The 230,686-nt window shown below is 42.8% G+C and carries 172 protein-coding genes, 6 tRNA genes, 1 pseudogene and 2 riboswitches (2 of these 181 only partly in view); of the genes and pseudogenes, 41 read left to right on the top strand and 138 right to left on the bottom strand.

The window, feature by feature from the left end; translation table 11 throughout:
• From HXT43_RS02285 to HXT43_RS02275, 3 genes are all read right to left on the bottom strand, one after another.
• On the bottom strand, positions 1–334 hold the 5' end (the start) of the coding sequence (locus tag HXT43_RS02285) for a metal ABC transporter permease (RefSeq protein WP_004574321.1). The gene continues 623 nt to the left of window position 1, outside the view; 334 of the gene's 957 nt are visible here — the first part of the coding sequence; the start codon lies at positions 332–334; its stop codon lies off the left edge, out of view.
• Between the two features lie 6 nt (positions 335–340).
• Positions 341–1,063, bottom strand: coding sequence for a metal ABC transporter ATP-binding protein (locus tag HXT43_RS02280; protein WP_004574322.1), 723 nt, complete (start codon positions 1,061–1,063; stop codon positions 341–343).
• A 144-nt stretch (positions 1,064–1,207) separates the two neighbouring features.
• Complete coding sequence (locus tag HXT43_RS02275; protein ID WP_004106533.1) at positions 1,208–2,389, bottom strand: metal ABC transporter substrate-binding protein; 1,182 nt, start codon at positions 2,387–2,389, stop codon at positions 1,208–1,210.
• 471 nt (positions 2,390–2,860) lie between these two features.
• Between HXT43_RS02275 and HXT43_RS02270 the strand changes: the two genes are divergently transcribed.
• From HXT43_RS02270 to HXT43_RS02255, 4 genes are all read left to right on the top strand, one after another.
• Positions 2,861–3,991: an ADP-dependent NAD(P)H-hydrate dehydratase gene (locus HXT43_RS02270; protein ID WP_004106531.1), complete on the top strand. Its 1,131-nt coding sequence runs from the start codon at positions 2,861–2,863 to the stop codon at positions 3,989–3,991.
• A 98-nt stretch (positions 3,992–4,089) separates the two neighbouring features.
• Positions 4,090–4,740: an HAD family hydrolase gene (locus HXT43_RS02265; RefSeq protein WP_004119121.1), complete on the top strand. Its 651-nt coding sequence runs from the start codon at positions 4,090–4,092 to the stop codon at positions 4,738–4,740.
• A 182-nt stretch (positions 4,741–4,922) separates the two neighbouring features.
• Positions 4,923–5,855, top strand: a complete 933-nt coding sequence (locus HXT43_RS02260) for a LysR family transcriptional regulator (protein WP_101886060.1) — start codon at positions 4,923–4,925, stop codon at positions 5,853–5,855.
• A gap of 118 nt (positions 5,856–5,973) precedes the next feature.
• Entirely contained in the window at positions 5,974–6,423 is a 450-nt protein-coding gene (locus tag HXT43_RS02255; RefSeq protein WP_117008753.1) for a Panacea domain-containing protein, read from the top strand.
• 384 nt (positions 6,424–6,807) lie between these two features.
• Here HXT43_RS02255 and HXT43_RS02250 read toward each other — a convergent pair whose 3' ends face one another.
• Genes HXT43_RS02250 through lepA form a run of 3 tightly spaced genes read right to left on the bottom strand, consistent with a single transcriptional unit; the run spans position 6,808 to position 10,520 of the window.
• Positions 6,808–7,263, bottom strand: a complete 456-nt coding sequence (locus HXT43_RS02250; protein WP_004106523.1) for a hypothetical protein — start codon at positions 7,261–7,263, stop codon at positions 6,808–6,810.
• A 57-nt stretch (positions 7,264–7,320) separates the two neighbouring features.
• The gene (hemW, locus tag HXT43_RS02245; RefSeq protein WP_117008752.1) at positions 7,321–8,643 is read right to left on the bottom strand and encodes a radical SAM family heme chaperone HemW; all 1,323 of its coding nucleotides are present in this window, start codon (positions 8,641–8,643) and stop codon (positions 7,321–7,323) included.
• Positions 8,640–10,520 (bottom strand): translation elongation factor 4, encoded by a 1,881-nt coding sequence (lepA, locus tag HXT43_RS02240; protein WP_032835221.1) that lies wholly within the window; start codon positions 10,518–10,520, stop codon positions 8,640–8,642. The genes hemW and lepA overlap by 4 nt, the downstream gene beginning before the upstream one ends.
• A 722-nt stretch (positions 10,521–11,242) precedes the next feature.
• Here lepA and rpsT point away from each other — a divergent pair.
• On the top strand, positions 11,243–11,503 hold the full coding sequence (rpsT, locus tag HXT43_RS02235) for a 30S ribosomal protein S20 (protein WP_004106518.1): 261 nt from the start codon (positions 11,243–11,245) through the stop codon (positions 11,501–11,503).
• Positions 11,504–11,594: 91 nt separating this feature from the next.
• Here rpsT and HXT43_RS02230 read toward each other — a convergent pair whose 3' ends face one another.
• From HXT43_RS02230 to HXT43_RS02220, 3 genes are all read right to left on the bottom strand, one after another.
• Positions 11,595–12,308, bottom strand: a complete 714-nt coding sequence (locus HXT43_RS02230; protein ID WP_032842495.1) for a trimeric intracellular cation channel family protein — start codon at positions 12,306–12,308, stop codon at positions 11,595–11,597.
• 142 nt (positions 12,309–12,450) lie between these two features.
• Complete coding sequence (locus tag HXT43_RS02225; protein ID WP_004106516.1) at positions 12,451–13,620, bottom strand: branched-chain amino acid aminotransferase; 1,170 nt, start codon at positions 13,618–13,620, stop codon at positions 12,451–12,453.
• Positions 13,621–13,899: 279 nt separating this feature from the next.
• Positions 13,900–14,523 (bottom strand): 50S ribosomal protein L25/general stress protein Ctc, encoded by a 624-nt coding sequence (locus HXT43_RS02220; RefSeq protein WP_117008750.1) that lies wholly within the window; start codon positions 14,521–14,523, stop codon positions 13,900–13,902.
• A 337-nt stretch (positions 14,524–14,860) separates the two neighbouring features.
• On the opposite strand from HXT43_RS02220, the gene HXT43_RS02215 reads away from it, so the two are divergent.
• Positions 14,861–16,909 carry an AMP-dependent synthetase/ligase gene (locus HXT43_RS02215; RefSeq protein ID WP_004106511.1) on the top strand — a complete coding sequence of 683 codons (2,049 nt, stop codon included), beginning with the start codon at positions 14,861–14,863 and terminating at the stop codon, positions 16,907–16,909.
• Between the two features lie 175 nt (positions 16,910–17,084).
• The gene (locus tag HXT43_RS02210) at positions 17,085–18,821 is read left to right on the top strand and encodes a CAP domain-containing protein (protein WP_421781061.1); all 1,737 of its coding nucleotides are present in this window, start codon (positions 17,085–17,087) and stop codon (positions 18,819–18,821) included.
• 190 nt (positions 18,822–19,011) lie between these two features.
• Here HXT43_RS02210 and era read toward each other — a convergent pair whose 3' ends face one another.
• The 6 genes from era to HXT43_RS02180 all read right to left on the bottom strand — a co-directional run bounded on the left by era (position 19,012) and on the right by HXT43_RS02180 (position 24,640).
• Positions 19,012–20,007, bottom strand: a complete 996-nt coding sequence (gene era / locus HXT43_RS02205; RefSeq protein WP_004119093.1) for a GTPase Era — start codon at positions 20,005–20,007, stop codon at positions 19,012–19,014.
• Positions 20,008–20,077: 70 nt separating this feature from the next.
• On the bottom strand, positions 20,078–21,586 hold the full coding sequence (locus HXT43_RS02200; RefSeq protein WP_421781059.1) for a hemolysin family protein: 1,509 nt from the start codon (positions 21,584–21,586) through the stop codon (positions 20,078–20,080).
• 20 nt (positions 21,587–21,606) lie between these two features.
• Positions 21,607–22,167: an rRNA maturation RNase YbeY gene (ybeY, locus tag HXT43_RS02195; RefSeq protein ID WP_064340645.1), complete on the bottom strand. Its 561-nt coding sequence runs from the start codon at positions 22,165–22,167 to the stop codon at positions 21,607–21,609.
• 3 nt (positions 22,168–22,170) lie between these two features.
• Positions 22,171–23,364, bottom strand: coding sequence for a PhoH family protein (locus HXT43_RS02190; protein WP_004119091.1), 1,194 nt, complete (start codon positions 23,362–23,364; stop codon positions 22,171–22,173).
• A 3-nt stretch (positions 23,365–23,367) separates the two neighbouring features.
• Complete coding sequence (locus HXT43_RS02185; RefSeq protein ID WP_004106318.1) at positions 23,368–23,730, bottom strand: histidine triad nucleotide-binding protein; 363 nt, start codon at positions 23,728–23,730, stop codon at positions 23,368–23,370.
• Positions 23,731–23,842: 112 nt separating this feature from the next.
• Positions 23,843–24,640, bottom strand: coding sequence for a 16S rRNA (uracil(1498)-N(3))-methyltransferase (locus HXT43_RS02180; RefSeq protein ID WP_004106319.1), 798 nt, complete (start codon positions 24,638–24,640; stop codon positions 23,843–23,845).
• A gap of 94 nt (positions 24,641–24,734) precedes the next feature.
• On the opposite strand from HXT43_RS02180, the gene HXT43_RS02175 reads away from it, so the two are divergent.
• Positions 24,735–25,820, top strand: coding sequence for a succinate dehydrogenase/fumarate reductase iron-sulfur subunit (locus HXT43_RS02175; protein WP_004106320.1), 1,086 nt, complete (start codon positions 24,735–24,737; stop codon positions 25,818–25,820).
• A gap of 1 nt (position 25,821) precedes the next feature.
• Here the strand turns inward: HXT43_RS02175 and HXT43_RS02170 are convergent, their stop codons facing one another.
• The 5 genes and pseudogenes from HXT43_RS02170 to HXT43_RS02150 form a co-directional block, all read right to left on the bottom strand.
• On the bottom strand, positions 25,822–26,628 hold the full coding sequence (locus HXT43_RS02170; protein ID WP_004119089.1) for a TIGR00730 family Rossman fold protein: 807 nt from the start codon (positions 26,626–26,628) through the stop codon (positions 25,822–25,824).
• A gap of 71 nt (positions 26,629–26,699) precedes the next feature.
• Positions 26,700–27,938, bottom strand: a pseudogene (locus HXT43_RS02165) (Na+/H+ antiporter NhaA); the annotation flags it as partial.
• Between the two features lie 161 nt (positions 27,939–28,099).
• A tRNA-Arg gene (locus tag HXT43_RS02160) sits at positions 28,100–28,173 on the bottom strand.
• A gap of 153 nt (positions 28,174–28,326) precedes the next feature.
• A complete protein-coding gene (locus HXT43_RS02155; protein ID WP_004106323.1) occupies positions 28,327–29,001 on the bottom strand; it encodes an ATP-dependent Clp protease proteolytic subunit in 675 nt (224 codons plus the stop codon).
• A 2-nt stretch (positions 29,002–29,003) separates the two neighbouring features.
• The gene (locus HXT43_RS02150) at positions 29,004–29,615 is read right to left on the bottom strand and encodes an ATP-dependent Clp protease proteolytic subunit (protein WP_004106325.1); all 612 of its coding nucleotides are present in this window, start codon (positions 29,613–29,615) and stop codon (positions 29,004–29,006) included.
• 214 nt (positions 29,616–29,829) lie between these two features.
• Between HXT43_RS02150 and HXT43_RS02145 the strand changes: the two genes are divergently transcribed.
• Entirely contained in the window at positions 29,830–30,600 is a 771-nt protein-coding gene (locus HXT43_RS02145; protein ID WP_004106326.1) for a hypothetical protein, read from the top strand.
• A gap of 134 nt (positions 30,601–30,734) precedes the next feature.
• Here HXT43_RS02145 and HXT43_RS02140 read toward each other — a convergent pair whose 3' ends face one another.
• The 7 genes from HXT43_RS02140 to HXT43_RS02110 all read right to left on the bottom strand — a co-directional run bounded on the left by HXT43_RS02140 (position 30,735) and on the right by HXT43_RS02110 (position 40,954).
• Entirely contained in the window at positions 30,735–32,024 is a 1,290-nt protein-coding gene (locus HXT43_RS02140) for a chloride channel protein (protein ID WP_223293626.1), read from the bottom strand.
• Positions 32,025–32,278: 254 nt separating this feature from the next.
• Complete coding sequence (gene tig / locus HXT43_RS02135; protein WP_004119087.1) at positions 32,279–33,628, bottom strand: trigger factor; 1,350 nt, start codon at positions 33,626–33,628, stop codon at positions 32,279–32,281.
• Positions 33,629–33,681: 53 nt separating this feature from the next.
• Entirely contained in the window at positions 33,682–35,112 is a 1,431-nt protein-coding gene (locus HXT43_RS02130; RefSeq protein ID WP_117008742.1) for an HRDC domain-containing protein, read from the bottom strand.
• 183 nt (positions 35,113–35,295) lie between these two features.
• On the bottom strand, positions 35,296–35,667 hold the full coding sequence (locus tag HXT43_RS02125) for a hypothetical protein (protein WP_004119085.1): 372 nt from the start codon (positions 35,665–35,667) through the stop codon (positions 35,296–35,298).
• Positions 35,668–35,771: 104 nt separating this feature from the next.
• On the bottom strand, positions 35,772–36,653 hold the full coding sequence (gene pflA / locus HXT43_RS02120; protein WP_004106335.1) for a pyruvate formate-lyase-activating protein: 882 nt from the start codon (positions 36,651–36,653) through the stop codon (positions 35,772–35,774).
• 110 nt (positions 36,654–36,763) lie between these two features.
• Positions 36,764–39,139 carry a formate C-acetyltransferase gene (gene pflB / locus HXT43_RS02115; RefSeq protein WP_004106337.1) on the bottom strand — a complete coding sequence of 792 codons (2,376 nt, stop codon included), beginning with the start codon at positions 39,137–39,139 and terminating at the stop codon, positions 36,764–36,766.
• Between the two features lie 117 nt (positions 39,140–39,256).
• On the bottom strand, positions 39,257–40,954 hold the full coding sequence (locus HXT43_RS02110; protein ID WP_410294736.1) for an NAD+ synthase: 1,698 nt from the start codon (positions 40,952–40,954) through the stop codon (positions 39,257–39,259).
• Positions 40,955–41,175: 221 nt separating this feature from the next.
• Here HXT43_RS02110 and HXT43_RS02105 point away from each other — a divergent pair, with 221 nt between their 5' ends.
• The 4 genes from HXT43_RS02105 (at position 41,176) to thiC (ending at position 46,547) form a co-directional block, all read left to right on the top strand.
• Positions 41,176–42,009 (top strand): MetQ/NlpA family ABC transporter substrate-binding protein, encoded by an 834-nt coding sequence (locus HXT43_RS02105; protein ID WP_004106340.1) that lies wholly within the window; start codon positions 41,176–41,178, stop codon positions 42,007–42,009.
• Positions 42,010–42,214: 205 nt separating this feature from the next.
• Positions 42,215–43,039 (top strand): methionine ABC transporter ATP-binding protein, encoded by an 825-nt coding sequence (locus HXT43_RS02100; protein ID WP_004106342.1) that lies wholly within the window; start codon positions 42,215–42,217, stop codon positions 43,037–43,039.
• 2 nt (positions 43,040–43,041) lie between these two features.
• Complete coding sequence (locus HXT43_RS02095) at positions 43,042–43,722, top strand: methionine ABC transporter permease (RefSeq protein WP_004106344.1); 681 nt, start codon at positions 43,042–43,044, stop codon at positions 43,720–43,722.
• Between the two features lie 64 nt (positions 43,723–43,786).
• Positions 43,787–43,892, top strand: a riboswitch (TPP riboswitch).
• Positions 43,890–46,547, top strand: coding sequence for a phosphomethylpyrimidine synthase ThiC (gene thiC, locus HXT43_RS02090; RefSeq protein WP_004119078.1), 2,658 nt, complete (start codon positions 43,890–43,892; stop codon positions 46,545–46,547). (Overlaps the previous riboswitch by 3 nt.)
• A 311-nt stretch (positions 46,548–46,858) precedes the next feature.
• Here thiC and HXT43_RS02085 read toward each other — a convergent pair whose 3' ends face one another.
• From HXT43_RS02085 to hrcA, 7 genes are all read right to left on the bottom strand, one after another.
• Positions 46,859–47,395 carry a peptidylprolyl isomerase gene (locus HXT43_RS02085; protein ID WP_116971074.1) on the bottom strand — a complete coding sequence of 179 codons (537 nt, stop codon included), beginning with the start codon at positions 47,393–47,395 and terminating at the stop codon, positions 46,859–46,861.
• Positions 47,396–47,631: 236 nt separating this feature from the next.
• Complete coding sequence (locus HXT43_RS02080; protein WP_421781054.1) at positions 47,632–53,589, bottom strand: hypothetical protein; 5,958 nt, start codon at positions 53,587–53,589, stop codon at positions 47,632–47,634.
• 474 nt (positions 53,590–54,063) lie between these two features.
• Positions 54,064–54,894, bottom strand: a complete 831-nt coding sequence (locus HXT43_RS02075) for an inositol monophosphatase family protein (RefSeq protein WP_004106351.1) — start codon at positions 54,892–54,894, stop codon at positions 54,064–54,066.
• Between the two features lie 242 nt (positions 54,895–55,136).
• Positions 55,137–55,790 (bottom strand): phosphoserine phosphatase SerB, encoded by a 654-nt coding sequence (serB, locus tag HXT43_RS02070; RefSeq protein ID WP_004106352.1) that lies wholly within the window; start codon positions 55,788–55,790, stop codon positions 55,137–55,139.
• 25 nt (positions 55,791–55,815) lie between these two features.
• Complete coding sequence (gene fmt / locus HXT43_RS02065; protein WP_004106353.1) at positions 55,816–56,799, bottom strand: methionyl-tRNA formyltransferase; 984 nt, start codon at positions 56,797–56,799, stop codon at positions 55,816–55,818.
• 69 nt (positions 56,800–56,868) lie between these two features.
• Positions 56,869–58,020: a molecular chaperone DnaJ gene (dnaJ, locus tag HXT43_RS02060; protein WP_004106355.1), complete on the bottom strand. Its 1,152-nt coding sequence runs from the start codon at positions 58,018–58,020 to the stop codon at positions 56,869–56,871.
• 91 nt (positions 58,021–58,111) lie between these two features.
• The gene (hrcA, locus tag HXT43_RS02055; protein ID WP_004106356.1) at positions 58,112–59,128 is read right to left on the bottom strand and encodes a heat-inducible transcriptional repressor HrcA; all 1,017 of its coding nucleotides are present in this window, start codon (positions 59,126–59,128) and stop codon (positions 58,112–58,114) included.
• Positions 59,129–59,348: 220 nt separating this feature from the next.
• On the opposite strand from hrcA, the gene tkt reads away from it, so the two are divergent.
• Both tkt and tal read left to right on the top strand, forming a co-directional pair.
• On the top strand, positions 59,349–61,448 hold the full coding sequence (gene tkt, locus HXT43_RS02050) for a transketolase (protein ID WP_004106357.1): 2,100 nt from the start codon (positions 59,349–59,351) through the stop codon (positions 61,446–61,448).
• A gap of 204 nt (positions 61,449–61,652) precedes the next feature.
• The gene (gene tal / locus HXT43_RS02045) at positions 61,653–62,756 is read left to right on the top strand and encodes a transaldolase (RefSeq protein ID WP_032842482.1); all 1,104 of its coding nucleotides are present in this window, start codon (positions 61,653–61,655) and stop codon (positions 62,754–62,756) included.
• A 261-nt stretch (positions 62,757–63,017) separates the two neighbouring features.
• Here the strand turns inward: tal and HXT43_RS02040 are convergent, their stop codons facing one another.
• The 18 genes from HXT43_RS02040 to HXT43_RS01955 form a co-directional block, all read right to left on the bottom strand.
• Positions 63,018–64,649, bottom strand: coding sequence for an RNA-binding domain-containing protein (locus HXT43_RS02040; RefSeq protein ID WP_174143330.1), 1,632 nt, complete (start codon positions 64,647–64,649; stop codon positions 63,018–63,020).
• Between the two features lie 273 nt (positions 64,650–64,922).
• Positions 64,923–65,750, bottom strand: coding sequence for an HAD family hydrolase (locus HXT43_RS02035; RefSeq protein WP_116971079.1), 828 nt, complete (start codon positions 65,748–65,750; stop codon positions 64,923–64,925).
• A gap of 139 nt (positions 65,751–65,889) precedes the next feature.
• Entirely contained in the window at positions 65,890–66,138 is a 249-nt protein-coding gene (secG, locus tag HXT43_RS02030; protein WP_004119067.1) for a preprotein translocase subunit SecG, read from the bottom strand.
• Positions 66,139–66,199: 61 nt separating this feature from the next.
• Entirely contained in the window at positions 66,200–67,006 is an 807-nt protein-coding gene (gene tpiA, locus HXT43_RS02025) for a triose-phosphate isomerase (protein ID WP_032842481.1), read from the bottom strand.
• Between the two features lie 164 nt (positions 67,007–67,170).
• A complete protein-coding gene (locus HXT43_RS02020) occupies positions 67,171–68,376 on the bottom strand; it encodes a phosphoglycerate kinase (protein WP_004119063.1) in 1,206 nt (401 codons plus the stop codon).
• 857 nt (positions 68,377–69,233) lie between these two features.
• The gene (gene whiA / locus HXT43_RS02015; protein ID WP_004119060.1) at positions 69,234–70,181 is read right to left on the bottom strand and encodes a DNA-binding protein WhiA; all 948 of its coding nucleotides are present in this window, start codon (positions 70,179–70,181) and stop codon (positions 69,234–69,236) included.
• 272 nt (positions 70,182–70,453) lie between these two features.
• Positions 70,454–71,302: an RNase adapter RapZ gene (rapZ, locus tag HXT43_RS02010; RefSeq protein WP_117009030.1), complete on the bottom strand. Its 849-nt coding sequence runs from the start codon at positions 71,300–71,302 to the stop codon at positions 70,454–70,456.
• 107 nt (positions 71,303–71,409) lie between these two features.
• Entirely contained in the window at positions 71,410–72,603 is a 1,194-nt protein-coding gene (locus tag HXT43_RS02005) for a shikimate dehydrogenase family protein (RefSeq protein ID WP_410299666.1), read from the bottom strand.
• Between the two features lie 22 nt (positions 72,604–72,625).
• Positions 72,626–75,082, bottom strand: coding sequence for a primosomal protein N' (locus HXT43_RS02000; protein WP_415707155.1), 2,457 nt, complete (start codon positions 75,080–75,082; stop codon positions 72,626–72,628).
• A gap of 72 nt (positions 75,083–75,154) precedes the next feature.
• Positions 75,155–76,372, bottom strand: a complete 1,218-nt coding sequence (gene metK / locus HXT43_RS01995; RefSeq protein WP_004106381.1) for a methionine adenosyltransferase — start codon at positions 76,370–76,372, stop codon at positions 75,155–75,157.
• 139 nt (positions 76,373–76,511) lie between these two features.
• Positions 76,512–76,796, bottom strand: a complete 285-nt coding sequence (rpoZ, locus tag HXT43_RS01990) for a DNA-directed RNA polymerase subunit omega (RefSeq protein ID WP_004106383.1) — start codon at positions 76,794–76,796, stop codon at positions 76,512–76,514.
• Positions 76,797–76,878: 82 nt separating this feature from the next.
• Positions 76,879–77,487, bottom strand: coding sequence for a guanylate kinase (gene gmk, locus HXT43_RS01985; protein ID WP_117009017.1), 609 nt, complete (start codon positions 77,485–77,487; stop codon positions 76,879–76,881).
• A gap of 15 nt (positions 77,488–77,502) precedes the next feature.
• Positions 77,503–78,414: an orotidine-5'-phosphate decarboxylase gene (gene pyrF, locus HXT43_RS01980; protein ID WP_004106386.1), complete on the bottom strand. Its 912-nt coding sequence runs from the start codon at positions 78,412–78,414 to the stop codon at positions 77,503–77,505.
• Between the two features lie 3 nt (positions 78,415–78,417).
• On the bottom strand, positions 78,418–81,813 hold the full coding sequence (gene carB / locus HXT43_RS01975) for a carbamoyl-phosphate synthase large subunit (protein WP_004119051.1): 3,396 nt from the start codon (positions 81,811–81,813) through the stop codon (positions 78,418–78,420).
• A 51-nt stretch (positions 81,814–81,864) separates the two neighbouring features.
• Positions 81,865–83,076 carry a glutamine-hydrolyzing carbamoyl-phosphate synthase small subunit gene (carA, locus tag HXT43_RS01970; protein ID WP_112928691.1) on the bottom strand — a complete coding sequence of 404 codons (1,212 nt, stop codon included), beginning with the start codon at positions 83,074–83,076 and terminating at the stop codon, positions 81,865–81,867.
• Between the two features lie 288 nt (positions 83,077–83,364).
• A complete protein-coding gene (gene nusB / locus HXT43_RS01965; protein ID WP_415707154.1) occupies positions 83,365–83,835 on the bottom strand; it encodes a transcription antitermination factor NusB in 471 nt (156 codons plus the stop codon).
• Between the two features lie 167 nt (positions 83,836–84,002).
• Positions 84,003–84,566, bottom strand: coding sequence for an elongation factor P (gene efp / locus HXT43_RS01960; RefSeq protein WP_004111770.1), 564 nt, complete (start codon positions 84,564–84,566; stop codon positions 84,003–84,005).
• Positions 84,567–84,658: 92 nt separating this feature from the next.
• Positions 84,659–85,855: a zinc-ribbon domain-containing protein gene (locus HXT43_RS01955; protein WP_004119041.1), complete on the bottom strand. Its 1,197-nt coding sequence runs from the start codon at positions 85,853–85,855 to the stop codon at positions 84,659–84,661.
• 117 nt (positions 85,856–85,972) lie between these two features.
• On the opposite strand from HXT43_RS01955, the gene HXT43_RS01950 reads away from it, so the two are divergent.
• Positions 85,973–86,362, top strand: a complete 390-nt coding sequence (locus HXT43_RS01950; RefSeq protein WP_004106402.1) for a YccF domain-containing protein — start codon at positions 85,973–85,975, stop codon at positions 86,360–86,362.
• Here the strand turns inward: HXT43_RS01950 and pyrE are convergent.
• From pyrE to leuS, 22 genes are all read right to left on the bottom strand, one after another.
• Positions 86,338–87,030, bottom strand: a complete 693-nt coding sequence (gene pyrE / locus HXT43_RS01945) for an orotate phosphoribosyltransferase (protein WP_004106403.1) — start codon at positions 87,028–87,030, stop codon at positions 86,338–86,340. The two genes, HXT43_RS01950 and pyrE, sit on opposite strands and share 25 nt — an antisense overlap.
• 62 nt (positions 87,031–87,092) lie before the next feature.
• The gene (locus HXT43_RS01940; RefSeq protein WP_116442756.1) at positions 87,093–88,118 is read right to left on the bottom strand and encodes a dihydroorotate dehydrogenase; all 1,026 of its coding nucleotides are present in this window, start codon (positions 88,116–88,118) and stop codon (positions 87,093–87,095) included.
• A 5-nt stretch (positions 88,119–88,123) separates the two neighbouring features.
• Positions 88,124–89,020: a dihydroorotate dehydrogenase electron transfer subunit gene (locus HXT43_RS01935; RefSeq protein ID WP_004106407.1), complete on the bottom strand. Its 897-nt coding sequence runs from the start codon at positions 89,018–89,020 to the stop codon at positions 88,124–88,126.
• A gap of 94 nt (positions 89,021–89,114) precedes the next feature.
• The gene (gene pyrF / locus HXT43_RS01930) at positions 89,115–90,158 is read right to left on the bottom strand and encodes an orotidine-5'-phosphate decarboxylase (RefSeq protein ID WP_410294626.1); all 1,044 of its coding nucleotides are present in this window, start codon (positions 90,156–90,158) and stop codon (positions 89,115–89,117) included.
• 34 nt (positions 90,159–90,192) lie between these two features.
• A complete protein-coding gene (locus tag HXT43_RS01925; RefSeq protein WP_410294625.1) occupies positions 90,193–91,605 on the bottom strand; it encodes a dihydroorotase in 1,413 nt (470 codons plus the stop codon).
• Between the two features lie 55 nt (positions 91,606–91,660).
• Positions 91,661–92,896 carry an aspartate carbamoyltransferase gene (pyrB, locus tag HXT43_RS01920; protein WP_004119034.1) on the bottom strand — a complete coding sequence of 412 codons (1,236 nt, stop codon included), beginning with the start codon at positions 92,894–92,896 and terminating at the stop codon, positions 91,661–91,663.
• Between the two features lie 141 nt (positions 92,897–93,037).
• Entirely contained in the window at positions 93,038–93,370 is a 333-nt protein-coding gene (locus HXT43_RS01915) for a type II toxin-antitoxin system RelE/ParE family toxin (RefSeq protein ID WP_004119033.1), read from the bottom strand.
• Entirely contained in the window at positions 93,370–93,603 is a 234-nt protein-coding gene (locus HXT43_RS01910) for a hypothetical protein (RefSeq protein WP_308583204.1), read from the bottom strand. Before HXT43_RS01910 ends, HXT43_RS01915 begins: the two co-directional genes overlap by 1 nt.
• A gap of 81 nt (positions 93,604–93,684) precedes the next feature.
• Entirely contained in the window at positions 93,685–96,873 is a 3,189-nt protein-coding gene (locus HXT43_RS01905) for a bifunctional [glutamine synthetase] adenylyltransferase/[glutamine synthetase]-adenylyl-L-tyrosine phosphorylase (RefSeq protein WP_174163819.1), read from the bottom strand.
• 92 nt (positions 96,874–96,965) lie between these two features.
• Positions 96,966–104,567: a peptidase gene (locus HXT43_RS01900; RefSeq protein WP_415707152.1), complete on the bottom strand. Its 7,602-nt coding sequence runs from the start codon at positions 104,565–104,567 to the stop codon at positions 96,966–96,968.
• Positions 104,568–105,326: 759 nt separating this feature from the next.
• On the bottom strand, positions 105,327–106,181 hold the full coding sequence (gene metF, locus HXT43_RS01895) for a methylenetetrahydrofolate reductase [NAD(P)H] (RefSeq protein WP_116442763.1): 855 nt from the start codon (positions 106,179–106,181) through the stop codon (positions 105,327–105,329).
• Positions 106,182–106,184: 3 nt separating this feature from the next.
• A complete protein-coding gene (gene metE / locus HXT43_RS01890) occupies positions 106,185–108,563 on the bottom strand; it encodes a 5-methyltetrahydropteroyltriglutamate--homocysteine S-methyltransferase (protein ID WP_112928697.1) in 2,379 nt (792 codons plus the stop codon).
• Positions 108,564–108,681: 118 nt separating this feature from the next.
• On the bottom strand, positions 108,682–109,239 hold the full coding sequence (locus HXT43_RS01885) for a SixA phosphatase family protein (protein WP_004119025.1): 558 nt from the start codon (positions 109,237–109,239) through the stop codon (positions 108,682–108,684).
• Positions 109,240–109,248: 9 nt separating this feature from the next.
• The gene (locus HXT43_RS01880; protein ID WP_101886072.1) at positions 109,249–110,400 is read right to left on the bottom strand and encodes a tRNA (adenine-N1)-methyltransferase; all 1,152 of its coding nucleotides are present in this window, start codon (positions 110,398–110,400) and stop codon (positions 109,249–109,251) included.
• 44 nt (positions 110,401–110,444) lie between these two features.
• Positions 110,445–111,488, bottom strand: a complete 1,044-nt coding sequence (gene tsaD, locus HXT43_RS01875) for a tRNA (adenosine(37)-N6)-threonylcarbamoyltransferase complex transferase subunit TsaD (protein WP_116442765.1) — start codon at positions 111,486–111,488, stop codon at positions 110,445–110,447.
• Positions 111,489–111,509: 21 nt separating this feature from the next.
• Positions 111,510–112,040: a ribosomal protein S18-alanine N-acetyltransferase gene (rimI, locus tag HXT43_RS01870; protein WP_174143321.1), complete on the bottom strand. Its 531-nt coding sequence runs from the start codon at positions 112,038–112,040 to the stop codon at positions 111,510–111,512.
• 25 nt (positions 112,041–112,065) lie between these two features.
• Positions 112,066–112,893: a tRNA (adenosine(37)-N6)-threonylcarbamoyltransferase complex dimerization subunit type 1 TsaB gene (gene tsaB, locus HXT43_RS01865; RefSeq protein ID WP_174143320.1), complete on the bottom strand. Its 828-nt coding sequence runs from the start codon at positions 112,891–112,893 to the stop codon at positions 112,066–112,068.
• A gap of 89 nt (positions 112,894–112,982) precedes the next feature.
• Positions 112,983–113,555 carry a tRNA (adenosine(37)-N6)-threonylcarbamoyltransferase complex ATPase subunit type 1 TsaE gene (tsaE, locus tag HXT43_RS01860; protein ID WP_004119012.1) on the bottom strand — a complete coding sequence of 191 codons (573 nt, stop codon included), beginning with the start codon at positions 113,553–113,555 and terminating at the stop codon, positions 112,983–112,985.
• 71 nt (positions 113,556–113,626) lie between these two features.
• Entirely contained in the window at positions 113,627–114,634 is a 1,008-nt protein-coding gene (holA, locus tag HXT43_RS01855) for a DNA polymerase III subunit delta (RefSeq protein WP_112928706.1), read from the bottom strand.
• Positions 114,635–114,700: 66 nt separating this feature from the next.
• A complete protein-coding gene (locus HXT43_RS01850; protein WP_174143319.1) occupies positions 114,701–116,392 on the bottom strand; it encodes a ComEC/Rec2 family competence protein in 1,692 nt (563 codons plus the stop codon).
• Between the two features lie 7 nt (positions 116,393–116,399).
• A complete protein-coding gene (locus HXT43_RS01845) occupies positions 116,400–117,185 on the bottom strand; it encodes a ComEA family DNA-binding protein (RefSeq protein ID WP_174143318.1) in 786 nt (261 codons plus the stop codon).
• Between the two features lie 153 nt (positions 117,186–117,338).
• The gene (gene leuS / locus HXT43_RS01840) at positions 117,339–120,323 is read right to left on the bottom strand and encodes a leucine--tRNA ligase (RefSeq protein WP_174143317.1); all 2,985 of its coding nucleotides are present in this window, start codon (positions 120,321–120,323) and stop codon (positions 117,339–117,341) included.
• A 240-nt stretch (positions 120,324–120,563) separates the two neighbouring features.
• On the opposite strand from leuS, the gene HXT43_RS01835 reads away from it, so the two are divergent.
• The 4 genes from HXT43_RS01835 to HXT43_RS01820 all read left to right on the top strand — a co-directional run bounded on the left by HXT43_RS01835 (position 120,564) and on the right by HXT43_RS01820 (position 124,261).
• A complete protein-coding gene (locus HXT43_RS01835) occupies positions 120,564–121,004 on the top strand; it encodes a hypothetical protein (protein ID WP_064340253.1) in 441 nt (146 codons plus the stop codon).
• 74 nt (positions 121,005–121,078) lie between these two features.
• Positions 121,079–121,522 (top strand): DUF2871 domain-containing protein, encoded by a 444-nt coding sequence (locus HXT43_RS01830; RefSeq protein ID WP_004106454.1) that lies wholly within the window; start codon positions 121,079–121,081, stop codon positions 121,520–121,522.
• Between the two features lie 90 nt (positions 121,523–121,612).
• Entirely contained in the window at positions 121,613–122,428 is an 816-nt protein-coding gene (locus HXT43_RS01825) for a fructosamine kinase family protein (protein ID WP_064340255.1), read from the top strand.
• 123 nt (positions 122,429–122,551) lie between these two features.
• A complete protein-coding gene (locus tag HXT43_RS01820) occupies positions 122,552–124,261 on the top strand; it encodes a hypothetical protein (protein ID WP_004106457.1) in 1,710 nt (569 codons plus the stop codon).
• Positions 124,262–124,358: 97 nt separating this feature from the next.
• Here HXT43_RS01820 and HXT43_RS01815 read toward each other — a convergent pair whose 3' ends face one another.
• Positions 124,359–126,170, bottom strand: a complete 1,812-nt coding sequence (locus tag HXT43_RS01815) for an AMP-dependent synthetase/ligase (protein WP_112928713.1) — start codon at positions 126,168–126,170, stop codon at positions 124,359–124,361.
• Positions 126,171–126,312: 142 nt separating this feature from the next.
• Complete coding sequence (locus HXT43_RS01810; RefSeq protein ID WP_234025927.1) at positions 126,313–126,930, bottom strand: M23 family metallopeptidase; 618 nt, start codon at positions 126,928–126,930, stop codon at positions 126,313–126,315.
• Positions 126,931–127,136: 206 nt separating this feature from the next.
• Here HXT43_RS01810 and HXT43_RS01805 point away from each other — a divergent pair.
• Together HXT43_RS01805 and HXT43_RS01800 are read left to right on the top strand one after the other, a co-directional pair.
• Positions 127,137–127,212 (top strand) — tRNA-Asn (locus tag HXT43_RS01805).
• Between the two features lie 181 nt (positions 127,213–127,393).
• Positions 127,394–128,305 (top strand): ATPase, encoded by a 912-nt coding sequence (locus HXT43_RS01800; RefSeq protein ID WP_415707151.1) that lies wholly within the window; start codon positions 127,394–127,396, stop codon positions 128,303–128,305.
• Between the two features lie 113 nt (positions 128,306–128,418).
• Here the strand turns inward: HXT43_RS01800 and HXT43_RS01795 are convergent, their stop codons facing one another.
• The 4 genes from HXT43_RS01795 to HXT43_RS01780 all read right to left on the bottom strand — a co-directional run bounded on the left by HXT43_RS01795 (position 128,419) and on the right by HXT43_RS01780 (position 132,785).
• Complete coding sequence (locus tag HXT43_RS01795) at positions 128,419–129,810, bottom strand: amino acid permease (protein WP_004106466.1); 1,392 nt, start codon at positions 129,808–129,810, stop codon at positions 128,419–128,421.
• Positions 129,811–129,959: 149 nt separating this feature from the next.
• Positions 129,960–130,146: riboswitch (Lysine riboswitch) on the bottom strand.
• A gap of 113 nt (positions 130,147–130,259) precedes the next feature.
• Positions 130,260–130,332: transfer RNA gene (locus tag HXT43_RS01790), tRNA-Ala, on the bottom strand.
• Positions 130,333–130,510: 178 nt separating this feature from the next.
• The gene (locus HXT43_RS01785) at positions 130,511–131,587 is read right to left on the bottom strand and encodes an ATPase (protein WP_117008709.1); all 1,077 of its coding nucleotides are present in this window, start codon (positions 131,585–131,587) and stop codon (positions 130,511–130,513) included.
• A 190-nt stretch (positions 131,588–131,777) separates the two neighbouring features.
• Positions 131,778–132,785: a DMT family transporter gene (locus HXT43_RS01780; RefSeq protein WP_004106469.1), complete on the bottom strand. Its 1,008-nt coding sequence runs from the start codon at positions 132,783–132,785 to the stop codon at positions 131,778–131,780.
• Between the two features lie 344 nt (positions 132,786–133,129).
• Between HXT43_RS01780 and HXT43_RS01775 the strand changes: the two genes are divergently transcribed.
• Positions 133,130–133,534, top strand: coding sequence for a pyridoxamine 5'-phosphate oxidase family protein (locus HXT43_RS01775; RefSeq protein WP_004106472.1), 405 nt, complete (start codon positions 133,130–133,132; stop codon positions 133,532–133,534).
• A 314-nt stretch (positions 133,535–133,848) separates the two neighbouring features.
• Here the strand turns inward: HXT43_RS01775 and HXT43_RS01770 are convergent, their stop codons facing one another.
• From HXT43_RS01770 to HXT43_RS01725, 10 genes are all read right to left on the bottom strand, one after another.
• Positions 133,849–134,298, bottom strand: coding sequence for a DUF3021 family protein (locus HXT43_RS01770; RefSeq protein WP_004106474.1), 450 nt, complete (start codon positions 134,296–134,298; stop codon positions 133,849–133,851).
• 108 nt (positions 134,299–134,406) lie between these two features.
• Positions 134,407–134,916, bottom strand: a complete 510-nt coding sequence (locus HXT43_RS01765) for a LytTR family DNA-binding domain-containing protein (RefSeq protein ID WP_004106477.1) — start codon at positions 134,914–134,916, stop codon at positions 134,407–134,409.
• 138 nt (positions 134,917–135,054) lie between these two features.
• On the bottom strand, positions 135,055–135,873 hold the full coding sequence (locus tag HXT43_RS01760) for a histidine phosphatase family protein (RefSeq protein ID WP_004118985.1): 819 nt from the start codon (positions 135,871–135,873) through the stop codon (positions 135,055–135,057).
• A 24-nt stretch (positions 135,874–135,897) separates the two neighbouring features.
• Positions 135,898–136,320, bottom strand: coding sequence for a ribosome silencing factor (rsfS, locus tag HXT43_RS01755; RefSeq protein WP_004118984.1), 423 nt, complete (start codon positions 136,318–136,320; stop codon positions 135,898–135,900).
• Positions 136,321–136,356: 36 nt separating this feature from the next.
• Complete coding sequence (gene glmU, locus HXT43_RS01750; protein WP_004118983.1) at positions 136,357–137,766, bottom strand: bifunctional UDP-N-acetylglucosamine diphosphorylase/glucosamine-1-phosphate N-acetyltransferase GlmU; 1,410 nt, start codon at positions 137,764–137,766, stop codon at positions 136,357–136,359.
• Between the two features lie 114 nt (positions 137,767–137,880).
• Positions 137,881–137,951 (bottom strand) — tRNA-Gln (locus tag HXT43_RS01745).
• A 91-nt stretch (positions 137,952–138,042) separates the two neighbouring features.
• Positions 138,043–139,065, bottom strand: a complete 1,023-nt coding sequence (locus tag HXT43_RS01740; protein ID WP_032835511.1) for a ribose-phosphate diphosphokinase — start codon at positions 139,063–139,065, stop codon at positions 138,043–138,045.
• A gap of 96 nt (positions 139,066–139,161) precedes the next feature.
• Positions 139,162–139,974: a nicotinate-nucleotide adenylyltransferase gene (gene nadD / locus HXT43_RS01735; RefSeq protein ID WP_004118981.1), complete on the bottom strand. Its 813-nt coding sequence runs from the start codon at positions 139,972–139,974 to the stop codon at positions 139,162–139,164.
• Positions 139,964–140,482, bottom strand: a complete 519-nt coding sequence (locus tag HXT43_RS01730; RefSeq protein WP_112928724.1) for a phosphoribosylglycinamide synthetase — start codon at positions 140,480–140,482, stop codon at positions 139,964–139,966. The genes nadD and HXT43_RS01730 overlap by 11 nt, the downstream gene beginning before the upstream one ends.
• Positions 140,483–140,875: 393 nt before the next feature.
• On the bottom strand, positions 140,876–142,153 hold the full coding sequence (locus tag HXT43_RS01725; RefSeq protein ID WP_421781042.1) for a glutamate-5-semialdehyde dehydrogenase: 1,278 nt from the start codon (positions 142,151–142,153) through the stop codon (positions 140,876–140,878).
• Between the two features lie 199 nt (positions 142,154–142,352).
• Here HXT43_RS01725 and thrC point away from each other — a divergent pair, with 199 nt between their 5' ends.
• Positions 142,353–143,879 carry a threonine synthase gene (gene thrC, locus HXT43_RS01720; protein ID WP_410294612.1) on the top strand — a complete coding sequence of 509 codons (1,527 nt, stop codon included), beginning with the start codon at positions 142,353–142,355 and terminating at the stop codon, positions 143,877–143,879.
• Positions 143,880–143,938: 59 nt separating this feature from the next.
• Here thrC and HXT43_RS01715 read toward each other — a convergent pair whose 3' ends face one another.
• The 8 genes from HXT43_RS01715 to HXT43_RS01680 all read right to left on the bottom strand — a co-directional run bounded on the left by HXT43_RS01715 (position 143,939) and on the right by HXT43_RS01680 (position 157,303).
• The gene (locus HXT43_RS01715) at positions 143,939–144,607 is read right to left on the bottom strand and encodes a regulatory protein RecX (RefSeq protein WP_415707149.1); all 669 of its coding nucleotides are present in this window, start codon (positions 144,605–144,607) and stop codon (positions 143,939–143,941) included.
• A 31-nt stretch (positions 144,608–144,638) separates the two neighbouring features.
• The gene (recA, locus tag HXT43_RS01710; protein ID WP_004118965.1) at positions 144,639–145,778 is read right to left on the bottom strand and encodes a recombinase RecA; all 1,140 of its coding nucleotides are present in this window, start codon (positions 145,776–145,778) and stop codon (positions 144,639–144,641) included.
• Positions 145,779–145,983: 205 nt separating this feature from the next.
• Entirely contained in the window at positions 145,984–146,673 is a 690-nt protein-coding gene (locus HXT43_RS01705) for a CinA family protein (RefSeq protein ID WP_032835514.1), read from the bottom strand.
• Positions 146,674–146,782: 109 nt separating this feature from the next.
• Positions 146,783–147,463 carry a CDP-diacylglycerol--glycerol-3-phosphate 3-phosphatidyltransferase gene (pgsA, locus tag HXT43_RS01700; RefSeq protein WP_032835516.1) on the bottom strand — a complete coding sequence of 227 codons (681 nt, stop codon included), beginning with the start codon at positions 147,461–147,463 and terminating at the stop codon, positions 146,783–146,785.
• A 78-nt stretch (positions 147,464–147,541) separates the two neighbouring features.
• Positions 147,542–150,241: a DNA translocase FtsK 4TM domain-containing protein gene (locus HXT43_RS01695; RefSeq protein ID WP_174143312.1), complete on the bottom strand. Its 2,700-nt coding sequence runs from the start codon at positions 150,239–150,241 to the stop codon at positions 147,542–147,544.
• A gap of 216 nt (positions 150,242–150,457) precedes the next feature.
• Positions 150,458–151,471, bottom strand: coding sequence for a class C sortase (locus HXT43_RS01690; RefSeq protein ID WP_117008703.1), 1,014 nt, complete (start codon positions 151,469–151,471; stop codon positions 150,458–150,460).
• A gap of 88 nt (positions 151,472–151,559) precedes the next feature.
• The gene (locus HXT43_RS01685) at positions 151,560–153,296 is read right to left on the bottom strand and encodes a SpaH/EbpB family LPXTG-anchored major pilin (protein ID WP_162720537.1); all 1,737 of its coding nucleotides are present in this window, start codon (positions 153,294–153,296) and stop codon (positions 151,560–151,562) included.
• A gap of 233 nt (positions 153,297–153,529) precedes the next feature.
• A complete protein-coding gene (locus tag HXT43_RS01680; RefSeq protein ID WP_080550928.1) occupies positions 153,530–157,303 on the bottom strand; it encodes a Rib/alpha-like domain-containing protein in 3,774 nt (1,257 codons plus the stop codon).
• 46 nt (positions 157,304–157,349) lie between these two features.
• Here HXT43_RS01680 and HXT43_RS01675 point away from each other — a divergent pair, with 46 nt between their 5' ends.
• Positions 157,350–157,535, top strand: a complete 186-nt coding sequence (locus tag HXT43_RS01675) for a hypothetical protein (RefSeq protein WP_004105964.1) — start codon at positions 157,350–157,352, stop codon at positions 157,533–157,535.
• A gap of 178 nt (positions 157,536–157,713) precedes the next feature.
• Here HXT43_RS01675 and HXT43_RS01670 read toward each other — a convergent pair.
• A tRNA-His gene (locus tag HXT43_RS01670) sits at positions 157,714–157,789 on the bottom strand.
• A gap of 139 nt (positions 157,790–157,928) precedes the next feature.
• Here HXT43_RS01670 and purT point away from each other — a divergent pair.
• The 6 genes from purT (at position 157,929) to purD (ending at position 168,095) form a co-directional block, all read left to right on the top strand.
• On the top strand, positions 157,929–159,212 hold the full coding sequence (gene purT / locus HXT43_RS01665; protein ID WP_117008702.1) for a formate-dependent phosphoribosylglycinamide formyltransferase: 1,284 nt from the start codon (positions 157,929–157,931) through the stop codon (positions 159,210–159,212).
• Positions 159,213–159,387: 175 nt separating this feature from the next.
• Positions 159,388–160,170, top strand: coding sequence for a phosphoribosylaminoimidazolesuccinocarboxamide synthase (gene purC / locus HXT43_RS01660; protein WP_004105967.1), 783 nt, complete (start codon positions 159,388–159,390; stop codon positions 160,168–160,170).
• A gap of 142 nt (positions 160,171–160,312) precedes the next feature.
• Positions 160,313–164,068 carry a phosphoribosylformylglycinamidine synthase gene (locus HXT43_RS01655; RefSeq protein WP_415707148.1) on the top strand — a complete coding sequence of 1,252 codons (3,756 nt, stop codon included), beginning with the start codon at positions 160,313–160,315 and terminating at the stop codon, positions 164,066–164,068.
• 81 nt (positions 164,069–164,149) lie between these two features.
• On the top strand, positions 164,150–165,637 hold the full coding sequence (gene purF / locus HXT43_RS01650) for an amidophosphoribosyltransferase (protein ID WP_004105975.1): 1,488 nt from the start codon (positions 164,150–164,152) through the stop codon (positions 165,635–165,637).
• 80 nt (positions 165,638–165,717) lie between these two features.
• Positions 165,718–166,752, top strand: coding sequence for a phosphoribosylformylglycinamidine cyclo-ligase (purM, locus tag HXT43_RS01645; RefSeq protein WP_415707147.1), 1,035 nt, complete (start codon positions 165,718–165,720; stop codon positions 166,750–166,752).
• 71 nt (positions 166,753–166,823) lie between these two features.
• Positions 166,824–168,095: a phosphoribosylamine--glycine ligase gene (gene purD / locus HXT43_RS01640; RefSeq protein ID WP_415707146.1), complete on the top strand. Its 1,272-nt coding sequence runs from the start codon at positions 166,824–166,826 to the stop codon at positions 168,093–168,095.
• Positions 168,096–168,204: 109 nt separating this feature from the next.
• Here the strand turns inward: purD and HXT43_RS01635 are convergent, their stop codons facing one another.
• Positions 168,205–170,286: an LTA synthase family protein gene (locus HXT43_RS01635; RefSeq protein WP_415707145.1), complete on the bottom strand. Its 2,082-nt coding sequence runs from the start codon at positions 170,284–170,286 to the stop codon at positions 168,205–168,207.
• A 308-nt stretch (positions 170,287–170,594) separates the two neighbouring features.
• Here HXT43_RS01635 and HXT43_RS01630 point away from each other — a divergent pair, with 308 nt between their 5' ends.
• From HXT43_RS01630 to HXT43_RS01610, 5 genes are all read left to right on the top strand, one after another.
• Positions 170,595–171,974 carry an alpha/beta hydrolase gene (locus HXT43_RS01630; RefSeq protein ID WP_064340224.1) on the top strand — a complete coding sequence of 460 codons (1,380 nt, stop codon included), beginning with the start codon at positions 170,595–170,597 and terminating at the stop codon, positions 171,972–171,974.
• A gap of 1 nt (position 171,975) precedes the next feature.
• Positions 171,976–174,639: a bifunctional lysylphosphatidylglycerol flippase/synthetase MprF gene (locus HXT43_RS01625; RefSeq protein ID WP_415707144.1), complete on the top strand. Its 2,664-nt coding sequence runs from the start codon at positions 171,976–171,978 to the stop codon at positions 174,637–174,639.
• Between the two features lie 113 nt (positions 174,640–174,752).
• Positions 174,753–175,217, top strand: coding sequence for a 5-(carboxyamino)imidazole ribonucleotide mutase (gene purE / locus HXT43_RS01620; protein ID WP_217430206.1), 465 nt, complete (start codon positions 174,753–174,755; stop codon positions 175,215–175,217).
• The gene (purK, locus tag HXT43_RS01615) at positions 175,201–176,373 is read left to right on the top strand and encodes a 5-(carboxyamino)imidazole ribonucleotide synthase (RefSeq protein WP_004106000.1); all 1,173 of its coding nucleotides are present in this window, start codon (positions 175,201–175,203) and stop codon (positions 176,371–176,373) included. Before purE ends, purK begins: the two co-directional genes overlap by 17 nt.
• Positions 176,374–176,393: 20 nt before the next feature.
• Positions 176,394–176,798 carry a Fur family transcriptional regulator gene (locus HXT43_RS01610; RefSeq protein WP_004106002.1) on the top strand — a complete coding sequence of 135 codons (405 nt, stop codon included), beginning with the start codon at positions 176,394–176,396 and terminating at the stop codon, positions 176,796–176,798.
• A gap of 127 nt (positions 176,799–176,925) precedes the next feature.
• On the opposite strand, the gene HXT43_RS01605 is transcribed toward HXT43_RS01610, so the two are convergent.
• A tRNA-Arg gene (locus HXT43_RS01605) sits at positions 176,926–176,998 on the bottom strand.
• Positions 176,999–177,077: 79 nt separating this feature from the next.
• Positions 177,078–178,271, bottom strand: coding sequence for an SLC13 family permease (locus HXT43_RS01600; protein ID WP_421781035.1), 1,194 nt, complete (start codon positions 178,269–178,271; stop codon positions 177,078–177,080).
• Positions 178,272–178,526: 255 nt separating this feature from the next.
• Here HXT43_RS01600 and HXT43_RS01595 point away from each other — a divergent pair, with 255 nt between their 5' ends.
• Positions 178,527–180,278, top strand: coding sequence for an acetolactate synthase large subunit (locus HXT43_RS01595; protein WP_082851858.1), 1,752 nt, complete (start codon positions 178,527–178,529; stop codon positions 180,276–180,278).
• 100 nt (positions 180,279–180,378) lie between these two features.
• On the opposite strand, the gene dnaG is transcribed toward HXT43_RS01595, so the two are convergent.
• The 11 genes from dnaG to HXT43_RS01540 form a co-directional block, all read right to left on the bottom strand.
• Positions 180,379–182,520, bottom strand: a complete 2,142-nt coding sequence (gene dnaG / locus HXT43_RS01590; protein ID WP_407645738.1) for a DNA primase — start codon at positions 182,518–182,520, stop codon at positions 180,379–180,381.
• Between the two features lie 181 nt (positions 182,521–182,701).
• Entirely contained in the window at positions 182,702–183,355 is a 654-nt protein-coding gene (locus tag HXT43_RS01585; RefSeq protein WP_032842434.1) for a hypothetical protein, read from the bottom strand.
• A 391-nt stretch (positions 183,356–183,746) separates the two neighbouring features.
• Positions 183,747–185,522 carry a zinc-ribbon domain-containing protein gene (locus tag HXT43_RS01580; protein ID WP_415707143.1) on the bottom strand — a complete coding sequence of 592 codons (1,776 nt, stop codon included), beginning with the start codon at positions 185,520–185,522 and terminating at the stop codon, positions 183,747–183,749.
• Positions 185,523–185,605: 83 nt separating this feature from the next.
• Positions 185,606–186,889, bottom strand: a complete 1,284-nt coding sequence (locus HXT43_RS01575) for a deoxyguanosinetriphosphate triphosphohydrolase (protein WP_415707141.1) — start codon at positions 186,887–186,889, stop codon at positions 185,606–185,608.
• A 67-nt stretch (positions 186,890–186,956) separates the two neighbouring features.
• Complete coding sequence (gene alr / locus HXT43_RS01570) at positions 186,957–188,336, bottom strand: alanine racemase (RefSeq protein WP_415707140.1); 1,380 nt, start codon at positions 188,334–188,336, stop codon at positions 186,957–186,959.
• Between the two features lie 86 nt (positions 188,337–188,422).
• The gene (locus HXT43_RS01565) at positions 188,423–188,962 is read right to left on the bottom strand and encodes an N-acetyltransferase (protein ID WP_415707138.1); all 540 of its coding nucleotides are present in this window, start codon (positions 188,960–188,962) and stop codon (positions 188,423–188,425) included.
• A gap of 53 nt (positions 188,963–189,015) precedes the next feature.
• Positions 189,016–189,510, bottom strand: a complete 495-nt coding sequence (locus tag HXT43_RS01560; protein ID WP_004118906.1) for an S-ribosylhomocysteine lyase — start codon at positions 189,508–189,510, stop codon at positions 189,016–189,018.
• 117 nt (positions 189,511–189,627) lie between these two features.
• A complete protein-coding gene (locus tag HXT43_RS01555) occupies positions 189,628–191,310 on the bottom strand; it encodes an ABC transporter ATP-binding protein (RefSeq protein WP_004106033.1) in 1,683 nt (560 codons plus the stop codon).
• Complete coding sequence (locus HXT43_RS01550) at positions 191,307–192,191, bottom strand: ABC transporter permease (protein WP_004118899.1); 885 nt, start codon at positions 192,189–192,191, stop codon at positions 191,307–191,309. Before HXT43_RS01550 ends, HXT43_RS01555 begins: the two co-directional genes overlap by 4 nt.
• A 42-nt stretch (positions 192,192–192,233) precedes the next feature.
• The gene (locus tag HXT43_RS01545; RefSeq protein ID WP_004106035.1) at positions 192,234–193,199 is read right to left on the bottom strand and encodes an ABC transporter permease; all 966 of its coding nucleotides are present in this window, start codon (positions 193,197–193,199) and stop codon (positions 192,234–192,236) included.
• A 365-nt stretch (positions 193,200–193,564) separates the two neighbouring features.
• Complete coding sequence (locus tag HXT43_RS01540) at positions 193,565–195,256, bottom strand: ABC transporter substrate-binding protein (RefSeq protein WP_410294602.1); 1,692 nt, start codon at positions 195,254–195,256, stop codon at positions 193,565–193,567.
• Between the two features lie 543 nt (positions 195,257–195,799).
• On the opposite strand from HXT43_RS01540, the gene pdxS reads away from it, so the two are divergent.
• Entirely contained in the window at positions 195,800–196,633 is an 834-nt protein-coding gene (pdxS, locus tag HXT43_RS01535) for a pyridoxal 5'-phosphate synthase lyase subunit PdxS (protein ID WP_050543384.1), read from the top strand.
• Complete coding sequence (gene pdxT / locus HXT43_RS01530) at positions 196,630–197,229, top strand: pyridoxal 5'-phosphate synthase glutaminase subunit PdxT (RefSeq protein WP_004118885.1); 600 nt, start codon at positions 196,630–196,632, stop codon at positions 197,227–197,229. The genes pdxS and pdxT overlap by 4 nt, the downstream gene beginning before the upstream one ends.
• A 266-nt stretch (positions 197,230–197,495) precedes the next feature.
• On the opposite strand, the gene HXT43_RS01525 is transcribed toward pdxT, so the two are convergent.
• The 12 genes from HXT43_RS01525 to map form a co-directional block, all read right to left on the bottom strand.
• The gene (locus HXT43_RS01525) at positions 197,496–198,263 is read right to left on the bottom strand and encodes a type III pantothenate kinase (RefSeq protein WP_004107486.1); all 768 of its coding nucleotides are present in this window, start codon (positions 198,261–198,263) and stop codon (positions 197,496–197,498) included.
• Between the two features lie 182 nt (positions 198,264–198,445).
• Positions 198,446–199,876, bottom strand: a complete 1,431-nt coding sequence (locus HXT43_RS01520) for an ABC transporter substrate-binding protein (RefSeq protein WP_064340159.1) — start codon at positions 199,874–199,876, stop codon at positions 198,446–198,448.
• 46 nt (positions 199,877–199,922) lie between these two features.
• The gene (glmS, locus tag HXT43_RS01515; RefSeq protein ID WP_004118863.1) at positions 199,923–201,830 is read right to left on the bottom strand and encodes a glutamine--fructose-6-phosphate transaminase (isomerizing); all 1,908 of its coding nucleotides are present in this window, start codon (positions 201,828–201,830) and stop codon (positions 199,923–199,925) included.
• A 95-nt stretch (positions 201,831–201,925) separates the two neighbouring features.
• Positions 201,926–202,714 carry an amino acid ABC transporter ATP-binding protein gene (locus tag HXT43_RS01510; RefSeq protein ID WP_004107481.1) on the bottom strand — a complete coding sequence of 263 codons (789 nt, stop codon included), beginning with the start codon at positions 202,712–202,714 and terminating at the stop codon, positions 201,926–201,928.
• 85 nt (positions 202,715–202,799) lie between these two features.
• Complete coding sequence (locus HXT43_RS01505; RefSeq protein ID WP_101886189.1) at positions 202,800–203,801, bottom strand: amino acid ABC transporter permease; 1,002 nt, start codon at positions 203,799–203,801, stop codon at positions 202,800–202,802.
• A 158-nt stretch (positions 203,802–203,959) separates the two neighbouring features.
• A complete protein-coding gene (locus tag HXT43_RS01500) occupies positions 203,960–204,868 on the bottom strand; it encodes an ABC transporter substrate-binding protein (RefSeq protein ID WP_410294600.1) in 909 nt (302 codons plus the stop codon).
• Positions 204,869–205,143: 275 nt separating this feature from the next.
• The gene (gene smpB, locus HXT43_RS01495; RefSeq protein WP_004107461.1) at positions 205,144–205,641 is read right to left on the bottom strand and encodes an SsrA-binding protein SmpB; all 498 of its coding nucleotides are present in this window, start codon (positions 205,639–205,641) and stop codon (positions 205,144–205,146) included.
• Between the two features lie 134 nt (positions 205,642–205,775).
• Positions 205,776–207,182 carry a CHAP domain-containing protein gene (locus HXT43_RS01490; protein ID WP_410294599.1) on the bottom strand — a complete coding sequence of 469 codons (1,407 nt, stop codon included), beginning with the start codon at positions 207,180–207,182 and terminating at the stop codon, positions 205,776–205,778.
• 146 nt (positions 207,183–207,328) lie between these two features.
• Positions 207,329–208,252 (bottom strand): permease-like cell division protein FtsX, encoded by a 924-nt coding sequence (ftsX, locus tag HXT43_RS01485; RefSeq protein ID WP_004107457.1) that lies wholly within the window; start codon positions 208,250–208,252, stop codon positions 207,329–207,331.
• A complete protein-coding gene (ftsE, locus tag HXT43_RS01480) occupies positions 208,252–209,634 on the bottom strand; it encodes a cell division ATP-binding protein FtsE (protein ID WP_415707137.1) in 1,383 nt (460 codons plus the stop codon). Before ftsE ends, ftsX begins: the two co-directional genes overlap by 1 nt.
• 63 nt (positions 209,635–209,697) lie before the next feature.
• Positions 209,698–210,834, bottom strand: coding sequence for a peptide chain release factor 2 (prfB, locus tag HXT43_RS01475; RefSeq protein WP_004107453.1), 1,137 nt, complete (start codon positions 210,832–210,834; stop codon positions 209,698–209,700).
• 80 nt (positions 210,835–210,914) lie between these two features.
• The gene (gene map / locus HXT43_RS01470; protein ID WP_004107450.1) at positions 210,915–211,688 is read right to left on the bottom strand and encodes a type I methionyl aminopeptidase; all 774 of its coding nucleotides are present in this window, start codon (positions 211,686–211,688) and stop codon (positions 210,915–210,917) included.
• Positions 211,689–211,779: 91 nt separating this feature from the next.
• Here map and HXT43_RS01465 point away from each other — a divergent pair, with 91 nt between their 5' ends.
• Complete coding sequence (locus tag HXT43_RS01465; protein WP_410294596.1) at positions 211,780–213,936, top strand: M13 family metallopeptidase; 2,157 nt, start codon at positions 211,780–211,782, stop codon at positions 213,934–213,936.
• A gap of 105 nt (positions 213,937–214,041) precedes the next feature.
• Here HXT43_RS01465 and HXT43_RS01460 read toward each other — a convergent pair whose 3' ends face one another.
• Positions 214,042–215,457 carry a CAP domain-containing protein gene (locus HXT43_RS01460; RefSeq protein WP_101886100.1) on the bottom strand — a complete coding sequence of 472 codons (1,416 nt, stop codon included), beginning with the start codon at positions 215,455–215,457 and terminating at the stop codon, positions 214,042–214,044.
• 312 nt (positions 215,458–215,769) lie between these two features.
• On the opposite strand from HXT43_RS01460, the gene HXT43_RS01455 reads away from it, so the two are divergent.
• The gene (locus HXT43_RS01455; protein ID WP_112928764.1) at positions 215,770–216,258 is read left to right on the top strand and encodes a single-stranded DNA-binding protein; all 489 of its coding nucleotides are present in this window, start codon (positions 215,770–215,772) and stop codon (positions 216,256–216,258) included.
• Between the two features lie 169 nt (positions 216,259–216,427).
• Here the strand turns inward: HXT43_RS01455 and HXT43_RS01450 are convergent, their stop codons facing one another.
• From HXT43_RS01450 to HXT43_RS01395, 12 genes are all read right to left on the bottom strand, one after another.
• The gene (locus HXT43_RS01450) at positions 216,428–217,732 is read right to left on the bottom strand and encodes a zinc ribbon domain-containing protein (protein ID WP_415707136.1); all 1,305 of its coding nucleotides are present in this window, start codon (positions 217,730–217,732) and stop codon (positions 216,428–216,430) included.
• Positions 217,733–217,836: 104 nt separating this feature from the next.
• Complete coding sequence (locus HXT43_RS01445) at positions 217,837–219,672, bottom strand: proline--tRNA ligase (protein WP_415707135.1); 1,836 nt, start codon at positions 219,670–219,672, stop codon at positions 217,837–217,839.
• 325 nt (positions 219,673–219,997) lie between these two features.
• A complete protein-coding gene (locus HXT43_RS01440; RefSeq protein ID WP_112928768.1) occupies positions 219,998–221,455 on the bottom strand; it encodes a PIF1 family DEAD/DEAH box helicase in 1,458 nt (485 codons plus the stop codon).
• 57 nt (positions 221,456–221,512) lie between these two features.
• Positions 221,513–222,220 carry an oligoribonuclease gene (gene orn, locus HXT43_RS01435; RefSeq protein ID WP_004107431.1) on the bottom strand — a complete coding sequence of 236 codons (708 nt, stop codon included), beginning with the start codon at positions 222,218–222,220 and terminating at the stop codon, positions 221,513–221,515.
• Between the two features lie 87 nt (positions 222,221–222,307).
• Entirely contained in the window at positions 222,308–222,625 is a 318-nt protein-coding gene (locus HXT43_RS01430) for a hypothetical protein (RefSeq protein WP_082851852.1), read from the bottom strand.
• Positions 222,626–222,801: 176 nt separating this feature from the next.
• A complete protein-coding gene (guaB, locus tag HXT43_RS01425; RefSeq protein WP_112928771.1) occupies positions 222,802–224,346 on the bottom strand; it encodes an IMP dehydrogenase in 1,545 nt (514 codons plus the stop codon).
• Positions 224,347–224,398: 52 nt separating this feature from the next.
• Positions 224,399–225,502 (bottom strand): MraY family glycosyltransferase, encoded by a 1,104-nt coding sequence (locus tag HXT43_RS01420; protein ID WP_112928773.1) that lies wholly within the window; start codon positions 225,500–225,502, stop codon positions 224,399–224,401.
• 128 nt (positions 225,503–225,630) lie between these two features.
• Positions 225,631–226,317 (bottom strand): Sua5/YciO/YrdC/YwlC family protein, encoded by a 687-nt coding sequence (locus HXT43_RS01415; RefSeq protein WP_174191595.1) that lies wholly within the window; start codon positions 226,315–226,317, stop codon positions 225,631–225,633.
• On the bottom strand, positions 226,314–227,312 hold the full coding sequence (gene prmC, locus HXT43_RS01410; RefSeq protein WP_004119662.1) for a peptide chain release factor N(5)-glutamine methyltransferase: 999 nt from the start codon (positions 227,310–227,312) through the stop codon (positions 226,314–226,316). Before prmC ends, HXT43_RS01415 begins: the two co-directional genes overlap by 4 nt.
• Positions 227,313–227,345: 33 nt before the next feature.
• Complete coding sequence (gene prfA, locus HXT43_RS01405; protein WP_004118799.1) at positions 227,346–228,443, bottom strand: peptide chain release factor 1; 1,098 nt, start codon at positions 228,441–228,443, stop codon at positions 227,346–227,348.
• Positions 228,444–228,589: 146 nt separating this feature from the next.
• On the bottom strand, positions 228,590–228,802 hold the full coding sequence (rpmE, locus tag HXT43_RS01400) for a 50S ribosomal protein L31 (RefSeq protein ID WP_004118797.1): 213 nt from the start codon (positions 228,800–228,802) through the stop codon (positions 228,590–228,592).
• A 157-nt stretch (positions 228,803–228,959) separates the two neighbouring features.
• Positions 228,960–230,686 carry the 3' end of an InlB B-repeat-containing protein gene (locus tag HXT43_RS01395; protein WP_421781026.1) on the bottom strand. Its footprint extends 7,726 nt past the window's final position, so only the last 1,727 of its 9,453 coding nucleotides appear in the window; the start codon falls outside the window, past its right edge; it ends in the stop codon at positions 228,960–228,962.

Genomic DNA, 230,686 nt, shown 5'->3' with positions numbered 1-230,686 from the left:
TTGCGATAATCGATTCATTTATGCGAGCTGAACGAGAAGCCCACACTAACGCAGCAACTAAAAATACTGAACAAATTGCAGCACCAGGAATAATTTGATCTATGCCACCGTACAAAGCGCCTACAACAATTCCAGGAAATATGCCATGCACAATAGCTTCCGCATTAAATTCAGCACATCTCAAGTTCACGAATACACCAACGATTCCGCTAGCTATAGACAGAACTATAAGTAAGCAGAACGGGCGAAAAATATAAGGAGCAGAAGCAATAAAATCAAAACCTGGAATTGGTTCCAGAGCTTCTCTTAATGACTCAACTAATTGGGCAAGCATTGAAAATCAGCCTTCCGCAATTTCCGAAAAAGTAAGACCTGCAGAAGCAGCAGGCATGCTTCCACCATATGCGCGAGTAATATTTTCTTTAGTCATTACTTCTTTAAGCGCACCAAAAGCAATCTGCTTGCCAGCTAAAAGTAGCGCTTTTTCACAAATAGCATCTGCAATAACTAAATCATGCGTAGACACAACAAAAGCAATACCTTCTTGCTTTGCTGATTTCATAATATTAAGAAGTTCTCGGCGATTCGGTTCATCAAGACCATTAAAAGGTTCGTCGAGCAAAATAAGCGTTGGCTTTGCAACAATAGCGCGCGCAAGAAGAATGCGTTGGCGCTGACCGCCAGAAAGGTCACCAAATCGCACATCTGCACGATTTAATAAACCAACATGATTAAGAGCATCCTCAACAGCTTTTTTCTGATCTTTTTTAAGCAATCCAAGAAAACCTGTCTGTCTACTTAAGCCCATTGCAACAACTTGCCGTGCAGTAATAGGGAATGTTAAATCCAAATCAACCTGCTGTGGCACATATCCAATAGACAAAGCCTTAGGCATTTTCAGTTCACCGCGACTTACGCGCACGATACCAATAATAGCCTGCAAAAACGTTGTTTTTCCAGAACCATTTGGACCTATTAAAGCCAAAGCTTCCCCGGCTTGCACACTGCCATTAATACCAGTCACTACAGTTTTATAACCGTATGCCAGGTCGCAATTTTTCATTGCAAGGACGCTCTTATTCACTATATTTCCAGTCTTTTCAGTTTATTAATAAGTATTCGTAACAGTAACTTCCTGCTTTCGCTATTAAACTTTCGCTATTAAAGTTACTGTTACGATACTATTATTTTTACTGTTATTTATATGTCACTTCTTCAATGCAGTCTTAACTGAATCTGGAAGTTCAGGAACATTACCATTCCAAGCTTTCACCAATGTTTCAACATTGTGAACAATGGAACCGATGTAAGTTTCTCCGGCAGATCCGACTGGTCCAAGCGAATCTCCATAAAGTGCGTCGTCGCCAATAACAGCCTTTACTCCTGCTGCTGCAGCAACAGCCTTGATAGACTTGGAATTGTTAGAATTCTCAGCAAAAATCGCAACAGCTCCGGACTTCTTGACATCTTCTGCAGCTTTCTGAATATGATCTGCAGTAGCATCCTGCTGGCTGTTGAAATCAGAAAGTGCTGCACCAATGAACTTCACATTGTAATCACGAGAGAAGTAACCGAATGCATCGTGAGAAGTGAAGAGAACACGATGCTTTTGTGGCACACTATTCAAAGCTTTAGTTGCCCAAGCATCCAAATCAGTCAAAGACTTAACGAACTTTTCAACATGCTCATCGAAAATAGACTTGCTCTTAGGAAGAGCTTTCCCGAGGAAATAACCGATATTCTTAACCTGAATCATCGTGTTCTTCGTGCTGGTCCAAATATGTGGATCGTACTGGAATTCAGGCTCCTTCTCGCCTTCTTCTGGAGGGAATGGCCACTTTTCAGCATGCACCTTAGCGATACCGCGATCAACCTTGTATGGAAGATCCTTTTCCTTAGCAGCCTCAGCCTTTGAATCCTTGATTTCATCAGCAGTGAGAATACCGGAAGTTACACCCATAGTGCCCTTAAAACCGGTAGCTTTCACAGCTTGATCCAAGAAGTGCTCGAGATCTACACCAGAAACGAGCATCAAATCAGCCTTAGAAAGAGCTTTAGATTGAGCTGGAGTCATTTCATGCTCATGAGCAGAAGCGTTTGGCGCAAGCAAGCAGGTCAAATTAATTGTTGACTTTGCTTTGTCTTGAGGAGCTCCGATTACAGACTTCTTGCCCTGAGAATCAGTCTTATTGAGGCTCAATCCAGATTTTGCGTCAGCAGTTGAAGCGATTTGAGTTACGTAATCGCAAATTTGAGTTGTAGTTGCCACTACATTTACTTGATTGCCCTTCGCCTTATTTTCGGCATTTTTTGCAGAGCCGCAAGCACCCATAGAAGTTGCTAATAATGCAACCGCAGCTGCAGTTGCGAAAATTCGTGAAGTTTTCACACTCGTTCCTTTCGGGAATCTTTAACTGTTATTGCATGGGTTGATTGTGAGAGGTACTCATGAAAGCTATTCATGAAAAAAATAATCATTCGCAATAACGCTTATAGCATAAGAAAAATATGCGTGACGGTCAATAAAAAATGTGAAAAAATATAATTATTTTTGCAAAAATGCGTTTCGCGACTTTTCCATCTGTTATAATGCAAAATTTCAAAAAAGACCGTGCTACTTTCTGCTTTATCTTGCATTAAAAAACGTTAATATACCAACGAAAAAATAAATGTGATTATAACATTTGAACAAATTTATTAATCAGGCATTTTTGTTTATTTTTTACGCAAAACTAGTAGCGACACGCCGTAACACTCACGACACGCAGAATAACAAAAAATTACAAATATTTTCAAAATGTTTACAAATTGTAACAATACATAAGTTTAGACAATAATACACATGTTTAGCCAACTCTGCATGTGCTTAACAGCAATTACACTTAATACTATGTTTGGCAATACAGATGGTATGAATTACATTGCAAAACCCGACAGTTCACGCACTGACGATAAAAACTCTGCAACTAATGAAATATCAGTAGATATTCATCTTGCTTCCACACCATTGCGCACACCTCACGCAAGCGATAATAAATATTCAAGAGGTGTTCTAGGCGTAATTACCGGTTCAAACGACTATCCCGGAGCAGCAGTGTTAAGTACAAGCGCTGCAATACATGCAAATATTGGAATGGTTCGTTATTCAGGTCCTCTTCGCGCACAAAACTTAGTATTGCAAGCATCGCCTGAGGTAGTAGCATCTGAACAATTAAACGGAAAAATAGACGCAATAACAGTTGGATGCGGCATACCAGACGAAAGCCATTGCAACGACGAAACTGCTTTATCTCAAAGAAAATACATTGCTAGCATACTTGCAAAATACTCCAACGAAAACGACAACAAAAACGAAAACGACAACGCTGAAACGCAATTAAATAACAATCTTCCGCCAATATGCGTAGATGCTGGAGCATTAGACTTACTACCAAAACAAGTTTGCGAAAAAGTAGTTCTCACACCTCATGCAGGAGAATTAAGCTCGCTTTTTACTAGATATGATTTAGAAGTAAGCGCACAACAAATATCTAGCAACCCAACACACTACGCTCAAAAAGCAGCAAATCTTACTGGAGCAACTGTGCTTCTTAAAGGCGCAACAACAGCAGTTGCTTCACCATCATCGCTGCACTCTCCTATTTATATTGCACAATACGCTCCATCTTGGCTAGCAACTGCAGGCTCAGGAGATGTGCTAGCAGGAATTCTAGGAGCATTGCTAGCACAGTACGAAAAAGATAACGAAAACGCCGACAAGAACGACAACGCAAATAACGAAAATTACGCACTTATTGCAGCGAGCGCAGCTGTGATTCATGGAATTTGCGCAGTATTTGCATCACGCAGTAGCGGAGGAAACAATTACACTCAACTAGTGCAAGACATAGTGAAATCAAAGCATGCTTTAACTTTGGAACATCCAATTGTGGCAAGCGACATTATAAATGCATTACCGCATGTTCTTGGGATTCTTATTAATATAAAGTAGCGCGCAGAATAATATCAATAGCGTGCAAAATTAACGCATGAAACAAAATACGCAAATGTAAAATAACGTATGAAACAAAATAGAAGGAGTAGAAACAAATGACTAACGCACAAAATATTGAAATCCATGACGTTATGTTTGACTATTGCAAAGTTCTACTCGAATGGAATTGCCGAAACTGTTTGCAAAAGCAATTCCCGAATTTAGTTGATACTATTTGCCCTAATGGAAGCTTTGGAAAGAACGATTTAGCCGGGTTCTATGAATTTGAGGACCGCATGGATGGCGGCGAGCTTTTGAAAGATCTTATGCCTGAATACGAACGTCGCTTTGGAAGCGAACTTGCTGAAGCTTTTCGTTGGTATTGTGCTCATTATGACCAAGTTTTGACGCGCATGATGCCTGGAATGGTTGATTTATTGCATGATCTGCGTAAAGCTGGATACGGCGTGTGGGGCTTAACGAATTGGTCTAAAGAAACTTTCCCACTTGCTTTACGTAAATTCCCAGAACTTTCTACTCTTTTACAAGGAACTATTATTTCCGGTGTTGAGCATTTGCATAAGCCAGAACCGGAAATTTTTGAACTTGCTATAAGTAGATTTGGATTGAATCCGCAAACAACTGTTTTCTTCGACGACAAACCAGCAAATATTGATGGAGCTCATAGAGTTGGCATGCATGGCTTTGTTTTTACAACCGCAGAGCAGGCGCGTAAGGATTTAGCTTCAGTGGGAGTAAATCTTTAATAATATTGCTTAAATATTTAGCTTATATTACTAAGATCATGTATGAGACTATGGTTATGTGAAACTATGGTTATGGCAACTAAAAATTAAGTTATGCCTATACCTTTTGCTAGATTCGTTAGCGGTTCATTTATGTGATTTTTGATGATTATCGTAACTTTTAGCTCACGAAAGAAGCTCGTATGACTTTGCTACAACTGAAATATATTGTAAAAATCGTTGACTGCGGTTCAATGAACGAAGCAGCACGAGCACTATATATTTCACAACCAGCATTGAGCTCTTCTGTAAAAGAGCTTGAAAGAGAACTTAACATTGAAATTTTCACTAGGTCCACTCAAGGAATTGCATTAACAGCTGATGGAGCGGAATTTTTGACGTACGCTCGACAAGTAATTGAGCAGGCAGATCTTCTTGAAGAACGATACAAAAGTACGAAGCCTCGCCCACAATTATGCAGCGTTGCAACACAACACTATATGTTTGCCGTTGAAGCATTCGTCGATATGATTCGCAGTATTCATTCTGATGAATACGAGTTTTCAATTCGCGAGACACGCACAAAAAATATTATTAAGCAAGTAAGCGATATGCGCGCAGACCTTGGAATTCTTTATCTTTCTGACTACAACAAGGATGTAATCGGCAAGCTGCTTCGTGAAAAACATTTGGAGTTCCACCCGCTTTTCCGTGCAAAATTGCATGTTTTTCTTTCTAGAAACAATCCGCTTGCAGTGCGAAAAAGCTTGAGCTTGGAAGATTTAAAACCGTACCCGTTTATTCAATACGAACAGGGAGAAGAAGGAAGTTTCTTCTTCGCAGAAGAGGCTGTTTGGCCTACTCGCCCACCGAAAAAAATCAACGTTTCTGACCGCGCTACCATTTTAAACTTTATTATTGGGTTGAATGGTTATACTGTTTGCACTGGAATAGATAACGGCGATTTAAACAATGAAAAAATCGTCACTATTCCGCTTGAATGTGATGACACTATGCTTGTTGGCTGGATTACCAACGAGCGCACGAAGCTTTCAAGAGCTTCACTCGCTTATCTTACGCAACTTAAATCTGTGCTTGTAAGACATGGCTACGCGCTTATAGATTCACAAAATTAACGCAAGCCAAAAACTACGCATAATAAAAGTTGTCCACATTTCTTTAATCGAATTGACGCTCACTTTTTCCATTCATAAAATCGCTATTAATTTGTTGCAGAGAAAAAGGAGGTGCGCGATGGGTATTATTAACGTAGCGGCAAAAATATTGGAAATTATGGGGCCAATGACAACTATGAAGCTGCAAAAGCTTGTGTATTATTCTCAAGCGCACAGCTTAGCTACAACTGGATTGTCGCTATTTCCGGAAGATTTTGAAGCTTGGACGAACGGTCCAGTTTCATTGGAATTATTTAACAGGCATCGAGGAAGATTCACAATTCGCAAAGAGGAACTACTGATTTCTCTTCCAGAAAGATGCGCAACTTTAGAATATGAGCAGGTGAAGATTATAGAGGAAGTGTGCGCAAAACTTGGAAATCTTACAGGAAATCAGCTCAGCGAAAGAACACATGAAGAAGATCCGTGGATTCGCGCGAGAATCGGCATATCTGCAAATCAAGGCAGCGAGGAAATAATTTCCAAGAAGTCAATGCGAGATTACTACATTAAGCATCCTATTGTGTAAATGCGCGAATGTCCGAAGAGCGCCAACTAGAGACCGTAACGCAGTATGCGCTCGCGCGCTTTGGCCGAGCTTGAAATCAACAGGATTTCAAGCTCTTTCAAAGCGTGATTTGGCTCAATTGTGAAGCACGGTGTGCTTCACATGCCAAATCAGCCGAACGGCTACCAATAGCCGTGAGGAATAAGCGCTCGCTTACGAAACTCGCTTAAGTTGGAAGTCCACTGGACTTCCAACTTAAGCGAGTTTCCGCTCCGAGTTGCTTTCGCGCGCTACGCTCTAAGCGCGAAAGCAGTTCGGAGCGCACACAAATAACTAAGGCGAGCACGTTGTTATTAGCAAGTGCCCGCCTTAATTATTAAAAACATTCTTATTTTATAAGTACATCTAAATCGCAGTGCCGTGCTCGTCAAGGCGCGGATTCTGCCTAGAATTACTAAAGCTAAAGAACAAGCCAAACACGCCTAATGCAAACAAAACAGAAACTACCACAACAAGCACAATAGGCTGATTAGGAAGCCACATAATCACCAAGAAAGCAAGCGCTGAAAGCAAAATCACAGCCCAGGAAAACACTCCAACAACTTTACGAACAACATTCCAAGTATCATCGCCAACCTGAGATCGCTTAACATTGCGAGCCAATCTCTCCTCCTCAGCTGTCACGTTAGACGTTGGCTTCCAAGGACCAGTTCCCCTCTCTTGAAGTCTTCTAGAGCGTTCTTGTAAATTGTATTCGTCAATCATGCCTCCGCGAGCGCGACCTTTTGTTTCATCATATTGAGAAGGAATCCCTTTGCGGCTCTGCCTTTCCTTCGCGCGACGCTCTTTGCGGTTTGCCATGATTGTTCCTTTCTACATTGAATTTTCTTATATCAAGCATTTATGACACAATACGCATTATTTTAGCACGGTCATACCTTCTTCACACGCGTCAACAATTCTTTCTATTAATAAATCGTTGAGCAGCCTACCTTTGCGTGTTGCGATAATGCGATTTTCGTGCAACACTGCCAAATCTTCCTTACACACTTCGCGTAACACTTTTTGCAAATGCGAATCATCGAACACCTTATTAGTTTCGCGCATTTTTTCGCACAATTGCGAAATATCAAGCCCTTCTTTAATGCGAAGCCCAAGCATTACCTCTTCAATAAGCGCGTCTTCAGCATTTATACACTCGTAGTTTTGCCACGGCACGTTTCCTGCGTTAATAGCATGAGCCCAATGTTTTGGGTGCAAAATATCCCATGAGCGAAGGTTATAAAACTCACTTGTATTAGCTAAAGAAGCACTATCATCCATGCTTTGTTTACTAATGTGATTTGCAGCATTGTAGTGCGAATGTGCTCCAGGACCAATTCCAGCCCAATCAATATTTCGCCAGTAGCCAAGATTATGACGAGACTCAAAACCAGGACGCGCCCAATTAGAAATCTCGTACCATTGTAATCCAGCAGAGTTAAAAAGTTCGTCTGCCAACTCGTATTTTGCGGCTTCATCATCATCATTTGGCGCTTGAATAGTGCCAGCAGCGATTTGACGGCCCATTTTTGTACGCGGCTCTACCGTTAGCGCGTATGCAGAAATATGGTTAACGCCTAGACTTAAAGCCATTTCTACCGACTTTCGCCAATCGTCTAAACTCTCCCCCGGAGCTCCATAAATCAAGTCAACGCTTGAACGCAAGCCACATGCGTTTGCTGCGTTTACACCGCGAGTTACATTTTCTGGAGTATGAGTACGGTCAAGAGTTTTAAGAACATGCGGAACAGCCGATTGCATTCCAAAAGATATTCGAGTAAATCCACCTTCTGCAAGCGTCTCAATATACTTTTCATCTGCAGTATCCGGATTTGCTTCAGTAGTTATTTCCGCTCCAGTTTTCAATCCCCACAAGTTACGTATTTCTTGCAAAATTCGCACTAAGTCGCGCGCTTTAAGAACTGTTGGAGTGCCACCGCCGAAGAAAACAGATTGCGCTTTAGGCTCGAAAATCCCGTGATATTCCTGCCATTTTTTTACGAGTTGCATTTCACGAATCGCAACATCCGCGTACCCTTCGCGACTTGCTCTCTCTCCTAAATCGCGAGCAGTATACGTATTAAAATCGCAATAACCGCAACGACGCAAACAAAACGGCACATGCACGTACACTTCAAAAGGCATACTTTTAGTTTGCATAGCTGATTTATTTAATTCAGCATCCAACTCTAAACTCATCCCTCGGACTTTTGTGCTGCACGAATCTTATCTTTAGTATCGCGATCGTTTGCGCTCTCGTCTGTAGCTAATGCAGCAACAAACGCTTCTTGAGGAACTTCAACATGGCCGAGCATCTTCATACGCTTCTTACCAGCCTTCTGCTTTTCGAGAAGCTTACGTTTACGCGTAATATCGCCGCCGTAGCATTTAGCGAGCACGTCTTTTCGAAGTGCGCTAATAGTTTCGCGAGCAATAATTCTAGAGCCGATTGCAGCTTGAATTGGGATCTCAAATTGCTGGCGAGGAATAAGTCCACGAAGCTTCTTAGTCATCATAACGCCGTAAGAATAAGCCTTATCGCGGTGCACAATTGCGCTAAAAGCGTCAACCTTATCTCCCTGAATAAGAATATCAACCTTCACAAGATCCGCAGACTGCTCGCCGTCTTCATGGTAGTCGAGAGAAGCGTAGCCTTTTGTGCGACTTTTAAGCTGATCGAAGAAGTCAAAAACGATTTCTGCAAGAGGAATCCTGTAATGCATCTCCACGCGGTCGGCACTAATATATTCCATTGTGCCCATTTCTCCGCGATGTTCCTGACACAAATCCATTACAGCACCAATAAATTCTTTCGGCGTAATAATATCGGCAGCAACCATTGGTTCAATAATGCGCTTAATCTTGCCTTCTGGAAACTCGCTAGGATTCGTTACATGATGCTCTTTACCATCTTCGCTAGTAACGTCATAAGTTACGTTAGGAGCAGTGGAAATAAGATCCAAGCCAAACTCTCGGCTTAAACGCTCGGAAACAATCTCCATATGAAGAAGACCCAAGAATCCGCAACGAAAACCAAAGCCCAACGCAACCGAGGTTTCTGGCTCGTAAATAAGAGCAGCGTCGTTAAGTTTTAGCTTGTCGAGAGCATCTCGAAGATCCGGGAATTGCGCGTTATCAATTGGGAAAAGACCTGCGTAAACCATAGGTTTAGGATCGCGATAACCATCCAAAGGCTCAGATGCAGAATTTATAGCGCTGGTAATGGTGTCGCCAACTTTAGATTGACTCACGTCTTTTGCACCTGTAATTACATAGCCTACTTCTCCGGCTCCAAGCGCCTTAGTTGGAGTCATATCTGGGCTAATAACGCCGATTTCAATAGGATCGTGCGTCATGCCGATTCCCATCATATGCAACTTTTCGCGCGACTTAAGTTCGCCATCAACCATACGAATATAGGTGACGATTCCGCGATACGAATCGTATACTGAATCAAAAATAAGAGCGCGAGCAGGAGCATCAGGATTTCCGCTTGGGGCTGGAACTTCCAGCACAATTTGATCAAGTAAGTCTTTAACACCTTCGCCGGTTTTACCAGAAACGCGCAACACGTCCTCCGGCTTGCAACCAATTAAACCAGCTATTTCTTCAGCATGCTTATCTGGTTCAGCGCTAGGCAAATCGATTTTGTTAAGAACAGGAATAATCGTTAAATTATGGTCGATTGCCATATAAAGATTAGAAAGCGTTTGCGCTTCAATGCCTTGGGTTGCATCTACCAACAGCACCGCACCTTCGCATGCTGCCAGCGCGCGCGAAACTTCATAAGTAAAATCGACGTGTCCAGGAGTATCAATCATTCCAAGCGAATACTCTTTGCCTTCAAAAGTCCAAGGAACGCGAACAGCCTGCGATTTAATAGTAATACCGCGCTCTTGCTCAATATCCATGCGATCCAAGAAACGGTCTCGCATTTCACGCTCTGGCACGATTCCTGAAAGTTGTAAAATGCGATCTGCTACAGTGGACTTGCCATGATCTATATGCGCAATAATGCAGAAATTGCGTATCAACGATTGATCCGTAAATCCTGGCTGGTTATGCGGTGTAATCAAAGCAAGCATCTCCTTATTAAATACGCGGATAGTATTAAATTGCGTAAGCTACGCAAGTAATTAATCTTACCAACTCTACTACCCTATTTTATAATATAAATCAATATTTTTAGCACTTATTGAGTTTTGACAATACAAAATAACGCTACGCAAAAAACTAATAGCTTATTTGACTTAATATTCGTCGTTATCAGTTAAGTAAGTATTCACGTGGTAGAGATTTGAGATTTTTCGCACTGAGCGCGGACGCTCGCGCGGGTAACGCGCTTGCTACGAAACTCGCGTTGGAAGTCCACTGGACTTCCAACCTGAGCGAGTTTCCGCTCCGAGTTGCCTTCGCGCGCTACGCTTTAAGCGCTCAGGCAGGTCGTCGCGCAGAACCGCAGGCTGCTGATTCGCCAAGCGAAGAAGAAAAATCGAAAAATCTCTGCGATTAACACGGTTATTAAAGATTAAACACGCAGAGTTTGGGGGATTTCTCTACGAGCACTAAAAGAGGACTGAGAAGCTACATTCTTTAAAGAAAGACGAACACACTAAGCTCTTTTAGCAGCCAGAGCGCACGAAGGACGGGACGTGCGAGGAGAGAAATCCCCCAAAACTCGCGCCACATTGAGGAGGAAATCCCAAAACGAACAATAGAAACGAATAACGTTATCTAATAAGCATGATACACTTACTATTTGTATGTCCTTATATAGCAAACGTCGTTTGGAGTAACAGTGGCAAACATTAAGTCGCAGAAAAAGCGTGTTCTCACTAACGAGAAAGCACATAAGCGTAACGTAGCAGTAAAGTCTGCTTTGAAGACCGCTATTCGTGCTACTCGTGAAGCCATCACCGCTGGTGATAAGGCTGCAGCGCAGGCCGCTTTCGCAGTAGCCGCTAAGAAGCTTGACAAGGCTGCAGGTCGTGGCGTGATTCATAAGAATCAGGCTGCAAACCGCAAGTCTGGTCTTGCTGTAGCGATTAACGCTCTGTGAAGTTTGTGCAGATAACTGCATAACACAGCATGTAAGGAAAATCCCCAGTACCAATCGGTGCTGGGGATTATTTTTATCATCGTATGCAATATTAGCGGTGACGACGATTATTAATACGACGAATACGAGGACGTCTAACCTTAATAGGTTCCGTGCGGTTCATTGCTCCAAATAAAGTTAAATCTAGTTTCACAGACAACAAGCGCATTGCAACAACAAGAACAACAATAAGAACATCAAGCAATATTTCAACAGTTAAACCAAAGTAACCTGCATGCTTTGCTTTTACAACAAAAACAGTTAATACACATCCAAGAGCAGCAGGTAAAGCATACCAATGCTTATCTCGCACAATAACAGGAACTTGGTTCAAAATCATGTCGCGAATCAAACCGCCACCCAAAGCAGTTGCCATTCCTAAAAATACTGAAGCCATACCAGACATGTGAAAATCCAAACCTTTTGCTGTGCCATTCACAGCAAACAGACCCAACGCCAAGGCATCAAGCGTAAGCATAAGCCAACGCCATTTATCAATCTCAGGGTGAGCAACAGCCACAATAACACCAGAAAGCAGACCTGTAATAACAAAACCACGATCAGCAATACCAACAGGCGGCAATGCTCCAAGCAACACATCACGAACAATACCGCCACCCAATGCAGTTATCCAAGACGTAGTAATAATCGCAAAAACATCATAATTCTTACGAATAGCCCACATGCCGCCAACCATGCCACAACATCCCATAGCAACATACTCAACTATAAGAAAAAAGACGTTATCCCCTAACGCACCTTCCAAAGCATTTCCCTTCAAATAAATTCGCCAAAACACTACGTGTATAACAAACAAACGCGTTGTACTCTATACGATATCTAAATATATAGAGTACAACGCGCCATAAGCAACATTAGATGAGATAATATTAACTAACTTATATAAATTAGTCGCAAACTTTCCACATCCAGTTATGCTTATCTTCGACATCACCGAGCTGAATGCCAAGTAACTCATCGCGCAAAGCCTGAGTTAACTCACCAACGCCACCATCGGCAACCTTAAGATCGAATTCATCGGACTTAAAACGACCAATTGGCGTAATGATTGCAGCAGTACCGCAAGCAAAGACTTCAGTAACCTCGCCAGAACGAATATCGTCAAGCAACCCTTGAAGAGGAATCATGGTTTCAACAACCTTATGTCCTGCTTCCTCAGCAAGCTGAATCAAAGAACGACGCGTAACGCCAGGAAGAATGCTGCCAGTAAGAGATGGAGTTTCCAAATGGCCATCCTTGTGGAGTGCGAACATATTCATGCCACCAAGCTCTTCCAAATATGTCTTAGTTGCAGCATCAACGAAGCACACTTGCTCACAACCATGCTCAATACCCTTGTATTCACCAAGTAAGGAAGCTGCATAATTTCCACCACACTTAGCAAAACCAGTACCACCAGGACCAGTGCGGAACCACTGATCTTCAACCCAAATGCTAACAGGCTTCAAACCACCCTTGAAGTATGGGCCGGATGGAGAAGCAATAACACAGTATTCAACTTCGTGAGCTTCGCGCACACCGAGGAACGGCTCGGAAGCAAACATGAATGGACGCATGTAAAGCGTATACTCTCGACGGCTCGGAACCCATTGCTTGTCTCGCTTTACCAAGGCTGCAACCGATCCAATAAAATCATCAATAGAGAGTTCCGGCAAATACAAACGCTTAGCAGAATTTTGGAAACGAGCAGCATTAATATCTGGGCGGAAAAGCCAAATAGAGCCGTCGGCGCGCTTATAAGCCTTCAAACCTTCAAAGCACTCCTGAGCATAGTGCAACACAGATGCACCTGGATCCATTTTCAATGGACCATAAGGCTCTACACGACGATCAGACCATCCTTCACCTTTAGTCCAAGACATATGAACCATATTGTCGGAGAAAATCTGACCGAAAGCAGGCTTATCAATAAGTTCGTTGCGTTTTGCATCCGAAACTGGATTATCATTCGGCAGAACTTCAAAGTTGCCAGCCAATTTGTTCAACAGAGCTGTATCGCTATGATCATAAGACTCATAAGCGTCAGAAAACTCTGGAGCTACTTCTAAATCAGCCATTATGTCTCTTTTCTATGTGGATTATTTCTACTTGCCTTTTACCGCAATTAACGTATAGATTAATACGATTCTTGTTTTTCGCAAAACTTACACGCCAAAATATCTTAAGAAATATTTTAAAAAATATGCTTTAAAATAAAAATTATTTAGCAAATTTGTTGATTTTATATGAAAAAAGCCGCATAAGAACTGACTTATGCGGCTTAAAATTTTAAACTATTTTATAAGTTATGAATTATAAGTTAATTAGTAATCAAATACATTAACTTATTTTATAACTTACTTTTCTTCTGCAGCTGGAGCGGCAGCAGGAGCAGCATCAGCAGCAGCAGCAGCTGGAGCAGCAGCTTCGGCTGTAGCAGCATCTTCAGGAACAGTGACGCTCACCACGGATTCTTCGCCATCCATATCGAGCTCAACACCCTGAGGAAGCTTGACATCCTTAGCAAACACCTTGGTACCGTCGGTCAAACCATCAACGTTAACAACCAAACGCTCTGGCAAGTTAGCAACGTCTGCGCGAACCTTGAGCTCCTGGACATCCACGAATGCAACTGCAGCACCCTTTGGAGTGCCTTCAACGAAGACTGGAACTTCAACGTCAATCTTTTCGCCAGCCTTAACTTCGTAGAAGTCAATGTGTTCTACAATGCGCTTAACAGGGTTACGCTGAACATCCTTAACAACTGCAATGCGAGATTCCTCGCCAAACTTAATAGTGAACAAAGCATTAGCGTGACGCAAAGCCAAAGTGGTCTCGCGCATTGGAAGAGTAACATGCACTGGTTCAGCACCGCCAGCATAAAGGCTTGCTGGAATCAGCTTAGCTACGCGCAAACGACGAGCAACACCCTTACCAAACTCAGTGCGCAATTCGCCTTCAAGAGTAATTTTTGTAGCCATATCGGTCTCCTTATGGTCTGGATAGTTTAGTTTGTTAATCCAGCTTCAGGCGCACCGACGCGCCGAAAACCATAAGAGGCTATCAGCCCAGTCGATAACGGAACTCTGCCAACAAACTAATCACAAGCTAGTGGCATATTCCCTCGCCAAAGCAACTTTGCTATTCTAACGACAGGCTACGACTTATAGCAAATACAAAATTATTACTAATCAAATCGAATATAACTGCTACTTGAGCATACAAACGATTATTATAGTTAATAGTATGTAAGTGCATAGCATGATACTATGATGTGCGCTTAATCCGCAAGCCGTTTGGCATAATGAAGGAGCAAATGTGTCCGTTTTTAATGCACTCCAACAGCAAGCGTTTAATCTTGCCCGTAAAGCATTGCGTATTGGCAGTAACTTCGCGCACCCAGTCAGCGATGACCGTGCAGGCGGACCAGACTACCTTAATACGGATCAAGAAAACACAAATACTTTACTTTCACAAAAACAACGCCTTCCACACGTAGAAGAGTGGGGTGCGCAAATGCCAACAACGACGTTTATCGATCCGGAAACAGGCTTGCTGACCACAAAAACCGAAAGCGCAGCACCTCTTGACGATGGCACAAGCATTTATGACTTATACGCAGATCGCGCAGCACGTATGGGCGACGATCCTCTTTACACTTATAAAGAAAACGATAAGTGGGTCACAAAAACAGCTAATCAGTTCCTTCAAGAAGTACGCGATGCCGCAAAAGGTTTGATGCACTACGGATTGCGCAAAGGCGACGCTGTTGCTTTTATGTGCAAAACATCATACGAGTGGGATGTAACAGACGCAGCAGTTATGGCTTGCGGCGGTGTTCTTGCAACTATTTATGACACGGATTCAGCTGAGCAAATTCGCAATATTGTGAATAATTCCGACTCGCGTTTCCTTATTGTTGAAACAACTGACATGCGAGATAAAGCTGATGGAGCTATTGAAGAATGCCCAAGTTTGGAACGCATTATTTGCATTGAAACAGGCGGTTTAGCAGAACTTCAAGCTTTCGGATACGCTGTTAGCGATGAGGAACTAGATGCTCGCATTGATTCTGTAAAGAAAACAGACTTGTGCTCTATTGTTTACACTTCTGGCTCCACAGCTGCACCTAAAGGTGTGGAAATGACTCACGAACACTATTGCACTACAGCGTTGAATTTGCCTGTTTACTTGCCGAATTTGCTTAGCGAAAAAGACGGCTCTGTGCTTCTGTTCCTTCCTCAAGCACACTCTTTTGCAAGAGCAATTAACTATATTGTTGTTGCAAGTACGTTGCGCATTTATATTGCTCAAGGTATTCCTACTTTGATTTCCGATTTGCAAGTTGCAAAACCTACGGTTATGATTGTTGTCCCTCGAGTTCTTGAGAAGGTTTATAACGCAGCTTCGCAGAAGGCTGGTCACGGTGCTAAAGGCTTGGCTTTCCAGGGTGCTGTTGTGACGGCTCAACAGTATATGAAGGAAGTTCAGGAATTTGGTGACGCTAAGGCTCTTACTAAAGCTCGCCGCACTGCTTACGATCCGCTTGTTTATCGTCCACTTCGCCAAGCTCTTGGCGGTCGCGCACGCTGGATTGTTGCAGGTGGAGCTCCTCTAGATCCTGAATTGCTTTCATTCTTCCGCGGAGCAGGAGTTCCTGTCTACGAAGGTTATGGTCTTACAGAAACTACTGCACCATGCGCGTTTACTCCTATTGGAGTTCCATTCCGAGAAGGTTCTGTTGGCATTGCATTCCCAGCTTTTACTTTGCGAATCGCATCCGACGGAGAAGTGCAAATTAAAGGCACTTGCGTATTCCATAAGTATCACAAAAACGATGAAGCAACAGAAACTTCATTTACTAAAGACGGATGGTATGCAACAGGCGATTTGGGACGAATTGACGACGATGGCATGCTTTATATTACCGGACGTAAGAAGGATTTGATTATTACTGCTGGCGGTAAGAATGTTGCTCCTGGACCTATTGAAGAGATGATTAAGAGATGCGAACTTGTGTCTCAGGCTCTCGTTCTTGGAGATAAGCGTCCGTTTATTTCTGCACTTGTTACTTTAGACGAAGAAACTTTACGAAATTGGCTTAAACTCAAGGGTCTTGACGCTACTATGAGCATGGAAGAGGCTGCTAATAATGCTGTCGTTCGTGCTGAAGTGCAAAAATTTATAGATCTTGCCAATGAAGGCGTGTCACGCGCAGAATCTGTGCGAAAGTTCATTATTTTGCCAGAAGAGTTTACGCAAGAAAACGGCTTAATGACTGCGTCTATGAAGATTATTCGTCCACGAGTTATTAAGCGCTACACTACTTTACTTAATACACAAATGTATACGACGCGCAAAAAGTAGTTTGTTTAAATTAACTCAGCTGAACGCACACAATTTACCCCGTATTTGGAAAGTTAATATATTTAACTCTACAAATGCGGGGTAAATTGCATAAAAAATACACATTTAAAATGTTTCACATACTTATTAAAATTATGCGTGCAAGGGAATTTTTCCTACAAGAAAGAGAACAATTATGAATAAAAACAAAACTATAAAATCTGAAAGAAAAGTTTATTCAAATACTTTTTCTAAGAAACTTACTGCCGCAAGCGTAGCGGTAATTTTAACTGGGGCTTCTATCTCAATGTTTGCAGTTACTGCCAATAGTGCATATGCAAACGAAACTGATTTAAAACAACCTACTGTTCTCATTCCTAACAATAAAGTCACTTACAATGTAGCATCAGCTCCACTAACAAAAGGCGCAACAACTTCACAAAGCAGTGTAGAAAAGACTGCCGCAGGTCTTTTTAGATTTGCAATGAACGATCCTTCTCTTACTGCGGCACAGCGCGAAGATGCTCGCAAAGCTTACGAAACTTTGACCGGACAATTAAATAAGCCAAGCTGGTACGACTCAAAGGTGACTTTAGGAAAAGGAGATATTTACCCAGATTCTCTTTCTCGCTTAAGCAAAGCAATATCTTATATGCAAGCAATTAATGCTTATCGCCAAAGCATAGGATTAAGTCCTATGGGCGTAAGCCTCCAATTAACCGCTGATGCAATTAACGATGCATTCTATTCTGCAAACTACATCGGTCATGCTCGTCACTATAATACTTATGAAAATTTGGCTTGGGCTGATTACGGCGATGGTTCATACACCGGTGGCACAACACCTGAAACAATGACTGGCGCAATGAAGCAGTGGATTACAGACGAAAAGAAAGTTTACGACGAATACAAGTCACGTGGACAAGAGGCTCCAGAAGGCGAAGTTGGTCACTATTTGAACTTCATTAACGGCTCACTTGGTTCAATGGGATTCACTACTGGAAACATTAGTAATGAGTACGGTAGCATTGCAGCATGGGATGCTTCAACAGAAAGCGCTCCTTTCACAATCGAACAATACAAACAACTTATTGACAGGTACATCAATGGTAATGGTGGATCTTCCAGCCAAACACCAACACCGTCAGTTCCTGACCACACGGTGCCGTCAGTTCCTGACCACACCGTGCCGTCAGATCCTGAAGTAGATCATACTGTTACACCAGATGTTATGCCAAATATCAATATTCCAGAAGAATATCCAAGCTTTAGCCATTCCGATTACAATATTGGTGTAGGAGATATCAATTCTTCTAACTTCGACTTAGGAGACTTCAACTTCGGCTTAGGCAACACCACCGACTTCAGCGGAACCAACATCGGAGACTTCAACTTCGGCTTAGGCAACACCACCGACTTCAGCGGAACCAACATCGGAGACTTCAACTTCGGCTTAGGCAACACCACCGACTTCAGCGGAACCAACATCGGAGACTTCAACTTCGGCTTAGGCAACACCACCGACTTCAGCGGAACCAACATCGGAGACTTCAACTTCGGCTTAGGCAACACCACCGACTTCAGCGGAACCAACATCGGAGACTTCAACTTCGGCTTAGGCAACACCACCGACTTCAGCGGAACCAACATCGGAGACTTCAACTTCGGCTTAGGCAACACCACCGACTTCAGCGGAACCAACATCGGAGACTTCAACTTCGGCTTAGGCAACACCACCGACTTCAGCGGAACCAACATCGGAGACTTCAACTTCGGCTTAGGCAACACCACCGACTTCAGCGGAACCAACATCGGAGACTCTAGCTTGGGAGACTTCAACTTCGGAGACTTAAACGGCTCCAACGCTTCAACTACTTTACCTGCATCTAGCACTACGGATACCCCTGTAGTTGATCCTGACACACTTCTGTAAGAAGCTGAAATCTAATTAACAAACAAAAATGAAGTGACGCAGCGGCATTCACCGTTGCGTCACTTTTTATTACAACTTATTTGCAAAGAATTGTGTTTTCAACTTGAGTAAGGTTACTCTCATAATCACTTCCACAGAAACCATTATTACTTATTAAGTAGATTGTCACAAAATAAGTAAATATGCTCTACTAGAACCCCAAACGCTCAAGCTTCTTAGGATCGCTCTGCCATCCTTTTGCAACCTTCACATGCAATTCAAGCACAGCTTTTGTGCCAGTAATACGATTTACAGCCGTGCGCAAACGCTTCTTTACGCGCACTAAATGCTCCGCACGATGGCCAATAATAATCGGCTTTTGAGAATCACGCTCAACATAAACAGATACAAGCACATGCGCTTTATTGTCGTCGTATTGAGTATCCTCTCCACCGCCCGGATACACAATATCGTCAACTACAACAGCTAAAGAATGAGGCAACTCGTCGTCCAACTCTTCCAAAAATGCGCCGCGAATAAGCTCCGAAATCATGCTTTCTGGGCTTTCCTCACTAAGCTGATCCGCCGGATACATTTGCGGACCTTCAGGCAAGTTTTGAATCAAAACATTCTTAACTTCGTCAACATTGTCGCGTTCCAACGCACTAACCGGCACGATATCCGTAAAATCAGCAAACTGTTGTATTTGAAGCAAATGCTCAACTAACTCGCTGCGGCTAAGCGTATCAATTTTCGTAACAATACCGATAAGCGGAACTTTCCAAGTCCAATTGCCCTTCTCATCTTTTTTAGCAAAATCAGAACGAAGTCGACTCAGAATTCGCCTATCCCCAGGACCAATCTCCTGGTCTGCTGGAAGCAAAAATGCAATCGCGTCAACATCTGAAAGTGACTCGTCAACAATATCGTTCAAACGCTGACCAAGAAGCGTACGAGGACGGTGAATACCTGGAGTATCAACCAACACCATTTGTGCATTATCGGTAGTAACAATCCCTCGAATAGCTTTACGCGTAGTTTCCGGACGAGACGACGCAATAGCAATTTGCGTACCAATAAGAGCATTCATAAGCGTAGACTTACCAACGTTTGGTCTACCAACTACAGCTACGAAACCGGAACGATAACCGTGAAAATCAGGAGTAGAAATCGTTGCACGAGTTGAAGCGTCTAGATTTGCAAACATCTCGTCGTCGAAGTCATCAGTGTCGTCGAAGTTGTTAATATTATTCACGTTATTCTTACCGTCCAGTTCTTTATTTCAGCATATTCGTTTGTTTCATAGTACTAGCTTGCTTCAAAGCATTGGTTTGTTTGCTTTCAGCAGATTTTTCGGAAGAGCTAATGTCATTTTGATTATCCTTAGAATCCTTAGACTCTTCCAAAACTTGTGCATCTCGTTCTATTAAAATAGTAGATACTTTCTTTCGCCTACCAGCTGAATCTACAGCAGTTAATTTTAGTCCTCTTGTAACAGCGCTGGAACCAACAATCGGCACATTACCAATCAACTTCGTAAGCAAACCAAACACAGTATCCACATCGTCTTCGTCAATATGAACTTCAAAAATATCTTCCAAATCTGCGATTGACGTTCGAGCAGGCATCTTCCACACGCCGTCACGTATTTCTTCTGGATCTGCATGCTGAGTGCGATCGTGCTCATCTTCCAACTCGCCAACAATTTGCTCAATAGCATCCTCAATAGTAACCAAGCCTGCAATACCGCCGTATTCGTCAACCACTACTGCCACATGCTGGCGAATTCGTTGCATTTCATGGAATAAATCGTCAACCGGCTTCGACTCAGGAACAAGCATAGGGTCTCGGCTAATTGTTTCAACTGCTCTAGAAGATGCTGCAGGATTAAACACAGTAGCGCGTACAGCATCCTTCAAATAAGCAACACCTACTAAATCATCTACAGAATCTCCAATAACGGGAACTCGAGAAAATCCTGAACGAGAGCATAATTTAAGGAAATTTTCCAGCGTTTCGTCACTTTTTACGCAAATCATATCGGTTCTAGGTACCATTATTTCGCGAGTCAAAGTATCTGAAAGCGTGAGCACATTGCGCATCATTTCCGACACTTCCGGATCGAAATCATTCGCTTCAACAAGTCGATCAATACTCGCCTTTGCTTGATCTAGCTGAATATCTTCCAAAGCTTCATCATCTGAAAGATCAACATGCTTTTTCCTAGAAGTGACGTCAACATCGCTAGCAATATGCACTAAAGGATTAATCGCAATAGCAATAGACACAATGCGAGAAAGTCGCATCAACTTTGCTACAGGTTGAGCCGCACCAACTGAACGTGGACGAACAAGAATAGAAATCACAGCTACAGCTACTGAAACAACAACACCAATAATAAGAGTTACCCATAAAGGCGAGCCGAAAAATGCAGCTAAAGAAGCAAACAAAACTCCATCTAAAACGTTACATAGCACACGCACAAAAGCGCATGCTCCAGAAGTTGTATAACGGTCAGCAATCAGTTTTTTTACACGATGGATTCTAGCAATTCGACGCATACGCACTATGGCACTAGTTTCATCATCATGCGTTTGCGCTTCAATCATAAGATTATTTAAGCTTGCACGAGTAACTCTAGGCACTGCACCTTCTGCAGCAGCCATAGCAAGCGAAAGCCATACAAGCAGCATTGCCAGCACAAGCAATGCAGCTAAGCCAATCCAGATATGCAACGGCAATTGCGGAACTGATATGCTAGAAAATATTTGCTTAATATATTCCATAATTATGCTCTTAATGCGCTTTAATGCTGTTTTTTATTTTTATTTTTGACGCTACTCGCTTCATGCTCAGCATCGTAACGCTCAAGCTCGTTTACTGCACCTTCTGGCAAAGTTGCATCATACAATTCTCCAGATCGAGCAGCGAAAAAAGTAAGCATTAGTTGACGTTGCAAACCAAACATTTGCTTTTCTTCTTCCGGAGTAGTGTGATCATAGCCAAGCAAATGCAAAATACCATGAATAGTTAGCAACAACATTTCTTCCATAGTACTATGCCCAGCCGCGAGCGCCTGCTGTTGAGCAACCCACGGGCAAATCACCAAGTCTCCAAGCATTCCTTCAGAAACTTTTTCATCGCTTCCAGGAGTAAGCTCGTCCATTGGGAAACTCATAACATCTGTTGGGCCTTCTAGGTTCATCCAACGTTCATGCAAACAGGCAATTGGCTCTGGATCAACAAAAGTAATCGATAAGTCCGAATGCGTACTTACTTTCATTTGTTGAAGAACCCACATTCCAAGATCTGAGAAGATTTTAGCGTCAATATTCCACACTGTTTCATTCATGACTTCAATGCTCATGATTTATCCGTTATTCCTCTCAGTAGATTCTTTAGTACGTTCACGTTTTTTACGTTCAAGCATTGCATCGTAATTTTCGTATGCTTCCACAATACGACCAACTAAAGCATGACGCACAACGTCTTCTGCTTGCAAATGCACAAAAGCAATATCTTTAACTTCGCCCAAAATCTTCTCAATAGAAACAAGACCAGAACGCACAACTGCTAAATCAACCTGTGTGCTATCTCCTGTAATCACCATGGTTGTATTAAAACCGAGTCGAGTTAGGAACATTTTTAATTGCTGAACAGTCGCATTTTGCGCTTCATCAAGAATAACAAAAGCATCGTTTAATGTGCGACCTCGCATATAAGCAAGAGGAGCAACTTCAACAACATTCTCGTCAAGATAGCGTTTTAGTTGTGCAGATCCAAGCATGTCAGAAAGTGCATCATAGAGTGGGCGCAAATATGGATCAACTTTATCGTTTAAAGTTCCAGGCAAGAATCCTAAGTTTTCGCCGGCTTCAACAGCAGGACGAGTAAGAACAATTCTGCGAACTCTTCCATCTTCCAATGCACGAACAGCTTTAGCAACTGCTAAATACGTTTTTCCGGTTCCTGCAGGACCAATTCCAAACGTTACAATATTGCAATCCATTGCTTGCACATATGCCGTTTGACCAGCAGTTTTTGCTCGAACAGGATTTCCTCCAGCAAACGTAATCACGCCTTTACTCATTCGAGCTCTTCTGCTCATAGCACGGCGATGCGCTTCTTCGCTAGAAGGCAACAGCTCACTTGAATCTCTTGAAAACTCATTTTCAGCGCGCGAAGCAGAATTATTAATTGCATAGGATGAAGAAATAATACTATTTCCAAGCACTCCACCATCATGACCGATACGGTTTATACGCACATTGTGTTCATCGTTATGCAAAATATCACGCTCAAGCATGCGTCTTACTTCGTACGCATCCATAGGTTGTTCGTAAGCTGCATCAATCATGCGCCTAAACGCATACTCAGCTTTAGCTGCATCTTCATCTGCTCTAGCTGAATGAGCAACAATTTGAACATCTTTGCCTCGCACAGTAATATCTGCTTCTGGAAAAGCATGTTCTACTTCACGCAAACCAGCATCTGCAGCACCTAAAACTGCAACCGAGCTTAATTCGCTAGGAATTTGCACAAAACGCGTAGTACTTTTCGTCACGATTTACAAGCTACCTTCTACAAGTTTTTCGCCAGTTAATACATGAGCATGAACATGAAACACTGTTTGACCAGCATCAATACCAGTATTAAATACGAGTCGATAATCACCGTTGAATTCATCATCAGCAATTTTTTGTGCGACACCAGCAATATGGGCCAAAGTTTCAGGAGCTTTACTAGCAAGCTCAGCAACATTCTTATAGTGATTGCGCGGCACAATCAGCACATGCACTTTTGCTTGAGGATTAATATCTTTAAAAGCAACTACCGAATCGTCTTCATAAACTCTGCTGCTCGGTATTTCTCCAGCAACAATTTTACAAAAAATGCAATCAGCATCAGTATTGTAAGTGATATCACTCATGGTTTCTCCCCTATTTGCTACTAAATGAAATCAATGCCTTAAGCCAAAAGCAATCGACACTCTTCTTATTATTTTACACAATTATGAGCACTTTTAGATACGATTTATGCGATTATTCGTAACGTCCTAAAACACGCGAAAGAAGAGAAAGAGCTACAGGTCCTGCAGTAGATGCACGAAGAATATTGCTACCTAAAACGCAGCTTTTAGCACCAGCATCAATAAACATTGACACTTCATCGTCACTAATACCACCTTCTGGCCCAACTAAAACGTAAATAGTGCGCTCTTTACCATCCTCCAAACAGCGCTCGCTAAGAGTATTTACTGCTTGTTCTATTTGATTCCAGCAATCAGTTGCGTCTTGATGCAATACGATTACGAGATTTCCGTAAACGCACGCACGCCTACATATTGCAACTATTTGCTTGCTCGAAACACATTCTTGAAGTTCAGGCATCCATGCACGACGAGATTGCTCTGTGGCAGACTGTAAAACTTGGCTCCAACGCTTATCTGTGCGACCAGGTTTCCACTTTGCAATTGAACGATCCGCGCACCAAGGGATTACTTCATCCACGCCAATTTGCGTAGCCATATCAATTGCTTGCTCATCGTGCCCTGTTTTTGCCAAAGCTTGAACAAGTGCAAGTCTAGTCATTCGCGGAGCTTCCCTAGTAAACGCTTCTACACGAACTAAGCCATTTTCAACATCCGTCACCTTTGCATGAATGCGCAAGCCTTTGCCGTCAGAAAGTTGCAAAGCATCGCCTTCTAATAGTCGCATGGCAGATATAGCGTGACGTTTTACTTGAGATGGAAGCGCAATCGTCCACCCTTCTTCGATTCCTTCTGCAAGCACAGGAGCATTATCGTGATCAGTATCAAGCAAAAATAAAGCGTCAGTCATAGTTCAAGCCTAACGTGAGGATGCGCCAAGTACTAAAAAATGTTTCTGTGCAAGTATTGTGGCAAACTAGAACAGTACGTATTGGAGGTTTGCAATGAGTAATGAGCTTGGTGATAACACTGCGCTTGTTACTTTGCGTATTTCACGCTTTACTCCATGTAATAAATCTGAAGATGATGCAAACAGTAAACAGACAGAGCGCAAGCGCAGAGAAAGTCCTTTTGCGCGCAGAAAGCGCAGTAATCCTTTCGCAAAACTAGATTCTTCAGAAAATAACATAAATAATTCTTCCGAATCTAGTGAATCCAGAATATCTAGTGAATCCGGTGAATCTTACGAATCTTCTCCAAAACGCATTCAAGGTAAGCATTGGGTTCAAGATTACAGTTTACGCGTTCATTCTACTGACACTATTCTTGACTGTTTACTGACTATTAAACGCACAATCGACCCAACTTTAGCTTTCCGCTACTCATGCGGTCACGGCGTTTGCGGTTCCGACGCTGCAAACGTAAATGGCATGCCAACCTTACTATGCAGTGCAACTATTGGTGCGAACGCACGTCCTGAAAGCACAAATAGCGTGCAATCTCGAGGCTTTAGAAAAACTGGCACTACTAGCAGCTCCTCACAGTCGACAAAATCGCCAACTTTACAGCAAAAATCTAAAGAGACTACCACTTTGCAAAATGGCACTTTTGGTATTATTGAGCTTGCTCCACTTTCAGGATTTGCAGTTCAACGAGATCTTATTTGCGATATTTCGCCTATGATTTCGCAAATAAAACGCTTAGAACCTTATTTGCAAGCATCTAACGTTTCTACGAGGAATACTGAAGGGAAACTCCAGCTTATTGAGTTTCTGCAACATCCTGAGGAACTTAAAAAATTTGAACTTTTGAGCAATTGCATTATGTGCGGTGCTTGCGAAGGAATTTGCCCAATTTACGCAGGCGGAGAAGCCTTTATTGGGCCTGCAGCATTAGTTAACGCGGCTCGTTTTATTTACGATTCCAGAGACAACGCAACAGAGCATCGCCTTGATCTAATAGACAGCAGTGACGGTATTAGCGCATGCCAGTCAGTTAGAGCATGTTCAAGACAGTGCCCTCGCGGAATTGATATTGGCGAAGAAATTTGGCAGCTTACAACGCTTGTAAACGAGCGCAAAAACTCTTAGATTATTCAATTCCAGATGCTATGCGCACTGCCTCTATTGGGTCGTCTGTAACAGCAAACAAGTGCGGATCGAGTGAAGAAATAAAACCTCGTTGAGTTACTGTAGACTTCAGCCAGTCAATCAAACCATTCCAATACGAAGTACCGAAAAGAACAACAGGCACGCGCGCAACTTTATGCGTTTGCACTAAAGTCAAAGCTTCAAACATTTCATCCATCGTGCCAAAACCGCCAGGGCACACAATAATTCCAGAAGAATACTTCATAAACATTGTTTTACGCACGAAAAAATACCGAAATTGCATGCCAAGATTAATCCACTTATTCAAACCCTGCTCATGAGGAAGCTCAATCCCCAATCCTACAGACGTACCACCAGCTTCTGCAGCTCCACGGTTTGCAGCTTCCATAATTCCAGGACCGCCACCTGTAATAACAGCAAAACCGCGTTTTACAAGCTCTGAACCCATAGTACGAGCTAAAGAATACTCAGGATCATCTTCTTTTATTCGAGCAGAACCAAAAATACTAACAGCTTTACCTAACGATGCGAGCGCGTCAAAACCATCAACAAACTCAGCTTGAATACGAAGCGCACGCCATGGATCCGCGCTACGCCAATCCCATCTCTTATCTACTTCTACACCAACTCCAGAAGCAAGCTGCTGATTGTTATCGTTACGAAGAAGCGTCTCTGTAGTGCTCTCCTTAGGAATCATAGAACCGCGCATCACAACAGAACCACGATGATACGTGTTATTCCAAGGTGGAACATCTACTGAAAAATCTTCTTTATTACTATTAAACATGATTTCTCCTAGAAATTTACTTTCAAATATATTGAAAATAATAATTAAAACTAGTCTTCAACTTCATCTAATTCTTCTTCCATATGCTTTGCTTGCATAGAAAGTAAGAAGCCAGAAACTCCTGCAGCAATAATAGAAGCAACAAGAACGCCAAAACGTGCTTCAGCAGACAAATCTGCGTCAGAATACGCAAGCGAGGCAATAAGAAGAGAAACAGTGAAACCAATTCCACACGCACATGCTGTAGGCATTAAGTCTACTACGCGAAGACCATCAGGAACTTTCAAACCTAGAACACGCTTTGATATCCAAGCAGTTGCCATAATTCCAACAGGTTTACCAACAACAAGAGCAATAGTGATGGCAATCAAAATTGGCGAGAAGAACAACTCCCAAGTCAATGTTTCAAAATGCACTCCTGTAGCGAAAAGAGCGAAAATTGGAAGAGCCAATAACGCAGAAACAGGCTGAATTTTTTCACGATAGCGTTCAGCCCGAAGCGTTTTTTCACCATGAACTAAATGCGCCGGAGTTAGCAAACCCACCATTACTCCAGCTAAAGTTGGATGCACGCCAGCTTCATACATCATAATCCAAGCCATAATTCCTACTATTGCAACCAACGGCCATGGAACACGCTTCAAACGCACTAAAGTAGTCCAAACCAAACCGCAAGCAATTACTCCAGCAAACCAATACCATGCGTTAAGAGACGAGAAGAAGACAGCAATAAGTGCTATTCCAAGCAAATCGTCTACTGTAGCAAGAGTCATAAGAAATGCGCGCAAAGCGTGTGGCAAAGTTTTTGCAAATAAAGCAAGAACAGCAAGAGAGAAAGCTATATCCGTTGCTGTAGGTATTGCCCACCCGTCACGAACCATATCAAGCGAAGGTAAAGCGCCAGAAGTAAGACGCATAATCTCCTGCCCAGCATGCAATTCAGAAAATACAGTTACTGTAGCAACAAACAGCAAAGGAGGCACAATCATTCCACCAACAGCACAAATCATTGGCATTGCAGCTGCGCGAGGGTCAGAAAGCGAACCAGCAATAAGCTCATGTTTTAAATCTAAACCAACCGAAAGGAAGAAAATAGTAAGCACGCCATCTTGTACCCAGTGACCAATCGACATGTGTATATTCGTCCACGGAATGCCTACATGAGTATGCGATACGGCTTCAAATATTGGTGCGGTTAAAGGAATATTTGCAAGCAATAAGCCGGTAAGAGCGAAACCAAGCATAATTAAGCCAGAAATTCGCTCATTATTTGCAATATTGCGTGCTACTCTCCAACTGCGTCGTATCATATTGTAAATATTTCCTCCACTAAATGCATTTATAACGTTTATAACGTTTTATAGTGCAAAATATGTGATTCGCACTTTTAAGTATAACTGAGAGGCATAAACCGAGCGAGTTGCATACGAATTAAAAAAAAACGCGGAGCAAAAGCTTCGCGTTTTGTTTGTGCGCCAGACAGGATTCGAACCTGCAACCTTCTGATCCGTAGTCAGATGCTCTAATCCGTTGGGCTACTGGCGCATGTTTCCAGCCTCAAGAACCATGTCCTTGTTTCCGGCAACTTGACTAATATACAACCATCCGCGCTAAAACACAAACCCCGGCGTGTCGACCGGGGTTTGTTGTTAAGAAATGCAAGAATTGATAAATACTCGCTAAGTTGTAAAGATTGAATTATGCTCTGCGCTCAAGCACTTCGTCAACCATTCCATAAGCTTTAGCTTCTGGAGCAGTCAAAATAGTATCCACTTCAATATCTTTACGGATGCGCTCAATATCTTGACCAGTATGCTTTGCAAGAGTTGATTCTAACCAAGAACGCAAACGCAACATTTCCTTAGCTTGAAGCTCAATTTCAGTAGCTTTACCAAAATCTTGACCCATTGCAGGCTGATGGATAAGCACACGAGCATTTGGCAAAATCATGCGCTTACCAGCAGCTCCAGCAGCAAGAATAATAGCAGCAGCAGAAGCAGCCTGACCTAAGCAAACAGTTTGAACATCTGGATTAATGTATTGCATTGTGTCATAAATCGCAGTCATAGCAGTCATCGAACCGCCAGGTGAATTAATGTACATCATCACATCGCGATCAGAATCCATGCTTTCTAAAACAAGCAACTGAGCCATAATGTCGTCAGCAGAAGTGTCATCTACTTGCACACCCATGAAAATAATGCGATCTTCAAACAGCTTAGTGTAAGGATCTTGCGTTTTCATGCCATATGGAGTTTGCTCGCCAAATTGAGGCAACACGTAACGATTAGTAATGCGCTGAGCAGAAGTAACGCCGCCAAAACCAGCTAAACGCTCAGCACGCGCAACAAACTTTGCTTCTTCACTTGCCATAATTACTCCTCACCGCGCATAGAAGCAGGAGTGGTCACAATTTTATCTACGAAACCATACTCCAAAGCTTGCTGAGCTGTAAACCAGTGATCGTATTCGTTATCTCGGTAAATTTCCTCTACCGTATGACCAGTCTGCTTTGCAGTCAATTCAGAAAGCGTTTTTTTCATATCCATAATAAGCTCTGCGTTAATTCGCACATCCGTAGCAGTGCCACCGACACCGCCAGAAGGTTGATGCATAAGCACACGAGCATGTGAGGTAATATAACGCTTACCAGGAGTGCCAGAACTAAGCAAGAACTGACCCATAGATGCAGCCATGCCAACAGCAATAGTTGCAACATCTGGCTCAATTAATTGCATAGTATCGTAAATTGCCATACCAGCAGTAATTGAACCTCCAGGCGAATTAATATACAACCAAATATCCTTCTTAGGATCTTCCGCAGCAAGCATTAACATTTGCGCGCAAATAACATTGGCATTCTCGTCTTTTACTTCAGATCCCAACCAAATAATGCGATCTTTTAGCAACCGATTAAAAATAGAATCAGTTGATGTAGGCGCTTCAGCCTGTTCCATCACAGGAGAAGCTGTAAAAAGCTCAGTCACTATATCTCCTTGTTACCACGTAATTATTTCTACACTACCTTGTGCGCATGACCGCATAGAAAATATTGCGAATATGATTTGAATTGAATGTTTTACGCCAAATTTCTAAAATTTTATTCATATCAACAGATGTAATTTTTACTTATTACCTCACGTTAGTATGCATTATTGAGTATATTTTTATTGGATTATCAATTCATTATAAGGAGTAATTATGGATCCTAACCAATTGCCAGACAACAACTACTCGCCTGCTCCGATGCCAAATAACGAGTATCCAAATAATGGTTACCAAAATAATACATACCCAAATAATGTAAATCCAAATAACGGATACCCAAACAATGGTTATGGAAACAATGGGTACCAGAACAACGGATACCCAAATAACGGATACCAGAACAACAATTACCCTAATAATGTAAATCCAAATAATGGTTACCAACCAAACTTATATCAGAATAATCAACAACCAGTCAACAACTATCCTGCAAACGCTTATCCAAATGCAACAAATACAAGTGCTCATAAGTCAAAATACATTTGGCTTATTGTTGTCATAGTAGTAGCAATAGTTGCAGTAGGTGGCTACGTAATTTCAACTAATCTTAAACCGCATTACAATTGCGCTGCACCAAAAAGCGCAAATATTGAAGAATACGTACATTGCCATCCAGAAGAAGCTAAAAAACTCACTAATGGATTTAATGATGCCACTAGCAGCTCACCATTCAACATAACGTTTGACACTAAAGGTGATCAGCTCAATATAAATGCAAAGTTCAAAAGGCACCTATCTGATTTAGAAATTACAGCGTTAAAGACTGGAATGCAAACATACGGCGATAGCCTCTCGAACTTGATGCCACAATCAGCATCGGATGATATGAAAGAAAAAATTATTGCACCAGTACGAGTGCATTTCATCTTCTCAAACGATGATGGAACTTTTATCGCAGATAAAGAATTCAGCTCTAATAATTAATTAAAAAAATAACTAAAGTAATCAACATAACTAAAAAATATTTACTTACAATAAATGCGCCTTTGCTAATACTGAACTAGCATAGGCGCATTTATTTTGCACATATTGTATTTTCCATACTAAAAATTCAAACATTATTTGCGCATAAAAATTTTTGGTATTATCGCTATGCTTCTAGATACAGCACAAGAAACAGCCATCGGAATAATCATAATCATAGGCGCATTCACTAATTGCGCTACCAAAAAAAGCGCAAACCACAATGACTTTCGGCTTGCAGTTAACAGACTTGCAGCGCCAAAAATAGCAGCTATTATCAATATTTTTGGCTGACTTGATAGCATGCCACCAACAACTGGAATGTTCATACTTATAAAACCTACGATCAGCCCTACGCAAGCCCCAGACGACATACTCGGCTGAAGCACACCACCACTTGCGCCAGCTCGAAGAGTGCAACTTGTTAAAATTATTTTTGCAACAAATAGTAGAAGCAAAGTTACCAAAGAGTTTTTGTCAATTGCAATACTTGTTTTTGCAATATTATATGCGTATTGTGCTAAAGCTCTGCCATTGCCCATAATTGCTGGATTCCACGATGCAACTAATCCCGTTACTAAGCCCATTAATGGCAAAAAATATAAAATTTGGTAATTGCGAGCACACTTAGAGCGAGCCCAACGAATCATCTTATGGAAAAGAGTGCCAACAATACCGCAAGCAATGCCAACTATAATTGCAAGTAGCAACACAGTAGTGTTGACAATATGGATGTCATTAAGACTTGGCAAACAATAGTAAGGTTCATCCCCAAGCACAAAAATAGTAGTCAATGATGCAATTTCACTTATACATAACGCAATAGCAAAAATACTAAATTTTTGTATAAGCCAATACCATTTCAAACGCTTTAAAGAAGATTTCGATTCGTGAGAAAAACGTGGAATTGCAACCAAACCTAGTGCCATAATCGCACCCGCTATTGGAGCGCGATAAACTCCAGCTAAACCAGCACCAGCAGCACTTGCAACCAAAACGCGAGCTTGAAATTCACTGACTCGAATAAAGCAGAGTAACTTCTGAGTGAGCATTGCAGCTAATTCTCGAGGCGCAACTTCTCTACCTAAACTTGCGCCAGAAGCAACTATAAAAATTTGTAAACATACATGGATAATCGTCGTATTAAATGGCATCGATTGGCCACTAACAGCATGAGCTATATCGACAATATGATTAGAAGATTTTGTCCATAACCACATCCAAATAATTGCAGCAACAGACATCACAATTAATACAACAGCAACGTAGTGCAATATTGGCAATCCAACTGGCGAAGGTTTAAGAGCGGATTCTGAAAATCCGAACATTACGTTTTGCACAGCATGTAGTAACAGAGTTAATAATATTGCACCAACCCCAGCCATAACTGCAACAAAAAAGGCAATAAGACTTAATCGTAAACATGTAAAAACGTAGCTCAAACACTTACAAAGTTTTTTACTGCCTACTATTTGCAAATTGCGTTTTTCCATTAGCAGCAGCCTTCCTTATGTTATTTGTTTTTAATTTTATTTGTTTTCATTTATTTAAAGTATAACAACAACACAAAAACCCAGAGCAAAAGCCCTGGGTTTTAGCAAATATGAGAAAGTATAAACTTTCTCTTGTTTGAAAAATACTACTTAGAAAGTTCGTCAGCAACTTCTGCAGCAGCAGAAGCAGCCTTCACGCTTTCGTCTTCGTCATCATCCTCAGACAAGAATGCACTCAAGTCAAGAGCTTCTCCGCCGGAAACGAACTTTACAGCACGCATACCAGCAAGCAAGCCCTTAGAACGAGCAACCTCCTGCACGGCAGAACCAAGCTGACCGTTGTTAACGATTGCGTTAATGAACTGGTTTGGATCCATGCCGTACTGCTGAGCAACAGAAACCAAGAAGTTGGTGACGTCAGCCTGGGAAACAGTCACATCCATCTGTTCAGCCAAAGCGTCAAGAACCATCTGGTCGCGAAGTTCCTTCTCAGCAGCCTGCTGAGCTTCGTCCTTCTGCTTCTTGGTAGCTTTTTCAGGATCAGGGGTCATGCCCTTCAAATGCTCTGAAACAGCCTTGTCCAAAACGCCCTTTGGCACAGGAATTTCAACTTCTTCCTGAAGCTTAACAAGGAATGCGTCACGGGCATTAGTTGCCTGACGACCTTCAGCAGCCTGCTCGCAAGCCTTGCGAATATCTGCCTTCAATTCCTTCAAAGTATCAAACTCGGAAGCTTCCTGAGCAAAATCATCATCAAGCTCTGGCAATTCCTGAGTCTTTACGGAATTAACCTTAACTTTAATCTGAGCCTTCTCGCCCTTGTGCTTGCCGGACTCGAGAGTACCTTCAAAGGTGGTTTCTTCACCGGCGGAAAGGCTATCCAAAGCCTCATCCAAACCGTCAAGCAACACACCGGAACCGATTTCGTAGCTTACGCCCTCTTGTGCATCAACTACTTCGTCATCGATACGAGCTTCCAAATCAATGTTAGTGTAATCACCCTTAGCTGCAGGACGATCAACACCAACCAAAGTAGCAAAACGCTGACGGAGGCTTTCTAAGCGCTCCTTGACATCCTTGTCGGAAACCTTTGGCTTCTCAACTTCAATCTCAACGCCCTTGAACTTGTTCAACTTGAAATCTGGACGACGCTCAACTGTTGCTACAAACTTAAGACTTGCATCTGCATCAGTCGACGTTGGAACTTCCTGAACGTCAAATTCTGGCTGATCCATTGGGCGGATCTTCTTTTCTTCCAAAGCCCTGGAATAAAGCTCTGGTACAGCGGAATTTACGGCTTCGCCAGCAACAGCTGCGAAACCGACGCGCTGATCTACAATCTTGCCTGGCACATGTCCCTTACGGAAACCTGGCACGTTAATTTGCTTAGCAATCTCCTTACGAGCTTCTTCCAAGAATGGTTTGAAGTCTTCGAGATCTGCGGTAATGGTGAGCTTAACTTTAGTTGGCTCAAGATTCCTGACGCTGATTTTCACGCTTGCGCTCCTGAAATTACGTTTTTTCTAGCTTCTGCCGTATGGCACAACCGTTACATGATAGCGCGAGTTACGGACTCAGCTACCAATCGGGTTTGCCATTCGCGAGCGCCATGCTCACTTAGGAATGTTTTAACATCAATATCTTGCGCATCATCATGCCAGCAAAGATTACGAATAATCTGCGGTTTGATAATAATTTCTGCAGGAGTATGAGTGTATTCAGAAATTTGATTTAACTCAGCTTTTACTCTTTGTAAACGCTCATAACGCTTAGGGTGATGTTCTCGCCAATATTTCATAGATCTAGGAGCGCTTTGGGAATCTTGCATATCCTGTAAATACTGCGAATCTGACGAATCATGGCAATCCTGACAATCGTTAGAACCTTGTGACTCGTCAGTATCTGTTGATTTAAGTACGCTCGTTTTACGAGATTCGCGCGAATTAAGTTGAATAGCTCCATTCGGTAATACTGGATGCACATCATCCATAGCTGTTTCACCAGATTTAGCGCGCAAAATAGCATTCTCTATAACGTTTTTCCAAATAGATGGTTTAATTTTGCGCTGAATTGGAGCGTAACGCTCGAACATTTTGTCTTGCTCACTGCCAGTGTGTACTCGCACTCGCTCATTCAAAGAACGAATAGCACGAAACGCGCGCGCATTACTAGGTTTACGCTTACCAGCTTCAATAATCGCAGCGTCAGAAAGTAGAAGAGTTGGCGCAATATCATATTCACGCGCTAAAGCATCTCGCCTTTGCCACAATGCTTTCGCAATAACTAAACCAACACGATCGTGCATAAGCACACTTATATGCGATATTTTAAGCCATGGACGCGGATGCGGAGCTTTCTTTTGTGCACCCTTACTAAGTAAGTGTTTAAATTCTTCTTCCGCCCAAGAAAGTTTACCTTGCTTTTTTAGCTCACCGCGCATTACTTCTTCTAGCTCAATAAGTAATTCAACGTCTAAAGCCGCGTAATTTCGCCAATCTCTAGGAAGTGGACGATAAGACCAGTCCGCTGCGGAATGTTCTTTTGCGAGGGTCAAACCCAAATAATATTCAGTTACAGAGCTTAAACCAAAGCGCTTTCTACCAAGTAATTTAGCCGCAATCTCGGTATCGAATAAAGCACGAGGACGCAAACCAATATCGAAAAATCCTGGCAAATCTTGCATCGAATCGTGGATAATCCAAGGCGCATCTCCTACTGCCTTGTTAAATTCGTTCCAATCGGCTCCAAGTTTTGTAAGTTCTATTGGATCCAGTAACCCGATTCCTGCACCTTTGCGTTTAAACTGAATCAGCCAATCTTCATGACCATATCTAAAACCGGAAGCTCGCTCAGCATCTGCAGCTAAAGAACCGGAACCTGATGCCAACAAGCTGCAATAATCTTTATATGCTTCAAGCGTATCAATGACTTCTGGAACTCCTTCTCTAGGCTCTTTTAAAAGCTTTGGTTCCTCGTTCAAGTACGCCTCCCGATTTGCATGCTTTAGCCAAATTCTTACGTTTTTTGCAACTTATTCTGTACTTTTTGCAAAATGTTGCGCAAGATATATTTAAGCCGTGTTATAGATTATGCATCTTTTAACACGGCTTCAACTTTCGCACACAACTACGACTATTCAAAAAATAAATAATCAATTAAATAATCAATCTGTTTTATTGTTTGCTATTTCGTCATTTATGCGTTTAACAAGCTTAGTTTTAAGGAATCTAGTAAGAGTAAATGCGACTGCCGAAACTAAAACCGTTGGGATAACGTAGACAGTATGTAAACCTAAATCTCTTATTGGGAAAGTGGCAAGTTCTGTAGCAATGGTTATAGCAATAGATATTATTGGCACTTCAATAAGAAGTTTCTTATCGAAAGCCGCAACGATATTTATCGGCAACAAAATTATCGGCAAAACAATTAAAATAATAAGCGCTGTGCCAAAGCCAAACTGATCGTTACACCGTGCAAAAATAGCTAACGCTAATGCAAAAGCTAATGCAATCCAACAACCTATTCTGCGCTTCATTGCGTATCCTTTCTCTAAAAAGGGTGTTTGTGTAATTATACAAAATCCTTTAAAAAAAAACAATACAATACGCAAAAATTGCCTAAAACGCATCGAGGTTCAGTCTAGTACACAACAAAACCGTGGTCTTTGAACTGGTTTACAACTCGCTCTTTAAGTGCTCTAGAAGGTCCTTTTTGATTCTCAAGAGGGTACGGAATTCGAAGCTCATGCCACTTTGGACGACCTAGTTGATGGAAGCCAAGCACGTCAATATGCTCAACAGCATCACCAAACGAATCGCAAATCTCAGCAACTTTTTCAACATTTTCTTCGCTGTCTGTCAAACCTGGAACGAGCACAAAACGCACCCAAATCTTCTTACCAGCCTTCGCCAATCGCTGACCAAAGTCAATAGTTGGCTGAAGTAAGCCGCCAGTTACTTTTTTATACGTTTCTTCAGTTCCGGATTTAACGTCAAGAAGGCAAAGATCAATGTCTTCAATCATTTCATCCGTATAATTGCGATTCAAAAATCCGGAAGTGTCCAAGCAAGTATGAACGCCCATCTCTTTTGCAGCACGAAAAACTCTAGATACAAAAGCCGGCTGCATCATGGATTCGCCGCCAGAAAAAGTGATCCCACCGCCTGTTGCTTTAAAAAGACTTTGATAACGGTCAACTTTTTTAATCATCGCATCTAAATAGACTGGCTTTCCGTCGCGCATTTTCCAAGTATCAGGATTCTGGCAATACTGGCAGCGCAGCGGGCAGCCACTCATAAACACTGTCATACGAGTACCAGGACCATCAACAGAAGTGTTAATATCCCACGAATGCACAAATCCAATATCGCCAGTTTTAAGAGCTACAAGGCGATCTTTTCTGTCTAATCCAATTGGAGATTCAAAGCCGGAAAGTCCACCCATTAAAGTTTGGCGAGCATACTCTTTTGACTCCTTCAACATATGCTGAGTTGTGGTACGAAACGCTGTGTTTTCAGCCATCTAACTGCCCTCCAAACTATTTATAAATAAATAATAAATAATATACGCAATTAACAAAAGCCGGGAGCGAAACTAGCCTCGCTCCCGGCGGTGTTTACTAATCAACCAAATCAGTCAGTAACTGAACCCTGGTGGAATGTACGAGAAATAACGTCGAGCTGCTGCTCCTTAGTGAGCTTCACGAAGTTCACTGCATAGCCGGAAACTCGAACCGTCAAATGCGGATACTTTTCTGGGTGCTCAACAGCATCTTCAAGCTGTTCCTTACGCAACACGTTGATGTTCGCGTGGTACAAACCGTGACCGTTGCCAGCATCCAAAATGCCAACCAAGTTGCTGATGCGCTCGTCTTCGTCACGACCTAAACCATCAGGAGTAATGGTGTTCGTAAGCGAAATGCCGTCAAGAGCATCGTCGTAATCAATCTTTCCAACGGAGAACATCGAAGGAAGCATGCCGTGCGAATCCATGCCGTTTTCTGGGTTTGCGCCTGGAGCGTACGGAGTACCCTTCTTGTGACCGGATGGGAAGGAACCAGTGTTCTTGCCATACTCAACGTTAGAAGTGATAGTCAAAATGGACTGAGTTGGTACAGCATTACGGTACACAGGCAAACGCTTTACCTGACCCATAACAGTGCTCACAACCCACTTAGCTAAGTCGTCTGCACGATCGTCGTCGTTACCGTAAATTGGGAACTCGCCAACAGTCTTGTAGCCAACGATTAAGTCGTCGTCGCCACCCTCAATGTACTCGTACTCGTGGCCTTCAGTTGTCTTAGCATCCTTGTTGTAGATTGGGTAAACCTTTGCATACTTCAAAGCAGCCAAGGAATCTGCAGCAATAGACAAACCGGACATGCCGCAACCAAGCGTACGATAAACTTCCTTATCATGCAAAGCCATTTCGATGGACTCGTAAGCGTACTTATCGTGCATGTAGTGGATGATATTCAAAGCCTCAATATAGGTTTCGGAAAGCCATTCCAAAGCCTTCTCGTAGTTAGCCTTAACTTTCTCGTAGTCGAGAGTACCGTCAGCTTCTGGCTTGATTGGGTCAATAACACCCTTATCAATAACCTGCATACCGGTCATTTCATCGCGACCGCCGTTGATTGCGTAAAGCAAAGCTTTTGCAGAGTTCACGCGAGCAGCGAAGAACTGCATTTGCTTACCGACGCGCATTGGAGAAACGCAGCAAGCAATAGCAGCGTCGTCACCCCAGTGCTCACGAATGTCTTTATCGGACTCGTACTGGATTGCAGAAGTGTCGATAGAAATTCGTGCGCAGAAACGCTTATAAGCTTCTGGAAGCTTTGGATCCCAGAAAATAGTGATATTTGGCTCAGGACCAGGTCCCAAATGCTCAAGAGTCAAAGTGTTGAGCAAACGGAACGAAGTCTTGGTTACGAAAGTGCGACCGTCCTCGCTGAAGCCTGCATCGGACCAAGTTGCCCAGTAAGGATCACCAGAGAAGATTGCGTCGTAATCCTTAGTACGCAAGAAGCGCACAATACGAAGCTTCATAACAAGAGCATCAATAATTTCCTGAGCGTCGGTTTCGTTAATTAAACCTGCCTTCAAATCGCGCTCAAAGTAGCAATCAAAGAATGCAGAAACGCGACCAAAGCTCATTGCAGCGCCATCCTGGCTCTTAACAGAAGCAAGATAGCCCATGTAAGTCCACTGAACAGCTTCCTTAGCGGTCTTAGCTGGACGAGTCAAATCCAAACCGTACTCGTTACCCAAGTTAATAAGCTGCTTCAAAGCCTTAATCTGCTCGTCATGCTCTTCGCGGAAGCGAATCCAATGCTCAATTTCAGTCTCGGTAAAATCATTACGGTATGGAATCGAATCCTTGTCGCGCTTCTTGAACTCAATAAGCATGTTCACGCCGTAAAGAGCCACACGACGGTAATCGCCAATAATACGACCGCGGCCGTAAGCATCTGGCAAACCGGTCAAAATCTTGTTGTGGCGAGCAATCTTAATATTCTTGGTGTAAACGCCAAATACACCATCGTTATGAGTCTTGCGGTAGACGGTGAAGATCTTCTTGATTTGAGGATCTACTTCCTTGCCAGCTTCTTTAATAGCCTGCTCAACCATGCGCCAACCGCCGTTTGGCATCATAGCGCGCTTGCAAGGCTCATCAGTTTGCAAACCGACGATTACGTTATCTACTTCTGGGCTTTCAATGTAGCCTGCTGGCATTGCGTCAATGCCTGCTGGGATATGAGTTTCAACATCATAAACACGACGTTCACGTTCAACAGCCAAGTAGTTGTCGTCGAGATACTTCCACATGTGCTTCGTTTTTTCAGTGGCATTTGCCAAGAAGCTTTCGTCACCTTCATATGGCGTATAGTTCTTTAATATAAAGTCGCGTACGTCAATGTCTTTTTTCCAATTTCCGTCAGTAAAACCATTCCACGCTTCGGTACGAAGATCCTCTTCACTGAGAACTGGTGCATCAACTGATGTCATGTTTAGACTCCTTTTGTACCCGCAACGCATCTTCACGCTGCCCTAATAACAATGTTAAAGCATATGTAAACGCATACACGAGTAGTTTTGCAAAAAATCTAGTGAAATATATCACATTTATTCACGAAAAGCTGTGGTAACAGGCATTCTGCGATCCCTGCCAAAAGCAATAGCGCTTACTTTTGGTCCAAGCGGATACTGCCTGCGCTTCCATTCTGCGCGATCAACTAAACGCATAACCGTGTCAACAGTATGCTCGTCAAAACCATCTGCAAGCAAATCTGCTCTACCATGAGCAAGCTCAATATGAGCCTCTAAAACGCGATCGAGCAAATCGTACTCAGGTAAAGAATCAGAATCCTTTTGCCCTGGACGCAACTCTGCACTCGGAGGCTTAATAATAGAATTAACAGGAATAAGCACGCCATCTTGCGGAGCTTTCGCTTTCTGAGAATCCTCATATCCAACAATTGGCAGCATACCAATACCTACTCCAGCATTCGCAGCGCGATTCCTCCAACGAGAAAGTGCCCAAACGCGCGTCTTAAGCAAATCCTTAATAGGAGCATACCCTCCTACCGCATCGCCATAGATAGTAGAATATCCGCAAGCAAGCTCCGATTTATTACCAGTTGCGAGCGCCAAAACACCGCGCGAATTTGAATATGCCATTACGATTACGCCACGAACGCGAGCTTGCAAGTTTTCTGCAGCAACTCCTTCTAAGGAAAGTTGTGATTGGAAAGCTTTAAAAAGCGGTTCAATTGGTTGCACATCGTAGTGAGCGCCAATTCGCTCTGCTAAATCGCGCGCATCGTCTTTAGAACCGTCCGAAGAGTACATGCTTGGCATAGAAATACCATATACATTTGCTCCACCGCAAGCATCGGCAGCCATAGTAGCTACTAAAGCAGAATCAATTCCTCCAGAAAGTCCTAAGCACACACCCTTAAAACCATTCTTACGCATGTAATCTCTAAGACCTACAACACACGCACAATACACTTCTTCGTCTGCGTCAAGTTTTGAAGCAATGCTTGAAACTTTCTGCTTTTTCAGCGAGTTATCAAAATCAACAAACGACAAATCTTCAGCGAACATTGCCGAGCGTTCAAGCAAAGTTCCGTCAGAATCAACAACAAAACTTCCACCGTCAAAAACCAAATCATCTTGACCACCGACCTGGTTCACATACACAACCGGCGCATTGACTTCAACAGCGCGCTTTTGAGCCAAACTCAAACGCACATGAGTTTTACCTTCCTCATATGGAGAACCGTTCATAGTTATTAGCGCATCGATACCAAGTTTTGCCAAACGCGCAACAGGACCGCCGTCTTGCCAAATATCTTCGCAAATAGCAAAACCTAGACGTATTCCATCTACTTCCAGCAGCTCACACTTATTGCCAGAAGAGAAAATACGAAACTCGTCAAAAACACCATAATTTGGCAAGAAATGCTTGTCGTATTGCAACACAGATTTGCCTTCATGCAATACGAGAAGCCTGTTTCGAGGCTTTCCAGCAGACTCGTCAAAGCCAACAGTTCCAACTACTACGTAAAGCTCCCCCAAGCCTTCTTCTGAAAGTTTTGATGCAAGCAAGTCTGCAGCTTTTTGTGCAGCTGTGCGGAACGTGGCACGCAAGGCGAGGTCTTCAATAGGATACCCAGTCAAAGTCATCTCAGGAAATACAACCATGCGAGCACCCGACTGCTTTGCGCGCGCAGCATACTTCAAAACTTTTTCAACGTTGCTATCAATATTCCCAACGCAGGTATCTATCTGCGCTAACGCCAATCGCAAAAAACTCATACATTACAGTCTAGTAGATAGCTTCATTGCAAGTAAGCGACGTGTTGAAAAACTTATTTTTTCTCTTTCCACACTGCAAGTATGCGAATTATTAACACGTCATAAATAATACTAATAAGCAAAGTATAGAATTATTGATTTTTCTCGCCTATATTGATAATTCGTTACTCGCGAAGGGGATTTAACTTTAAACGAATTTCACCGAACAAGGAGCAGGAAATATGCGAAAAATTAAAGTTATTGCATCAATTACAGCACTGGCAGCATTAGCGACTTTCACTTTAAGTGGCTGCGGTAGCTCAAAAGCAGGAGCGAAGGATGACAAAACTATTACTGTTGCTGCTTCACCTACTCCGCATTCTGAAATCTTAAATAAGGTTGTAAAGCCAATCTTGCAAAAAGAAGGCTACAAGCTAGTAGTAAAGGAATTTACTGACTACGTGCAGCCAAATACAGCTACTGAAGAAGGCGAAGTTGACGCAAACTACTATCAGCATTTGCCTTATCTTGACAACTTCAATAAGGAAAAGGGAACTCATCTTGTTTCAGTAGGTGGAATTCATTTTGAACCATTTGGATTGTATCCAGGAAAAACCAAGACGATTAAAGCATTAGCAAATGGCGCAACTGTTGCAGTTCCAAATGATCCTACTAATGAGGCTCGCGCATTGCTTCTTTTGCAAGATGCTGGATTGATTAAGTTGAAGAATCCAAAGGATATTAACGCTACTACAAAAGATATTACTGAGAATCCTAAGAATTTGAAGTTTAAAGAACTTGAAGCGGCAACAGTTCCTACTGCCATTAAGGATGTGGATCTTGCTGCCATGAATGGCAATTACGCTATTCAAGCTGGTTTTAACCCAACTAAAGACCCACTTACTTCAGAAAAAGTTGGTGGCATTGCGGCTAAAACTTATGAAAATATTATTGTAGTAAAGAAGGGCTCTGAAAAGTTTGCAAAAATCAAAGCCTTACTCAAAGCTTTGAAGACAAGCGAAGTGCGCGACTATATTACTAAAACTTACAAAGGCGCTGTGCTTCCTGTTTTCTAAATAATACTCACAATGTAGCCACCTAATGCCGCATGTGTATGCTTCGTGTATGCTTTGCGGCATTATTTTATAAGCGTGTAATATACGTAATGTGCGTGCTAGTCAATAATCTAGTTAATGACGCTAGTTAGTAACTCTAGTTAGTAACTCTAGTTAGTAACGAAGTATATTTCACACAGAAAGCAATAATCTGTTAAGGAAAAGCATGATTCAGATCGAACATCTTCACAAAAGCTACGGCAAAGGTAGCAAAGCGAATGAAGCATTACACGACATTAATCTGACTATTGAATCGGGAGAAGTATTCGGAATCCTTGGTTCTTCTGGTGCAGGAAAGTCTTCGCTAGTTCGTTGCATGAATCTGCTTGAGCGACCAACTTCTGGCAAAATTATTATTGACGGAAATGATATTAGCGAAGTAAAAGATAAAGAACTTGCAAAAGTACGCACTAATATTGGCATGATTTTCCAGAATTTTAGCCTTTTCCAGCAACGTACAGTATTGCGAAACGTCACTTTCCCATTAGAGTTAAATCACACTGCAAAAAAGGAACGAGAAGAACGCGCAAACTACTTGCTTGACTTAGTTGGTTTAAAAGATTTTGCAAACCGCTACCCTAGCCAACTTTCAGGCGGACAGCAGCAGCGCGTAGCAATTGCACGAGCATTGGCGAATAATCCGTCGATTATGCTTTGCGACGAAGCAACAAGCGCACTGGACTCCACAACTACTGCGCAAATCCTTGATTTATTGCGCCGAATTAACCGCGAACTCAACGTAACACTTGTTATTATTACACATTCGCTGGCTGTAGCACGAAATATTTGCGACCGAGTTGCAATGATTGATGGCGGACGCATTGTGGAATTAGGTGACACGGATACGCTTTTTGCAAATCCACAAAGCGATATTTTGCGAACTCTTATTGCAGATGAAAAACAAGAAAATCATCGTGCTAAAACTACAAACACGCTTGCAAACGAGGCAACAGACGCACAAACAAACGCGCTTACCAATGAGGTGAAATAACAATGTTAGAAGCTGCTACACAATTTTTTAACGACTACGGTGACTTACTTATTGAAGGCGTGCAAGACACACTCGTAATGACATCAGTTGCAACACTTTTTGCATACCTTATTGGACTTCCAGTTGGCGTACTTCTCATTACATCAAACAAAAAAGGTATTTGCCCTAACGCGCCAATTAACGCAGTTCTAGGCTGGATTGTTAACATCGTGCGTTCTGTGCCGTTTATTATTTTATTAGTTGCAATAATTCCTTTTACTCGTCTCATAGTTGGCACTTCTTTGGGAGTTCCTGGAGCTATTGTGCCACTGGTAATTACTGCTGCACCATTCGTTGCTAGAGTAGTTGAACAATCTTTAGCCGAAGTTGACGGAAGCTTAATTGAAGCAGCACAAAGCTTTGGAGCAAGCAAATTGCAAATTGTTTGCAAAGTGTTGCTGTGGGAAGCTTTACCTTCGCTAATTCGCGGAGCTGCGCTTACATTTATTACGCTTTTTGGATTCTCCGCAATGGCTGGAACAGTTGGCGCAGGCGGACTCGGAGATATTGCAATACGATACGGATACCAGCGCTATCAATACGATGTGATGACAGTGGCTGTTATTCTTTGCATTATCCTCGTGCAGATTGTGCAAAGCTTGGGAGATTTTATTTCACGCGCAATCAATCATCACGAACGCTAAAGAATTTCGCAACATACCCACCACCAATTAAATGCACATAATCGTGTAAACTTACTGGTAATTCGACATTTTGCAGGGGTGCTTTCGAAAGAAGGCTGAGATGGTATTAATTTGCCTAACCCTTCGAACCTGTTAGTTAATACAACGTAGGGAGCAACGATTTTAGTATGACATCGAATTATCCGTACGCATCAATGCGTAATCAATTTAATCTAAGTGCCTGCTTTATTGCAGACCCACAAGCTTGTAATAATCGTCCACTTACAGATATTGTCGATGATGCTTTGCGCGCTGGAGCGACTTTTATTCGTCTTCATTGCAACAATGAAAACGCTAAAGAAATCACTACTATTGCACGCGATATTGCACAAATCATCGAAGACAATAACAAATGCGATTCTGTGACTTTTGTTATCGATGAACGTGTTGATGTCGTTTGGCAAGCTCGCAATCAAAGCATCAAAGTTGACGGAGTGCATTTAGCACAAAGCGACATGGAGCCTAGAGAGGCTCGCGCACTTCTTGGCGAAGATGCTGTAATCGGCTTATCTGTTGAAACCGAAAGTTTAGTTAAAGTAATAAACGAACTGCCAGATGGATGCATTGATTACATTTGCGTAACAGCAATGCACAATCCTGAAGAAGGATGCGAAAGCACTACTGCCGCTTACGAATTGGAAGCAAACCACACAACGCTGGACGAAGCGAAAATCAATACGATTTGTTCCGCAAGTGATTTCCCAGTTCTAGTTGGCGGAAGAACTGCGCTCGACGATATCGATACAATCGCTCACACTAAGGCTGCAGGATGGTTCGTTTCTGAAGCACTGTATTCTTCAGAAACACCAGAATCAACTATGCGTGAGTTTGTTGAACATTGGAAAGCTGTGCGAGGCGAAGAAAAGCACGGCTACGCCAAGCGAGTAATAGTTGCAGAAAATTCTGAATCAAAATCTTCAGAAACTCAAGAAAAGAAACCAACTTTTATTAACGCTAAAGAAGCAAAGGATGCTGCGAAATTAGCTAAACAACAGCGAGTTGACATTGCAGCTCGTGGTTGCACTCAGCGCGATAAAGCTCATATTCGCAAAACAACTCCAGTTCATTTTGAGTATGAATATGGTTCTTACGATTTGGAAGTTCCTTATACGGAAATTAAGCTTTCGGATACTCCTGGCGTAGGTCCTAACCCGCCTTTTAAGGATTACAATACTGAAGGTCCAAAGTGCGATCCGAAGGAAGGCTTGGCTCCGCTTCGACTTGACTGGATTCGCGACCGCGGTGACGTTGTGGAATATGAGGGTCGCAGGCGCAATCTTCAAGACGACGGCAAGCGCGCAATTAAGCGAGGCAAAGCTTCTAAAGAATGGCGTGGTCGCACGCATAAGCCAATGAAGGGCGCAGATCATCCGATTACGCAAATGTGGTACGCTCGTCACGGAATTACTACTCCGGAAATGCAATACGTTGCAACGCGCGAAAATTGCGATGTAGAGCTAGTTCGAGAAGAAATTGCAGCAGGACGCGCTGTAATTCCTTGCAATATTAACCATCCTGAAGCTGAGCCTATGATTATTGGCTCACGCTTCTTAACTAAGCTCAACGCAAACATGGGTAATTCTGCTGTTACGTCGTCTATTGACGAAGAAGTAGAAAAGCTTACGTGGGCCACGAAGTGGGGTGCGGATACCGTTATGGATCTTTCCACCGGTAACGATATTCACACAACGCGCGAATGGATTTTGCGCAACTCCCCTGTGCCAATTGGAACAGTTCCAATGTATCAGGCTTTGGAAAAAGTTGAGGATGATGCTTCTAAGCTCAGCTGGGAGCTTTTCCGCGACACTGTTATTGAGCAGTGCGAGCAGGGCGTTGACTACATGACTATTCACGCTGGCGTGCTTCTTCGCTACGTGCCGCTTACTGCAAACCGCGTAACCGGTATTGTTTCTCGTGGTGGCTCAATTATGGCTGAATGGTGCTTGCAGCATCATCAAGAGAGCTTCTTGTATACGCACTTTGAAGAATTATGCGAGATTTTCGCAAAGTACGATGTTGCATTCTCTTTGGGCGATGGTTTGCGTCCAGGTAGCTTGGCTGATGCTAACGATGCGGCTCAGCTTTCCGAGCTTATGACACTTGGCGAGCTTACAAAGATCGCTTGGAAGCATGACGTGCAGGTGATGATTGAAGGTCCTGGTCACGTGCCATTCGACACTGTGCGTATGAACATTGAGATGGAGAAGGCGATTTGCCAGAATGCTCCATTCTATACGCTTGGTCCTTTGACTACGGATACCGCACCGGGCTATGACCACATTACTTCCGCAATTGGTGGCGTGGAGATTGCACGATACGGAACTGCAATGCTTTGCTATGTGACTCCTAAGGAACATTTGGGATTGCCTAATAAGGACGACGTGAAGCAAGGCGTGATTGCGTATAAGATTGCTTGCCACGCAGCTGATCTTGCTAAGCACCATCCACATGCTATGGATCGCGACAACGCAATCAGTAAGGCTCGCTTTGAGTTCCGCTGGTTGGATCAGTTCAACTTAAGCTACGATCCGGATACCGCAATCGCCTTCCACGACGAAACACTTCCTGCAGAGCCGGCAAAAATGGCGCACTTCTGCTCGATGTGCGGACCAAAGTTCTGCTCGATGGCTATTTCGCAAAATATTCGTAAGCGTTTTGGCGGAGCAGCTCAGCAGGAGCAGCTCGTTGAAGAAGCACGCAGTCAGGCAATTGCCGATGGTATGAAAGAGATGAGCAAAAAGTTCCAAGAATCCGGCTCATCGCTGTATCAAAGCGTGAAAGCATAAAATGCAGAAGTACGGAAGCAAAAACTGAATTGCAAGTGCTTCAATAACAATACTTACAACGGATAACAATAGAAGAAGGTTGATATAAACCAAAGCGAGTTTTATAGTGAGCTATTACGCTTGCTATAAGACTCGCTTTCTTTATATTCGCATTTAGATTCTATTAATCCGACCTTTTCGTTGCACGCTTGTAAAGTTTCTGCCGCCTTACAGCAAAAATCCGACCTTTTCTGTACACAAGCGTATAGAAAATGTCGGATTAGTAATTGAGAACTGTAGTATTAAAGAATATTAAATCACATAATGTTTAATCACAAAACTTCAATAGAAATAATACCTACAGGCTCAAGAGGAGCATCAGATCGATCAGTTGCGACAGCCTCGAGCTTATCGACAACCGCCTTCGATTCATCGTCAGCAACTTCGCCGAAAATTGTATGGTGACCATCAAGCCATGGAGTTGGCACAGTTGTAATGAAGAACTGCGAACCGTTAGTGCCATGCAAACGACCGTCACGACCGCGACGCTTTCCAGCATTTGCCATAGCGAGCAAATAAGGCTTATCAAACTTCAAAGATGCGTCAATTTCATCGTCAAACTCGTATCCAGGACCGCCAGTTCCGTTACCAAGTGGGCAGCCACCCTGAATCATGAAGTCCTTAATAATGCGGTGGAAAGTTAAACCATCGTAAAATGGCTCATGCGAAGGTTTTCCACTGAATGGGTCAAGCCACTCACGCTCGCCGGTAGCTAAGCCAACAAAATTTTTGACGGTTTCAGGCGCTTTACTGTCAAACAAATTGATTTTTATATCGCCTTCAGAAGTATGCATAATAACTGTAGTCATGTGGTAATTCTCCCATATTTTCAAGACTGTTTCAATTCGTGTTAGATAAAAATATTCGCATACAAAAATGCCTCACTTTGCGTAGTAAAGAAAGACGCAAAGCGAGGCACATTTTACATTAACTTCATTATGCTAATTAACCCAATACTCAGCAAACTTACTGAATACAATTAAGCAAGCATTAAGCAGCTCTAAAACTAGCTGATCTGCAATAACCAGACCAGCTAGCAAATATCCTACTTATTACTATGACGAGAAGTACCACGACGCTTAGCCGAGAAAAGCGCAGCACCAGCAGCACTAAGAGTTGCAGCAAACAAGCCAAACACAGACACGTCACTACCAGTCTTACTAAGCTGAGCAACACTACCACTCTTCAACACCTGAGCGCGCACAGAAGCACGAACATCAGCCGCATGAGCCTTAGCAGCAGCCAAAGCCTTACGAGCAGCAGAAAGATTCAGAACCGCAGCATCAACCTGAGCCTGAGTAGCGTTAGGATCAGCAGCAACCTTCTTAGCCTCAGCCAAAGCAGCATCCACAACAGCCTGAGCCTTAGCAACTTGAGCATCCGCCTGCTTCACAGCCGGATTATTCTCAACAGCTGCATTCATAGCAGCAGAATTTGCGCCATTAGCATTATTAGCGTTAGCGTTGGCAGCATTGGTGTTAGCAGCGTTACCTGCATTACCAGAGTTTACGCCAGCACCAGCTTTACCAGCTACGTTGGCAGCATTACCAGTATTAGCACCAGCACCAGCATTACCGTTACCAGCATTTCCAGGCTGCGAATCAGACTCAGCACCCTGAATCTGAATGTTCAGCTCGCCCTTATCCACAGTAGTAGGCGCATTATCATTCACACCATAACCAGCTTCAGAACCAGAACCAGTATCACCAGTTCCTGTATTGCCGGTTCCAGCATTACCAGTTCCAGCACCAGGCGTTGGCAGCGGGCTTGGGCTCGGCAGTGGAGTTGGGGTTGGAGTTGGGGTTGGGTTTGGGGTTGGGTTTGGGGTTGGGTTTGGGGTTGGCTTCTTACCGTCCAACGCAGTCTTAGCAGTAGTAATAGCCTGAACAGCGTTAGCAACCTCATCAGCCGTAGCATCAGTCTTAGCTAACACGCTTTGACCATCACTAATAGCCTTATCGTAAGCACCCTGCTTATCAGCATCAGCATACTTATATGCGTCAGAATCCTTCACCTGCCCAGCAGCATCAACAAGAGCCTTCAAATCACTCTTATCAACAGAAGGAGCCGGGGTTGGCTTTTGTTCCTTACCATCAAGATCCTTAGCAGCATTCTGCAATGCAGCCAATGCATCATTAACAGCTTTTTGCTTCTGTTCTTGAGTCTTTGGATCCTCGCCGGCAGCCAACTGTTTCCTGCCCTCAGCATCCGCAATTGCATCTTCAGCCGCCGTAAGCGCCTTATCGAAAGCCTTTTTCTTATCATCAGAAGCATTCTTATACTTCACATCATTCTTCAAAGGCTTATCTTTGTCGACTTCAGCTTGCAATGCAGTTGTATCAATGCCGTCAAGAGCCTTGCGAGCATTCACTAAGTTAGCAAGAGCAGCACCGATTGCATTCTGCTGAACTGCAGCATCAGCACCAAGCGCAGTTGGATTCTTTGTTGCATTTTCAAGAGCAGCTTTTGCAGCTTCAAGAGCTTTGTCGAATACTTCCTTCACATTCTTAGTTGCATTCTTGTATACAGGATTATCCTTCAAAGCAACATCAGCATCGTATTCTTTTTGCAAGTCGTCAGTGTACAAACCAACACCCTTAACAGTGCTATCAAGGCCTTGCATAGCTGTAAGCAAATCGTTGTACAAAGCGTTAGCACCGTCAGCGTTAATATTGTCGCTGTCTGCGCCATCAACCTTATCTAGTTGAGTGTTTGCAGCCTTCAAAGCAGCATCGAAAGCATCCTTCTTAGTTTGCTCAGCAGAAGAATACTTTTTATCTTTATCATCTTTCTTAAGCGCGTCTGCACTCGTAGCAAGATCAGCCAAACGCTTCATCACACCGTTCAAGTTCAACGCTTGCTCAAGAGCATCATCGATGTCATCCTTGCCGTCAGCATGATCAGAAGCATCAGTGCTATCAAGAAGATCCTCATAATACTGCTTTTGAGCCTTGTTCAAATACTTAAGATCAGCAATCTGCTTCTTAGCATCCTCAATCTTTTGATGCTTTTCAGCTCGGTTAGCAATACCAGTTGGGTCGCCAAGCTTTGTTGAAGCATCGATTGCATCATTGTACTGCTTCTTTTCCTCTGGAGAGAGATTAGTCTTATTGACACGATCATGAGCAGCTTTCTTCTCTTCGGCAAGTGCAGAATCTTGATCGTTGGTGATACTAGAAGTATCGCGCTTAGGCGTATTATTCTTGATATCTTCCTTAGCAGCATTAAGCGAAGTATCTACGCCATCAACAGCCTTCTTGATTTCAGAAGGCTTAGTTGCTTTGTTAACAGCAGATTCAGCATCATCAATAGCTTTAATAGCAGCATCATACTTATCTTTAGCTTTCGTCTGTTGATCAGCACTTAAAGCATTATATGCTGCAACAAGCTCTGCTTTCTTAGCTTCAAGCTTCGCAATACCAGCATTCTTGGCATTCTGCTCGTTACTTGTATTCTGTAGCTTTGCTTTTGCAAGAGCCTTGTTGATGCTTTCTGCAGTAGCATTATTGTCCTTTAGAGCATTTTCCAACTCGGTGAGCGTTTGATCCTTACTAGGAGTTCCGCCGAGCAATTCATTAAGAGCAGCATCCTCAGCGTGGTTTGGATCAGACGAATCATCTTTTCCACCCTTACCGTGATCGAGGAACACAAACGTTGCTTTTTGCGCTTCATCCTTAGCACCCTTAAGCTCGTCTGCTAGCTTTGCAGCATCAACAATCTTCTGGACGTCTGCAGGAGTCTTAACACCATCACCGTCAAGTTGATTCTCAAACTCCGTCTTTTGTTCCTTTGACAAATTCTTAAGAGCTTCGATTGCTTTCTTGGCAGCTTCTTTAGCGGCATCAAGTTTCTTCTGATTCTCAGCGTCAGTACCCTTCTGATTGCCGCTTATTTCGTTACTAACTGTTGGATCTGTAGATTTTGCGTTTTCAGCAGCTTTCTCTGCAGCTTCCTTCAAAATCTCTTGAATCTGCTCAGCAGTAGTTGCTGTAGCAATACGATTATCAAAACCTTCCTTATCCGTTTTAGTCAGATTTGGATTATGATCGATAGTCTCCTTAGCTTGCTTCTTCATCTCGTTAAGAGCATCGTCGCTAAGCTTTGGAGTTTCTTCCTTCTTCTTGTAGCTAATAGCAACAGTGAAAAGCTGAGTACCCTTGGCATCCTTAAATACCATTGACTTATAATCAGCGGCATCGCCAGTCTTACTGGAAGTAACTGACTTAATATTATCGTCAGCAATCTCCATATCAATAGTGCCAGACTTTGGAGTTAAATCAGTAGGCAAAGCTGTAGTAACAGTATTAGCATGGAAATTGTCGCTCTTATCGTAGTTAGCTTTTACGAACGCTTCCACAGCCTTCTTGAAATCATCTTCAGTAAGCTTGTTTGGATCATCAACTACAACGTCACCAGCAGAGTTGTACATACGATCAGCATGCTTTGCTTCACTCAGCTTCTTAATAAGATCACGAAGCTCTCCGGCATCATTCATTTTATCAATAGCATTATCAGTTATTTTATCTTTATCTAAACCAGCTCTTGTAAAGTCAGATTTAGTAAGATTTTTCTTCTCATCCAAAAGCTGCTTAGCAAGAGCCTTCAGCTGATCAATAGTGTTATCCGTAGGAGTCTGCTGAGTATTACCCTTTTTAACATACAAATCGCTGGGTTTGATGGTAAACAACGGCATTGTCTGAGCGGAATCCCAGTCACCATTATCATCGTTGTCAGCCCATGGGTGGCCAATCACCTGGATGCCAAAGTCATTGCCTACTATACTAAACGAACTCATTGGTCCATAATTACTACCTGAAGCTTCATACGCACCCATATTGTGAGTACCATTTTTTGGAGTCCAAGTCTTTTTAACAGTAATGCTATCACTAATAGAAGATAGATCAGCTTCAGATACATTATCGTAATTGTCTGTTACAAACTGCTTTAGTGCCTTAATGGCATCTTGAGCATTTGGCTTATCTCCATCAATCTCAATTTTTCTAACGTTATATGTAAACGTATTCTTTGGATTATCTGTGTCAGTATCGGTCTTGCTCGTAGGCGTCTGCTGCGTAGGATTCTGAGTACCAGTTCCAGTTGACTTCTTCTTATAGAAGATGCCGATTGGATACTTTCTATCTTCATATCCTTTAGCTTTAAAAGTTACCGTACCAGTTGCAATATCAATCTTTGCAGAAGTAAGAGTTACAGTCTTATTACTATCGCTTGCGTCCTTAGCTGTTAAAGCTTGCAATGAAGCTTCAAGGTTGTTAAGTTGATCCTGACCAACTGTTGCATTCTTATCAAATGGATCGAAATTAACTTCCGTAGGTGTTGCCGGCAAATCAACCGTAAACTCTTTGGTAGTTTGCTTTTGCTCAGGCTTTGTAGCTTGCGTCGGCTTCTTCTTCAAGAACATCCAAGCAGGAATGGTAGTTTGTGAACCATCTGCCCAGGTAATTACAGCATTGTTTTTGTTATCAAACGTTACAGGAGACGTATTCTTGTTATGCTTTTTAGCAGCTTGATAAACAGGGAAACTCTTATTTGCTTCATCAAATGCCGACGCAATAGTAGTCTTTTGATCTTGAGTTAATGACTTAGATGGGTCATCTACTTCCGTAGGAACTGGAACGCGATACGGTGCCCAATCGGCGATAGTTGCGCCTTGATACACCAAATCTGTAGAAGGAATAGTAAGCTCTGATCCATCAGCATAAGTAACTTTTGCACTGCCGTCTTCTTGAACGCGAATTTCATAATGGTTGTTAGTTTTCTTCACATTCTGCAAGAAGGCATTAGGCGTAGAACCACCATTAGCATTAATAATTGCCTGAGTTACCGCAGTCTTTTCATCAGACGTGAGCTTCGACAACTTCACTACAGGCGTACGAGCTGGAAGCGTTGGCTTATACTTGTCTTTATCTGTTTCGTTCTTTAATACCAATAAGCTAGCCGGCATAACACGCTTAGTGCCGTCTGTAAAAGTAATAGTCGCATTACCTTTAGCATCAACACTAATGCCGTTTTCTGCTACCAGTTGATCAAACAGATTTGGATGGTCTTTATCGTTACTCTTATTAGCATCATTAATAGCAGTTTTTACTGCTTTCTGTTCATTATCATCAAGCGAGTCAAGATTCTTTACAGGCGTCGGCTTAGGATATTTCAATTCCAAATGATCCGCAATCTTTGGTGCACGCATCGTGCTGCCTGCAACGTAACGCCAATTACCAACACCGCGGTAAATGCCTGCAACAAACAATAGCGGCTTCTGATCGCGCTGCTTCCAAGCATCATCTGTCATTTCTGCTACATACGACATTTCGTAGTAGCGTTGACCAGCAGACTCCCAGTCAGCAAAAATACCTTGAAGACCGTTAGCATTACCATCCTTGTAAATATTCCACTGATCTCTGGTATTACCAGAATTATCGTAATCTCCTGATTTACCACCAATACCGACCATACGCTGCCAACCCTTGCCATCGATGGTCTTGTCGCTACCAGAGTAATAATCGCGTGAAACACTGTGTTTCCACTGATCTATGCTGTTATACGTGTGGTCACTTGCTACAACATAGCCTTGCCTTGAAGCATTTTTCAACTTTTTAGCGCCAGGAGTAGATGGACTAGAAGCCTCTTGAGTTCCTCGCTCATTCCTTACCAAGCGGATTTGGGAAATCGTATCTGCTTTCAAACCATTTGGCACACCAAACCACCAAGTTGGTCTTAAAGCCCACTTATCTGGTTGTTTATTGGCATCCTCAGGATTATTAGAAGTATATTCAACGCGCACAAACTTACCAAGCGGATCAACACCATCGTTTCCACCTTTAAGCGCGTCAGCCTTAGTTTTATAATATGTTACTTTAATCAGCAAACGCTCTTTACTGTAATCAGCGTCAGCTTTGTAGCCGTAATAAACGCGAGCACCATCACCACTTACATAGCCGTCAGCATACGCAGGCAAAGGAGTAGAAACGAATACCCCCCCCCCCAATCACCATAGCACCTGCGAGCATAGCTGCGCACACGCTCTTAGAAAGTGGCGCGTAAATAACGCTGTTACTAGATTTTTTCATAGACTTTTGCAAATCAGCAAGATGCTTTGCACTCATGATCTTCTTCGTCATTATTCCTCACTTCAATAATGTGTCTTCTTTATGTTTCTGCTTATACATAATTTGTAATATGCAATCATGCGGCAGCCAATAAATTAGCATTCGCTTCTTTGTTTCATACCAATTTGCTATTTACACAACGCTTCATACTCTCTTAATACGTTTCAATATGCATAAAAATGTGCAAACTGACACTCATACAGGTTGTATGATACTCACATGTTCATACATTGCAAGTAGTTTTATGCTATAATTTCGTAATTTGTATTTCACTACCGCATGAATCCCACATGAATTGCATATTACGACGTCATAATATTTATTAAAAATTACGACACACACGAGATTATTAGTTACTTAAGATACGGCTTTAACTCTTTAATAAGCAAGCCATTAGAAGCAACCACATCATTTTCCTTGCGCCAATGAATAGGGCTTCCATCCCACTGGCACATCTGGCACTGCGCCTCTTCCACAACCACAGCACCAGCAGAAACAGCTGGAATATCCCAATAATGCAAGTGAGGCTCAAAATAAGCGTCATAAGTGCCATCTGCCACCTTGCACAAGTCGAGCGACGCAGGCCCAATACGCTTAATATCCGCAGGGCATCCTTCTTCAACAGAAGCAACTACGCCAAGTGCGCGCTTAGATTCACCAGGTATATAAGACATTCCGTAACAAACCACAGATCCTTGCAAAGTAGAAGTTGTGGAAGGCGTAATCTTCTCGCGCTTCTCTCCTTGCGGAGTCCTACGAATACGAATAGCACCCTGACCCTTTGCAGCCAAATAAGTCAATCCCAACGCAGGAGCGTGCACAACGCCAAGAACCGGACGAGCGGAGCCTTCATCGTTAAACTCAAAAAGCGAAACCGTAAGAGTCCACTCAGCCATATCGCGATTAAAATTAATAGCGCCGTCAACGTTTCCAACACACCAAAAACGGTCTCCCGGATTGCACTGCTCCGGCCTAGTTTGCCAAAAACCTTGGAAAGGATTCACATAAGTCAAACGATTTTGAATAAAACGCACGAGCTTATCACCAAAACCAGATTCAGATTTATTAGGATCACCCAACGCAATCGACGTCATATCTTGAGGGCTTAATTGATCCTGATACGCATGTTTACCAACATCTTCCAAAATACGCGCAACTTCAAGCGCAACTTCTCGTAAATTCAACTTACACTCCCTACCCTAAATGCATAAATTCCCGCATTTATGCACACTCTCTCTCCTATAAATTAACTTTATTTTACTCACTTAATAGAAAGATTCACCAACACATTTAAGCTCTGTGGTTAAAAGATACAGAACTTTCACAAAAAAATTTAATCATTAATCTTTAATCATTGCTTCATTATTTTACATTGCTTATGTACATTCATCAACTTTTCGTTCTATAAATGCAAGAAATCCTCTTATTAATTCGCATTCAAAAAACGCAAGACAACGCTTAAATCGCGAGTAAGAATGCGGTAAGAAGTGGCCGCTTGAACTGCTGGTTTTGCGCAAAAAGCTACGCCTAATCCAGCGAATTTAATCATTGAAATATCGTTCGCTCCATCCCCCACTGACACAGTTTGTTCGGGATCAATTCCAAGATTAGTTGCCCAAGTTCTAAGCGCTTCAACTTTTGCATTAGCATTAACAATATTTCCAAGTACGTTGCCAGTAAGCTTTCCATCAATAGACTCTAAATGGTGAGCCGCCCAAAAATCAATATTCAAACTCGGCAAAAATTCGTCCAAAATCTCGTGAAAACCGCCAGAAACTGCGCCAACTTTCCAACCATGTGTATGAAGCGTGTCAATTAAAACATTCGCGCCTTTAGTTACATGAATTTTAGAAATAATACGCTTTTTGCACTCGTCAAGATTCAAATCGCGAAGCATACACACGCGCGAACGCAAGGAAGTATCGAAAGTAATTTCGCCACGCATTGCTCGCGCTGTAATCTCAGAAAGCTCATCTCCGCATCCAGCTTCTGCACCGAGCAAATCGATAACTTCTTCTTCAATAAGCGTTGCATCAACATCCATAACCAAAAGCCCAGGTTTAGACAAAGTTGGCAACATCGAAGAAAAGTTCATACTCATAATTTTATGCGCAGTAAGCTGCTGCCGAAAGCCTGGCTCCGCGCGCCCAGTCTGCCGCTTTCATAGCTTTCTTACCTTGCGCTTTTACTTCCAAAAGCTCAAGTGCGCCGCTTAAAGTACCGACCCAAACTTGCTTCTTACCAGCAAGTAATTTTCCAGGATCAAGCTTCATCAATTCCTCACCATGTGGATTGTTAGCATCTGCAGGAACTGCGCGCAAAACATGCAAAGTAATCGGCTCTGCGTTATTCTCATCGTCCGCGTGAAGTTCGCACCACGCACCTGGATTCGGCGTACAAGCGCGAATTTGACGATCAACAGCAAAAGCTGGCGCATGAAAATCAATGTGAGCATCTTCAACAGTGATTTTTTGCGCAACTTCTTGAGGAGTTTGATCTTGATCAACCGGCACAATTTCACCAGTTTCCATGCCACGAAGAGATGCTGCAAGAAGCGGAGCGCCGTCGTTTGCAAGTCGCGCAAGAAGATCGCCAGAATTTTCGTGAGGCTCAATTTTTGTAGTAAACTGCGCCAAAATAGGCCCGCAATCCATGCCGCGCGTAATGCGAAAAACAGTAGCACCTGTAATGTCATCTCCAGCCCAAATGGCGCGCTGCACAGGAGCTGCACCTCGCCATTGCGGAAGAAGCGAAAAATGAAGATTATACCAACCGAGTGGCAACGCGTCTAAAACATTCTGGCGCAAAATCTTACCGTATGCTACAACTGCTGCAGCTTTTGCACCGGTTGCCGCAAGCTGTTCAAGAAACACATTTTCATCTTTAGGATCCGACTCAAGCACTGGCAAGCCGAGCTCAAGAGCAGCCTGTTTCACAGGGCTTGGCACAAGCTTTCTGCCACGACCAGTCGGAGCGTCCGGTCGCGTAAGAACAGCGCGAACATCAAAATGCTCACTATCTTTAGCTAACTCGCGAAGAGATGGAACCGCAACTTCCGGAGTTCCAGCAAACAATATTGGTAATGCCATATTTCCCCACTATTTTAAATTAAAGCAGTAAATTAAATCCGTTTAAAGCAGTAAATTAAATCCGTAAAATCAGCCGGCAAAAGCTTCCTTTAATTTACTAAAGAAACCTTTACGCTCACTCGACTGCTCACTTAACGAATGTTGCTGCACTTGTTTCACAGAACTATCATGCAACTTAGCAAATTTTTCAATCAAAGAACGCTCTTCATCATTCAACTTAGAAGGCGTTTGCACTAGCACATGAACCACGATATTTCCGCGATCTTTAGAACGAAGCTTCGTTACACCAAGATTTGGCAAAGTAATAGTGTCTTCGTTTTGGCAGCCTGCAGGAATAGTTATTTTTTGAGTACCATCAAAAGTGTCGATTTCAAGACTGCGACCAAGAACAGCCCAGCTCATAGGAACTGTAATCCAGCAATGCAAATCATCCTCGTTGCGAGTAAATTGCTTATCTGCACGAATATGAATATCAACGTACAAATCGCCAGCAGGACCGCCACACTCACCAACGCTTCCTTGAGAAGCTAAGCGCAAACGACTGCCATCACGAATTCCAGCCGGTACGTTCACGCCAACTTCACGAATTGAACGCACGCGACCATGACCGTGGCAGTTTTGGCAAAGATTCTTAATAATCGTGCCATGACCTTCGCAATGCTCACAAGGCATCGAAGACATCATTTGACCGAGCATAGTGCGCACAACTTTTTGACAGAAGCCGGAACCGTGACATGCTGAGCACTGTTCTGGAGCGGAATTGTCGGCAGAACCGGAACCAGAGCAATCCTTACAAACACCAAAAGTAGTTAACCGTACGCTAACGTTTCCGCCAAAAATAGCGGTTTTCAAATCAATACGAGCCTCAGCTAACGCATCGTCACCAGGCTGCACACGCGAAATTGGTCCTTGCGAATTGCCGAAAGAGCCACCAAAGAATTGGCTGAAAATGTCGCCCATTCCCATGTCTGCAAAACCAGCGCCTGAAGCTCCGGCACTTCCTGCAGAAGGATCGTTAGGATCAACACCCATGTCTACCATTCGACGCTTTTCAGGATTAGAAAGCACGTCATAGGCAGCATTTACTTCCTTAAACTTTTCTTCAAACTCAGCGCCTGCAATATCAGGATGATATTTGCGGCTCATCTTGCGGTAGGCTTTGCGAATTTCGTCGTCGCTAGCATTGTGATCAACGCCTAGAACTTTGTAGTAATCAGTCAATTAATTCCCCTTTTACCTTTTTCTAAAATCATTTTTGCATAAGGCACAGCCAGACATAAGCCGAATAACCAGCCATAAACCAGCCATGTTTTTATGAATTTTCGGATATAAACGAATTAAGGTAGCGCGCAACAGCCTTAACAGCAGTCATCGTTGCAGCATAATCCATATGCGTAGGACCAATTGATCCAATAAAAGCAGAGTCAGAATCAGCATTGTAGCCGTAAGCGCTTGTTACAACAGAAGCGTTAAGCAAACCAGGAGTATGCGTTTCCGAGCCGATTGCAACACTAACACCACTTGCACAATCGCTTGCTTCCTCACTTAAAGAAGTCATAAGTCGCATAATAACAGCCTGTTCTTCGAGTGCGTCAAAAAGTGAAGCAAAATCAACAATACTTTGTCTATGCGCAAGTTGAGAAGCTCCAGCCATGTATAAGTCGTGAGCATGCTCACCGTCATGCATATCTTCTAAAGCGTTAGCAAGTTGACTAATAATTTGCAAAGCTGATGCTAAATCTTTGTGATTTGCGAGCGCATAAACGCGTTGTGAAGCAGATGAAAGGGATAGCCCAATGCAGCACTCATTAACCATATTAGTTAGATGCAATAAGTCATCTGAATTTATATTAGTTGCTTGAATCATGTGCTGAGCTACGCCTCCAGCATCTGTAATCACAACAACCAAAAGCGTAGAAGACGATACTTGAACAATCTCAATTCTTTTTACTTTTGACTTAGACAATGCTGGAGATGCTACGAGAGCGACTTGACCCGTAATACTTGCAAGAAGACGTGCGGAACGTTGCAAAGTATCTTGTAAACTGACAGATCCGCTCAAAAAGTTACGTATAGCGCGACGCTGCGGTTCAGAAAGCGGAATAACAGAAGCCAAACCGTCAACAAAGTAGCGATAGCCTTTTTCAGTAGGAATACGACCTGCAGAAGTGTGCGGTTGAACAAGGTATCCCTCCTCTTCCAAAGCCGACATATCGTTACGAATAGTAGCTGAACTCACACCAAGCTGATGATGCTTTGCAAGAGCCGCAGAACCAACAGGCTCTTGAGAACGAATATAATCCTCAACAACTGCGCGCAAAATCATCATGCGTCGTGACTGCATTACCACTCCTTACAAACACGTCTAAATACTATATTCCTATAGTAGTCTATTTCTTAGCACGCAACAGAACATAAAAGCAAACTTTTGACACACTTTGTAACATATTCGTCGCGCGCGAAAGATAGGATTGAAGGGCAATGAGAGGGTAAAAAGCCAGCGTAAGCTGTGCTTAAAAACCCGGATTATTGGAAGGAAAGTAGATCACATGACCGATTTCAACTGGTCTGCATTAGACGAGCGCGCCGTAAAGATGGCGAAGGTTCTCTCGGCTGATGCTGTTGAGCGAGCAGGACACGGACATCCTGGCTCCCCTGTTTCATTAGCACCGATTGCGTACACATTGTACCAGCATTTCATTAAGCACGATCCAGCTGACCCAAAGTGGGCTGGCCGTGATCGTTTTATTCTTTCTGGCGGTCACGCTTCGCTTACGCAATACGTGCAGTTGTTCTTCTCTGGATACGGCTTGACTCTTGACGATCTCAAGTATTTCCGTGGCGGTGCAGACACGCGTACTCCAGGCCACCCAGAATACGGCTTGACTCCAGGCATCGAAATGACTACTGGCCCACTCGGTCAGGGTCTTGCCTCTGCTGTTGGTTTTGCCTATGGTCAGCGCTTTGAGCGCGGTCTTCTTGATCCAGAAGCTCCAGCCGGCACTTCCCCATTCGATCACAAGGTTTGGGTTATCTGCGGCGAAGGCGACGTTGAGGAAGGCGTTTCTTCTGAAGCTGCTTCCTTGGCTGGAAACCAGAAGCTTGGCAATTTGACTGTAATCTTCGATGCAAACCATATTCAGATTGAAGGCGACACTAAGCTCACCTTCTCTGAGGATATTCTTGCTCGTTACCGCGCCTACGGTTGGTACACCGATGAAGTTAGCTTCATCCAGCCAGACGGCTCCTACAAGGAAGACGTTCAGGCTTTGGCTGCAGCTATTGAAAAGGCTCAGGAAGTTACCGATAAGCCTCACTTCATTAAGGTTAATACTTTGATTGCTTGGCCAACCCCAGGCAAGACCAACAACGAAGCTTCCCACGGCTCTAAGCTTGGCGAAGAAGCTGTGAAGGGCTTGAAGGAACTTTGCGGTTTCGACCCAGAAGTTCAATTCCCAATCGACGAAGAAGCTTTGGCTCACGCTCGCAAGGTTGCAGAGCGCGGCTTGGCTGCTCACAAGGCTTGGGACGAAGCTCTTGCAAAGTGGGCTGCCGCCAACCCAGATAAGGCTGCTCTCTACGAGCGCATTAAGGCTGGCAAGCTTCCTGAAGGCTTCGACAAGGCTATTGACGACTTGGTTGCTGGCTTCGAAGTTGGTTCTAAGGTCGCTACCCGTAAGGCTTCCGGCGCAGTTCTTAACGCAATTGCTGCCGTTATGCCAGAACTTTGGGGTGGTTCCGCTGATTTGGGCGGCTCCAACAACACCAACATTAAGGGTGCTGACTCCTTCGGTCCATCCGAGGATGCAACTCGCACTTGGCCAAACGTTTCCGAGCATGGCCGTCAGCTTCACTTCGGTGTGCGTGAGTTCGCAATGGGTGCTATTACCAACGGTATTTTGCTTGGTTCTGACACTCGCCCATTCAATGGCACCTTCTTCCAGTTCTCTGACTACGAGCGCCCAGCAGTTCGCTTGGCTGCTTTGATGGAGATTCCAAACCTCTACGTTTGGACCCACGATTCCGTAGCTTTGGGCGAAGATGGTCCAACTCACCAGCCAATCGAACACTTGACTGCTTTCCGCGCTATTCCTCAGCTTGAGGTTGTACGCCCTGCAGATGAGTACGAAACTGCTGAAGCTTACCGTTACTTCTTCGAGAAGAAGAACAGCTACCCAACTGCCATGATTTTGACCCGCCAGGGCGTTCCAACCCTCGCTGAGACTGCTGAAAAGGCTCGCGAAGGCGTCAAGCACGGCGCTTACGTTTTGGTTGATTGCGAAGGCACTCCAGACGTAATCATCATGGCAACCGGTTCCGAAGTTCAGTGGGCTGTTGCTGGCGCCAAGACTTTGGCAGCTGAAGGCATTAAGGCTCGCGTTCTTTCCATGCCATCTCTCGAATGGTTCGAAGAGCAGGACGAAGAGTACAAGGAAGAAATCTTGCCAAAGTCCGTCAAGGCTCGCGTTTCTATCGAAGCTGGCTTGGCATTGCCTTGGTACAAGTATCTTGGCGATTGCGGCAAGGCTGTTTCTATCGAACAGTACGGCTTGCAGGGTGACGGCGGTCAGAACATGATCGACTTGGGCATTACTGCTGAGCACGTAGTAGAAGCTGCTAAGGCTTCTATCGAAGAAGCTCGCGCTTAAGTAAATAAGCGAAATAAAGCTTGATGTATCAAAATAAAATTGATATGTCACAAAACTAGAAGTGCTGACGAAACACTTCGCAAGAAACAGCGACGGCGTGTTGATGCCGAGCTACCGTTGGTTCGACATCAACCGCTGTTTCTTGTAAAAACGCCAAACTACCGACGTGCCCCAATTGGTGGAGCACAGTGTTAAGGAGATAACATGACTGAAGCAACGCAGCGCACCAGCGATTCCGGCGTTTCTATTTGGTTGGACGATTTGTCCCGTACCCGCATTGAGTCCGGCTCTTTGCAGGATTTGATTGCTAATAAGAATGTTGTTGGCGTTACTACCAACCCATCCATCTTCCAGAAGGCTTTGAGCCAGGTTGGCCCATACGATGCACAGCTTAAGGAACTCGGCAAGGTCGACGTTGAAACCGCTATCCGCGAGTTGACCACCACCGACGTTCGTAACGCAACCGATATCTTCCGCGAGATCGCTGAAAAGACCGACTTCGTTGACGGTCGCGTCTCCATCGAAGTTGATCCACGCTTGGCTCACGATACTGCTAACACTGAGAAGCAGGCTGAAGAGCTTTGGGCAAAGGTTGATCGTCCAAACGTTATGATCAAGATTCCAGCAACTTTGGAAGGTCTTCCAGCTATCACCGCTACCCTTGCTAAGGGTATTTCTGTGAATGTAACCTTGATCTTCTCCCTCGAGCGCTACGAGCAGGTTATCGATGCCTTCATCGAAGGTATCGCTCAGGCTGCCGCTAACGGCCACGACTTGAAGCACATTGGTTCCGTAGCTTCCTTCTTCGTCTCCCGCGTTGATACCGCTGTTGACAAGCTCCTCGAAGCTAACGGCTCTGCTGAAGCTAAGGCTCTTGAAGGCAAGGCTGCTGTTGCTAACGCTCGCTTGGCTTACGAACTCTTCGAGAAGAAGTTCGCAGCTGACCCACGTTGGGCTGAGCTTGAGGCCAAGGGTGCTAAGAAGCAGCGTCCACTTTGGGCTTCTACTGGCACAAAGAACGCAGCTTACTCCGATTGCAAGTATGTTGACGAGTTGGTTGCTGAGCATGTTGTTAACACCATGCCAGAAAAGACTTTGAACGCTCTTGCTGATCACGGCAACGGCGCTCCTTCCGTCAAGGGTACTTACGAAGAGAGCCACGCTGTTATGAACAAGCTTGCTGAGCTTGGCATCAACATCAAGGACGTTACCGACAAGCTTGAGGCCGACGGTGTTGCCGCCTTCATCAAGTCTTGGGATTCCGTGATTGCTGACGTGCAGTCCGGCATCGATCGTGTAAACGCCTGATTTGATTAATCAGTAATAAATAAACATAAACCGCACATGTTCGTGGATTAATTCACACATGTGCGGTTTTTTTGTTTGTGCAGCACTCCAAACACGAGGAAAACTCCCCACAATTGGAGCGCTCAAGCAGACTAACCAACTGAGAAAGTAACGGCGATTACTTGCCAGAAAGAGTTTGCCAGCGAGATTTGGTTAAAACGTTACGATGGCGCACGCGAGTTTCGTGCATAAGCGATTAATTCACACATGTGCGGTTTTTGTTTAACTGCGGTTAAAAACGTAGGTAGTAGCTCGACCTTTTCCACAAACTGAAATATCTCCTCTACTAACTAAATCAGATAACAATTGCTTAGCCTTGGTACTACCCACGTTAAGAATATTTTGCACTTGCTCACGCTTTATTGTTCCATGATTATGTACTGCTTCAATAATCTTTTTATAGCAATCGTCAACGCTCATACGTTTATGCGAGTTATTAGAATCTTGCGAAAGTGAATTTGTAGTAAGTTCTGAATTATAAGTACCGTTCACTAAATTCAATGAATTAGCATTAAGTTCAGTTTTGTTTTTTGAAGAACCAGATACAAAGTTATTCTTATCGCTTACAAAAAATTCAAGAGTAGTACGGTCTGGATTAAAGGACTCACTTAACATTGGATAGCGTATTCCAGCCCAATCACAACCAGCTCTCATAGCATCAAATCCGCTTCCAGCACGTTCAACAACAGAAATCAGCGCGAACATTTTAAGCAGTGCTGGATTCCGAGAATCAGAAAAACCTCCAGCTAAAGCCACTTCTACAGGCATACGTAAGCAACCCGGGTTTGCAAAAGAAAGCTTAAAACCATCATTTGCGCTATTTGTTTCTATAGAAGATTGTGAAGAACCATCAACATCAGTACTCACAGCATCATCATATGTAATAACAGTGTTACCTCGCATATAATAATCAGCATGAATCAACGTGTTTGCAAGGGCTTCTCTAACTGCCATATGCAACGGAGTATCATCAACTCGTAATGACTGCGAATTAAGCAAAAATGGTACATCAATTTTACGAGAAAGACGCTGCCATACAATACTCCAAAAATCATAAAGATTTCCACTCCACGAACCATCCGAGCTGACAATCCTATGACTCCACCTACTATCAGCATTGGTAATTTCTCTGTAGTCGAGAAAATAGTACGGAAATTCCGTAATAATGCACCACTCCTGACCAAACATTAAAAGACCCGATCGAGTAGGATGCAATTTATTCGACTCGTCTTTTGCTAACGCTCCGATTCTCATAAGAAATTCATCTGTATCAAGCGTAAGCCAAGGATGTTGAGGACGCACTGCACTTAGCATATTGCGGTAAGAGCGCACAGTCTCCATATCAAAATCGTCAACACTGTGTTGCAACAGTGGAGATTGATCCATAGAATTTACGCTCGAACCATTGTCTCTGACCATCGCTTGATACTCTTCTTGCGAACATTTGTAGTCGCCTTCAAAATTACGACGATACGTACCGCCTATAGGATTTCTATTAATATAAACCGGCTTATCAGAACGATTTGCTCTTGGAACAGTTATGCGGATAATAGATTTGTTATCATCCATCTGTTCAATAGAAATATTTTCTTCAATAAGAATATTCGAACTAATTTTATTCTTATTATTTAGCGTATCCCAAATATCTTTTACCATATGTTCAGGGTTATTTACGCCAACAAGCTGTAAATTATGCTGCGCATCTTCGCCTACACCCAGCAAGATAGTTCCACCATTCGTATTAGCAAAAGCACAATACGTTTCCCACATACTTCTCGGCGTACCGTTTGAAGCCGCTTTCGCTTCTAATTGATTACTCTCTCTTAGTGAAGATAGTGAATTTATATTGAACATTGCAGTCTCGCTTCGTAAGTTAGGTTTGTTGCAATATCGTTTTTTAGTTAAGTTTGTATTTATATTTGCATTTAAAATCGGACATTTTAAAGCTTAAAAATATTTTTGCGTCCGATTTTACATCCTTTTCGTCCGATTCTACTTGTTTTGCGTCCAAAAAACAAGAAAACGTCCGTAAATTTTGCAAACGCGTCCGTATTTTGTAGAACGCGTCCGATTTATCGCTATTTGCGTCCGATTACGCGTCCAATTATGATGATTGCAATAAACCCGCTAGAGCAATTCGTTTTGAAACCAGTTAGCAACGCCGTCGTCATTGTTGGAAGCGCAAATCTCATCCGCAATCGCAAGCAAACGCGGATTACTATTCGCCACCGCTACCCCATAACCACCGGCACGGAACATGTCGATGTCAATAACATCGTCGCCAAAAACAACTGTGCGGCTAGGCTTCACGCCCAAACGATTGCAAACAACGTTCAGCGCATGCCCCTTATTTGCAAGAGGATTCGTGAGCATCCACAAAACGTCTTCGCTAATATGCAGCGAAAAATCGTCCGGAAGAATGCGCTGAAGCTGCTCTTTCTCGCTATCTCGCGGAACAATAATTATTTTGTCTGCAGTTCCGCGCGGCACATTTGAAAAGTCGGTAATAACAAAATCCTGTTTGCTCCAAAGCATACGAACGTCAAAATTAGTGTAACGAACATCATTCATCACAACGCCAAGACGTAATGTAGGGATTTTATCAAGCAAACGCAAACACACATCGCAAGCATGCTTAGAATCAAAACCAAAACGTAATAACGTGCTTATTTCGCGCTGAGAAGTAAGCTCCGAAATCGTGCTATTAGCGCAATCAAAATCGATGAGCGCACCATTGAGATACGCACAAACTTGAGCATTTAAATCGTGAATAAAATCAAAAGCACTTCCGACAGGACGAGCCGTAATAATCGCAAGAGGAATTCCGTTTTCGCGCAAACACTTAGCTGCTTTCACAGTTTCGTTGCTTAAAAAGCGCCCTTCAAAAGTATCGGCATCGTGAAGCATGGTGCCATCAAGATCCGCAATTACTAAAGAAGGAGAAAAACGCATCATAGAAAACACTTATATAAACAAAATGGGCGAATACAACGGGCAAATAAACAGTGAAGCAAGCTTCAGGCAAAGCCTGCAAACAAAGCATATAAACAAAAAGCGCACAATCCGACGACCATGCGCTTTTCAAAAAGAATACTCAGATAAGCGAGAACTTAGTCATTAAGTTTAAAGCCACAATCACAGCAACCCAAATTAATGCAATAATAACCGTCCAACGATTTAAGTTCTTTTCTGCAACACCAGAGCTACCAGCGTTCTTCGTTAAACCGCCGCCGAACATGTCGGAAAGGCCGCCGCCCTTGCCCTTGTGCATCAAAATTAACAATGTGAGCAAAATGCTAGTGAGCACAAGCAACACCTGCAAAATAATCTTCACAGTGGACACAACCAACCTCCTGTTTTACAGTACCTGGTTAAGTCTAATAATAACCTTTGACCACTTAAGCTTATTTAGTTTCTAAACGTGTTTGTGCAGCCGTTAGTTGCACAATATTAGCAAGTTCTTGCGCATCAAGAGAAGCGCCACCAATTAAGAATCCATCGACATCTGGCTCCGCGATAAGACTTGAAGCATTAGAAGACGTTACAGATCCGCCGTAAAGAATACGGACAGTATCTGCAACATCGTCACCGAACGTAACACGCAAGTCTTCACGAATAGCCAATGCAGCTTCCTGAGCTGAATTAGCCGTGGCAACCATACCCGTACCAATTGCCCAAACTGGTTCGTACGCAATAATTAAACGCTTAGCTTGCTTCGCATCCAAATCGCGCGTTACATCATGCACTTGCCCTACAGCAAAATCGAGCGCAACACCCTGTTGACGTTCTTTAAGACTTTCACCAATGCAAAGAATTGGCTGCATTCCTGCGGCAAGCACAGCTCGAACTTGATCAACTATATTTGCATCATCTTCAGGATGATACTTGCGTCTTTCAGAATGACCAACAATAACCATTGAGCATCCAAGACTTGCAAGCATATCTGCAGAAACATCACCAGTAAAAGCTCCTTGAGCAGTAACAGAAACAGCTTGAGCTCCGTACAATATTGGCAAATGGTCAGACTCAACAAGAACTTGCACGCTTCTTATTGAAGTAAAAGAAGGCATAAGTGCAATTTCACAATCGTGATAGTCGTAATGCGCGTCACGCAGTAGCCACGCAAATTTTTGTATAAAATGCGTAGCTTCGCGGTGATTGAAATTCATTTTCCAATTACCAGCGACTAACGGCTTTCTTTTGGAAACCATAATCACCCTTAAAAAGTTTACGATTGAGATTAATAGTATTGCGCAAATTAGTGTTATGCCGACCTCGATTTACAAAGCGGATTCATAAAATCGAAAGTCGGCATAAGCGGAAATATTTAGTTTATACTTGCTCGCGTAAATATTACTTACTCAAGCAATATTACTTACTCAAGCACGCTCAAACCTGGAAGAGTCTTGCCTTCCAAGAACTCGAGAGAAGCGCCGCCGCCAGTAGAAATGTGCGAGAAGCCATCTTCAGGGAATCCAAGGTTGCGCACTGCAGAAGCAGAATCGCCACCACCGACGATGGTGAAAGTGCCGTTCTTAGTTGCATCGACCAAGCCCTGGGCTACAGCGCGAGTACCGGCTGCAAACTCTGGAACCTCGAACACACCCATAGGACCGTTCCAAACAACAGTCTTGGAGTCAACAATCTTGTCGTGGAAAAGCTTCTGAGAGTCAGGACCAATATCCAAGCCCATCTTGTCTGCAGGAATAGCGTCTGCTGGAACTACTTCTGGAGCAACTGGAGTATCCCCTGCTGGGAAGCCGGCATTCACAACAATATCGGTTGGAAGTACAAGCTCAACGCCGTTCTTCTTAGCGGTTTCAATGTAACCCTTAACCTTCTCGAGTTGATCCTCTTCAAGCAAAGAAGTACCAACTTCGTGGCCCAAAGCCTTGAGGAATGTGAACACCATACCGCCGCCAATAACAAGACGATCAGCCTTAGAAAGCAAGTTCTCAATAACGCCGAGCTTGTCGGAAACCTTGGAACCGCCGAGAACAACAGTCAAAGGACGCTCTGGGTTTTCAGTTGCGCGAGAAAGTGCCTTAACTTCCTTCTCAACAAGCAAGCCTGCAGCTGATGGAAGATCGGCAGCAACATCGTAATTTGAACCCTGAGCGCGGTGCACAACACCAAAGCCGTCGGAAACAAATACTTCGCCAAGAGAAGCAATCTTCTTAGCGTAGGCTGCGCGCTCGGAAGCATCCTTGCTGGTTTCTTCAGCGTTGAAACGCACGTTTTCGAGCAAAACAACGTCGCCATTATTCATGGCAGCTACCTTAGCTTGAGCATCTTCGCCGTAAGTGTCTGCAGCCAAAACAACATTTGTGCCGAGCAATTCACCTAAACGCTGCGCAACTGGAGCCAAGGAAAGCTCTGGAACAACCTGACCCTTTGGACGACCAAGGTGAGCCATCAAAATCACCTTAGCACCCTGCTCACGCAAAGCCTTAATGGTTGGTAAAGCAGCACGAATACGACCATCATCAGTAATCGTCGTACCCTTGAGAGGAACGTTAAAATCAGCGCGAACCAATACGCGCTTACCACTCAAATCTCCCAAATCTTTCAGTGTCTTCATTGGTATCCTTTCCAAACCATATTGGCTTACCATATTTGACTTACATACTGGCTTACCGTGCCGGCTTACTTCGTTCAACAAAACGCAAAATCAGCCTCAAACATCAACACATTGCCGGGTGCAATTATACCGCACATCTTCAACAATCCCTATGAACAACGCAGCTTTGCACCAGTACTCTGCTAACGTTGCGTCTGAAGCTTTGCAGTAATGCTTTGCAAACGTTGCTTATGAAGCTTTGCAGTAATGCTTTGCTAACAGCGATTATTTGTTGCTTAGTGAACTTTAACAGTATTGCTCTGCAGACGTTGAGTATTTATTGCTTAAAGAACACTAGCGCCATTGCTGCTGCACACACTACACCAGGCACTCCTACTACCACACCAAAAACAACGGTGGGTGAATTTACGAGTGGGAGATAGGAATTGCTTGTCGAGCAATATAAAAGCGGAACGATAGTAATAATCTTATTGACGAATACTATTTTTGCAGAAAAAGTAAGTAAAAAACTAAACTTAACTACACAACCGCTAAGTCCAAATAAGGTATAAGAGCGGAGCGCTGTCCTCATGGCTAATCGCCATTCGGCTGAGCTTGCACGGAAAGTCCACTGGACTTTCCGTCTGAACAAGCTCACGCTCCGAGTTGCTTTCGCGCGCTACGCTCTGAGCGCGAAAGCAGGTCGTCGCGCTAGTAATTCCTATCTCACACAACCACTCCAGAAACCCGCCAGCCAAACACCAGCCAAAAACAAAAAAACGGCAGAAACTTTACGCGCATGTAAAGAAAAAGTCGGTTGCACGCCAAAAAACGGCAGAAACTTTACAGTTACGCACACAAACCACGCAAAATCAGCATTAAAGCTGCTGCATACGCGACTTCTCAACCTTCGCCGAAAGCTGCAAAAGTCTACGAATTCGCCCTGCAATCGCATCCTTTGTAATAGGAGGATCAGCCAAGTGACCAAGCTCTTCCAAACTTGCGTCGCTATGCTCAAGACGAAGCTTTCCAGCCATTAACAAATTATCCGGAATATCGTCGCCCAAAATATCGAATGCGTGACGAACCTTTTCGCATGCCTCAGCAGCAGCCTTAGCGCTACGACGCATATTCGCATCGTCAAAATTAGCCAAACGGTTTGCTTTTCCGCGAGCTTCACCGTCCGAACGCTTACCGGTCCATTCGCGAGCAGAACGAGGAGCACCAATCAAAATCAACATTCGCTCAATTGCGTCAGAATCGCGCAACGTCACTCGCTCAGAGCTACGAACCTGACGAGCCTTGGCGCTAATGCCAAGTCGCGCTGCCATAGTTTGCAAAGCATTTGCAGCCTCATGAGTTGGGCAAACAACTTCCAAATAGCTAGCTTTGCCAGGATCCGAAATAGCACCGTGAGCCAAGAAAGCACCACGCCAAGCTGCTTTGATTTGGGCGATACTTCCACCAACAATCTCAGGTGCAAGACCTGCAACAATTCTCATACGTCGATCAAGAAGACCAGATTGCAAAGCCAATGCTGCAGCACCACGCTCAACTACCACGTCATAGCGAACTACAGTGCCCGTAGGAGTTTGACGAGAAACTTGAGCAATTGTTGCTTCCCTCTGGAAATGAGTTTTCAATACCTCAACAAGCCACTGAGCTGCACGCTGAGAATCTAACTGAGCGCGAATAACAGCCTGATTATTTACTGGCCTTAAGCCGCCAGCAAAGCGCATCATTGCTGCAGCTTGAGCCATAATGACAGTCGGGAGCTCATTGTTGTTTGAAACGAGTTCATTTTTGACGTCGTCAAGAAGAGCCAAGGGACAACCTCCTACTTTTGTTCTTCTTAAAATATGAGTGCTGTTGGGTACTTGCATGATGCTGTGGCACACGACATGCCCGGCTTTCTGTGATACAGAATACGTTGGACATTTTACCGATTTTTGCACATGCTTTACATGCTTTTAGTACAAGATTTTTATATTTTATATAATTTACGCAATTTTATTTAATTTTTTAATTAATTTTAATTGATTAGTTTCATAATCGCATTTCGCTACTTTACTTCTTCACTACTTTACTTCTTCACTTACTACGATCTTCTCTGCAGCTCTCTTGCAGATACTGTAACTTGCAAACCGTGCAATCTCAAACGTCTAGCAAGCTCAATACTTACGGCAACAGAACGATGCTGACCACCAGTACATCCTACAGCAATAGTCACGTAATGCTTGTCTTCTTTAGCGAATCCGTCGATAGCTGTAAGAAGCGCATTTTCATAAGAATCTAAAAATGCAATTGCCGCAGGATTCGATAAAACGTAATCTTGCACAGCTTGATCCTTACCTGTAAGCTCCCTTAATCCAGGAACCCAGAAAGGATTCGGCAAAAATCGCATATCGGCAACAAAATCAGCGTCCATTGGCATGCCGTATTTAAATCCAAAACTGAAAATATGCACAGAAACCGTAGAAGAGCCTTTTCCAAGCAATCCTTCGTAAAGCTTTGTAGAAAGTTGGTGAATACTAAGTGCAGAAGTATCGATAATAATATTTGCGCAATCTTTCAAATGACTGAGCAGCTCTCGCTCTTCTAGAATACCGTCAATAAGTCTGCCGCCGCACTGCAAAGGATGCGGTCTGCGCACAGACTCATAACGCTTAATAAGCACAGCATCTGAAGCATCTAGAAACAGAATTCGCGTTTTTACACCAAGGTCATCAATATGCGCAAGAACTGCAAACAGGTCGTCGAAATATCCTCTAGAACGCACGTCAATAACAGCAGCAAGCTTATGCACTTTAGAACCGGATGAAGTCATCATATCTACTAGCGGTATGAGCAGTTTTGGCGGAAGATTATCGATAACATACCATCCCATATCTTCCAACGCGTTAGCAGCGTGCGATCGCCCAGCTCCACTCATGCCGGTAATTAGCATAACTTCAAATCCGTCAGCTAGTTGCACGCTAGTCGACGCGGAACGTTGCGTAGTATGTTGCACATCACTTTGCGTATCACTTTGCGTAGTATGTTGCGTATTATCGCTCATAATGCCTCCTGTAAGGCTTTTCGCATGAGACTACTTAAGTCATCGTAATATCTAGCCTTGTCAGCACTAGGTTTATAACCAAGCTCAGAACCAGTCTCAGCACAATCCTCAGCGCCAGTCTCAGCACAATCCTCAAAATTTTCTTTAGATTGCCTGTAGTCAATCGTCATAAGACTTACTTGTGCTAAAGCTTGTTGCAAAAGCATTTCTTCTCCGCCAATAGCGCAACCATATTGTTGCCATACACTAAGTAACATGCTTGGGCGAGGATCGTAAACTACGTCAAGCAATGTTCCTAATTTCGTTTGATTATGCGCACTATCTTGACAGTATGCTTTCAACGCAAGCGCAATTGGATCTGCTACATGCGCTGGAACTGTGCTTACTACTATGTCTGCTTCTGCGATTGCACGAACAGCTTCTAGTGAATTTAAAGATTTCAAAATGAGAGATTTATCACATTCTGACAATTTTTCTGCGCTCAATTTTTCTGCGCTATAGTCTGCAAATTTTGAAAATACTTCTTCGCTTATTGTTGGGAACTCAATACCTTGCACAGGCTCATACATAGCGTCATTTTCTTCGCTTTTATTATTTTGACCTATGCTTATTTTATTTGGAAAATCAGCGCAATACTTTTGTATAAGATTATTAAAACGTTCAACGCCTTTTACACTACCGTCATCTTCAGTTCTAGCAACAACTTGCACTTGCTCAAGCTTTGCCACTTGCGCAATTTCAATTAAAGCTGCCAGTGCAGAGGATGCAGTGTTGCCGCTGCCAATAATAACAGCCTTTTTTACTTCGCATATGCGCTCATGTAATGCTTGCATAAATGTTATTAATATGCCACTTACGTCAGTGTTGTATAGCTTTATTTGCGATTGCGAAGCGGCTGCTGGGTTGCTAGTAAAAACTGCAGTATTTGCCACGTTAAGTGTGCGCGACCAGTAGTCGCAAGGTGTACCGAGTTTCATTACGGTTTTTTTAAGCGGCATAGTAAGGCTTAAGCCTTTCCAAGAATCATCAAGATGCGTAATAAAATCGTGAAGATCCGTTTCGCTTACTTTTTCCTTACTATATTGCCAATTCGTAAGCCCCAAAGCCTTATAAGCCGTGTTGTGAAGCACAGGCGACAGCGAATGCAAAATAGGATCTCCCAAAACTGCGCAATGATATATTTTTACCATTTTTCTCTCCCCTATTAGTAAGTTAGTACGCTAATAAATCTTTTGGATCAACACAAAAACGCAACTCTCCTGCAGCACGTGTTGCTACGTGACGAGCTACTTCCTTGTGCAATCGGTTCACTAATTCTTGTCTTAAATAAAGCGGAACTCTTACTACAGCTTTTACACGGTCGTAAATATCGTCAAAATGCTGGTATTTGTCTGTAACAGGCGGATGCATTGGAACAATTCCTAATAATGGAGAAATTGCTGAAAAATCAGCATCTTGACTACTTTCGCACCCAAGATTTTCTTGCATTGCACCAATATTTTCAATCGCACGCATAACCGCATCACGAGCACCCCATACGCATGCTGCAGTTACGCAAGGCGGCAATATTGCTTGAGCTCTTTCTGAAAGCTCATTGCAAGAAAGTTGAGTCGTATCCCACAATGTAAGCGCGCGCGCAAGAACAGGATACGTTTCACCAATAAGAAGTACACTTCCTCCACGCGCTCTAGGAGCACATAAAGCAGAAGCTTTCATCCACGAATTAAGCGTATCTATTCGCGCATCAAGCCCTGAAGCGTACAAACTTACCCACGTATCAAGTATTGCTACAACACCATATTCTCCATTACAATTTGCGTCTTGCGTTTGTATGCGAGGCTCACATCCAGGAGTTGCAACAACAATTACAGGTTTTTCATCAATACACTGGATAATTCCGTTCGGTTGGTGTTGTGACGAAATAATAATAGGCACGTTACGAAATAGTTTAGATAATTCTTCCGCAACGCCAGCAGCACCAACTCGTATAACTCGCATATTGCTACTGCCACAATTAGAACAAGACCAATTTATTGCACTAGCACCACACCATGAGCAACGTGCTGTTTGCTGACTATTTGCAACATCGAGAGGCCCGGTGCATCGTCTACAGCGCGCTTGACGTTTGCACGAAGAGCATATAGCCGATTGCGTCACACCATCTTGCGCAATAGAAAGCAGCACAGGCTTACCATCCGAAAGAGCATCGTTAATAGCTCTTACTGCGCTATGCGGTATGCGAGCGCCAATGCTTGGGTCAGCTAATTTTAGTAAAGCTTCACGATTAAGCCAACGAACCCAAGGAACTAACTTTTCGCGAGCAAGTTTACTCGCGCTTACAGGTATACTAGATCCGCTTATTGTTTTAGCAGCTTGAATAGCTTTAACAGTTTTAACAGTTTTAGCAGCCTCAGCAGTTTGAACAGCTTGCTCACCTTGCACACTTTGCGCAGATTGAGTAGTTTGCGCATCTTGCGCATTTGACATATAGCAGTCTACTTCACTTTGACTAAGCGCACTTCTGGAATACGACATTGACACAAATACGCCGCCATGCCTTTTCGCACGAAGCCGCATAACGCCACGCGCTTGAGCATACGGCATCATGCCATCAGCATATTGGTACGCGCAATCTTCAACAATCGCAAATAAAGCATCTCCCTCAACTGGAGCATACATTGCAGCTCTAGTACCAAGAACGCAAGGAACTATTCCGGACGCGATTGCGCGCCAAGCTCTATACCTATCAGCTGGAGGATCCGCAGCACAAAGTCGAGCGACATCGCCATCAAAACTTCCAGCAGAAAAACCACGATGATTCTCACTTACGCGCTTATATGGCTTTAAGCCATAAACCATTAGCGCGCGCATTACATCATTGACTTCTCTTAGCGTCGGCAAAACTACAACAGCCTGCTTACACGCGCTTAAAGCAGTGACAATCATCCACGCTAAATCTTGTGCAAGCCGGCAAGAACCTGGTAAAGCGTCTACAATAAAAGATTGAGAAGAATTATTTTCTGCTTGCTTGACTAATTGATTTTCTGCTTTATTTTCACTAAAACTTGCGTCAATAGATTTTTTGATTAATGCATTGTATAAAATATTTGCATTTTCGTAATCATAAATCATGCGAGAAGTTGTAGCGTAACCTGGGTTTGTATTGTTATCGTTTTGCAAACGCTTCTTAAGATTTTCACGCCACTGTTTTCTGCGTTGCAAGCGTATGTTGTCAAAAACTTCCTCATGCTCAACACGAGCTACGCGTTGAGGCACAGCAAGACGCAAAATATTTGAGCTAGTTCCACCATAAGCTTTAGCTATGGCGTCAATATCGTCTCGCAAAGATTTAGAAAGCAAAACATCTGAAGGAAACACTCGTTCTAAAAATCTTAAAGCAGCATGAGGGGTGTCAGTATGCGAAGAACGAGACCAAATAACTCCAGTGAGTTTTTGGGCTCCAAAACGAACGCGTACAAACGCCCCAGGCTGAGCAGATTCATCTTGATCTTGCGATATCAAGTAATCAAAAGTACGACCTAAATGTGAAGCTTGAACATCGAGCATCACATGCGCAATAGGGCATTCATTAGCAGGCACTAGAGAAACAGCATTGCGCTTACGTCTTGTTTTACGCGCTAAGCCGTCTAGCGAAGGTTGCTCTGCCATAAATAACCCTTAGTTTTACTTGAATTACATCACATAATTACTGTTATTTTACAGCAAAATTTATCAATAAAACTACTTTTTTAGCGCATCTTTCAATTGCTCAATACGATTCGTTTCTTCCCAAGGGAATTTGACATCCATACGACCAAAATGACCATAAGCTGCAGTTGGAGCATAAATTGGCTGAAGCAAGTTAAGCTCGTCAATAATCGCAGCCGGACGCAAATCAAATACTTCGCGCACAGCACGCGCAATATCTGCGCGCGTAATACCGTCAGCTTCAGTTCCGAAAGTTTCTACGTTTACGCTTACAGGATCAGCAATACCAATAGCATAAGCAACTTGAACTTCTGCCTTATGAGCTAAACCAGCTGCCACAATATTTTTTGCAACCCAGCGAGCTGCATAAGCTGCAGAACGGTCAACTTTACTAGGATCCTTACCGGAAAAAGCTCCACCACCATGATGAGCAGCACCACCATAAGTGTCAACAATAATTTTTCGACCAGTTAAGCCCGAATCAGCAGCAGGGCCTCCCAAAACAAAAGAACCAGTAGGGTTTACAAGCATACGGTACGAATCGTGCGCAACTTTTTGAGCAAGAACTTCGTCCAACACAGGCTTAACAACATGCTCAACAAGCTGATCTTGTAACCAGTCTCTAGAAACTTCTGGATCATGCTGAGTAGAAATAAGCACAGTATCCAAACGTTTAGGCGTGCCTTTGGAATCGTACTCAATCGTTACTTGAGTTTTCCCATCCGGACGCAAATGCGCAACAGTGCCATCTTTACGAACTTTAGCAAGCTTTTGAGCTAAACGATGAGCAAGATAAATCGGCAAAGGCATTAAAGTATCTGTTTCGTCGCTAGCGTAACCAAACATAACACCTTGATCGCCTGCACCTTGAGCAGCGTAGCGCTCCTCACGAGAAGATGCACTCTCACAAGAAGCATCCAACCTAGCAACACCTTGATTGATTTCCGCACTTTGCTCAGTTAAAGAAACCATAACACCACAAGAATCAGCATCAAGACCAATTGTGGAGCTCGTGTAGCCAACATTACGAACAACTTGACGTACAATTCCCGGAATATCGCTATAAACTTCACCACGCACTTCACCAAAAACCACGAACTGACCAACGGAAGCACAAACCTCTACAGCAACATGCGCATGAGAATCCTGACGAAGCATATCGTCCAATATAGCGTCAGCAATTTGATCGCATAACTTGTCAGGATGACCTTCAGTTACAGATTCTGCAGAAATTAATTTACGTTCTTCCACATTTCCCCCTTAAGTTCATAGTCGATAAAGGCTAAATATAGGCTAAATAAAGCGAAAAACGCAGCCGTGCATCCGCTTTATTGAGCACGGATGATACGCGACTGCGAATACCCATAAAGACGTTTATTAGCAAGGCTTATTAATTACCTTCGCTTAAGTCGTCCTCACCAAGAGTCTCTTCAAGCAATCCAGCATTAATTTCGCGGAAAGCAATAGCTAAAGGCTTTTCTTGATTTTGATACTCAACTAGTGGGCCAACATTTTGAAGCAAACCTTCATTAAGCTGAGTAAAATAAGCATTAATTTGACGTGCTCGTTTTGCAGCAAATAAGGCAAGCGCATACTGGGAATCCGCATGTTGCATTAAATCATCAATCGGTGGATTCGCAAGACCAGTAGGTGTTGGCTGAGTGCCTAATGCCATAATATTCTCCAAATTCTATGGTGCTACAATAGTTCCAAAAGGCTTATTATATGCTATCGATTGGATATTGCGTAAGTTTTAACTATAAGTCGTATTCGCTTGCAATAACATTCCACAGTTCATCTGCAGCACGCTCAGCATTATCATTCACAATAACAACATCGAACTCTTTAGCTGCAGCAATCTCAACTTTAGCAGTTTCCAAACGTTTTGCTTGCTGCTCAGAAGTTTCAGTACCACGACCAATAAGACGACGCTTAAGCTCTTCAAAGCTCGGAGGCGCAATGAACACGTACACAACTTCTAATCCAAGACGAGCAGCCTCTTGTTTTACGCGCCTAGCTCCTTGCAAATCTATTTCCAGCAAAGTAGGAATATCTTGCGTAAGATGATCCAAAACAGGCTGAAGAAGGGTACCATAATGAGCCATGCCATGAACTAGCGCGGTTTCCAAGAATTCGCCATTACGCTTACGACGCTCAAATTCTTCTTCATCCAAGAACCAATAGTGAATACCATTAAATTCACCAGGTCTAGGCGCACGAGTGGTAGCAGAAACAGATAGCCAAATATGAGGATGCTTCTCACGAAGTATGCCTTCTACTGTGCCTTTACCAGCCGCAGTAGGACCCGTTAATACGATTAATCGACGTCTAGACTGCGAAACTGCAGCCTCATCCGTGGCACCCATTTGCTTACCCCTCGTTTACACACATTCGCCTGAATCAACAAGAGCCTGACGAATATCCAATGCTATGCGTTCAGTTGCAGCCGAAAGTTCACCAATATTTGGACCATGCGACGCAATCGAACGCGAAACAGTTACCAATACATTACCATGTGTACCAGCAAAAACACGCTTTAAATCGTCAGCTTCTGCACCTTGCCACCCGTAACCAGGAGAAAGAATTGGACCAGTAAAACTGGTTACGTCAATTCCACCACCGTTCATCCAGTCGCCAATAGTAGCTCCAACAATTAAACCAACAGAACCCATTCCTTTAGTTTTATTGTTAAAACTTTGAGCTGTTTGAGCAATTCCGTGAGCTACAGTAGTTCCGCGGTAAGTTCCGCTCTGCCTAATAGCAGTTTGCAAACTTGCGCCTTCGCGATTAGAAGTTAGAGACGCAATAAAAACACCGCGACCGTTATTAAGAGCTTCGTTAATTAAGCCGCCCATAGAACGTGCGCCATAATAGGGAAGCAAAGTAATAGCATCAGCAAGAAGCGGAGCTCCAGGCTTAAAATATGCGTCTGCAAGCGCAGAAATAGTAGTAGACAATCCTCCATGACCGCAGTCAACGATAGTAATAATATCCATTTGACGAGCGGCATACAGCACACGCTCAAGTGCTGCGAAACCCTTAGAACCGTAGCGCTCAAACATGCTGGATTGGAATTTAACTGCCGCTGCCCTACCATTCATAGCTTGCAGCATTCGCATAGAAAAAAGTTCAGCTCCAAGAGCATCCATGTTGTATCCCCAATTAAGCAGCATTTTGCGATGAGGATCGATTCCAACACACAATGGTCCATATTTTGCCATAGCGTTCTTCAAACGCAAACCAAAATCGGATCGTTGCGCCTGCACTTCTTGATCACGAATGCTCTCGGTCATGTATTAAGCCCGACTTTCTTGACTTTCTGCCTGTTCAATTGCAAACAGCTGCTGAGCATGTTCTTGTATACTCATCACCTGATAATCGTTGTTCTTAACAGCTTCAATAGCCATTAATACTGGTGCAAATTCGGTAATAGTAGTGAATTGTGGAAGATCAGCTGCTACAGCTGCCGCACGAATGGCATAACCATCAGTGCGCGATCCCCTTGAATTCGGCGTATTTAATACCATGTCAATCTTACCATTTTCGATAAGCTCTACAACATTCTTACCGATTCTTTCGTTCGCTTTCTCACTATTTGGCATATCCTTCGCCGTGTCGCCCTGACTAGAAAGCTTATCGACAATAACAGAATCAATGCCATAACGACGAAGCACAGAAGCTGTACCTTCAGTAGCCCAAATCGTAAAACCAAGCTCCACTAATCGCACTGCAAGAAGTGGAAGTTGTCGCTTATCTGCATCACTTACGGACACAAACACATTGCCGCTGGTAGGCAAACCGCCCTTGTATGCTGCAAGCTGGCTCTTAGCAAAAGCGTGAGGGAAGTCGCGATCAAAACCCATAACTTCGCCAGTAGAGCGCATTTCTGGTCCAAGCAAAATATCAACCGTACGACCAACAGGAGTGCGGAAACGCTTGAACGGCAACACAGAAGCTTTAATAGCAACCTGCTGACCTGGGTGAATATCTCCGCCATCGCCTTGCGGGAGAAGAAGTCCACGCTTGCGCTGCTGTGCAATGGTTTCACCAGCCATAATTCGAGCAGCAGCTTTAGCAAGAGCAACGCCAGTAGCTTTAGAAGCAAACGGAACAGTACGAGACGCTCGAGGATTTGCTTCAATTACATACAAAGTGTTTGCCATAAAAGCGTACTGTACATTGATAAGACCGCGAACTGAGCAGCCGCGAGCAATCGAAAGCGTACCCTCGCGAAGGCGTCGAATTTGATCGTCCGAAAGCGTGCTTGGAGGAAGAGTACAAGCAGCGTCACCAGAGTGCACACCAGCTTCCTCAACATGCTCCATAATGCCGCCAATATAAAGCTCGTTACCGTCGTAAAGCGCGTCAACATCGATTTCAATAGCGTCCTGAAGGAACTTATCGATCAAAAGTGGCGAAGGCAATCTGCCAGAAACAACCGTGTCTGCTCGAGCCTCATCCAATGCGCGATCAACATACTTTGCAAGTTGAGCATCGTCATATACAATTTCCATGCCACGACCGCCGAGCACGTAGCTTGGGCGCACAAGAACTGGGTAGCCAATTGCGTGAGCTGCATCTTTTGCTTCCTCAAGACTTAACGCTGTGCCGTATCGAGGAGCGTTCATGCCTTCTTGACGAAGAACTTCGCCGAAAAGCTCACGGTTTTCAGCCAAATCAATAGCCTCAGGAGTCGTTCCCAAAATTGGAACTCCTGCAGCCTTAAGACGAGCGGCAAGCGAAAGTGGCGTTTGACCACCAAGCTGCACAATCACGCCCTTAACAGGTCCAAGCTTCTTTTCTGCTTCGTAAATTTCAAGCACATCTTCGAAAGTAAGAGGCTCAAAGTAAAGGCGATCAGACATGTCGTAATCTGTAGAAACTGTTTCAGGATTGCAATTGACCATAATGGTGTCGTAATCCTTGCCCAATTCCTGAACAGCGTGAACACATGTGTAATCAAACTCAATACCCTGACCGATTCTGTTTGGACCAGAACCAAGGATAATCACAGCTTCGCGATCACGCTTCTTCAACTCGCTTTCGTCAGCGTAGCAAGAATAGTAGTACGGAGTTGCTGCGTCGAACTCAGCTGCGCAAGTGTCAACAGTCTTGTAAACAGGGCGCAAACCGTAAGCCCAACGAAGCTCACGAACCATGTTTTCGCCTTCGTCGCCAAGATTACGCAAATGCGCAATTTGAACGTCCGAAAGACCAGCGAGCTTAGCGCGCTTCAAAACTTTAGGAGTTAAGGTTTCAGCTTCACGAACTGCGAGCGCAGTCTCGTTAATTTGAGCCAGCTGCTCTACAAACCAAGGGTCGATTTTTGTTGCTGCAAAAATCTGCTCCGGCGTTGCCCCACCCCAAAGCGCGCGCTGAATTTGCAAGTAGCGATGCTCGGTTGGAGTATGCATTTCTTCAAGAAGCTTATTAACTTCTTCCTTGCTCGGGCGCTCACCATCCCAGCTAAAGCATGAGTGACGCTTGTCGATTGAGCGCATTGCTTTTCCAAGGGATTCCTGGAAGTTTCCAGCCAAAGCCATTGCTTCGCCGACAGACTTCATGGAAGTTGTAAGCGTGGTATCTGCTCCTGGGAACTTTTCGAAAGCAAAACGCGGAATCTTTGTTACAACGTAGTCGATTGTTGGCTCGAAGCTTGCAGGAGTTGAACGAGTAATATCGTTTTGAATTTCGTCCAAAGTGTAGCCGAGAGCAAGTTTCGTTGCGATTTTTGCGATTGGGAAGCCGGTTGCTTTAGATGCGAGCGCGGAAGAACGGGACACGCGCGGGTTCATTTCGATGACGATAATGCGACCAGTTTGAGGGTTGATTGCAAACTGAATATTGCAACCGCCAGTATCGACGCCAACGCCTCGAATAATAGCAATACCGATATCGCGCATCTTCTGATACTCGCGGTCTGTAAGCGTAAAGCAAGGAGCAACTGTAATCGAGTCGCCAGTGTGCACGCCTACAGGATCGACGTTTTCGATTGGGCAAACAACTACGACGTTATCTTTTGCGTCGCGCATAAGTTCAAGCTCAAACTCTTTCCAGCCTTCAATGCCTTCTTCAATAAGCACTTCGTTTGTTGGAGAATAGTGAATGCCAGCTCCTGCAATGCGGTGAAGCTCTTCTTCGTTATGAGCAATACCAGAGCCCAAGCCGCCCATTGTGAAGCTTGGACGTACTACTACCGGGTATCCTAAAGTTTCAACAATTTTGTCTACTTCTTCGATTGAGTGAGCAATAAAGGATTTTGCTGACTCAGCTCCGGCTTTTTCAACGACTTTTTTGAAAAGCTCTCGGTCTTCTCCGCGGTCGATTGCTTCCAAAGAAGCACCAATAAGCTCAACGTTATATTTTTCTAGGATTCCTGCACGACCCAAATCCATTGCAGCATTAAGCGCAGTTTGACCACCAAGCGTTGGAAGAAGCGCATCCGGACGCTCCTTCGCAATAATTCGCTCCAAAATCGAAGTGTCAATTGGCTCAATATATGTTGCGTCCGCAAGCTCCGGGTCGGTCATAATAGTAGCCGGGTTAGAGTTGACCAAAATTACGCGAATACCTTCTTCGCGAAGAACTCGGCAAGCCTGCGTTCCGGAATAATCAAATTCTGCAGCCTGACCAATAACAATCGGACCGGAACCAATTACCATAACCGACTTAATATCAGTACGTTTTGGCATAGTAAACTTCTCTTTCCGTAAATCTTAAAATCTTACTTGCTTTTTCGAGTATTACTTGCTTTTTCGAGCGTTTTCGCGCATCAATTGCACAAAACGGTCAAATAGATAGGAAGCGTCGTGCGGTCCTGCTGCAGCTTCCGGATGATATTGCACCGAGAACGCTGGAATATCAAGGCATTGCAAGCCTTCTACAACGTTGTCGTTCAAGTCAATATGCGAAACTAGCACGCGACCAAAGTGTCCGTTTTCGTAAGGAGATTGCACAGGACCGTCAAGAGGTGCGTCCACAGCAAAGCCGTGATTGTGAGCCGTAACTTCCACTTTTCCGGTTGTAACGTCTTTTACAGGCTGATTAATACCGCGGTGACCAAACTTCAACTTGTAAGTTCCAAAGCCGAGCGCGCGACCAAGTAACTGGTTTCCAAAGCAGATACCAAAGAACGGGTAACCTGCATCCAAAACTTTGCGCAAAAGCTCAACTTCGCGATTTGCTTGGCTAGGGTCTCCAGGACCATTCGAGAAGAATACGCCGTCTGCGTTAAGCGCTTGCAGCGATTCGAAGCTTATTGAGGAGCTTACAACGTGCACGCGGCAGCCGCGCTCAGCCAAACGGTGAGGAGTCATAGATTTAATACCAAAGTCGACTGCTACAACAGTGTAAAGTGGATCTTTTCCTTCAAAATCACCGCAAGGCTCAATCGTGTACGTTTCTTTAGTACTGACTTCATCCGTTAAACGCAAGCCCTGCATTTGAGGAGTTTGCTTAATTTCGTCAACGAAAGAAGCGACGGTGCGAAAAGCCCCGGTTGACGGATCAACCAGGGCCTTATTAGAAAAAATGCCGGCACGCATAACGCCTACCGAGCGTAAATGACGTACCAGCTTTCGAGTATCAATACCACTAATGCCAACGATACCTTGCTTTTGTAAATCGTCTTCCAAGGAACCTTCAGCTCGCCAATTGCTAACTACTGGGCTTGGCTTCTTAACTACGTAACCAGCAACCCAAATGTGGGCAGATTCTGGATCTTCGTGATTCATTCCCGTATTACCTATGTGTGGGAATGTTTGAACTACGATTTGTTGATCATAACTTGGATCAGTTAATGTTTCTTGATAACCAGTCATGCCCGTGGAGAACACAATCTCAGCGCGCGTAGAACCTTGCGCACCAAAAGGCTTACCAACGTAAACCTGACCATCCTCCAACACCAATACTGCATCATCACTGCCGAATCCGGCAAAGGTGTCGCTGTAATCCACCTTAACCCCCTTATGGCTTTAGGATATTCGTGGTAAGTCTACTCAGGTTGGCGGACGGGCGACGCGCCGGCGCGACGACCTGCTTGAGCGCAGCATCGCGCGCGCGAAAGCAACTCGGAGCGGAAACTCGCTCAGGTTGGAAGTCCGGTGGACTTCCAACGCGAGTTTCGTAAGCGAGCGCGTAATCCGCGCGAGCGACTACTGCACGCGTGTCCCAAAACTATCAACTAGAGACACTAACGCAGTAAGCATTCTGCGCGAGGGTCTCAAAACATGCAAAATGAGACATTACTCAGCAGCAGCTTCTTCCGTAGCAGCGTCTTCAGGAGAAGATTCGCCATTAAACTTTGCCAAGCAAGCGTCTTTATCTGCCATAATCGCGCTTAGTAAGCCGTGAATAAACGCAATAGCTTCGTCGTCGCTATACATTTTTGCGAGCGCAATCGCCTCGTCAATAGCAACTTTATCTGGAATCTCATCATTAAGAAGCATTTCCCAAACTGCAATGCGCAAAATATTGCGATCGATAACAGCCATTCTGCCAACTTTCCAGCCAGTCGAATAGCGGTTTAGCGTCTTGTCAATTCTGTTACGTCGCTCTCCTACGCCTCGAACAATCTCAATAGCGTACTCTGGGAGCGGAGTTTGAGCGCCAGGCTCCTTAACTCGCTCCTCAAGCAAAGAAAGAATATGCTGATTCTTCTCATCCGCCTCATACAGCGTATTCAAAGCCCTTTTACGAGCGGTAGAACGTGCCATCGTAACGCCCTTCTGTGTAACGTATAAAAATTACTTAATAAAGTTGTATCAAAAATTACGCGACCCAGCAACGAATAATCGCCACCGGGTCACTCTATAAAAATTATTGAGAAATAAATAGCTAATTTAATTAGATAACTAATTATTTTAATTAGATAATTAATTCTTTAGTTTTCACGACCAAGGTAAGAGCCGTCACGAGTGTCGACCTTCACCTTTTCGCCTTCACCCACGAAGAGTGGAACCTGGATTTCAGCACCGGTTTCCACAGTTGCAGGCTTAGTACCAGCGTTAGAACGATTGCCTTGCAAGCCTGGCTCAGTGTGAGTAATAGTCAAAATCACGGAAGCTGGAAGCTCAACGCTCAAAGGAGTGCCATCATGGAAGCTTACGATGCAGTCGGTGCCTTCAAGCAAATACTTGCTCTGCTCGCCAACCAAAACCTTAGGAATATAAACCTGGTCGTAAGTGGTCATATCCATAAAGACGAAGTTGTCGCCATCTTCGTATGAATATTGCAACGTGCGGTTATCAACGGTCTCGAACTCCATCTTCATGCCGGCATTAAAAGTCTTGTCGACAATCTTGCCCGAGAGCACGTTCTTAATGGTGGTACGCACAAAAGCAGGACCCTTGCCTGGCTTCACGTGCTGGAACTTAACGACGGTCCAAAGCTGACCATCAAGGTTCAAAACCGATCCATTCTTAATATCATTGGTAGTCTGTGCCACGAGTTACCCGTTTCTTTCGCTAATAGGCTGCAAATTAAGCAGCTAAGAAATAAACCTTGCTTATTATGCCACAAAGCGTCAACTTAATATATTTAGAGATTATTTTTCAACAAATTCAACAGTTTTGAAACAAATTCAGCAACGTCATCTTTATCTGCACTTTTTGTTAAAACAGACACTCCGATCCTATTCTTGCCCTTCTTAAGAATCAAGAAATAGTTATAAACATTCTTAATTCCTTGACCACGATGAGCCATAACCTCTATGCCGTCTGGAACGTTCACGCCATCAGCAGAAATATCGTAACCCGTCGCATTGGCAATAGTCGAATTTTGCATAGCTTTTGAAAGCATCATCGCAGCATCATGAGAAGAAGTAAGATTTTCGTGACCATCGTTCGATGCATCAACATCACCATATTTGCGAGTAAAAGATGTATTTGCATAGCCATTATCTGACAGCCATTGATCTAATCCGTCTATGCCACCTTGATCATCTAAAAGCTCATTAGCGGAGTCATTACTCATTGCCTTAATAACATCTTCACACTTATCTTCATAATCATGCTGTGGATTATCCTTAGTATAAAGAACAACAGGGAAATAAAAACCTACAGCAGGGAATGTTTTACGAGAATTAGAAGACTCATACAATATGCCCTTCTTGCCAGAAATCGCTACAGATACGCTATTATTTGAAGCAAAATTGCTTACTAATTTATTGATTTTTTTGGTATTGAGCTTTTCACTCGCACCAATAGCGTTATCCTTATCGCTGCTAGTATCACTATCTTCATCGTCTGAATCTAAATCATCATTGGTTAGAACATGCTGCTTAGATTTATTATTCTTTGATTTTGATGATTGTAATTCAGTTTTATTATTTGATTGAGCTGTTCGCGCACTATTTACATACCACCATGCACCAGCACCTATAACCAAAACACAAGCAATAATAGCGGTTATTAAAGTAATAATTACTTTCCTCTTGCGCTTATCATCCTCTGAATGAGAATAATTAGCCGGAGCTTCGCCTTGTACGTAAGGTGAATTATTCATAGAAGGCTGTTCACTCGAAGAACCCATAATAGGAGAACCTAAAACGTTTAGATTATCCGATAAAGCTTCCTGCGCAGGAAATACAGTAGTAGGCGCTTCGTTAGTAGGCAATTCGTATTGTTGACTTTGGATTGACGGCTCGACTGTTGACGTAACTTCTAAAAGCGCTCCGCAAGTATTGCAAAACTTGCTATTATCATCATTTTTATTACCACATTGCGTGCAGAACATATTCTTCCTTTAAACAAATGCATCTATTGCAACGCATTATTTTACAACCCGCTTACAATAAATCACTTATCAAAAATCATACTTCATTAAAACTTAAAAAACTTATATACTACTTTTATGAAACTTCTTGGCAATATTGTGTGGCTGATATTCGGCGGTCTTTTCATTGCTGCAAGCTGGTTATTTATAAGTTTCCTCCTTTGCATAACCGTTATTGGCATACCATTCGGTATTCAAGCATTCAAAATGGCAAAGCTCACGCTCACGCCATTTGGAAAACATGTTATTTACCAAGGCGGCACTAGCACAATTTGGAACATACTATGGATTGTATTTTTCATTGGACCAATGCTTGCATTAGGCTATATCGTTTCAGGATTCATTTGCTGCTGCACAATTGTTGGCATTCCATTTGGCATACAATCTTTCAAAATGGCAAAACTTGCGTTGTGGCCGTTTGGTTCCGAAATTGTAGAGGATAATTACGCACCATACGTACGCAAGTAATCTGCAGCACGCGAAGCTAATTCCTCATCCATAACTGGCTTACCGTCAGCATTAACTAAACGCTTTGCTGCAGCGAAAATTTCGCGCACGTTTGCAATTGGCAAAACTGGGAAGCCAAACTCCTGCTCTACTGCTTTTACTGCAGAAAGCTCGCTGTCTTTCGTGCGTTCCATTCTGTCTACTGCCAAAATCAAGCCAACAACTTGCACATTTGCTTCCGCTTTAAGCTTTGGCAAAGTTTCGCGAACTGCAGTTCCAGCAGTCATCACATCGTCAACTAACAGAACTTTCATGCCGTCTTTTAACGGTTTTCCAACCATAATTCCGCCGTCGCCATGATCCTTTCGCTCTTTGCGATCGAAAGTAAAACCAACAGGCATATTATGATTATTCGTCAAAGCCATTGCCGTAGAAACTGCCAGCGGAATGCCCTTATAAGCAGGTCCGAAAACAGTGTCGATATCTTGCGGAAGTTTGCCATCTTCGATTGCTGCAACAACGCGCTCAGCGTAGTATGCGCCTAGATTTGCGATTTTCATGCCGTCGTCAAAAGCACCAGCGTTAATAAAATAAGGTGATTGACGACCAGATTTCAGCGTAAAGTCACCAAATTTAAGCGCACCTGAATCAAGCAAAAACTTTGTAAAACGTTCGTCTAATTCTGCCATAATTAGCTCTCTTTCTTAAAATGATTTTAAATACTTTCTAAATACTTTTTAAATACTTAATTTCAGCGCCAAGTTTTGCCTTCAGCGAGTAAAGACGCAAGCTTTGGACGAGAATCAAGCAAATCGTCAAGCTCGCGAGCAATGCGAATAGGAGCAGTAGGATCCACCAAAGCAGCAGCACCAACTTCTACAGCATTCGCGCCAGCATACAAGTATTCCAAAGCTTTTTCGCCAGAATCAATGCCACCAATGCCAATAATTGGAATATCTGGCATAGCTTGACGCACTCGCCACACAAACCCAAGTCCAATCGGGAAAATAGCAGGACCGGAAACACCGCCCGTGCGATTTGCAATAATAGGCTCGCCTGTTCGAATATCAATTCGCAAACCAACTAGCGTGTTAATCATGCTTAAAGCATCCGCTCCAGCATCAACTGCAGCTTTGCAAATCGAAACGATATCCGTCACATTTGGCGTCATTTTTACAATCATTGGCTTGCTTGTCATTGCGCGAAGACGCTTAATTAAGCGGTGCAATGCAACCGGATCAGTGCCAACGCTCATTCCGCCGTGAGTCACGTTTGGGCAGCTTACATTAATTTCAAGCATGTCGGCCGCAGAATCTGCAAGCTTTTCAACAACTTGCGCATAATCGTCGTCACTGTGACCTGCAACATTAGTAATAACAAGTGCTCCCATGGATTTTAGTTTCGGCAACTCGTCTACTAAATAATGGTCGACACCAGGATTTTGCAATCCAACGGCGTTTACCATTCCAGAAGGAGACTCTGCAGTGCGCGGAGAAGGATTTCCTTCCCACGGAACAGGGGAAACACCTTTTGTGCAAATTGCGCCGAGTTGGCTTACGTCATAAAAGCGTCGGCAAGCTGCAAGCTGGAAAGTTCCAGAAGCAGTTCCAACCATGTTTTTCCACTTAACGCCTGCAACTTGAGTTGGATGCTTCCAAATGTGGCTAGTGTCAAAGCCAAAAGTTTCAGCGGAATTTTTTGCGGAACTTGTTGCACAATTTGTTGCAGAATTTGCGTTATTTACAGAATTATTTTCGGCATTATTTACAGCACTCATATTTTTTACTCCCAACCCAAACGATTCGCATCAAAAACAGGACCGTCGTTGCAAACTTTCAGCCTGCCTTCCAAAGTGTCAACAACGCAAGCAACGCAAGTTCCGTATCCGCATCCCATACGCGCTTCTAAACTGAGCTGACACTCAATATTTCTTTCATGTGCCCAGTGAGCTACAGCTTTCATCATAGGCAAAGGACCACAAGACAAAATAACCGTTGGTAAATCGTCGTCGAAATCAAAATGCTTAACTTTTTCAAGTTCGTCAAGAAGTGTAATAACAGTTCCTTCAGCATTTGTAATACTGTGTACGTCTGAAATATATTCTTTCGTTAAATCATCTGCAAAACGTTTGTTACGGTAGCCAAGCACTGCCGTTACGCTAGAATCTTCACGCTTTGAAAGCGCTTGAGCAGCACACAAAATAGGTGGCACGCCCAAGCCGCCACTAACCAACACATAATGTGCAGGTTTGGAAATATTAAAGCCAAGCCCTAAAGGACCAAGAGCGTCAATGCTATCTCCTGGCTTAAGCTCAGCAAACTTAGCAGTGCCTTTGCCAATCACAGCAAAAATCAAAGTAAAAGTATCACCTTCTACGCTTGCAACTCCAAAAGGACGCGGAAGCATAGCAGTTGGGTCAGGGGAATACAAGTTCACAAATTGCGCAGGAGCAGCTTTTTTAGCAATCTCAGAATCTCGCAAAGTTAAACGGTACACGCCTTCGTCTAGCTTCTCATTATTGAGTACTTCTACAGCTCTGCGCCCCCAAAGGCGTGAATATTTTGCATTATTGCTTTCGTCTGCAGAACTTGAGCCGGAAGAATCAAAAGCGTCTTCACGTAACGTAATTATGGCGTTTCCAGAGGCTTTTCGCGTTGGAATAAACATGCCATCACTCATGTGGTTTCCCCTACCCTTGTATGTGTTTTGTACCGTTGCGTTTTATTTTTAATTTTAATTATATTTTTAGTTATATTTATTTTAGTTATACATTCTAGCGATACACTGCATTACGCAAGTCGTCACGCATATTTTTCGCAGCAACAGCTGCAGAATCACGCACAATATCAAGAATGTCATCGAGAGACATATGACCTTGATTTTTAGCGTAATCTTCAGACTTTTTCCAAGCACCAATAATACCGCGCGAAGAATTTACAATAGCACCTTCAGAATTTGCATCAAACATTCCAGCAACATCTTGAGCTGTACCGCCTTGAGCGCCATAGCCTGGAACAAGGAAGAAAGTGTGCGGCATAATCTCGCGCAAATGCTTGCCCTCCTGCGGATGCGTGGCACCTACAACTGCGCCAACTCTTGAATAACCGTGCTTACCAATGCTTGAAGCACCCCAGTTCTCAATCAAATCCGCCATATGCTCATACACTGGCTTGCCATCTTGCAAAATAAGCTCCTGTAGCTCCTTGCTAGAAGGATTCGAAGTGCGAAGCAGCACAAAAATGCTTTTATCGTGCGCTAATGCTTCATCGATAAAAGGCTTCACTCCATCCGAACCCATATAAGGGTTTACTGTAAGCGAATCTTCATGCCAAACGTCAAGATTTTTAGAGCTTTTTAGAAGATTTTTAAGAGATTGTGGTAGTGCGTTGCTATTAGTGGCGTCGTTTTCAAAATATGCAGAAAGATTAGCAAAACCGCTTAAATGAGCCGCATACTGACCAGCTGTAGAGCCAATATCTCCGCGCTTTGCGTCACCTATTACAACTAATCCTTGCGATTTTGCGTATTCGCAGGTCATTGCGTAAGTATCGATACCTGCAGGACCAAGCGCCTCGTACATAGCGATTTGCGGCTTTACTGCCGGCACAATATCCGAAACCGCGTCAATAATCGCACGATTAAACTCAAAATAAGCTGTAGCTAAAAGCGTTGGCAGCGCATCCTCGCCTTCTACTTCTTGCAAAACTTCGTCCGCAAGAGAGCTAATAATTTCGGCAGGAACAATTCCAGGCTTAGGATCCAAGCCCACTACGCTAGGATTTTGCTTGGTTGCAATCGCTTCAATAAGTTCGTCCATAATTTACTACCATTCCAAATTTATATTTAATCAATCACATTCTCGAGAAAGCAATTTCTGAACCAATAATCGTCGCAACAGGCCTGCCCGTAAGTTGCCATCCATCAAAAGGAGTGTTTCGAGCTTTTGAATGGAACGAATTTGCGTCAACCGCCCAATTTTCGCGCATATTAATCAGCACTAAATCAACGTTTTCAGGGTGCTCAGTAATACTTAAACGCAGCGTTCGCTTGTTTGCGCATCGCGAAGAAACGTTAAGCAAAGCCGCAATATCAGTAGGTCTTCTGCTCATCAATTGCATTGGATTTACTGCCATTAATTCGATTAAATGCTTATCGTCCGTATATCCTGCATCAACCAAAACTTTGCGGCACACGCCATACGCGCACTCAAGCCCAATAATTCCGTTAGGAGTGCTTGCAAAATCTCCTGACTTTTCTTCCGCAGTGTGAGGCGCGTGATCTGTTGCAATCATGTCAATTGTGCCATCCGCAATAGCAGCGAGCGTTGCTTGACGATCCGCTTTTGAACGAAGAGGAGGATTCATCTTAGCCATAGCACCATATCGCAAAACATCCTCATCACACAAAGCTAGATAGTGAGGCGCAGTTTCGCACGTAATCGGCAAATCCTCTTTCTTTGCCTTACGAATAGCTTCAAACGCAGCAGCAGTGCTCACATGCTGGAAATGCACATGTACGCCAGTTTCGCGGGAAGCATCAATATCTCGCTGAACAATTGCAAGCTCAGTAGAAGCTGGAATTCCACCAACACCAAGCATTTTTGCGACCGGACCCTCGTTCACAGCTCCCGTATCATGATGCTCACAATGCTCCACGAATGGCAAACCAGTTTGTTTTGCCATAGCTAACACATCTCGCAAAATCGGTTCAGGCACTGCAGCACCGTCGTCGCTTATAGCAGTAATCGGGTGCTTTTTCATAGGAGAAGTTTTTTCGTCGTCGTCGATTCCAGCAACATACTTTTTCCAAAGCTCAATATTGCTTGGCTTTAAGCCTTTACGATTCAATGATGCGCACACGCTCAAATCGTAGCGAACTGGCAATTTTACGCCGTAAATGCAGCCATAGCGCTGCAAATAGTCGACTACATTATCTACATCAAATGGAGCATCTTCCCAAGGCTCGCCGTCAAGAGCTGGAACAGTATTTGGCATAATCAAAACTTGCGTATAACCGCCAGCCGCAGCAGCCTCACTGCCGGTCATCATTGTTTCTTTTGCTGTTTGACCTGGATCTCTAAAATGCACATGCGGATCTGCAAAACCAGGAGCAACAACCCAATCACTTGCGTCAATATCGCCAGTAACGCGCGCATTCTGCTCTATAAGGGCATCCTGACGAACGCCATCAACAATAAGATCAATACGTTCGCCAGTATCCCACACAGAGATATTGCGCAAAGTTAAGGTGCCTGATTCGTTCATTTCACTCCTGGTTTTGCGTAATTTTTACAGTTATATAATAATATTATTAAATTTTTTATTTAGTTTCTGCTTCTTCGTCGCAATACATGCAACGATACTCTTGCCTTACGGAATCAGCTTTGTAGAACTTACGTTTAAGAGTTAGTTCGCTGTTTGTTATGCAACGAGGATTCGGGCAAGTAAGATCTTCAGGCGCATTCACGTCTGTTACGTGCACGCGAGGATCCGTTAATGAAATTCCGTGTGCGTCAACTGCTTGCAATTCGTCTTCTGGCACGTTTACAAAATCAGTTGGTTCGTAGCCGCAAAGCTCGTCTCCAAGAACGGAACTTTCCAAAGCCATACGCATAAGCATACCGTTTTTAACCTGCTCAAAATATGCTGCGCGAGGATCGTCATCAACGTCAACAGAAATCTCGTTAATTCGAGGAAGCGGATGCAGCACAGGCATATGCGACTTTGCTTTTTGCAATTTTTCTTCAGTCAAAATGTACGTGTCACGAAGTCGCAAGTATTGCTCGCGATCCGTAAAACGCTCTTCTTGCACGCGGGTCATGTAAAGCACGTCAAGCTTGCCAATAACTTCCATCAAGTCGCGAGTTTCTTCGTAAGTGCACGAAGGAGTGTCATTAATGCGGTCGATTACGTACTGCGGAGTTTTAAGCTCATCCGGGCTAATCAGCACAAAATGAACGTTTCCAAAGCGGCACAAAGTTTCAATAAGCGAGTGAACTGTGCGTCCATAAGTTAAGTCGCCGCACAAACCGACAGTGAGATTATTAAGGCGACCAAAACGCGCGAGAATAGTTGCCAAGTCTGCAAGAGTTTGAGTTGGGTGCATGTGGCCGCCGTCACCTGCGTTAATAATAGGCGTGCTCACAGCTTGCGTTGCAACAAAAGCAGCACCCTCCTTTGGGTGACGCATTGCAACAACATCAACATAGTTAGACACGACTTTCAAAGTATCGTTTACAGTTTCACCCTTGCTTGCACTAGAAAGTTGCGCACCTGCAAAACCGATTACCTTTCCACCTAAACGCAGCATTGCTGTTTCGAAGCTTAAGCGAGTGCGCGTGCTCGGCTCATAAAAAAGAGTGGCCAACACTCTGCCATCGCAAGTGTGAGCCACTTCTTTACGGTGCGAATCAATGTATCGCGCTTTGTCTAAGAGCATTCGTATTTGCGCAGTTGAAATATCATCTAATGTAACAACACTTTTGCCAGCTAGAGAATTTGCAATTGTGCTGCGAGAAAAAGTTTGATGCAAAGAACTAGAAATTGCGTTCGTCATAATAAGTACCGCTCACCTTCCGTCAATTGGCAAGACGGTCGCAACCACACGCGACCTACGTAATTTTACTGATTAGCGTTGACGAATTTATATATGGAGTGGCGAACAACTATAACTTATTATGCAACATTTAATAAGCATTCAATCCAATAAATCTATTTGTTCCAATACAGTTTGTTGATTACGCCTACCATAAGTAACCTTCAAAATATAAACTGTATTTTCTTCTAAAACAACTCTGTAATAAACAAGAAAATTCTTTACAACTATACGACGCACGCCAAGTGAATTCCAAGGCTCATACTTGACTGCAGGCGCAAACTGAGGGAAAAGAGACAGTCTTTCAATACTAGATTTAATAAGATTAATAATTCTTACGGAAGTTTTCTTAGAGATATTAGATGCAATATAGTCTCTTATATTTTTTAAATCATTTTCTGCATCTTGAGTAACAAGAATATTAAAAGAACTCATTACAAGCCCTTTTCTAACTCAGCAAAAACATCCGCATATGGGCGTGCTAAACCAGAAACTGACTGCTTATAACTATGCATAAGTTTTGCAGCAAAATCAGTAGATAATAATTCGTCATTTTCTTCTAAATTTTCACTACTGACTGCTTGTCTTATAGTTGCAGAAGCATCAGCATAAAAAACTGAAGAGTTAGCTCTTTCTTTTACATCATTACTTATTACTGCATTTTTCATTAAAAATCACCTCCCGTCTTGTAATTATAACTTAAAACAAATAATGCAACAATAAATGTAAAGTGACTAAAGATGAAATGATTAGCGAGCGTAGAAAAGACGAGACATGATTTCGCGGCACTGACGCATGGTTGCTAAAAGATCGTTTTCAAAAACGCGGCCCTGATTCGGCTCATAGCCAAGGTAAGTTGCGATTCCGCCCAAAGAATACGAGTCAGTTGGAATAATATCTGCGCGAGCCATTGAGCCAGACCACAAGAAGTTTGCGTTGCGCACTGCAGAACACATATGCCAGCAGCGGCTTAAAACTTCAGCATCCTCGTCGCTTATAAAATGCTCAGATTGCAATGCTTTCAATGCTTGCATAGTTCCAACTACTCGTAAAGATTCATGCTTTGAAGCATATTGCAATTGCATCAATTGCACAGTCCACTCAACATCGCTTAAACCGCCACGACCAAGCTTCAAATGCCTATCCCTACTCACACCTCGAGGCAAACGCTCCGCTTCCATGCGCGCTTTAAGCTTACGAATTTCAGCAAGCTGAGAATCACTAAGAGGATTTGCAGCGTAGCGCAATTCGTTCACAACGCCATCAAGCAAAGCATCCGCCAATTCCTTAGAACCTGCAGCGAAACGCGCTCGCAACAACGCTTGATGCTCCCAAGTACTAGACCACTGACGATAATAATTTTCGCAAGATTCTAGCGAACGAACAAGCGGACCGTCTTTCCCTTCCGGACGCAAATCCAAATCGACCATGATTTTTGGTTCAAGCGTAAGAGGACCTTGCAAAATATTACGCAAAATATCTACAGTTTTTTGCGCAAAGCGGTGAGCTGCATTTAAATCGCAAACTTCACCAACCGGCTTGTAAATTACCATAATATCTGCATCAGAACAGAAGTTTACTTCTCTACCACCGTAGCGACCTAAAGCAATAATAGCAATTTCAGCTTGAGGAGCATTCAAATTCATGACTGACACAGCTTCACGCATAGACCATTGCAAAGTCGCATCTAAAATAGCATCAAACACATCACTCATTGCAAGCATAGAAGTATCGTCATCAATAAGACCACACATCCAAGCTAAAGCTACTCGCTCAATTTCCTGCCGGCGAAGAGCGCGCAAAGACTGCGCAAAATCCGCAATATTACTTGCATAACGCGCAACCATTGCACTAGTTTGCATGTCAAGACTTGCCCTATCGCGCGCAGATAACGCTTCGTCGTCTCCAAGCCAAGTAATAGACTGCATAGACTGCATCATAGCGTCGCCAAGATAGCGCGAATCCGCCAAAACGTGGCAAAGACGCTGAGCTGCGGAAGGAGAATCACGCAAAAAACCAAGATACGTATTTTTTCCGCCAAAACGCTCCGCAAGACGCCGCCACGCAAGCAAACCCATATCCGGATTCTGCCCGTCGCCAAGCCACTTCAACACTGCCGGAAGCAAAATTCTATGAATTTTAGCAGCCCTAGAAAGCCCCTCTGTAAGCGCTTCAACATGCAACTGTGCTGCGCGAGCATCCGCAAAACCAATAGAAGCAAAGCGCGCGCGAGCAGCCTCCGGCGAAAGCACAATAGGATCCGCATCCGTTTGAGCGTTAATAGGAAGCATCGGACGGTAGTAAATATCCTTATGCAAGTGCCGAATTTCACGACGAGCTTTATCAAAACGCGCAACTAACTCTTCCGGACGAAGCCGCACAGCACGAGCAAGTCGGCAAATCTGCTCATTGTTGTTAAGCTGCTCTGTAGAAATTGTGCGCGCGCGATCCAAGCCGCCGTTTCCTTGCGCACCCAAATCTGGGAACAAATGCGTGCGATGCATACTCCACATTTGCTGACGATGCTCAAGAACACGCTCAAAACGGTAGTGTTCTGCCAATAGCGCCGCCTGAGACCTAGAGACGTAGCCACCTTGAGCCAACGCTTGCAAAGCGGAAATAGTATCCCTTACTCGAAGCGACTCATCCTCACTTCCGTGCACAAGCTGCAGCATTTGCACAGTAAACTCAACATCGCGCAAGCCGCCTTTACCAAGTTTCATATCCAAATCGCGTTGAGAAGCCGGAATAAGCGACTCCACACGCTGACGCATATGCTGGCAGTCAGCTACAAAATGCTCACGACCAGAAGCCTTCCAAATAAACGGCTCGACCATATCGCGATAAGCTTTTCCAAGATCCGTATCCCCTGCTGCAGGGCGCGACTTCAAAAGCGCCTGAAACTCCCAGCTACTCGCCCACTTTTCATAATATTCTCTATGAGAATCAAGCCTACGAACAAGAGGACCATCCTTACCTTCCGGGCGAAGCGCAGTATCAATCTGCCAAAGCGGAGGCTCCACAGAGCCCATAACCACCGACTGGCATACTTTTTGCAAAACCATTGCCATAGAAACACCAACGCGCAAAGCAGCATCCTGGTTCTGCTTGTTGCTTAAATCCGCAGGCTCCACAACATAAATCAAATCGATATCGGAAACGTAGTTAATTTCTTGCGCTCCAAGCTTGCCCATAGCAATAATCGCAAATCTGCATGCGGAAGAACCAGTAACCTGTCCTCGCGAAATAGACAACGCTGCCTCTAAAACAGCATCGGCAGCGTCGGAAAGCTTACGGCTAATATCTGGCTGCACTTCAACAGGGTCAGCGCTCGCTAAATCAGCCGCCATAATTGCAGCAACATGCTCACGGTAGCGCGCACGAAGCGCAGAAACTGCTTGTGCAAAGCCGAGTGATGTTAAGTAAATTGTGTTAGAATCGCTGCTTTCAGAAGAAACAACTGTTGCAGTGTAAGCTTGTATTGCTTCGAGTAAGTCTTTTACGCGTTCTTCCCTAGTCATTGCAAAAAGATGATTCGGGTCATTTGCTGCAGCTTTTATAAGATTAGGCCTTGTGCGCATAAGCATTGCCAACGCGTTAGACGCACCTAATACTTGCATTAGGCTTGTTAATGAGTCAGATATTTGCGAATTTGAAGTTGAAATATTATTTATTATTTCGGGGTATGCTTCACTTAAATCTTGCAATGAAAGCAATGCAGAATCTGGATCTTCAACTGTAAGCGCGCTTCTTAGTAGTGTTTCAAACGATATTTTATTGCAGTTTTTGCGTATTGCCATCATTGCGCAACGTGCGGCATCCGGGCGAGCAAAGCCCGCTTTAATAAGGCTTCTTGAGGTGAGTGCGGAAGAGTTTGTGCTGCTTTCGTTGCAGTTGGTTTCAGTAGTTGTACTATCTGTTCTGTTCGCACTTTCCATACCGCAACTTTACATTGTGGTGGTGTACAAAAATCCCTCGCGGATTATCGGAAGATAACCTGCGAGGGAATTTGCTTAATTACGGCGCAAGACTACTCGTTAGAGTGCTTGCGGCGGCGAGAAGCTATGCCTGCAACACCAAGTCCGGAGAAGACTGCGGCAAGACTTGCAAACAAGCCAGTTGCAGCACCCGTCTTAGCAAGACCACTAGCATTACCGGAAGCACCAGAAGCATTACGCCACGCAGCCTTAGCGTTCTTAAGCTTCCTCAAAGCGGCATCAACCTGAGCCTGAGTAGCATTCTTATCAGCAAGCACACGCTTAGCCTCAGCCAAAGCACTCACATAAGCTCTAGCAGCAGCAGTATTCGCCTTAGACGCAGCAGAAGAATCCGCTTCAGCATTGTTAACCTCAACTCTCAAAGCAGTCTTATCAACCGAAGCACTCTGAGAATCAGTAGTCTCAAAACCAGCAGCAGAACCAGAACCAACACCAGAACCAGAGCCGCTTCCAACACCACTATCAATACCAAACGGGTGATTAATCTTATCCTTAGCAGCCTGAAGCTTCCTCAAAGCCTCATCAACCTGAGCCTGAGTAGCGTTAGGATCTGCAAGCACACTGTTAGCCTCAGCCAAAGCCTTGTTATACGCGTCAATATCCTCAGTCATTCCAATCATAAAGAATACAGAATCACGGAACTTAGCATCAGCATCCGCCTCAGTCTGAAGCTTAGACTTATCAGTCTTATTAGAATCAGTAAGCTTCTTCTTAGCATTCTGGAGCTTCTTCAAAGCCTCGTCTACCTGAGCCTGCGTTGCATTCTTATCGTCGAGAACCTTGTTAGCGTCTTCGAGCGCCTTCTTGTAGGCGTCAAGAGCTTGCTTAGACGCGTTATCACCCTTAGCTTGAGCATTCTGATACTCAGGCGTCTTAGTGAAATCAGAATCCTTACCAGCTTCAGCAGTCAGATCAGTCTTATCAGTCTTATAACCATCAGAAAGCTTAGACTTAGCATCCTGAAGCTTCTTCAAAGCATCATCAACCTGAGCCTGGGTTGCATTCTTATCGCCGAGAACCTTATTCGCATCCTCAAGAGCCTTCTTGTAATCCTCAAGAGCCTGCTTAGACGCGTCATCACCCTTAGCTTGAGCATTTACGTACTCAGGTGTCTTAGTGAAGTCAGAATCCTTGCCAGCTTCAGTGTTCAAATCAGACTTATTAGTCTTGTAGCCGTCAGTAATCTTCTTCTTGGCATCCTGAAGATCCTTCAAAGCAGCGTCAAGTTCCTGCTGGGTTGGAGCCTTATCCATGCCGTCTGGAAGCTTACCCTTTGGCTTGCCAGTAGTGCGATCAAAGGCATCAAGAAGCTTCCTGGCAGCCTTGAGCTTTTCGGTGTAGGCATCTAGTGCCTTCTTGGCAGCTTCATCACCCTTCGCAGTCGCGTTCTTGAACTCTGGAGTGTTCTCGAACACGTCGGTGCTGGTGTCGTCCTTGCCGTCCTTAGACTTATCAACTTCTTCTTGCAAGTCGTGCGGGCTAGTGACGTAGTTCTTAGTAATCTTATCCTTAATTTCCTTCAGATTATTAAGAGCCTCGTCAACTTCTTGCTGAGTTGGAACATCCTTAGCACCAGGCTTTGGTTTACCGTCATCACCAAACTTTTCAAGCAAAGTCCTAGCTTTCTTCAACGCTTCTTTATAAGCAGTAACGTCAGCATTATCCTTGCCGTCATCAGTCTTCTTAGCAAGCGCATTCTGATACTCAGTAGTACTCTCAAATGACCCAGCAGTTGGCTTAGCAGTAGGATCTGTCGTATCGGCAGTAGACTTCGCAGCTTCAGTCTTCAAATCGTCAATCTTAGTACCGAAGCTGTCGTCGATTGCCTTTTTAGCATCTTGCAAAGCCTTAAGAGCATCATCAACTTCTTTTTGAGTTGGCTGTTTATCAGCTTCAACATTTGGATCAGGATTATTCACCTTGTTGATGAGTTCCTGCGCAGCCTTGAGCTTTTCGTTGTAAGCTTCCAGCTTTGCAGTCGCATCAGCGTCGCCAGCGTTCTTCTTTTCAAGAGCGTTCTTGTACGGAATCGACTCTTCAAACTTAGGAGTTACAGGCTTGCCGTCTTGATCCTTATCACCGACCTCGTTATTAAGCTTGTCAACGTTGGTCTTGTAGCTGTCAGCAATCTTCTTCTGAGCAATATTGAGCTGCTTTACTAACGCATCAACCTCACGCTGAGTAAGCTTGCTAGTATCCTTAAGCTTTTCAGCAATCTTAGCAATCTGACCTTCAAAACCAGTTTGCTTAGTAGCATCGCCCAAGTCCTTTCCAGCCTGATCATGCTTTGCGTTGTTAGCGTCAGCCTTGATTGCTTCAGCATTCTTGTATTCAGGAGTCTTCTTGAATACATCTTCTGCGTATTCCTTAGCTTGCTTAAGCTTATCAACGTTTGTCTTATAGCCGTCGGTAATAGCTTGCTTAGCTTGCTTCAAGGCCTCAAGAGCATCATCAATCTGTTTCTGAGTTGGATGATCGCTGAGCGTATTGGATGTGTTATCTTGCGCCAACTTGCGTGCCTTTGCCAAAGCATCCTTGTACGCTTTCACATCATCATTGTCTACCTTCTTACCGTCAGCGCCATCCTTCTTCTTAGCATCAGCATTCTGGAACTCAGGCGTATTCTCGAAGTCGTCTTCAGTAACAGCAGCATGCTCTGGAGTAGACTTCTTAGTTTCTGTCTCAAGATCAGTAGTAACAGTCTTATACTTCTCAATCTCAGTACGAGCATCGTCGAGAGCCTTAAGTGCGGCGTTGATGTCTTTTTGAGTTGGCTTTGCGTCTTGCGGCGTGTCAGCGCTGTCATGCTTCTTCAAAAGCTCCTGAGCTTTTGTCAAAGCTTCATCATACGCCTTCTTGGCTTCCTTAGCAGCGTTGTTCCTCTCGGTATCTTCAACTAACTTAGTTGGGTCAGTTGCATCCGCCTTCATGAAGTGAGGATCAGACGCATTGCGATACGCATCAGAAGTTTGCGTTCCTTCTGTAGCTGCAGGGCCCTCTGTAGAGCCGTGCTTCTTTACGCTTTCCACAAGCTTGGCGGTGTCGGTGTTGTAAGCGTCGAGAGCCTTGCGTGCTTCATCAAGCTTCTTCAACGCATCATTGACTTCCTTCTGAGTTGCAGCAGGATTCTTGAGCAATTCCTTAGCTTCATTAAGAGCTTTGCCATAATCGTCTACAGCCTTTTTAGCTGCTTCTTTCTTAGTTGCATTCTCAGTGCCATCATCATTCTTGAAATCAGGCACAGAAGCATTCTTATACGCAGGAGTCTGCTTGGTTGCATCATCCTCGTTAACAGACTTAAGCAGCGCGTCAGTCTTGGTTGCAAACTTATTCAACTCAGCAGCTGCAGCGTTCATTTCCTTAAGGATAGCGTCAACATCCCTATCCAGAGGCTCGCCTTGTGCGTGTGCCTGAATATTCTTCAGGTAGTCTCCGCTGTCAGGGTTGCCATCCTTATCAGGAGTATTTGTATCAGGAATATCATTACCATCTGCTTGATCCTTAGGCATCTTTTTCTCAAGCGCCTGTTGTAGCTTCTTTACGGCATCGTCATACTTCTTCTTAGCAGCCTTTGCATCCGCGCTTGCATCAGCTTCAGATACATTCTTATACGCAGGGCTGAGCTTTATAGCAAGGTCATTAAACACAGCTGCCGAAAGCCTGCTGGTATTAGTTGCATACTTGTCGATGACTTTACGAGCATCTTCAAGAGCTTTCTTTGCATCGGCGATGTCTGTAGCAGTTGGCTGCTCAGCTGGATTAGTTTTAGCAAACTTTTCCTTCAGAGCCTTAGCTTTTTGATAAGCATCGTTGTAATCTTTGAATGCTTTCTTAGCATCAGTGTCTCCAGCTTGCGCCTTATCGAAAGCGTTGAAGTAGGCTGGCATCAGATATCCGCTAAAGTTGTCTGCAAGAGCTTTCGTAAGATCGTTAGCATCGGACTTATAATTCTCATGCAGAGCGTTTTCGGCCTTAGTTAATGCATCTTTAGCATCATTAACTTCTTTTTGAGTTGCATTATCTTTCTTAAGAACCTCACGAGCCTTAGCTAACGCAGTGTCATAGTTTTCAACAGCAGTTTTAGCAGCAGGGTCGGTGTCTTTCTTCGCAGCGGCATTCTTGTAGAAGGTACTCTGCTTGCTTGCATCATTATTAGGATTATCAAAGGTGAGCTTTTCGGCAGTTATAAGCTGCGACTTATCGGTTGCTTTAGCGTCAAGAGCTGCTTTGGCTTTTTGAAGCTCATCAATAGCTGCATTAACGTCCTTTTGAGAAGCACTTGGATCCTTAGAAAGATCGTTTGCCTTCTTTACAGCGTTATCATAAGCTGTACGCTCTTTTTCAGTTGCGTTTTGATATGCTGGGTCAGCGGTCTTGAGCTTCTCCTCGCCTTGCTTAGACGTATCACCAGTCTTTACCTTACCATGCTGAGCGATTGCATTATTCAACTCATCCTTGTTGGTGCTGTACTTATCAAGCTCCTTACGCGCAGCATCAAGCTTTGCCTTAGCAGCGTCAACGTCTTTTTGCGTGGCGTTGTTGTTGTCCCTTGCAGCTTCAGCAGCTTGAAGTGCTTCATCGTAAGCTGTCTTTGCTTTCTTAGCAGCTTCGTTCCTGTCGGTGTCGGCAGAACCATCTGACTTCTTAAAGTCAGGATCGCTCACATTCTTGAACTGGTTTGTTGCTTGCGTGCCTGTAGCAGCTTGCTGACCTTCTGCAGCTTTACCGTTCTCATCGATGGATTTCTTAAGCTCCTCTTTCTTGGTAGCGTCACCATCAAGAGCTTTGCGAGCTTTTTCCAGCTTAATGGTTGCGTTATCAACCTCAGCCTTAAGCGCTTCGGTTAAATCAGCATCAGCTGTGTTACCAACTTTTTCAAGCGTTTGTTTAGCAACCTTCAACGCATCATCATAGTCGCTCTTTACCTTGTCCGAAGCGTTGTAGTATGCAGAATCAGTAGGAACTTCCTTACCCTCAACATGGGTAGTCTTGTGATCCTCAACCGACTTCTTCAAATCACTTGTCTTATGATTCGTCTGCGGCACAAAGATAACGTTAATTGCCTTCGTGGTGTTGTTTGGGTTCTTTCCATCTGGATGCGTGTACACATACTGATAGGACTCCATGCCATACGGAGCAACAAACAGACGCGCTCTGTAGATCTTGCCGTCCTTAGACGCAAGTTCTACAGGTTTAGCCTCGTCATCCCACTTATATGTGCCAGTCTTTGCGAGCACATCACCCATATTCTTTTCGGTACCTGTAATCTGAGGATCACCAGTCCAATAACCGCTGTTCATAATGCCAAGCGTAAGCGCGCCTGTTGGCTCGCCATTACTATCAATCACGTAATAAACGTGCGACTTCTTTTCTTTTCCAGTCTCACCTTCATGGTCGATATGCTCGTCACCCTTAAGCACACGCAAACCTGCTTTGCCAGCCTTCGGTGTAGCTGTGAGCAACTTGGTAATGTCGCTAGACTTAAACGCGACAGCCTTAGTTGGGTCGTAGCGGTAAATGATAGTCTTGTGGTCTTCGCTCCAAGAAAGACCCTCATCACTGTCACGGCCGTCAATTTTATTATTCTTCCACGAAACGTCGTAATCCTCGCGAATATTCACAAGCTTCGTTAGCTTGCTCTTCGTCACATCAGACGTAAACTCAGCAACCGCTTTATCGGTTTTAATCTTAACAGTAATCTTGTTCTCTTGCCTACCATTTGAGATGCCCTGATTGCCAGTACCAGATGCAGTAAGATTGCCAGTAAGATACGAAAGCGTAATCTGATCTACACTGGTAAGACCAAGTTCCTTATTATCTTTGTTGGCATCCAAAATCGACTGTTTAATGCTCTTAATCTCAGCATCAGAGTAAGCGAGTGGATTGTAGATAACAGTTGCGGTACTTTCTGCAGGAACCTTAATCTGATCTTCGGTAAACTTCTTCAACACAAGGTCACGCAGAGCAATCTTAGGAGCATCTTTTTCATCCACGCCGTCAAAATGGATTACAGCATTATCTCCATCAAACGAAATCTTATCTGCTGTAACGCCATTAATCTTGGCAAGCTTCGTCTTAATTTCTTCCTTAACTTCAGCCGAAAGATTAGTCGGATCTTCCACAATCGGCTTGTCAATGCGATCATCGTAGCGCGCAACGGTAAGCGGAATAGCCTCAGACTTAAAGCCCAAATCCGTAACCATATAGGCGTTAAGCGTCTTCGCGCCAACTACGTAAGTATTATCATCGCCAGCTTTTTTAGCATTAATAGCATCAAACGTATTCTTGTCGTAAGCATCCGCAGACCTTACGTTAATATTTTGCGTAAACGTTCCAGAAAGCTGATCATTTACAGACTTCTTATCACTACGCGCTGTCTCAATATTGCCAGCTTCAGTAATTGCTGCTTGAACCTTTTCTGCCGTAAGAGGCTGATTATATTTCAGCACCACTGATCCAGAAGTTTTTGGCGGAACAAGCGTTACAGCACGGAATACATTCGTTTTATATGCAATAGTTTCTGTACTACTACCATCTTTAGTTACATACACGAAAATAGAACGACTGCCTACATACTTCTCAGCACCGCCATTAAGGTTACCATCCCTAAAAAGAGTGTTCATCGTAAGAGTTGCAGATCCGTCGGAATTAGCAGTAAATATATATTCGCCAGAATAGGATTGATGCTTGCCTAAATTTTTCGAGTAAAAATCAATACCTCTCTCACTTTTTTCATTATTGAAACCATTTGTCTTAGCAGGGAAAATAGCAATACTGGTAATCTTGCTGCCATCTTTTGGCTTTGCAAAGTGGAAAGTAACAGTATGCTTTTCACCATCTAAGCTATACGTGTTGTCTGAGCTTCCCCAAGCATACGCATTTGGTACAGTGTCAGCGTTATTCTCGTTAATTTCAATCTTGGTATTAGTGGAATCCGATGTATCAGGATTAATTTTACTAGGATCTTGGTTTGCTGCATTATTATTAGAAGCGCGATCCTGATTTACGGACTCAGTAGCCTCAGTTTGCTGATTTTCAGCAACCGCCGCACGCTTTGTACGCTTCCTTACAGTAGTTTTTGCAGGGGTGCTACTAGCTACATCAGTCTTATCAGTAGCAGTAGTGCTATCTGTAACCTTCTTATCTACAGACTCAACACTCGCAGTCTTCTGTTCAGTCTCAGTAACACCAGCCTCACCGTCAACCTTTACTACAGACTGCGTAGAAGTTTTCGTTTTGTTAGCCAGTTTCTTTTCAAGATTAGTCTTGCCAGGTTTCTCTTCAGGCTGCTTCTTTTCTTCAGACTTTTGCTCAGAATCTTTATTAACATCAGTCTGATTCTTCTTAACCTCTTCCTTAGCTTTATCAGACTTAGCAGCATCCTTATTCTCAGCCTCAACACCAGGCTTCTTACCAGCCTCAACAGGAACCGAAGCCGCACCAGCCGCAGCACCATTCTCCGCCGCCATTGCCGGAGTTGCTCCAAAAGCGAACGCCGCACCAGCCAACACGCCAGCGGCTCCAACCGTAAATGCTGCCACCTTGCGTGCATCCACAGCCTTAGCAATCGCATTACTTACTGCAGCATCCAATGTAACCTTGCGTGCATGCCTTCCGGAATTTGAATTAGCCATTGTGTATCTCCTTGAATACCAGATTCTCTCTGAACAAGTCTTTATGAATTTATTAGTGAAGAGCTTTGTGCAGTAATCAAACGCTGATCGAACTACGGTCAAATACATATGAAACTTCTGCTCAGCTCTCAAAAGCGCAATCTCTTTTATTGAGATTTACATTCAATAATACCGAATATACGAATATTTTGCAACGTATTTGTTATAATGTATAGCCTATGAAGCCCCCCCCCCAGAGGCTTTATTCCAACATTTTTAGCAGATTTTTGGGGCGAAAACTTTCATAACAAATGTAAGCTAGATTACAGTTTTAATGGTGATTCTAAACACATGTTTAGTATAAAACGCAATTATTTTATGCATTTATACATTTTTGCGTATTTGTATACATTACACACTCTATGTTAAATTTCAATACTCACTACCACTCGGTCGTGTGGATATTCACGTGGTAGAGATTTGAGATTTTTCGCACTGAACGAGGCGAACGTCAGAGCCGCAGGCTGCTGATTCGTCGAGCGAAGAAGAAAAATCGAAAAATCTCTGTGATAAGGCACGGTTATTAACGAACTAGCATGCAGAGTTTGGGGGGATTTCTTTACGAGCAATAAAAGAGGACTGAGGAAGCAACATTCTTTTAAGAACAAAGCAGACAGTAAAACCTTTAACAGCCAAAGCGACGAAGGACGGGAACTTGCGAGGAGAGAAATCCCCCAAAACTCGCGCCCCAGTAAGCAAAAACTTGTGTAACGCTGCCACCTACCCAATTTTCGTAAAAAGCGGCTTCACATTCGCCCAAATCCTTCGAGCAATACCCGGATGATTCATCGTATACAAGTGAATGCCATCCACGCCTTCTGCAATTAAATCGTTAATCTGCTGGGAAGCAAAAATACTGCCAGCATCACGCAAGCAATCAGCATTACTCCCCCAACGATCCATCATTGCGGAAACTTGCGAAGTAATTCGAGACGCACACAAGCTCGTCATGCGCTTAACTTGCGAAGCGTTCGCAACAGGCATCACGCCAGCTTCAATCGGCACGTTAACGCCGGCGGCACGAGCTAAATCACGGAAGCGCAAAAAATCCTCATTATCGTAAAAAAGTTGCGAAATTAAATGCGTAACACCCGCATCAACCTTGCGCTTCAAATTATCAATATCCGCTTGCAAACTTTCCGCCTCCGGATGCTTCTCCGGGTAGCAAGCGCCCAAAATCGGCAAATCCGGGCGCTTTGAACGAATATAGGAAACCAAATCGCTGGCATGCTCAAAAACGCCTGCCGCCTCCTGGCCTGCAATCACGTCGCCACGCAAAGCCAAAACGCCTGAAACGCCAGCATTATCAAACATTTCCAAAGCTTCATCAACAGCATCATAATCAAGGTAGCGAGCTGTTAAATGAGCAACTGCGTCAATGCCATATTCGGAGCGAATCGTATGAGCAATACGCGCAGTAGCAGTACGATCCTGCAGCTTTCCAGTGCCGTAAGTAACCGAAATAAAATCCGGGTCAAGACCCTTCAAGCCATCCAAAGTATCGTAAATCGTACCAATAGGAGATGTGCGCTTAGGTGGAAAAACTTCCAGCGAAAACTTTGGTTTATACGGCATAGCTCACCCCCTATTTAGATTGTTGCTTACATTGCCGCTTAGATTTCCGCTTTGCTTGTTGCTTTGCTGATTATTAGAAAGCTCCGCACGGACCTCTTTAGCAGCAGCGACAAGATTCTCCAAGCTTGGCCAAGTTTCAGCGTCGCCTCGAGTTTTAAGACCGCAATCCGGGTTAATCCAAAGCTTTTGAGCAGGCATCTTACGCAAAATCTCGTGAATACGCTCCACAAGCTCCGCCTTACCAGGAACGCGCGGAGAATGAATGTCGTAAACGCCAGGACCAGCCTCAGTCTCAAAATGCGCGTCGTGAATAGCGTCAAGCACAACCAAGTCGCCACGAGAAGCCTCAAAAGAAATCACATCCGCATCCATAGCATCAATGTCGCGAATAATGTCATTAAACTCCGAATAGCACATATGCGTGTGAATTTGCGTAGTCGCAGCAACTGCAGAATGAACAAGGCGGAAAGCAGCAATCGCCCAATCCAAATACTTCTTATGCCAATCAGAGCGGCGAAGTGGCAACTTTTCGCGCAAAGCAGCCTCATCAATCTGAATCACACGAATACCCGCACGCTCCAAATCCAACACTTCATCGCGAATAGCAAGAGCCAACTGCTGAGTCTGCTGCTCGTGAGTAATATCCTCGCGAGGCCAAGACCAGTTAAGAATCGTCACAGGTCCTGTAAGCATGCCCTTAACAATATGCTTCGTGCAGCTTTGGGCATAAGCGCTCCAAGCCACAGTAATCGCAGACTCGCGAGAAACATCCGACCACACGATTGGAGGCTTCACGCAGCGAGTACCATAAGACTGCACCCAAGCGTTTTTCGTAAATTTAAAGCCGCGCAAATGCTGGCCAAAATATTCAACCATGTCGTTGCGCTCAAACTCGCCGTGAACAAGCACATCCAAGCCAATTTGCTCCTGATGCTCAATGCACTTGGCAATGCGATTGCGCATAAACTCGTCGTAAGCTTCGCGCGAAATCTCGCCCTTACGAAGAGCAGCTCTAGCGTTACGAATATCCTTAGTTTGCGGGAAAGATCCAATAGTAGTCGTTGGCAAATCCGGTAAGCCAAGAGCTTCCTTTTGCAAACGCTGACGTTCTGCCCTTTCCGGCAATCGCACAAAATCAGAATCTTTAAGATTAGCAAGACGATTAGCAACAGCAGAATCTGCTTTCACGCGCGAACCGTCGAACAAAGCCTGATTTTTAGCCAAAACGTTACTTGACTTGCGGCTTTCGTCACTTTCTGCAGCAAGATTTGCAATATCGCGAATCTCTTGCAACTTTTCAACAGCAAAAGCAAAATATTGCAAAACATCCGCACCCAAAGCATCCTCACCAGCAGTGCTAAAAGGCACGTGAAGAAGCGAGCAAGCAGTAGAAACAGCCACGCGATCCGTAACATTCTCACGCAAAGCGTCAACCAAACCAAGGCTCACAGCATAATCGTTACGCCAAATATTACGGCCATTCACAACGCCAGCAAAAAGCGTAGTTTTTTCGTTCACACCATAACGCTCAATGGCTGCAAGATTTTCTTCCTTGCCTTCCACCAAATCAACGCCAACACCGTCAAAACCAAGATTATTCACAGTTTCGTAAGCGTCAGCAATATTGCCAAAATACGTGTTAAGAAGAAGCTTAACTTCCGCGCCCCTAGCCTCAAGCAAAGGCTTATACAAAGCTTCAAAAAGCTCCAAATCGCCTTCCTCTTTATCAAGCGCCAAATAAGGCTCATCAAATTGCAGCCAAGTTGCGTGAAGTTCGCCAAAACGCTTAACAATACTCGCATAAGCAAAAGCCAGAGCTGAAATCACAGACTCAGTTACTTTCAACTCCTGCGCTTCAGGAGTACGAGCCAACTTCAAAAAAGTGTACGGGCCAATCAGCACAGGCTTCGTTTCCAAACCCTGCGCGCGAGCCTCCAAAAACTCGTCAAAAGGCTTAGTTCCAGCCAAATGCAAGCCTTCCGGATTCTCAACTTCCGGAACAATATAGTGGTAGTTCGTAGTAAACCACTTCTTCATTGGCAACGCCGTCACATCGCCGCGCTCACCCTGATAGCCGCGCGCAATAGCAAAAAGCGTATCCTCAGCATGCTCAAAATTCAATTTACGATAACGCTCAGGCACAGCACCCAGCAAAATAGCAGTATCGAGCATTTGATCATAGTAGCTAAAATCGTTACTTGGAATTAAATCAATCCCAGCTTCAGCTTGCAAACGCCAATGCTTAGCTCGCAAAGACTGAGCAACTTCACGCACTTCATCCAAAGAAGCATCCTGCTTCCAGTAACGTTCAATAATCTTCTTCAACTCACGATTAGCGCCAATACGTGGGAAACCGGAAACAGAAGTAAAAACCGCAGACATACATCCTCCAAAAAATTTCTTTGACTCGCTTTAGCCTAGCAAAGAAATGCTTGAATGCGGTCATTCAAGAACTTGGGGTGTCGTTATAAGCTTAATTTATATGCTTAATTTCGTGTGGTTATGCAAAGGATTTGGGGGTGAGGATTGCGAGGGCCGTGGCACCGCGCAAGCCGCAAGTTGCGAATGGACGATCAGACACAAGCACCACAACAGACGCATTAGCAAGCCCCAAACGCATCGCCCCAAGCACATCCGGATCCGAATCAGGCGAAGAAAGCCACTGCGCAGCCATAGACATCGTCGGCTCATGCCCAACAATCATCGTCGTATGAACATCGCCTCGAATCGCTTGCAACTCGTCCATAACAGATTGCATACCGCCATCGTAAAGACTCTTGCGCGACTCAACCACAGGAGAGTCGCCAAAACGCTTCAACATGCGTTTCAAAGTTTGCTCAGTGCGATTCGCACTAGAACACACAATATAATCCGGCACAAGCTTCAAAGATTCCAAGCCTTTTGCCATAATTTTCGCCTGCTTCAAGCCCTTATCTGTAAGACCACGACCCCAGTCGTCACCCATTTGAGGAGCCTCAGCTTTAGCATGACGCATCAGCAACAAAACGTACTTACTATGATGTGCTTTCTTCATAAGCTTTTTCATTGGTGATGCCATAATGCTCTCCTACTTAGCTTGATTAAGCGCTGATTGTTGTGCAGACTGCGAATCTTGCAAATCTTGCGACTGCGAATCTTCCGGCAATTGCGCAAGCTGCACGTCTAAATCACGTAAAACTTTACGCAATTTACGATCCGAAATATCACGCAAAGACAAGTCTTCCAACTGTTCAGCGCGCTCTTCTGCTGTCATATCGTCAATATCGCTCACAGTATCTTTAGTACCGTGCTCACGCTTTTTCAAAGCGCTAAAACCTTCAGCCATTGCGCGCGAAACAATCAAAAATCCAGTGTGGCCAATCATCGCATGATCCGGACGAACCGCCAAACCTTGAGCTTTCCAAGTGCGTTCCAATGTTTCCTGAATCTCCGGCTCAGTCCACATGCCACTTTCTCGCAAAGCTTCAGCCATGCGAGACATTTGCGTAGTAGTCGTAACGTACGCAACAAGCACGCCTCCAGGCACAATAACTCGATGAGCTTGCTCGAGGCGATTCCAAGGGTCAAGCATGTCTAGCATAATGCGATCCACGCTGTGCGCATCTAAGGTTTTTGCAACAGAATCAAAATCGCCAGTAAGCAAATTCCACCATTCTGGGCGCTTTCCGTAGTACAAAGTTGCGTTAGACTCGGCAATGCGCGCAAAATCCGGGCGAAGCTCAATCGTAGTAAGCTTTCCACACTCCCCAACTGCGTCCAAAAGACTTAAACTCATAGCACCAGAGCCAGCGCCCGACTCCAAAACGCGCATTCCAGAACGAATATCTCCTAAAGCGATTACTTGCGCAATATCTTTCGGATACATAATTTGCGCGCCTCTAGGCATAGAAAGCACGTAGTCAACCATGCGCGGTCGCATAACTACATAATCCCAGCCGCCAATAGCGCGAGCTGCTTTCCAAGGCTTATTGCCAGATTTTGAAAGGTCTTTAGATTCTTGATTTTCGCTATTTTGCTGAGATTCGCGCTTTGCACTAACAGTAGTAATTACAACGCCTTCGCTTTGGCCAATCACGTCGTCGTGACAAATAAGACCGTGCTCAGTTTGTGTAACCCCACCCACAACAAGCTGTGCAGTAATTCGCTTACCTTTACGATCGGTGAATTGAATCTTCTCACCTACTCGTAACACACCACTACGCGAATTAACTGACTGCACAAAACACCTCGCAACTTTAAAGCGACTTTTATTATTGCTACTTATTATAAGCTCACAGTGGTAAGAGGCATTGCAGAATCGATTGCAAAATCGGGAGCAGAAGGACGAACCCCTGCTTCTACCAAATTTACGCCAAGCATTGCAACCATCGCACCGTTATCCGTGCAAAGCTTAAGCTCTGGCAAACGCACTTCAATTCCATGCTCCTTGCCGCAAGCCAGCAAATGCTCACGAAGCTGCGAATTAGCAGAGAATCCGCCGCCAATCATCAACGTTTTAGAACCGTACTGCTCGCAGCCCATCATAGCTTTGTGTGAAAGCACTTCCGCCACAGAATTAGCCAAAGAAGCACACACGTCGTCAACTGGAATTTCAAGCCCTTGAGCCTCACGCGCTTCAACCCAGCGCGCAACAGCAGTTTTTACGCCCGAGAAGCTGAAATCGTACGGATGCTCTTTGCCGGAACGACCTTGCGTCAAACCTTGCGGCACTTTCAAAGTATCCGGATTGCCAAGCCTTCCATGCCTATCAATATGAGGGCCACCCGGGTATGGGAACCCAAGCAAACGCGCAACTTTGTCAAAGCACTCGCCTGCAGCATCGTCCAAAGTTGTGCCAACAACGTCAATACTTCTAGCAATATCGTTCACGTGAAGAAGCGAAGTGTGACCGCCGGAAACAATTAAAGCCAGCACATCTTCCGGCACGTCGCCGAATTGCAATTGTGTTACTGCAATATGCCCAATTACGTGATTAATACCATAAATCGGCTTATTTGCAGCCCAAGCTAGTGCTTTAGCTCCCGAAACTCCCACAGCTAAGCAGCCAGCAAGACCAGGACCTGCGCTTACTGCAATCGCGTCAACATCGCTTAAATCCATGTTTGCGTCTGCCAATGCTTTAGAAACAACCGGCACGAAAGCTTCAGCGTGCGCACGAGAAGCAATTTCTGGAATTACGCCACCGTAGCGCGCATGCTCCTGCATTGAAGATGCCACCACATTCGACACCAGAGTGCGTCCGCGCACAATAGCTGCGGCAGTTTCGTCACAAGTTGATTCAATCCCCAATACGATTGCTTCGCTCATTTTATTCCTCTTTATTCCTCGTTATTCCTCAGTTCCGTTATTTTTTGCGGTTAGATCAGCACACATTGTGTACGCATCCACGCCTTCCGGCTGATAGTAACGTTTCCGCAAACCCATTTTCTTAAAACCAAAACGTTCATACAACGCGAGCGCAGGAACATTGTCAACTCGCACTTCTAGCAACATGCGCTTAGCACCAATTTTTTCTGCGGTTTTGATCATAGTTGATAAAAGTTCCGACGCTAGGCCTTTTCTTTGATATTGTTTTGCAATGCCAATTGTCATTATTTGCGCGTCATCGCCGTCAAACCAGTAGCCGGCATACCCGCATAACGTATGCGTATTTTCGTCGATTTGAGCGTAATACGCGCGCATAGGAGCTTGTAATTCTTGCGAAATCATGCTCTCATTCCATGAGCCTTTGCCAAATAAATCGGCTTCAATAGGAGCTATTTTTTGCGCTAACTCATCGCACGTAAAATCGCATTTCGGCACTATATTGCAATCTTCAACTACTGCTGGAAATTTAGAACGCGTTATATCAACAATCATAATTACTCAAATCGTTAAAACGCTTCTATTTTTCTTTTGCCTTATTCACTTCGCCAGAGCCAAGCACATGCTTAAGCGGATTTGGCACAGACACGTCCGGACGGCGCAAATAAAGCGGTTCAACAGCTTTTACGCGCTCATCTTTATCGACGCAATCCTCAGCGCACTGCTCGAAAATTTGCAAGCCTTGCACGCCTAAGTCAAGCGCAGAAACTTCTGCAATAACGCCAACATGCGCGATATTTTGCCAGTCTTCAACGTACTTTTTAGCACCATGCCCGAGCACATCCACGCAATAATTTTCGCCATTTTCGCTCGCTAAATACTCGTTTACACGAGCAACAACATTTTGCGGATAGTCAATATCCATATCTATTAGCGCATTTCCTTCGTTGTCGTATAAGGACATGTACACTTGGCGACGACGCGCATCATTTAGTGAAAGCACGTAGTGACGAATATTAGAGTCGCAAGAATCCACAGAATTCGGAATATTTAGTAGCAAATCCTTGCAAATAACGCCATTTTTGCGAGCTTCTTCGAACGCGCCGGAACGCATCATCAAACTTTGAGGAAGAAGACTATCACACCCCAAAATTTCAGCATTATTTGCAAATGCAATCGCTTTTGCTGCAACTAATCCTGCGCGAAGTCCTGTAAAAGGAGCAGGACCTACTCCCACAACCACGCGTTTAATATCGGAAGACTTAAGCCCAGCGTCCTCCACAACTTTTGCAATATTTACTTGTAAACGCTCCACGTGAGTGCGAGAGTCGGTTTCAACAATCGGCTCATGGCCCACAATTCCAACAGTAGAACCAAATGATGTGTCAATAATCAGCGTATTACTCATGTTCATTCCTCGAAATCACGTACCAGACTAGCTTACTCGCTTAGCACAACTTGATTTATTTGTTGCGATATTTACTCGCGTATTTCTAATTACAATTTTGCAAGTCGATTAAGCCAATCCTTGCCAACAGCTTTCAAAGTTAAGATTCGCTCGCCATCGCTAGTAAAATCGTCTACTTGCGAAGAGTCAATAGGTCTTGCAATATGAACTTCTAAGCGCTCAGCAGCAAGCACTCCTGCCATTTGCTCACCCCACTCCATAAGCACAACAGTGCCGTCTCCTGGCTCTTCCAAAGCTTCGTCAAGCCCCAAAGATTCAAGCTCGTCAAGCAAACGCGAAACAGTATCTTGCCCCGGAGCAAAATCTTCGCCACCCAAACGATAAGCATCAACGTGAATTAGCGTCGCCGGCTTACCATCCGCAAAAGTGCCATGCAATTCGCGCGCAATCGTAAAAGTTGGAGACACAATCGGCTCACTAATTGAAAGCCCTGCACCAAAACCTTGAGCGAACGTTGTTTTACCAGCTCCAAGAGGACCAGAAAGCAGCAAAACGTCGCCTTCTTTAACTAGTTTTGCCACAGCTTTACCAAGCTCGCGCATATCAGTATCCGTAGGCACAGTACACACTTTTTGCTGTTCTGACACCGTTTCTTCTTTCATACTTAACACAATCTTTCTAATTTGCAGTTCTTAATTTACGTTTCTTATTTACGATTCTTAATTTACGCTTTCTAATTTCCTCGAGACGCAATGAGCATAATACATTTTTCAAGCGCATAATTCGCATCACTAGATCCGCCTTTGCACTGCTCATCCGCCCAAGCTAAAGATTGCAAACATTTAGAAACACCTGCACTATTCCATCCAGCAAGCTGACGCATTGCCATTTTAAGAGCCCACGGGTTTACTTTCGCTTCAGCACTAGAAATCGTGCCGTTGCGAATTGCCATTGCGAGCGCAATTACGCGTACTTTTGCAGCCAAAGCACCTATTAATGCTATGGCGTCAACTCCTTGAGCAATTGCAGTTCTTGCTGCAAGCACAGCAGAACCTGCATGACCTGCAACAGCTTTATCTGCAACAAAAAAGCCGGTAACTTGCGGATCTGCAATCAAGTATCGGTCGACAATATCAAGCGTTATTGGATTATCGTCATAGTCGAAGCATAATTGCGAGCATAATGCTGCAAGCTCCCCTGTTTTACTTCCCAAAACTGACACAAGACGTTGTGCTGCTTGAGGCTCAACGCTTCGATTGTGACGCTCAAATATGCTCATAACGAAGTTGAGCTTGGCATCGTCTTTTTTAAGATCCGGCACTGTAATTGTGTTTGCGCCAGCTTTCGTAAGGCGCGTAATAATAGACTTTCCTTTAAGCCCACCTTCGTGACGCGCAATAACCCAAGTTGCAGAAGAGTCTACAAAATTATTTTCGCTATTTTCACTATTTTGCGCTTGTTTGCAGAAATTTTCGATTGCGTCCACTAAAGACTCGTCTGCTTGTTGCAAATTATTTATTATTACAATCGTTCCGTCACCGAAAAGCGAAGGACCTACAGCTTCGTCAAATGCGTACTGATCCGCAGTTGACGCATCAAGTTCAATAATTTCAGCATCCGGAGCACTTTTTTGAACTTTTTCACGCACATTTCGAGCATTTAGCTCGTTTAAGTAAGCGTCACCTCCAACTACCAGCGTAACTGGCATAACGCGTTGCGCGCGCTTATTATTTGCTGCCATAATGCTCCTTAAACCAACCAACTCTTAACCATCATAATATTGCATTCGAATATGCGTGCGTGTTTGCTACTCTTCGAAAATTTTCTCTGCTTCTCGTAATGTTCGCTTTGCCGAAGCAGACCACAGTTGACCAATTATGCTAGCTCTTTGAACATAATACTTATTGCGAAAAGCTCGCAAAGCTAGCATAAACAAAGCCAATATCACAAATTCTGCACACAACATTGCCCACGCTCCTGCAGCACCTTTTATCCATGGAAACACGCCAAAAGATACTTCATCGCACCAACACGCGCACTTTTGCATAAAGCTTGTTCCAATTGATGAAGCTCTCGCAAAAATAAGCGATAATCCACCGTTAAAGCTCGCACAAACTAGTGAAATTAAGCCGCACACTGTTGCCCAATCCATAAGAGGCGCAACTATTAGATTAGCTGGCACAGACATAAAAGACACTTCCGGTTGCATAAGAATTTGCACTGGCATAGTCCAAAATTGTGCAGAAAGCGTTATAGCTAGCGCAGAAGCAACACAAGATGGCATATATTTTGCAAGCGTTTTAGAAATCGGCACTCCCATAACAACAATTCCCAAAGTTGCTGCAGAAGAAAGAGCAAAAGCATAATCCCAAGCATACGAAGGGTTTACTAGTAACACTCCAATAACAGTCCAACTTAAAGCACTAACTGACTGGTATGGACGTTTGCAACACCACGCAACAGCGGATATTATTCCCATAATTAACGCTCGAAGCACAGATGCAGAAGGGTAAACTATCGCAGCCAAAGCAATTTGCAACGTAATTTGTATTAAAGATGTAGCCCAACGAGCCAACAGTAATCGTGCGCAAAACTTGCGAATAATCATACTAAGTAGCAAAAAGTGTCCGCCTGAAACTGCCATAACATGCATGATTCCAGCATGTTGAAAATGTTGACGTGTCATATTCGCATAAGTTTCGTCGACAGGCTCAAGTGAACTTGCATCCTCTACTGGCACATATTCTTGCCCAAGCATGCCAACAGTTACTCCAGGAACCAACATTCTGCCTTGCATATCGAGCTTATTTGTTACGTCATAAAACGATTTCCACAAATTACTAACGACTTTGTGCCAAAAGTCTGAGTCTTGTACAACATGCAAATTTCGTTGAGTTTTTTCTACATGCAATTCAGGCTTACTACTATCAAATCTCGAAGCTTTCACGATAACAGGAACAGTTAGACTCGAACCATAGCTAAGTTGCTTGCATATTGGCGAATACGCATACAGTCGCACTTGAACGTAACTTTTTTGCGCATCAAACTTATGCACTTGAACATTAGCTTGGCAATCTCCCTTAAAACTTCTAGACGAGCGCACAGGAGTAACTACTGTAAATTCTGCAAAATGTGCGCGCCCGGCATTATTTCCTCGAGAATACAGTGCTTTAGTAGGATTATTGCCGCGTATTTCTCGCATAATAACGTCACCAGATATCACATATTGAGTTATGTACGAAAGCATGAACGCAGCTACAAAAGCGTTTATTATCACTAAAACTGTTCTACGCCATATAAAAAACTTAAATTTTTTGCAAAATATAAAAATCGAAACTATAGTTGCATTGAATAAAACTATTGAAATGCAATAAATTATAGTAAAATCGCATAAGAATTTTCCAATTAAGCACCCAGCCCAGCACGCTGCAGCAACAGGAATCATACGAAAGTCACGACTTCCAGAAACGTTTTCTACTTTTTCTACGTTTTCTCGCATAATTCACCTATTTGACGTCAACATTCCCACGGAATTTATTCAAGGTTTTAGGCCCAATTCCTTTAATTTGCATCAAATCTTCTAAACTGCGAAAATAACCAACTCTTTTACGCTGAGCGATAATGCGCGCAGCAGTTTTGGGACCGATTCCTTTTAAGGTTTCTAGTTGATCAAGCGTTGCCGTGTTTATATTGATTCTGCCAGTGCTACTTTGATTAGAAGCAGTATTTTTGTCGCTTCTGTCACTTTTATTACTTCTGTCGCTTTTGTTGCTCACGTCGTTTTTGTCGTTACTATCACCTTTACTTCCTCTGTTGCCTTTACTTCCGTCACCTCCGCTGTTTTCGTCGAGTTCATTACTTACACTTTTTTCTTCATCATCATTTTTATTGTTACCTTTTAAATCGCTAAAAGAATGCTTTTCGCGACTAGTATCGTCGTTTTCTATTGCAAACGCGCCTGCTTTTTCGTTCTGAACTCGTTGATATGTTAAGGATTGAGAAATAAGCATTGTCAAGCTTGCACAAAGAGCCGCAACTAGTATCAGCATTAAAGCAAGCGTATGTACAGGCTTCATGTGAAATCTAGGATGAGTTTTTCTACTTATAATTTCTTCATCAAAAGAATTACAAGCTTTTTCGCAATAGTCGTCACTAAAATTTTTACCAACATTGCTGTTAGAAAATTCTTCTAAAGACGTTGCAATTCGCCTCCTAGGCAAATCAGACGCAGGCTTATTAAGCCTAAAATTATGCTCATGATTCTGCCCAAAATTCTGCTCAAAGTCTTCCATAAATCCCCCAACTCTTAAAGTTCTTAACTTAACTATTGGGCAACTTATAACACTTCGCAACAAAAATATGCGCCTGTGGTTAAAAGCAAAAAATGCTGTAAAGCACGAAAAATCGCGCAATACAGCATTAATTAAGCAGATTTTAGCTTCGACTCAGCTTTCGTCTGGCACAATAGACACAATCTTCGGAGCCTTCACAATCACCTTGCGCGGAGCCTTACCACCCAAGCGATCAGCTACAGCTTCTAGCGCAAGCTTTTCAAGTTCAGAAGCGTCAATATTTGGATCAACTTCAAGCTTTGCTCGAACCTTGCCCTTTATTTGCACAACGGCAGTAACAGTATCCTCACCAACGTAGCGAGAATCCGCAACAGGCCAATCTGCGTGAGCAATCGACTTTGCGTGTCCAAGCTTGCTCCACATTTCTTCGCAAATATGCGGCGCGATTGGAGCCAGCATAAGAACCAGCGGCTCGACAGCTGCTCGCGGCACGTGAGGAAGCGAAGTCAAGTGGTTGTTAAGCACAATCAGCTTAGCAATTGCAGTATTTGGACGCATTGCTTCCATTTCCACAGTCACTTCTGCAATTGTGTTGTTAAGAATCTTCAACGTCTTCTCGTCGAGTGCGTCGTCGGTTACCACGCAAGCTCCGGTTTCTTCGTTCACAACGTTACGCCACAAGCGCTGCAAGAATCGCATGCCACCAACGACGTTACGCGTATTCCACGGGCGAGACTCAGAAAGCGGACCCATGCTCATTTCGTACAAGCGGAACGTATCTGCACCGTAGTTCTCGTACATGTAGTCTGGAGTCACAATATTCTTTAAGCTCTTGCCCATTTTGCCGAACTCGCGGTTCACGGTTTCGCCGTGCCATGTAAAGGTTGGCTCACCAGCGCTGTTTGAAGCACCTTCTTCAACCTCGTCAGCAGGAACGTACTGTCCGCGCTCATCCGTATAAGCGTAAGCCTGAATCATACCCTGGTTAAACAAGCGGTGGAATGGTTCAGCAGAATCCACGTAACCCAAGTCGTAAAGCGCCTTATGCCAGAAGCGCGAGTAAAGCAAGTGCAAAACTGCATGCTCTACACCACCAACGTAAAGGTCAACGCCTCCAGATACGTGCTCTTTGCCTGGACGGTTTGTGCCCATCCAGTAGTCGTATTCATCGCTGTCAACCATATGCTCAGCATCGTTTGGATCCAAGTAGCGCATGTAATACCAGCAAGAACCAGCCCAGTTCGGCATAGTGTTGGTGTCACGATAGTAGGTTTTTACGCCATCGCCAAGGTCGAGCTGAACTTTTACCCAATCTTCGTTTCGGCTCAAAGGTGCTTCAGGCTCCGAATTTGCATCGTCTGGAGCGTAAGTTTTTGGCTGATAGTCAGGAACGTCCGGCAATGCAATTGGAAGCTCGCTATCTGGCACTAAGTGAGCAACACCATCTTCGTCATAAACGATTGGGAATGGCTCACCCCAGTAGCGCTGGCGAGAGAACAGCCAGTCGCGAAGTCGGTAAGAAACCCTACCTTTTCCTACGCCTGCAGCTTCAAGCCAAGTAGTCACCTTTTTAATAGCTTCGTCTACGCGCAAACCGTTAATAGACAAAGCGTCACCAAGCTTGTGCGTATGTTCTACTGCTGAATTAATAACAATTCCGTCGTGAGAAACAAACGGAGCTTTACCTTCGTAATCTGCCAACTTTTCTTCGGAATCAGGCAAAGGCTCAACAGTGTAAATTACTGGCAAACCGAATGCTTTTGCGAAATCATAATCGCGCTGGTCGCCGCCAGGAACCGCCATAATTGCGCCTGTACCGTAACCCATAAGCACGTAGTCAGCAGCAAACAGCGGAAGTTTTGCTCCAGTTACAGGATTAATTGCGTAAAGACCAGTAAACAAGCCGGTTTTTGCTCCTGCATCTTCCGTGCGATCTTTAGCAGTCTTCGCGCGAGCTTGAGCTTGATACTCTGCCAAGCCTTCTTTAAGACTTGCGTAACCGCCCTTCCAGCTTTCTGGAACGTCCGCACCCCAAGCTTCTGGAACATGCTCAAGAATTGGGTGATCTACGGAAACAACCGCAAACGTTGTACCAAAAAGCGTGTCTGGACGAGTAGTGTACACTTCCAAATCGCGCGTTTCGCCGTCCGCACATGGCACTTCAAAGTGCACAGATGCACCGTGAGATTCGCCGATCCAGTTTCGCTGCATAAGCTTAACTTTTTCTGGCCAATCAATAGTGTTCAAATCTTCCACCAAGCGGTGTCCATAAGCGGTAATTCGCATGGACCACTGGCGAAGGTTGCGCTGGAATACTGGGAAGTTTCCGCGTTCAGACTTACCTTCTGCAGTAACTTCCTCGTTTGCAAGCACAGTTCCCAAGCCTGGGCACCAATTTACAGGAGATTTAGAAATATAAGCAATGCGGAAATTGTTTAATACATCCGCTTGCTCTACTTTATTAAGCTCTTCCCACTTTTTGCCTGCAAAACCAGGAATTTCGCGCTTGCCGCTCTTAAACTCATCAACGAGTTCAGCAATCGGACGAGCAGAACCCTTTCCGCCGTCTTTGCGCACAAAATCAGTGTCATACCAAGCGTCATAAAGCTTCGAGAAAATCCATTGCGTCCAACGCACATAATTTGTGTCAATCGTTGCAAAAGACCTACGATCGTCAAAACTCAAGCCCATACGATGCAACTGCCTGCGCATATTAGCAATATTTGCCTCAGTGGTGATGCGCGGATGCTGACCAGTTTGAACAGCATACTGTTCTGCTGGCAAACCAAAAGCGTCGTAACCCATTGCATGAAGAACATTCTCACCCTTCATGCGATGGTAACGGCTTACAACATCCGTTGCCAAATATCCAAGAGGATGTCCAACGTGTAAACCTTTGCCGGAAGGATACGGGAACATGTCCATTGCAAAGAAAGAAGGACGACCGTCAGCAAGCTTGCCTTCGCCATCCTTCAAATCGCCTTTAACATTAGCAGCCCAGAACGTGCCTTGTTCATCCCAGGTTTTTTGCCAGCGCTGCTCAATATCTTGTGCGAGCTGCGCGTTGTAACGAAAAGCTGGCTCAGCAATAGTAGCTTTGTTGTCAGCTGTTGCATACTGTTGATCGTTGTCGTTCATACCCTAGGACTATAGCGTCTAATATCGTCATTACGCAACACTTTTTACAAGTTTTGTTGATATTTTATTAAGAAAATATGTGGTTTTAACGTAAGTTTTCCTAATATGCACACAAGATTAAGATTTTATGATTATTTCGCAAAATAAATCATTACAATAGTAAATAAACTTTTTGAGCAAATAAAGATTAGAAAATTAGGTAAAATTCAATAAAACTATAAATATTAAAGAGGTTGTGAATTGAAAGTACAAAAAAATACGTTACTTCTTATTGCTTGCTTAGTTTGGGGAGCTGCTGGTTTTAATATTCTTAAGATTGGCTTATTGGCATACCCAAATTATTTGCAGCCACTAAATTACGCTTTATCGTTATTAGTTTTTGCAATATTCCAATTCCTTATTTTTGGAAAACTCGTTAAAAAACATACTCAAAGAATTAACGGCTATGTGGAAGAAAAGCAGTTTTTCCTTAAATTCTTTGACGTTAAATCTTTTATAATCATGGCTTTTATGATGACTTTTGGAATTGTTCTTCGTGCAACAAATATCGCTCCAGAACGCTTTATTGCCGTGTTTTATACGGGATTAGGCTCCGCATTAGCCTTAGCAGGATTACTTTTTGGTTATCAATTTGCTAAAACTGTATATCCGCGTTACAAAAACACTCATACTATGCAATAGCGCTTACAAACACTTGCAACACCAGCAACATTACTAGTGAATATTTGACTATCACTCTACGTAAGGAAGTTACTATGAACCATGTTATGAAACGTTATATTAATACGTCTTTGTTGTATGCTGTCCTCGCCATGATTGGCGGCGTCTTTTATCGCGAATTTACAAAATTTAATGCTTTCCATGCAAAAAGTATGCTTGCTGTAGTTCACACACACTACTTTATGCTTGGCATGGTTGTTTTTCTGTTACTTATACTAGTTGAGAAAAACTTCAGTTTTAGTAACGAAAAAACTACGAGAATCTTAATAACTTATCATATTGGACTCAACCTAACAGCAGTAATGATGATTACTCGTGGAATTGCACAAGTACTACGTCTACATCTCAGTCCATCTATAGATTTTGCCATAACTGGTTTAGCAGGAATCGGACACATCCTACTTGGCGTAAGTATTGTACTCATCTTATTGCAAATTAAACGCAGCATCGCTCATTGTGCTAATACTTCAGTAAAATAGTGAGCTTGGGAATAATTTAATTTATTAATAAATATTTTATTAAGTATGTAGCGCATGTTTCGTATGCGCTACTACGTTAAGAAGGCTTCTATGAACAACGCTGTATATAAGAAAAGTAGATTATACGCGCCTGAGCGTTTCTTTGAATGCGAAGGTAAAGGCTTAAAATGGCTTTCTGAAGCTCACAAATACGGCGGCCCTAGAGTGGCTGAAGTATTTGATTGGGGAAACGGTTACCTTAATATTGAGCGCATTGACACTCACTCAGCAACACCACTTGCTGCATTTGAGTTTGGTGCAGCGCTCGCTCATATGCACGATTACGGTGCAAAATATTTTGGTGAAGCACCAGCAGATTACGATGGCACATGCTATTTTGGACCTTTAAGTGATCCAGTTGAAATGCCAACTGGCACTTGGAGTAATGTTATTGACTACCTTGCGGACGGACGATTGCGCCCTATGGTTGAGCTTGGGATTGCTCGCGGAGAGCTTACTAAAAGCGACTTAGATCTTACAAACGAAGTTATTGATGCGCTGCCTGATTTATTAGGAAAAGCTGCAGAAGATAAGCCTGCTCGAGTTCACGGAGACTTGTGGAGCGGAAACGTGTTATGGACTAAAAGTTCAGACGGCGAACACACTGAAGCTGTTCTAATCGACCCTGCAGCACATGGTGGGCACCGCGAAGAAGATTTAGCGATGCTTCATTTATTTGGAATCAGCTATTTTAAGCAGATTTTAGACGGCTATCAGTCTGTTCATCCACTTAAAGCAGGTTTTGAGCAGCGCATGATTATTTGGCAGCTCTACCCTATTGCAGGACATTGCGTGTTCTTTGGTGGAGGCTACGTGAGCGAATACCGTAATATGTGCGAAAGTCTTATAAAAAGTTCTATAAGATAATTTTGCTCACTAAAATAGCAATGTAAGTATTTAGCACACGGCTATATACAATGTTAGAAGATAGTTACAAGTAGAACACATATAGACAGCAACAGATAGACCACGAAACGAGAGGTCACTACTATGATTCGTTTGTGCAACAGAACTATGCATCGTTCTTTAGTTATGCTGACAGCATTAGTTACGATGCTTTTTGTTGTTAGCTCGTGCGCAAGTTCAACAAAAACTTCTTTAAAATCTGAAAATAAAGAACAAGCGAACCACGGTAACGTTATTGTTTTTACTCCATCAGATGGATTGGCAATAACACGTAATAAGCCTCTAAGCACGTGGGACATACTGGTCCCAGAATTAATAAAATCGTTAAAAGATAAGGGATTTGACGATAATTCTATTACTACTAAAACTTCTTCTAGCCTTTCAGAACAAAGCCGCGATGTGCAAGATTATGTAGTAAATTTGCTAAGCTCATTGAACAATGCAAAACAGAATAATTCAGAAAAGCACAATTCTGTTTCCGAAAATTCAAAAGTCAAAAAACAATTAAGCAAAACGACAATTGTTATAGCTCCATGGACTAACAAAAACGGCAATAATAACTATGGAGATTATGCAACATTACCTGCGTCTAATTCTGAAAATACGCAAAAATCAAATACTCAGGACTTAAATTTACAAAATGCCGATAACTCTCAATCATCCAAAGATGAGCTTAATGCAGAAAAACGATTGGCATCATCACTTAGCCTAGCAAAAAAGGCAGGAATACACGTTGTTATGCTCTCACGACGTGTTAGCGGTTTCAAACCTGATGTGATGTTCCATTTATCTGACGCAAGAACCATTGGCGAAATTCAAGCAACAACTCTGGTACAAAAAATCGCTCTAGATCGTGCAACTAAAGAAAATCCACGCTACATTGAAGTTCTTTTGCCATGTCACAATCAAAAAAATATTAATGCAAACAATAATAATCAACAAAATAACAGCGACGAAGCAAGCGAGGATGATGATTCTAACAACAATACGCATGCAAATAGCGAAACAGCATTCCATGATGATTTTGCTGAAGAAGCATTCGCTGGCATTTGGAAAGTTTTGAGACCATATTTTGCTTCGGGGACATTAATAAGCACTTCTGGAAGACTGAATGTGAATAGTAGCGAAAAAGACTGGACCAATGTTGCTTTCGACGCAGATGTAGCTGACTCTGTGAAAAATGAGTTAACAAAACGAATTACGAGAAGTACAAGTCTTTTTTCACACTCAAGGCATCGCGTTGATGGAATTATTGCACTCGATGATCAAATTGCTTTACAAGCCGTACAAGCACTAAACGATCTCGGTTATGAAGGAAGCGCAGCAGATATAAACCCATCTTTCAATTTGCCGGACGTTATCGGAAACTTCATAGGGAAACGAGATCTTAATAAAAGACCAGTTCCTGCTCCAAAAGATTCTGCGAAGAAAACCGAAAAAGAGTTACAACAACAGCAGAAAAAAGATGAGGAAGAAGAATCAGAAGCAAAGAAATGGCCAGTAATAACTGGTTATGGCGCGTACAAAAATATTATGCCAAACATTGTGAGCGGAAAGCAATGGATGACAACTATAGAAAATCATAAGCAGATTGTTCAAGATCTTACTGCTACTTGTTATTCTTTGAACAGAAACGGTAAACTTGACAAAAAAATCGCTACAGTGCAAACAAAAATTGAACACGGGGAAACTGTCCCTACTGTTAACGAGCGACTAGTGGCAGTAAGCGCAACAAATCTAAAGTCACGTTTAATTGACCCAGGCTACGTATCATTAGCAGACGCAGGCTTGTAAATACAATTTTTGGATGCAAGTTGTGAAATATAATTTGTGGAACGCAATCTGTATCTTCAGGCTAACTTCAAACTATATTCTACGAATTTACACGCAGCTAACGTTTGCGTGGAGCATAAATAACATGTTCGATAAGGTCGTTATAACGCTCTACAACAACTTGACGACGCGCCTTTAAACTTGGCGTAATCAAACCGTTTGCTTGAGTAAACTCATCTGGAACTATTTCGAACTTGCGAATAGACTCAGCTCTAGAAACTAGCTCATTTGCTTTGCTAACAGCACGCTCAACTTCTGCTCGCACAATACCGTTACGTGAAGCCTCTTTTAAAGACCGTACAGGGCATGCGCCACGCGAAGAAAGCCAAGTATTTACTTCTGATAAATCGAGCGCAATAATTGCTGAAACAAACGGCTTCCTGTCTCCAATAACAACAGCTTGAGAAATAATAGGTGAAGACATTAATGAAGCTTCTAACGCATTTGGAGATAAGTTCTTACCGCCAGCAGTAATAATAAGATCTTTCTTTCTGCCAGTAATACGCACAAAACCGTCATCGTCTAAAGACCCAAAATCTCCCGTATGCAACCAGCCATTTACAATCTGCTGTTTGGTAAGCTCAGGATTATTATGGTAGCCTTTGCATACTGCAGGACTCTTAATGCACAATTCACCATCGTCAGCAATAGCAACAGATACACCCTTTACAGGCAAACCAACGGTACCAATGCGATAACCTGTCGTAGGATTCACCATAGAAGGTGCACAAGTTTCTGTCATTCCATAGCCTTCTAGAAGAGGCAAACCAATGCCATTAAAGAAATGCGCAATCGACAAATCTAAAGGAGCGCCGCCCGAAATAGCGTATGAAACAGAGCCTCCAAATACGTGTAGTAGTGGAGCATACACTAATTTTTTACATATTGAATGGCTAAGAGCAAGCATTGGAGGAACCATTGAACTAGACTGCTGAGCGCGAGACCATTCGCGAGCAACCTTAGACGCATAAGCAAAAATAAAACCTTTTACTCCCCTGCCTGCTTTTTGAGAAGCAGCATTGTAAATCTTCTCAAAAATGCGTGGAACACCAAGAATAAATGTTGGTTTAAAAGTTTGAAAATCAGACAATACAGTTTTCAAATTACTCGTCAAACCAAGAGTTATATTTCCAGCAAAGCAGAACAATTGCATAAACCTAGCAAAAACGTGCGCAAGAGGCAAGAACAGCAAAAGACGCGGGCTGTCTTTTATCGCAATATCTGGCATAGAAATAACACCTGATTTAGCAATAAAAACAAAATTGCTATGAGTAAGCTCAATTCCTTTTGGCTCACCAGTTGAACCTGAAGTGTATACAATTGTTGCTATGTCACTTCCATTAACAGCGTGCACTCGCTCATAAAATTCAGCATCAGTTACTGCTTTACCGTATTCAATGCACGCGTCGATAGCACCACGATTCATTACATATACGTCGTGAAGAGTAGGACATTCTTCCTGAACAGCCTCTACTTTTGGCAACATTTCAGGAGACTCCACAAATATTGAACATACTTGAGAATCTTGAACAATATGTTGTATTTGCAGCGAAGAGCTTGTTTCATAAATTGGCACTGTCAATGCGCCTATAGACATAATAGCCATATCAAGAACTGTCCATTGCCATGAAGTGTGAGCAATAATTGACACAGCGTCACCAGGCATTACTCCTCTAGCAATAAAGCCTTTAGCAACAGCTATTACCTTATCTCTAAATTCTTCAGCAGTATATGACTTCCAAACGCCGTCAGTTCCAACGTATTCAACCAAAGAACCATTAGGATTGCGCTCTGCTCGCTCTTCTAGCAGTGAGAAAACATTAACATCTGTATTAATAGACTCATCAAGTGGACGAGAATATTCTTGCATATTAGCTCCTCTATCTGCTGAATTGACGTATATCTTTACTATACGCGATTTGCAAGCCTTCGCATATGCGAATATCTACAAGATTGTAATCAATTTTGTTCATTTATCTACAAATATCTACGATATAAATATATTATTTTGCTCATTCCACAGGCTTAAGCACAATGCGACGCTTAACAGTCATTCTTTCAGGATTAACATATGTGCGATTTTTACGCTTTAAACCCCACTGCACACAAGTTGTGCCGCAATGGTCCGAATCTCCTTCGACATGTGCAAAATTCTGACCTTTTTTCACAAAAACACCAACGCTAAACTTTGTTACAGCAGGCTCAAAAGTGGATGTCAGTTCACCATGCCTAATAGTCACAACTGATTTACCAGCGACTTTACCAGCAAAACTAATAACGCCATCTGCAGGCGCAAATAAAGGAGTCCCTGTGCTTGCAGCTAAATCTACGCCACGATGCCCAGCCATCCAAGGTTTAGGCGGAGGATTAAAAGCTTTTACTATTTGTGCAGGTTTCACAGGCCATTGCATAGCTGACTTGCATGTTTTTTCACTATAATCACCTTTAGAAAGAGCACACTTGTGGCAACATGTCACAGCAGATTCTACAACATAATATTTAAGATGATGATTATTTTGCGAAATTTCGGGTTGTAAAAACAGCGCATCTAATAAAATAACTGAGATTATAAAAATCCCCAAACAGGCAGATATTTTGTAATATAATCCATAATTTTTGCGAATACACATATATTCCCCATCCATATTTTTATAAAACGACTTTTATAAAAGTTTTGCAGCTAATTTGCGAAAATCATAAGCTTTTAAAGCATTGTGGATAAAACATATGCTTATAATCACTATTTCGACACGCCAAAACACGCCATATTTGCATCTTTGAAAATTCCGTGTAATATAAATGTCTTGTGCACAGCGCTTAGTTGAGCACAAGATATTCCTGCGTAGCTCAGTTGGCAGAGCGTTCGACTGTTAATCGAATGGTCGCTGGTTCAAGCCCAGCCGCAGGAGCCATAAAGCCACTGGTTTTCCAGTGGCTTTTTGCGTTAAATATTACGACTTGCATCCACAAGCAAAATCTTAATTGTTTAGCGCTCATGAGCGTGGCTAACATAAACATTTTGGCGTATTATATAAACAAGTTGCGTATTCAAATGCGCTAATGTTGAGCAGCAATAGATAACAGAGGACAAATATGAATCAACATAGCTCCGATAATGTTGAAACGAACCAAAAGAAAAAGCTCATTATTCTCATAGCAGGAATTGTTGTGCTAGCTTTAGCTCTTGGCACAGTTGGCACACTTTGGTACATGAAGCAAACTGAACGCACTAAAGCAGCTCGCAGACAGTGCGAAATAAAAGTTGCGCAAGTTTCTAAAGCCAATGCCGTATGGAAAAGTTTAGTACACAACAGCGTAATAACAGATCTCACAAAAGGTGACTCTGATAACGCAAAAGAACTTGCTAAAATCATGAGCGAAAAGGTTCCTGATGCAGTATCTTGCACAGCAAACTCTCCTGAAGAACTTGGTTCCCAAAGCGCAGAAGCTTTAGCTGCTTCTGAATGGTATGCAGTCAAAGCAAAAAAAGTGCGCGAGTTGGCTGTTACATTAATCGATGAAAATAACAAAAAAGATAAAGATAAAGATAAAGATAAAGACAAAGACAAACAAGACGAAGAAACAAAGAAGCAAGAGATAAATGAATCGACTGGAATTGTAATTCAGCGTTCAAATGTTGTCCCACCAAAGCCAAAGCCAACACCAGCGCCGACGACAAATACTCAAGACACTAAGAAACAGAAGACTGAGGAAAAGAAAGACAACAAAGAAAAGAAGGAAAACAAGGAAAACAAGGAAAACAAGGAAAACAAAGAAAAGAAGGAAAACAAAGAAAACAAAGAAAACAAAGAAAACAAGGAAAACAAAGAAAACAAACAAGAAAAAGATAAGAACAAAAAAGGCAGCGGAGACGGAGCTGGTGCTGAAAAACCTAAAGGAAATGATGGTCAAAAAGATCCGGATGGTAAAGCAAAAAAGGGCGAACAAGATTCCTCAGATAAAAAACCAGCCCCGGACATAATAGCAGGTTCACAAAAACCATAAAACATTGCTCTGTTATCTGACTCAATGTAAAAGCTCCCAGTGATATACGCTGGGAGCTTTTACATTATCTAACTCTACATCATAAACGATGTTGAACTTTATAAACTATTCGTTCATTTTGCTACTCGAACATGAGTTAAATCGACTTCTTCAAGAGGAATTACTCGAGTATGGTTTTTAATCTTGTAACCAATGTATAGAACGATAAATAGCGGTACAGACATGTACGTGATTCCAATAGCCTGCCAGTTAAGCGTTGCAAATGAATGCAAATCCTGACCAACAATAACAAGAATACATAAGAAGAACGCAACAATAGGACCAAACGGATACCACTTTGCTCGATAAACTAATTCATCTAAGGAATGACCTTGAGCCAAGTATGCTTTACGGAAGCGATAATGAGCTGCAGCAATACCAGCCCAAGCAATAAAACCAGTCAAACCACTTGCAGCAACCAGGAACATGTATATTTGATCGCCAAAAATACTCATAAAGAAAGTAAATAAAGCAACTACAAATGTAGCAATCAACGCAGGAACAGGAATACCACGAAGACTTACCTTGCCAAATACTTTTGGAGCATTATCTTCTTTTGCGAGTGAATAAAGCATTCTTGTTGAAGCATACATGCCGGAATTTGCTGCAGAAATAACAGAAGTCAAAATAACAGCATTCATAACTGCTGCAGCAGCTGCAAGACCTGCACGCTGGAACACGAGCGTGAATGGGCTAATAGCAATATCAGTTACATCAGAACCAAGTAAGTTCTTGTCAGTATAAGGAATAATGCAAGCAATAACGAAAATTGCAAGAATGTAGAAAAGAAGAATACGCCAGAACACTTGCTTTACAGCCTTTGGAATACTCTTTTCTGGAGTTGCAGACTCACCTGCAGTAATACCAATAAGCTCAGTTCCTTGGAAAGAGAAGCCTGCAATAGCGAAAGCACACAACACTGCAGGAACACCGCCTGCAAATGGAGCGTCCTTATGAGTGAAGTTTTGCAAGAATGGCGCTTTGCCGCCAACAATGCCAACAATCGTAAGCGAACCGATAACAAGGAATACGATTACTGCCAACACTTTAATAATAGAAAGCCAGTATTCGGTTTCTCCAAAGCACTTAACTGTAAGCACATTGATAACCAAAATAAGCATAAGAACCGACAGCGAGAAAATCCATATTGGCACTGTTGGGAACCAGTATTGCAGAACTATTGCTGCAGTACTAACGTCTACCGCAACCGTAATAGCCCAATTAAACCAATAGTTCCAGCCCATTGCGAAACCGAGTGCAGGATCAATAAAACGTCCAGAATACGATGCAAACGATCCACTAATAGGCATAAAAGTGGCCATTTCACCAAGGGAAGTCATAAGGAAGTAGACCATAATGCCAATCGCACCATAAGCGAGCAAAGCGCCGCCAGGACCAGCCATATGGATTGTTGCACCACTAGCAACGAATAAGCCGGTGCCAATGCTGCCACCTAAAGCAATCATGGAAATATGGCGGGTTTTTAATCCTCTATGGACATCGTTATTTTGCTGAGTATTCTGCTGAGTATTCTGTACAGCAGTAGATGATAATGAGCTACTCATTTTTCCTCCTTTCATGACAATCAGAGGCAAAACAAGCAAGCAAAAGCAAGCGTGTCGATAGCTCTCCGCAGCGAATGCCGACTCGCTGCGACAGTCCTTGGTATATTAAGCCAAGTCCCAGCTCACTACTTTTGGGATTAAGCAGTAAACTTCGGCGCTCTCCCCTTTTGTAAGCAATTAACGCTTTCCCTAGCTCATGCTTATTACTCTTGTCGAGCGCGACCTCTGGTCGATGGTGTTCATTATTAGTACGACTTGCAGACAAACAGTAAAAAATACGGCGTGGCGCATAAAAATCGAAAAATAATAACAAAAAACGCCACTTCATGAGAAGTGACGTTTAAAATTTGTGGAGCTAGGGGGATTCGAACCCCCGACCCCCTCCATGCCATGGAGATGCGCTACCAGCTGCGCCATAGCCCCGTTTTTACTTATGCCGTTCAAACGAACCTTTGATAGAATACAACAAATAGCCGCTCTATCCAAATGCGGCGTGTCGAATTCAACTTACAAATTCCAAAAATTCTGCGAATTCTACTAACAATTTAGTCGCCAATTTGAAAACCAATTCAAGAACCAATTCGGCAAACCAATTCAAGAACTAGTTACCATTGGCACTTCCAGATTGATCACCATTACCAGGAGAAGTTACATTGTTTGAAGAACCAGTAGATCCCGAAGATCCAGCAGATCCAGCACCTGCATCAGAACTATCAGCACCCGATCCACTATTCCCACTAGCAGCATCACCTGAATTCGTTCCTGAATCATTGTTAGTGTCACTACCTAAATCATTATCAGAATGACCACCTGTTGAGCCAGCTGCGTTTTCATTGCTATGCTCATCATTTTCGTCTTCATTAGCATCTTTACTATCAGAATCATCATGAGACTTCTTATGGTCTTGATTAGTATTCGTGTTAAGACGTTGCTTAGGTTGCGGCTGATTTTGCTGCTGCTCATGACTAATTTCTTCAGGCTTATCAATATTGTCTGTGCCTTTTCCTTGTGTAAACAAAAGAACAGCACCTGCAGTAACAATAACAGCTATAAGAGCACTTATAACAGCAACAACAATTGTTGTACGATGATCGTTTCTATTTTGGTAAGATCTAGAAGAGTAACCGTAGTTTCCACTAACAACCTTAGATAACGGCACCGGCTCTGGAATTGTGCCCTCCGACAGTTCCATGTCTTCTTCATGCTGTTCACGTAATTTCGACAATTCCAAAATACGCGTATTTTCTAATTCCGGATTACGGACTTGCGAACTAACAGTGCGTCCAGATCTTGCATCTTGAACAGTCATATTTTTGTCATCTGAAGGATCAGTATTACATTGCAACGAATTTGATGAATATTGCATATGAATATCATCTCCAATTCTTTTAGAATCAACATTCTCTAAACCATTTGAACGCACGCCAGAATCTGACACATTACTAAAATTAGACTGTTCTGTAGAAGTATTCGGATTTACTTCCGAAAGTTTACGCGATGAAGCGTGAATAACATTCTGATACAACTGTGATGCTACTGCTGAGACAATAGAACCAATAGCTACGCCAATAACTGAACCAGCAATACCAATTTTAGAAGCAAGTAAAAACGAAGTCACTGCAGCGAGCGATCCAGCTAATACTTGCGTAAACGATATGCCTTTGAAGAAATTCTTCACTTATGCACCTTAACTATTTATGCGAATATAATGCCAAAATGCATGGCAAATATGCAAATTCCACTACCAACACCATTACAACAATGATGGTATCACTCTACGCAAAAATTGCACAGTATTGCCAGAGCATTCTTACAACAAAATCACAAGTCTTATATACATAAAACTTAGCTACACAAAACTGAAATGCCTAAGACTTAGCAACCTCAAAATCTCTATCTTTATAAGAAAGCTCACAATTCGCTCTTTTATCACAATAATGCTCACCTAAGCTTGCAGTAATAATTGCAGCAAATATTAAAGCAAATCCCACAAAAGCCATGTTAGAAACATGCTCATGAAAAAGAATAGTAGAGAATAAAAGCGTGAACAAACTTTCAGTGCACATAATCACAGAAGCGTTTGCAGTAGAAAGATTCACCAAACTATAGTTTTGCATAATTTGCGCAACTACTGTTACTACTACCGTAAGGTAGAACATATTAGCAAAAATAGAGAAATGATCAGCAGCATTAAAGTTTGGCAAAGGCTCACAAATAAGCGCACCAGCTACAAAAAGTACGCCTGAAACAACAAATTGCCCAAAAGTTAACGTAACTGGATTATATTTACGAGAATAATACGCAAGGAACGTAAGATTAAAAGCAAAAACTGCAGCACATAATAAAGTAAGGAAATCTCCATAAGACAATGTGAGAACAAGCATTCCAGGCTTTAATGCCACAAAACCTACTCCAGCAACGCACATAACTGCAGCTACTAATCCTAAAAGAGTTGGCTTTTTCTTGACAATTAACCAAGCAGAAAATGGCGTAATTACGCAATATGCTGCTGTCAAAAACGCGCTACGGCCTGGATCGATTGAACGTAACCCTTCAGTTTGCAAAATTAAAGTAGCATAATACGTAATTCCAGTTAGTAAAGAAGGAACAATAAGCTTTTTTGTAAAAGTTTTACGAAGCGTACCGAAAAAAATAATAGCCATAATTGTGCAAGCTCCAACCATACGAACGCCCATAAGCCATTGCACAGGAAACACTTCAAGAGCATATTTTGAAGAAACATAGCTGCCACCCCAAATAGCAGCACAAATCAACAACATAATCTGAGCAGTACGAACACTTTTGCCTTGAGGCATGCCCGATTTATCCGAAAGCGGTTCAGCTATAGATTTAGCTGTTTCATATTTCACCTTCATAATGTTCCCCTTCAACTATAAAAGTTGATTCTTTAAAATTTTTCTTTTATAAAGCGTTTTAGCTTATAAAATAGACAGAATAGCCGTAAAATCGTGAAAAGTACAACTTTCTGGCGTTCTTTCGTAAAATTTCCGATATACGCTCCAGAAAACAGTGGCAATCAAGTATTTTGCTGTATAAATTTCGCCCACGAAACTATTGAAGAATTGGGTGATTTATATCACAACTTACAATTTTTTTACGCTACACGCTCGTATACACTTTTAAATCAGCGTAATGTAGCAATGTAGGCTTATAAATTGCGTACGAAGAAAGTACGCAATCTTGTTAGGAAAGGAATATTATGGCAACTCTTAGCGCAGATATGAAAGAATTTATTGCGAATAATTTGGCTTGGATTGCAACAGTAAGCAAAGATGGCGAGCTTGATTTGGGACCAAAAATGTCTATGTTCGTACTCGACGACAACCACCTTGCCTACCACGAGCGCACTGCAGGTCAGCATTATAAGAACTTGCAAGACGGCAGCCAGCTGGTTGTAGCAGTTGCTAATTTGGCAGAAAAGAAAGGCTATCGCTTCCGCGGAACAGTAACTCTTCACACTGATGACGCGATTTACGAAGAACAGGTACGTGTGGCCGAAGAAAAAGGTACGAAGAAGCCAGCTGCAGTTCCAGTTATGGAAATCACTGAGATTCAGGACTTGACTTCTGGAGCTACTGCCGGCAAAACTATTGCAAAAGATTAATGCGTCGTCATTCAGTCGTGTGGATATTAGTGCGGTAGAGATTTGAGATTTTTCGCACTGAGCGCGGACGCTCGCGCGGGTAACGCGCTCACTACGAAACTCGCGTTGGAAGTCCACTGGACTTCCAACTTAAGCGAGTTTCCGCTCCGAGTTGCCTTCGCGCGCTACGCTTTAAACGCTCAGGCAGGTCGTCGCGCAAAACGCCGAATTAGTACGTCTATAGTAGGCGTCATACAATATCGAGTGGCGTTCGTCCTCAACGGCGAAGATGAACACCACTCAATTCTTTACTTGATTATTTAGTTGTCACTAATTTACTTGCTTTCTTTACGCAATGCTTTCAGTCTAGCGTTCATTTCTTTCGCTTTCTTCTTCTCGAAGTAATAAATTATTGCAGCAATAGGAATCGGTAAAATAACAGTGAACGCAATCCATCCGCAAATCACCGCTGGCTCATCTTTGAACGAAATCCATCCAACAATCACCGATACAATAAACTGAATAGCAATTGGCGGAACTAGCGCAAAAACGAACTTTGCAAAATTTGACATGCGTTCATTCGACCAAAAAATAGCGAACACTCCATATCCTATGCCTATAACAAACGATGCTACAGCATAAGATGCAATTCTATTTCCAACCTCACTATGCGCTAACAGACTTGATATAAAAGACATTACTGTAAAAATAGTGCACCCTATGCCAATGCCTTTAACAATGTTTTTTACCATTGTTTTACCTAATGTTGCAACTTGCTTTTCCATAATAATCGCTTCCTTTTAAGTATTAAAATCTAGTATTAAAAAATCAGTATTAAAATTTTGATAGTTTTATATTTGACTACATTCTAGCTACATTCGTTATTACTATAACTACATCCCTAAGCGCTTTTTGAACCCACCTAAGCATCTGCGACTAATCCACTCAACGCTTCCATCGTCCATTTTTACGCTCATACTTCCACCAAATCCTGGATCAACTCGAACAATGCGATTCAAGTTCACGATTGCGGATTTAGATATGCGCACAAACGACGCGAATTGCGGATTGTCAAAATCCATTAGGCGCTTGTAAGACACGCACTCGCCTTTATCACCGTGAATGATTACGCGCGAATTTTCAACGCAAATCATAATCACATCTGGCTCATGCATAACAATAATCGAATCGTTAATATAACCGTATATGAATGGATTATTGTTGCTCAACTTATCTGAAGTATTAATTTCAGTATTATTTTCAGCACTTCTTACATTTGCATCATTGGAGTCAATGCTTTGTAACTGAGCGATAATGTGCTTAAGCTCATCGTCAATATTGTGAATTGACAACTGAACTGACTGCTCTTCCTCAGGCGGAACGATAGCAATAGTTACTTTCATCAAGCCTCCTTTCCGTACACTACTGTTAGCGTTTGTTAGCTTTTTGTTTTGTAATTTTGACTATACGGCACTGTAAATAGTCTGTCTTTACAAAATCGCTAAACGGTAGCTTTCGGTAATTAAGCGGTAAAGGAGAGATTACGCAGCACCCCAAATGCGAATAAGACGCTGGCTTGTAGGGTCAGCTGCAGGACCTTGATCATAAGCATCCAAACGCCAATGAATCGAACCATCAGCGTTAAGACTTGGAATTAAGCGCGCCCAACGACCGTTTCCCATGCCGCCAATCGTCTTGTAAGAAGGATCTACTTTATCTAATCCAAGCAGCTTATGAACAGTTTGCGAAAGACAGGAACCATGTGAAAATACTAGCAAATCACGGTCTGCGCCAGTTTTGCGAGCCCAATCTTCTACTGCAGCAGCAGCGCGCTCTCCTACTTCCTGCTTAGCTTCAGCACCATGACGAAGCTCTCCGCTTTTACCTTCAACCCAAGCTTTGAAATCTTCCGGCCACTGCTCGCTAATCTGCTGACGATTCAAACCTTCCCACTCGCCAAAGAAACGCTCGCGCACACCATTTTCAACATGCACATGAAGCCCAATCTTATCTGCAAAAGCATGAGCAGTCTGTTGAGCACGAATAAGTGGAGAAACAATCGCCACAAAACTCGCGTCCGCTTCTTCCGGCGTAATGCGCACGTGTTCAGTGCTGTTCGGGTCCTTTGGATCTTCTAAATCAGAAGCACCAAAAAGCACGCGCAAAGCTTTTCCAGAGCGAGTCACCTGATCCATTCCAGACTCATCCAAAGCAATATCAATCATGCCTTGCAAACGGAACTGTGCATTATACGGAGTTTGACCGTGGCGAATAAGCATAACAGAACGAGCAATTCCTTCATGCGCACTATTAATGGAATTATTTACGTTACTCGCAACATTTTCTACGAAATCAACCATGGTTTGTACCGTACTTTCTTCTTATTATTCAGTTTCGCTAGAATCTTCAGTTTTGCTAGAATCTTCAGTTTCGCTAGCATGCTCTGGCAGTTGCAAATCGATTGCCGGGCAATCATTCCACAGGCGTTCCAAGCGGTAGAATGCTCGTGCTTCCTCATGCATTACATGAACCACAAAATCGCCAAAATCAAGCAAAATCCACTGTGCTAATTCCAAGCCTTCACGAGATAAAGCCTTGCGTTTGTTGTCTTTCAAGTACAAGTCTTTTTCGATTTCTTCTGCAACAGCTAATACTTGACGCTCATTTGAAGCAGAAACAACTAACATAGCATCCGTAATACCAAGCAAATCGCTTACATCAAAAGCCTGCTCGTTCGTTGCTTTCAAACGGTCTGCAGCAGCGGCAGCAATACGAATTGCACTAATTGAGCTTTCTAAAGCTGTCATAATGTTACTACTCCTTAATTCTCCAACAAACGCTTTTTAGCGTTCCCAAGCTGGCTTCCAGCCCTCTACAACGTGCTGAGTATTTTCCGAGTACACCATAGAATCAGCCGGAACATCGTGACGTACCACCGATCCAGCGCCGGTAGTAACATCATCTCCCACAGTAACCGGTGCTACAAACAGGTTTCCTGCGCCAACGTGAGCACCAGAACCAATCGTAGTATGATTCTTATGCACTCCGTCATAATTTGCAGTAATCGTACCGCCGCCAATATTCGTATGCTCACCCAAATCAGCATCGCCAATATAGCTTAAATGAGGTACTTTAGTGCCATTTCCAATATGAGCTTTCTTCATTTCTACGAAAGCTCCTGCCTTACTTTCCTCACCAAGTACGTTTCCTGCACGCAAATACGTCCAAGGACCGATGTTTGCAGCTCTACAAATATGCGATTCCTGTACACGCGAACGTTCAACCACAGCATCCTCATCAATTTGCGCATCAATAAGAGTCGTGTAAGGGCCAACTACAGCACCACTTGCAACCGTAGTACGACCTTGAAGGAAGCACCCAGGAAGCACAGTAACATCTTGTGCGAGCGTAACACTATCTTCAATCCAAGTAGTATCAGGGTCAAGAATAGTTACACCTTCAAGCATCCATTTTTCGCACACACGCTTATTATGTGCTTTTGCGAGCGCAGCTAATTGCACACGATTATTTACGCCTTCTACAGTAAGCGGATCTGGAGCAGACATTGCACCAACATGACCAAACTTTCGAGCATGTTCCAAGGCATCAGTCAAATAGAACTCACCTTGAGCATTTTGAGAGTTAAGATCTGCAATCGCGTCACATAATACAGTCGCATCGAATACATATACAGAAGTGTTCACTTCATGAATAGCAAGCTCTCCAGCATTTGCATCCTTATGCTCAACGATTCGCAAAACGTCACCGTTTGCTTCGCGCACAATACGGCCGTAGCCAGTTGCATCGTCTAATACTGCTGTAAGAACTGTTGCCACATTGTTATTATTATTGTGAAAATCAACTAAAGACTGCAAAGTTTGCGTATCAAGTAGCGGCATATCGCTTGCGGCAATCAGCACAGCTCCTTTTAATGCTTCACCAGTTTCGTTTTTAGCAATTTCGTTAAGATCTTTAATAGCACATTGCACTGCTCTGCCGGTTCCAGGAGTTTCGTCCTGATTTACAATATGCACATTTTCGTTATAGCTAACAGCAGCAGCAGCTACGCGTTCAGCCTGAGCATGCACAACTACAGCTAGTTTTTTAGGATTTACGCCATTCATGGCATCCATAACACGATTGAGAAATGTTTTACCAGCAAATGGATGTAGTACTTTTGGAGTTTCTGAACGCATACGCGTCCCATCGCCTGCTGCCAAAATTATTGCCGCAGTTACATCATGCTTTTCCACGCATACGCTCCTTATACTATTTCAATAAATTTCGCTGTATGTAATTCTATTACTTATTAGCAGCGTTCAAAACAAAAAACGCCACCCGATTCAACGAGTAGCGCTTCAAGTAAGCTCCCTCACCTGGATTCGAACCAAGACAAAGGGTTCCAAAGACCCGTGTGCTGCCATTACACCATGAGGGAACGGCGGAAAAACCGCCAAGTCACTATTATGCCATAATATCGAAAAACGTCAAATTGGCGTGCCGAAAAGCAAACCGCACTAAATCAATACTTAAGCAAATAAGAATCCTTGTCCGTGATGCTCAGGATAAGTGTCGAAAAGCTTAGCAACCGAACCATCCTCAAACACTGCTTTAATAGCGCTTGCAAGAAGCGGAGCAATTGAAAGAACAGTCAAACCATCCCAACGCTTCTCTTCTGGAATAGGCACAGTATCAGTCAAAACAACTTCCCTAGCACCACAAGACTTCAAACGTTCGACTGCAGGACCAGAAAGCACGCCGTGAGTTGCAACAACTGTAACAGACTTAGCTCCAGCTTCCTTCAACACATTGCAAGCTCCTGCAATAGTTCCTGCAGTATCGATCAAGTCGTCAACCATAACGCAATCGCGTCCAGCAACATCACCAACGACGCGATTTGCAACCGTCTTATTAGGGCAAGTGATATCGCGAGTTTTGTGCACGAAAGCCAAAGGACCGCCGCCTAAGCGCTGAGCCCACTGTTCTGCTACGCGAATACGACCAGCATCAGGAGACACAACAGTCACATTAGCAAGATCATCGCGGAAACGATCACGTACGTAATCAACCAAAACTGGCATAGCAATCAAGTGATCAACAGGACCGTCGAAGAATCCTTGAGACTGAGCTGCATGCAAATCGACGCTCATAATGCGATCAGCACCAGCAGTCTTTAGCAAGTCAAACATCAAGCGGCAAGAAATAGGTTCACGACCGCGATGCTTCTTATCTTGTCGAGAATAACCAAGCAACGGGCATACTGCAGTAATTGAACGAGCAGAAGCCCTCTTCAAAGCGTCAATCATAATTAACTGTTCCATAATGGACTTGTTAACAGGATCACTGTGGCTTTGAATAACGAATACATCTGTACCACGCACAGATTGCGTATAGCGAACATACATTTCACCATTAGCAAAATCGTATGCCGTAGTTTCAAGTACATCAATTCCAAGCTGATCAGCTACATCACGAGCAAGCTTCGGATGTGCGCGACCGGTAACGAGAACAAGGTTTTTATCTGGCTTTCCTTCAAGGACGATGCTCACCATATCTCCAAACATTAGTTCGCTTTAATTCGCGAAATGAACATAATCAATACTAACTTTTTGCACAGACGATAAACGACAAGCCTACAAAATCAATAATTAAGCACGATACAAACCATGCTTAACTATGTACTGAACTACTCCATCTGGAACTAAATACCACACCGGCTCACCATGCTCAGCTCGACGACGAACATCAGTAGAAGAAATAGACAACGCTGGAATCTCTAAAATATCAACCGGCAAATGCGTAGAATCACAATGAACCATATCGTCACGATTCGCTGCAATACCAGTATCATTCGTATGCATTTGGCGAGGCATTAACGGAGAATTAGAATCTGCTAACTTTTCTGGCCTCGAATAGCCAGGACGAGTAACAGCCACAAATCGAGCCAAATTCCACATTTCGCGCGCATTTTTCCATTGCATTATTTCAGCAATAGCGTCAGCTCCAGTAATAAAGAAAAGTTCCGCATCAGGATGTTGAGCACGTATATCTCGCAAAGTATCGATAGTATAAGTAACTCCAGGGCGATCAATATCAACCCTAGAAACAGTGAACTTTGGATTTGAGGCTGTTGCAATAACAGTCATTAAATAACGATCTTCTGCATTCGTAACTTTTTTATCAAGCTTAAAAACAGGCCTACCGGTAGGAACGAAAATAACTTCGTCAAGATCATAAACCCAAGCAACTTCTGAAGCAGCAACCAAGTGACCATTGTGTATTGGATCGAATGTGCCGCCCATAATTCCAATGCGCTGACGCTCGTGCACATTGCCACGAGTAGAAGTACGTTTATGAACTGAATTCACAACCGCAGGAGGAGCCGCTTCTTTACCAGTAAACGCGCCATGAAATAGGTCAGACATGCGACGTTCTGCATCTTCGTAAATTTCAGGACTCATTCGCTTCAGATTCCTTGTCTTCCACTTGAGTTTCATTCACTAACCCAGATGCAACATTTGCGCTATCCGGATTAATATTGCCCATTTCTTCATCCCACTCATCTTTTACGACACGCTGGATTTCGGCAAAAGTTGGAAGAGGGAAATCTGGTTGATACGCACCACGAATTTTCGCTACAGATTCCGAAATTTTAGCAAGCATGGATGTCATGCCATCAATATCATGATCACGTTCTAATTCGCTAAACTTAATAATATTCTTTTCCATATTGCGAACATTTTTAAGAACATTATTAAACGAAGTTTCATCAGGAATAGTCACATCATTCGAATCAGAATCTGGCCAGCCCATTAACACTGCGTCAGCATACTCAAGCGATGAACGTTGCGATGCAGAAGCAATACCATCTTCAATTTGCACCAAAAAAACATATCGCACAATGGACAAACGTTCAGCAGCAATATCAAGCGCTTCAGCTGTACTCAAATTCACGTCATTATTAGGCATACTCTTACCTTACCGCCACGTAACTATTAAAACCAGTACGTCTATTTTTTAATTTGCTTACTGTGGCGCGAGTTTTGGGGGATTTCTCTCCTCGCAAGTTCCCGTCCTTCGTCGCTCTGGCTGTTAAAGATTTTACTGTCTGCTTTGTTCTTAAAATAATGTTGCTTCCTCAGTCCTCTTTTATTGCTCGTAAAGAAATCCCCCAAACTCTACATGTCAATCGTTAATAACCGTGCTCATCGCAGAGATTTTTCGATTTTTCTTCTTCACTCGGCTTGTCAGCAGCCTTCGGCTCTGACGTCCGCCTTCGTTCAGTGCGAAAAATCTCAAATCTCTACCACACGAATATTCACACGACTGAATAGTAGTGCGCATTGAGATGTAAAAAATAAACTATAAACGTATTTGCCCATCTCCGTAGCCGATCCATTTGGTTGTTGTCATTTCAAGCAAACCCATAGGGCCTCTCGCATGCAATTTTTGCGTAGAAATACCAAGTTCTGCGCCGAAACCAAATTCGCCGCCATCTGTAAATCGCGTTGAAGCATTTACCATAACTACAGCGGAATCAACACTTGCAATAAAACTTTGAATAGTTGAGTAATCTTCAGCAATAATGGTTTCAGTATGGCCAGTAGAATATTTCGCAATATGAGAAGCTGCATCAGTATAATCATCTACAACTTTCACACCCATATTCAGCGACAAATATTCTCGCTTCCAATCTTCCTCAGTGGCACACTCAAGCTGCAATCCTTGAATATTAGCGGATTGCAAAATATCGTAAGATTTATCGTCTGCATGCAAAATTACATTATGCTCAGCTAAAGCAGCAGCGATTTTTGGCAAAAATTCTTGCGCAACAGCTTTATGCACTAATAATTTTTCAGCAGCGTTGCACACGCCCACTCGTTGCGTTTTTGCATTAATAATGATAGGTACAGCTTTTTTAATATCAGCGCTTTTATCTACATAAATATGTACGTTTCCAGCTCCAGTCTCAATAACAGGAACCGTAGATTCTTGAACAACTGCTGCAATAAGATTTGCACTACCTCTAGGCACAAGCACATCAATATGACCGTGAGCATGCATCATTGACGTAGCTCCGTCTCTTCCTAAATCGTCAACAGCCTGAATCAAATCAGCACTAAAGTTAGAATTTTTAAGAACCGATTGTATAACTTCAATACTCGCCTGATTCGTATGAAGAGCCGCGCTTCCTCCTCGCAAAATCGCAGCATTTCCAGATTTAATGCACAAAGCAGCTACATCAATAGTTACGTTTGGACGAGCTTCGTAAATCATTCCCATAACGCCCATTGGAACTCTAATTTGCGAAAGTTTAATTCCATTAGGAAGAGTGTATCCGCGAACTACTTGACCTACAGGATCTTGCAATTGCGCAATTTTTCGCACGCTTTTTGCAGAAGCTTGGATTCGCTCTTCATCAAATTTAAGCCGATCGAGCTTTCCAGCATCCATTCCCTTAGCTTCAGCTTCTTTAAGATCTTTTTTGTTAGCCTCAGCAATATTTGAAGCTGCAAACTCTAAAGCATCTGCCATTTTTTCGAGAAGCGCATTTTTTGCGCGAGTATCTGCATGAGCAAAATTACGCCACGCTTTGCGCGCACAATCAGCACGAGCATTCACTAAATCATCAACAGACAACGTTCCCCCTATAGATTATTTGCCTAATCGCCAATTAATTAATAGTAAAACAAAAGCATTTATATATATGAGATTAGCACACGCCCATTCGCCCAGCGCTTCAGGTACCATAATTTGATATAAGTTGTGTAAATAATTTACATAAATAATCTACGTAAGTAAAAAATATTCTCTATAAACAGACGGTTACGGAGTTATTATGGCATCAGATACAACTATTTTCCATAGCACTCGTTCGCTTAAGCCAACATGCACATCAAAAGAAGCGATACGTAAAGGAATTGCTGAAGATGGCGGATTATTTGTAGCTGATAGCCTTGGTAGCGAGCGTTACGATATTTCTAAATTGCAAGGCAAATCATATCAAGAAATTGCGCAGGATATTTTGCAACTGTTGCTGCCTGATTATACTTCAGAAGAGCTTTCTTCTTGCATTAAACTGGCATACGGCAATCAATGGGCTAATAACGCTATTACTCCACTCCAGCAGCTTGGGAACACTAGCGATTTTGTGATGGAACTTTTCCATGGTCCTACTTGTGCGTTTAAAGACGTTGCTTTGCAAATGTTGCCACAATTAATGTCTCGCACTAAAACTCAACACGAGAACGAATCTGATATTGAAAAAAGCGTTATGATTCTAACTGCAACTTCTGGAGATACAGGTAAAGCTGCTTTGGCTGGTTTTGCTGATGTTCCAGGCACTTCTATGATTACTTTTTATCCAGAAGGAAAAGTTAGCCGCGTCCAAGAATTGCAAATGACTACTCAGGTAGGCGAAAATGTGAAAGTTTGCGCAGTCCGCGGTAATTTTGACGATGCTCAAACAGGTGTTAAACAGATTTTCACAAATAATGAGCTCAACAAAAATATTGAAGAAGATGCGAATACAGTATTGTCTTCAGCTAACTCAATTAACGTTGGTCGTCTTGTGCCACAAGTTGTTTACTATTTTGCAGCATACAAGCAGCTTATTGAACGCGAAGTTATAAAACTTGGAGACGAAGTAGAATTTTGTGTTCCTACAGGCAATTTTGGCGATATTCTAGCAGGATATTATGCAAAAATGCTTGGTCTTCCAGTGAAGCATCTCATTGTTGCTAGCAATAGTAACAATGTGCTTTTTGATTTTTTGGTAAGCGGCACTTACAACCGTCAGCGCACATTCCATCACACTGTTGCTCCTTCTATGGATATTTTGGTTTCTTCTAATTTGGAGCGAATGCTTTATTACATGTGCGATAAAGACACGCGTTTAATACAAATGCTTATGAACGATTTGACTCAGTGGGGCGCTTTTGAGATTCCAGAAAATGTGCTTGCAAAGATTCGCTCACTGTTTGGCTGCGGTTGGGCGAATGAGGATCAAATTCGCGAAGCTATTTATGACTGTTGGAACAAGTACAAGTATGTGATCGATCCACATACTGCTTGCGGATTCTTCGTTATGCAAAATATTCCACATGACGAAAGCACACCTAGAGTATTGCTAAGCACTGCAAGCCCGTATAAATTCCCTCGTGTTGTTGCTGAATCTTTGAATATTGAGCATGTGCAAGATATGGATGATTTCAAATGCATGGACGCTCTTAGTAAAGCTACAGGAACTAAAGCTCCAAGCATGCTTAGAAATCTTGAAAATAAAACTCCACGCTTTAATGATGTTATTAATGTTGAAGATATGCCTGAGTATGTTTTAGCTCAAGCGCATAATTTCGCAAAATAATCATAAAGTTTTAAGCGAAAGAGGCTGGTTTACTTGTATAATCCAGCCTCTTTTACTATTCATTCGTTATTACTTTCGAATAAAGCTGCATACACTTCGTTAATAACGTTTAAATCATGACCTTTTCTTGCAGCTGCTGCGAAAAATCTTCGTCTTCTGACTAAAGGCTCAAGATTTCTCGTGCGCGAAGCCGTTTTGCGACCGAGTTCCCACGCTGCTTCAGTGAATACTCCAGAGTTTTGAGCAGAAGCTACGTTTTGTGAAATAGCAGCAGGATCAACATTTTTACGCTGCAATTCCATTCGAGTAGCTCTAGCACCAAGAAGCCTCACAGCGCAAGAGCGAATCACCATTTGAGCATATTGATTGTCATCAAGAATATGCAATTCAAGCAAACGATGAATAACCGCGTCAATAGCAACTTCCGTGTAGCCTTTTTCTTTAAGCCTTTTGCGCATGTCCATCACAGAGCGAGGAGCATAATCTAAAAGCCTTAAAGCAGCTTCCCTGCAATCATCTTCACTACTATTGCAAAGTTCGTCGCTTAAATCACTTACTTTAGTGTTTTTTACATACGGCATGTTTTTTGTATTATTTTTTGCGCTTAAAAGTACTGATTTATGCGATATTTTTTTGCGAGTATGTGGCTTTACGCTATTACTTTCGTCATCTTCTTCAGTCCGCTCTACTGGATGATCGCGAAGAAAACTCTCTACACTAATAGGCATATTGCATTCGCTTTACACTGTAATCTTATTATTACTTCGATTCGGATGACTTTTGTGCAGAATTTTTAGCTACAGAATCATCAGCGAATTGATCTAGTTCAGAATCTTCAGCGAATTGATCTTCAGGATGCATTAAACCTAACGAAGCTTTGACTTTTTCGCTAATTTCTTCAGTAATAGCTGGATTATCTTTCAAGAACTTACGGACGTTTTCACGACCTTGTCCAAGCTGCTCACCGTCATAAGTAAACCAAGAACCAGATTTCTTAATAACTTCAGCTTGCAGCCCCATATCGATAACAGAACCTTCAGTAGAGATACCTTCTCCGTAAAGAACATCAAACTCAGCAGTTTTGAAAGGCGGAGCCATTTTATTCTTGACAATCTTAACTTTCGTTCGGTTGCCAACAGCTTCTTCACCCTCTTTAATAGTAGAAACTCTGCGAATATCCATACGCACAGACGCATAGAACTTCAAAGCTTTACCACCAGTGGTAGTTTCAGGGTTACCAAAGAATACGCCAATTTTTTCACGAAGCTGATTAATAAAAATAGCAGTAGTGCCAGCTTGTGAAAGAGCACCAGTCATCTTACGCAACGCCTGACTCATTAAGCGAGCTTGTAAGCCCACATGACTATCTCCCATATCGCCATCGATTTCAGCTTTAGGAACTAATGCCGCTACAGAATCAACAACAATAACATCTAACGCACCAGAACGAATAAGCATATCAGCAATTTCCAATGCCTGCTCACCGTTATCTGGCTGAGAAACAATAAGAGCATCCGTGTCTACTCCAAGCTTTCGCGCATAGACAGGATCCAACGCATGCTCAGCATCAATAAATGCCGCTACCCCACCATTTTTTTGAGCATTTGCAACGATATGCAAAGCAAGAGTTGTTTTACCAGAAGACTCAGGACCGTAGACTTCAACTATTCGCCCTCTAGGAACACCGCCAATCCCCAAAGCAGTGTCCAACGCTAATGAACCAGTAGGAATAACTTCTACATCTTGCATAGGTCTATCACCTAAGCGCATTGCAGAACCTTTTCCATATTGTCGTTCAACATTGGCTAAAGCAGTTTCTAATGCTGCTTGGCGACGTGGATCTGTTTTATCCGCATCAATAAGGCGATTAATACTGCCTTTACTTTTCGTTTGCGCCATGTATGCTACTCCTTTCGCATGCCGTTATGTATCGAACGACCTTAGTTCCATACTAGATTCAAGTACAAGCATTTTTGTGCAATGTGGATAAAACATTTAATCCAAGCACTTAAACGCTTAACTCAGCTTAAACCATCTCGACAAACACAAGTATACTACATATGCGAACATTTGTTCGATAGCGCGTGTCTTGATTACAACCCAACTACTTACAATCTTCGACATAAGCAATCAACTCATCAGCTATTCTCAACAACTGAAATACAGTAGATTCGCGAACTTCTTGACGACTGCCAGATAATCTCAATTCAAAAACAAAAGCAACACTTGATTGCGCAATTTTAGTTACGCTTTGACTTTCGATTTGAGCAAAATCATAATCATAGACGTTACTCACGCATCCATCTTCAAGTTCTTTATGAGCCGCATCTTTCACAGAATCCATAACATCATTAACTTTAGGCAAAAATATTCCAACATAAACTAAACCTGCTGGTTTATTGCCATCGGGACCAGGACCTGCAACACCAGTTGTAGACAAGCCAATAATAGGAAAATTTGCACAACACTCATAATCTTCCCCATACACCCATCCACTGCCACGATATATTTGAGCAGCTCCAAGCGCCATCTGAAAAGCAACATCCTGGTAAACCGCGCCTTCAGATTGTAAAAGATTAGAATTTACACCAAGAATTTTGGATTTAGCATGAATATCATAAGTGACAGCAGAGCCACAAAAAACTCGTGACGCGCCAGGAACAGAAACAAAAGCATCAGCCAAAAGCCCGCCAGTTAACGACTCTGCTGAAGCAATATGCATTCCTTTAATAAAACTTTTTTCCAATAGATCCGCGGCTAAAGAAACTGTATTAAAATCTGAAGAATTATTCATAATACGCTCGATATGATTGTAGCTTACGATTTTCCACAACATAAACCCTTTAGGGATAATCTATGAAAAACCGTAAGCTACAAACAAGAAGTTTACTTATTGATTTTATTTACTTCACAGGAGGCAAAGGAACTGCATTTTTTGCATCATCAACTTGAGATTCGCTATCTGAAGAACCTTCAAAGAAAGCACTATAGACATACAAAACTGCAGAATAGAAAGCAAAGCCCAAAGAAATACCAAGCAAGCCAAAAGCCACTGCATAGTAAGAAACCATCCAAGAAGGCAATGGATTAGCATGAAGAGTTGCAACAAGCGGTGCAATAATCATTGCAATACCAATCGATTGCGTAAGAGTCTTATACTTTCCTGCAGAAGATGCAGCAATTACTCTTCCACGAACATTAACAACATAAATTCGCACAAGAGTAATAGCAATTTCGCGAATCATGAACAAGATGGTTATCCACCAATAAATTTCGCCGAAAACAGAAGCAATAATAAGCGCAGCTAGAATAAGAATTTTATCCGCAATTGGATCAAGTAACTTACCTAATTCTGTAACCTTATGATATTTACGAGCCATCCACCCGTCGAGCTTATCCGTAGAAGCAGCTACGACAAACAGCACAAACGCAGCCCAACGCAACGAAACTGAATCAAAACCCCACGTACCTGCTTTCAAATATAAAACAATAAAAACAAGCGAAAGCACGATACGGATATAAGTCACAATATTTGGAGCATAATTCCAGCCAGCAAAAAATGATGACTTAGCTTTTTTCTTCATACGCATAACCTTCATTCTACTGCAAAGTAAAAACTTCTAGCACACACAACTTGGTGTTGTACACAACAATACAATATCTTATAACGAATCTGACTCGCCACGAATAAAAGCCAAAACTTTTGGCAAATCTTCCGGTTGAACCAAAACTTCGCGAGCTTTAGAACCTTCAGAAGGTCCCACGACGCCTCGAGATTCAAGCAAATCCATCAATCGACCTGCCTTTGCAAAACCAACGCGCAACTTACGCTGAAGCATTGAAGTAGAGCCAAATTGCGAGCTGACAACAAGCTCAGCAGCCTGGAGCAACTCGTCCATATCGTCGCCAATATCGCTAGTTTTAAGCTTGCTTTGAGCTTGAGCATCCGCTTTTTGAGCCATTTGCTCAATATCTTCACGATACTTTGGTTTACGCTGCGTGCGAACATACTCCACAGCCTTGCGGATTTCAGATTCACTCACCCACGAACCCTGCACACGTTGAGGTTTTGCAGCACCCATTGGAAGGAACAAAGCGTCGCCTTGACCAATCAAAGTTTCTGCACCAACAGTATCGAGAATAACCCTTGAATCAGTAGCAGACGAAGTAGCAAAAGCCAAACGAGAAGGAATATTCGCCTTAATTAAGCCTGTTACAACGTCAACAGACGGACGCTGAGTAGCGAGAACCAAATGCACACCTGCAGCTCGAGCAAGCTGAGTAATACGCTGAATAGAACTTTCAACATCGTTCTTAGCGACCATCATCAAATCAGCCATCTCGTCCACAACCACAAGCAAATACGGGTATGGAGCAACTTTTCGCTCAGATCCAGCCGGTGCGTGAACCTTTCCTTCACGAACAGCCTTGTTGAAATCTTTAACATGACGGAAACCAAAGAATTGCAAGTCATCGTAGCGAGCATCCATCTCTTTAACAACCCACTCAAGAGCCTGCGCAGCCTTCTTAGGATCCGTAATAATCGGAGTAAGCAAATGCGGAATACCAGCATAAGCAGAAAGCTCCACGCGCTTAGGATCGACCATAATCATGCGAACTTGCTCAGGAGTTGCCCTCATAATAATCGAAGTAAGCATTGAGTTAATGAAACTCGACTTACCGGAGCCGGTAGCGCCAGCAACAAGCAAATGCGGCATTTTATCGAGAGCTGCAGTTACGAAATGACCTTCAACATCTTTTCCAACACCTGTAAGCATAGGATTAGGGTCATTCATAGCTTTTTGCGAGCGCAGAACATCTCCCAAATGCACAATTTCGCGGTCGACGTTTGGAATTTCAATACCAATAGCAGACTTTCCTGGAATTGGCGACAAAATACGCACATCCGTACTAGCTACAGCGTATGCAATATTTTTTTGCAAATTCGTAACTTTTTCAACTTTTACACCAGGACCAAGCTCAACCTCGTACTGCGTAACAGATGGTCCTCTAAGGAATCCAATAACGTGAGCGTCGACGTCAAATTGCTCAAAAGTAGAAGTTAGCGCGCGAATAACGTTATCGTTTGCTGGAGTTCTCGCAGCATGAGGCTTGCCATGAGCTAAAAGATTCAAATCAGGGAGCTTGTAAGGTTCAGAGAAAGAATCAAAAGAAGGCTCATTATTATTGCCAGCACCATTTTCGCCGTCTGCAGCATTTTCATTATCTGAATCTTCCTGATCCCTGCGATATTGATCCATACGTTCAGCTGGAATACTTGACCATGGATCGCTTGCAGATAAAGAGGAATCACTCATAGGAGCTTTTGGCAATATTTCTTCAGGAACAGGCTTTGATGAAGATGAAACACTTCTAGGTGTAAGTTGACTCGAATTATTATCAGCATTTTCAAATTGGGAATTATTTGCAGCATTATTATCGGAAGAGCTGCTCACAGTTCTTGCTTTACGAGGTTCAACTCTTTCAAGATTATCTACACTATTACCGTGAGAAGCAGCATGCGAAAATGCATCATCGCCGGCGTATTCGTCAAGCAATTCCCCATTATTATTACTGTTTTTACGCTTAAAGAATGATTTAAACAGTTTCAACACAGAAGACATTTGAGAAGATCCGCTATTATTTTTCGGCGACTCTTCATTGTGAGTTGGCACGCCATCTGCAAATTCCAAAGAATTGGTTTTGCTGTCAGAATTATCTTCTTCAGAGTTTCCTAAATCTTCAGAAGACTTTTTACTGTTATATTTAGCAAAAATAGTAGCAACACCTTGAGCTATATCAGTTACATGAAGGCGAGTAATCATTAATATCGAAAAAATAGCAGCTACTACAAAAATAATAATTGCAAAAATACGAGAAAGACCCCACGATAGCGGAGATCCGAGCACAAAACCTAATAACCCACCTGACTTTTGCACAGTTCCTAAATTAAATGCTTTTCCGCGAGGCGCAGAAGAAATATCAAGAATTGAGCAAACAGATAACAATAGAATAATAAATCCGCTAATAACACGAGGATTACCAGAGCCAGCTCCACTGTTACGCATCAACCTAAAAGCGACAACGCTTAACCATACAGGCAGAACAACGCTCATAATTCCAAGCAAACTAGAAGACACAAAATGGAGACCTACTCCAATAAATCCACTAACTCTAAACCATTCTGATGCGCAGAATAAAATCGCAAGAACAAGCATAACGAAGCACAAACCGTCTCTGCGATATGCCTCATCGTATTCTCCAACACCAAAAAGCGAGCGCACTAACTTTCCTAAAGTTCTAGGCACAAACAGGAGAATTGTCTCCCATAATGGTTCACTAGGTGAAGCCTTACCAGCCATAAATACTCCTTCTGCACCATGTGCTATTTAGTACGCCATGTCATCATCAACATACATATGCGTAACCATACCAGTCTACTCCATAGACTGAGGTTATTTAAATGAAGCGATTGCCGCTTACTCTAATGCTAATATGATGCACATTCCTCAAGTATTTCATCAACTGATAAATCGTTGATATATCACTTCTTTCTTTCACAATAAGCAATCATGTATTTATTTTTCACAAATATGCATTCCTTGCGGCGCAATATTATTATTACGACGTTTTCGAACTATAGCAATAATCATTGTGGCAAGAACCACCGCGCAACTTATCAATGCTATAAGGAACATAGTCATCCAGAATGGCCACTGAAGATGATCTTCTGGAGCATGCGCTGGGTCCGGCAGCACGCGATACCCCGTCACTAGCAATCTATGCGAGTTAACACCATACGGCGTACATGTAAGCAACGTCGCTAAATCGCGACCCTTTTCACGCTGCAACAAACTAATATCATGCGGATCAACCACGCTAATGCGAAACACCTTATAGCGCATTGTATAGCCCTGTACATCAATGTAGAAGTAGTCTCCACGCTTCATATCGATTAAACCGTCAAACATGGTTGCTGTAGGCAAACCAGTATGAGCTGTGATAACAGTATGCCTGTTTTTACCGCCCACTGGCAAATCTGTGCCATACAAGTGCCCTGCTCCGCGAGCTAGAACATCGCGCGAAGCACCATGATAAATCGGTAGTTTTACGCCTATTTTTGGGATTTTTATGATTCCCATAATTCCCATTGGTTCGTCTAGTTGTTCGATATATGACTTATAGTCTGCTGTTTTTTTGTAATTGTCACTACCGTCATACGGATCGGCTGTAAAAATTTTTTTTCTGCGCGCATTGTATTTTCGCGCACTTTTTAGAATAGATTGTCGCACGCTAGCGGCTTGATTATAAGTTACTTTGTCGTAATCTATGGAAATTTGTTTAGACACGTGATTATTCCACAGTGTTGATGCCACTGGGTAGGTGAAGCATAGAATTGCAGCTAGCGCCAGAATGATTGGTTCAATAACGCATTTAAAAACAGATTTTTTGGGATTTGCAGAATCTGAGTCTGCAGAAGATTCGTTTGCAGACGATTCATTGGGAATGGATTTAAGAATATGTAAGCCTGCTAATCGCTCTACTCTTTCTAAGCTACTGCGGCAAGCTTTTGCAAATTTAATAAAACTCATAAATCCACTTCCAAAAAGTAAAACAGGGGGCTAAGCAAATACCGCCCAACCCCCTGAGTTTTTTAAATATATTTACGTTAGAAGAATACTAAGCGCGCTGCTTATCTTCTTCTTTGCGATTGTTACGAGTGTAAATAAACACGCTTGCAGCAATCAAAACAATGCCAGCAATAGCGAAAATAAACACGCCGTAAGCACCGGTCTTTGGAAGCTTGAACCAGTGGTCGATGCTATTGCTCGTTGGAACATCAGCAATCGGAACTTCAAGCGATTCAGTATCGCTTGCTTTAGCAGTATTCACTTCATGAACATCTTCTGAGCGAACATAACCTTTTGGAGCATTAACCTCAACAAGATAAATCTTGCTATTCTGATCAGTAGTCTTGACAACATAATCAGAAGTCTTACCGTCAGTGCCAGTTGTAGTGATGGTAGAAGTTCCTGCAGTAGTGGCAGCAGCAGCAAAGCCAGGCATAGCACTATTGCAATTATTTCCACTTGGATCCTTTGCACACTTTACAGCTTCAGTTTTATCAGCAAACGCCTTGAACTCTGCTCCAGAAAGAACTGTCTTCTTCGAGGTATCAGTGCCGTCATACTTCAAGATATGGAACTTGTGGAATACAGTATTGGTATCGTTACCAGGTGTATCCTTGCCGCTGTCTCCGCCTGGGTTAAAACCATACTTGTTGGTAAGTGTAGTCTTTACACTTTTTGTACCAAAATCGCTCTTAATCTTAAGATTCAAAGTTACCTGAACTCGAATATCCTTACTAGCGTACACTTTAGAATCTGTTCCAAACGCGTTAGCAATTTTAGCTAAACCAGAATCTTGGAATGTGAACAGAATGCGCTTACGAGTATTATCCTTAGGCGTATTAGTACTATCACTTACACTAAAATCATTAGCTGCTTTAGTTAACTCAACAGCACCCTGCTTCAAAGCTTTAGTGCTGGAATTGTACTCACCAACGTAAACCTTATAATTACTTACAGTATCACCAAACTTGTCAAGGTTGCTATATGCGGATATTAACGCATCATCCCAAACCTTAAAGCCTTTGAAATTAGAGTTTGCTAACTTATTGTTATCCATTGCAGGTGTTAGTGGAAGCTTCACCTTAGCGGTAATCACGTATGGAAGCGTGTCTCCATCGCCTACCATCTTGCTAGTTTGAGCATCCTTAGTAATACCACCATTAGCATTCCAGTTCTTTGGAGAAACGCTTACATCATACGTATAAGTGTTGGCAGTTGCTTTATCTTCACGCGTAATTTGCGGAACAGTTATAAAGAATGGAGTAAACTCAGGGCTATATCCTGTTGGCACTTTAGTTTCCTCAACGTAGTACAAGCCGATTGCAAGATTATCGAACTTTGCAACGCCTTTTTCATTACCAACTGTTTTCGTGTCTTGGTTCATCTTGCCATTAGTGCCAAATTTGTCATCAAAGCCGACTTTGGTAGTATTACCAGCTTTTGCAGCTTCGTTAAGTTCCTTAACTTTAGAGGCAAGCTTAATCCAATCATCTTGCTTAGTAAGATCAGGAACAGCAGCGCTATCAATCGTACTAACCTTCTGAATTGTAAAGGTTGCACCGTTAAGACCAACAGGTGTACCAGAAGTATCATCCTTCTTATGAATGGTGATAGTACCAGTCAGCTTCTTACCAGCTTCAGACCAAGGTGCTGGCTTAGCAGCTTCAGCACTTGGACTATTAGCAAATGCTACGTTGTTTGCCACCACAGCACCGGCAACGCACAGCGTGCCAGCCATTGCGAGCGAGGCGAATGCCGCCACGCATTGTTTAGTGAATTTGTTCATATTCATTCCTTTCATAAATGCTGTTTCCAGCAATTAAAAGTTTTGAAATTTTGATGTAAGTATGTAATTGTTTATCGGTTTTAACCGAATTTCGAATTATTCACGCAATTTGCTCATAAATGAGTAAATTTTTTAAGTTTAGGAATATTATGTTGCAATATCACGCTCCAAAATTCCATGAGATTTTGCATCAAAAACACGCACATTAAAAACATGCACCCAGTAGAAAAGCTTCATACGAGTCGCCACCTTCCAAGCAACTCGTGACCGCGCTTAGTTTGATCCATTACAAACACAGCAGCAATCAAACTAGACAACATCGCAGAAACAACGCACAAAGACGCATTCCAGCCGCATCCGCCGGTCTTTGGCAGCGCGAATGGTTTCACAACGTGAATCATGAAAGTCTTAAACTCGTAATCTTTACCCCTGGTGTACTGATCACCGTAAACTTCATTCAACAAATCATATTTAGCACCATGATGATTACTCATACCATCAAAAGATTTCTTAGCTTCTGGTTTCAAAGCCCAAGCAACGCACTGATAGTCACCAGTTTTTTCTGGAATACCATCGAGCGTAGCAGTAGTACGTTGAGCAGCATCGAACGGATTATTCGGATTATCCTTAGCGTTATAGCTATACAATTTATGCTGCGCGTTGCAATTAGAATTATTCTTACATTTCTCACGCTCGGAGTACGTATCAATATGACTCCATGTAATTGGATTACTTGCTTTCATACCCGCAAGTTTTGAAACAAAATCACGGTCATCATTTTCGCATAAAACTTCCAAGCCTATTTTCTTCTCAGTTTTATTACCACTATTCCACACGTCTTTTGTAGACCAAGCGTCAATAAACGGTCTATACATAAGACTCATGCCACTCATAATGGTAAGACCGCTACCACTTCCAAACTGACCATCAGTATCACTAATATCAGGCGCGTCAGGAGAATCTGACCTTAGCACTCGAAGCTTTATATCATCGCCTTCCATTGGATCCACTGTCACTTGCGCGTACACTGGATTTGGTTTACTTATGCCATCCCCATTACCAGCATCTTTATCCGTAGACTTTGAACCGTCCGGATAATGTACGATCACAGGAATTTTATACACGCCAGGCTTCTGCCACTTAAGCGGCTTAAAAGACATCACTCCATAGTGAGAACCATCACCCGTACCATGGTTTTTACCAGTCTTCCCACCATCGCTAGGCTTATTATCTTGACCATTATCGTAGAAAGACATTCCATAAGGATGATCCTTATCCTTCTTATACCAACCAGGATTATCTTTCTTATACTGGTTTTCATCAAACTCGAACCAAGTGCCGTCTGGAAGCGCGCCTTCTTCTATATCATCCTGATGAGTAGCATTATTAGCGCCTTTCTTACTCGTAGGCACATCAGTAACATTCTTATAACCGTTAGTAAGGCTTGCATGATATTCACCAGCCTTCACTTTCAACGGCACGTAACTAGGATTATTCCTATGAGCGTAAGAAGCTTTAACGCTAAACTTTAAAGTTTGATCATTCCAATCTTTACCCTTTGAATTCTTAGTCTCACCCTTAGTACCATAATTAGCAAAGAGCATTTTCTTATAAACAACACTTCCACCATTGTCATTGACAATTATGTCATCGAAACCCTTGAGGCTATCAGCATTGTTAAAAGCAAACACGCGACACTCGTACTTACCGCTTTTCCTAGGCGTTCCAGTAATAATCGCGCGAGAACGAGCCATAGTATTCGTGTTGTACTCATCTTTAGTTAAATACGAGTACTTAAAATCATTAAGATTACAGTTTTTATTATTCCTGCACTTGTTTTCTTCGTCTTCCGTAGCGATTTTCCATTGATGAAAAGCTGTAAACTTTAATCCGTTAACCTCACCGACAGACCTGTTTTTCGCTTCATCCCATTTAAGAAGCGTATAATTATCCTTATTTTCTTCGTGGCAAATAGCGCGGAATGTAATCGGAGACTTATTATTCGAAGACCACGCGTCAGGTATAAGAAGCCTATTCTTGTCTATCTGCTTATCTTTATCAAGATTCGTGTAATGATCCGTATGATACGAACCATAAGTAATACGGTCGGAATAGTTACTACCGAAATCGTGCATACCTGCACCCTCAGCAATAGAAAAACCTAAGTCGTTATTGCCTACAGTAAGTGGCGTTACTTTAACGTGAGCATAAACCTGACCATTATCCGTACTACTTGAGCCATCAGGATAGTGAGCAATTACAGGAGTATCGTAATTATTAGGATCTTGAGGTTTGCTCGGAGTAAAAGTTACCTCACCAGTATTAGCATTAGTCATTTTTGACCAAGAAAGCACTGGTTTAGAATATTTATTACTCTTACCAAGCTCAAACCTAGTACCTTTCGGAAAATCGCCTTTAGTAATCCCCTCGTTTTTTGGAACCGACGTAATTGATTTTCCAGCTTGCACCTGTTTTTTATCATAATCTGGATACACAGGCTTATAAAAATGAGACATAGGCCAAACTTTGAATTTAGCGACAACCGTCTCTGAAAAAGGCTGAGGATGATTACAGTTGTAGTTACTTGGATTAGGATAAGTTACCTTAATCGGTATATAAACTGTATGATTCTTATGCGAGTCTGCTGGGTTAAAATACACTTTACCTGTAGACTTGTCAATCCACGCATGACCTTGTTGTAAAGGCTCTGGCTTCGGACTATTAGGATCATCAAAAGTAACTTGAGCATTGGATCCCTTATTGTTATCAAAATAAGCGTTACCATCAATAGAATAAGTAAGATTCTTAGGAATATGATTGTACAGCTTACCTCTTTTACCGTCACTGCCATAATCAGGAACAAAACTACCCTTATTATCGAAGTAATCACCATCATTCTCATGCCAATGACCATCATCAGTATAAGCTCTTACGGAAGAAGCTTGACGAGGCTGTGAATCCTCCGACTCCTCAAAATGTAATCCACCAGGCTTAGTTGGATCGGTACTATTATCCCACTCCACGTTATCTGGTATGCCATCACCATCGTGATCATACGGACCATAAGTTGCATAATCACGCTCATGAGATTCAGCATTAGTAGACTGATATCCAGCAATAATAGGCATGTAACGAATATCAGTACCATCTGGCACATCTGCAGTAATAACCCAACGGTAGCAAGTCGTAGAATTAGCACTTTCAAACGAACGCAGCATTATACCAAAGTCGCCATTGTCATGCCACTTCTTTATTTCGCATAAACTGTAATTCTTAAATTTAGACGAAGGATCAGTATTATATCCACAGCCAAAATTACCATTGCCAACAGTATCTTCCCACTGACCATTAAAATCGTTACTACCATACGCATAATGCCAACGAGAAATTGTTCTAGACCAGCCCCAATACTTATCCCAATTTTTCATTGTTTCTGGGATGCCTTTATCATTCTGACTTGTCCAGTCATTCCACTTTTTCTCGTAAACATTTCGCCTATCTCTTTTCACTCTAATAGTGTCTGTAATAAGCTGTTTCGGAAGATCTACGTAAAAAGTGACTCGTGCTGGAATACGCTGTCTAGGCTGAGGATTTAACTTCTCCTTAAAAGCATAGTTAAAATATATTTCATACTGCACATGAGTACCATTAGAATCCTTAGTAAGTGTTGGTGCAATATGCATATTTTCAACAGCATTACCAATACCATTACCATTAGCAGTAAAATATCCATAGCCACCATACGACCACATAACCTGCGCAGCGCTTGCAGGCTTAGCTGGCACAACGAGAACAGCAAGAATAGTCGCCACGGCGACAATCAACGCAAGAGCCGCGCGACGAATGTAATACAATTTAGAAGCGCTAGCAATAGAGCACCCTTTAGTGCACCTTTTAGATTTTTGTAAAGTTACAGAACCGTTAACATCATCAAGCGCATGATGACAATTCATAAAACTACAAGTTATACGTATAAGGTTAGAGAAACAGCCGTGAAGCCGTGACATTCTAACGCCTCGATTTCTTAAAAATCTAAAAGCTGCTCGAATACTCATGCCTGTTGGTTTTATGAATCAACAAGCATTGCCCGGGGTGCAGCACACTGCATTATCAGCAGCAAATGAGCGCGAAATATCACAAACCACCAAAGCAAACGTCGATACGAACGCAAGCAAGCATAATCATGCCCAAAATCAGCAGGCTAATTCACGCCAAAAACTTAAACGCAAGATAATGTAGTGCACTACTGCTAAGCACATACGTTGTTATACCCCCCCCCCATGAAAAATTTCAAGTAAAATTTGCAAATTTCTTAATATTCGTAAAAATTCCTAAATTCGGGGTTATATACGGGTTATAGGCAAAAATATTGCAATCCAAAAAACAAAAAACGGCAGATATTTACCTGCCGTTCAAGTGGGGTGGCTAACGCGGCTTGAACGCGCGACCTTCTGAACCACAATCAGATGCTCTACCGACTGAGCTATAGCCACCATGTGCGCGAAACGAATTGAATCACACAACAAAGGGATACTATACACGATTTCCTCGATTTATGCTAGCGCAACACACTTCGGCGCGTCGTAGTAACAACATCAATTATTCGACAATGGCAAATGCAACAATGGATGTATGAGTTTTTCTGAGCAAAATCAGCGCATATTTGGCGTAACTGAAAACAGTAACAACACAACCGCGCTTCTTCTTGGATCTGGCGAGCTTGGCAAGGAAATTGCGATTGAGCTTATGCGACTAGGCGTGCGAGTATGCGCTGCCGATAGCTACAAAAACGCTCCTGCAATGCAAATAGCTCACGAATACCACGTGCTAGATATGTCGAATCCACAAGAATTGCAAGAACTTATTTCAAATGTGAATCCTGACATTATTATTCCAGAAGTTGAAGCTATTGCTACTGAAGTTTTGAAAGATGCTGCTAAAAAGAATATTCAAGTCGTTCCTAGCTCAGATATTGCCGCGATTGCAATGGATCGCGAGCGCTTGCGTAGAATTGCGCACGAAGATTTAGGACTGCCTACTACACCGTATTGTTTCGCTTCATCTTATGAAGAGTTAGAGGATGGAGCTAAAAAAGTTGGATATCCTTGTGTAGTTAAGCCTGTTATGAGCTCTTCTGGTCACGGTCAGTCAATAGTTCGTAGTTCTGAAAATTTGCTTGCAGCTTGGAATGAAGCTCAGCATGGCAGGCGTGCAGCAGCTGGTCATGAGAATGAGTGTTCACGCGTTATTGTTGAAGCTTTAGCTCCGCTTGATTATGAGCTTACAGTACTTACAATAAGCTCTTGCGCAGGAATTACTACTTGTGAGCCGATCGCTCAGCGTCAGCAAGACGGAGACTATAGAGAATCTTGGCAGCCTGCAAATATTCCTGAATCGATCCGCACTAATGCGAAAGATATTGCAAAGCGCACTGTAGAAGGTTTGACTGATATTGCGCAAGAAGCTGGCGAAGCAGGTTGGGGCGTTTATGGAGTCGAATTATTCGTGCTTACTGATGGCTCTTTGCTTTTTAATGAATTGTCACCTCGCCCACACGATACTGGCATGGTAACTATGATTTCGCAGCATTACAGTGAATTTGCATTGCATGCATTGGCTATTTTGGGAGTTCCAGTTACAGCTAACTATACTGAGCTTTCTTTGAAAAATAATGAAGTTGCAGCAAGTCACGCCATTGTTATTAAGGCGGAAGGATCTGTTGGTTTTACGAATATTGCTCAAGCTTTGCAATCTGGCGAAAATTATCGATGCAACTTGCGTATTTTTGCTAAGCCTTCTGTACATGGTCACAGACGCATGGCAGTTTCTTTAGCTACTGGATTAACGCAAGAAGAAGCTAGAGAAAATGCGACACGCGTCGCCATTTCGCTAAAAACTACACAAACAAATGCTTAGATACATTGAAAATTAAGGCATAGGAGTTAAAAAAGATAATAATTTACAGTATGCACGAAGGGAAATTTTGTAGGTAACAATTGTTACGCTAATCGTGCTGGCAAAGGTCAGGTAAACCTACAAATATTGTTGGTTTGCGCCTACAACTGTGAATGCACATAAGAGAGGGCATATCATGGAAAAACTTGAGAAGTTGTACGAAGGCAAAGCCAAAAAACTGTATGCTACCGATGACACCAATGTGCTATGGGTTGAATACATGAACCAGGCAACAGCTGGTAACGGTCTGAAGAAAGCTCAGATTGCAGGTAAAGGCAGTTTAAATAACCGGATTACTTCGTTACTATTCCATTTACTTGAGGCGCGCGGCGTAAAAAGCCACTTCCTCGGACGAATTTCCGATACTGAACAACTTGTAAAGCGTATGCGCATGTTCCCACTGGAAATTATTATGCGAAATACTGCTGCAGGTTCTTTTGCAAAACGTTATAACGTTAAAGAAGGAACACCTTTAAAGAAGCCATTGTTGGAGTTCTGCGTAAAGTCCGACGAGCTTGGTGATCCATTTATTAATCCTGAAGGCGTTGTGGCTCTTGGATTAGCAACAGATGAAGAAATAGCAGAAGTCACTCGTCAAGCTCATGCTGTTAACAATGCTTTGTTGGATATTTTCTCAAAGATTGATGTTCAGCTTGTCGACTTCAAGATTGAAGAGGGCGTGGACGCCGAAGGAAATATTCTTCTCGCTGATGAAATAACTCCTGATACTTGCAGACTTTGGGATAAGCGCAATGCTGGTACGAACGGAGTAAGTCATTTGGACAAGGACTTGTTCAGGCGCGATTTAGGCGACATCATTCCTGCTTATGAAGAAATTCACGATAGGCTTGCATCTTTAGCTCAAAGCGAAGGTTTGGATGTTTCTGTGCGCAAACCTGACGATTGCGTAGAACGATAATGATTGTTGTGGCTCGTACCTTTAAGGGTGCGAGCCACATGCATTCTTAATGTGATTTTGAATAATTTAATATTTATAATTTAAAACCAATACAACAATAAACACTGCATTCATACCGCACATTCAACAAGGTAGGTTTCTCGTGGTATTTCGCGTATATGTGGAAAAACGCACTGGTTTTGACGTTCAAGCGCAACAGCTTTTACATGAGCTTAGGGAGATTCTTGGCATAAGCGCGATTACTTCCGCAAGAATTATTAACCGTTATGACGTTGAAGGTATCAGCAAAGATTTATTCGACAATGCTGTGCAAACAGTATTGAGCGAACCTCCAGTTGATAATACTTACGATTACTTGCCTATTGAAACCGACGAGCACGTATTTGCTGTAGAATTTTTGCCTGGTCAATTCGATCAGCGTGCGCAATCTGCTAGCGAATGCATTCAACTTATTAGTCAAGGCGAACGTCCAACAGTGCGCACTGCTAGAGTAATCGCTTTAAAAGGTGATCTTGACGAAAAAGCACTAAACGATATTAAACACTACGTTATTAATCCTGTTGAAGCGCGAGAAGCTTCACTTGATGAGGTAAAAAGTTTACAGCGAGAAGCAGTTGTACCATCTGATGTAGAAGTAATTAGCTCATTTAACGATTTAGACGAAGCTGGATTACAAGACTTTATTAATACTCGCGGTTTGGCAATGGATTTGGCTGACGCAAAGTTCTGCCAGAAGTATTTCTGTGAAGAACATAGAAATCCTACTATTACAGAAATTCGCGTTATTGATACGTACTGGTCCGACCACTGCCGTCACACGACTTTTGGCACCGAGCTTACAGATATTTCTATTGACGATAACACTGTTCAAGAAGCATTTAGCCGTTATCTTGATTTGCGAAAAGAACTAAATCGCGAAAATAAGCCTGTTTGCCTTATGGATATGGCAACTATTGGCGCAAAATACTTAAAGCATACTGGCGAGCTTAAAAATTTGGACGAGTCAGAAGAAATCAACGCTTGCACAGTAAAAGTTAAAGTGGACGTAAACGGTCACGACGAAGATTGGCTATTCCTGTTTAAAAACGAAACACATAATCATCCTACAGAGATTGAGCCTTTCGGTGGAGCTGCAACGTGCATTGGTGGCTGCATCCGCGATCCTCTTTCTGGACGCTCTTACGTGTATCAAGCAATGCGCGTAACTGGTGCTGCAGATCCACGCACGCCTATTAGCGAGACTTTAAACGGTAAGCTTCCACAGCGAAAAATCGTAACTTCTGCCGCCGCAGGATACTCTTCTTACGGAAATCAAATTGGTTTAGCTACTGGCGAAGTGCATGAACTTTATCATCCGGGTTATGTTGCAAAACGTATGGAGGTTGGTGCGGTTGTTGCCGCTACCCCAGCCGACCATGTGCGCAGAGAAACTCCAGCTCCTGGCGATGTGATTATTCTTCTTGGTGGACGCACTGGCAGAGATGGCATTGGTGGTGCTACCGGCGCTTCTAAAGCTCAAGATGTTGAAAGTATTGAAGAGTGCGGAGCTGAAGTTCAAAAAGGTAATGCTCCTATTGAGCGAAAACTCCAACGACTTTTCCGACGCAAGGATGCTTGCCAACTTATTAAGCGTTGCAACGATTTTGGCGCTGGCGGCGTTTCTGTCGCAACTGGCGAAATTGCCGACGGCTTAACTATTAATCTCGACAAAGTTTCTAAAAAGTATGAAGGTCTCGATGGCACTGAGCTTGCTATTTCTGAATCTCAAGAGCGCATGGCTGTCGACGTTGCGTCAAGTGATGCTGAAGAATTTTTGAAGTATGCTCGTGAAGAAAATCTTGAAGCAGAAATAATAGCGACTGTTACTGAAGAAGCGCGAATGCGAATGACTTGGCGTGGAAAAACCATTGTTGACTTAAGCAGAGCATTCTTAGCTTCTAATGGCGCTCCAAAACAGCAGATACTGCATATTGAAAGTGGAGAATCTTACGAAACTCCATGGCAGAATCAGTCAAATTTGCCGTTAGAAAAGCGCATGCATAACTTAGTTTCGGATATTAATATTGCTTCAAATAAAGGCTTATCTGAACGATTTGATTCTACTATTGGCGCTGCTACTGTGCTTATGCCTTTTGGCGGTCGCCGTCAGCTTACTCCTGCTCAAGCTATGGTTGCTAAATTCCCAGTATTTGGCGAAACAAACACAGCTTCCGCAATGGCTTGGGGCTTTAATCCGTATTTAATGGAAAAAAACCAATTCACTGGTGCCTATGTTGCTGTTGTTGAATCATTGGCAAAGCTAGCAGCTAGCGGTTTCACGCGCGAACGTGCTTACTTGAGTTTGCAAGAATATTTTGGCAAGCCTCACGATATTCCAGAGCGTTGGGGAAAGCCAGCTGCAGCAGTTCTTGGTGCTTTAAGTGCACAGCTTGATTTTGGAGTTGGTGCTATTGGCGGCAAAGATTCTATGAGCGGCAGTTTTGAGAATCTGGATGTGCCACCAACTTTGATTTCGTTTGCTGTTTCTACCGGAGACGCACGTTTAACTGTTTCACCTGAATTTAAGGGTGTAAATCATAAAGTTATACGTATTGCTCCAAAGTATAAATCCGACGGAATCACTCCAGAAAAAGAAAGCTTCCTGAAAGCACTAGAAATTGTAGAAAATATTACGAAAAACAAGCAAGCTCTTGCTATATCTACTCCTGGCTACGGTGCTAGCGCAGAGAGCTTATTCAAAATGACGCTTGGAAATCATATTGGTTTTAAATTATTCAACAATTTAAGCGACGATGATTTATTTAAGCCAGCATATGGAAGCTTCTATGTTGAGCTTAAAGAAGACGCTGAAATTCCATCTTTAGCTAATACAAGCTTGGTTGACGTTGAGATTGTTGGCGAAACAACTGAAAATTACGCAATTACTTCATCAAATGGCGAAGAAATTGATTTAAGTGATTTGCAAAAAGTTTGGGAAAGCGAACTTTCCTCAATCTTCCCGTATAAAAAGCCTGGCGAGATTGTAGAAACTATTAATAACAAAACTAATGTTTCTACTACAAATCACATGCACATAGGAAAACTAAAGCCGCTTTCGCATCCTCGCGTTATTATCCCAGTTTTCCCTGGAAATAATTGCGAATACGATACTCAAGCTGCTTTTGAAAAAGCTGGAGCAGACGCTCATACGCTTATTATTAATAATTTAAGTGCAAAAGATATTGCACAATCAGCTGAGAAATTGGTTGAAGAGATTAAAAAGAGTCAAATTGTAATGATTCCAGGAGGCTTCTCCGGAGGCGATGAGCCGGACGGTTCTGCGAAATTCATTACAGCATTCTTTAGGAATCCAGCAGTAACAGACGCAGTTCGTGACTTGCTTAATAATCGTGACGGTTTAATGCTTGGAATTTGCAATGGCTTCCAAGCGCTTATTAAGCTAGGCTTGGTTCCTTTTGGAGATATTGTTCCTATGGATTCTAACTGCCCAACTCTTACCTACAACACTATTGGCAGACACCAAAGTAGGATTGTTCGCACTAGAGTTGCTTCAAATCTTTCACCATGGTTAGCAAATACGCAAGTTGGAGACATGCATACTGTTGCAATTTCTCATGGAGAAGGTCGCTTTATTGCTACTAACGAAGTTATGGAAAAACTTATTAAAAACGGCCAAATAGCTACACAATATGTTGACAGCAATGGCGTACCAAGCATGAGCTTAAACGTAAATCCTAACGGCTCAATGATGTCAGTAGAAGGTATTACAAGCCCAGACGGTAGAGTTTTTGGAAAAATGGGACATTGCGAGCGCGCAGGTCGTGACTTGTATGTCAATATTCCTGATTTCCATGAGCAACCATTGTTTGAAGCTGGCGTTGAATATTTCACTGCATGAGCTTTAGTTTACAGTTGCAAAACTTGTATCAAAATAACTACAAATTCGACGATTACAATCATCGATTATTAGGGGGTATGAATGTCTGCAGAACTTGAAGATATTCACGAAGAATGCGGCGTATTTGGTGTGTGGGGTCATCAAGATGCAGCTAGGCTGACATATTTTGGACTTCATGCGCTACAGCATCGAGGACAAGAAGGTGCCGGCATTGTATCTAACGACAATGGCAAACTGCATGGGTATCGCGGATTGGGATTGCTAACTCAAGTATTTAGCAATGAACAAGTTATGGATCGTCTTACTGGAAACAGGGCTATCGGTCACGTGCGATATGCTACTGCAGGTTCTGGAAGCGTTGATAACATTCAGCCTTTCCTATTCCGTTTCCACGATGGAGACGTAGCTCTTGCGCATAACGGAAATTTGACAAATTGCACTAGCCTACGTAATTCCTTGGAAGATAAAGGCTCAATATTCCACTCAAATTCTGATACTGAAATATTGATGCATTTGATTCGCCACTCTAGTAAAGCAACTTTTATGGATCGCCTGAAAGAAGCTTTACAAACTGTTCATGGCGGTTTTGCTTACTTATTGCTTACTCAAGATGCACTAATCGGAGCAACTGATCCAAATGGTTTCCGCCCTCTTTCGCTTGGTCGTATGAAGAACGGCGCATACGTGCTCGCTTCTGAAACTTGTGCGCTTGATATTGTGCGAGCAGAGTTTATTCGCGATATTGAGCCTGGCGAAATCATTGTTATTAATGACGATGGCTACACTATTGAGCAATATACGAAGCACGTACAGCATGCAGTATGCTCAATGGAATTTATTTATTTCGCTCGCCCAGATTCTAATATTTACGGTATTAATGTTCATTCTGTGCGAAAGCGTATGGGTGCGCGTTTGGCTAAAGAATCTCCTGTTGAAGCAGATATGGTTATTGGAGTACCTAATTCTTCACTTTCTGCTGCTGCAGGATACGCTGAAACAAGCGGAATTCCAAACGAAATGGGATTGATTAAAAACCAGTATGTTGCACGCACTTTTATTCAACCGACGCAAGAATTACGCGAGCAAGGCGTTCGTATGAAACTTTCTGCTGTTCGTGGTGTGGTTGCAGGAAAACGCGTTATCGTTATTGACGATTCGATTGTTCGCGGAACTACTTCTAAGCGCATTGTGCAATTGCTCCGAGAAGCTGGCGCTAAAGAAGTGCATATGCGTATTTCTTCCCCTCCGCTTAAATATCCTTGCTTCTACGGTATCGATATTCAAACTACGAAGGAACTTATTGCAGCAAAGCATTCAGTTGAAGAAATTCGCGAGTATATCGATGCTGATTCCTTAGCATTTTTGTCTTTAGATGGATTAGTCGAGTCGATTGGATTAAAAAAGCCTGCTCCTTATGGCGGTTTGTGCGTTGCTTACTTTAATGGCGACTACCCTACTGCACTAGACGATTACGGCGAAGAATTCTTGGCTTCCCTTACTCCTGAAGAACGCGAACATTTGCAAGAAGTAAGGAAACATAGTAAATATTCGCACGAAAATCTTATATAACTTAATAATTTAATTGTTTATTGCAATTTATAAATAAAACTTAAGAAAATACTTATAACAGTGTTACGAAAGGAACCGATATGCCACATGCATATGAAGAAGCTGGCGTAAGCGTAGAAGCAGGATACGAAGTAGTACGTCGTATTAAATCTCATGTAAATCGCACAAAGCGCCCAGGCGTTGTAGGTGGCATTGGCGGATTTGGCGGCTTATTTGATTTGGCGTCTCTTGGTTACAAAGAGCCAGTGCTGATTTCTGGCACAGATGGCGTTGGAACCAAGCTTGTGATTGCAAAAATGATGAATAAGCATAACACTATTGGCATTGATTGCGTTGCAATGTGCGTAAACGATATTGCAGCTCAAGGTGCCGAGCCGCTTTTCTTCCTCGATTACATTGCGTGCGGAAAAAACAATCCTGAAATACTTGAGCAGGTAGTTTCAGGCGTTGCAGACGGTTGCGTGCAATCAGAAGCAGGTTTAATTGGCGGCGAAACTGCTGAAATGCCTGGAATGTACGACGAGGACGAGTACGATCTTGCAGGTTTTGCAGTAGGCGTTGCAGAACGTTCGAATATTGTTGACGGCTCCACTATTACTGCCGGCGACGTGCTTATAGGACTTCCTTCTTCAGGAGTTCATTCAAACGGATTCTCTCTTGTTCGCAAAGCTTTGTTTGAAGAAGCAGGTTTTAGCGTTGACACCAAACTAGATGAGCTTGATGGCAAAACACTTGGCGAAGTTCTTCTTGAACCTACTCGAATCTACGTAAAAGCTTTAAAGCCACTTTTTGCAGGACATCTTATTAAGGGAGTTGCTCATATTACAGGCGGCGGATTTATTGAAAATGTTCCACGCATGTACGCAGATGATTTGGCTGCAAAAATTGATACTACTAGCTGGAGCGTTCCACCTATTTTTGGCGTTCTTGAAAAAGCTGGAAAAGTTGCTCACGCTGAAATGTTCAACGTTTTTAATATGGGTATTGGCATGGTTTTGGCAGTTGACGAAAACAAAGCAGACGAGGCAATGCGAATACTAAACGAGCATGACGAAACAGCTTATATTATTGGCAAAATGGCTAAACGCGAAAACGCTGCAGTCGAATTGTTGTAATCCACAAAACAGCAAAATATAAAGCTACAAAACAGTAGACAGCAAAATCTTAAAGCAATAAAGGATTAAAAATGAAAGTTTTAGTAGTTGGTTCTGGCGCTCGCGAACACGCTATTGCACACGCGCTACTTAAAGGAGAAAGCGTTGAAGAAGTAACTGTTGCTCCTGGAAATCCTGGTATTGCAGCAGATGGCATTCAAACTGTAAACATAAGTCAATCAGATCATGACGCTCTTATTAAGTTCGTTAAAGACAATAACTACGATTTTGCGTTCATTGGTCCTGAAGTTCCGCTTATGAATGGCATTGTTGACGATTTTGAAGCGCATGGAATTGCCGCTTTTGGTCCAAACAAAGCCGCAGCTCAAATTGAAGGCTCTAAAGATTTCGCAAAAAAGCTTATGGCTCGTCACAACGTTCCAACTGCCTCCTACAAAACATTTGACGCTTTGGAGACGGCACGCGCATACGTTCTTGAGCATGGTGCTCCAATTGTTATTAAAGCGGACGGTTTGGCTGCTGGAAAAGGCGTTACTGTTGCTATGGATGAGCAAACAGCAGTTGATGCTTTGGAGGATATTTTCGTCGATCATCGTTTTGGTCAAGCTGGAGCAAAAGTTGTTATTGAAGAATTTTTGCAAGGCCAAGAGTTTTCACTTATGAGTTTCGTAAGCGGAACTGATTTTTGGGTTATGCCTATTTCTCAAGATCACAAGCGTGCTTACGACGGCGACAAAGGACCAAATACTGGCGGCATGGGAGCTTATAGTCCTGTGCCGCAAATTAGCGACGAAACAGTTCAGCGTGCTATCGACGAGATTGTGCGTCCAACTGTTGAAGGACTAGCTAAAGAGGGTACGCCTTTTACTGGTGTGCTTTATGCTGGCTTAATTGATACAGCAACAGGTCCTAAAGTTATTGAGTTTAATGCTCGTTTTGGAGACCCAGAAACAGAAGTTGTACTTCCTCGCCTTACTTCAGATTTTGGTGCAGCTATATGGAATATTTTGCAGCATAAAAATCCGACTTTTACTTGGAAAAATAGCGGTGTTACGCTCGGCGTGATCATTGCTAGCGAAGGCTACCCTGGCACTTTAGTTACTGGAACTCAACTTCCTCAAATTCCTGTTGACGAAAACCAAGGTCAGCACGTGTATTATGCAGGAGTAAAAAGCGATGAAGAAAGCGGAAAACTTCTTACTTCTTCAGGCAGAGTAGCTCTTGTACAAGTGCATGGAGACGACGTAAAAGACGCTCAAAACAACGTCTACAGCATATTAGATAAGCTTAATCTTCCGCACATGTTCTTTAGGCATGATATCGCAGAAAAAGCTTTAAAATAGTTTGTTAATTAAATATAGTTTTCATTAACAAACTGCAAATCAATAAGCCCCTCGCTATTTGAAACATACTATGTATCAAATACAAACGAGGGGCATTTTAATGATCAAACTAGCTTTTAGCGCGGCGCGGTAATTTCATAAAATCAGTATTACGCAAATAATGCTTTCCAGCAGTAATATCGTATTGTATTAAGCGATAGTCGTGAAGAAGTTGACGTGACTTCTTATCCATCTTAGACAAAATCATCGGATTACCATCGTTATCCAAATAAATTGATTGTCCTTCAGGAATTCTATCCCAGCCTTGAATAGTATTTACAACAGGAGGCTCCATAGCACTCACATGCTCATGTAAACGAGTTAAGAAAGCAAGATACGGAGAAACTTTAGCGTTCATATGTAAAGCAGCCTGAGAAATAAAGAAGTTAGGCGAAGAATACTTATTAGTACGATCTACATCTTTACTTGTATTAGAATGCTCTACATTTTTGTTTGAAGATTTTTTCTCACTACGCTCTTTACGCTCCAAAGCAACTTTATTTGACCAAATAAAATAATCAGTCAAATGCAAAGACAATGAATTCTTTTCATCCGAACTTGCAGTACCGTAAATTCCTGGCAAATGGTCACCATAAAACATAACAGTAATAGGCTTATTCAGTTTATCTAAACTCTTCAAAAACGCTTGCGTCGCCTCATCAGTGTGCTGCACACCCTTAGCATACGTTTCAATAGAAGTTTTTTCATCATCACCAAGATCAGCGGCACCATCTTTAGAAGACGCTTCGAATTCATTATTCGCATACCAGTCCCTATAAGGCATGTGGTTTTGCATAGTAACAATTTGTACGAACCTAGGTTGCTTATGTTCTTTAATCTTTTCTAACGCACTCTTATATGCTGATGCGTCAGAAACATACGGCGATTTATCTAGCACATCACGGTGAGCAATAACATCAGGTCCTTGCAATGCGTAGAACTTACTAAATCCAAACTTTTTGTAATTAGTAGCACGCAAATACATGCTCGGCTCATACGGGTGGAAAGCTATAGACTTAATAGAATTACGAGAATCATCCCAATATTGATTAATAGTTGGAGACCATTGAGCATTAGGAACCAACTGCTGATACGGACTAGTCATTGAAGGATCAAAATTAGCCATGCTCAAACCAGTTAAAGACATGTACTCTAGATTTGCAGTACCGCCACCGTAACCAGAAGAAAGCATCAAACCACTATCCGTATGCTTCTTCAAATTGCTAATAAATGGTATTGGATTCTTGTTCAACCTCAAACCAGGAACACGAGTAGGATCAGAGAACGATTCAGACAAAATAAGAATAAAAGTATTATCGTTCATATTTGTTGTACGAGAACGATTTATACGTTTAGCTTCATCGTTATAACGCTTGTATACAGCCTTCATAGTTTCTTCACTGTAATCAGCCGGCCTATCCATAATTTTAGGATTTACATTACGCAAAAATGCCACAATAGCACCATTGCGTTGAGCGTCATAAACAGAATCCCACATAGCAGGACTGTCACCAAGCATTTTAGAAAAAACATTAGCCGAAGAGTCAACTGTGCCAACGCCGCCAATATACCAGCTTAAATTCCCTATTAAAATCAACGCAATTGCAACACGAATGCCAGCAGAATAGCGCCAATCTTTAAATCGCACAATCTTTCCATGATTTGTATCAAATATGTGTAAGCAAACAGTTGTAACTAAAAGCAAAATAAAAACGCCTAAAGCAACACCAATGACCATAGGAGCATTATCTGGCAAAAATGAAGCGACATTACCAGTGTTACTTTTTAAAAAGTTTAAGTCCGCAGGAAGAATAGTTTCATAACGAACATTTACTTTCATATATTCAATAACAGCAATAAGCAATGAAACACTTAGAATTATCGCACTTGATATCCAAAATCGGTTACTAATCAAAAGAATTAAACCGTATATCATCGCAACAACGAGCGCACTAAGAACAATAACAAAATTAAGTTCTCTCCAAGTTTTAGTTATTAATCCCCAACGTCCACCAGACATTGCAGAAGTCATCTCAACTCTTCCAGCGCGCTGCACACCCATTTGCACAATAATTACCGACATGCCGTCAATAACAAAGAAAAGAAATGCATACAGCCAATACGGAACTTTCAAGCGCAAAAATGACTTCATACTATCCTCAATAAATCACACACGTACTAATTATTACTAATAATGTGCAAGTTTACTTATTGCTATCGTCATAACTTTTTAACAATGCATTGAAACAAGAAAAATAGCGATTTTAATACTTGGGACTGATTACAATATATGTTTCGATATTTATTATTTAAATAGAATAAATAATAAAAATAAAACAAATATTGAGGAAAATTTCAGATACTAGCATTACATTACTAGGTTGGGCAATTACTGTGCGTATATGTCACTTAGATTGGTAACTGGTACGCAAATTAGACTAGAAAGTATAGGAGTCAAACATGCTGCAATTGGCAAAAGTGAGTCTTTTGCAAGGATGGCTACCAATAAGCCTTTTTAGCGTAAATGGTATTTCTTTAGTCTTGTTGCTTTTTATGAAAACAAAACGCGGCAAGAAAATGTTCCACTTACTAATACAGCTTGCAATAGGTGTCATAACATTTTTTGTCGGTGGAATAATTGCTTGGCTTATTTCTGACGTGTTTCTTGTATTCGGAGTAAGTCTTGGATGGCTCGTTATTTTTTCTATTGCATGCGGCTTCGGGCTTATAGGTTTTGCAGCAACAGCACTTGTTTTCTTACACAAATGGAGGAAACTAGTTGCAGTAATAGCTATTATCTTGACGTTAGCAAGCACAGCTCTTCATGTAGACATGATTTATGGGGAATACACGACAATAGGTTCAATATTTGGAATGGGCGGTTTTCCAAAACTAGAAGTTAATAAGCAAAAATCCGCATCCTCTAGTATTAAGCAGTGGAGAGAGTTAGCAGCCCAACAAAAACTGCCAAAACTTCCTAAAAAAGGTATTGTTCGTTCAGTTTATATCCCTAACACTGCTTCACATTTCAATGCTAGAATAGCGAACGTATACTTGCCACCTGCTGCACTTGTTAAAAAACCACCAAAACTGCCAGTTATGGTCATGTTCGCAGGACAACCTGGTAGCCCTAATCACTTTTTTGCAGCAAGCGATATTGCAAATACTTTAGACAATTACGCGAAAGATCACTACGGTCTTGCACCTATTGTTGTAGCTCCTGACCAAAATGGTGAATCTTCGCATAATTCTCTGTGTGCAGATACACATGTGTTCGGCAAAGCAGAAACATATTTAATTAATGATGTTCCTAAATGGATACGCAAACATTTGCCAGTAAGCAAAGATCCTAAAATGTGGCTTATGGGCGGCTTCTCACAAGGAGGCACTTGCTCAACGCAACTAGTTCCATCTCACCCTGATATATTCGGAAACATTTTTTCTGCCGGAGGGGAACTAGAACCAACGTATAAGAATCGCCAAGAAACAATTAATCATTATTTCAATGGAAACACATCAGAATATGAGCGACACGTACCTAGTGTGATAATGCGTAAAAATGCTCCTTTGAAACAAAATTATTACGCTATTGCGGGCTCATGGGATACTAAATCTCAAGCGAATCAGGCAACCATCGCACTAAGCGCACATCGCGCTGGAATGAATGTTATAACCATGCTTTCTCAAGGCAATGGTCATGATTGGCACACAGTAAAAGCTGGATTAAAAATAGCAATTGATCAATTCTGCAAAAAAACAGGTATTTCAAGCACTGCACCAAAACTTAATACCTACCAAAATGTACAAATTCTTATCAACCAGCAGGTGAATCGAGACTAATATGATGATGTCTTTCTTTCATAAACGTTGTAAGAAAAATGATTCTGATTCTAAACATTCAGCAATTCGGCATACAAAAATATTGATGCACGATTTCATAGCTTGGATGCAACATAAAGTTTTTGCATTAACACTTACGTGCATTTTTATTGTTATAAATTGCATACATTGGGTTGTATTAACGCTTATGCATTTTTATACTTATGGCACAAGCGCTACTCTTGCACAATTGTTTATGCGGCATCATCGCTCAAAAGGTCCAAGCCTATTCTTCGGGCACGGAAACGTCACAGAGCTGCTGATAAAAGTATGTCATTCGCTTATTTTCGTAAATAATATGCCATCTCTTATGGTTAATTGTTTACTTGTTGCCGTACTTATTGGCGTTGCAGAAACTCGTATAAGTAGACTCAATATTATTTATATTGCAATATTTAGCACACTTGTTGGCATAATTGTAGGATTAACAATCATAGGTAATCTTTCAATCATTATTCGAAACATGCATTGGATTACCAAGATTCCTATTCGACTATCTCCATTCACACTGTTTATTGGCGCTTTTATGGCTTCTGCATCTTACGAATCTATTTTGTGGCGCAGAAGAACTTTAGTAATTGGATACGCTACTACTTCAGCAATGCTTCTTTATAGTGGAAATCCTGGCGATTATTGCACTATTATTGCAGCCCTTACAGGGCACATCATCGGCAATATTATGAGCAAAACAAAAGGCGTTAAACGAAGTGTAAACTGGTGGGAAGGTACAGATTACGAAATTCGCAGGCTTTTTGCAGTAGCTCAGAGCATTATTGCATTAGGTCCAGTGTTGGCATTATCTTCGCGCTCTCACGCAGGAATTCTTACTACTCTTGGTTTGTTTATGTCACCGCAACTAGGCTCTAAAACATGGCTTACGCGATGCATGACAAATTACAGTACAAATAATTGTTTTCTTCATTCAGGTCTACATCACGCTGCAATTGGCGGATTATGGATTCGCATTCTATTACCAAGCATCACACTGATGATTATTGCGTGGGGAATGTTACGAGGGCGTAGACTAGCTGCATTAACTTCTATATTTATAAACGCACTAACTGTGCTATATGCAGGAATGTATTTCACTGTTTTGCCTTTAATTGCCACAAAACAAAATATTTTGGAACATCAACATAATGCTGTTGCTGTTGCTTTTATGCTTACAGCTCTCCCACCATTATTGCTTACTATTTTGTTGATAATTAATTTAAAGCATTTTTCTGTTCATACGAGCAAACTACAGGCACGTTTGGGACTAATAGCGATTTTTATAGCATTGTACATAACTGGCGCTGGATATGTTGCTTTTGGTCTTATGATACCTGAAGAATTTACTCCATCTGCTGATGTTTACCACTTATTGCGAGATTTACCAGGGCGCTGGATGCCTATGGGATTTGGAAACAGATCTAACGCAATGCTTCGCACTGAAACACCTCTATCTTCTTTACTAGCACAAAGCGTGGGCGTGATATTCTGGGCAATATTGTTTATTGTCTGCTTTACGTGGTTCCGCAGCAGCATCTCTACAAGCGAAAACGATAGAAAAAAAGCAAGCTCATTAGTAGAACTTGGCGGAAACACAATGAGCTTTATGACGACTTGGGCAAATAACCATTATTGGTTCTCTCAAAGCGGGCAATCTGCAATCGCCTATAGACTAAATTACGGTATTGCACTCACTCTTACAGAGCCTTTTGGAGATGAAAAAGAATATTCGCAAGATATTCGAGGATTTATTAAATTATGCGAACAAAATTCGTGGTCTCCAGCATTCTATGCTGTGCACGATAAAACGCGTCAAGAACTAGAAAAACTTGGATTTACTTCTATTAAAGTCGGAACAGACATGCTAGTAGACCCTAATGCTTGGCAGACGCGAGGGAAAAAATGGCAAGATATTCGTACAGCTATAAACAAAGCAAAACGAGATGGAATTGCCGACGTACTTACAACTTATAACGAAGCCTCTTGGGACATACAGCAACAGATTGTAGAAATTTCAGAAGAATGGGCAGAGTTAAAAGCTCTTCCAGAAATGAAATTTACTCTCGGTGGACTTGACGAACTTCAGGATAGCCGCGTCAAAATTTTATACGCTATTAATGAAGACGGCAGGGTACTTGGAGTAACTAGCTGGATGCCAACGTATAGGAATAATAGAATCATCGGTTGGACACTCGATTTTATGCGTCACCGCACAGATAGTCCTAATGGGATTATGGAATTATTAATTGCTAGAATGGCAGAACGTTTAAGAGATGAAGGATTAGAAAACCCAGACTGTTCTGTAGAATTTATGAGCCTTTCTGCAGCACCTCTAGCTGGCATAAACGAAGACACATTGAACGAAAATGGTCAAAAATCTTCTAACGTTATTAATCATGCGCTAGAAATGATGTCTGACATTTTGGAACCAGCTTATGGGTTCAAATCGCTATATTTCTTCAAGAAAAAATTCCAACCATCCGCAAGTTCCGTATATGTCTGCTACATGGATTCTGCAAAATTAGCTCAGATTTCACTAGCTGTGACTCACGCCTATTTACCGGAAGCTAATCCTAAACAAATACTAGAAATGGTAAAATCGTTGCGTCCAAAAAGTAGCGAAGCGAACAAATAATTTGTTAAGTTTTAGATAAACTTCGGCGAGTTCTCCCTAGTGTTGCGTAAAGTAACAAGTGCACGTCAGGGAGGTTCATCGTGTCAGAAGTAAAGCCAACCGTCGCTGTCGTAATGGGATCCTCAAGTGATTGGGAAACCATGCGTCATGCTTGTGAAATTCTAGATAAATTCCAAGTTCCGTATATGAAACGAGTTATTTCCGCACATCGTACACCAGAATTAATGGCAGATTTTGCGCATAATGCTCGCTCAAACGGTTTCAAAATTATTATTGCTGGAGCCGGCGGAGCTGCCCACTTGCCTGGCATGATTGCGGCACAAACCACGCTTCCTGTTATTGGAGTGCCAGTACGCTCGCATGCGCTATCAGGCTGGGATTCATTGCTTTCAATAGTACAAATGCCAGGAGGTATTCCTGTTGCAACTACTGCAGTTGGAAACTCTGGAGCAACAAATGCTGGATTGCTTGCTGTGAGCATTCTAAGCACAACTGATAATCGTCTTGCTAAAGAACTAGCAGAATATCGCAATGAACTAAAAGAAAAAGTCGAGGAATCAAATGCCAACCTTATCTGAAGTAACTAATGGCGCTGTTGAACGTTTAATGCCAGGATCCACTATTGGAATTATTGGTGGCGGCCAGTTAGGGCGCATGATGGCTATTGCAGCTCGCCATATGGGTTTTCGTATTGGTGTTCTTGATCCTACGCTTGACTGCCCTGTGTTCCAAGTAGCAGATTTGCAGGTTGAAGCTAATTACGACGATCCTGAAGGCTTGCGTGAGCTTGCTGAACGTTGCGATGTATTAACTTACGAATTTGAAAATGTTAACGCAGACGCACTTGATAAAGTTCGTCATTTAACCGCAATCCCACAAGGAACTGACCTGTTACGCGTAACTCAAGATCGCGTCAGTGAAAAAACGTTCATTAATAGTCATAAAATCGAAACAGCTCCGTGGCGTGAAGTAAATAATTTAGACGACTTAGATACTGCTATTGACGAAATAGGCTTGCCAGCAATTCTTAAAACTCGTCGCGGCGGCTACGACGGTCATGGCCAAGATGTTTTGCGTACAGAAGAAGACGTTGCTAACATTCACCATCGCTCGGATCGCGGAGGAAAATTCCCTCCTTCAATTCTCGAGGGTTTCGTTGATTTTGCTTTTGAAGCATCGATCCTGGTTTCTGGAAATGGTAAGGATTTCGTAACTTATCCTCTAGTAAAAAACGTGCATCACAATAGTATTTTGCACATGACTTTAGCTCCTGCAGTAGTTGATCCTGAAGTTGAAAAAACAGCTCACGAATTAGCTTTGCGCTTAGCTAAAGGATTCGAACTAGCAGGAACATTAGGAATTGAGCTTTTCATCACTAAAGATAATCGCGTAGTAGTAAACGAACTCGCTCCTCGCCCTCACAATTCCGGGCATTATACGATTGAAGCTTGCGATATGGATCAATTTGAAGCACATATTCGCGGTATTGTTGGTTGGCCTTTAAAGAAGCCTAAGCTACTTTCCCCTGCTGTTATGGTAAATGTTCTTGGACAACATGTGGCTCCTACGCGTTCGCTGATTTTGGAACATCCAGAATGGCATATACACGATTATGGAAAAGCTGAAGTTCGTAAGAATCGCAAAATGGGTCATATTACTGTGCTATGCGATAATCCTGTTGATGCCGCTGCCGCATTAGATGCAACAGGCTGCTGGGACGACGAACTAGACTAAAAACGACGAAAGGATGCGAAATGTCTAGTGAGCCTATGCGTAGACATACAAAACAAAAAGAAATAGTACTCTCCTACTTACGCGAGTCTCGTAATTTTGTTTCTGCACAAGATTTGCACAGAATACTCGCCAAAGACGGGGAGATTATTGGCTTAGCAACAGTGTATCGTCAACTTAATTCGCTTACTCAAAGCGGCGAAGTAGACACAGTGCGTTTTAACGGTCAGCAATTATTCCGCATTTGCGACGAGAATACGCACCACCATCATTTAGTTTGCGAACGTTGCGGAAAAACTGTTGATATTGAGCCGCCTGACGACGAAGGCTGGATTCATAAAGTAGCTGAATCTCACGGGTATACTGTGGTGGATCATACGCTAGAAGTATTCGGCTTATGCGAAAGCTGCCGCGAAGAAGATAAGTAACCTGCGCGCGTCTTATTGACGCGTGCAGACCTCGCTTGCGTGCAAAGCACACCGTGCTTTGCACCCCGAGCAAGCTCGGCACCATGAAAAATCTTGAAATGCGCTATGCTATTTCAAGATTTCATAGTGCCCCCGACGCGACTCGAACGCGCAACCAACGGATTAGAAGGCCGTTGCTCTATCCTTTGAGCTACAGAGGCAAACAAATGGTTATTATACCAAAAAACTACTATCAACGCGCCATAAAATTATAAATATCAAACGTTTATATAAAAATTGTTATTCAATAATCCACGCAAGTGACATCAACACTGCAAGGAAGAACACATTGACAATAGTATACGTGAGCAAATAACGCCCACGGTAATGCGAATACTGGTGTGTAATTCCCTTATAAGAAATAAGCGAAGCCATAGAAGCAATCAAAGTACCCATTCCACCAAGATTCGTGCCAATAATAAGAAGCTTCCACTGATCACAGAATCCAGAAAGCAGAATCGTCGTCGGCACGTTGCTAATAAATTGGCTTGAAGCAATAGAAACTTCCATCGGATGCGTACCAACCCACATTTGCGCAAGATCGCTAAATCCAGCAACTCGACGCATATTGCCAATAAAAACAAAGAACATAATAAACGTGAGCGGCAAAGCCCAATCTAAAACACGGAATACGTGGCGGTCGCAAACAAGGAAAGCTGCAACCATAATGAGCACCATAATCCAGTCAGGAATCCATCCACTAACACCACACAAGCAAACAACAAACAGCAAACTATAAACAGTAACACGCCAGCGAGTAAAACTCATGCCATAGCCCATAACACGAATTTCATCAGGCTGCGGATGACCATGCGAAGGGGCCAACACGCTTTGCTCAATATCGTCACCATGCAAACCTGCAAACTGGTCAACTGCGCACGACTTAAAGAATACGAATGCAAATACGATCATCAACAGTGCTGCTGTAATCGTATAAGGCGCCATAATCTTCAAAAAATCTTGCGTAGACATATGAGTCAACGCCTTTAAATACAGATTGTGAGCATTGCCAATAGGAGTGAGCATACTTCCAACATTGGCACCAATAGTCATAAGCGTAATTACAAGAATTGACTGCTTTTCAGCATTCGCCATTACGAGCACAGATAGTGCAAAAGGCACAAAAGTTACGAGAGCAACGTCGTTCGTAATCCACATTGCCGAAAAGAATGTTAACGACATAAGCACGAGCACCAAGCCGCGCTCAGTGCGCACATGCCTTAGCAAACGCGCACCAATAGATCGAAACACACCAATGCGCTGGAATCCGCACACAACCATCATAAGGCACACTAATTGCGAAATAGTGTTGAGATGAATATAACTCAAATATTGCGGATCTGGAGGTACCAAAAAACAGGAAATAACTGCCAAAATTGCAGCAACAATAAGAATGGTTTCACACTTGACCACATTCAACAGCCAGCGCTTCATCATTCCTCCGTAACGCAATAGACACAATGACTCTATTATACTAGAAACCCAGTCCCACAATCGGGTTAAATTCCCGACAAAATCGTTGCAATAACAATAAATTAGCAACTATTAATAGCGTGATTTAGCCTAAAGTAGCTAACATAAAATTCCGCCCTTTTTTATGACACGCGCATTGAAAAAATTGCGTTTAAAGACAAGATTGCGTATATCATATTAAAACAAAGAATTTGTTGTCTACACAAGAAGCGAATTATGGCAGAAATAAACAAAACAGAAGATCAGAAGCTTGAACAAAAACTTGCTCGTCAAAAGCATCTTCGTGAAAACCACAAGCGCAATACTGCAGATTTAGTTGTTGAATGCTTGGTAAACGAAGGCGTTGAAGTAGTATTCGGTATTCCAGGTGAGGAAAATATTCCGCTTCTTGAAGCAATTGAACGCGATGGACGCATTCGTTTTGTGCTTACTCGCCACGAGCAAGGCGCTGGTTTTATGGCAGCGACATACGCTCATATTACTGGAAAACCAGGCGTATGCTTGGCAACTCTAGGTCCTGGCGCATTGAATTTAACACTTCCTGTAGCTCAAGCAAACGCAAGCACCACACCGCTTGTAGCGATTTGCGCACAAGGTAACGTTTCTAGGCTTTATAAGGAATCTCACCAAATTATTGATTTGGTTGCACTCTTCCAGCCAATTACGCAATGGTCTTCTATGATGCTTGCTCCAGAATCTGCGCCAGAAATGGTTCGAAAAGCTTTCTCAATTGCCGGTCGCAACCGTCCGGGAGCCACGTGCCTTGTTATTCCGGAAGATATCAGCGAAATGCCAGCACCTGACAACGCAAAGCCTCTTCCACTTCCGCATCCGCTGCATATTATGCCAGCGCCGGACACTATTGAAGAAGCTGCGAAAATTATTAGTCAAGCAAAGCAACCTATTATTTTGGCTGGAAACGGCGTTGCGCGCTCTCACGCTGAGGACCAGCTTCTTGCGTTTGCTGAGCAGCTTAATGTGCCGGTTGCAACTACTTTCGAAGGTAAGGGCGTTTTCCCAGATAATCATCCGAATGCACTTGGCGTAGTCGGCTTCATGCATCGCGATTACGAGAACTTCGCGTTTGACACTGCTGATTTGATTATTGCTGTCGGCTTCTCAATTCAGCAGTTCGACCCGAAGAAAATCAACCCAAATATTGATAAAACTATTATTCACATCAATACTTTTGTGGAAGATACCGACGCACACTACCCTACTGCGCTGAATATTATGGCGAATATTGGCCAAACGCTTAAAACTCTTACAGAAGTATTAAAGACACGAAACATTACTTTTGACGTAAGTCACCCACGTATTCGACAACTACTTACGGAAGAATTACATTCTTGCGAAAACGACGAAAGCATGCCAATGAAACCACAGCGCGTAGTTTACGATATTCGCCGCGCTGTTCCTGAAGGCACGAAGGTTCTTGTAGATACAGGCGCTCTTAAAATGTGGATGGCACGATTGTACCCAACTATGCACCCGAATACTTGCATAATCGACAACAGTCTTTCAACTATGGCTTGGACGCTTCCAGGTGCTGTTGGAGCTTCGTTTATTCGCGATAATTCCGGCAAAATTAACACGAAACCGGTTTTGGCTGTGATGGGCGACGGAAGCTTTATGATGAACGTGCAGGAAATTGAAACTGCAGTGCGCGTTGGCAGCCGAATGGTAGTTCTTGTTTGGGAAGATAACGCGTACGGCTTAATCAAGTGGAAGATGGAGCTTCATGCAGGCGAGCACGAGTACGTTGATTTCCATAATCCGGACGTGCCAAAACTGGCTGAAAGCTTTGGCGCGCGCGGTCATGCTGTTAAAAAGCCGGAGGATTTGTACAACATGCTTCGTGAAGCGCTGGATCAGGAAAGCGGCGTCGACGTGATTTCTTGCCCAGTTGACTACAGTGAGAATATGAAGCTTATTGAAAAGCTCGGCGATATTGACTTTAGTAACTGAGTTTCAATAAATTTTTGCAGACAAAAGGCTACGTAATCACGCTAGATTACGTGGTCTTTTGTTTGTTAGTACAGTTTTGTACAAAAGATTGCATGAAAGGCTACATGATTTGCGATTGTAAGTTTTTGCGAGCCGCTTCCATTGAAGTAATTTTTCCTAGAAGCTCAAGCTTTTCCTGACCATCCTTGAGTTTCGCCATACGCACTCTAGCAGCACCGATTCTACGCATATAGCCAATATCAAGAAGGCGAATAAGCAGCTCGTTTGCATACTTACTTTCTGCACTCGTAGCTTTCCGCAAAAGATCTGAAGGAGATCCGTTTGAAACTTGCTGATTCTGTCGATTGCCGGTATCTTCCAATGTATCTGCAGGAGAAGGAAGCGGCAACGGCATTACAGAAAGTTCTGTAATAACGGATTCAAGCAAAGGACCTGCAGCTTTTGTCATCATATGCAGCCACAATCCTTGCGAAACATTGCCAACCGGCAATCCACCTGCAGCTACAAATGCTTGAAACAGCGTACGAAATACTGGTGTAATAAAATTATTCAAAGTCAATTGCGCAAACAATTTCTCATCAAAAGCAAGCGGAACTTGCAAAAGTAACGCCATAAATTGTTGTTCGCACATAAATACAGCATCATCCACACGATAATAATGCTGATTTTTAGCAGAACTTTTAATAATTTCCATGCGCGAAGCTTTAAAACCTGCATTACGGTCGTCATTAATTTGCTGACCAAAAGTTGGAATAACGTTATGCTTTTGCGCATAAGCATCGTCGTCACGCACTTTCAAACGTCTACGTGCAGACTCAACTTCATTGCGCATAACAGCTAAATCAACGCCAATTGAACGCACGGCTTTGCGCATATACAAGTCAAGCAGCGAACGGTCTCGAATTTGCGCAATAAGAGGAGCGACAGCCTTTATAGCGCCCATTTGACCAGTAGTGTACGAAGTCTCAAAACGATTAATTACTGTGTCAATAACGAAATCGTATAGCGGACTTGCATGTGCAACAAGCGAACGCACAGCCTCATCACCGCGCTGAATACGCAAATCGCAAGGATCGAGATTATTGTCTGCTACAGCAACAAAAGTTTGCGTCAAAAACGCAGAATCCAAACCAAAAGCGTGTAGCGCAGCCTTTTGACCTGCAGCATCACCGTCGAAAGTAAAAACGATGCGCGAACTTACAGACTGTCCATCCACCTTCAGTGGGCCAACAAGCTGAATTGCCCCCAAAGAATCGTCTGCAATAAGGCGGCGCACAATTTTTGCATGCTCAACGCCAAACGCAGTTCCGCAAGTTGCAACAGCAGTATCAATACCAGCCAAATGACATGCCATTACATCTGTGTAGCCCTCTACAATTACAACTTGACGCTTTTTTACAATATTTGCCTTAGCTAAGTCAATTCCGTACAGAACTTGCGTTTTTCGATACAGTGCAGTATCGGGAGTGTTAATATATTTCGCGCTAATAGAATCGTCATCATAAAGCTTTCTTGCACCAAAGCCAAGAGTTCGACCAGTCGAGTCGCGAATAGGCCAAGTTAAGCGGCCACGGAAATAATCATATATTCCGCGCTGACCGAGTCTAGCGAGACCAGCGTCGAGAAGCTCTTGACGCGTAAAACCTTTATTCGCTAAGTATCTAACTAAATTATCCCAGCCTTTAGGCGCGTAACCGCAAGAAAAACGCGCACTTTGTTGCGGAGTAAAGTTTCGCCCTGCAAGTAATTCGCGCGCAGGAGCTGCCTCTTGAGTGCCGAGATTTGAAACGAAAAACTTTTGCGCTTCTTCATTTGCTTCTAAAAGCCTGGCTCGCTTAGAACCGCGCGATTGAGAATCACTATTTTGCTCCTGCTTATAATGCATCTCAATGTGGTAACGATCTGCTAAAAACTCGACCGCTTCACGAAAATCAATATTCTCTTTTTGCTCAACGTACTTAAATACGTCGCCGCCAGCGCCGCAACCAAAACAATGCCACACTCCCAAGCTTGGTCGCACACTAAAACTTGGCGTTTTTTCATCGTGGAATGGGCAAAGACCTACAAAAGTGCCAGTTCCGGAAGGCTTAAGCGTCACTGTTGCAGACACAATGTCATACAAATCTGCCGCAGCGCGCACGCGCTCAATGTCTTCTTTCACAATCATTCCAACCATGCTATCTAGCTTATCGCAAATCTGCGGCGAGTGGTATTGCGCATATAATTTTAGTGTTTCAGCCACTTTTCACCGTTTTTCCAAAGCATAATACAAAAATAGGCGATGCGAACACAGGATATACTGCGTTACGCACCGCCTTAAAATCAATTACTTGATTACAACAGATACAAATGCAATTTATAAATGCAATTTATAAGCATTAATACCTAAAAATAACTAGAGAAAAGATTAGCGAATAAACTATTTAGTGACGACTCTTGCAAAGAACAGCACCAATACCGGCAAGCATGGAAGCAGTGACAGCAGCCAAAACTACAGAAGAACCAGTATTAGGAAGTTTAGCAGTCTTATTGCTATCAATCTTATTGCTATCAATCTTATCGCTATCAGTCTTATTGTTATCAGCTTTACTATTATCGACACGATGCGGAATAGAAGTATCTACAGATTGAGTGTCAGCCGATTCAGAATTTTTTTGAGAATGTCCGAAGTAATCAATAGCAGCTACAAACCTATTGAGCGCGCCATCAAACTTTGGATGGTGCAAACTAAGATAATAAGATTCAGCTTCATCTGCCTTATTCTGAGCTGCGGCTTTTTCTTCTTCTGTAGAAGCGTTATCAACTTCATCTAAAGCTGCAACCCACTTAGCCTTAGCTTCGCAAATCTCATGATTTACTTCCAACAATGCTTTAGCTTCGGCGTACCCCTTAGCATTCGTATCGCCTGCGGAAACGATTTCATTTGCGCGAGACAATACTTCCAAAATCAAATTATCAACATCTTCTTCTTGACTATCATTGGAATAATCATCAGCCATCGCTGGAGTAGAAAAAGCTAATCCGGATAGCAAAGTTGCAGCAGCAGCGAATACTGCGATAGCTTTCTTGTTTAACATAATTTTCCTTTCTTCTTCCTTCTCACGTACAGCGTGCGAAGAATTTTGCACTAAAATATGTTAGTGTAACTTTGGGTCAAACATGTGACCCATATCACAAAATACCCCCCCTAGAAAATGAATGAAGCAGAAGAAAAAATAGAACAAAGCTATATAATTTTCAGGCTAAATTAATGACAGCAAATTTGCGAGAATTCACCATATAACTGATGCAAAACCGTCGAAAACACATAATCACTTGGTGAAATAAACAAAACGAGACGAAACTGTCGAAAACACCAAATCAACGATAATATCGACAAAATACGCTACGAAATCAGCGGAAGACGCACAAATCGCAAATAGTTGCACAAGCCGCATCTTTTGCAATATTTTGCAATCTTTTGCTACTTTACAATTCCCGATCTTTAATGAAACCAGTAAAATCAAACGGCTTCTCAACTAGGTAGTAGACGTTTGAATCATCTGGAGCTGGAGCAAAAGGTACAGGCTTATTAAATTCAGTTGGAACAAATGGATTATGCCTCACATCTCCATCTTTTGCCTCAACTGTTAGCTCTGATTTACTGTAATATTTAGGATCTCTGCGCAAAATAAACGGACGATCCATATCCGGTTTAGTCTTGCCTTTGCCTTTAAAGAATCCGCTTGCTTCTAGTTCGTCGAGCTTTGCGTTAACAGGAACAAGTACAAAATACGCGCGCATCTTATACAGTATTCCCTTATTTGCTCCCGGTACATCAATAAAATTATTATGAGAATAATCTGGATAATTACGATCTAAATCTTGGTAATCTTGGAATTTTCCGTTTACACATAACCCTGAATGCACATCGTATATTTCATTGCCGCAATAAGGATCACCTCCATCGCGGAATATATCAACCATTCCCGTGTCGCCAAATAGCAACGTATTTTGCATAGGAAGTGAATTATGTTTTTCACCGTCGTAAACTTTGATTGCGCTTCCTACGAGGTTTTGAGTAAACTGCCACATTCCAAAACTGTGATAATACTGTGTCTTATCGTCGTTAACTAAATCATCCATAGCATGAGGTCCGTGAAGACGTAGTGAACTGTTTTGTTCTGAATCCTTGTCCATGCTACTTCCAGGTTCAAACTCTAAGCAATCTCCCGATTTAGTGCACCATTTTCCAACAAACGGTGTAAGTGTTGATACTTCAACTGTAGTGAGATTTTCGCTATAGTACTTTTTTGAAGTAAACATTTTTTTAGTTTCAGAAGCATCAGCGCCATAATAAAGCGTTATGTCGGAATCTCCCCTATGTGATTGCCCTAATCCAGGATTAGACCCAACAATTTTGCCTAAGTGTTTTCGGGATGAGTACCTTGGTACGAGTCTAACTTTGAATCCTTCATCAGACATCATTTTGTACGCTTCGTCTTTATCTTTATCGAATAATTCAACAGGAACAGACCTGCCACTATCAGGATATTTATCTTCTTCTCCAATGCCTATGAAGATTCCTTTATTTCCATCTAAAGGCTCTCCTGGCATTGGGTTAGTTGCGGCGATTTTTCCAGGATGAAGTGAGGCTACTTTGTAAACTTTTACTGGAACTCCCATTGATTTTAATAGAGGCGCTGCTTCTTCAACAGTTTTTCCAATCACTCCCTTTTCCGGCATTCCAGGACCTTTGGATTCAACGACCGTTACAACGTGATTCCCGCGAATAACTTGCCCAGGTTTTACGTTTTGATATCGCGCAAAATTACCTGGTTTACTTCCTCCGAAATCTTTTACTAAGCGAGTTTCAACACCTTTTTCTTGCAGTTCACGTACAACATCTTGCGCAGATTGTGAAGTTTTTGCTTTAGGTACGACTATGCGTTCAGATGGCGCTGCTTTACGAAAATGCGGAAAAGTAAAGAAGAAGACTGCCGCCGCAATAATTGCAACCGCTGCTATAACGCATGCGCTTATAATAATTAGTTTGCGATTTTTTATAAGCGGAGTTGCATATTCAGGCTGAGCTATTTGAATTCCAGGCTGCATCACTTCCGTAGGCTGCTCTACTCCAGTAGGCTGCATCACTTCCGTAGGCTGAGATTGTTCAACGTTATTCCCGTATGAAACAGAAGCACCACAGTTACCACAGAATTTTTCTCCAGGAATAATATTATTCCCGCAATTTGCACAAAACATTCTCAACCTTCTTCGCACACTTTAGTCTTTACAACAAATCTACACTCACAGCTCACCCAGAACAAAGCACTTAGCAAAAGCACCTAACACAAAGCCGCGTGAAGAGTTGTAGCAGAACCGTCTGTAAGACTTGCCACCTGGTCGATTGCAACACGAAGACGCTCATCATCGTTAGTGCACTCGTTCCAATCTCCCACGAATACTTCCTCCATTGCATCGTGCGATCGCGGCGACTTGCTCATAAATACTTCTACTAAATCTGTCAAAATTTTCTGTTCGCGCTTATAAACTTCACGCTCGCGAGGAGCGATTATAAAGTGCACAGCTAGGCTTTTCAGCATCACAATTTCGTAGGAAGTTTCTTCCGGAATCACAAGGTTTGCGCGGTAGCGAACAAGTGGACCGTTGCCATAACGCTCACGCGTAGCGTGCTCAACAGAGCTTGCAAAACGACCAATAAGAGCACTAGTAATATTTTTCAACTGCGCTAGCGCTCGACGAGAACCGTCGAAAGAATTAGGAAACATGTGAAGCGAGCGCAAACGTTTCAAAGCATCCAAAAGTTTATCTACATCCCAACGTTCACCATACCATGCATGGGTTTCTTCAATAACTTCATCTACAACTTTTGAATCCGCAACTAAAGCAGGGTTAAAAGCGCCAGTTACAATCGCATCCTCAATATCGTGCACACTGTAAGCAATGTCGTCTGAAAGATCCATTATTTGACATTCCATTGGTTTTGCTTCGCGTGGAGCACCAATTTTCAGCCATTCAAACACATCTCGATCATCCGGATACACGCAGAATTTCAAATCACGCTCGCCTTTATCGTGCGCTTTTGCTTCTTCTAATCCCCACGGATACTTCACTGCAGCATCTAATGCTGCGCGCGTAAGATTTACTCCTGCACTTCTACCGTTTTCGCGAAAAACTTTCGGTTCCAAGCGCGTAAGTAAGCGAAGAGTTTGTGCGTTTCCTTCAAATCCACCAATATTTTTCGCTAATTCTGCGAGCGCGCGTTCCCCGTTATGGCCAAATGGTGGGTGCCCTAAGTCGTGCGATAAGCAAGCGCAATCAACAACATCCGGATCGCATCCAAGCATTGCTGCAATTTGCCTACCAATTTGCGCAACTTCCAAAGTATGCGTCAATCGAGTGCGAGCAAAATCATCCGAACCTGCAACTAAAACCTGGCTTTTTGCACCCAATCGACGAAGCGCAGACGAGTGTATAATTCGCGCACGATCTCGTTCAAAAGGCGTTCTCACACGAGTGTGATGAGGCTCACTCGCCCAGCGCTCAGTATCATGCAAATCGTATTCGCCAACGATCTCATTATCCGATGCAATTACTTCGTTGCACATACAGCACCTCTTTTATTTGCAATTAAGGCTATTTTAACCTTCTAAAAAAAAACCAAGCAGCAACAAGCTATATAAGACTTTTTGCGTCCAATTTTGCAATATCGCTAGAAGATAGCACTTCGTAAGCATTGCGGTAAAGCCGCGGCACGCGAGGTCCGATTCCAGTCATGATTTCGTAGCTGATTGTTCCTGCAGCTTCTGCCCAATCGTCGGCAGTAGGCTCAGCAAATTCCACACCTCTTCCAGGACCAAAAAGCGTTACAGTATCGCCTTCTCGGACGCCTAACTCTGCAGCATCGCCTTTTAAATCAACTATGAACTGATCCATGCAAACTCGCCCTGAAACATTCAAAATTCGCGCACCTTTATTGGTTTCTACTCTAACCGGTCCGCCCTGCTTATCAACATGACGCGCACCTTGCATATCAAATCCGGAAGCAGAACGCAAAATTCCGTCAGCATACCCAAGCGGCACAATAGCAGTACTCGTATTATTTGGAGTTAAATACGTGCGCCCGTAGGAAATTCCATGCCCTTCTTCTACAGCTTTTACAGTGCCAAGTTGCGCTTGAAGCGTCATAGCTGGTTGCAATCCATAAGTTTGAGAATCCCCCATTGCAGGATCCGGCTCGTATCCATACAAACCAATTCCTGGTCGAACAAGTTCAAAACGTATTTCAGGACGATTAAGCGTTGCAGCAGTATTCGCTAAATGGCGGATTTTAGGTGCCACAGATGCTTCTTTCATGCGATTTGTAAACTCGTGGAATTGTTGGATTTGCCGGTCGGTTGCATCTACAAATTCTGGAACATCAGGAGAATCTGCCACAGCTAAGTGACTCCATTGGCCAATAACCTCAATTACGCCTTCACTAGAGTATTGTTGCAATTTTTCTAGAGCGGCACTAAAACCTTCTGGCGTAAAACCGTTTCGTCCAAAACCAGTATCGACTTTTACGTGCACGCGAGCAGGTTTACCTAACTTTCGTGCAGCAAAAGCTACAGTATCAAGAGAGTCAACAGAGCCTACTGAAATATCGATATCTGCTGTAATCAGATCTGCAAATCTCGTAGTTGGAGCGCTAGTAAGCCAAGTGAGAATATGGCAACGGCTAGAATCAATACCAGCTGCACGCAAACGCAACGCTTCGTACGGTTGAGCTGTGCCAAGCCAAGTAGCACCTCCAGCCAAAGCCGCGAGCGCACTAGGAACAAGCCCGTGACCGTATCCGTCTGCTTTTACGACTCCCATAACTTCCGGCGCATTCTGACTAGGCTGCAAATCTTGCGAAACGCGCTCAACCAAAGTACGCATATTGTCTCGAAGCGCCTTCAAATCGACAATTACTTGCCCAGGGTATACGCTTAACGTGCGAGCATAGTTTGCTTCTAACATTGCCGCATTACGTGCACTATTACTTGCCGCATTACTTAAATCTGTACTCATAACTCACCTAACTGATTTAGTATGCTTTTAATGCTACATGCTCTTTTGCATACTCTCCATAAGCTTTTTAAGAACACATGCGCATTTCATATGACATGATTAAGTGTTTGCACCCATTGGTATGCAATACGTACTGCACTGTGCGCACGATCTGGAATAACGACCAATCCACAACGACTAAACCCTGCACGCGTAATTACTTTTTGCATAATCACGTTATCTGGATGCGTATCAATGCGTACATTATTATAGTTTTGCTGCACCCAATGCAAGCACGCTGTTGCCATTTTTGGTTTTATTCCCGAAGATGCTAAGCGGTGAATTGTTACATAAGGGGAAATATCATCAAGCCATGCACCGTCAATACTGGCATACACTTCATCAACACCTTCGCATAATGCGAATTGCGCTAAAATACGCTCGTTATGCAATTCTGGATCCTCGTCAACAATCAAATAGAAACGTTTTAAACGAATATCCTCAATAACACTTGAAACAAGTGGAAAACTATTCCCCCACTGATGAGGATTGCCTGTAACACGCATAAATTTGCGAGCATTTTCATAAATATGCTCAATATTTCGCAAGTCACCAAGAGTTGCTTTTCTCAATGTTATATCTTCCATGCCAACCTCTAAAAGAAACCAAATAAAATCACGCAAAATTAGCTAATTATTACTTACACAAGTTTGCGCTCAAAAGGATCCGAACTAATTCCCTTCGCTAGAATATCTTTACACCATTGACTAGCACCAAATAAACTGTGGTCTCTATAGTTGCCGCAAGATTCAATAGTTGTTGCAGGAACATCATCCCAGGTGGCATTAAACGCAATAAACTCAAGAGATTCCTTTAAAGCGCGCGCCACATCTTCTGTGCTGTGTTCGCCCCAAGTTAGCAGATGAAAACCAGTTCTGCAGCCAAAAGGCGAGCAATCAATATAGCCATCAATACGCTCACGAAGTAACACTGCAATCATATGCTCAATTGTGTGCAAAGCTGCAGTAGGAATCGCTTCCTCATTAGGCTGCGTTAAACGAATATCATAGTTGGAAATAACATCCCCATTAGGACCTTTTTGCGTATTGATATAGCGCACATAAGGTGCTTTTACTTTAGTATGATCTAGTTCAAAACTTTCTGGTCTAGGTCTAGACGCATCCTGCTTATTCATAAGTATTCCCTTCACTTAACTACACAATAAACAACGTACTCTTTAACGTAGTGAGTACTTCTATAGTAGACGGTAGTTGCCTAATTAGTTGAAAGATTTATTAGTAGAAAGATTTATTTACATGATTGCTGCGTTTACAAGAGCACGAGTGTAGTCATTTTGTGGATTATTGAGCACATCATTTACACTGCCACATTCCACAACTTTTCCTTCATTAAGAACAATAACTCGCGTTGCTAAATGCCGGATCATACCCAAATCATGACTTACAAATATGCATGACATGCTTTTACGCTCGGAGCGAATGGATGCAAAAGCGTCTAAAATGCGAGTTCTTTCCGCAACATCAATTGCACTCATAGGCTCGTCAGCAAGCAAAACTCGAGGATTATTGATTAATGCGCGAGCAATACAAACACATTGCGCTTGACCGCCAGAAAGCTCGTGAGGATGACGTTCCAAAAAATCTTCAGGTTTTAAGCCTACTAATTTCAGCATTTCACAAACACGCTGCTCAATAGTTGCATCGTCTAATTTAAGCGATTTTTGCCATATTCTAAGAGGCTCAGCAACACTTTTTTGAACTGTCCAGCGTGGATCCAATGCGGCAAACGGATGCTGAAATACAAGCGACGATTCGCGTCTCATAAGCGTACAAGCATTTTTATTTACTTCTAATAAATTGGCATTATTTACAATTTCACCGCAATAAGTAACGTTTCCTTCAGAAAGAGTTTCAAGCCCCAACATAGCGCGTATAAGAGTTGTTTTGCCGGAACCAGATCCGCCAATAATCGCCAAAGATTCGCCGATATTAAGATTTAAATCTACGCCTCTTAACACTTCAGCACGAGTTTTTGCGCGACCTAAAATAACGTGAATATTTTTTGCATTTATAAGCGAATTTTCTTCACTATTGCCAATACGGGAATTAAATTTCTTAGAATCAACGTTTGCAGAACCAGTATTTGCAAAATCAACATTTGCAGAACCCACTTTTACAGAATCTAAATTTTTAGAACCTAAATTTTGCGCTCTAAAAGTCAACTTTTTAGCAGCACTCACTAATTGTTTAGTAGAAGAAATACGCGGATTATCAAGCAAATTCTTAATATTTTCACTATCGACCACACGCCCAGAATCAAGCACATAGCAACGATTAGCAGCATGCGAAAGCACAGAAAAATCGTGCGTTACAAAAAGCATTGAAGCGCCCATATCATCTACAAGTGAAGCAAGCATTCGCACAACTTCACTTTGTGTAACCGAGTCAAGCGCGGTAGTAGGCTCATCAGCCAAAATCAAACGCGGAGAAGTAATCAAAGCTGTAGCAATACCAACTCGCTGCTGTTGACCTCCAGAAAGCTCAAACGTGCGTTTAGATGCGAGATTTTTCGACAACCCTACTTTTTCAAGCATCATGCATACTCGATTGTGAATATCGTCATCATCTAGATTGTAATGTATTCGCAAAGGCAAAGAAATTTGTTTTTCAACGCTTAACATTGGATTAAGCGCTCTATTAGCCTGCTGAAATACTACACCAACGTATTTTCCGCGAATAGAAGCTAAATTTTCATCTTTTGCTTTCACTGTTTGAAAATTGCCAAGCATACAAGAGCCTGAAATTTCAGCATTTGACGGCAATAATCCAGTTATAGCTCGAATTAGCATAGATTTGCCAGAGCCAGAGGAACCAACTAAGCCAACACGCTCACCGTCAGAAATCTCAATTGATACGTTGTCAAGAATTAGTTTTCCGCCAAGTTTTAGCGTGAGATTTTGAATATTTAAGCTCATTTTTCCCCTACTTTATTCGTACTTTTTGATGAAGGATCTAAAACTTTGCGCAATACGTCACCAAAAAGATTAAGAGCAACAACAACCACAGTCACAATCAAACCCGGCCAGACAACCGATAAAGGATTTACGTGAATTAACGAAACAGAAGTAGCCAACACGCGCCCCCAGCTAGGAACTCCAGAAGGAACACCAATACCCAAGTATGTTAAGCCACTTTCAGCCAAAATAACAGTTCCTGCAGAAAGAGAAAGCTCAACAAAAGCAACAGGAATAATATTTGGTAAAACATGATGAATAAGAACATATTTACGCGAGGAACCTTGCAAAACAGCTGAAGTCACATAATCAGATTGCAACGCAAGCTGCGCACTAGGTCGTACAATACGTGCTAAATTCAAGCCATAGCCAGTTCCACAAGCAATAACAATCACAACAACACTAGCTCCAAACGGAACTGCAAGTATAAGCGCAATTAAAACAGTTGGAATAGAAATCAATGCGTCAACAGACATAATGCTTATTGTGCGAACAATTTGTGAACTAGAAATCATAAAGCTCAAAACAATAAACCCAATACAAGTAGCAACTAGAACAGTAGAAAAAACGAGAATCAGCTCAATTCTTGAACCTGCCATAAGCCAACTAAGCATATCTGAACCAGTGCCGTCCGTGCCAAGCCAATGCGAAAAAGACGGCTTCTGCCATACTTTAAAACCATTAGTTTCTAAAAGTGAGTACGGAGTCCATAAAAGCGAAAGCAAAGCAACAAAAAACCATATTGCAAACGTTAAACACACAAATTTACCGAAAGTAGCATTCCATATGCGCTTAAACAAAGTAGATTTTACTTTGATACTTTTTTTAGACATATTGCACATAAAAACTCACCTTATTCGCATGTTAGATTCAACAATAGGAAATTAATTCAAACTATCTTTAGATAACCTAGGGTCAAGTAGTCGATGGGTAATGTCAACTACAAAGCCGATTAGTAAGAACAGCGCAGCAAGCATAAAAAGCTCACCTTGCACTGCAATTAGATCGCGCAAACCAACATCTCGAACCATTCCCGTACCAATACCAGGTAAGGAAAACAGGTTTTCAATAACCATCACGCCCATAACCATATGAGCGAAAGTTAAACCAATAACAGATACAAGTTGAGGAAGAGCAAGTCGCAAACCAACACGCCACACAACTTGTTTGCGAGTCATTCCGCAAGCCATAGCTTGAGAAGCTACTTCACTTTTAACAATATTTTCAACAGTTGCAGCAGTGTAACGCATAAAACTAGATCCAACAATAAGTCCTACTGTAAGAGCCGGAATAAGAAGAGACGCAAAAGCTTCAGGAAATTCGCTCCAGCCATCTGTAGGGAAACCTTGAGTTGGCAACAAACTGAACACACCAATACCGCGCCCTAATAGCAAAATAAGTAGCATGCAACCCCATAATGCTGGAACAGAGCCTGCTGTAATAGCCAAAAAGCGCATAATTGCCTGTGAAAATTTGCCTTCATGAGTAATTTGCAAACATCCAAGTGAAATACCAACTACTAAAGCAATAAACAGACCCAAAAGAATCAGTGGAAAAGTAATAGAAGCACGCATCGCAATAGTTGAACTTACGGAACGACCAGTTAACATGGACACGCCAAAGTCACCGCGGAAAACACCACAAATCCAGTCAACATACTGCGTAAAAAGTGGTTTATTAATACCAAGTTCTGCTCTAAGCTCCTCTGCTTTTCCGCTAGGAGCGTTTAAGCCGGCCATAACTTGCGCAACATCGCCCGGAAGTACACGTAACGATATGAAAATAACTACAGAAATACCAAGTAAAGCAAGAGTAAACAGCAATACTCTGTAGCAAATCATGCGAAACATAAAATGCCTCCTTTCTATGTTCTTCTAGTCGAAACGCACCACAAATACACAAATTCGGGCACTAGTGCAGTTTGCGCGCTGCGCGAGTGTCTCATTTTGCATGTTTTGGGACACTCGCGCAGATTACGCTCGCGCACTACGCTCTATGCGCGAAGGCAGGTCGTCAGCGCACACAAACCACAACCAAATTCCCAATGTGCCCACATGTGAGTCTTCCCTGCCTTCGTCAATCGAGACGAAGGCAGACCTCGCTTGCGTTGAAAGCACACTGTGCTTTCAACTTGAGCAAGCTCGGCGCTCCGAGTTGCCTTCGCGCGCTACGCTCTGTGCGCGAAGGCAGGTCGTCGCGCACAGCTAACACAAAATCAGTTAAGCCGCAGGTTGTATAGCGGCAAAATCTCTTGATTCATGTCAAAAGGCATTCCTTCAAGATTCTTCATTTTCGCAGTTACAACGCGATAGTTAAACAGCCAATCAGCAGGAGCATCCTCGCTAATAATTCGCGCAGCTTTAGCAAGCAATTTATTTGACTCTTTAGGATCCGCACAAAGCATAGCTTTAGCATACAAATCCTGGACTTGCTTATTGTCGTAACCGTAGTAATACGTAGGATCCGCCCACTGCCCAAAATCGTGACTCTCATTGTGATCAACCATCGACAAATCATACTGCTTATTCTTATAAACATCTTGAAGCCAAGTAGTAAACTCAACAATATTAACTTTCAAATTGATTCCAATAGGCTTCAATTGCGAGCGCAGCTGATCGCCAATTTGCGTGCCGTAAATATTTGGATAAGTAAGCGTCAAATCCATAGGATGAGATTCGTCAAATCCGACTTCCTTCATTAACTCCTTAGCGCGCTGCAAATCATGAGGATACAGCTTAGTTAAATCCTCATAACCAGGGTCAAGAGAAGGAATTGGACCACCAAGAGCTAAATCCGTGCCGCCACGAGATGCAATAATTTGCTTGTGATCAATCGCGTAACGAATAGCTTTGCGCACGCGCTTATCCTTAGTACGTTCGCCTTTCATATTCATAGCTAGAACAAATTTATCTGTGCCATTACCTGCACTGACATCGTAACGCTTGGAATCATCTTTAAAAGGCTTAGCAAGTTGACCAGAAATAGGAGCTAATGCTTGCACAGAACCGGAAGAAAGTGCGTCAACCGCTGCGTTATCGTCAACAAAATAGCGAACTACTATCCTATTAGTTTGCGCACGATGAATACCTTTATAACGCGGATTTGCTTTTAAAACAACACGATCATTTGGCACAAATTTGTCAATTAGATACGGTCCAGAACCGACTGCTTGAGTTTTTGCATCATACTTTGCGCTTTTATCAAAAACTAAACCTGAACGACTGCAAAGTGCCCACAAAAGCTTAGCATTTGGCTCTTTAAGAGTGATTTCAAACGTGTAATCATCTTTTGCTTTAGCAGACTCAACTTTTCCAACCATGTTAGAGCCGCGATATTTTTTAGCAATAAGCTCGCTAAACGACCATTCTGCATCATGCGCAGTAAGCTTATTGCCGTTAGAAAATACAGCACCCTTACGCATGTGGAATGTGTAACGCAAACCATCTTTACTTACTTCCCAGCTTTGAGCTAACGAAGGAACTACCTGATTAGTAGCATTGCGAGCAACTAAGCCTTCATACACGTTACCAATAAGCAACTGGTCGAGTGAGGAACCTGATTGATTACGGATATCAAGATTCGTAGGAGCTAACTTTAGACCTATAGATATAGTTTTGTTCGAAATTTCCGATACTGAATTTGATTTATTTGGTTTATTAGATGTAGTAAGAGTTGCAAAAATTGCACTAAACACTACTACCAAAACAATAGCTAAGCTAAATAGCCAGATCTTGCCCATTTTGCGTTTCGAGCCTGAATAAGCATATTTTTCAGCTTCATTCAGCGAAGAGTCAGTGCTCGCAACGAAAGAAGTGCTTTTATTAGTCTCATTGTTAGTTTTACCGGAGAATTTTTCAGTCGCGCCGTTTTCTTCGTGCACGCTTTCCTCAGGTTTGCTGTTAGCCATACCATAAACCTTTCTTAATGGCATATAAACATTATTTATTTATTATTATTTATTTTTTTATTTATTCTTTATTTATTTTTGTCTTATAGCTCGCCGCTTTATTGGAAATGCACATTTGCAAACATAACTATTTGCATACCACATAAACCCAAATACAAGTCGACTGCATTACTAATCGTAGTCGATTGACAAGCCAGTCTCACCTATGGCGCGTCCAAAAAATCAAATCATATTTTGTATATTTTTGTAATATTTTTATACCAATACATATGAGATATATCCTACGAATGTGGTTAAATTCCAACAGAACGTAAACTTGCAAACGTACGCAATAATCGACATAAGATTAAAGCGTAGAAGCGCGCAAATTCACGAAATATTAAGATGCATACACGTATCTCATATGTTAAAGCTCATATGTTAAAGCTAAAGCGAGGAATGATGGCTGAGAACTTGAATACTACGGTAACTGTGAACGAATCCTCGGATCCGCAAAACAAAAGCGGCGAAGACCGTACAGCATTGAACCGTCAACTGGCACAAATGCTTAAAGGCGGCGTGATTATGGATGTCACCACCCCAGAGCAGGCGCGAATTGCTGAGGATTCTGGCGCGTGCGCAGTTATGGCTTTGGAACGTATTCCTGCTGATATTCGCGCAGCCGGCGGCGTTTCTCGTATGAGCGACCCAGCAATGATTCACGGCATTCAAGAGACTGTGTCTATTCCTGTTATGGCAAAATGCCGCATCGGTCACTTTGTTGAAGCACAAGTGCTTGAAGCTATCGAGATCGACTACATCGACGAAAGCGAAGTGCTTTCTCCAGCCGACGACGTGTATCACATCAATAAGCGCGATTTTGCTGTGCCTTTCGTTTGCGGCGCTAAGGATTTGGGCGAAGCTTTGCGCCGAATTAACGAAGGTGCTTCCATGATTCGCACTAAGGGCGAGCCTGGAACTGGAGACGTGATTCAGGCTGTGCGTCACATGCGCATGATGAATTCCGCAATTCGTAAGCTTACAAGCATGCGCGAGGATGAGCTTTTTGAAGAAGCCAAAAATTTGCGCGTGCCTTTCGAACTCGTAAAATACGTTGCACAAAACGGCAAGCTTCCTGTTGTTAACTTCGCAGCCGGCGGCGTTGCTACCCCAGCCGACGCTGCTTTAATGATGCAGCTTGGTGCCGAAGGCGTATTCGTTGGCTCCGGCATCTTTAAGTCTGGAGACCCAGCAAAGCGCGCTGCCGCAATCGTTAAGGCTGTAACTAATTACAAGGATGCCAAGATGATTGCTCAACTTTCCGAAAACTTGGGCGAAGCTATGGTTGGCATTAACGAGCAGGAAATCAAGCTTTTAATGGCTGAGCGAGGCGAGTGATTTTGTCAAACTCACCTACCAATACTGATAACTCCGCTCATACTGTAGCAGTTTTAGCTGTTCAAGGTGCTTTTCTTGAACATCGCTTAATGCTTGAAAAATTAGGCGCGCACGTTATTGAACTTCGTCAAGCGCGCGACTTGGAGCAGTCTTTTGACCGCTTAGTACTTCCGGGCGGCGAAAGCACTGTGCAAGCTAAGCTTCTTCGTGAGCAAAATATGCTCGAACCTTTGCGCGAGCGCATTGCAGGAGGGATGCCTGTTCTTGGCACTTGCGCAGGTTTGATTTTGCTTGCGAAAAACGTGGAAGGTGACGAAGTAAACGGTTTTGGCACTTTAGACGTAACAGTTAAACGCAATGCTTACGGACGCCAGCTCGGAAGCTTCCATTGCGAGGCTGAATTTGGTGAGCTAGGCAATGTGCCGATGACGTTTATTCGCGCGCCTTACATTGCAGAAGTAGGCTCTAATGCCAAAGCTCTTGCAACTGTAGATGGTCATGTTGTCGCCGCGTGCCAAGGAAAGCAAATCGGCACATCCTTCCACCCGGAGCTTGACGACGATATGCGAATCCATCAGCTTTTCCTGGATTTGTAATCGAATTTGCAAATAAAAACGTAAGTAAAGCGCCAGTTAAAGCGTAAATCTTAAATAAGTTACATACAAACCTTCGCAAGTAGCAATATTTGCGGAGGTTTTTTATTCTGAACATTGACACAGAACGAAAACTATCCTGCCTTCATATTTATCGACGAAGGCAGACCTCCCTCACATTTGGAGCACAACACAACCCAAAGCCCTCCAAGCACGAGCAAAATTACCCACGTTTGGAGCAAAAAACAACAAATAAACGATATTTACTATTAGCGCAAGTTTCGCTGATAAATCGAAGCCATACCTTTGAAAATAAGATCCGGATCGTAATAGTCAATCGATTGCACGTCATTTTCAAAAAGCCTACCCAAGCCACCAGTAGCAACTACCTTAAATGGCTCGTCTATTTCAGTTTTAAATTGTGCAATTGTACGCTCAATTCCACCCAAGAAGCTGTAATATAATCCAGCTTGCATTGCGAGTTTAGTAGATTTTGCAAGAACAGACTGCGGTCTAGCTATTTCCACTTCTGGAAGCTGAGCCGTGTTATCCCAAAGTGCCGCAGCTGCAGTACGAATACCTGTGCAAATAAGTCCGCAAGTAATAGCACCACTTTTATCTATATAGTTGTAAGTTGTTGCCGTACCAAAATCAATAACTAATACAGATCCTCCATACTCACTAAACGCACCAACGCAATCAGCTAAACAATCCGCGCCAAGAGTTCTTGGCTCATCAATACGAATATTCATACCGGTTTTAACACCAGGGCCTACAATCATAGGATCAATATGAAGAAATTTGATAATACTAGCGCGGAATGAATGCATAACTTTCGGCACAACAGAAGCAACGATAACATCTTCAACATCGTTTATTGTAAATCCGCTTAAATGCAAAAATTGCGCAATCATAATGCCATACTCGTCTGATGTATGATTAGACTTTGTTGTCATACGATAAGTGCCAACAATTTGGTTATTTTCCAAAAAACCCAGCACAATATTCGTATTACCAATGTCTACTGCTAATAACATGTGTGCCTACTTCCTATATTGACATTTACGGATTAATTAAGTTAATCTGCAATCACGCGCGCACGTATTGTATGTGTATTTATACTATCCTATTGTATTTATACTACTTTTGCTAATGATCTTACTTTTACGCAAAATTAAGCTGCTTTTACGAAATCACTTAATTTTAATACGTTACGAAATTATCTAACTACAAATCCTTGATTGTAACCATATTCTTGAAGATCTTTTTCCCACAATAAAAGACCATCTTTTAAAGAAATGCGTTTACCAGGATCATCTGGAAGCCACAATTTACTTCCATCATCTTGAGTAACACCAGCATCAATCATGGCTTGCACGTTTAATCTAGCTAAAGATTTAACACTCCAGTCATATGCTTGACCCATAGTTGCTCTAAAATCACTTCGCGAATACACTTCAAAAGGCAAATACCTGTATCCCGTATCCACGCGATTAGCGGCATCTGCAAATACACGATTAAACTTCTGGCCGCCAAAATAAGGTATATCAATGCCTCGTGAATCACGAATAGTAGCTCTATCTAAAAATGACTTATCTCTAAGCGTAACAACATCTGCAGGAAACGCTCCACCATTGACACGAGTACGAATTCCATGCATATCATGGCATACAAAATTCACAAATCGCATTGCTGCTTCAGGCTTACGACTCGATTTAAGCACAGATAACGAAGAACCGCCCATTTCTGCATTACGCTTTTCTCCGTGCATAGTTGGCACATTCGTCACCTTCCACAATCCTGCAGTTCCAGGCACATTTTCCAGAAGCAAAGACGGCATCCAGGCTCCTGAGAAAACAGAAGCAATCTTGCCAGCTCCAACACCGTTCTTCCAGCGTTGACTCCAAGTTGTAGTTCTAATGTCAATCAATCCTTCATCAATCATTGATTGCCAGAACTTTGTAAACTCTTCAGTACCCTTATCTTTGCTCAATCTAACAGTAACTGTTTTCCCATCATGAGAAGTCATAAACGGGTGTCCACCTGCAAGCCAAATCATAGCGTTATAAAAACTTGCGTCACCTGAGTCTGCTGCAATATACACACCGATATCTTTAAGCTTACGAGCAGCGTGACGGTAATCTTCCCAAGTGTGTATTTTTGTGGCATCTACACCAGCCTGCTTAAACACGTCATCATTATAAAACCAAGCCATTGGGCCAGAATCCATCGGCAAACCGTAAACACGTCCACCAAGTTGCACAGAAGACCATGTTCCAGGAGTATAGAATGTGCGAGTATTTTTCACACGATCAGTAATATCTAAAAGCTGTCCACTTACAGCATATTGCGGAAGAGCAAAATATTCTAATTGAACAATATCTGGCATACCATAGCCATCTTGAATAGCGCTATTAAGATTGCTATATCCGCTAGTATCTTTTACAGTTACATGAACATCTGGATTATGTAGTTCAAATTCTTCAGCAAGTCGTTTCATGCTTGGTTCCCAAGACCAAACACTAATTTGAGTTCTAGAATCTTTAGTTCCGCATCCGCAAGAAAATAGCAAAGAAAAAACACAAAGTATCGACAGAAGCAAGCGTCCAAAATGATTGCGTTGTTGCAAAATTCTTGCAAATGCAGACATAAGATTTGCCATCCGTTACTTTATGTTACTCAACGTTGTTATGCGCTTACTCAACAGTTACAGACTTTGCAAGATTACGAGGCTTATCAACATCATAACCTTTTAACTTTGCCATATCCATTGCAAATAATTGCAATGCAACTACATCTACAAGTGGACTTAGCAAAGTCGCACATTTAGGACGCCAGAACACAATATCTGCATAGCGAGAAGCATCTGGATCACCCTCTTCTGCAACAGCTATAGTGAAAGCTCCGCGCGCTTTAACTTCTTCAATTCCAGAAATAACTTTCGCATGAAGCACATCACGACCGCGAGAAGATGGCACAATCACAACTACCGGCTCACCTTCATCTACAAGCGCAATAGGACCGTGCTTAAGCTCACCCGCAGCAAAACCTTCAGTAAACGTATACGCAATTTCCTTAAGCTTCAACGCACCTTCTAGCGCAACAGGATATCCAACATGTCGACCTAAGAAAAGGAAAGATTTAGCTTCCAGAGTATGCTCAGCAGCTTTCATAATTGATTCAGATTGTGTATCAAGTACATGCTGAATTTTATCCGGCATCTCTTTTAATTGCGCAACGATTTGCTGAATTTCGTCGCGATACATAGTGCCTTTTACTTGCGCCAAAAACAGACCAAGCATATAGGCTGCAACTATTTGCGCAACAAAGGCTTTAGTAGATGCAACTGCTATTTCTGGACCTGCATGCGTATAAAGAACTGCATCAGATTCGCGCGGAATGCTAGAACCTTGCGTATTGCAAATTGCAAGAACTCGACTACCTTGCTCGCGCGCATGGCGCAAAGCCATAAGCGTGTCCATTGTTTCACCAGATTGCGAAATAGCAACAACCAGCGTGCGATGAGTCAAAATAGGATCACGATATCTAAACTCATGCGCTAATTCAACTTCTACAGGCACACGAACCCAATGCTCGATAGCATATTTTGCAACCAATCCGGCATAACTTGCAGTTCCGCAAGCAACAACAATAATTTTATCTATTGAACGCAAAACATCTTGGCTAATATGCACTTCATCTAGCACAATATTTCCTTGCGCATCAAAGCGACCTCGCAAAGTGTCAGCGACAGCATGTGGATCCTCATGAATTTCCTTATCCATAAAGGAATCCCAACCGCCTTTTTCTACTGCAGAAGCATCCCAATCAACCGTAAAACAAGTAGGATTTTCAACAATATTATTGTCAAAATCAGTTAGAAGCAAAGATGCCTTGCCGCTGCCATCTACATCTCCAATGCACACAGCTTGATCTTGACCAACTTCCAAGACTCGATCCGTATAAGCAACAAAAGCTGCAACGTCAGAGCCAAGGAAATATTCACCGTCTCCAAGACCTACGACCAAAGGCGAATCGTGACGAACAGCAGCCACAATACCAGGCTGACGAACGTCAACAGCAAGTAATGTGAAAGCTCCTTTTAACATTTTTGCAGTACGACGAAGAGCTGTGAATAAATCAGGCTTACCAGTTTCGTTTACAATATCATTCGCAATTTTGCCAAGTAATTTTGCAGCAACTTCAGTATCTGTTTGAGAAGAAAATTCGTATCCTTCTTCGTGAAGCTGCTCTTTTAATACAACAGCATTTTCAATAATGCCATTATGAATAAGCGCGATTTTGCCATCTGCACTAGTATGAGGATGCGCATTAATGTCACAAGGAGCACCATTAGTAGCCCAACGAGTATGACCAATAGCTGCACTCGCCTCAGGCATAGGGTTTGCATCAATATCATTGCGAAGAACAGATAAACGACCAGCTTTCTTTCTCACAGTCGCACATTTCATCCCAGGAGCAACTAAAGCTACGCCCGAAGAGTCATATCCGCGATATTCTAGACGCTCTAACCCACCTAAACAAACTTCTAAAGGTTTTGCACAAACTTTTCCAAAACCTGCGTATCCTACAATGCCACACATAATCTTCTATTGTACGTTATGCGAGCGAGTGCACGCCAGAGAAGCACACAAAAACTATGCAAAACTACATAAATAAGATACGTTTCTTACGTAAATTACAATACGTGATTTAGGAAATCTTTAAAACGATCAGTTTGCGGATTAGTAATAATATCTGCACTACCCTGCTCAACTATGACACCGCCATCCATAAACACAACCTGATCTGCAACCTCACGCGCAAAACCAATTTCGTGAGTTACTACAATCATAGTCATGCCATCTTTAGCAAGATTTCGCATAACGGTTAACACTTCACCTACAAGCTCTGGATCTAGCGCAGATGTTGGCTCGTCAAATAGCATAATTTCCGGTTTCATAGCAAGAGCGCGAGCAATTGCAACGCGCTGCTGCTGACCGCCTGAAAGTTCTGCAGGATAATGGTTCATACGCTCATCCATGCCAACTCGCTTTAACTCTTCAATAGCTAAATCGCGCGCTTCTTGAGCTTTCATATGCATAACATGAATAGGAGCTTCCATAACGTTTTCTAAAGCCGTCATATGAGGGAATAAATTAAAACGCTGGAATACCATGCCAAGCTTCGCACGCTGTTGAGCAATTTCTTTGTCGTTAAGAGCCTGCAGGCACTTCTCACCTTTATGCATTACTTGCTTTACGCCGATGCGCTCGCCATAAATACTTATACTTCCTGCAGTCAAAGTTTCTAGTTGATTAATTAAACGCAATAACGTCGATTTTCCAGAACCGGACGGACCCAAAATAACTGTTACGCTACCTGGATTCACTGTCATATTAATACCGTTAAGTACATGCAATTGACCGAAAGATTTCTGCACGTCGTTAATAGCAACCGCAGGAAGATTAGATTTTGCTTCTACCATTTATTCACATCCAATTTGTTTGTTTCATGCAAAATTTAAAGTTTACAAAGAAAAATATTTAAAATTTAAGCTATTATGCGTTTATTTAGGCATTAAATCCGAGCATAGCAGCATCATTTCGTCCTTTAACATTTTTCCGTTTAGCATCTAATGATTGATCGCCGCGCTGATCAGAATCAGTATTAAGTTGAGCATGCTTTACAATATCTCTTGCTTCAAAACCTTTAGCAAAATGCTTCTCGAGCATGTATTGCAAAACCATCAAAATGGAAGTAATAATCAAATACCAAATACTCGCAACAAGAAGAAGCGGAATTGGTTTATAGATACGGTTAGCAATAGCATTTGTAGCAAATTGCAATTCAAGAGTAAACGGAACTGCAAGAACTAACGAAGTCGTTTTTAGCATACCGATTGTTTCGTTACCAAGCGGAGGAACAATAATACGCATTGCTTGAGGAAGAATTATACGCCTCATAGTTAAAGCTCTACCCATTCCAAGAGCCTTAGCAGCTTCAACTTGTCCACTATCGACAGCTTCCAATCCTGCGCGAACAATTTCCGACAAATAAGCCGATTCATTCAAAGACAAACCAACTACAGCAGCAGTAAGAGAAGTCATAATTACATTAGAATCAATAGACCAAAATTCTACAGAAGTAAAAGGAATACCAATACCAATTCTCGGCACAAGAACCGCAAACATGCCCCAAAATACAAGCTGCGTATAAACAGGAGTACCACGGAAAAACCAAATAAAGAACCAACTTACGCCACGAAGCACAGGATTAACTGACTTGCGCATCATCGCTAAGCCTACAGCAAACACGATTGAAATTACCATAGCAATTAGCGTAAGAAGTAACGTCCAGCCAATACCAGAAAGCACATTATCGCTTATTAGATATATTCCGACTACTTGCCATTCAAAACGAGGGTTAGTAATAATACTGTAAAGAAGCGAACATGCTATTACAGCTACAATGACTCCGGCAATAATAGGTCCTGGCTTTTTTACTGGCAAAATACGTTCAGAGTTAGCTACTCCGGACTTGCTCCTAGCAGAGTTACCAATTAAAGAATTCAAAATATGCTCCAATAAGTACGTTTATACAAAAACAGCAAAGTAAAGAAACAATCTGAGCCGAGAATTAAATCACGACTCAGATTAACGATATCATTTTAGATAATTATTCAATTATTTGATAGCTAAAGTTTGATAGCTAAAGTTTGATAGCTAAAGTTTTATAGTTTTGGATTAACTACAGACTTTTCAATAGCAACATCTTCAACGCCCCACTTCTTCAAGATATCCTTGTAGATGCCGGACTTCATAAGCTTATCAATACCAGCTTTTACAGCCTTCAACATCGCTGCATCACCCTTTTTAACAGCCGCTCCCATTGGTTCAGAATCCTTGCTGTTTTCCAAAATTTCAAACTTTCCAGGATTCTTAATTGAAGCGTAACCGGCAACAGGAGTATCTGCATACATAACATCAGCGCGACCGGAAAGAAGTGCGGTAGTTGCGTCAGTTTGCTCCTTGAAGCTCATGATTTCAAGAGGCTTATTCCTTTTAGCTGTGCACTGTTTCTTTGCTTCCTCCATAATAGGTTCGCCAACAGTTCCAGTTTCCAAAGTTACTTTCTTGCCACAAAGGTTCTTTGGATCTACCTTAGTAGGATTTCCCTTGCGCACTTCAAAAGACAAACCTGCATTTGCATAAGTAATAAAGTCTACAGACTTCATACGTTCAGCATTTACTGTAAAACCAGAAATACCGACATTATATTTGCTTCCTATTGCTGGAATGATTGAGTCAAACTGAGCATGCATAATTTTTGCTTTTAAGCCCATGACCTTTGCAAGAGCCTTCGAAAAATCAATTTCGTAACCTACAGGAGTTTTACCGTCTGCAGCAAAGAATTCTGCAGGGGCATAACTTACGTTTACACCAACAGTTAACTCTCCTGTTTTTGCAACTTCTGCTGGTACCAATGCTGCAACAGCATCATCTTTTTGCACATGACTTATATCATAGCTACGAGCAATATCAGGGTCTGCTTCTTTAGAATCAGCAGGTCCACATGCAGCAATACTGCCAATCATTACTAAAGATGCAACAATAGCAACAGGCTTCATAGATTTAAACATAGTTCTTCTCCTCATGTATGTACTAAGAATCTATAATTTGCATTAATGTGTATAACAATACACGATAACCCTACAAATTCAACAGCCTTTTATACGATTATTGAATATACGAAGATACTCATGCAGTACATCTGCACAATAATTATGCTTTTCATAAACAAAAACTGCATATTATTCGCAATAATGTATAATATGTGCGTGTCGTATTGTCGCACTTTCTATCCCATGCGAAGCGCACATGTGTTTCAAAAACGTATAAAAAGAAACATCAACTCTTAATCAATACTACGAGAACGCAGATTACGGTAACGCATTTCACGCAAAGCCTCTCGCTTATCTTGCTCCTCACGCAAAGCCTGACGCTTATCAAATTCCTTTTTACCGCGCGCTAAAGCAATTTCTACTTTTACGTAGCTTCCCTTAAAATACAAACGCAAAGGCACAACAGTGTAGCCTTTCGCCTCAGTTTGCCTAGAAAGCTTAGCAATCTCAGCAGCATGAAGCAGAAGCTTACGCTTGCGCTTAGGAGCATGATTATTCCATGTGCCGTTTAAATATTCAGGAATATTTGCTCCTTCAAGCCACATTTCACCACGACGATCAATATTCACAAATGATTCAGCTAAAGAAGCACGCCCTTCGCGAAGTGACTTAACTTCAGTACCAGTAAGAGCAAGACCTGCTTCATAACAATCTTCAATTACATAATCATGATGCGCTTTACGGTTTTGTGCCACAGTAACAGTGCCATCTTGCGCAGGCTTATTTGCCATAATTCCCCTCCAGTACACATCACACACAAAAGAAACTTGCCATAAGATACTACTATCTTATGGCAAGAACAATAAGTCGTAAATCTTACAACGTTTTCAATTTCAATAAATTGAAAACTATGAAGTGCTTATATTTAATAATGAATGTACTCATAATCGCCTGGATTATAAATAGTTTCATAAGCAGGGAATGTTGCAAAACCAGTTCCACCTTCAGAAATAAGAACTGATCCATCAGCATTCACACGTTCCACAACCGCAACATGTCCATATTGCCAATCAGCATTCCAATTACCAACACGTTGGCCACGAGCAAACACCATAACAGCACCAACATGTGGAATTCTATTAACTAAATATCCAAGCCTACGAGCAGTATTCGCCCACTCAGCACCATTACCCATGTAGGAGCCAACAGGCAGACCAAGTTGCGAACGACGCAAATAAGCCCATAACGTGCATTGACGAGCAGGATAAGCAGAACCACCAACAGTGTTTCCAGTATTATGCCCGTAGCAGAACTTAGAACCTTCTGCGCAATTTCCAGGAACAGTATAATTCATACCATTAGCAGCGCCATTAGAAAGTTGCATCGGAGGAAGGTAAACATTCTTCCCAGAACTTCCATTCAATTGCTGACGATTACCAGCATTCGGATCGGCTTTAGCGAATGACTTATTAGCAAGAGCACGCGCTTGAGCATCGATGGCAGATTTCATTGCTATAATTTCTGCAGCCTCACGCGCAGACTGAGAAGTCAAACTACTCTTTTGACCTTCCAGCTGCTTACGAATCTCTTCACCATGATCTCGCAAACTTTGCAAGGACTTTTTGCGATCATTGGCAGCTTTCGCAGCGATTTGAGCACTTTGCGCTTGGGTATCCGCCTGCTGCTTTAACTTGGTTATTTCTGCTTCAATAGCAGCCAAACGCTGACGACGATTCATAGAAGTATTCAACTTAATAGCAGCATCATTAGCAGCATTTGCTTCACTTCTAGCAACAGCAGCCTCGGATTGTAACTTTCCAACAAACTGTTCTGTAGTAGTTGATTTAGTAACAATATCCATAACATTAGATGCCTGAGAACCATGGAAACTCTTACGAGCAAGCTGTGCTACAGCAGCCTTAGCATCATCAAAATCTTCACCAGTTTTTTTAATTTTCTCTTCCAAATCACGCTTATCTTTTTGTGCAGACTCTAGACGCTGCTGCGTTGATTCTACAAGACTGCGCGCCTGAGAAGCTTGCTCTTCTGCTTGTTGAGCAGCTCGTATTTGATTTGGAATTTTATGCTCATTTAAATCATTCAATTCAATGATCTTATTTGCAAGTTGTTTACTTACACCAGCAAGTTGGCGCTTCAAATTCTCGTTTCGTTGTATTTTGCGCCTATATTCCTTCATGTTGACAGCACTTGCTGTAGACGCATTAAATAATGCACCAGCAACACCAGCAAACATCATTGAAATAGCAACTATTAAACTCACTACAGTATGAGTGCGTCGAATTGCATACATGCTATGTCGATCTTCGCTCATATCACTTCCCTTTCAACATCACTATTGCGAATTATACCGTAATGCAAGGAATCACGCGAGTTTCTACTTCAAATCTTCTAAAATAGTACTTTTACAATACTCATACGAAAATAACGCAAATAATTATACACCTATTATTTTGCATTTTAAGCTTTTAAGTATCGTCTCAAAGCAATAGCAGAAGCAACTATAGATAACACCACTGCACCAGCTACAAGTATTGGAACGCATAGCCACACAGTTGTTTGAGTAACAAATGGCATCCAACGCACATTCTGCGCAAGCCAATCAGTTACAAAAATTTTAACTACTAAACTTAACGCAGCACCAGCAAGTAAAGAACCTACAAACGACGCGAACGCTCCTTCAAGAATAAACGGCATACGAATAGTCCAGTTAGAGGCACCAACTAAGCGCATAATTTCGGTTTCTTGACGACGGCTAGCAGCAGACATTCGAATCGTAGTGCCAGTAAGCATAATAGCTACAACAACCATAACCGCTGCAAGCACAATTGTCACAACAGTAGCGCGATTAAGCACACTGAAAACAGGATCAAAAATCTGACGCTGATCAACAACTTCTTCCACACCATCGCGTCCAGAAAGAACTTCTGAAACAACCTGATATTTCATAGGATTAGTAAGCTTCAAGCGCAACGAATCTTGCATGTCTGCCGCAGTTAAAGTACGTCCTTGATACATTCCGTTAGGATATTGCTTTAAGAATGTGTTTTTATAAAATTCGTTGCGGCTAACATAAGTGATATTTGAAACATCATCGCCTAATTCTTGGTGAATAATATGCTCCAATTTTACAATTTCGGCACTAGTAGGCGCTTTTCCAGAAGCACAAGAAGGAGATTGGCTAGTTCCATCCGGGCACAGCCAGGCAACCACTTCTACTTTGTCATACCAGTCACCTTTTGCCTTGGTAATCTGCGCTTGCATAAGCACTGAAACACCAATAAAAAGGAAAGAAATGAACGTTACAAGCATAACCGAAAGAATCATCGAAACATTACGACGCAAACTAATGCAAGTTTCGGAAAAAATAAATCGTAAACGCATTACTCTGCTCCTTCAGTTTTATTAATGTCATTATTGCTATCGTCAACACTAATGTTCTCATTATTAGTATTTTCAGCTGCAACAGGTGGCTTAGGCGGAGCTGGAGGCATAGGAGGAAGCTGAGTTTTACGCTCAGATTCAGCATCGGATTGCAACTTACTTTCTGCTTCTGATTGCAACTCATCACTGGTTTCGGGTTGTGATTCTTCGCTCACTTCAGAGTTTTCAGTAGATTCAGTAGATTCATTAGTTTCATTAGTTTCAGCAGTTTCGTGAGATTCGGCAGTTTCATAGGATCCTTTATTATCTTCCGAAATCTCAACTTCTGAATCATTCTCTTCAACATCTTCATTATCGTTTGCAGAAATCAATCCACGTCCCCAAGTCATTGTTGTTTCCAAAGACTGGAACACTTCGCCATAACGACCAGTCCTGCCAGAATGGACAGACTGAGCCAAACGTGCAATTCCTTCATTCTCTGAAGTATCACTCTTCAACGATTGCGTTACCATGTCAACAACTTCACGCGCCTGAGCAGCACGTTGAGCTTTTTTAGAAAGCCTCTTATGACGTTCAGTATGCTCAGATTGAGCAATTGATTTTTGAGCATCACGATCTGATTGATCTTGAGAATTTTCAACAGTTTGTTGTGCTTTAGAATTATGCTCAACTTCACTATCCGGGAAATACAATGCAGAATCATATGATCCTTCACGCTCATCACGCACAATTTTGCCGGCATGAAGCTCCACAACGCGCTTACGCATTGAGTTCACAATTTCCTCATTATGCGTAGCCATAACAATCGTTGTGCCAGTTCGGTTAATAGCATCCAAAACTTCCATAATTCCAAGAGAAGTAGTTGGATCCAAATTACCAGTAGGCTCATCTGCAAGAATAATTTGAGGGTGATTGACATATGCGCGAGCAATTGCAACTCGCTGCGCCTCACCACCAGAAAGCTCATGTGGGTAATTATTTTCTTTACCAGTCAAACCAACCGTTTCAAGAACACGAGGAACAAGTGAACGAATCGTAGACCGACTCGTGCCGATCACTTCCAAAGCAAAAGCAACATTTTGGTAAACTGTTTTATTATTAAGCAGCTTATAATCCTGAAAAATAAAGCCAAGAGATCTACGATACTGCGGCACCTGTCGGTTAGAAAGTCTGCGCAAATCGTTACCGGCTACGTGAATTTCCCCACCATTTGCTTCTTCTTCGCGAAGCAGCAAACTAAGCAATGTAGTTTTACCAGAACCGGAAGCGCCAACAAGAAACACAAAATCTCCGCGATCTACATGCAAAGACACATCGTCTAATGCAGGACGTGTACCTCGAGGATATATTTTTGACACATGATCTAATGAAATCAGCGACATTGTTTCAATTCCTTCCGAAGATTATGTGTAATTGTTGGTTTTTAGTTCTAGCTTTAGTTTTATTTAAGATTCTGCTTCAGCTTCTTTTTGAGCCGCAACTCGCTGCTCGTGACGCCAACGAATACCAGCTTCAATAAAACCGTCAATATCGCCGTCAAAAACAGCCTGAGTTTGCGAAGTTTCGTAGCCAGTGCGCAAATCCTTCACCATCTGATAAGGGTGAAGCACGTAGGAGCGCATTTGATCACCCCAACTTGCCTTAATATCTCCAGCAAGTTCCTTCTTTTTTGCAGCTTCCTCAGCATGCTTAAGCACAAGCAAACGCGATTGCAAAACTGCCATTGCAGCGGCGCGGTTCTGAATCTGACTTCGCTCATCTTGCATAGAAACAACCAAGCCGGTTGGCAAATGCGTAATACGAACAGCAGAATACGTAGTGTTCACGCCCTGACCTCCTGGCCCTGAAGCCTGGAAAGTATCCACGCGAATATCCGAATCCGGAATATCAATATGATCCGTAGCTTCAACAAGAGGAATTACTTCAACAGCAGAAAAACCAGTTTGGCGACGTCCTTGATTGTCGAATGGCGAAATACGAACCATTCTGTGAGTGCCACCTTCTACAGAAAGACGACCATACGCGTACGGGGCATCCACTTGGAAAGTGGCTGATTTAATACCAGCCTCTTCTGCATAAGACGTGTCCATCATCTTAGTTTTATAGCCGTTTCGCTCAGCCCAGCGCAAGTACATACGAAGAAGCATTTGAGCAAAATCGGCAGCATCCACACCGCCCGCACCAGAACGGATCGTAACAACCGCAGAACGAGCGTCATACTCGCCGTCAAGAAGAGTCTGAACTTCCATATCGTCCAACTCGTGAGCAATATTTCCAAGCTCTTCTTGAGCCTCATTCATTGAATCAGCATCGCCTTCTTCTTCACCAAGCTCAATTAAAGTCTTAGTATCTTCAATACGCTGTTCAACAGCTTGCAAACGCTTCAATTGAGACTGAGCTGCAGAAAGCTTACTCGTGACTTGCTGAGCATGCTCAGAATCGTCCCAAAGTCCAGGCTCTGCAGCCTGCTTTTCTAAATCAGCAATCGTAGCCTTCAACGAATCGACATCTAGTGCTTTAGAAATCAAAGAATACTTTGCTTCAACATCATTTAACGCTTGGGAAAAATCAAATTCCGCCATTTACTTAAAGTACCTCTTTACATACCTGTTTTACGCAATTACTACTCGCAAAATACTTACAAAATCAACTATTGATAAGTTTAGCGCACGGTCAAAATCTCAGGACCGTTTTCCGTAATTGCAATCGTATGCTCAGTGTGTGCACCGCGAGAACCATCAGCAGAGCGAAGAGTCCAACCATCCTTAGGATCCTGGTAAATTTCGTCAGTAGTCTTTAAGAACCATGGCTCAATTGCAATCACAAGACCTGGGCGAAGCTTGTAGCCATGGTGAGCAGTTCCATCGTTAGGAACATGCGGATCGCCGTGCATAATATGACCGACTCCATGACCGCCAAACTCAAGATTTACGCTATAACCATACTCGTGAGCAACGCAACCAACAGCTGCAGAAATATCGCCAAGACGGTTGCCAGGCTGAGCCATATTAATACCAGCCTCAAGAGCTTCCTCAGTGCACTTAATTAAGCGTAAATCCTCAGGATCAGCATGCTTTCCAACCACAAAACTAATAGCGGAATCACCAACCCATCCATCGACGTTAATTGCCAAATCAAGGGTCAACAAATCGCCGTCTTTAAGGTTATAATCAAAAGGAACTCCGTGAAGGACAGCATCGTTTACAGAAGTGCAAATATAGTGCGCAAAAGGACCTGTACCAAAATCAGGAGCGTAATCAACATAGCAAGAAGACGCACCTTTGCGGCTCATAATTCGCTGACGAACGAAGTCATCAATCTCAAGAAGATTCGTGCCAACTTTGGTCATTGCTTTCAAGTCTTTAAGAATACTACCGACGAAGCGACCTGCAGGCTTCATCGCTTCAATTTCAGATGGAGTTTTAAGTTCAATCATGCTTCAAGACTAACGCGCAGGCACGAAAATAAAGCAAAATATAGCGAAAATACTAACTAATAGTGTCGCTTAATACTTGTAAGCTAATCACATGTCTAACAACAATGAAAACAATAGTAATAATAGTAATAATAGTAATAATAAGGAATCGCAGAAGGAAATTTCTGCTGTAGATTTCGACCCTGCCTCCTTCTCGTCGGCTACTCGTCCACAAGACGATTTATTCCGTTACGTAAATGGTCCTTGGATTGACACTTACACTCTCCCAGAAGACAAACCAATGTATGGTGCTTTCCACAAGCTTGCAGAAGATGCAGAAAAGCAAATTCGAGATATTTTAGAAAACGAAAATTGCCCAGCCAAAAAGTCGCAAACCTTATACCGTAACTATTTGGATACCGCATCTATTGAAAAAGCTGGAATTACGCCAATTAAGGGCGATCTAGACGCTGTGGATTCAGCAGAAACTAAGGAAGATTTGGTTCGCACTATTGGCGCGCTTAATCCGTACGGCGGTCCAGATGCAATGTTTTATTTTGGAGTTTACGGAGATCCTAAAGATCCTAAGACGAATATTATGCATATTGAGCAATCGGGATTGGGCTTGCCAGACGAAGCATACTATCGCGAAGATAACTACGCTCCAATTCGCACTGAATATGTAAAAATGGTAGCTTCGTTGTTGAGATTGGCTGGTTACGGAGATACCGCCACTACCCAAGCTCAAGCCGAGCGTTTTTTGAATGTTGAAACTAAAATCGCGAAGCATCATTGGGATAACGTGGCAACTCGCGATTCTCAAAAAACTTATAATCCTTGCAATTATGCTGATTTGGCAAAAAATCTTGAAGCGCTGAATCTCGACGCTTTCTTAGATGCTGCACAAAAAGCGTACGAAACTTGCGAAGAAGCAGAACATCAACCAATCAATCTTCGTGAAGCTTTTAGCAAAGTAGTAGTTCACGAGCCAAGCTTTATAGAAGGATTGAATAGGATTTGGCAGGAAACTAACTTAGAAGATTTAAAGCTTTGGGCACGCGTGCACGTGATTTTGTGCTGGGCAATCTTACTGAGTGAAGACTTTGCCGAAGCTAGATTCGACTTCTACGGCAAGGTGCTTTCTGGAGCCACAAAGCAACGCGACCGCTGGAAGCGAGCAGTCGGAGTTGTTGACGATGCTTGTGGCGAGGAAGTTGGACGCGAATACGTGCGATTGCATTTCCCTGAGTCTTCTAAGGAATATATGCAAGGCTTAGTTGACAATCTTATTAACGCTTACCGCGAGTCGATTTCTCACAGCAGCTGGCTTGGCGAGGAAACTAAAGCGAAGGCTTTGGAAAAGATTAGTAAATTTGAGCCAAATATTGGTTACACAAACCATTGGGTTGACTACTCTGCGCTAAATATTAAGGAAGACGCTGATTTAGTTGAGAATATGCGCGAAGTTTATCGATTTGGCTTTGGTAAAAATACTGCAAAAGCCGGAAATCCTGTGGATCGCGAAGAGTGGCAGATGACTCCGCAAACTGTGAACGCTTACTACGATCCTCTGCTGAACGTAATCGTGTTCCCAGCTGCTATTTTGCAACCACCATTCTTTAACCCAAGCGCTCCAGACGCAGCAAATTATGGTGCTATTGGTGCCGTGATTGGTCATGAAATCGGTCACGGTTTTGACGATCAAGGTTGCGAATACGACGGCGACGGCGTACTTAACAATTGGTGGACTGAAGAAGACAAAACCAACTTCACTGAGCGCACTAAGAAGCTTATTGAGCAATACAATGCTTTCACACCAACGCAGCTTATTGTTAAGTACTCTCACTTGAAGAGCAAAGAAGAGCGCAATGCGATGCCTCACGTAAACGGTGCTTTAACAATCGGCGAAAATATTGGCGATTTAAGCGGCGTGACTATTGCGCTTAAAGCATACGCTTTCGCCTTGCAAAAGAGCAAGGGACAAGAAATCAACGGAAGTGATGATGCTATTCGCGAAACCTTGCTTAACGCTCCTGAAGTAGATGGTTTCACTGCTTTGCAGCGATTCTTCTTAAGCTACGCGTTAGTATGGCGTTCCAAGGCTCGTAATGAAATTGCGGAACAGCTGCTTCAAATCGACCCGCACTCCCCAGCCGAATGCCGCACTAACGGCATTGCTCGCAACGTTGACTTGTTCTACGATGCGTTCGATGTTCAAGAAGGCGACGAGATGTGGCTCGACCCAAGCGAGCGCGTGCACATTTGGTAAAGCATCTCAAATTGAGCACAGAAAATAGAAAATAAGAAATAGAAAAGCCTGCAAGCGTTCTTTACTAATCGTTTGCAGGCTTAATTTATATAACCTTATAAGTTTTTATTCTTCCGCAGAGGCAGAACCTGCAGAAACAGCTTCTTCTGCAGCAAAATCTTGCGAAATAGTCTCATTTGAAACAGCTTCTTCTGCTACAACAGCAGTATTATCAGCAGCTTCTTTTACAGCAGTATCAGTATTAGCAACAGCAGTATTAGCAACAGCAGTGTCTACAGAAGCAGCTTTTGTACGCGCATTTTTGCGTGACTTATAAAGTAAAATAGAAAATACAACTACAGCACAAAGAATAATTACCATTGCAATTACAGCAACCACCATTCCAGAAATACCAGTTTTTTCAGTATTTTTAGCGGAATCTTTACTATTTGCAATTTGAGAATTAACCTTATTGGCTAAATGCTTATTTTTCCCAAATGCTTTCTTTTTGTTAGATCTATCACCCTTATGTTTTTTCTTATTTTTATCGTCCTTCTTATCTTTCTTATCTTTTTTATCCTTGTCGTCCTTTTTATCCTTATCGGATTTAGCTGCCTTAGTATTATTCGCTACTGCAGCAGGACGCTGATAAACTTGAGGGCTTCCATAACCAATTTTGCCATCAGGATAGTCAATATCACCGTTATATTCCGACAAAGTTAAATCACCAACAATGCCGTACGGACCGCCTTGAGCTTCACCATAACCAAAGGAGATATTTCGTGGATTCAAGATTTGATACAAATGACCATTCTCGTCAGTAAAGGCACCACGAGTAGCGCGCAATGGTCCCTCTTCATTTTGAATCCATAAACGCATAGAACCAGCAAGATCTGTACCCCAGCTTAAGTTTTCACCCCAAGCTTTTCTACCATTAAAATCAGGTGCGCTTTTACCATCTGGAGCAAAATGACCAAATTTACCATGTTGAGCAGTCTCTTGTGCGCGACGATACGCATCCTCTTCATTTGCGGAATCGTATTGAATATTATTCACATAAGCTTGTTTAGTTAAACCGCAACGACTCACATAATCTTGCAAAGGAATTCCTTCAAAGTAAATACTACGATCGTCGTATAAACGCGAACGTGCATTACGAATTGAAGCCAGCACATAGCGCACTACATCAACAGATCGAACCCAGCCAACACTACGTGCAACGTTTTTTTGTTTAATAATCGGGTTTTTAATAGACAGGTTTGACGTAGACGAATTAGATGCTTCTTTGCTTAATTCTAACGAATTTATGCCCATCAAATTCATATTCATGGAGCTTTGTGCAGACAAGCACACAAAGGATACTACAGCAAGCAGGCTTATCAGCGAACATACAATATGCTTCACTACAGCACTTTTAACTATCGTATTCTTCGAATTCATTGAACTATTCGATTTAAAACCAAATGATTTAAATAAATTAGATGAGCATGAATTTACATGCATAGCTAAATTGCGCACCAATCCCTGCTTATTATTTTTCATAGTAAAAAACTCTTCTTCTGTTCATTCAATGCAACAAATATAGGTTAATAGTATCTCTTAATAAGGAATTATTGCGAAAATGCTTGCAATCTTGCTGTTTTACAAGTGATTTTATTGTCAATATTTTTAATAAATTGTGGTTAAAACATAGCTTTTAACCACAATAAAAGAATTTTCTAGAACAATTCTCGCAAAACATTCATAGTTGTTATTACTGCGGCATTTCCTTGTGGCTGCGAAGCTCAGGGGCAATGGTGGCTCTGATTTCGGGGCTGAAATGGCTGCAGTCCAAATCGTGAAAGGATGATGAATATGGTACAACAACAGTCAACTGTGACTATTAGCGGATTTGTAGGCGCAGAACCAATAAGTTTTGGACGCAACGAAAATTCTCCTGCTTGTTCTCTACGAATTGCAAGCACACAATCTTATTATCGAAATGATGAGCAGCAATGGCATGAGCGTCCAACCACATGGATGACTGTGAAGGCGTATCGAACTTTGGCTTCAAACGTTCTTAAAAGCGTGCATAAAGGTGATGCAATTGTTGTTTCTGGAAATTTGAGTACTGAAAGTTGGACAAAAGACGGCAATGATTATAATCGCATAATTTTAGAAGCGGCTACTATTGGTCACGATTTAAATCGTGGAACTACTCAATTTACAAAGCGAAACGCTGATTCCGCTAAAAATGATCATGCGAAAGAAAGTAATCAAGCACAGCAGAACAATAGGGCACAACAAAATAACTCTAACGCAAGCATTTTGAATGATGAATTTGGGGGCGAAACTGATATTTAAGAAAAATAAAATCGCAACTCAAGAAATCCCTCAAACTCGCGCAACGGTAAGCAAATTAATATGAATAAAATAAAATAGCCGCCAAGAATCAACATTCCTGGCGGCAAATCTATTTATTCTCTATTTCGCAAATTAAGTATTTCCTAATTTACTGAAACTGAGATATCTACTACTTAATCACATGTATGTCATCAGAAGAAACCGATGGCTGACCATAAGGCAAATCACCACCATGATACATAATGCCATTAGGTTTCGTTGCAATAGTAATTCTCTTACCTTCGTATTGTTTGAAATTATTATTAGTTCCATCATTAGAGTCACTGATAAGCACAGCTACTTTATTAGCGAAAGTAATAGTTGGTCTTAAAGCACAATCCATAAAACCACTATCCACTGTAACTGAAGATGGATTATCTAGCAAAAGAACAGTAAAGCGTGCATTATTATCATAAGTGTCTGTGAAGCCAGTAGTATCATCCTTATCAGCGCCAGGTAAGTTCTTAGCCTCTTCCTTACTTAACGTCTTTACTCTTCCAGTGTAGACTTGGTAACCCTTTTCAATCCAATCCTGAACATTCTTATTATGCTCACGCACTTTTTGTGAATTCTCTTCATTATTCACTAATGCGTCAACACCTCTCATGTCTGAAATTGAAATAAACGACGGCATTACTACTTTTGATAATTCATCACTACCTTGAACAACACCATCGCTTCCTAACGGATGCTCAACAGTTTCAGAGCTAGTTGTGAATTTATGGTGTTTATTTAGGCGATATATTGTTTTTGCCCAAGGCATATCTCCATCACTCGTAGCATCGGAACCAATTGGTGCAATTGTAACTATTCCATCATGATTCTTGTTAAAATACAAAGTTGCATACGAATCGCTACTAGAAGTCAACTTTTCTGATTTTGTAAGTTTTTTACCATCGTAAGAAACAACACGAACACCATATGTTGCGTTTATCATCCTAATAGGATCAGAACTGTGCCAAGAAGTGATCACTAAATCTGGGATAGAGTCTTTGTTCATATCCCATAATGTGTAGGAATACTTCATGTCACTGCTGCCGGAAGATTTGGTTTCGCTAAAATCTTTTAGAACTTTTTTATATTGTTTTCCAGCCTCACTAATTACGTTATTATGAGACCCATCAGCACTATTTACTCTTTTATTTAGATTCAAAAAACAAACTATTCCAGCAATTACCACGACTAATGCAACTACTGCCGAAATAATAATTGTTAATTTTGAATACTTACTTTTCTTATTCTTAGGCGCGTCTACAGGCTGCTCATAAACCTGAGGATACATCTGCTGTTCTGATTGGTTATAAACTGCTTGCTGTGGATTATTTATTTGTTCTGCAGAAGTTTGCGAACCAATAGAAGAATCAATCCTCGCTCCACACTCATTACAAAATTGCTGATCATCACTAATTTGTGATCCACATTTTTCACAAAACATATGTGTAACTTCTTCCTATTACGTATATATAAAACAAGTGGGATGCAAACGCAGAGCCCACAAGTTATTAATATTTCTCACGATTCAAAATTACGCATCAAATTTTACTTATTCAAAAGTATTTTGACACGCTCTACAATGCGGCTTGCAGCTTCGTCAACTGGAACTGCTTCAACGTTTGAACCGTTGCGATCGCGTATTTCAATTGTTCCATTGTTCACAGTATCGCGACCTGCTACAGCAATCAGCGGCACGCCAACAAGCTCAGCATCCTTAAACTTCACGCCTGGAGAAACCTTTGGACGATCGTCGAAGATTACTTCGATTCCCTGCTTACTAAGCTCCTCAACAACCTTTTCAGCAGCATCGAAAGCAACTTGATCTTTGCCTGTTGCAACCACGTGAACTTGAGCTGGAGCAATCGCCATAGGCCATGCGAGACCAGCGTCGTCGTGATGTGTTTCTGCCAAGCATGCGATCACGCGGCTAACGCCAATACCGTAGCAGCCCATCCAAACTGGCACAGCTTTACCGTTTTCGTTAAGAACGCTTAAGCTCAAAGCCTTAGAATACTTTAAGCCAAGCTGGAACACCTGACCGATTTCCACACCGCGTTCGAAGCTAAGCGGACCAGAACCATCTGGGCTCATATCGCCGTCACGAACCTGGGCTGCTTCAACAACGCCGTCAGCCTCAAAATCGCGACCGTAAACAGCGTTGTAAACGTGCTTTCCGTCTTCGTCAGCTCCTGTAATCCAGGCGCTTCCCTTCGCAACGTGAGCATCCATCAAGTAGCGAACAGGATTTTCAATACCACTACCCTCTTTGCGAGCTTGAGGACCTAATACGCTAAAACCAATGTAGCCCTTAACAAACTCAGGATGAGACTTCAAATCATCCTCAGTTGCTTCTTCGATTTCTGCAGGAGCAAACTGAGCTTCAAGACGCTTCATATCTACCTGGCGGTCACCTGGAATACCAATAGCAACAATTTCGCGCCATGGCTCCTCATGCTCGCCACCCTCAGCATCAGCCGGGTGCTTAACAGCAATAATCAGATTCTTCAAAGTGTCGTCTGCTTGCCATTCGCGGCCATCTTTACGCGGATGCAAATCGTTAGAAACCTTAACCAAAGCTTCAATCGTCTTAGCGTCTGGAGTTTCGAGCGCTTCTGCTGCAGGAGTTGCAGAATAATCAATCTCAGACATTTCTGGAGTGGTAAGAGCCTCAACATTCCAAGCTTTTCCGGAAGGAGCAAGAGCAAAAGTATCTTCACCAATTGACATTGGAGCCAAGAATTCCTCAGAATCAGAACCGCCCATTGGACCGGAAACAGCGTGAACAATCACGTATTTAATGCCCAAACGGTTGAAAATTCGAGCGTAAGCAGCGCGCTCTTCAACGTAAGCAGACTTCAAACCATCTTCGTCAATTGAGAACGAATAAGCATCCTGCATAATAAACTCGCGACCGCGGATAAGACCTGCGCGAGGACGGAATTCGTCGCGATACTTTGTTTGAATCTGATACAAAGTAACAGGCAAATCCTTGTACGAAGAATACATATCCTTAACAAGGAGCGTGAAAACTTCTTCGTGCGTTGGAGCAAGAAGATAGTCAGCTTCATGACGATCTTTAAGGCGGAAGATGTTGTCGCCGTATTCTTCCCAACGGTTTGTAGCCTCATAAGGCTCACGCGGAAGAAGCGCTGGGAAGTGGACTTCCTGCGCACCGATACCGTTGATTTCTTCGCGAATAATCGCTTGAACCTTGTTTAAAACCTTGAGTCCGAGCGGCAACCAAGTCCACACACCTGGGGCAGATTTACGAATATAGCCTGCGCGCTGCATAAGTTTTGCGGAAGTCACGTCCGCGTCTGCAGGATCCTCGCGCAGCGTACGAAGGAACAGCTGAGACATACGAAGTACATTGGAATTCATGCGTTCCAATCTATTTGCGCATGAGGACATAAACACTTGTTTACACAGCTAAACAAACAAGCCAAAGCAGCGACAAAAACCCAGTTAAAACTCCGGCAAATGTTTCCCAAATACGCAAAAACGACAACAAACGCCAGAGAAAATACACGGCAAATGTTTCAAAAAAGCACCAAAACGCTCGCGCGGGTAACGCGCTCGCTACGAAACTCGCGTTGGAAGTCCCCCGGACTTCCAACTTAAGCGAGTTTCCGCTCCGAGTTGCCTTCGCGCGCTAAATCGCAGCGCTCAGGCAGGTCGTCGCGCAAATGTTCCACAAAAAATCGCACTAAAACTCGTCATCGAAGGAAAACTCTTCATTATCTGCGTAATTGACAGCGCCAAAAATGTCAAACTCTTGCTGATTTGCAGAATCGCCTTCAAACTTATCTGTCAAAAATACAGAAGCACCATCGCTAGCAAGCATCTCACTCGCACGTTTGGAAGCATCGCGCAAAGATCCATCTAGTAGAACGGCATCAACTGAAACGCTAAACGCGCGATCGTTAATACCTTCCAAATAAAGACCGCCCAGATTTTCCACGCGAGAAAGCGCAACATATCCCATTCCAGGAGCGAAAGTTCTACGCAAATCCATTACCGCACTATCGAGCGTCATACCTTGCGACTTATGAATCGTAATTCCCCACGCGCAACGAAGAGGCACTTGATTTACGCTAGCAAGTACAGTCTCACCGTCCGTCATTTCCCACGCAGCTGGCTTAAGAGTGACAATATTTCCGTTTTCAAACTCAACAATCGGCCAGCCACCTTTAGATTCAGGCACAAAACGCAACACACGTCCAACAGAGCCGTTTACATACTGCTTTTCTTGGTCATTACGCAATGCCATCACAGCAGCTCCGGCCTTCAAAACTAAACGCTCCGGAGCAAGCATATTCTTCTTTAAGCGTTCAACAAGATTTTTAGGTCCTGCTTCCGTTGCAACGAATTCGTGAGGCTCAGCATTAATTTCCGCAAGCTGCATATTATTTAAACCATCTGCTTGCGCGTTCGTTGGGAAAAGATGTACTGCAACTTCGTCATCTTGCGGATACTCACCAAGACGGCTGGCCAACACTTGCTTATCGTCGTCACTTACTAGACCGCTACGAATATCTGTTAAAACATCAAGTAACTTACCGTCGTCTTGACGATGTTGCTCAGTTAAATAGCACACAACAGGTTTCAAAGCATCCCAGGCGAAAGATTCCGTAATATAGCCTTCCGGATTTTTTCCAGCTGCAGCATACTTTTCGCGCGACGAAATAAACTCCGGGCTCGGCTCGAACACGTCACGATTTCGCATAGAAGTGCTAACAGGAGGCAGCTGGAAGAAGTCGCCCGAAATAACTACTTGAAGCCCGCCGAAAGGAGCGGGATTTTTGCGCACTTTTCGGCATACTTCGTCAACCATGTCGAAAAGCCACGCGTGTATCATTGAAACTTCGTCCAGCACGAGCACGTCCGTGGCTTTTATGCGCTTTCCTCGCCTAGCTCTAATGGTTTTAAGAAGCGTATCCGTAAGTGCGTTTGCAACTCCAACTCCACTCCAAGAGTGAATGGTTTGACCGTTTAAATGAGTTGCTGCGATTCCGGTAGAAGCCGTTACAGCCACGCTTAAACCGTTCTTTCGCATTTCGCGAATAGCTTCGTTTAATACGTAGGTTTTACCTGCACCCGGAGCGCCGGTAATGAACGCGCTTGCACCAGCGTTGATTATGGTTAGAGCTTCGGATTGCTTCATTGGCAGTACCTTTTATTGCGTTTAGTAGTCACGCTTTATTTAATAGTAGCGTTGTGTTTAGTAGTCGCGCTTTTCTGCGGAATTTACGTCTTCTAGCGCCTCTCCGCGGCGTTCGTAGTCACGAAGCAAGCTCGTGCTTTCAATGTGCTGTGCGCCAGCTTTTGCTTGAGACTCACTTGGGCCTGGAGCTGGAACGAACATCATATCGCGGTAGTAACGAAGCTCGTCAATCGACTCAATAATATCCGCGAGCGCACGGTGACCGCCATGTTTTGCCGGCTTATTGCGGTAAACGTCCGGGTAAAGCCTGCGCGAAATTTCCTTCAACGTGCTTACGTCTATTACACGATAGTGCAGATTTGCCATTAAATCTGGCATGTAACGGTCGAGGAACTTTTTGTCGGAACCGACGGAGTTTCCAGCAAGATGAGCTTTTCCGCGAGCCGGCAGGAAGCGCTTTACGTATTCAACTACCTGCTTTTGCGCTTCTTCCAAAGGCAAACCATTCTTATTCCACTCGTCAACAAGTCCGGAAGAAGTGTGCATATTGCGTACAAAATCGTTCATATGAGCCACAGCAGCATCGCTCGGCTTAATCACTAAATCAATGCCGTCGTCCAAAACTTTCAGATTAAAGTCGGTTGGAACTACAGATACTTCACATAATTCGTCGTGGAAAATATCGAGTCCCGTCATCTCGCAATCAATCCAAATTAAGCGCGACTCTTCCGGCGTAAACGTAAGATCTTCCTTAGCTTCAGCCATTTTCGTTCCTTTCCTAATATTTTTTCGAACCCATCAGCCTACATCTTCGTACAGACTACTTTGAATTGAGTTGTACGAAATACTGATTTAAGCATCTAATAAATCCTGCATAAGTTCATCTGTGTTATTAAATGATTTTCCCTCATGAGCTTCAGCTTGACGACGAGCTTCGTCAGAAAGATCAACTGGTTCAGAGACTTTGTCAATATTAAAATTGCGAATTGCTTCATCCATACTTTTAAGAGTTCTAGAAGATATACTCTTTGGAATAGTAAGCTCACGAGGCTCTAATAAAATACAACCATTATCGCATTCTTTAACATTGTAATAAGGATATTTAGCCCCACGCAGAGTTACACGCTTTTTACTATCAAGACGCACGTCATAATCTTTTACTACTTCCACAAAATCACCTCATTTTTAGTGGGATATCCCACTAACTATATAATAATTTTATCTGTCTTGTCAAAACAAAAACGACGAAAAGCAGGCAAGTTTTGAGTAACTTGCGTAACTTTTCGCCGTTTAAAATAGTTGCGATTTATACGCGATTTAATCGCGCAACTTACGCACCACGCGACTTAGTTGTGGAAACCGCTGTAGTTTGGTGCTTCTGCAGTCATCACAATATCGTGAGGATGAGATTCACGAAGACCTGCATCAGTAATACGAATAAAGCGTCCGCGCTCTTGCATTTCCTTAATATTGTGAGCACCAACGTAGAACATGGACTGATGCAAGCCACCAAGCAACTGGTAAAGCACAGCGTTAAGTGGACCGCGATATGGAACTTCGCCTTCAACGCCTTCTGGAACCACCTTGTCGGAGCTGGTAACGTCTGCCTGGAAGTAACGATCCTTCGAATAAGACTTCTTACCACGAGGAGCCATTGCGCCAAGCGAGCCCATGCCGCGGTAAAGCTTGTACTGCTTGCCGTGAAGAAGAACCTTCTCACCAGGAGCTTCCTCACATCCAGCCAAAGTGCCGCCGAGCATAACGGTGTCAGCACCAGCAACCAAAGCCTTAGCAATATCGCCGGAATAGTGAATGCCGCCGTCTGCAATGCATGGAATACCAGCAGCCTTGCAAGCCTGAGCAGCGTCGTAAACTGCAGTAAGTTGAGGTACACCAACGCCTGCAACAACACGCGTAGTGCAAATAGAACCTGGGCCAACGCCAACCTTTACAGCATCAACACCAGCGTCAATCATAGCCTGTGCGCCTTGGCGAGTTGCAATATTTCCGCCAATAATTTGCACACCGTCGAAAGCCTTATCTGCCTTAATGCGACGAATCATGTCGAGAGCCAAGCGAGCCTCGCCGTTTGCGGTATCGACCACAAGCACGTCAACTCCAGCTTCCATAAGAGCGCACGCACGCTGCCAAGCATCACCAAGGAAGCCAATGCCAGCAGCAACACGCAAGCGACCTTGATCATCCTTAGTAGCATCCGGATACTGCTCAGTCTTCACAAAGTCCTTAACAGTAATCAAGCCTGTAAGCTTACCTTCAGCATCAACCAAAGGCAACTTTTCAATCTTGTTATCCGCAAGCAAGCGGTGAGCATCTTCCTTAGAAATATCGGAAGGACCAGTGACGAGATTTTCGCGCGTCATCACGTCCTTAACTTTCAAGCGATCGTAATCTTCGGAAGCAATAAAACGCATGTCACGGTTGGTAATAATACCAACTAAATGATTTTCGCTATCCACTACCGGAAGACCAGAAATATGGAAACGCCCGCACAATTTATCTAAATCGGCGAGCGTAGCATCTGGGTGAACAGTAAGCGGGTCGGTAATCATACCGGATTCACTGCGCTTAACAATATCAACCTGCGCAGCTTGATCATCAATAGAAAGATTGCGGTGAAGTACTCCAATACCACCGTTACGCGCCATGGCAATAGCCATATCGGACTCGGTAACAGTATCCATAGCTGCCGAAATAGTCGGCACTTTCATGGTAATTTCGCGAGTCAGACGAGTGGAAGTATCCACTTCGGACGGAATAACATCAGTTTCGTTTGGAAGCAAAAGGACATCGTCATAAGCGAGACCGAGCTTCTCGAAAATTGGTGGAACAGGAGCATACACGGATTTCGTGTTAATATCAGTTGTAGCCATAGGGTTACTATACGTTTTTGCTATGACGTTTGCCGAAACTCCGAACGAAACGCTACGAATTGCGAAGTTCGGGCAGGCGACGACGCAAGTACGGCATCATTGTGAGCACAGTAAGCAACGCAGCAGCAAGAATCATTCCAACAAGCACATACACAGCTTTAAAGAACAAAATCATAATAGAGCCAAACGCAATCAGCGCCGCCCATCCCCACAAAATCAGCACAGCACCTTGCACAGAATGTCCGATTCTAAGCATGCGGTGATGCAAGTGCATGCGATCCGGATGCATTGGCGACTGCCCTTTAGCAACACGCCGCGTAATCGCCAAACACATATCAAGAACCGGCAAGAACAGCACAAGAATCGGCAATAAAATCGGCATAAATACAGGCAAATAAATACTCGTGTGAACGGCGGACGGATCCAAATGGCCGGTCATAATAATCGACGCGCAAGTAATTAAGTAGCCGATTAGCATGGAGCCGGAATCGCCCATAAAAAGTTTCGCAGGATGCCAATTGTGCATGATAAATCCAACGCACATACCTACCATTGCAACGTCAATAAGAGTTGCCATTGATGCGTAGGATGGCGACGTGCGCGCGAGCATGTAGGAGTAGGTTGCGAAGGCAATTCCGCCAATTGCAACAATTCCGGAAGCCAGTCCGTCCAGCCCATCTACAAAATTTACTGCATTAATTGAAGCAACGATTAGTATTGCAGTTATTGCGATTGACACGCTTGGAGATGCCGTCACGAGTGAACCGAGCGGCAAAGTTACGATTTGCAACCCTCCCCACGCTACAAAAACAGCTATAAGCAGCTGACCGGCAAGCTTTAGCATCCAATCTAAATCCCAAATGTCGTCGCATACCCCAAGCAGGCATATCATAACGGCTCCTGCTAGTACAACCCACGGCTGGTGCGTTCCTGCAAAAAGCCCAGAAATAAATGGCATAGAACTAGCGAATGCCATCGCAACTGCAAAACCAAAAAGCATACCTACACCACCCATACGTGGCGTTGGAATAGTATGCACGTCGCGAGCGCGAACTTTGCCAACAGCACCCATACGGATCGCAAGGTGACGAACAAGCGGCATAATAAGCCACGTAGTACCGCCTGCAATTGCTGCAATAAACAGGTATACCCTCATAAATGCGTCCTTTGCTATGCGATTACTTCGTTGGTTTTAGCAGCGTTTGCTAAATTTTTCGCTTGCTTATTTTGATTGTAGCGATTTGTTAGTACCAGAAATTTAGTATCAGAAATAAGTTAATAAACTTACTCACTTAACGCATTACGAATTTCGCACTCCGAAATCACACCTTCGCGCAAAATCACAATACCGTCTTTATCGCTTGAATCCGCACCAACTACCGTGCTTGCCACGTGCGAGCGAGTTGGACCTGCGTTCAAATACAGCGGAATTTCGTTGCCGAAAGCCTCAAATGCTTCCTCGACGCTGTCTGCACTTTCGTTACCACTGCGATTCGCGCTAGAAGCAGCCAGCGGGCCCGTAACGCGCAAAATTTGCATTAATTCCGGGCAATCAGGCACGCGCACACCTTGAGTTGATTCGATTGCTTGAGTTGATTCAGTTTCTTGAGTTTTCTCATCAGTCTCATTCGTTTTGCACAGCGTTGCAAGTTTGGACGCAACCGAGTCCTTCTTAGCGCGCGCAATCGGAGAATATCCACCCGGAAGGAACTTTTTGCCTAAAATATCCAGCGGAGACGGCAAATACAGCCCAAGTTTTTCTAAATCTTCCACTCCGCTCATTAAAATTTGCAACGCCTTCGTGCGCGGCCTGCGCTTAAGCTCGTAAATTTTTGCAACTGCAGCTTCATTAAATGGGTCACAAGCAACGCCATACACAGTGTCAGTTGGCACTACGATTACGCCGCCTTCGTTAATAATTTGCGCTGCCATTTGCAGTGATTCTCCGTTGATATTGCAAATTTTGCTCATTTTTGCCTCTTTTGTTGCTTTTGTTGTTTATTTTGCTTATTTTCTTCTATTTGATTCAAGTCATATATCTGATTCAAGTCATATTTTTGCGCAAAAGTGTATCGCGGTCTGCCTGTTAAGTCGTTTCCAACTCGAGTACACACAAAACCTAGGCTTTCCGCGTACTTTTTAAGCGCATCTCCTTGCGAAATATCATGCTCCATAACCATAGCTCCCCCGGGTTTAAGAAGCGCAAAAGCCGCGCGCATAATCTGCTCCGGAATAAGCAAGCCATCCACAGAGCCGCCGTACAACGCAAGCGGAGGATCATATTCTCGCACTTCAATCTGTTCCGGCACTTGATTTTCCGGCACGTAAGGCGGATTCGTTATTACTAAATCTACTTTGCCGCAAATTGCGTGAAGTTCAGGAGTTAAATCTGAAATATGCGCTTTTGTTGCATCTGCAAGAACAGCATGGTATCGACTGGAAATCTGCATATTTTCGTAATTCTTTGCAGTTTCTTCAGAATTTTTTCGCAAATATTGAAAAGCTTCAGGAGATTTTTCTACAGCCCACACTTGCGCGTCTGCAACTTCCGTTGCAATCGACAATCCGATTGCTCCCGAACCTGCGCATAAATCGACTACCGTAGGCTTGCTAATACCAGATTCTCTAAGCCAATCCAATCCCGCTTCAACAACAATTTCCGTTTCGGGCCGCGGCACAAAAACGCCCTTGCCAACGCGCAAATCCAAGTAGCGGAAAGGCGCGCGACCAATAATATGCTGCAACGGCTCGCGAGAAGCACGCCTAGATACAAAATCGCTATATTTGCTAGCATAATCGGGCGAAAAATTCTTGTAATCACCCATAAGCAGAGCTTTGTTTAGCTCAGCTAAGCTCACTCCGCAAGCGTGAGCCAGCAGCAAGCGCGCATCATATTCTGCTGACTCCACACCTGCAAACTCAAGCTTTTTAACAGCATCGCGCAAAACTCGCAAAAGTTCTTGCATTTTAAGAATTGTTTAGAAATTTTAATCGGCTACTTACTTGGCTTGCGCTAAACGGTCAGCTTCATCCGCCTGAATATCACTGTCGATAACAGGCTGCAAATCGCCGTCAAGAACCTGGTCAAGATTGTAAGCCTTGTAATTCGTGCGATGATCCACAATACGATTTTCTGGGAAATTGTACGTGCGGATTCGCTCAGAGCGGTCGAGCGAACGCACCTGTGAGTGGCGCATATCCGCCGCTTCTGCTGCCTCCTGCTCGTGCTTCATAGCGAGCAAACGAGACTTTAGCACGCGAAGGGCTGCCGCACGGTTTTGAATCTGCGACTTTTCGTCTTGCATGCTAACAACAATTCCGGTTGGAATATGCGTCATGCGAACCGCGGAATAAGTAGTGTTCACGGACTGTCCACCAGGACCGGAGCTCATGAAAATGTCGATCTTCAAATCTTTTGGATCGATTTCGATTTCGTCGTCATCTTCGTCTGCTTCTGGAAACACGATTACGCCGGCTGCGGAAGTCTGTATGCGCCCCTGCGATTCAGTAACTGGGATTCGTTGCACACGATGCACGCCACCCTCGTACTTCATGCTTGCCCACACGCCGTCTTCTGGAGCAGGAGTACCTTTTGCGCGAATCGCAAGCTGCACGTCTTTTACGCCGCCAAGTTCCGTTGAATTTTCGCTTTGGATTACGGTAGTCCAGCCGCGCTTTTCGGCATAACGCATGTACATACGCAATAGATCGCCAGCAAACAGAGCAGCTTCTTCGCCGCCTGTGCCAGCTTTAATTTCCATAATCATATCGCGCGCATCATCCGGATCCCTAGGAATTAATGCCGTGCGAAGCTTTTCTTTTGCTGCTGGAAGCTGCTCTTCTAAGCGCTTAGCTTCTTCAGCAAAATCTGGGTCGTCGCTTGCCATTTCGTTTGCGGCTTCAAAGTCGTCGCAAAGCTGCTTGTAATTTAGGTAAGCATTTACGATTGAGCCGAGTTCTGCGTGCCTGCGGCCGAGCTTGCGAATAGCGTCCGGGTTTGACGCAACTTCCGGACTTCCCATGCGACTTTCAATATCGCGATACTCTTCTAACGCGGTAACTGCTGCCGGGAATTGTTCCTCTACTGACTCAGCCATCATATTCCTTTGTAGTCGCGCTTAACGCGGATTGTAAATCAAAAATTTAAATGTTAAATGTAGAACACTAAACACACATGTTTAGCACATAAAACGCCAGCCCCGATTCCGCGAGTTACACGAAAGCAGGGCTGGCGTCACAAAAGCTACTTAGTCTTCTTACCGTAGCGCTTCTCGAAGCGAGCCACGCGGCCGCCGGTGTCGAGAATCTTCTGCTTACCGGTATAGAATGGGTGGCACTTTGAGCACACGTCAACCGTCATGTGATCGCCATCAGCGGTGGAACGAGTTACGAAAGTGCTTCCGCAAGAGCAGGTAACCTGCACTGCGTGATAGTCGGGATGAATACCCTGCTTCATAATGTCTCCTATGGAATTCGGGCGACCCGGGTCGCAAAGCCCCAATAGCTAAGCGTGAACCGGAACCTTCGTTATTCTAGTCACCACCCTCGACGCGCTTATAATTCGTATAAAAATGGAGCGCATGAAAAATTCAAACGCTCCAAATTTAAATAAATTATTTATTATTGCGACGCTTGCGATGGTGCTTGCCAGTCTTTACCACCGCAAGACCAATTGCTGCGATTGCTGCCGACAAAATACCAGCAGATGCAGAAGAAACCGTGTCGCTACCAGTTTTAGCTAATTCCAGCTTTGCTTCAACAGTTTCTTTTAGATCCTTTTCTTGCTTCTTTTCATCCTCAATAGTTACGTCATATGAAGTAGAAGAATCAAGAGAAGGAATAACTTGCTCAGGCGCTGGAGTTGGCTGCTCAGGCGCTGGTGCTGGACTTGGAATTGGTGCTGGAGTTGGAGAGTTTGGTTTGCTCTCAGAAATCACATCAATTTCAACAGCAATTTCCGCTTCGCGACCATACTTATCGGTAGTAGTAAACGTTAGCTCAACTTTTGGCTTTCCATTCACAATCTTAGGAGTGCCGGAAATCTTGCATGCAGTACCAGCGCAGGTTGCGTTAATACCGTTTACAGAATTCGTAACCTTTGAGATTAACTCGTTAATGGTTACTTCCTTACCATCTACCGTAATCTTGTTAGTAGCATCGCCAGATCCTTCAGTCATGTTTTGCAAAGTAAAGTTCGTTAACATACCCTCGCGAGCAGAACCACTAAACTTAAACCTCATAGGAGCCATCTTCTCGAAGTTTGCAGTAATAGTGATTTCGTGTTTTGAGTGAGGCTTTGGCAGCGAAATCTCTGGATTTACTCCAGCATTGCGCAAAACCTGCTTCAAAGCTTCCAAACTAGACTTCTTGGAGCTGCGAATTATCTTTGCAACAAATGGCTTATCTGCTTCATCAGCAAGCTCAGCGAGCACTTCTCGCTGTTCATCAAGAACATAACTATCAATTGCGTTCTCAAGATTAGCAAATGTTAAGTCTATTCCAGCTTCTTGCATTAAATTCTTCAGCGCTTCTATTGAAGAATACATAGAATTGGAAATTTGCTTGGCAAGCCATGGTTTTCCAGCTTCTTTAGCAAGTTTTACAAGCAAAGTCTTTTCATGAACTTGCTCAATGACTTTGTCAACATCAATGCCATTTTGGACAAGCTTATCCTTAATCTTTTGTAAGGAATCATGAGACTGACGAATTTCAGAAGCTAGATCAGTCTTATGATTTCTTTCAGCAACCTGAGCTAATTCTTCACGCTTAGCATTGTAGACTTGCGCAGCATGTTGCTTTTGCGCTTCGTTCAGGAGATTTTGCAAAGCAGCAAGCGTATATTTATCTGAGTTACGAATCAACTTTGCTACATATGGCATACCATCCATAATTGCCATTCGAGCCAAAGCTTCTCGTTCTTCTTCTGTGGCCTTGCGTTTATCTGCCAGAGCCGCTGGCTTTTCAGTCGTATTAGACGACCAATCCTTGAACACGTAGCCCTTATCGGCAAGCACATCTGGAACTGGCATAAGCAAATTAGTAGCGCCGTTTCGTACCCAATATACTGAAACTATCTTGTCGCCAGCACTCTCAAGAGGCGATTTTTGCAAACTTCCGCCCTTACCAGCTACATACGTCACCTTCGTGTAGTTCTTTTCTATGAACTTAGCCGCAGCAGTGCCCTTAGCCGGCAAATCGTTATCTGCAATCACGTTAGGCAAAACATACACATGCACAGGCAACTTAGTTGTAACAGTTTTTTGCTTTCCTGTAGTCTTATCAATTTCATCAGTAGGCTTAGTTACATTCACCATAATTGTTGAAATTCCAGGCTTTGAAA

Origin of the sequence: Gardnerella sp. DNF01195 (assembly GCF_049244175.1) — a bacterium.
Classification (GTDB): domain Bacteria; phylum Actinomycetota; class Actinomycetes; order Actinomycetales; family Bifidobacteriaceae; genus Bifidobacterium; species Bifidobacterium leopoldii.
The sequence above is the reverse complement of the archived record's forward strand: the minus strand, read 5'-3'. Positions and strand labels throughout refer to the sequence as shown.

What these genes read in the sequence shown, in the direction of transcription:
- pgsA (WP_032835516.1), bottom strand. Translation starts at nt 147,463, where the DNA reads ATGAAGAAAAAAGCTAAGTCATCATTTTTTGCTGGCTGGAATTATGCT.
- ftsX (WP_004107457.1), bottom strand. Translation starts at nt 208,252, where the DNA reads ATGCGTTTACGATTTATTTTTTCCGAAACTTGCATTAGTTTGCGTCGT.
- HXT43_RS01910 (WP_308583204.1), bottom strand. Translation starts at nt 93,603, where the DNA reads ATGAAAAATGCAGTAATAAGTAATGATGTAAAAGAAAGAGCTAACTCT.
- HXT43_RS01550 (WP_004118899.1), bottom strand. Translation starts at nt 192,191, where the DNA reads ATGTGCAATATGTCTAAAAAAAGTATCAAAGTAAAATCTACTTTGTTT.
- tsaD (WP_116442765.1), bottom strand. Translation starts at nt 111,488, where the DNA reads ATGAGCGAAGCAATCGTATTGGGGATTGAATCAACTTGTGACGAAACT.
- pyrF (WP_004106386.1), bottom strand. Translation starts at nt 78,414, where the DNA reads ATGACCGAGAGCATTCGTGATCAAGAAGTGCAGGCGCAACGATCCGAT.
- pdxS (WP_050543384.1), top strand. Translation starts at nt 195,800, where the DNA reads ATGCTTAAAGGCGGCGTGATTATGGATGTCACCACCCCAGAGCAGGCG.
- glmS (WP_004118863.1), bottom strand. Translation starts at nt 201,830, where the DNA reads ATGTGTGGCATTGTAGGATACGCAGGTTTTGGAAAAGTTTGTGCAAAA.
- HXT43_RS01465 (WP_410294596.1), top strand. Translation starts at nt 211,780, where the DNA reads ATGTCTAACAACAATGAAAACAATAGTAATAATAGTAATAATAGTAAT.
- HXT43_RS01730 (WP_112928724.1), bottom strand. Translation starts at nt 140,482, where the DNA reads ATGCCTAATAATGACGTGAATTTGAGTACAGCTGAAGCGCTTGATATT.
- HXT43_RS01685 (WP_162720537.1), bottom strand. Translation starts at nt 153,296, where the DNA reads ATGAACAAATTCACTAAACAATGCGTGGCGGCATTCGCCTCGCTCGCA.
- HXT43_RS01610 (WP_004106002.1), top strand. Translation starts at nt 176,394, where the DNA reads ATGTCTAGTGAGCCTATGCGTAGACATACAAAACAAAAAGAAATAGTA.
- HXT43_RS01600 (WP_421781035.1), bottom strand. Translation starts at nt 178,271, where the DNA reads ATGAAGCGCTGGCTGTTGAATGTGGTCAAGTGTGAAACCATTCTTATT.
- HXT43_RS01520 (WP_064340159.1), bottom strand. Translation starts at nt 199,876, where the DNA reads ATGTCTGCATTTGCAAGAATTTTGCAACAACGCAATCATTTTGGACGC.
- HXT43_RS01555 (WP_004106033.1), bottom strand. Translation starts at nt 191,310, where the DNA reads ATGAGCTTAAATATTCAAAATCTCACGCTAAAACTTGGCGGAAAACTA.
- orn (WP_004107431.1), bottom strand. Translation starts at nt 222,220, where the DNA reads ATGGCTGAAGCTAAGGAAGATCTTACGTTTACGCCGGAAGAGTCGCGC.
- HXT43_RS01525 (WP_004107486.1), bottom strand. Translation starts at nt 198,263, where the DNA reads ATGTTATTAGCAGTAGACATTGGTAATACGAATATTGTGCTGGGTTTT.
- HXT43_RS02210 (WP_421781061.1), top strand. Translation starts at nt 17,085, where the DNA reads ATGAATAAAAACAAAACTATAAAATCTGAAAGAAAAGTTTATTCAAAT.
- thrC (WP_410294612.1), top strand. Translation starts at nt 142,353, where the DNA reads ATGGCATCAGATACAACTATTTTCCATAGCACTCGTTCGCTTAAGCCA.
- fmt (WP_004106353.1), bottom strand. Translation starts at nt 56,799, where the DNA reads ATGGCATTACCAATATTGTTTGCTGGAACTCCGGAAGTTGCGGTTCCA.
- HXT43_RS02100 (WP_004106342.1), top strand. Translation starts at nt 42,215, where the DNA reads ATGATTCAGATCGAACATCTTCACAAAAGCTACGGCAAAGGTAGCAAA.
- purE (WP_217430206.1), top strand. Translation starts at nt 174,753, where the DNA reads ATGGGATCCTCAAGTGATTGGGAAACCATGCGTCATGCTTGTGAAATT.
- HXT43_RS01460 (WP_101886100.1), bottom strand. Translation starts at nt 215,457, where the DNA reads ATGAAAAATAATAAGCAGGGATTGGTGCGCAATTTAGCTATGCATGTA.
- HXT43_RS01580 (WP_415707143.1), bottom strand. Translation starts at nt 185,522, where the DNA reads ATGTTTTGTGCAAATTGCGGGAATAATATTATTCCTGGAGAAAAATTC.
- HXT43_RS01850 (WP_174143319.1), bottom strand. Translation starts at nt 116,392, where the DNA reads ATGCGAGAAAACGTAGAAAAAGTAGAAAACGTTTCTGGAAGTCGTGAC.
- HXT43_RS01680 (WP_080550928.1), bottom strand. Translation starts at nt 157,303, where the DNA reads ATGTCACGGCTTCACGGCTGTTTCTCTAACCTTATACGTATAACTTGT.
- HXT43_RS01765 (WP_004106477.1), bottom strand. Translation starts at nt 134,916, where the DNA reads ATGAAAGTAACTATTGCTATCGTTCCGCCTGAGGAAGAGCAGTCAGTT.
- HXT43_RS01815 (WP_112928713.1), bottom strand. Translation starts at nt 126,170, where the DNA reads ATGCAAGAATATTCTCGTCCACTTGATGAGTCTATTAATACAGATGTT.
- HXT43_RS01775 (WP_004106472.1), top strand. Translation starts at nt 133,130, where the DNA reads ATGGCAACTCTTAGCGCAGATATGAAAGAATTTATTGCGAATAATTTG.
- HXT43_RS01845 (WP_174143318.1), bottom strand. Translation starts at nt 117,185, where the DNA reads ATGGAAGACTTTGAGCAGAATTTTGGGCAGAATCATGAGCATAATTTT.
- HXT43_RS01565 (WP_415707138.1), bottom strand. Translation starts at nt 188,962, where the DNA reads ATGGAAGATATAACATTGAGAAAAGCAACTCTTGGTGACTTGCGAAAT.
- nadD (WP_004118981.1), bottom strand. Translation starts at nt 139,974, where the DNA reads ATGAGTCCTGAAATTTACGAAGATGCAGAACGTCGCATGTCTGACCTA.
- hrcA (WP_004106356.1), bottom strand. Translation starts at nt 59,128, where the DNA reads ATGATGATTTTGCGCGCAGTTGTTGAGGATTATATTCGTTCTCAAGAG.
- serB (WP_004106352.1), bottom strand. Translation starts at nt 55,790, where the DNA reads ATGTTGCCAACTTTGTCTAAACCTGGGCTTTTGGTTATGGATGTTGAT.
- HXT43_RS01445 (WP_415707135.1), bottom strand. Translation starts at nt 219,672, where the DNA reads ATGAATTCCAATGTACTTCGTATGTCTCAGCTGTTCCTTCGTACGCTG.
- HXT43_RS02280 (WP_004574322.1), bottom strand. Translation starts at nt 1,063, where the DNA reads ATGAAAAATTGCGACCTGGCATACGGTTATAAAACTGTAGTGACTGGT.
- HXT43_RS02250 (WP_004106523.1), bottom strand. Translation starts at nt 7,263, where the DNA reads ATGGCAAACCGCAAAGAGCGTCGCGCGAAGGAAAGGCAGAGCCGCAAA.
- rapZ (WP_117009030.1), bottom strand. Translation starts at nt 71,302, where the DNA reads ATGCTAATTACCGGCATGAGTGGAGCTGGGCGATCGCACGCTGCTAAC.
- HXT43_RS01780 (WP_004106469.1), bottom strand. Translation starts at nt 132,785, where the DNA reads ATGAAGGTGAAATATGAAACAGCTAAATCTATAGCTGAACCGCTTTCG.
- HXT43_RS02265 (WP_004119121.1), top strand. Translation starts at nt 4,090, where the DNA reads ATGACTAACGCACAAAATATTGAAATCCATGACGTTATGTTTGACTAT.
- HXT43_RS01585 (WP_032842434.1), bottom strand. Translation starts at nt 183,355, where the DNA reads ATGTTAAACAAGAAAGCTATCGCAGTATTCGCTGCTGCTGCAACTTTG.
- HXT43_RS01675 (WP_004105964.1), top strand. Translation starts at nt 157,350, where the DNA reads ATGCCTGTTGGTTTTATGAATCAACAAGCATTGCCCGGGGTGCAGCAC.
- tkt (WP_004106357.1), top strand. Translation starts at nt 59,349, where the DNA reads ATGACCGATTTCAACTGGTCTGCATTAGACGAGCGCGCCGTAAAGATG.
- HXT43_RS01500 (WP_410294600.1), bottom strand. Translation starts at nt 204,868, where the DNA reads ATGTTTAAATCTATGAAGCCTGTTGCTATTGTTGCATCTTTAGTAATG.
- HXT43_RS01760 (WP_004118985.1), bottom strand. Translation starts at nt 135,873, where the DNA reads ATGGTTGATTTCGTAGAAAATGTTGCGAGTAACGTAAATAATTCCATT.
- HXT43_RS02105 (WP_004106340.1), top strand. Translation starts at nt 41,176, where the DNA reads ATGCGAAAAATTAAAGTTATTGCATCAATTACAGCACTGGCAGCATTA.
- pflB (WP_004106337.1), bottom strand. Translation starts at nt 39,139, where the DNA reads ATGACATCAGTTGATGCACCAGTTCTCAGTGAAGAGGATCTTCGTACC.
- hemW (WP_117008752.1), bottom strand. Translation starts at nt 8,643, where the DNA reads ATGAGTTTAGAGTTGGATGCTGAATTAAATAAATCAGCTATGCAAACT.
- ybeY (WP_064340645.1), bottom strand. Translation starts at nt 22,167, where the DNA reads ATGAGCATTGAAGTCATGAATGAAACAGTGTGGAATATTGACGCTAAA.
- nusB (WP_415707154.1), bottom strand. Translation starts at nt 83,835, where the DNA reads ATGGCACGTTCTACCGCTCGTAAAAGGGCTTTGAATACGCTGTATGAG.
- pyrE (WP_004106403.1), bottom strand. Translation starts at nt 87,030, where the DNA reads ATGGCAGAATTAGACGAACGTTTTACAAAGTTTTTGCTTGATTCAGGT.
- HXT43_RS01885 (WP_004119025.1), bottom strand. Translation starts at nt 109,239, where the DNA reads ATGGCATCACCAATGAAAAAGCTTATGAAGAAAGCACATCATAGTAAG.
- tal (WP_032842482.1), top strand. Translation starts at nt 61,653, where the DNA reads ATGACTGAAGCAACGCAGCGCACCAGCGATTCCGGCGTTTCTATTTGG.
- holA (WP_112928706.1), bottom strand. Translation starts at nt 114,634, where the DNA reads ATGGCAGCAAATAATAAGCGCGCGCAACGCGTTATGCCAGTTACGCTG.
- HXT43_RS02220 (WP_117008750.1), bottom strand. Translation starts at nt 14,523, where the DNA reads ATGGCTACAAAAATTACTCTTGAAGGCGAATTGCGCACTGAGTTTGGT.
- purD (WP_415707146.1), top strand. Translation starts at nt 166,824, where the DNA reads ATGAAAGTTTTAGTAGTTGGTTCTGGCGCTCGCGAACACGCTATTGCA.
- HXT43_RS01795 (WP_004106466.1), bottom strand. Translation starts at nt 129,810, where the DNA reads ATGATTGCTTTAGGTGGCAGCATTGGCACCGGCTTATTCGTTGCTAGT.
- HXT43_RS01695 (WP_174143312.1), bottom strand. Translation starts at nt 150,241, where the DNA reads ATGGCTGGTAAGGCTTCACCTAGTGAACCATTATGGGAGACAATTCTC.
- carB (WP_004119051.1), bottom strand. Translation starts at nt 81,813, where the DNA reads ATGCCAAAACGTACTGATATTAAGTCGGTTATGGTAATTGGTTCCGGT.
- purC (WP_004105967.1), top strand. Translation starts at nt 159,388, where the DNA reads ATGGAAAAACTTGAGAAGTTGTACGAAGGCAAAGCCAAAAAACTGTAT.
- tsaE (WP_004119012.1), bottom strand. Translation starts at nt 113,555, where the DNA reads ATGAAAGAAGAAACGGTGTCAGAACAGCAAAAAGTGTGTACTGTGCCT.
- HXT43_RS02270 (WP_004106531.1), top strand. Translation starts at nt 2,861, where the DNA reads ATGTGCTTAACAGCAATTACACTTAATACTATGTTTGGCAATACAGAT.
- HXT43_RS01440 (WP_112928768.1), bottom strand. Translation starts at nt 221,455, where the DNA reads ATGAAGCAATCCGAAGCTCTAACCATAATCAACGCTGGTGCAAGCGCG.
- HXT43_RS01690 (WP_117008703.1), bottom strand. Translation starts at nt 151,471, where the DNA reads ATGAGTTTTATTAAATTTGCAAAAGCTTGCCGCAGTAGCTTAGAAAGA.
- prfA (WP_004118799.1), bottom strand. Translation starts at nt 228,443, where the DNA reads ATGGCTGAGTCAGTAGAGGAACAATTCCCGGCAGCAGTTACCGCGTTA.
- recA (WP_004118965.1), bottom strand. Translation starts at nt 145,778, where the DNA reads ATGGCGCAAACGAAAAGTAAAGGCAGTATTAATCGCCTTATTGATGCG.
- pyrB (WP_004119034.1), bottom strand. Translation starts at nt 92,896, where the DNA reads ATGACGAACGCAATTTCTAGTTCTTTGCATCAAACTTTTTCTCGCAGC.
- HXT43_RS01510 (WP_004107481.1), bottom strand. Translation starts at nt 202,714, where the DNA reads ATGGTAGAAGCAAAATCTAATCTTCCTGCGGTTGCTATTAACGACGTG.
- HXT43_RS02175 (WP_004106320.1), top strand. Translation starts at nt 24,735, where the DNA reads ATGAGTAATGAGCTTGGTGATAACACTGCGCTTGTTACTTTGCGTATT.
- HXT43_RS02200 (WP_421781059.1), bottom strand. Translation starts at nt 21,586, where the DNA reads ATGGAATATATTAAGCAAATATTTTCTAGCATATCAGTTCCGCAATTG.
- metE (WP_112928697.1), bottom strand. Translation starts at nt 108,563, where the DNA reads ATGTCTGCGGTTTTTACTTCTGTTTCCGGTTTCCCACGTATTGGCGCT.
- HXT43_RS01955 (WP_004119041.1), bottom strand. Translation starts at nt 85,855, where the DNA reads ATGTTCTGCACGCAATGTGGTAATAAAAATGATGATAATAGCAAGTTT.
- HXT43_RS01770 (WP_004106474.1), bottom strand. Translation starts at nt 134,298, where the DNA reads ATGGAAAAGCAAGTTGCAACATTAGGTAAAACAATGGTAAAAAACATT.
- HXT43_RS01635 (WP_415707145.1), bottom strand. Translation starts at nt 170,286, where the DNA reads ATGAAGTCATTTTTGCGCTTGAAAGTTCCGTATTGGCTGTATGCATTT.
- HXT43_RS01625 (WP_415707144.1), top strand. Translation starts at nt 171,976, where the DNA reads ATGATGATGTCTTTCTTTCATAAACGTTGTAAGAAAAATGATTCTGAT.
- HXT43_RS01820 (WP_004106457.1), top strand. Translation starts at nt 122,552, where the DNA reads ATGATTCGTTTGTGCAACAGAACTATGCATCGTTCTTTAGTTATGCTG.
- HXT43_RS01545 (WP_004106035.1), bottom strand. Translation starts at nt 193,199, where the DNA reads ATGTTTCGCATGATTTGCTACAGAGTATTGCTGTTTACTCTTGCTTTA.
- HXT43_RS02155 (WP_004106323.1), bottom strand. Translation starts at nt 29,001, where the DNA reads ATGGCAAGTGAAGAAGCAAAGTTTGTTGCGCGTGCTGAGCGTTTAGCT.
- HXT43_RS01950 (WP_004106402.1), top strand. Translation starts at nt 85,973, where the DNA reads ATGAAACTTCTTGGCAATATTGTGTGGCTGATATTCGGCGGTCTTTTC.
- rimI (WP_174143321.1), bottom strand. Translation starts at nt 112,040, where the DNA reads ATGATTGTTGATATAACGCGTTCTAAATTTCCAGCAGTAGTTGAAGAT.
- era (WP_004119093.1), bottom strand. Translation starts at nt 20,007, where the DNA reads ATGTTTGCAAATCTAGACGCTTCAACTCGTGCAACGATTTCTACTCCT.
- HXT43_RS02140 (WP_223293626.1), bottom strand. Translation starts at nt 32,024, where the DNA reads ATGGCTGGGGTTGGTGCAATATTATTAACTCTGTTACTACATGCTGTG.
- HXT43_RS01715 (WP_415707149.1), bottom strand. Translation starts at nt 144,607, where the DNA reads ATGCCTATTAGTGTAGAGAGTTTTCTTCGCGATCATCCAGTAGAGCGG.
- HXT43_RS01595 (WP_082851858.1), top strand. Translation starts at nt 178,527, where the DNA reads ATGGCAGAAATAAACAAAACAGAAGATCAGAAGCTTGAACAAAAACTT.
- HXT43_RS01935 (WP_004106407.1), bottom strand. Translation starts at nt 89,020, where the DNA reads ATGAGTGATGGCATGTTTATTCCAACGCGAAAAGCCTCTGGAAACGCC.
- thiC (WP_004119078.1), top strand. Translation starts at nt 43,890, where the DNA reads ATGACATCGAATTATCCGTACGCATCAATGCGTAATCAATTTAATCTA.
- HXT43_RS02020 (WP_004119063.1), bottom strand. Translation starts at nt 68,376, where the DNA reads ATGAAGACACTGAAAGATTTGGGAGATTTGAGTGGTAAGCGCGTATTG.
- HXT43_RS01915 (WP_004119033.1), bottom strand. Translation starts at nt 93,370, where the DNA reads ATGAGTTCTTTTAATATTCTTGTTACTCAAGATGCAGAAAATGATTTA.
- HXT43_RS01490 (WP_410294599.1), bottom strand. Translation starts at nt 207,182, where the DNA reads ATGAGCGAAGATCGACATAGCATGTATGCAATTCGACGCACTCATACT.
- HXT43_RS01420 (WP_112928773.1), bottom strand. Translation starts at nt 225,502, where the DNA reads ATGAGGGTATACCTGTTTATTGCAGCAATTGCAGGCGGTACTACGTGG.
- HXT43_RS01450 (WP_415707136.1), bottom strand. Translation starts at nt 217,732, where the DNA reads ATGTTTTGTGAAAAATGTGGATCACAAATTAGTGATGATCAGCAATTT.
- HXT43_RS01810 (WP_234025927.1), bottom strand. Translation starts at nt 126,930, where the DNA reads ATGTGTATTCGCAAAAATTATGGATTATATTACAAAATATCTGCCTGT.
- HXT43_RS02040 (WP_174143330.1), bottom strand. Translation starts at nt 64,649, where the DNA reads ATGTTCAATATAAATTCACTATCTTCACTAAGAGAGAGTAATCAATTA.
- prmC (WP_004119662.1), bottom strand. Translation starts at nt 227,312, where the DNA reads ATGCAAGAACTTTTGCGAGTTTTGCGCGATGCTGTTAAAAAGCTTGAG.
- gmk (WP_117009017.1), bottom strand. Translation starts at nt 77,487, where the DNA reads ATGGGTGCCACGGATGAGGCTGCAGTTTCGCAGTCTAGACGTCGATTA.
- HXT43_RS02110 (WP_410294736.1), bottom strand. Translation starts at nt 40,954, where the DNA reads ATGAGTTTTTTGCGATTGGCGTTAGCGCAGATAGATACCTGCGTTGGG.
- HXT43_RS01540 (WP_410294602.1), bottom strand. Translation starts at nt 195,256, where the DNA reads ATGGCTAACAGCAAACCTGAGGAAAGCGTGCACGAAGAAAACGGCGCG.
- HXT43_RS01940 (WP_116442756.1), bottom strand. Translation starts at nt 88,118, where the DNA reads ATGAGTGCTGTAAATAATGCCGAAAATAATTCTGTAAATAACGCAAAT.
- purK (WP_004106000.1), top strand. Translation starts at nt 175,201, where the DNA reads ATGCCAACCTTATCTGAAGTAACTAATGGCGCTGTTGAACGTTTAATG.
- HXT43_RS02145 (WP_004106326.1), top strand. Translation starts at nt 29,830, where the DNA reads ATGGATCCTAACCAATTGCCAGACAACAACTACTCGCCTGCTCCGATG.
- tsaB (WP_174143320.1), bottom strand. Translation starts at nt 112,893, where the DNA reads ATGAGTAATACGCTGATTATTGACACATCATTTGGTTCTACTGTTGGA.
- HXT43_RS02035 (WP_116971079.1), bottom strand. Translation starts at nt 65,750, where the DNA reads ATGATGCGTTTTTCTCCTTCTTTAGTAATTGCGGATCTTGATGGCACC.
- HXT43_RS02185 (WP_004106318.1), bottom strand. Translation starts at nt 23,730, where the DNA reads ATGAGTGATATCACTTACAATACTGATGCTGATTGCATTTTTTGTAAA.
- HXT43_RS02260 (WP_101886060.1), top strand. Translation starts at nt 4,923, where the DNA reads ATGACTTTGCTACAACTGAAATATATTGTAAAAATCGTTGACTGCGGT.
- ftsE (WP_415707137.1), bottom strand. Translation starts at nt 209,634, where the DNA reads ATGTCGCTGATTTCATTAGATCATGTGTCAAAAATATATCCTCGAGGT.
- alr (WP_415707140.1), bottom strand. Translation starts at nt 188,336, where the DNA reads ATGAGTACAGATTTAAGTAATGCGGCAAGTAATAGTGCACGTAATGCG.
- map (WP_004107450.1), bottom strand. Translation starts at nt 211,688, where the DNA reads ATGATTGAACTTAAAACTCCATCTGAAATTGAAGCGATGAAGCCTGCA.
- HXT43_RS02180 (WP_004106319.1), bottom strand. Translation starts at nt 24,640, where the DNA reads ATGACTGACGCTTTATTTTTGCTTGATACTGATCACGATAATGCTCCT.
- HXT43_RS01800 (WP_415707151.1), top strand. Translation starts at nt 127,394, where the DNA reads ATGAATCAACATAGCTCCGATAATGTTGAAACGAACCAAAAGAAAAAG.
- HXT43_RS01905 (WP_174163819.1), bottom strand. Translation starts at nt 96,873, where the DNA reads ATGGAAAGTGCGAACAGAACAGATAGTACAACTACTGAAACCAACTGC.
- purT (WP_117008702.1), top strand. Translation starts at nt 157,929, where the DNA reads ATGAGTTTTTCTGAGCAAAATCAGCGCATATTTGGCGTAACTGAAAAC.
- HXT43_RS01455 (WP_112928764.1), top strand. Translation starts at nt 215,770, where the DNA reads ATGGTACAACAACAGTCAACTGTGACTATTAGCGGATTTGTAGGCGCA.
- HXT43_RS01740 (WP_032835511.1), bottom strand. Translation starts at nt 139,065, where the DNA reads ATGGTGAGCATCGTCCTTGAAGGAAAGCCAGATAAAAACCTTGTTCTC.
- HXT43_RS01575 (WP_415707141.1), bottom strand. Translation starts at nt 186,889, where the DNA reads ATGTGCAACGAAGTAATTGCATCGGATAATGAGATCGTTGGCGAATAC.
- HXT43_RS02095 (WP_004106344.1), top strand. Translation starts at nt 43,042, where the DNA reads ATGTTAGAAGCTGCTACACAATTTTTTAACGACTACGGTGACTTACTT.
- pflA (WP_004106335.1), bottom strand. Translation starts at nt 36,653, where the DNA reads ATGGCTGAAAACACAGCGTTTCGTACCACAACTCAGCATATGTTGAAG.
- HXT43_RS02085 (WP_116971074.1), bottom strand. Translation starts at nt 47,395, where the DNA reads ATGACTACAGTTATTATGCATACTTCTGAAGGCGATATAAAAATCAAT.
- purF (WP_004105975.1), top strand. Translation starts at nt 164,150, where the DNA reads ATGTCTGCAGAACTTGAAGATATTCACGAAGAATGCGGCGTATTTGGT.
- HXT43_RS01630 (WP_064340224.1), top strand. Translation starts at nt 170,595, where the DNA reads ATGCTGCAATTGGCAAAAGTGAGTCTTTTGCAAGGATGGCTACCAATA.
- HXT43_RS02255 (WP_117008753.1), top strand. Translation starts at nt 5,974, where the DNA reads ATGGGTATTATTAACGTAGCGGCAAAAATATTGGAAATTATGGGGCCA.
- HXT43_RS01830 (WP_004106454.1), top strand. Translation starts at nt 121,079, where the DNA reads ATGAACCATGTTATGAAACGTTATATTAATACGTCTTTGTTGTATGCT.
- HXT43_RS02170 (WP_004119089.1), bottom strand. Translation starts at nt 26,628, where the DNA reads ATGTTTAATAGTAATAAAGAAGATTTTTCAGTAGATGTTCCACCTTGG.
- HXT43_RS01825 (WP_064340255.1), top strand. Translation starts at nt 121,613, where the DNA reads ATGAACAACGCTGTATATAAGAAAAGTAGATTATACGCGCCTGAGCGT.
- rpoZ (WP_004106383.1), bottom strand. Translation starts at nt 76,796, where the DNA reads ATGGCATTAGGCACTCAGCCAACACCTACTGGTCTTGCGAATCCACCG.
- HXT43_RS01900 (WP_415707152.1), bottom strand. Translation starts at nt 104,567, where the DNA reads ATGGCTAATTCAAATTCCGGAAGGCATGCACGCAAGGTTACATTGGAT.
- purM (WP_415707147.1), top strand. Translation starts at nt 165,718, where the DNA reads ATGCCACATGCATATGAAGAAGCTGGCGTAAGCGTAGAAGCAGGATAC.
- leuS (WP_174143317.1), bottom strand. Translation starts at nt 120,323, where the DNA reads ATGAACGACAACGATCAACAGTATGCAACAGCTGACAACAAAGCTACT.
- HXT43_RS02005 (WP_410299666.1), bottom strand. Translation starts at nt 72,603, where the DNA reads ATGGTAAAAATATATCATTGCGCAGTTTTGGGAGATCCTATTTTGCAT.
- tpiA (WP_032842481.1), bottom strand. Translation starts at nt 67,006, where the DNA reads ATGGTTTCCAAAAGAAAGCCGTTAGTCGCTGGTAATTGGAAAATGAAT.
- HXT43_RS02000 (WP_415707155.1), bottom strand. Translation starts at nt 75,082, where the DNA reads ATGGCAGAGCAACCTTCGCTAGACGGCTTAGCGCGTAAAACAAGACGT.
- HXT43_RS01705 (WP_032835514.1), bottom strand. Translation starts at nt 146,673, where the DNA reads ATGAATAATTCTTCAGATTTTAATACAGTTTCTTTAGCCGCGGATCTA.
- rsfS (WP_004118984.1), bottom strand. Translation starts at nt 136,320, where the DNA reads ATGACAGCTTTAGAAAGCTCAATTAGTGCAATTCGTATTGCTGCCGCT.
- HXT43_RS02125 (WP_004119085.1), bottom strand. Translation starts at nt 35,667, where the DNA reads ATGAAGCGCAGAATAGGTTGTTGGATTGCATTAGCTTTTGCATTAGCG.
- HXT43_RS01925 (WP_410294625.1), bottom strand. Translation starts at nt 91,605, where the DNA reads ATGAACGAATCAGGCACCTTAACTTTGCGCAATATCTCTGTGTGGGAT.
- metF (WP_116442763.1), bottom strand. Translation starts at nt 106,181, where the DNA reads ATGCCGTATAAACCAAAGTTTTCGCTGGAAGTTTTTCCACCTAAGCGC.
- pyrF (WP_410294626.1), bottom strand. Translation starts at nt 90,158, where the DNA reads ATGGACGAACTTATTGAAGCGATTGCAACCAAGCAAAATCCTAGCGTA.
- HXT43_RS01560 (WP_004118906.1), bottom strand. Translation starts at nt 189,510, where the DNA reads ATGAATAAGCAGGATGCGTCTAGACCTAGACCAGAAAGTTTTGAACTA.
- guaB (WP_112928771.1), bottom strand. Translation starts at nt 224,346, where the DNA reads ATGGCTACAACTGATATTAACACGAAATCCGTGTATGCTCCTGTTCCA.
- rpmE (WP_004118797.1), bottom strand. Translation starts at nt 228,802, where the DNA reads ATGAAGCAGGGTATTCATCCCGACTATCACGCAGTGCAGGTTACCTGC.
- HXT43_RS01415 (WP_174191595.1), bottom strand. Translation starts at nt 226,317, where the DNA reads ATGAGCAAAATTTGCAATATCAACGGAGAATCACTGCAAATGGCAGCG.
- prfB (WP_004107453.1), bottom strand. Translation starts at nt 210,834, where the DNA reads ATGGCGGAATTTGATTTTTCCCAAGCGTTAAATGATGTTGAAGCAAAG.
- smpB (WP_004107461.1), bottom strand. Translation starts at nt 205,641, where the DNA reads ATGGCAAATAAGCCTGCGCAAGATGGCACTGTTACTGTGGCACAAAAC.
- HXT43_RS02225 (WP_004106516.1), bottom strand. Translation starts at nt 13,620, where the DNA reads ATGGCTGATTTAGAAGTAGCTCCAGAGTTTTCTGACGCTTATGAGTCT.